Annotated in this window: 196 protein-coding genes, 1 tRNA gene, 2 pseudogenes and 1 riboswitch (2 of these 200 cut by a window edge); of the genes and pseudogenes, 122 read left to right on the top strand and 77 right to left on the bottom strand. The window is 72.7% G+C overall.

All coding sequences use genetic code 11. From position 1 onward, the window contains the following. The 4 genes from ACH54P_RS07460 to ACH54P_RS07445 all read right to left on the bottom strand — a co-directional run. Nucleotides 1–127, bottom strand: the 5' end (the start) of a protein-coding gene (locus tag ACH54P_RS07460; protein WP_489911599.1) for a DNA polymerase ligase N-terminal domain-containing protein. Its footprint begins 950 nt before the window's first position; only the first 127 of its 1,077 coding nucleotides appear in the window; it begins with the start codon at nt 125–127; the stop codon falls past the left edge of the window. 125 nt (nt 128–252) lie between these two features. Next, a complete protein-coding gene (locus ACH54P_RS07455) occupies nt 253–2,262 on the bottom strand; it encodes an ABC transporter ATP-binding protein (RefSeq protein ID WP_489911598.1) in 2,010 nt (669 codons plus the stop codon). Then, complete coding sequence (locus ACH54P_RS07450) at nt 2,259–3,992, bottom strand: ABC transporter ATP-binding protein (RefSeq protein WP_489911597.1); 1,734 nt, start codon at nt 3,990–3,992, stop codon at nt 2,259–2,261. The genes ACH54P_RS07455 and ACH54P_RS07450 overlap by 4 nt, the downstream gene beginning before the upstream one ends. After that, nucleotides 3,986–4,651 (bottom strand): TetR/AcrR family transcriptional regulator, encoded by a 666-nt coding sequence (locus ACH54P_RS07445; RefSeq protein ID WP_489911596.1) that lies wholly within the window; start codon nt 4,649–4,651, stop codon nt 3,986–3,988. The genes ACH54P_RS07450 and ACH54P_RS07445 overlap by 7 nt, the downstream gene beginning before the upstream one ends. Before the next feature lie 352 nt (nt 4,652–5,003). Here ACH54P_RS07445 and ACH54P_RS07440 point away from each other — a divergent pair, with 352 nt between their 5' ends. From ACH54P_RS07440 to ACH54P_RS07400, 9 genes are all read left to right on the top strand, one after another. Then, complete coding sequence (locus ACH54P_RS07440) at nt 5,004–6,248, top strand: sensor histidine kinase (RefSeq protein WP_489911595.1); 1,245 nt, start codon at nt 5,004–5,006, stop codon at nt 6,246–6,248. Next, the gene (locus tag ACH54P_RS07435) at nt 6,245–6,682 is read left to right on the top strand and encodes a roadblock/LC7 domain-containing protein (protein WP_395929731.1); all 438 of its coding nucleotides are present in this window, start codon (nt 6,245–6,247) and stop codon (nt 6,680–6,682) included. The genes ACH54P_RS07440 and ACH54P_RS07435 overlap by 4 nt, the downstream gene beginning before the upstream one ends. An 89-nt stretch (nt 6,683–6,771) precedes the next feature. Next, the gene (locus ACH54P_RS07430) at nt 6,772–7,140 is read left to right on the top strand and encodes a DUF742 domain-containing protein (protein WP_489911594.1); all 369 of its coding nucleotides are present in this window, start codon (nt 6,772–6,774) and stop codon (nt 7,138–7,140) included. Further along, entirely contained in the window at nt 7,115–7,741 is a 627-nt protein-coding gene (locus ACH54P_RS07425; RefSeq protein WP_489911593.1) for a GTP-binding protein, read from the top strand. The genes ACH54P_RS07430 and ACH54P_RS07425 overlap by 26 nt, the downstream gene beginning before the upstream one ends. Nucleotides 7,742–7,765: 24 nt before the next feature. Further along, complete coding sequence (locus tag ACH54P_RS07420; protein WP_489911592.1) at nt 7,766–8,992, top strand: styrene monooxygenase/indole monooxygenase family protein; 1,227 nt, start codon at nt 7,766–7,768, stop codon at nt 8,990–8,992. A gap of 85 nt (nt 8,993–9,077) precedes the next feature. Beyond that, complete coding sequence (ku, locus tag ACH54P_RS07415; protein WP_489911591.1) at nt 9,078–9,956, top strand: non-homologous end joining protein Ku; 879 nt, start codon at nt 9,078–9,080, stop codon at nt 9,954–9,956. 180 nt (nt 9,957–10,136) lie between these two features. Continuing rightward, nucleotides 10,137–10,295 carry a hypothetical protein gene (locus ACH54P_RS07410; protein WP_489911590.1) on the top strand — a complete coding sequence of 53 codons (159 nt, stop codon included), beginning with the start codon at nt 10,137–10,139 and terminating at the stop codon, nt 10,293–10,295. 244 nt (nt 10,296–10,539) lie between these two features. After that, on the top strand, nt 10,540–10,866 hold the full coding sequence (gene cmtR, locus ACH54P_RS07405; protein ID WP_489911589.1) for a Cd(II)/Pb(II)-sensing metalloregulatory transcriptional regulator CmtR: 327 nt from the start codon (nt 10,540–10,542) through the stop codon (nt 10,864–10,866). Then, a complete protein-coding gene (locus ACH54P_RS07400) occupies nt 10,863–11,522 on the top strand; it encodes a cation efflux transmembrane domain-containing protein (RefSeq protein WP_489911588.1) in 660 nt (219 codons plus the stop codon). The genes cmtR and ACH54P_RS07400 overlap by 4 nt, the downstream gene beginning before the upstream one ends. A 32-nt stretch (nt 11,523–11,554) precedes the next feature. Here the strand turns inward: ACH54P_RS07400 and ACH54P_RS07395 are convergent, their stop codons facing one another. From ACH54P_RS07395 to ACH54P_RS07375, 5 genes are all read right to left on the bottom strand, one after another. After that, a complete protein-coding gene (locus tag ACH54P_RS07395; RefSeq protein ID WP_004559113.1) occupies nt 11,555–11,710 on the bottom strand; it encodes a hypothetical protein in 156 nt (51 codons plus the stop codon). 122 nt (nt 11,711–11,832) lie between these two features. Continuing rightward, the gene (gene ahcY / locus ACH54P_RS07390) at nt 11,833–13,293 is read right to left on the bottom strand and encodes an adenosylhomocysteinase (protein ID WP_489911587.1); all 1,461 of its coding nucleotides are present in this window, start codon (nt 13,291–13,293) and stop codon (nt 11,833–11,835) included. 94 nt (nt 13,294–13,387) lie between these two features. Further along, nucleotides 13,388–13,466, bottom strand: a riboswitch (S-adenosyl-L-homocysteine riboswitch). Between the two features lie 31 nt (nt 13,467–13,497). Further along, entirely contained in the window at nt 13,498–13,980 is a 483-nt protein-coding gene (locus ACH54P_RS07385; protein ID WP_489911586.1) for a GNAT family N-acetyltransferase, read from the bottom strand. Further along, entirely contained in the window at nt 13,977–14,648 is a 672-nt protein-coding gene (locus ACH54P_RS07380; RefSeq protein ID WP_489911585.1) for a hypothetical protein, read from the bottom strand. The genes ACH54P_RS07385 and ACH54P_RS07380 overlap by 4 nt, the downstream gene beginning before the upstream one ends. A gap of 47 nt (nt 14,649–14,695) precedes the next feature. Then, entirely contained in the window at nt 14,696–15,586 is an 891-nt protein-coding gene (locus tag ACH54P_RS07375) for an AurF N-oxygenase family protein (RefSeq protein ID WP_489911584.1), read from the bottom strand. Between the two features lie 88 nt (nt 15,587–15,674). Here ACH54P_RS07375 and ACH54P_RS07370 point away from each other — a divergent pair, with 88 nt between their 5' ends. Then, nucleotides 15,675–16,334 carry a TetR/AcrR family transcriptional regulator gene (locus ACH54P_RS07370; protein ID WP_489911583.1) on the top strand — a complete coding sequence of 220 codons (660 nt, stop codon included), beginning with the start codon at nt 15,675–15,677 and terminating at the stop codon, nt 16,332–16,334. On the opposite strand, the gene ACH54P_RS07365 is transcribed toward ACH54P_RS07370, so the two are convergent. Together ACH54P_RS07365 and ACH54P_RS07360 are read right to left on the bottom strand one after the other, a co-directional pair. Next, the gene (locus ACH54P_RS07365) at nt 16,331–17,356 is read right to left on the bottom strand and encodes a DNA polymerase IV (RefSeq protein WP_489911582.1); all 1,026 of its coding nucleotides are present in this window, start codon (nt 17,354–17,356) and stop codon (nt 16,331–16,333) included. The genes ACH54P_RS07370 and ACH54P_RS07365 overlap by 4 nt on opposite strands. Nucleotides 17,357–17,370: 14 nt before the next feature. Next, nucleotides 17,371–17,634 (bottom strand): DUF3040 domain-containing protein, encoded by a 264-nt coding sequence (locus ACH54P_RS07360; RefSeq protein ID WP_489911581.1) that lies wholly within the window; start codon nt 17,632–17,634, stop codon nt 17,371–17,373. A gap of 269 nt (nt 17,635–17,903) precedes the next feature. On the opposite strand from ACH54P_RS07360, the gene ACH54P_RS07355 reads away from it, so the two are divergent. After that, nucleotides 17,904–18,977, top strand: coding sequence for a cobalamin-independent methionine synthase II family protein (locus ACH54P_RS07355; protein ID WP_489911580.1), 1,074 nt, complete (start codon nt 17,904–17,906; stop codon nt 18,975–18,977). An 8-nt stretch (nt 18,978–18,985) separates the two neighbouring features. Here ACH54P_RS07355 and ACH54P_RS07350 read toward each other — a convergent pair whose 3' ends face one another. Next, on the bottom strand, nt 18,986–19,618 hold the full coding sequence (locus ACH54P_RS07350; protein WP_489911579.1) for a LysE family translocator: 633 nt from the start codon (nt 19,616–19,618) through the stop codon (nt 18,986–18,988). 283 nt (nt 19,619–19,901) lie between these two features. On the opposite strand from ACH54P_RS07350, the gene ACH54P_RS07345 reads away from it, so the two are divergent. Then, a complete protein-coding gene (locus ACH54P_RS07345) occupies nt 19,902–20,513 on the top strand; it encodes a GTP cyclohydrolase II (RefSeq protein ID WP_489911578.1) in 612 nt (203 codons plus the stop codon). A 40-nt stretch (nt 20,514–20,553) separates the two neighbouring features. Here ACH54P_RS07345 and ACH54P_RS07340 read toward each other — a convergent pair whose 3' ends face one another. Further along, nucleotides 20,554–21,084, bottom strand: a complete 531-nt coding sequence (locus ACH54P_RS07340; protein ID WP_489911577.1) for a MarR family winged helix-turn-helix transcriptional regulator — start codon at nt 21,082–21,084, stop codon at nt 20,554–20,556. Nucleotides 21,085–21,182: 98 nt separating this feature from the next. On the opposite strand from ACH54P_RS07340, the gene ACH54P_RS07335 reads away from it, so the two are divergent. Continuing rightward, nucleotides 21,183–22,145: an MBL fold metallo-hydrolase gene (locus ACH54P_RS07335; protein ID WP_489911575.1), complete on the top strand. Its 963-nt coding sequence runs from the start codon at nt 21,183–21,185 to the stop codon at nt 22,143–22,145. Beyond that, nucleotides 22,142–23,677 carry an FAD-dependent monooxygenase gene (locus ACH54P_RS07330; protein WP_489911574.1) on the top strand — a complete coding sequence of 512 codons (1,536 nt, stop codon included), beginning with the start codon at nt 22,142–22,144 and terminating at the stop codon, nt 23,675–23,677. The genes ACH54P_RS07335 and ACH54P_RS07330 overlap by 4 nt, the downstream gene beginning before the upstream one ends. Here the strand turns inward: ACH54P_RS07330 and ACH54P_RS07325 are convergent. Continuing rightward, nucleotides 23,579–25,792 (bottom strand): discoidin domain-containing protein, encoded by a 2,214-nt coding sequence (locus ACH54P_RS07325; RefSeq protein WP_489911573.1) that lies wholly within the window; start codon nt 25,790–25,792, stop codon nt 23,579–23,581. The genes ACH54P_RS07330 and ACH54P_RS07325 overlap by 99 nt on opposite strands. Before the next feature lie 473 nt (nt 25,793–26,265). Here ACH54P_RS07325 and ACH54P_RS07320 point away from each other — a divergent pair, with 473 nt between their 5' ends. Then, the gene (locus ACH54P_RS07320; RefSeq protein ID WP_489911572.1) at nt 26,266–27,972 is read left to right on the top strand and encodes a discoidin domain-containing protein; all 1,707 of its coding nucleotides are present in this window, start codon (nt 26,266–26,268) and stop codon (nt 27,970–27,972) included. Then, nucleotides 27,969–30,893: a glycoside hydrolase family 3 C-terminal domain-containing protein gene (locus ACH54P_RS07315; RefSeq protein WP_489911570.1), complete on the top strand. Its 2,925-nt coding sequence runs from the start codon at nt 27,969–27,971 to the stop codon at nt 30,891–30,893. Before ACH54P_RS07320 ends, ACH54P_RS07315 begins: the two co-directional genes overlap by 4 nt. On the opposite strand, the gene ACH54P_RS07310 is transcribed toward ACH54P_RS07315, so the two are convergent. Continuing rightward, entirely contained in the window at nt 30,836–31,882 is a 1,047-nt protein-coding gene (locus ACH54P_RS07310; protein WP_489911569.1) for a LacI family DNA-binding transcriptional regulator, read from the bottom strand. The genes ACH54P_RS07315 and ACH54P_RS07310 overlap by 58 nt on opposite strands. 76 nt (nt 31,883–31,958) lie before the next feature. After that, nucleotides 31,959–35,003: a discoidin domain-containing protein gene (locus ACH54P_RS07305; RefSeq protein WP_489911567.1), complete on the bottom strand. Its 3,045-nt coding sequence runs from the start codon at nt 35,001–35,003 to the stop codon at nt 31,959–31,961. A 274-nt stretch (nt 35,004–35,277) separates the two neighbouring features. Here ACH54P_RS07305 and ACH54P_RS07300 point away from each other — a divergent pair, with 274 nt between their 5' ends. From ACH54P_RS07300 to ACH54P_RS07280, 5 genes are all read left to right on the top strand, one after another. Continuing rightward, nucleotides 35,278–36,039 carry a sulfite exporter TauE/SafE family protein gene (locus ACH54P_RS07300; RefSeq protein WP_489911566.1) on the top strand — a complete coding sequence of 254 codons (762 nt, stop codon included), beginning with the start codon at nt 35,278–35,280 and terminating at the stop codon, nt 36,037–36,039. A gap of 78 nt (nt 36,040–36,117) precedes the next feature. Next, on the top strand, nt 36,118–38,382 hold the full coding sequence (locus tag ACH54P_RS07295) for a xanthine dehydrogenase family protein molybdopterin-binding subunit (protein WP_489911564.1): 2,265 nt from the start codon (nt 36,118–36,120) through the stop codon (nt 38,380–38,382). After that, a complete protein-coding gene (locus tag ACH54P_RS07290) occupies nt 38,379–38,852 on the top strand; it encodes a (2Fe-2S)-binding protein (protein ID WP_489911563.1) in 474 nt (157 codons plus the stop codon). The genes ACH54P_RS07295 and ACH54P_RS07290 overlap by 4 nt, the downstream gene beginning before the upstream one ends. After that, nucleotides 38,849–39,664, top strand: coding sequence for an FAD binding domain-containing protein (locus ACH54P_RS07285; protein ID WP_489911561.1), 816 nt, complete (start codon nt 38,849–38,851; stop codon nt 39,662–39,664). Before ACH54P_RS07290 ends, ACH54P_RS07285 begins: the two co-directional genes overlap by 4 nt. 112 nt (nt 39,665–39,776) lie before the next feature. Then, nucleotides 39,777–40,496 carry a flavin reductase family protein gene (locus ACH54P_RS07280; RefSeq protein ID WP_489911560.1) on the top strand — a complete coding sequence of 240 codons (720 nt, stop codon included), beginning with the start codon at nt 39,777–39,779 and terminating at the stop codon, nt 40,494–40,496. 28 nt (nt 40,497–40,524) lie between these two features. Here ACH54P_RS07280 and ACH54P_RS07275 read toward each other — a convergent pair whose 3' ends face one another. After that, nucleotides 40,525–41,448, bottom strand: coding sequence for a hypothetical protein (locus ACH54P_RS07275; RefSeq protein ID WP_489911559.1), 924 nt, complete (start codon nt 41,446–41,448; stop codon nt 40,525–40,527). 113 nt (nt 41,449–41,561) lie between these two features. Between ACH54P_RS07275 and ACH54P_RS07270 the strand changes: the two genes are divergently transcribed. The 10 genes from ACH54P_RS07270 (at nt 41,562) to ACH54P_RS07225 (ending at nt 54,054) form a co-directional block, all read left to right on the top strand. Further along, the gene (locus ACH54P_RS07270; RefSeq protein WP_489911557.1) at nt 41,562–42,485 is read left to right on the top strand and encodes a 2-dehydropantoate 2-reductase; all 924 of its coding nucleotides are present in this window, start codon (nt 41,562–41,564) and stop codon (nt 42,483–42,485) included. A gap of 151 nt (nt 42,486–42,636) precedes the next feature. Next, nucleotides 42,637–43,479, top strand: a complete 843-nt coding sequence (locus ACH54P_RS07265; RefSeq protein ID WP_489911556.1) for an ESX secretion-associated protein EspG — start codon at nt 42,637–42,639, stop codon at nt 43,477–43,479. 20 nt (nt 43,480–43,499) lie between these two features. After that, complete coding sequence (locus ACH54P_RS07260) at nt 43,500–43,967, top strand: hypothetical protein (protein WP_489911555.1); 468 nt, start codon at nt 43,500–43,502, stop codon at nt 43,965–43,967. An 8-nt stretch (nt 43,968–43,975) separates the two neighbouring features. After that, nucleotides 43,976–45,946, top strand: a complete 1,971-nt coding sequence (locus ACH54P_RS07255) for a hypothetical protein (RefSeq protein WP_489911554.1) — start codon at nt 43,976–43,978, stop codon at nt 45,944–45,946. A 4-nt stretch (nt 45,947–45,950) separates the two neighbouring features. Further along, entirely contained in the window at nt 45,951–46,295 is a 345-nt protein-coding gene (locus ACH54P_RS07250; RefSeq protein WP_489911553.1) for a type VII secretion target, read from the top strand. Beyond that, a complete protein-coding gene (locus ACH54P_RS07245; RefSeq protein WP_489911552.1) occupies nt 46,292–46,849 on the top strand; it encodes a YbaB/EbfC family nucleoid-associated protein in 558 nt (185 codons plus the stop codon). Before ACH54P_RS07250 ends, ACH54P_RS07245 begins: the two co-directional genes overlap by 4 nt. Before the next feature lie 24 nt (nt 46,850–46,873). Beyond that, complete coding sequence (locus ACH54P_RS07240) at nt 46,874–51,703, top strand: RHS repeat-associated core domain-containing protein (RefSeq protein ID WP_489911551.1); 4,830 nt, start codon at nt 46,874–46,876, stop codon at nt 51,701–51,703. A gap of 3 nt (nt 51,704–51,706) precedes the next feature. Beyond that, complete coding sequence (locus ACH54P_RS07235) at nt 51,707–52,183, top strand: hypothetical protein (protein ID WP_489911550.1); 477 nt, start codon at nt 51,707–51,709, stop codon at nt 52,181–52,183. A gap of 52 nt (nt 52,184–52,235) precedes the next feature. Continuing rightward, nucleotides 52,236–52,778, top strand: coding sequence for a GNAT family N-acetyltransferase (locus tag ACH54P_RS07230; protein WP_489911549.1), 543 nt, complete (start codon nt 52,236–52,238; stop codon nt 52,776–52,778). Next, nucleotides 52,768–54,054, top strand: coding sequence for an MFS transporter (locus ACH54P_RS07225; protein WP_489911548.1), 1,287 nt, complete (start codon nt 52,768–52,770; stop codon nt 54,052–54,054). Before ACH54P_RS07230 ends, ACH54P_RS07225 begins: the two co-directional genes overlap by 11 nt. Here ACH54P_RS07225 and ACH54P_RS07220 read toward each other — a convergent pair. Next, nucleotides 54,051–55,271 carry an SGNH/GDSL hydrolase family protein gene (locus ACH54P_RS07220; protein ID WP_489911547.1) on the bottom strand — a complete coding sequence of 407 codons (1,221 nt, stop codon included), beginning with the start codon at nt 55,269–55,271 and terminating at the stop codon, nt 54,051–54,053. The two genes, ACH54P_RS07225 and ACH54P_RS07220, sit on opposite strands and share 4 nt — an antisense overlap. Before the next feature lie 383 nt (nt 55,272–55,654). Beyond that, the gene (locus ACH54P_RS07215; RefSeq protein WP_489911546.1) at nt 55,655–55,918 is read right to left on the bottom strand and encodes a hypothetical protein; all 264 of its coding nucleotides are present in this window, start codon (nt 55,916–55,918) and stop codon (nt 55,655–55,657) included. Nucleotides 55,919–56,155: 237 nt separating this feature from the next. Between ACH54P_RS07215 and ACH54P_RS07210 the strand changes: the two genes are divergently transcribed. Next, on the top strand, nt 56,156–58,504 hold the full coding sequence (locus tag ACH54P_RS07210; RefSeq protein WP_489911545.1) for an alpha-L-fucosidase: 2,349 nt from the start codon (nt 56,156–56,158) through the stop codon (nt 58,502–58,504). On the opposite strand, the gene ACH54P_RS07205 is transcribed toward ACH54P_RS07210, so the two are convergent. From ACH54P_RS07205 to ACH54P_RS07190, 4 genes are all read right to left on the bottom strand, one after another. Next, complete coding sequence (locus tag ACH54P_RS07205; protein WP_489911544.1) at nt 58,485–60,464, bottom strand: HelD family protein; 1,980 nt, start codon at nt 60,462–60,464, stop codon at nt 58,485–58,487. The two genes, ACH54P_RS07210 and ACH54P_RS07205, sit on opposite strands and share 20 nt — an antisense overlap. A gap of 68 nt (nt 60,465–60,532) precedes the next feature. Then, a complete protein-coding gene (locus ACH54P_RS07200) occupies nt 60,533–61,717 on the bottom strand; it encodes a 4-hydroxybenzoate 3-monooxygenase (protein ID WP_489911543.1) in 1,185 nt (394 codons plus the stop codon). A gap of 33 nt (nt 61,718–61,750) precedes the next feature. After that, nucleotides 61,751–63,244 carry an ArnT family glycosyltransferase gene (locus ACH54P_RS07195; protein ID WP_489911542.1) on the bottom strand — a complete coding sequence of 498 codons (1,494 nt, stop codon included), beginning with the start codon at nt 63,242–63,244 and terminating at the stop codon, nt 61,751–61,753. Nucleotides 63,245–63,284: 40 nt separating this feature from the next. Further along, entirely contained in the window at nt 63,285–64,613 is a 1,329-nt protein-coding gene (locus ACH54P_RS07190) for a type III PLP-dependent enzyme domain-containing protein (RefSeq protein ID WP_489911541.1), read from the bottom strand. Between the two features lie 81 nt (nt 64,614–64,694). Here ACH54P_RS07190 and ACH54P_RS07185 point away from each other — a divergent pair, with 81 nt between their 5' ends. Together ACH54P_RS07185 and ACH54P_RS07180 are read left to right on the top strand one after the other, a co-directional pair. Then, complete coding sequence (locus ACH54P_RS07185) at nt 64,695–65,579, top strand: LysR family transcriptional regulator (RefSeq protein WP_489911540.1); 885 nt, start codon at nt 64,695–64,697, stop codon at nt 65,577–65,579. A gap of 208 nt (nt 65,580–65,787) precedes the next feature. After that, the gene (locus tag ACH54P_RS07180) at nt 65,788–65,982 is read left to right on the top strand and encodes a DUF2630 family protein (RefSeq protein ID WP_489911539.1); all 195 of its coding nucleotides are present in this window, start codon (nt 65,788–65,790) and stop codon (nt 65,980–65,982) included. Between the two features lie 170 nt (nt 65,983–66,152). Here the strand turns inward: ACH54P_RS07180 and ACH54P_RS07175 are convergent, their stop codons facing one another. Together ACH54P_RS07175 and ACH54P_RS07170 are read right to left on the bottom strand one after the other, a co-directional pair. Further along, nucleotides 66,153–66,707 carry a hypothetical protein gene (locus ACH54P_RS07175; RefSeq protein WP_489911538.1) on the bottom strand — a complete coding sequence of 185 codons (555 nt, stop codon included), beginning with the start codon at nt 66,705–66,707 and terminating at the stop codon, nt 66,153–66,155. A gap of 12 nt (nt 66,708–66,719) precedes the next feature. Beyond that, nucleotides 66,720–68,009: an NAD(P)/FAD-dependent oxidoreductase gene (locus tag ACH54P_RS07170; RefSeq protein ID WP_489911537.1), complete on the bottom strand. Its 1,290-nt coding sequence runs from the start codon at nt 68,007–68,009 to the stop codon at nt 66,720–66,722. Nucleotides 68,010–68,176: 167 nt separating this feature from the next. Between ACH54P_RS07170 and ACH54P_RS07165 the strand changes: the two genes are divergently transcribed. Next, nucleotides 68,177–68,557, top strand: coding sequence for an STAS domain-containing protein (locus tag ACH54P_RS07165; RefSeq protein WP_489911536.1), 381 nt, complete (start codon nt 68,177–68,179; stop codon nt 68,555–68,557). 30 nt (nt 68,558–68,587) lie between these two features. On the opposite strand, the gene ACH54P_RS07160 is transcribed toward ACH54P_RS07165, so the two are convergent. The 3 genes from ACH54P_RS07160 to ACH54P_RS07150 are packed head-to-tail and all read right to left on the bottom strand — an operon-like array spanning nt 68,588 to nt 69,569. Continuing rightward, nucleotides 68,588–68,854 carry a DUF4235 domain-containing protein gene (locus tag ACH54P_RS07160; protein WP_489911535.1) on the bottom strand — a complete coding sequence of 89 codons (267 nt, stop codon included), beginning with the start codon at nt 68,852–68,854 and terminating at the stop codon, nt 68,588–68,590. Next, nucleotides 68,851–69,159: a DUF3618 domain-containing protein gene (locus tag ACH54P_RS07155; RefSeq protein WP_489911534.1), complete on the bottom strand. Its 309-nt coding sequence runs from the start codon at nt 69,157–69,159 to the stop codon at nt 68,851–68,853. Before ACH54P_RS07155 ends, ACH54P_RS07160 begins: the two co-directional genes overlap by 4 nt. Further along, nucleotides 69,156–69,569: a phage holin family protein gene (locus tag ACH54P_RS07150; RefSeq protein WP_489911533.1), complete on the bottom strand. Its 414-nt coding sequence runs from the start codon at nt 69,567–69,569 to the stop codon at nt 69,156–69,158. Before ACH54P_RS07150 ends, ACH54P_RS07155 begins: the two co-directional genes overlap by 4 nt. Nucleotides 69,570–69,686: 117 nt before the next feature. On the opposite strand from ACH54P_RS07150, the gene ACH54P_RS07145 reads away from it, so the two are divergent. The 3 genes from ACH54P_RS07145 (at nt 69,687) to ACH54P_RS07135 (ending at nt 71,611) form a co-directional block, all read left to right on the top strand. Next, nucleotides 69,687–70,148 carry an SRPBCC family protein gene (locus tag ACH54P_RS07145; protein ID WP_489911532.1) on the top strand — a complete coding sequence of 154 codons (462 nt, stop codon included), beginning with the start codon at nt 69,687–69,689 and terminating at the stop codon, nt 70,146–70,148. 85 nt (nt 70,149–70,233) lie between these two features. Beyond that, nucleotides 70,234–71,073: an aldo/keto reductase gene (locus tag ACH54P_RS07140; RefSeq protein ID WP_489911531.1), complete on the top strand. Its 840-nt coding sequence runs from the start codon at nt 70,234–70,236 to the stop codon at nt 71,071–71,073. Between the two features lie 70 nt (nt 71,074–71,143). After that, nucleotides 71,144–71,611 carry a hypothetical protein gene (locus tag ACH54P_RS07135; RefSeq protein ID WP_489911530.1) on the top strand — a complete coding sequence of 156 codons (468 nt, stop codon included), beginning with the start codon at nt 71,144–71,146 and terminating at the stop codon, nt 71,609–71,611. Nucleotides 71,612–71,680: 69 nt separating this feature from the next. On the opposite strand, the gene ACH54P_RS07130 is transcribed toward ACH54P_RS07135, so the two are convergent. Both ACH54P_RS07130 and ACH54P_RS07125 read right to left on the bottom strand, forming a co-directional pair. Continuing rightward, nucleotides 71,681–72,481: an ANTAR domain-containing protein gene (locus ACH54P_RS07130; protein ID WP_489911529.1), complete on the bottom strand. Its 801-nt coding sequence runs from the start codon at nt 72,479–72,481 to the stop codon at nt 71,681–71,683. A 68-nt stretch (nt 72,482–72,549) separates the two neighbouring features. Further along, entirely contained in the window at nt 72,550–73,086 is a 537-nt protein-coding gene (locus ACH54P_RS07125; protein WP_489911528.1) for a hemerythrin domain-containing protein, read from the bottom strand. Between the two features lie 123 nt (nt 73,087–73,209). Between ACH54P_RS07125 and ACH54P_RS07120 the strand changes: the two genes are divergently transcribed. Then, nucleotides 73,210–74,727, top strand: a complete 1,518-nt coding sequence (locus tag ACH54P_RS07120) for a CYTH and CHAD domain-containing protein (RefSeq protein ID WP_489911527.1) — start codon at nt 73,210–73,212, stop codon at nt 74,725–74,727. Between the two features lie 630 nt (nt 74,728–75,357). Here ACH54P_RS07120 and ACH54P_RS07115 read toward each other — a convergent pair. From ACH54P_RS07115 to ACH54P_RS07105, 3 genes are all read right to left on the bottom strand, one after another. Next, a complete protein-coding gene (locus ACH54P_RS07115) occupies nt 75,358–76,149 on the bottom strand; it encodes a SigB/SigF/SigG family RNA polymerase sigma factor (RefSeq protein WP_489911525.1) in 792 nt (263 codons plus the stop codon). Further along, entirely contained in the window at nt 76,146–76,595 is a 450-nt protein-coding gene (locus ACH54P_RS07110; protein WP_465451484.1) for an ATP-binding protein, read from the bottom strand. Before ACH54P_RS07110 ends, ACH54P_RS07115 begins: the two co-directional genes overlap by 4 nt. Nucleotides 76,596–76,657: 62 nt before the next feature. Beyond that, on the bottom strand, nt 76,658–76,987 hold the full coding sequence (locus ACH54P_RS07105; RefSeq protein WP_489911524.1) for a plasmid stabilization protein: 330 nt from the start codon (nt 76,985–76,987) through the stop codon (nt 76,658–76,660). A 136-nt stretch (nt 76,988–77,123) separates the two neighbouring features. On the opposite strand from ACH54P_RS07105, the gene ACH54P_RS07100 reads away from it, so the two are divergent. Both ACH54P_RS07100 and ctaD read left to right on the top strand, forming a co-directional pair. Then, nucleotides 77,124–78,086 carry an LLM class F420-dependent oxidoreductase gene (locus ACH54P_RS07100; RefSeq protein WP_489911523.1) on the top strand — a complete coding sequence of 321 codons (963 nt, stop codon included), beginning with the start codon at nt 77,124–77,126 and terminating at the stop codon, nt 78,084–78,086. An 84-nt stretch (nt 78,087–78,170) separates the two neighbouring features. Beyond that, on the top strand, nt 78,171–79,931 hold the full coding sequence (gene ctaD, locus ACH54P_RS07095; protein ID WP_489911522.1) for an aa3-type cytochrome oxidase subunit I: 1,761 nt from the start codon (nt 78,171–78,173) through the stop codon (nt 79,929–79,931). Between the two features lie 16 nt (nt 79,932–79,947). Here the strand turns inward: ctaD and ACH54P_RS07090 are convergent, their stop codons facing one another. Then, entirely contained in the window at nt 79,948–80,313 is a 366-nt protein-coding gene (locus ACH54P_RS07090; protein ID WP_489911521.1) for an STAS domain-containing protein, read from the bottom strand. 295 nt (nt 80,314–80,608) lie between these two features. Here ACH54P_RS07090 and ACH54P_RS07085 point away from each other — a divergent pair, with 295 nt between their 5' ends. Further along, entirely contained in the window at nt 80,609–81,337 is a 729-nt protein-coding gene (locus ACH54P_RS07085) for an ANTAR domain-containing protein (RefSeq protein ID WP_489911520.1), read from the top strand. Between the two features lie 69 nt (nt 81,338–81,406). On the opposite strand, the gene ACH54P_RS07080 is transcribed toward ACH54P_RS07085, so the two are convergent. Beyond that, a complete protein-coding gene (locus tag ACH54P_RS07080; RefSeq protein ID WP_489911519.1) occupies nt 81,407–81,616 on the bottom strand; it encodes a hypothetical protein in 210 nt (69 codons plus the stop codon). A gap of 188 nt (nt 81,617–81,804) precedes the next feature. Here ACH54P_RS07080 and ACH54P_RS07075 point away from each other — a divergent pair, with 188 nt between their 5' ends. The 4 genes from ACH54P_RS07075 (at nt 81,805) to ligD (ACH54P_RS07060) (ending at nt 84,871) form a co-directional block, all read left to right on the top strand. After that, nucleotides 81,805–82,002: a hypothetical protein gene (locus ACH54P_RS07075; RefSeq protein WP_489911518.1), complete on the top strand. Its 198-nt coding sequence runs from the start codon at nt 81,805–81,807 to the stop codon at nt 82,000–82,002. A 123-nt stretch (nt 82,003–82,125) separates the two neighbouring features. Next, nucleotides 82,126–83,064, top strand: coding sequence for a non-homologous end joining protein Ku (gene ku, locus ACH54P_RS07070; protein WP_489911517.1), 939 nt, complete (start codon nt 82,126–82,128; stop codon nt 83,062–83,064). Next, entirely contained in the window at nt 83,061–84,005 is a 945-nt protein-coding gene (gene ligD / locus ACH54P_RS07065) for a non-homologous end-joining DNA ligase (RefSeq protein ID WP_489911516.1), read from the top strand. The genes ku (ACH54P_RS07070) and ligD (ACH54P_RS07065) overlap by 4 nt, the downstream gene beginning before the upstream one ends. Next, complete coding sequence (gene ligD, locus ACH54P_RS07060) at nt 84,002–84,871, top strand: non-homologous end-joining DNA ligase (protein WP_489911515.1); 870 nt, start codon at nt 84,002–84,004, stop codon at nt 84,869–84,871. Before ligD (ACH54P_RS07065) ends, ligD (ACH54P_RS07060) begins: the two co-directional genes overlap by 4 nt. Before the next feature lie 48 nt (nt 84,872–84,919). Here the strand turns inward: ligD (ACH54P_RS07060) and ACH54P_RS07055 are convergent. Both ACH54P_RS07055 and ACH54P_RS07050 read right to left on the bottom strand, forming a co-directional pair. Continuing rightward, nucleotides 84,920–85,471 (bottom strand): annotated as a pseudogene (locus ACH54P_RS07055) (IS110 family transposase); the annotation flags it as partial. Nucleotides 85,472–85,508: 37 nt separating this feature from the next. Next, nucleotides 85,509–86,141 (bottom strand): UdgX family uracil-DNA binding protein, encoded by a 633-nt coding sequence (locus ACH54P_RS07050; RefSeq protein WP_489911514.1) that lies wholly within the window; start codon nt 86,139–86,141, stop codon nt 85,509–85,511. Nucleotides 86,142–86,230: 89 nt separating this feature from the next. Between ACH54P_RS07050 and ACH54P_RS07045 the strand changes: the two genes are divergently transcribed. Together ACH54P_RS07045 and ACH54P_RS07040 are read left to right on the top strand one after the other, a co-directional pair. Continuing rightward, on the top strand, nt 86,231–86,647 hold the full coding sequence (locus ACH54P_RS07045) for a CBS domain-containing protein (protein WP_489911513.1): 417 nt from the start codon (nt 86,231–86,233) through the stop codon (nt 86,645–86,647). A 33-nt stretch (nt 86,648–86,680) separates the two neighbouring features. Then, complete coding sequence (locus ACH54P_RS07040) at nt 86,681–87,808, top strand: NAD(P)-dependent malic enzyme (RefSeq protein ID WP_489911512.1); 1,128 nt, start codon at nt 86,681–86,683, stop codon at nt 87,806–87,808. A 19-nt stretch (nt 87,809–87,827) separates the two neighbouring features. Here ACH54P_RS07040 and ACH54P_RS07035 read toward each other — a convergent pair whose 3' ends face one another. From ACH54P_RS07035 to ACH54P_RS07010, 6 genes are all read right to left on the bottom strand, one after another. Beyond that, nucleotides 87,828–88,139 carry a DUF3040 domain-containing protein gene (locus ACH54P_RS07035; RefSeq protein WP_489911511.1) on the bottom strand — a complete coding sequence of 104 codons (312 nt, stop codon included), beginning with the start codon at nt 88,137–88,139 and terminating at the stop codon, nt 87,828–87,830. Nucleotides 88,140–88,213: 74 nt separating this feature from the next. After that, entirely contained in the window at nt 88,214–89,980 is a 1,767-nt protein-coding gene (locus tag ACH54P_RS07030; protein WP_489911510.1) for an IlvD/Edd family dehydratase, read from the bottom strand. Between the two features lie 424 nt (nt 89,981–90,404). Continuing rightward, a complete protein-coding gene (locus tag ACH54P_RS07025) occupies nt 90,405–91,769 on the bottom strand; it encodes a GH1 family beta-glucosidase (protein WP_489911509.1) in 1,365 nt (454 codons plus the stop codon). A gap of 44 nt (nt 91,770–91,813) precedes the next feature. Continuing rightward, on the bottom strand, nt 91,814–92,650 hold the full coding sequence (locus tag ACH54P_RS07020) for a carbohydrate ABC transporter permease (RefSeq protein WP_489916343.1): 837 nt from the start codon (nt 92,648–92,650) through the stop codon (nt 91,814–91,816). 32 nt (nt 92,651–92,682) lie between these two features. Further along, nucleotides 92,683–93,672 (bottom strand): carbohydrate ABC transporter permease, encoded by a 990-nt coding sequence (locus ACH54P_RS07015; RefSeq protein ID WP_489911508.1) that lies wholly within the window; start codon nt 93,670–93,672, stop codon nt 92,683–92,685. A gap of 4 nt (nt 93,673–93,676) precedes the next feature. Then, complete coding sequence (locus tag ACH54P_RS07010) at nt 93,677–94,978, bottom strand: ABC transporter substrate-binding protein (protein ID WP_489911507.1); 1,302 nt, start codon at nt 94,976–94,978, stop codon at nt 93,677–93,679. 249 nt (nt 94,979–95,227) lie between these two features. Between ACH54P_RS07010 and ACH54P_RS07005 the strand changes: the two genes are divergently transcribed. The 4 genes from ACH54P_RS07005 (at nt 95,228) to ACH54P_RS06990 (ending at nt 103,176) form a co-directional block, all read left to right on the top strand. Further along, the gene (locus ACH54P_RS07005; RefSeq protein WP_489916341.1) at nt 95,228–96,223 is read left to right on the top strand and encodes a LacI family DNA-binding transcriptional regulator; all 996 of its coding nucleotides are present in this window, start codon (nt 95,228–95,230) and stop codon (nt 96,221–96,223) included. A gap of 636 nt (nt 96,224–96,859) precedes the next feature. Next, nucleotides 96,860–99,778, top strand: a complete 2,919-nt coding sequence (locus ACH54P_RS07000; RefSeq protein ID WP_489911506.1) for a glycoside hydrolase family 48 protein — start codon at nt 96,860–96,862, stop codon at nt 99,776–99,778. A gap of 10 nt (nt 99,779–99,788) precedes the next feature. Continuing rightward, nucleotides 99,789–101,318 (top strand): cellulase family glycosylhydrolase, encoded by a 1,530-nt coding sequence (locus tag ACH54P_RS06995; RefSeq protein WP_489911505.1) that lies wholly within the window; start codon nt 99,789–99,791, stop codon nt 101,316–101,318. Between the two features lie 34 nt (nt 101,319–101,352). Next, nucleotides 101,353–103,176 (top strand): glycoside hydrolase family 6 protein, encoded by a 1,824-nt coding sequence (locus ACH54P_RS06990; RefSeq protein ID WP_489911504.1) that lies wholly within the window; start codon nt 101,353–101,355, stop codon nt 103,174–103,176. 84 nt (nt 103,177–103,260) lie between these two features. On the opposite strand, the gene ACH54P_RS06985 is transcribed toward ACH54P_RS06990, so the two are convergent. After that, nucleotides 103,261–103,779: a GNAT family N-acetyltransferase gene (locus tag ACH54P_RS06985; RefSeq protein ID WP_489911503.1), complete on the bottom strand. Its 519-nt coding sequence runs from the start codon at nt 103,777–103,779 to the stop codon at nt 103,261–103,263. Between the two features lie 48 nt (nt 103,780–103,827). Continuing rightward, entirely contained in the window at nt 103,828–105,099 is a 1,272-nt protein-coding gene (locus ACH54P_RS06980; RefSeq protein WP_489911502.1) for an ABC transporter substrate-binding protein, read from the bottom strand. A gap of 161 nt (nt 105,100–105,260) precedes the next feature. Between ACH54P_RS06980 and ACH54P_RS06975 the strand changes: the two genes are divergently transcribed. Continuing rightward, on the top strand, nt 105,261–106,661 hold the full coding sequence (locus ACH54P_RS06975; protein ID WP_489911501.1) for a LacI family DNA-binding transcriptional regulator: 1,401 nt from the start codon (nt 105,261–105,263) through the stop codon (nt 106,659–106,661). Nucleotides 106,662–106,717: 56 nt separating this feature from the next. Here ACH54P_RS06975 and ACH54P_RS06970 read toward each other — a convergent pair whose 3' ends face one another. Beyond that, complete coding sequence (locus tag ACH54P_RS06970; RefSeq protein WP_489911500.1) at nt 106,718–107,782, bottom strand: lytic polysaccharide monooxygenase; 1,065 nt, start codon at nt 107,780–107,782, stop codon at nt 106,718–106,720. A 202-nt stretch (nt 107,783–107,984) separates the two neighbouring features. Here ACH54P_RS06970 and ACH54P_RS06965 point away from each other — a divergent pair, with 202 nt between their 5' ends. After that, nucleotides 107,985–109,178: an AGE family epimerase/isomerase gene (locus ACH54P_RS06965; RefSeq protein ID WP_489911499.1), complete on the top strand. Its 1,194-nt coding sequence runs from the start codon at nt 107,985–107,987 to the stop codon at nt 109,176–109,178. A 34-nt stretch (nt 109,179–109,212) separates the two neighbouring features. Then, nucleotides 109,213–110,208 carry an L-glyceraldehyde 3-phosphate reductase gene (mgrA, locus tag ACH54P_RS06960; RefSeq protein WP_489911498.1) on the top strand — a complete coding sequence of 332 codons (996 nt, stop codon included), beginning with the start codon at nt 109,213–109,215 and terminating at the stop codon, nt 110,206–110,208. 362 nt (nt 110,209–110,570) lie between these two features. Here mgrA and ACH54P_RS06955 read toward each other — a convergent pair whose 3' ends face one another. Next, nucleotides 110,571–111,722: a cellulose-binding domain-containing protein gene (locus ACH54P_RS06955; RefSeq protein ID WP_489911497.1), complete on the bottom strand. Its 1,152-nt coding sequence runs from the start codon at nt 111,720–111,722 to the stop codon at nt 110,571–110,573. A gap of 658 nt (nt 111,723–112,380) precedes the next feature. On the opposite strand from ACH54P_RS06955, the gene ACH54P_RS06950 reads away from it, so the two are divergent. The 5 genes from ACH54P_RS06950 to ACH54P_RS06930 are packed head-to-tail and all read left to right on the top strand — an operon-like array spanning nt 112,381 to nt 117,238. After that, nucleotides 112,381–113,835, top strand: coding sequence for a hypothetical protein (locus ACH54P_RS06950; protein WP_489911496.1), 1,455 nt, complete (start codon nt 112,381–112,383; stop codon nt 113,833–113,835). Between the two features lie 32 nt (nt 113,836–113,867). Next, on the top strand, nt 113,868–114,668 hold the full coding sequence (locus ACH54P_RS06945; protein WP_489911495.1) for an AfsA-related hotdog domain-containing protein: 801 nt from the start codon (nt 113,868–113,870) through the stop codon (nt 114,666–114,668). Nucleotides 114,669–114,702: 34 nt separating this feature from the next. After that, nucleotides 114,703–115,509 (top strand): carboxymuconolactone decarboxylase family protein, encoded by an 807-nt coding sequence (locus ACH54P_RS06940; protein ID WP_489911494.1) that lies wholly within the window; start codon nt 114,703–114,705, stop codon nt 115,507–115,509. Next, nucleotides 115,506–116,207 (top strand): HAD family hydrolase, encoded by a 702-nt coding sequence (locus ACH54P_RS06935; protein WP_489911493.1) that lies wholly within the window; start codon nt 115,506–115,508, stop codon nt 116,205–116,207. The genes ACH54P_RS06940 and ACH54P_RS06935 overlap by 4 nt, the downstream gene beginning before the upstream one ends. Before the next feature lie 26 nt (nt 116,208–116,233). Next, on the top strand, nt 116,234–117,238 hold the full coding sequence (locus ACH54P_RS06930) for a zinc-dependent alcohol dehydrogenase family protein (RefSeq protein WP_489911492.1): 1,005 nt from the start codon (nt 116,234–116,236) through the stop codon (nt 117,236–117,238). Between the two features lie 646 nt (nt 117,239–117,884). Here the strand turns inward: ACH54P_RS06930 and ACH54P_RS06925 are convergent. Further along, nucleotides 117,885–120,548, bottom strand: coding sequence for a cellulose binding domain-containing protein (locus ACH54P_RS06925; RefSeq protein ID WP_489911491.1), 2,664 nt, complete (start codon nt 120,546–120,548; stop codon nt 117,885–117,887). Nucleotides 120,549–120,971: 423 nt separating this feature from the next. Between ACH54P_RS06925 and ACH54P_RS06920 the strand changes: the two genes are divergently transcribed. Further along, nucleotides 120,972–122,357, top strand: coding sequence for a sugar porter family MFS transporter (locus ACH54P_RS06920; protein WP_489911490.1), 1,386 nt, complete (start codon nt 120,972–120,974; stop codon nt 122,355–122,357). A gap of 125 nt (nt 122,358–122,482) precedes the next feature. Here the strand turns inward: ACH54P_RS06920 and ACH54P_RS06915 are convergent. The 3 genes and pseudogenes from ACH54P_RS06915 to ACH54P_RS06905 form a co-directional block, all read right to left on the bottom strand. Next, nucleotides 122,483–123,165, bottom strand: a pseudogene (locus ACH54P_RS06915) (IS5 family transposase); the annotation flags it as partial. Between the two features lie 47 nt (nt 123,166–123,212). Beyond that, nucleotides 123,213–124,685, bottom strand: a complete 1,473-nt coding sequence (locus ACH54P_RS06910) for a hypothetical protein (RefSeq protein WP_489911489.1) — start codon at nt 124,683–124,685, stop codon at nt 123,213–123,215. 77 nt (nt 124,686–124,762) lie between these two features. Continuing rightward, on the bottom strand, nt 124,763–125,617 hold the full coding sequence (locus tag ACH54P_RS06905) for a TIGR03619 family F420-dependent LLM class oxidoreductase (RefSeq protein WP_489911488.1): 855 nt from the start codon (nt 125,615–125,617) through the stop codon (nt 124,763–124,765). A 428-nt stretch (nt 125,618–126,045) separates the two neighbouring features. On the opposite strand from ACH54P_RS06905, the gene metH reads away from it, so the two are divergent. Then, nucleotides 126,046–129,678 carry a methionine synthase gene (metH, locus tag ACH54P_RS06900; protein ID WP_489911487.1) on the top strand — a complete coding sequence of 1,211 codons (3,633 nt, stop codon included), beginning with the start codon at nt 126,046–126,048 and terminating at the stop codon, nt 129,676–129,678. Here the strand turns inward: metH and ACH54P_RS06895 are convergent. Both ACH54P_RS06895 and ACH54P_RS06890 read right to left on the bottom strand, forming a co-directional pair. After that, nucleotides 129,660–130,817: an FAD-dependent monooxygenase gene (locus ACH54P_RS06895; RefSeq protein WP_489911486.1), complete on the bottom strand. Its 1,158-nt coding sequence runs from the start codon at nt 130,815–130,817 to the stop codon at nt 129,660–129,662. The two genes, metH and ACH54P_RS06895, sit on opposite strands and share 19 nt — an antisense overlap. A gap of 139 nt (nt 130,818–130,956) precedes the next feature. After that, nucleotides 130,957–132,369, bottom strand: a complete 1,413-nt coding sequence (locus ACH54P_RS06890) for a PI-PLC domain-containing protein (protein WP_489911485.1) — start codon at nt 132,367–132,369, stop codon at nt 130,957–130,959. A 299-nt stretch (nt 132,370–132,668) separates the two neighbouring features. Here ACH54P_RS06890 and ACH54P_RS06885 point away from each other — a divergent pair, with 299 nt between their 5' ends. From ACH54P_RS06885 to ACH54P_RS06825, 13 genes are all read left to right on the top strand, one after another. Then, nucleotides 132,669–135,269, top strand: a complete 2,601-nt coding sequence (locus ACH54P_RS06885) for a helix-turn-helix transcriptional regulator (RefSeq protein WP_489911484.1) — start codon at nt 132,669–132,671, stop codon at nt 135,267–135,269. A 129-nt stretch (nt 135,270–135,398) separates the two neighbouring features. Beyond that, on the top strand, nt 135,399–136,469 hold the full coding sequence (locus tag ACH54P_RS06880; RefSeq protein WP_489911483.1) for a glycoprotein: 1,071 nt from the start codon (nt 135,399–135,401) through the stop codon (nt 136,467–136,469). A 25-nt stretch (nt 136,470–136,494) separates the two neighbouring features. Next, nucleotides 136,495–138,336, top strand: a complete 1,842-nt coding sequence (locus ACH54P_RS06875; RefSeq protein ID WP_489911482.1) for a dynamin family protein — start codon at nt 136,495–136,497, stop codon at nt 138,334–138,336. Beyond that, a complete protein-coding gene (locus ACH54P_RS06870; RefSeq protein ID WP_489911481.1) occupies nt 138,333–139,811 on the top strand; it encodes a dynamin family protein in 1,479 nt (492 codons plus the stop codon). The genes ACH54P_RS06875 and ACH54P_RS06870 overlap by 4 nt, the downstream gene beginning before the upstream one ends. Continuing rightward, a complete protein-coding gene (locus tag ACH54P_RS06865; protein ID WP_489911480.1) occupies nt 139,808–141,040 on the top strand; it encodes a hypothetical protein in 1,233 nt (410 codons plus the stop codon). Before ACH54P_RS06870 ends, ACH54P_RS06865 begins: the two co-directional genes overlap by 4 nt. A 1-nt stretch (nt 141,041) precedes the next feature. Beyond that, entirely contained in the window at nt 141,042–142,616 is a 1,575-nt protein-coding gene (locus tag ACH54P_RS06860; RefSeq protein ID WP_489911479.1) for an Hsp70 family protein, read from the top strand. Between the two features lie 23 nt (nt 142,617–142,639). Beyond that, the gene (gene cutA, locus ACH54P_RS06855; RefSeq protein ID WP_489911478.1) at nt 142,640–142,969 is read left to right on the top strand and encodes a divalent-cation tolerance protein CutA; all 330 of its coding nucleotides are present in this window, start codon (nt 142,640–142,642) and stop codon (nt 142,967–142,969) included. A 9-nt stretch (nt 142,970–142,978) separates the two neighbouring features. Next, entirely contained in the window at nt 142,979–143,680 is a 702-nt protein-coding gene (locus ACH54P_RS06850) for an RraA family protein (RefSeq protein ID WP_489911477.1), read from the top strand. 65 nt (nt 143,681–143,745) lie between these two features. Then, the gene (locus tag ACH54P_RS06845; protein WP_489911476.1) at nt 143,746–144,210 is read left to right on the top strand and encodes a DUF6292 family protein; all 465 of its coding nucleotides are present in this window, start codon (nt 143,746–143,748) and stop codon (nt 144,208–144,210) included. A 78-nt stretch (nt 144,211–144,288) separates the two neighbouring features. Continuing rightward, nucleotides 144,289–144,936, top strand: a complete 648-nt coding sequence (locus ACH54P_RS06840) for a response regulator (protein WP_489911475.1) — start codon at nt 144,289–144,291, stop codon at nt 144,934–144,936. A gap of 72 nt (nt 144,937–145,008) precedes the next feature. After that, complete coding sequence (locus ACH54P_RS06835; RefSeq protein ID WP_489911474.1) at nt 145,009–145,407, top strand: ATP-binding protein; 399 nt, start codon at nt 145,009–145,011, stop codon at nt 145,405–145,407. A 52-nt stretch (nt 145,408–145,459) separates the two neighbouring features. Next, entirely contained in the window at nt 145,460–146,899 is a 1,440-nt protein-coding gene (locus ACH54P_RS06830) for a PAS domain-containing sensor histidine kinase (RefSeq protein ID WP_489911473.1), read from the top strand. Beyond that, the gene (locus ACH54P_RS06825) at nt 146,896–147,276 is read left to right on the top strand and encodes a response regulator (protein WP_489911472.1); all 381 of its coding nucleotides are present in this window, start codon (nt 146,896–146,898) and stop codon (nt 147,274–147,276) included. Before ACH54P_RS06830 ends, ACH54P_RS06825 begins: the two co-directional genes overlap by 4 nt. Nucleotides 147,277–147,280: 4 nt before the next feature. On the opposite strand, the gene ACH54P_RS06820 is transcribed toward ACH54P_RS06825, so the two are convergent. Further along, a complete protein-coding gene (locus ACH54P_RS06820) occupies nt 147,281–147,673 on the bottom strand; it encodes an STAS domain-containing protein (protein WP_489911471.1) in 393 nt (130 codons plus the stop codon). Nucleotides 147,674–147,899: 226 nt separating this feature from the next. On the opposite strand from ACH54P_RS06820, the gene ACH54P_RS06815 reads away from it, so the two are divergent. The 3 genes from ACH54P_RS06815 (at nt 147,900) to ACH54P_RS06805 (ending at nt 151,805) form a co-directional block, all read left to right on the top strand. Then, nucleotides 147,900–148,811, top strand: coding sequence for an aminoglycoside phosphotransferase family protein (locus tag ACH54P_RS06815; RefSeq protein ID WP_489911470.1), 912 nt, complete (start codon nt 147,900–147,902; stop codon nt 148,809–148,811). Nucleotides 148,812–148,879: 68 nt separating this feature from the next. Further along, nucleotides 148,880–149,188, top strand: a complete 309-nt coding sequence (locus ACH54P_RS06810) for a DUF4326 domain-containing protein (RefSeq protein WP_489911469.1) — start codon at nt 148,880–148,882, stop codon at nt 149,186–149,188. A gap of 49 nt (nt 149,189–149,237) precedes the next feature. Next, nucleotides 149,238–151,805 carry a tetratricopeptide repeat protein gene (locus ACH54P_RS06805; protein ID WP_489911468.1) on the top strand — a complete coding sequence of 856 codons (2,568 nt, stop codon included), beginning with the start codon at nt 149,238–149,240 and terminating at the stop codon, nt 151,803–151,805. Here ACH54P_RS06805 and ACH54P_RS06800 read toward each other — a convergent pair. After that, entirely contained in the window at nt 151,802–153,247 is a 1,446-nt protein-coding gene (locus ACH54P_RS06800; RefSeq protein WP_489911467.1) for a phenylacetate--CoA ligase family protein, read from the bottom strand. The genes ACH54P_RS06805 and ACH54P_RS06800 overlap by 4 nt on opposite strands. Before the next feature lie 28 nt (nt 153,248–153,275). Here ACH54P_RS06800 and ACH54P_RS06795 point away from each other — a divergent pair, with 28 nt between their 5' ends. The 10 genes from ACH54P_RS06795 to ACH54P_RS06750 all read left to right on the top strand — a co-directional run bounded on the left by ACH54P_RS06795 (nt 153,276) and on the right by ACH54P_RS06750 (nt 164,081). Further along, the gene (locus ACH54P_RS06795; RefSeq protein WP_489916339.1) at nt 153,276–153,764 is read left to right on the top strand and encodes a MarR family winged helix-turn-helix transcriptional regulator; all 489 of its coding nucleotides are present in this window, start codon (nt 153,276–153,278) and stop codon (nt 153,762–153,764) included. A 193-nt stretch (nt 153,765–153,957) separates the two neighbouring features. Next, entirely contained in the window at nt 153,958–155,304 is a 1,347-nt protein-coding gene (locus ACH54P_RS06790; protein WP_489911466.1) for a hypothetical protein, read from the top strand. Between the two features lie 103 nt (nt 155,305–155,407). After that, a complete protein-coding gene (locus ACH54P_RS06785) occupies nt 155,408–155,713 on the top strand; it encodes a DUF1883 domain-containing protein (RefSeq protein ID WP_489911465.1) in 306 nt (101 codons plus the stop codon). A 184-nt stretch (nt 155,714–155,897) separates the two neighbouring features. Then, nucleotides 155,898–156,374, top strand: coding sequence for an MSMEG_6728 family protein (locus ACH54P_RS06780; RefSeq protein ID WP_489911464.1), 477 nt, complete (start codon nt 155,898–155,900; stop codon nt 156,372–156,374). 568 nt (nt 156,375–156,942) lie between these two features. Beyond that, complete coding sequence (locus tag ACH54P_RS06775; RefSeq protein ID WP_489911463.1) at nt 156,943–159,489, top strand: glutaminase domain-containing protein; 2,547 nt, start codon at nt 156,943–156,945, stop codon at nt 159,487–159,489. A gap of 22 nt (nt 159,490–159,511) precedes the next feature. Further along, nucleotides 159,512–160,660: a type III PLP-dependent enzyme gene (locus ACH54P_RS06770; RefSeq protein ID WP_489911462.1), complete on the top strand. Its 1,149-nt coding sequence runs from the start codon at nt 159,512–159,514 to the stop codon at nt 160,658–160,660. After that, the gene (gene speD, locus ACH54P_RS06765) at nt 160,653–161,012 is read left to right on the top strand and encodes an adenosylmethionine decarboxylase (RefSeq protein ID WP_489911461.1); all 360 of its coding nucleotides are present in this window, start codon (nt 160,653–160,655) and stop codon (nt 161,010–161,012) included. Before ACH54P_RS06770 ends, speD begins: the two co-directional genes overlap by 8 nt. Continuing rightward, on the top strand, nt 161,012–161,884 hold the full coding sequence (locus ACH54P_RS06760; protein WP_489911460.1) for a spermidine synthase: 873 nt from the start codon (nt 161,012–161,014) through the stop codon (nt 161,882–161,884). Before speD ends, ACH54P_RS06760 begins: the two co-directional genes overlap by 1 nt. 182 nt (nt 161,885–162,066) lie before the next feature. Beyond that, on the top strand, nt 162,067–162,693 hold the full coding sequence (locus tag ACH54P_RS06755; RefSeq protein ID WP_489911459.1) for a DUF4360 domain-containing protein: 627 nt from the start codon (nt 162,067–162,069) through the stop codon (nt 162,691–162,693). Between the two features lie 173 nt (nt 162,694–162,866). After that, nucleotides 162,867–164,081: a GNAT family N-acetyltransferase gene (locus tag ACH54P_RS06750; RefSeq protein WP_489911458.1), complete on the top strand. Its 1,215-nt coding sequence runs from the start codon at nt 162,867–162,869 to the stop codon at nt 164,079–164,081. A 331-nt stretch (nt 164,082–164,412) separates the two neighbouring features. Here the strand turns inward: ACH54P_RS06750 and ACH54P_RS06745 are convergent, their stop codons facing one another. From ACH54P_RS06745 to ACH54P_RS06730, 4 genes are all read right to left on the bottom strand, one after another. Then, entirely contained in the window at nt 164,413–164,841 is a 429-nt protein-coding gene (locus ACH54P_RS06745) for a hypothetical protein (RefSeq protein ID WP_489911457.1), read from the bottom strand. Nucleotides 164,842–164,964: 123 nt separating this feature from the next. Next, a complete protein-coding gene (locus tag ACH54P_RS06740) occupies nt 164,965–165,417 on the bottom strand; it encodes a helix-turn-helix domain-containing protein (protein ID WP_489911456.1) in 453 nt (150 codons plus the stop codon). Between the two features lie 82 nt (nt 165,418–165,499). Next, entirely contained in the window at nt 165,500–165,736 is a 237-nt protein-coding gene (locus ACH54P_RS06735; protein ID WP_489911455.1) for a hypothetical protein, read from the bottom strand. Between the two features lie 843 nt (nt 165,737–166,579). Then, complete coding sequence (locus tag ACH54P_RS06730) at nt 166,580–167,014, bottom strand: MarR family winged helix-turn-helix transcriptional regulator (RefSeq protein ID WP_489911454.1); 435 nt, start codon at nt 167,012–167,014, stop codon at nt 166,580–166,582. Between the two features lie 74 nt (nt 167,015–167,088). On the opposite strand from ACH54P_RS06730, the gene ACH54P_RS06725 reads away from it, so the two are divergent. Continuing rightward, on the top strand, nt 167,089–169,152 hold the full coding sequence (locus ACH54P_RS06725; protein WP_489911453.1) for an MMPL family transporter: 2,064 nt from the start codon (nt 167,089–167,091) through the stop codon (nt 169,150–169,152). Here ACH54P_RS06725 and ACH54P_RS06720 read toward each other — a convergent pair. The 5 genes from ACH54P_RS06720 to ACH54P_RS06700 form a co-directional block, all read right to left on the bottom strand. Next, nucleotides 169,149–169,379: a hypothetical protein gene (locus ACH54P_RS06720; protein ID WP_489911452.1), complete on the bottom strand. Its 231-nt coding sequence runs from the start codon at nt 169,377–169,379 to the stop codon at nt 169,149–169,151. The genes ACH54P_RS06725 and ACH54P_RS06720 overlap by 4 nt on opposite strands. Then, the gene (locus ACH54P_RS06715; RefSeq protein ID WP_489911451.1) at nt 169,372–169,770 is read right to left on the bottom strand and encodes an ATP-binding protein; all 399 of its coding nucleotides are present in this window, start codon (nt 169,768–169,770) and stop codon (nt 169,372–169,374) included. The genes ACH54P_RS06720 and ACH54P_RS06715 overlap by 8 nt, the downstream gene beginning before the upstream one ends. 92 nt (nt 169,771–169,862) lie before the next feature. Next, nucleotides 169,863–170,174 carry an STAS domain-containing protein gene (locus ACH54P_RS06710; RefSeq protein WP_489911450.1) on the bottom strand — a complete coding sequence of 104 codons (312 nt, stop codon included), beginning with the start codon at nt 170,172–170,174 and terminating at the stop codon, nt 169,863–169,865. Nucleotides 170,175–170,272: 98 nt separating this feature from the next. Then, nucleotides 170,273–171,445 (bottom strand): VanZ family protein, encoded by a 1,173-nt coding sequence (locus tag ACH54P_RS06705; protein ID WP_489911449.1) that lies wholly within the window; start codon nt 171,443–171,445, stop codon nt 170,273–170,275. A gap of 75 nt (nt 171,446–171,520) precedes the next feature. Next, the gene (locus ACH54P_RS06700; RefSeq protein WP_489911448.1) at nt 171,521–171,715 is read right to left on the bottom strand and encodes an antitoxin; all 195 of its coding nucleotides are present in this window, start codon (nt 171,713–171,715) and stop codon (nt 171,521–171,523) included. Nucleotides 171,716–171,909: 194 nt separating this feature from the next. On the opposite strand from ACH54P_RS06700, the gene ACH54P_RS06695 reads away from it, so the two are divergent. From ACH54P_RS06695 to ACH54P_RS06670, 6 genes are all read left to right on the top strand, one after another. After that, on the top strand, nt 171,910–172,851 hold the full coding sequence (locus ACH54P_RS06695) for an NmrA family NAD(P)-binding protein (protein WP_489911447.1): 942 nt from the start codon (nt 171,910–171,912) through the stop codon (nt 172,849–172,851). Further along, entirely contained in the window at nt 172,848–173,243 is a 396-nt protein-coding gene (locus ACH54P_RS06690) for a PPOX class F420-dependent oxidoreductase (RefSeq protein ID WP_489911446.1), read from the top strand. The genes ACH54P_RS06695 and ACH54P_RS06690 overlap by 4 nt, the downstream gene beginning before the upstream one ends. A gap of 115 nt (nt 173,244–173,358) precedes the next feature. Further along, nucleotides 173,359–175,071: an alkaline phosphatase family protein gene (locus tag ACH54P_RS06685; protein ID WP_489911445.1), complete on the top strand. Its 1,713-nt coding sequence runs from the start codon at nt 173,359–173,361 to the stop codon at nt 175,069–175,071. A gap of 123 nt (nt 175,072–175,194) precedes the next feature. Beyond that, nucleotides 175,195–176,439, top strand: a complete 1,245-nt coding sequence (locus ACH54P_RS06680; RefSeq protein WP_489911444.1) for a sensor domain-containing diguanylate cyclase — start codon at nt 175,195–175,197, stop codon at nt 176,437–176,439. A 482-nt stretch (nt 176,440–176,921) separates the two neighbouring features. After that, nucleotides 176,922–178,043 (top strand): S1 family peptidase, encoded by a 1,122-nt coding sequence (locus ACH54P_RS06675; protein WP_489911443.1) that lies wholly within the window; start codon nt 176,922–176,924, stop codon nt 178,041–178,043. Nucleotides 178,044–178,147: 104 nt separating this feature from the next. Next, a complete protein-coding gene (locus ACH54P_RS06670) occupies nt 178,148–178,696 on the top strand; it encodes a dihydrofolate reductase family protein (RefSeq protein WP_489911442.1) in 549 nt (182 codons plus the stop codon). On the opposite strand, the gene ACH54P_RS06665 is transcribed toward ACH54P_RS06670, so the two are convergent. Genes ACH54P_RS06665 through ACH54P_RS06655 form a run of 3 tightly spaced genes read right to left on the bottom strand, consistent with a single transcriptional unit; the run spans nt 178,693 to nt 180,831 of the window. Beyond that, nucleotides 178,693–179,283: a TetR/AcrR family transcriptional regulator gene (locus ACH54P_RS06665; protein WP_489911441.1), complete on the bottom strand. Its 591-nt coding sequence runs from the start codon at nt 179,281–179,283 to the stop codon at nt 178,693–178,695. The two genes, ACH54P_RS06670 and ACH54P_RS06665, sit on opposite strands and share 4 nt — an antisense overlap. A 5-nt stretch (nt 179,284–179,288) precedes the next feature. Next, nucleotides 179,289–180,158, bottom strand: a complete 870-nt coding sequence (locus ACH54P_RS06660; RefSeq protein WP_489911440.1) for an alpha/beta fold hydrolase — start codon at nt 180,156–180,158, stop codon at nt 179,289–179,291. A gap of 40 nt (nt 180,159–180,198) precedes the next feature. Beyond that, nucleotides 180,199–180,831, bottom strand: coding sequence for an NAD(P)-dependent oxidoreductase (locus ACH54P_RS06655; protein ID WP_489911439.1), 633 nt, complete (start codon nt 180,829–180,831; stop codon nt 180,199–180,201). Nucleotides 180,832–180,994: 163 nt separating this feature from the next. On the opposite strand from ACH54P_RS06655, the gene ACH54P_RS06650 reads away from it, so the two are divergent. Beyond that, entirely contained in the window at nt 180,995–181,777 is a 783-nt protein-coding gene (locus tag ACH54P_RS06650; protein WP_489911438.1) for a D-Ala-D-Ala carboxypeptidase family metallohydrolase, read from the top strand. 190 nt (nt 181,778–181,967) lie between these two features. Here the strand turns inward: ACH54P_RS06650 and ACH54P_RS06645 are convergent, their stop codons facing one another. Beyond that, entirely contained in the window at nt 181,968–182,402 is a 435-nt protein-coding gene (locus ACH54P_RS06645; protein ID WP_489911437.1) for a YybH family protein, read from the bottom strand. Nucleotides 182,403–182,452: 50 nt separating this feature from the next. Between ACH54P_RS06645 and ACH54P_RS06640 the strand changes: the two genes are divergently transcribed. Then, complete coding sequence (locus ACH54P_RS06640) at nt 182,453–183,088, top strand: TetR/AcrR family transcriptional regulator (protein ID WP_489911436.1); 636 nt, start codon at nt 182,453–182,455, stop codon at nt 183,086–183,088. 75 nt (nt 183,089–183,163) lie between these two features. Further along, the gene (locus ACH54P_RS06635; protein ID WP_489911435.1) at nt 183,164–183,679 is read left to right on the top strand and encodes a VOC family protein; all 516 of its coding nucleotides are present in this window, start codon (nt 183,164–183,166) and stop codon (nt 183,677–183,679) included. Nucleotides 183,680–183,698: 19 nt separating this feature from the next. Here the strand turns inward: ACH54P_RS06635 and ACH54P_RS06630 are convergent, their stop codons facing one another. After that, nucleotides 183,699–184,124 (bottom strand): DoxX family protein, encoded by a 426-nt coding sequence (locus ACH54P_RS06630; protein ID WP_489911434.1) that lies wholly within the window; start codon nt 184,122–184,124, stop codon nt 183,699–183,701. Between the two features lie 464 nt (nt 184,125–184,588). Between ACH54P_RS06630 and ACH54P_RS06625 the strand changes: the two genes are divergently transcribed. Together ACH54P_RS06625 and ACH54P_RS06620 are read left to right on the top strand one after the other, a co-directional pair. Continuing rightward, entirely contained in the window at nt 184,589–185,854 is a 1,266-nt protein-coding gene (locus tag ACH54P_RS06625) for a PucR family transcriptional regulator (RefSeq protein WP_489911433.1), read from the top strand. A 104-nt stretch (nt 185,855–185,958) separates the two neighbouring features. Continuing rightward, nucleotides 185,959–186,189, top strand: coding sequence for a hypothetical protein (locus ACH54P_RS06620; RefSeq protein ID WP_489916337.1), 231 nt, complete (start codon nt 185,959–185,961; stop codon nt 186,187–186,189). 79 nt (nt 186,190–186,268) lie between these two features. On the opposite strand, the gene ACH54P_RS06615 is transcribed toward ACH54P_RS06620, so the two are convergent. After that, nucleotides 186,269–187,174, bottom strand: a complete 906-nt coding sequence (locus tag ACH54P_RS06615; RefSeq protein WP_489911432.1) for a LysR family transcriptional regulator — start codon at nt 187,172–187,174, stop codon at nt 186,269–186,271. Between the two features lie 121 nt (nt 187,175–187,295). Between ACH54P_RS06615 and ACH54P_RS06610 the strand changes: the two genes are divergently transcribed. The 12 genes from ACH54P_RS06610 to rimO all read left to right on the top strand — a co-directional run bounded on the left by ACH54P_RS06610 (nt 187,296) and on the right by rimO (nt 214,858). Beyond that, on the top strand, nt 187,296–188,009 hold the full coding sequence (locus ACH54P_RS06610) for a type 1 glutamine amidotransferase domain-containing protein (RefSeq protein ID WP_489911431.1): 714 nt from the start codon (nt 187,296–187,298) through the stop codon (nt 188,007–188,009). A 369-nt stretch (nt 188,010–188,378) separates the two neighbouring features. After that, entirely contained in the window at nt 188,379–191,810 is a 3,432-nt protein-coding gene (locus ACH54P_RS06605; RefSeq protein ID WP_489911430.1) for a non-ribosomal peptide synthetase, read from the top strand. A 57-nt stretch (nt 191,811–191,867) separates the two neighbouring features. Next, the gene (locus ACH54P_RS06600) at nt 191,868–195,308 is read left to right on the top strand and encodes an acyl carrier protein (protein ID WP_489911429.1); all 3,441 of its coding nucleotides are present in this window, start codon (nt 191,868–191,870) and stop codon (nt 195,306–195,308) included. Next, a complete protein-coding gene (locus ACH54P_RS06595) occupies nt 195,305–200,590 on the top strand; it encodes a type I polyketide synthase (protein WP_489911428.1) in 5,286 nt (1,761 codons plus the stop codon). Before ACH54P_RS06600 ends, ACH54P_RS06595 begins: the two co-directional genes overlap by 4 nt. 10 nt (nt 200,591–200,600) lie before the next feature. After that, nucleotides 200,601–203,594, top strand: coding sequence for a non-ribosomal peptide synthetase (locus ACH54P_RS06590; protein ID WP_489911427.1), 2,994 nt, complete (start codon nt 200,601–200,603; stop codon nt 203,592–203,594). Further along, nucleotides 203,591–208,990, top strand: a complete 5,400-nt coding sequence (locus ACH54P_RS06585; protein WP_489911426.1) for a non-ribosomal peptide synthetase/MFS transporter — start codon at nt 203,591–203,593, stop codon at nt 208,988–208,990. The genes ACH54P_RS06590 and ACH54P_RS06585 overlap by 4 nt, the downstream gene beginning before the upstream one ends. Beyond that, on the top strand, nt 208,987–210,249 hold the full coding sequence (locus tag ACH54P_RS06580) for an ATP-grasp domain-containing protein (protein ID WP_489911425.1): 1,263 nt from the start codon (nt 208,987–208,989) through the stop codon (nt 210,247–210,249). Before ACH54P_RS06585 ends, ACH54P_RS06580 begins: the two co-directional genes overlap by 4 nt. Then, nucleotides 210,246–211,499: an ATP-grasp domain-containing protein gene (locus ACH54P_RS06575; protein ID WP_489911424.1), complete on the top strand. Its 1,254-nt coding sequence runs from the start codon at nt 210,246–210,248 to the stop codon at nt 211,497–211,499. The genes ACH54P_RS06580 and ACH54P_RS06575 overlap by 4 nt, the downstream gene beginning before the upstream one ends. Next, nucleotides 211,496–212,434, top strand: coding sequence for a TauD/TfdA family dioxygenase (locus tag ACH54P_RS06570; protein WP_489911423.1), 939 nt, complete (start codon nt 211,496–211,498; stop codon nt 212,432–212,434). Before ACH54P_RS06575 ends, ACH54P_RS06570 begins: the two co-directional genes overlap by 4 nt. Then, complete coding sequence (locus ACH54P_RS06565) at nt 212,431–213,045, top strand: NAD(P)H-dependent oxidoreductase (RefSeq protein WP_489911422.1); 615 nt, start codon at nt 212,431–212,433, stop codon at nt 213,043–213,045. The genes ACH54P_RS06570 and ACH54P_RS06565 overlap by 4 nt, the downstream gene beginning before the upstream one ends. Nucleotides 213,046–213,179: 134 nt before the next feature. After that, on the top strand, nt 213,180–213,494 hold the full coding sequence (locus ACH54P_RS06560; protein WP_489911421.1) for a hypothetical protein: 315 nt from the start codon (nt 213,180–213,182) through the stop codon (nt 213,492–213,494). Beyond that, a complete protein-coding gene (gene rimO, locus ACH54P_RS06555) occupies nt 213,491–214,858 on the top strand; it encodes a 30S ribosomal protein S12 methylthiotransferase RimO (protein ID WP_489916335.1) in 1,368 nt (455 codons plus the stop codon). The genes ACH54P_RS06560 and rimO overlap by 4 nt, the downstream gene beginning before the upstream one ends. Before the next feature lie 2 nt (nt 214,859–214,860). Here rimO and bla read toward each other — a convergent pair whose 3' ends face one another. Next, nucleotides 214,861–215,772 carry a class A beta-lactamase gene (bla, locus tag ACH54P_RS06550; RefSeq protein ID WP_489911420.1) on the bottom strand — a complete coding sequence of 304 codons (912 nt, stop codon included), beginning with the start codon at nt 215,770–215,772 and terminating at the stop codon, nt 214,861–214,863. Between the two features lie 108 nt (nt 215,773–215,880). Between bla and ACH54P_RS06545 the strand changes: the two genes are divergently transcribed. The 3 genes from ACH54P_RS06545 to ACH54P_RS06535 are packed head-to-tail and all read left to right on the top strand — an operon-like array spanning nt 215,881 to nt 218,029. Further along, complete coding sequence (locus tag ACH54P_RS06545) at nt 215,881–216,753, top strand: LysR family transcriptional regulator (protein WP_489911419.1); 873 nt, start codon at nt 215,881–215,883, stop codon at nt 216,751–216,753. Then, entirely contained in the window at nt 216,750–217,652 is a 903-nt protein-coding gene (locus tag ACH54P_RS06540; protein ID WP_489911418.1) for a serine hydrolase, read from the top strand. Before ACH54P_RS06545 ends, ACH54P_RS06540 begins: the two co-directional genes overlap by 4 nt. 44 nt (nt 217,653–217,696) lie before the next feature. Next, entirely contained in the window at nt 217,697–218,029 is a 333-nt protein-coding gene (locus ACH54P_RS06535) for an antibiotic biosynthesis monooxygenase family protein (protein ID WP_489911417.1), read from the top strand. A 315-nt stretch (nt 218,030–218,344) separates the two neighbouring features. Here ACH54P_RS06535 and ACH54P_RS06530 read toward each other — a convergent pair whose 3' ends face one another. Next, nucleotides 218,345–218,911, bottom strand: a complete 567-nt coding sequence (locus ACH54P_RS06530; RefSeq protein ID WP_489911416.1) for a cysteine hydrolase family protein — start codon at nt 218,909–218,911, stop codon at nt 218,345–218,347. 53 nt (nt 218,912–218,964) lie between these two features. Between ACH54P_RS06530 and ACH54P_RS06525 the strand changes: the two genes are divergently transcribed. Further along, on the top strand, nt 218,965–219,255 hold the full coding sequence (locus ACH54P_RS06525) for a hypothetical protein (protein WP_489911415.1): 291 nt from the start codon (nt 218,965–218,967) through the stop codon (nt 219,253–219,255). Here the strand turns inward: ACH54P_RS06525 and ACH54P_RS06520 are convergent. Further along, the gene (locus ACH54P_RS06520) at nt 219,252–219,464 is read right to left on the bottom strand and encodes a DUF2795 domain-containing protein (RefSeq protein ID WP_489911414.1); all 213 of its coding nucleotides are present in this window, start codon (nt 219,462–219,464) and stop codon (nt 219,252–219,254) included. The genes ACH54P_RS06525 and ACH54P_RS06520 overlap by 4 nt on opposite strands. A gap of 39 nt (nt 219,465–219,503) precedes the next feature. Then, complete coding sequence (selD, locus tag ACH54P_RS06515) at nt 219,504–220,496, bottom strand: selenide, water dikinase SelD (RefSeq protein WP_489911413.1); 993 nt, start codon at nt 220,494–220,496, stop codon at nt 219,504–219,506. 54 nt (nt 220,497–220,550) lie between these two features. On the opposite strand from selD, the gene ACH54P_RS06510 reads away from it, so the two are divergent. The 6 genes from ACH54P_RS06510 to nrfD all read left to right on the top strand — a co-directional run bounded on the left by ACH54P_RS06510 (nt 220,551) and on the right by nrfD (nt 228,661). Further along, a tRNA-Sec gene (locus ACH54P_RS06510) sits at nt 220,551–220,645 on the top strand. Beyond that, nucleotides 220,645–221,928 (top strand): L-seryl-tRNA(Sec) selenium transferase, encoded by a 1,284-nt coding sequence (gene selA, locus ACH54P_RS06505; RefSeq protein WP_489911412.1) that lies wholly within the window; start codon nt 220,645–220,647, stop codon nt 221,926–221,928. Before ACH54P_RS06510 ends, selA begins: the two co-directional genes overlap by 1 nt. Continuing rightward, the gene (locus ACH54P_RS06500; RefSeq protein ID WP_489911411.1) at nt 221,919–223,640 is read left to right on the top strand and encodes a SelB domain-containing protein; all 1,722 of its coding nucleotides are present in this window, start codon (nt 221,919–221,921) and stop codon (nt 223,638–223,640) included. The genes selA and ACH54P_RS06500 overlap by 10 nt, the downstream gene beginning before the upstream one ends. A 38-nt stretch (nt 223,641–223,678) precedes the next feature. Then, on the top strand, nt 223,679–226,906 hold the full coding sequence (gene fdh, locus ACH54P_RS06495; protein ID WP_489911410.1) for a formate dehydrogenase: 3,228 nt from the start codon (nt 223,679–223,681) through the stop codon (nt 226,904–226,906). Then, nucleotides 226,899–227,735, top strand: a complete 837-nt coding sequence (locus tag ACH54P_RS06490) for a 4Fe-4S dicluster domain-containing protein (protein ID WP_489911409.1) — start codon at nt 226,899–226,901, stop codon at nt 227,733–227,735. Before fdh ends, ACH54P_RS06490 begins: the two co-directional genes overlap by 8 nt. Continuing rightward, nucleotides 227,732–228,661 (top strand): NrfD/PsrC family molybdoenzyme membrane anchor subunit, encoded by a 930-nt coding sequence (nrfD, locus tag ACH54P_RS06485; protein WP_489911408.1) that lies wholly within the window; start codon nt 227,732–227,734, stop codon nt 228,659–228,661. The genes ACH54P_RS06490 and nrfD overlap by 4 nt, the downstream gene beginning before the upstream one ends. Here the strand turns inward: nrfD and ACH54P_RS06480 are convergent. The 3 genes from ACH54P_RS06480 to ACH54P_RS06470 form a co-directional block, all read right to left on the bottom strand. Beyond that, nucleotides 228,639–229,523, bottom strand: coding sequence for an alpha/beta fold hydrolase (locus tag ACH54P_RS06480; RefSeq protein ID WP_489911407.1), 885 nt, complete (start codon nt 229,521–229,523; stop codon nt 228,639–228,641). The two genes, nrfD and ACH54P_RS06480, sit on opposite strands and share 23 nt — an antisense overlap. Before the next feature lie 62 nt (nt 229,524–229,585). Beyond that, on the bottom strand, nt 229,586–229,768 hold the full coding sequence (locus tag ACH54P_RS06475) for a CsbD family protein (RefSeq protein ID WP_489911406.1): 183 nt from the start codon (nt 229,766–229,768) through the stop codon (nt 229,586–229,588). A 93-nt stretch (nt 229,769–229,861) separates the two neighbouring features. Beyond that, nucleotides 229,862–230,686: the 3' portion of a cation:proton antiporter domain-containing protein gene (locus tag ACH54P_RS06470; RefSeq protein WP_489911405.1), read on the bottom strand. The gene runs 438 nt beyond the window's last position; only the last 825 of its 1,263 coding nucleotides appear in the window; its start codon lies beyond the right edge, outside the window; it ends in the stop codon at nt 229,862–229,864.

The following is a 230,686-nucleotide window of genomic DNA, read 5'->3' as shown; positions in this document are numbered from 1 at the left end:
GGGTCGCGTGGTGCTCCTGGATGACGAACAGGTTGTCGTTCCCGGGTTCGGGCGGCCCGTCCGGCCACGGCTCGGGTGTCCGCGAACGGTCACGCTTGCGCCGGTATTCGTCGAGTCGGTCGGCCATCGCGGGACCGGCACCCCCACTTCGCTCTCCAGAGCCACCAGGTTACCGGCCGCCGCGGCGGGCCGGAACTCCCGTCGTGCGCTGCGGATCCGGGTCCCCGGCGCGAGGCCGGGGACCCGGGGCCGTCAGTCCGTTTCCGCCATGGCTTCGGCGAACTGCGCCGCGTAGAGCCGCGCGTAGGCGCCGCCGCTGTGCAGCAGCGTTTCGTGGTCGCCCTGCTCGACGATCCGGCCCTGCTCCATCACGAGGATGACGTCGGCGTCGCGGATCGTGGAGAGCCGGTGGGCGATGACGAAGCTGGTCCGCCCGCTGCGCAGCGAGTTCATCGCCCGCTGGATGAGCACCTCGGTGCGGGTGTCGACCGAGCTGGTCGCCTCGTCCAGGATGAGGATGACCGGCCTGGCCAGGAACGCCCGCGCCACCGTGATCAGCTGCTTCTCCCCGGCGCTGACCGTGCCGCCCTCGTCGTCGAGCACGGTCTCGTAGCCGTCGGGCAGCGTGCGGACGAAGCGGTCGACGTGCGTCGCCTTAGCCGCCTCGACGATCTCCTCACGGCTCGGGTTGTCCGCGCCGTAGGCGATGTTCTCCGCGATCGTGCCGCCGAACAGCCACGCGTCCTGCAGCACCATGCCGGTCTGGTCGCGCAGCTCCTCGCGGTTCATCTTCGCGATGTCGACGCCGTCGAGCGTGATCCGCCCGCTGTCGAGCTCGTAGAACCGCATGAGCAGGTTGACCAGCGTCGTCTTCCCCGCTCCGGTCGGGCCGACGATCGCGACCGTCTGGCCGGGTTCGACGGTCAGCGACAGGTTGTCGATCAGCGGCTTCTCCGGCAGGTAGCGGAAGGAGACGTCCTGGAACTCGACGCGGCCGCGCACCGGGGACGGGCGCTCCGGGTCGGCCGGCTCCGGCCCCTGCTCCTCGGCGTCGAGGAGCGCGAACACCCGCTCGGCCGAGGCGACGCCGGACTGCAGCAGGTTCGCCATGCTGGCGATCTGCGTCACCGGCTGGCTGAACTGGCGTGAGTACTGGATGAACGCCTGCACCTCGCCGAGGGTGAGGCTGCCCGACGCGACGCGCAGCGCGCCGATCACGGCCACCAGGACGTAGCTCAGGTTGCCGATGAACATCATCGCCGGCTGGATCATCCCGGAGATGAACTGCGCGCGGAAGCTCGCCTGGTACAGCGTTTCGTTCTGCTTGTCGAAGATCACCGCGGACTCGTCGCGGCGGCCGAACACCTTGACCAGCGAGTGCCCGGTGTACATCTCTTCGACGTGCGCGTTGAGCTTCCCGGTCGTCGACCACTGCTTGATGAAGTTCGGCTGCGCCCGCTTCCCGATCTTCGCCGCCACGACCGCCGAAAGCGGCACGGTCAGCAGCGCGATCAGCGCCAGCAGCGGCGAGATCAGCAGCATCATGATCAGCACGCCGACCACGGTCAGCAGCGACGAGACGATCTGCGACAGCGTCTGCTGCAGCGACTGCGCCAGGTTGTCGATGTCGTTGGTGACCCGGCTGAGCACCTCACCGCGCGGCTGGCGGTCGAAGTACTTCAGCGGCAGCCGCGCGAACTTGTCCTCGACGTCCTGGCGCAGCCGGTACACGGCCTGCTGCACCAGCGTCGTCGTCAGCCGGGCCTGGATCAGCCCGAAGAACGACGAGATGACGAACAGGGCCAGCACGGTCAGCAGGATCTGCCCGACCTTGTCGAAGTCGATGCCGACGCCCGGCACGAGGTCGACCCGGCTGTAGATGTCGGCGAGCGTGCCGTCGCCCCGGGCGCGCAACCCGGCGACGACCTGTTCCTTGGTGACCCCCGGCGGCACCTGCTTGCCGAGCACGCCGGCGAGGATGGCGTCGGTGGCCTGGCCGAGGATCTTCGGCCCGATCACCGTCAGCGTGACGCTCGCCGCCCCGAGCACGAGGACGCCGATCAGCGCGGCCCGCTGCGGCCGCAGCAGGCGCAGCAGCCGCTTCAGCGAACCCTTGAAGTCGAGGGCCTTTTCCGGCGGTGCGCCGCCGGCCATCCACCTGCCGGGCCCCGAGGTCGCGGCCCCGGTGTTCCGGTGCCGCTCGGCCGTCGGCCGTTCGCCGGCGTCGGTGACGGCGGCCTTGGGCGTCTCCGTGGTACTCACGCCGCCTCCTGTTCGGTGAGCTGGGACAGCACGATCTCCCGGTAGGTTTCGTTGCCGTCCATGAGCTCGTGGTGGGTGCCCGTGCCGACGACGCGGCCTTCGTCGAGCACGATGATGCGGTCGGCGTTGCGGATGGTGCTGACCCGCTGGGCGACGATGACCACCGTCGCGTCCGCCGTCTCCGGCACCAGCGCGCGGCGCAGGGCCGCGTCGGTCGCGTAGTCGAGCGCCGAGAACGAGTCGTCGAACAGGTAGATCTCCGGCTTGTGCACCAGCATCCGCGCGATCGCGAGCCGCTGGCGCTGGCCGCCCGAGACGTTCGTGCCGCCCTGGGCGATCGGCGCGTCGAGACCCTCGGCCATCGCCTCGACGAAGTCCTTGCCCTGCGCCACTTCCAGCGCGTGCCAGAGTTCTTCGTCGGTGGCGTCCGGGTTGCCGTACCGCAGGTTGCTCGCCACCGTGCCGGCGAACAGGTACGGCTTCTGCGGCACCAGCCCGACCGCGCGGGCGAGCACCGCCGGGTCGATGTCGCGGACGTCGACGCCGTCGACCTTCACCGTGCCGCGGGTGGCGTCCATCAGCCGCGGGATCAGGTTGAGCAGCGTCGTCTTCCCGGTGCCGGTGCTGCCGATCACCGCGGTGGTCTCGCCGGGCCGCCCGATCAGCGAAATGTCCTGCAGCACCGGCTGTTCCGCGCCGGGGTAGCGGAACTCGACGCCGGAGAGCTCCAGGTGCCCGTGCACCGCGCCGGGCCGGACCGGCGACACCGGCGGGCGGACGCTCGACTCGGTGTCCAGCACCTCGCTGATCCGCTCGGCGCTGACCTCCGCGCGCGGCACCATCATGAACATGAAGGTGGCCATCATGACCGCGGTCAGGATCTGCAGCAGGTAGGACAGGAACGCCGTCATGGCGCCGATCTGCATGCTGCCGGAGTCGATGCGCTGCCCGCCGAACCACAGCACGGCGACGCTCGAGGCGTTCATCACCAGCATCACGATCGGGAACATCAGCGCCATCAGCCGCCCGACCCGCAGCGACACGGTGAGCAGCTGGTCGTTGGCGACGTCGAAGCGTTCCCGTTCGTGCTTGTCGCGGACGAACGCGCGGATGACGCGGATGCCCATGATCTGCTCGCGCAGGATCTGGTTGATCCGGTCGATCCGCTCCTGCATCAGGCGGAAGGCGGGGCGCATCTTGGCGATGATCACGCCGACCGCGACCGCCAGCACCGGCACGATCACCAGCAGCAGGGACGACAGCGGCACGTCGAGGTTCAGCGCCAGGATGATGCCGCCGACGCACATGATCGGCGCCGACACCATCAGCGTCAGCGTCATCAGCACCAGCATCTGGACCTGCTGGACGTCGTTGGTGGTGCGGGTGATCAGCGACGGCGTGCCGAACTGGCCGACCTCGCGGGCCGAGAAGTCCTGCACCCGGTGGAAGACGCCGGCGCGGATGTCGCGCCCGATGGCCATCGCCGTGCGGGCGCCGTAGTAGACCGCGCCGACCGAGCCCACGATCTGCGCGAGCGTCACCGCGAGCATCACGGCGCCGACCCGCAGGATGTAGGGCATGTCGCCCTTGATGAGGCCGTTGTCGACGATGTCGGCGTTCAGCGTCGGCAGGTAGAGCATGGCGATCGTCTGCACGAGCTGCAGCAGCACGATCACCCACAAGGTGCCCCGGTACGGGCGCAGGTGGCTGCGCAGGAGCTTGACTAGCACAACGGTTCCCCCAGTGCGGTGGTGGTGTTCGGTTCGGGTTTCGGTGCGGTGCCACCGGTCAGGGTGGGCATCCCGGCGGCGAGTTCGTCCAGCAGCCGTTCCAGGGTCGGCAGGAACGGCTCGCCCTCGGTCATGAACCAGTTGACGAAGGCGACCCGGACAGCGCTTTCCACCGACGACGCCATCAGCCGGCAGAGCAGGTGGTCCGCCCCGCCCGCCCGCTTCGCGATCGTCTCGGCGAGGACGCGCTCGACCGCGGCGTGCGCGTTGAGGAACTCGCCGCGCAGCATGAGCTGGCCCATCAGCTCCCGGATGCGGGCAACATACTCGCGATCCGGCTCGCCCTCACGCGAATATTGCTCGATCACCGCCTGCTTCACGGACTCCCAGAGCGGCTCGCCCTCCGGCCGGGCGAGCAGGGCTTCGCGCATCCCCTCGTGGCGGTCGACGACCATCGAGCAGACCGCCTGCTCCTTGCTGGAGAAGTAGTTGTTGAATGTGCGGGGCGAGACGCCCACCTCGGTCGCGATGTCCTCGACCCGCACGTTCTCCAGCCCGCGGTCCAGGGCGAGCCGCAGCGCGGCCTGCGCGAGCGCCCGGCGGGCTTCGCGCTTCTTGCGCTCCCGCAGGGTGAGCTTCGGTGGTTCGTCCGGAGGCATGAACGGAGTGTAGCGAAAAACTTGCGGGCCACGCAAAAAAGTGCGGGCCACGCAAGTTTAGGACGAATCGGGCACGACCTGCCCTTTCGCCGTGCGGACCGCCGCGAGCTGCGATATCGGGATCCGTGTGCGCTCCGTTGCGACGCGCAACTTGCAAAATTGAGCCGAATGGCCCAATGCACTGCGCTCACCAGGAGCGACGCTTCGGATCCGTGCTCACAGCGCGCGATCACACGGGGACGGGTTGTGGACACGTGCCGAGGCTTTCTGCTTGCATGTCGGTCGTCGCCGCCGGGGGTCGGCACGCACGCTGCAGCGAGTCCGAACCAGAGCACGAAAGAAGTGGGACCACATGGCGAGCCGGGCCCGGGAAATCCTGGATCGATCACGCGTCCTCCTGGACCGCTCGCGGGTCGCCGCCGCGCAGTTCCTCACTGCGCCCCCGAAGCACCCGGGGTACGCGCCCGCGGCGGGACCGGCGATCGCGGAACTGCCGCCGCCGGAGCCCGTGGCGGCCCCGGAAGCGCCGGCGGACGAAGCCGTGCTGGCCGAGATCTGCGCCAGCGTCGCCCTGCGCGACCTCAACCTGGTCGACCAGCTCCTGGCCCGCCTGGAGGAGCTCGAAGCGGGGGAGGAGGACCACCACCGCCTCGCCGAGCTCTACCAGCTCGACCACCTCGCCACCCGGCTGCGCCGCAACGCGGAGAACCTGCGCGTCCTGGCCGGCCAGGACACCACGGACGACGCCGCCCGGGCGACCTCGGTGCTCGACCTCATGCGCGAGGCGATGTCCTCGATCGACCACTACGCCCGGATCACCATCGGCCGCGTGGTGAACCTCGGCGTCGTCGGCTTCGCCGCGGAGGACCTGGGGCGGGTGCTGGCCGAGCTGTTCGACAACGCCGCCAACCAGTCGTCCCCGAGCTCGCCGGTGAACGTCAGCGCCCACCTGACCGAGCAGGGCAGCGTCCTCGTCCGCATCGAAGACGAGGGCATCGGCATCCCCGCCGACCGCGTCGAAGGCCTCAACGCGCGGCTGGCCGCGGGTGGCGACCTCGACGACGCCTCGGCGCGGCACATGGGGCTCGCCGTGGTCGCCCGCCTCGCCGCCCGCCACGGCGTCACCGTGCGGCTCGACCGGCGCAGCCCGCACGGCACCGTGGCCACCGTGCTGCTGCCGACCGGCATCGTCACCGAGCTCGCCGAGCACGCGTGGTCGGGCACCCGGACCGTCACCATCGAGCCGGTCAAGGCCACGGCCAACGGCGAACCGGTCGCCGTCGGCGCGCTCCCGCGCCGCCGTCCGGGCGCCTTCCCGCGCGAGGAGTCCGCGCCGGTGCCGCGCAAGCCCAGCCCGCGGCCCCGGCCGGTCGAGCGGGCCGCCGGCGGCACCACCGCCAACGGCCTGCCGCGCCGCGTGCCCGGCAGCATCCGCGGGGCGGCGCCGGAACCACCACCACCCCCGCCACCGGCCGCGGGGCCGGCCGGGCACGAGCAGCTGCTCGCCGACCTCGGCGCGTTCGCCGACGGTGAGCGGGCCGCGCTCGCCGAGAACCAGACCCAGCAGGACGAGACGCCCGGAGGAACCGCCTCGTGAGCGCCCCCCACCCGGCCCCGGCGAACTTCGCCTGGCTGCTCGACGACTTCGTCCGGAAGGTCCACGGCGTCAGCCACGCGCTGATCATGAGCGTCGACGGCTTCCCGCTCACCGCGTCGGACTCGGTCGCCGAGGCCGAGGCCGAGCAGCTCGCCGCCATCGCCAGCGGCCTGCTCTCCCTGGCCGGCAACAGCGCGGCGCTGTTCGGGAAGGGCGCCTGCGAGCAGATCATCATCCGGCTCACCCACGGCTACTTCCTGTTCATGGGTATCGGCTCCGGTGCCGGGCTCGCGGTGCTGACCTCGGGCGAGGCCGACATGAAGGTGGTCGCCTACGAGATGACCCAGTTCATCACCAACGCCGGCCACGCGCTCACCCCCGAGGTGCGCGCCGAACTGCGCCAGGTGCTCACCGCGCGCCGCCCCCGGGTGTGATGAGGATGCCCGACGAGTCTTTCGGCGGTCCGGGTGGCGGAACCCCCGGCTCGGGGCGGAGCCCCGGACAGCACGAGGAAGTGATCGCCGTGTCCGAGAAGGACACCGCCTTGCCGCGGAGAAGCCGCCGGATCCGCGCCTACGCGCTCACCGGCGGCCGCACCAGCACCCGCCACCAGCTGCTGGTGGAGACGCTGGTTTCGGTGCCCCAGTACGACCCCGCGCTGAGCGACACGCTCATGCCCGAGTCGCGCTCGCTCTACGAACGCGCCCGGAGGCGGTGCTCGATCGCCGAGCTGTCGGTCGGGCTGGACCTGCCCCTCGGCGTGGTGCGGGTGCTGATCGGCGACCTCGCGTCCCAGGGCGCGGTGTTCGTCCACCCCACGGCGCACGCCTACCACCACGACACCAACGTGCTCGAGAGGATCCTTGATGGGCTCAAGCGGCTCCCCGCCTGAGGGCGATCTGCTGACGATCTCCGCGAAGATCGTCGTCGCCGGGGGCTTCGGTGTCGGCAAGACCACCTTCGTCGGCGCGGTGTCGGAAGTGCCGCCGATGAGCAACGAGGCGTGGATGACCGAGGCCGGGGAAGGCGTCGACGACATCCCGCCCGGCGGCAAGTCGACGACCACCGTCGCGATGGACTTCGGCCGGATCACACTGCGTCCCGACCTGCTGCTGTACCTGTTCGGCACGCCGGGGCAGGCGCGGTTCTGGTTCCTCTGGGACGACCTGAGCCGCGGCGCGCTCGGCGCGGTCGTGCTGGTGGACACCAGCCGGATCGACGAGTCGTTCGCGGCGATCAACTACTTCGAGAACGACTCGGAGCTGCCGTTCGTCGTGGCGGTCAACCAGTTCGAGGGCATGCCGGTGCACGACCTCGACGAGGTGCGGGACGCCCTCGCCCTCGATCCGAGCGTCCCGCTGGTCACCTGCGACGCCCGCGACCGCGCGTCGACGATCGCCACCCTGACCGAGCTGGTCAGCCACACGCTGTCGCTGGCGGTGCTCTCCGGCCCGGCGGGCCGCGAGCTCGCCGGCAGCGCCCCGCACGCCTGAGAAGAACCGGAGGAGAAGAACTCCATGCGCAGAGTCCTGATCGTGGGCGCCGGGCAGTCGGGTCTGCAGCTGGCCCTCGGGCTGCTGGCGAAGGACTACGACGTCACCGTGATGTCCGCGCGGACGCCGGACGAGATCCGGGCCGGGCGCGTGATGTCGACGCAGTGCATGTTCCACGACGCGCTGCAGCACGAGCGCGACCTCGGGATCAACCTGTGGGAAGCCGACACCGTCAACGTCGAAGGCCTCGGCGTCTCGGTGGCCGCGCCGGACGGCGGCCGCGCGCTCGACTGGTTCGCCGAACTGGACCAGGTGGCGCAGTCGGTCGACCAGCGGGTCAAGATGGCCGGCTGGCTGGAGCTGTTCGAAGAGCGCGGCGGCAAGCTCGTCATCCACGGCGTGATGACGTCCGAGCTGGACGCTCTGTCCAAGCTGTACGACCTGGTGATCATCTCGGCCGGCAAGGGCGAGCTGGTCCAGCTGTTCGACCGCGTGCCCGAGCGGTCGCCGTACACGAAGCCGATGCGCGCGCTCTCGCTCGCCTACGCCCACGGCGTCCGCCCGCGGCCGGAGCACCCGGACAAGGTGGGGGTGCGGTTCAACATCGTCCCCGGCGTCGGCGAGCTGTTCATGATCCCCGCGTACACGCTGAGCGGGAACTGCGACATCCTCTTCTTCGAAGGCGTCCCCGGCGGCCCGCTGGACTGCTTCGGCGACCACCCGGCCCCGGACGAGCACTTCAGGCGCATCCTCGACCTGATGCGGCAGTTCGTGCCGTGGGAGTACGACCGCTGCCGCGACGCCGAGCTGACCGACGCGAAGGCCACCCTGGCGGGCGGCTACCCGCCGGTCGTGCGCAAGCCGGTCGGTGCCCTGCCCGGCGGCGCGATCGTGCTGGGCATGGCCGACGTCGTCGTGGCGAACGACCCGATCACCGGCCAGGGCTCGAACAACGCCAGCCACTGCGCGGCGACCTACCTGGACGCGATCGTGGCGCACGGCGACCGCCCGTTCGACGCGGCGTGGATGACGGCGACGTTCGAGCGCTACTGGGAGTACGCCCGGCACGTCACCGAATGGACCAACGCGCTGCTCCTCCCGCCGCCACCGCACGTGCTCCAGATCCTCGGCGTCGCGGGGCAGAATCCGGCCGTGGCGCGGCGGTTCGCGAACGGATTCACCGACCCGACCGATTTTCAACACTGGTTCATGGATCCGGCACTCTGGGAGAAATACCTGGCAGAGGTCTAGATCGACGGCTCGTCGCACTGTCGCCGGAGGACGATTCGGGCTACGGTAGTTACGTAGCGTGAAGACGACCTCGGAGGTGCGTGGCATGCGGGCGATGTGGAAGGGCTCGGTGTCGTTCGGGCTGGTGAGCATCCCGATCCAGCTGTACGCGGCCACCGAGAACAAGAACGTCTCCCTCCGCCAGGTGCACGAGGCCGACGGCGGCCGCATCCAGTACAAGCGGTTCTGCACGATCGACGGCGAGGAAGTGCCCTACGCCGAGATCGCCAAGGGGTACGAGCTGCCCGACGGCGAGATGGTCGTGATCACCGACGCCGAGATGGCCGAGCTGCCGCTGTCCAGCCAGCGCACCATCGACGTGCTGGAGTTCGTGCCGCTGGAGTCGATCGACCCGATCCAGTACGACCGGACGTACTACCTGGAGCCGCAGAAGAACGCGGTGAAGCCGTACATCGTGCTGCGGGACGCGCTGCACAAGTCGAGCCAGGTGGCCGTCGCGAAGGTCGCCGTCCGGCAGCGCGAGAGCATGGCGGTGCTGCGGGTGCACGCCGACGTGCTGGTGATGACGACGATGCTGTGGCCGGACGAGGTCCGCGAGCCCGACTTCCCGTTCCTGCGCGACAACCCGCCGCAGATCCGGCCGCAGGAGCTGTCCATGGCCGGGGCGCTGATCGACTCGCTGGCCGAGCCGGTGTTCGAGTCGGACAAGTACCGCGACCACTACCGCGAGGCCCTGGAAGAGATGATCGAGGCCAAGGTCGCGGGGGAGCAGACGACCAAGCCGGCGGCGGTCACCGCCAAGGCCGACGTCGTCGACCTGATGGCGGCGCTGCAGGCCAGTGTGGACGCCGCGAAGAAGTCCCGCGAACCGGCGAAGGCCGCGGCGACGGAGTCCGAAGAGGACGAGAAGCCGGCCCCGAAGAAGAAGCCGGCGGCCCGCAAGCGGGCACCGAAGTCCGCCTGAGCCCGCTCGGCGCCGATCCCGGACGGGTGGTTGTGCCGACACGCCGTGCCTGTACCACGCCTCGCCGCGTTGCGGTGGTACCAAGAGGTGCGAGCACACCGGGCACGAACGCGGAAAGGCGGGCCGGTCATGGAGTGCGCCTCTTGTGACGCGGGGATCGATCACTGCCACGGAACGCTGGTGGTGCACCCCGAAGGCGGGTTCGCCGAGTGCACCGATCCGGCCTGTGTGGACGGGGACCGGGTCCGGCACGGGCTGATCGTCGACTGCCAGGCCCTCGGCGGGGACTGCGGCTGTGCCGCCACGCCGGGGAAACCCTTGCTGCACCAGGTTTCCTGAGCCTCCCGCCAGGACCGTGAAGGCCTTCGCGCCGGGCTTCGCCGGCCGGCGGGGAGGCCTTCACGGCGTGAGGACGGCGTCAAACGCGTAACACGATCGTGTATGCAGCTGTGTACACGGGCTTGGCGATGTGCTAACACTAACGGGGTCCTTCGGCTCTCCCTCCCCCTCGGAGCCGGAGGACCCTTTAATTTCCGCGGTGTCCAAGAATGGATAGGTCAGCGGACGATGTACAGTTCATCGCATGGTGACCTGTGAGACGCGGGAGGCGGCGCTGGCCCGCATCGGGCGCGCCCTCTCCGACCCGACCCGGTGCCGGATCCTGACCGCGCTCCTCGACGGGCCCGCCTATCCCGGGCGGCTCGCCGCCGAGCTCGGCCTGAGCCGGTCGAACGTTTCGAACCACCTGTCGTGCCTGCGCGGCTGCGGGCTCGTCGTGGCGGGCTACGAGGGCCGTCAGGTGCGGTACGAGATCGCCGACGGCCACCTGGCCCGGGCGTTGCGGGAACTCGTCCAGGTCGTCCTGGCGGTCGAACCGCGGGAAGACTGTGAAGAGGTGGTGACGCGGTGAAGCCGGAACCGGTCGCCGAAACCTGCGCCGACGGCTGCTGCACGCCGGCGCCCGCCGTGACCCCGGACCGCCGGGCGGTGCTGGTGCGCCGCGTCCGGCTGCTCGTGGCGGCGACCATCACCTACAACGTCGTCGAGGCCGTCGTCGCCCTGACCGCCGGGACAGCGGCCTCTTCCGGCGCGCTGATCGGGTTCGGGCTCGATTCGGTGATCGAAGTGGCTTCGGCCGTCGCGGTCGCGTGGCAGTTCTCGGGGCGTGACCCGGAAGTCCGCGAACGGCGGGCCCTGAAGGTGATCGCGGTCTCGTTCTTCGCACTGGCCGTCTACGTGACGGGGGAGTCCGTCCGGACGTTCTTCTCCGCGGCGGCACCGGAAAGTTCGCTCACCGGTGTCGTGCTCGCGGCGGTTTCGCTCGGGGTGATGCCGGCGCTTTCCGCGGCGCAGCGGCGAACCGGCCGGGAACTGGGCTCCGCCAGCGCCGTCGCGGATTCGCGGCAGACCCTGCTCTGCACGTACCTTTCCGGTGTGCTGCTGGCGGGGTTGCTGCTCAACGCGCTCTTCGGCTGGTGGTGGGCCGATCCGGTCGTCGCGCTCACGATCGCGTTCGTGGCGGTGAAAGAAGGCCGAACGGCCTGGCGCGGCGAGCATTGCTGCTGACGCCGGCACCAGGCCGTTCGCGGGTCAACGGATCAGTACCAGTGTGCGCGGCCACCGATCCGGCGGCCGGTGCCGCCGAGGATGGCCAGTGCCACGCCGGCCACCGCGAGGATGATGCCGATGGTGTACAGCACCGGGATGCCCACGATGAACCCGATGACCAACAGGATTACACCGAGAATGATCACTTTGACACACTCCTTCGCATGAGACCCGGCCCGGCTCCGTGCCGTCCGGGCGGATGCGCTCTCGACCGGAGGATGGCCAGTTTCGGGATAAACCAAACTACGGCGAATGGAGCAACCTTGGATCAGTACCGGTAGTGATCGAGCTTGTACGGACCTTCGACGTCGACGCCGATGTATTCCGCCTGCTCCTTCGTGAGCTTGGTGAGTTTCACACCGAGGGCGTCGAGGTGCAGGCGGGCCACCTTCTCGTCGAGGTGCTTCGGCAGCCGGTGGACGTCCGTGGCGTACTCGCCGGGCTTGGTGAACAGCTCGATCTGCGCGATGGCCTGGTTGGTGAACGAGTTCGACATCACGAACGACGGGTGCCCGGTCGCGTTGCCCAGGTTCATCAGGCGGCCTTCGGACAGCACGAGGATCGCGTGGCCGTCGGGGAACGTCCACTCGTGCACCTGCGGCTTGATCTCGTGCTTCGTGACACCAGGCAGTTTCGCCAGGCCCGCCATGTCGATCTCGTTGTCGAAGTGCCCGACGTTCGCCACGATCGCGTTGTGCTTCATGCGGCCCATCTGGGCGGCGGAGATGATGCCGAAGTTCCCGGTGGTGGTGATGAAGATGTCGGCGGTGGCCACCACGTCGTCGAGTTCGACGACGTCGAGGCCGTCCATCGCCGCCTGCAGCGCGCAGATCGGGTCGATCTCGGTGACCGCGACCCGGGCGCCCTGCCCGCGCAGGGCCTCCACGGCGCCCTTGCCGACGTCGCCGTAGCCGCAGACGACCACGCGCTTGCCGCCGATCATGACGTCGGTGGCCCGGTTCAGGCCGTCCACAAGGGAGTGCCGGATCCCGTACTTGTTGTCGAACTTGGACTTGGTCACCGAGTCGTTGACGTTCATCGCGGGGAAGAGCAGCTCGCCGTCCTTGGCGAGCTTGTAGAGCCGCTTGACGCCGTTGGTGGTCTCCTCGGTGACGCCCCGGACCTCCTTCGCCATGCGGGTGAACCGGTCGCCGTCCGCGGCCAGGCTCGCCCGCAGCGTGTCGAGGACGATCCGGTACTCCTCGGGGTCCTCTTCGGACGGCTGCGGCACCGCGCCGGCCGCCTCGAACTCGACTCCCTTGTGGACGAGCAGGGTGGCGTCGCCGCCGTCGTCGAGGATCATGTTCGGCGCGCGGCCGCCGGGGAAGGCGAAGAGCCGGTCGGTGCACCACCAGTACTCTTCGAGCGTCTCGCCCTTCCAGGCGAACACGGACGTGCCGGCCGGGGCGTCGGCGGTGCCTCGCGCGCCGACGACGACCGCGGCGGCGGCCTCGTCCTGGGTGGAGAAGATGTTGCAGGACACCCAGCGCACCTCGGCGCCGAGCGCGACCAGGGTTTCGATGAGCACCGCGGTCTGGACGGTCATGTGCAGCGACCCGGCGATGCGCGCCCCCTTCAGCGGCTGCGCGTCGGCGTATTCGCGGCGGATCGCCATCAAGCCGGGCATTTCGTGCTCGGCCAGCCGCAGCTGGGTGCGGCCGGCTTCGGCCAGGGAAAGATCGGCGACGGCGAAGTCGAGGCCATTGCGGTTCTGCAGTTTGTCACTCATGGTTTTTCGCACTCTTTCCGGATCGAGCGGCCGGTTTCGGGACTGCTCGGGAGGTGCGGAAAGGCCTTGCGTACCACCAAAAAAGGCACCTCCTTCGCAGGAGGCGCCCTTGGTTCGTGATCCCCGGGCCGAGCGTGGCGGAAAAGAATTCCGTCGCAGCGCCTCTCGGCCCGCAACCAGGATGGCAAAGCCGCCGGGAAGCTGTCAAGCGAGCGACTGGGCCATCAGAACGTCGTCGATATCCGCGCCGTCGACGCGGAATTCTGCCCGCAGCACGCCTTCGACGACGAAACCGCACTGCTCGTAGACGCGGCGGGCGCCGGTGTTGTGACCCAGCACGCGCAGCGTCACCTTGCGGGCGCCGCGCCGGCGCGCCTCGGCGACGGCGGCGTCGACGAGCCGGCGCGCGATGCCGAGCCGGCGCCGGTCCGGGTCGACGGCGAGCCCGCCGATCACCCGCACGTGCCGGTGGGCGGGGATGCCGAACCCCTCGGCCAGCCGGACGTAGCCGGCGACCACGCCGTCGTGCTCGGCGACGAGGAAGTCTTCGGGCGGGGCGCCGTCGTCGAAGAACGGCGTGCCGGGCGGCGGTGGGGGAGCGGGGGACACGAGCGAGTCCCAGGTGCGCTGGTCGAGGTTCGCGAGCGCGGCTTCGTCGTCGGCCCGCGCGGGCCGGATCGTGATCACCCGCCCAGTGTCTCCCAGGCCTGGTCGACGACGCTCGCGATTTCCCGCGGATCGCGGTTGCCCTCCGCGCTCACCCTCCGGATGGTGACGGGCAGACCCGGCCCGCTGCGCCGGCAGCTCGTGACGAGCGACCGCTCCGAGCCGGCGGCGGCCGTGTCGTTGTGCAGCAGGCACTGGACGTCGCCGACACGGACGAGCTCGGTGCCCGGCCGGGCCAGCCGAGCGCCTCGACGTCCTCGTACGGCGCGAACAGCTCCGGCGAGGGCGCGCGCACGGCGATCAGCGGGAAGGCGCGCCGCAGCCGGTCGTCCTGGTACTGCTGCACCAACCGCGCCGGTGCCGCCGTAGGCCGCCGAGATCCGGGCGGCCGTCTCGCGGTCGGTTTTCTCGATCCGGGCGATCATGGGTTGCCCCTTGACCTTGTGGAGCTTCGCGATCGCCTCCTCGGCCCGGCTGAGCCCGCCGAGACCGGGTGGCGCGGTCAGCGACCGCCCGCTCGGGCCGCCGCCGAGCAGGCTCAGCACCAGCCAGGGGACGCCGACCAGGAACGCGCTCACGGCGAGGCCGATCAGCCCGGTCACGGCGGGCCGGGCGAGGAGCGGTCGTCGCGGCACCGCCCGCCGCTCGCCGTGTCCCGGGGCGGGTTCGCTCGGGAAGTCCTCGGTCACCCGAGGATCGTGGCGCAGTCCGGAACCTCCCGGGAAGGAACAGTGCGTCAGATCAGGTGCGCACGCCGCCAGATGCCTTCGGAGCGGCCGCCGATCAGCCCCGCCTCGCGGAGGAACGGCACGATCTTCGCGGCCATCCAGCGGCGCGTCTCGTGGAAGTGCGGGTTCGCGAGCGCGGCGGCGCGGCCCTCCCGCGGGTCGATCCCGACGCTGCGGTAGATCCGCGGGTCGACCATGCTGTCGATGACGCCGTAGGCGACGAGCGCGGTCCGCATCCGGTGCCCCCGCAGGGCCGCCGCCGACAGCTTCGGCGTCTCCCGCAGCACCTCCTCCTTGGCGAACCGGACGTGCCGGGCCTCCTCGACGACGTGGATGCGGTTGACCGAGCGGATCAGCGGCTGGATGCCGTCGTCGTCCATCATCGACCGCTGCAGCCGGTCGGTGGTCTCCTCGGCGACCAGCACGCTGGCGAACATCGACGGCCCGGCGGCGGTCGCGCCGAACACCTTCGCGGCGCGGTGGACGACCTTCGGGACGCCGTAGCGCGGGACGCCGAGCCGGTCGGCGGTGCGGGCGAACATCACCGAATGCCGCGTCTCGTCGCCGATCTCGGTCATGGCGTACTGCGCGTGCTCGGTGCGCGCGTCCAGGTCGAAGACGTACCGGGCGAGCAGCTGCATCAGGACGATCTCGAACCACAGGCCGACGCTCATGATGCTGGCGATCTCGTGCTTGGACAGCTCGATCCGCTGCTCCGGCGTCAGCTTCGCCCAGAGGTCCGTGCCGTAGAGCGAGACGCGCTCCAGCGGCATGTACGCCTTGCCCTCGGCGAGCGGCGCGTCCCAGTCGATGTCGACGTACGGGTCATAGGAGTTCTTCGCGGAGCTCTTGAGCAGACGAGCCGCGGTGACGTCCCGGTCCTGGGCCTCGACGCCCATGGCGACCTCCGGAAAGTAGGGGGTACGCGATGTACTAGTTACTTTGGGGAGCGTACACCCGCCCGGCGGTCCTGAGTAGGCTTTCGCCGTGACCAAGGTCGACGGGCGGGCGGCGCGCTGGGCGGGCCAGCAGGAGCGGCGGCGCGCGGAGTTCGTCGACGCCGCCCTGGAGGCCATCGCCGAGCACGGGCCGGACGTCTCGACCGAGCAGATCGCCGAGCGCGCCGGCGTCGCCCGCACCCGGCTGTACCGGCACTTCGACGGCGCGGCCGACCTCCAGCGGGCGATCGCCCAGCGGGCGGCGGAACTGGTGACGGCGGAGCTGGAGCCGCTCTGGCACCCGTCGGGTTCGCCACGGGAGATGATCGCGGCGGCGATCTCGACGCACCTGCGCTGGCTGACCGAGCACGCCCAGCTGCACCGCTACCTCGTCCGCACCCTGACGAGCACCCCGGAAGGGCGCACGGACGTCCGCGGCGCGATCGCCCGGCACCTCAGCCGCCTGTTCACCGGCTACCTGACGGCGTTCGGCCTCGACCCGGCGCCGGCGGACACGATCGCGTTCGGCCTGGTCGGCTACGTCGAATCGGCGACAACCCGGTGGCTCGACCACCCGGGCACGCTCAGCCTGGCCCAGCTGACGGACCAGCTGACCGGCACGATCTGGGCGATGCTGGACCACACCCTCCGGGCGGCCGGGGTGGAACTGGACCCGGACCGGCCGTTGCCGCTGCCGGAGGGGCTCTAGTCCTCGCGCAGGAACTCCGCGCGCACCCCCAGCAGGCGCACCGCCCGGGTCAGCTCGAACATGCCGAGCACCTCCCGGGCCGCGCGGTCGATCTCCTCGCCGTCCGACGTCGGCTCCGGGAGGGTGATGCTGTGCGTGTGGGTCATGAACGGGACGAACCGCACCTTGACCGCCACCCGCGCGGCCGGCCGGCCCTCGTCGAGGACGTCCTGCGTGACGCGCTTAGCCAGCGCCGATACCTCCGCGGCCATCTCCGCCGGGTCCGTGAGGTCGTGCTGGAACGTCGTCTCGCGGCTGCGGGACCGGGCCACGTACGGCGTGGCGCTGACGTCGGCGTCGCCGATGCCGCCGCCGAGGAGCCGCAGCCACGGGCCCGTCTTCGGGCCGAACCGCGCGGCGAGCTCGTCGGCGTCCGCGCCGGCCAGGTCGAGAACCGTGTGGATACCCAGCTCGGCGAGCTTCTTCGCCGTCTTGCCGCCGATGCCCCACAGGGCGTCGGTCGGGCGCGCGGCCATGACGTCCCACCAGTTCTCCTGCGTCAGCCGGAAGATCCCGCCCGGCTTCCCGAAACCGGTGGCGAGCTTGGCCCGCAGCTTGTTGTCCCCGATCCCGACCGCGCACGACAGCCCGGTCTCGCGGGCGACCGCCGCACGCAGGTCCGCCGCCAGCTGCTCCGGGTCGCCGGTGTCGGCCCCGGCGAACGCCTCGTCCCAGCCGAGCACCTGCAGGACGATCGGGAACTCGCGCAGCGTCGCCATGACGTGCTCCGACACCTCGAGGTAGGCGGGCGGGTCGCTCGGCAGGAAGACGGCGTCCGGGCAGCGCTTGGCCGCGGTCCGCAGCGGCATGCCGGACTGGATGCCGAACTCGCGGGCCTCGTAGGACGCGGTCGCGACGACGGCGCGTTCGCGGGGGTCGCCGTTGCCCCCGACCACGACGGGCTTGCCCCGCAGCTCGGGGTGGCGGGCGATCTCGACCGCGGCGATGAACTGGTCGAGATCGACGTGCAGGACCCACTTCACGGCCCCAGTCTGCCTCAGATCCGGTGCCGCGCCACGTGCGTCCAGACGGTGCCGGTGAGGGCGAGGATCCCGCAGAGCGTGACGCCGGGGTCGGGCAGGATCAGCCCGGCGACCAGCAGGGTGACGGCGATGACGTCGACGATGATCAGCAAGGCGCTGCGGAAGGCGCGCGACTTCGGGCGCCGCCCCTCGCGGAGGGCGGCGGCCAGGTCGGGGTCGCTGAGTTCGAGGCTGCGCTCGATCTTCTCGAGCTCGGTGCGATCGTGGTGACTGAGCATCGGACACTCCTTCGGCGCCGAACCCGCCGTATCGGAGAGCAGATACCCCATCGTCCTCCCGGCGAACCGCCGAATGCCTTCTTGTTTCGTGCTTTCCGCTGCGCCGACCGGGTGATCTTCGCTCCGTGACCGGTTCCCGTCGCGTTAGGTTCCCCTTGAACGCGGCCCGTCGTGGCCCGGACGACGGTGGGGGACGCCCGTGGGGGGGCCGCATCTGCTTTCGTGCCCGGGTGCGGCCGGTCAAGCCCTTCCCGCAGCTGGAGGACTCGATGACCCTGCCCACCGAACCGATCGGCAGCATCCCGCGCCCGGCCTACCTCGTCGAAGGCCTCGGCGACTTCGCCGCCGGCCGGATCGACGCCGTCGCGCTCGCCGAGCTGGAGGGCCGCGCGCTGGCCGACACGATCAGCCGGCTCGAGGAGACCGGCTCACCCGTGCTGACCGACGGCGAGCAGGGCAAGCCCAGCTTCGCGACGTACCCGCTGGCCGGGCTGGACGCGCTGGCGCCGGACGGTGTCGTCATCCCGTTCGCCGACGGGCACACCCGGCAGCTGCCGCGGCTGACCGCGGGGCCGTTCCGCTACGCGACCCACGCGGACTCGTACCTGACCCGGGCCAAGGCGCTCACCGGCCGTCCGGTCAAGCAGGCGGTGATCGCCGCTTCGGCCCTGTCGCTGATCTACCCGGGCGACGGCATCGACGGGTACCCGCAGGAACAGTTCGTCGCCGATCTGGTGGACGCGGCCGAGGCGGACATCCGGCGCAGCCTCGACGCGGGCGCGGACAGCGTGCAGATCGACTTCACGGAGGGACGGCTGTCGCTGAAGCTCGACCCGTCCGGCGGGCTGCTGCGGCAGTTCGTCGACCTCAACAACGCCGTGCTCGACCGGTTCACGGAGGCGGAGCGCGCGAAGATCGGCGTCCACACCTGCCCGGGCGGCGACCAGGACTCGGCGCACAGCCTCGACGTCGACTACGCGGGCCTGCTCCCCGCGTTGTTCGACCTGAAGGCGGGGAACTTCTACGTCCAGCTGGCCAGTGAGGCCGACCCGGACCGCGCGCTCGCCGTGATCGCCGAGCACCTCAAGGCGGACCAGCGGATCTTCGTCGGCGTGATCGACCCGATCGACCCGCGGGTGGAGACGCCGGAGGAGGTCCGCGACCGGGTGCTGGCCGCGGCGCGGTTCCTGCCCGCCGAGCGGCTCGGCACCTGCGACGACTGCGGGTTCTCGCCGTTCGCCGACGACACGTCGACGTCGCGCGAGATCGCCTTCGCCAAGATCAAGGCGCGGGTCGAAGGCACGCGGCTGGCGTCGGAGAAGCTCGGCTTCGGGCCCGCTTAGCCGGGCCCTCAGGCCGCGTCGGTGGCGACCTTCACCCCCAGCGCGACGAGCACGCTGCCGAGCACGGCGTCGAGGCCCCGGCGGACGCGGCCGGAGCCGAAGAACCGCCGCAGCGCGCCGACCACGACGGCGAGGGTGACGAACCACAGCACCGTGCCGGCGGTGGCGATCGCGGCCAGTTCGAGCGTCTGGAGGGTGGAGCCGTCCGCGGGGAGGAACTGGGGGAGCAGCGCCAGGAAGTACACCGCGACCTTCGGGTTGAGCAGGTTGGTGAACAGGCCCTGGCGGAAGGCGGCCCAGGCGTCGATCGGTTTGGCGTCGCGAGCCTCGCCGAGGTCCCGGTACTCCCCGCGGCGCACGGCCAGCCAGGCCTTGACCCCGAGGAACACCAGGTAGGCGGCGCCGACCAGCTTGACGACGGTGAACGCGACCGCCGACGCGGTGAGCACGGCGGCAACCCCGAGGGCGATCGCGACGACCCAGGCGAACACCCCGAGAGCGATCCCCGCGCCCGCGGCGATCCCGGCCCGCTTCCCCCCGGTGAGCGACGACCGCGTGACCACGACGAAGTCCGGCCCGGGCGACATCGCCCCCAGCACGACGACGAGCAGGAACGAAGCGGCGGTGGCACCGGGGATCATGGCCCCGAGGATACGGCCCGCCCGCCACGTCGGGGCGCCATCCGATGGCGTCGTAGGTCACGCGGTCGTCGAACTGCGGGCACCGAGCCATCATCGTGTCCGGTCCGACAGGAGGCTCGGATCCGCTGGGGCCTGTGGGCGCCGCCACGCGGAGGCAGTCGGAGGACGGGGAACATCGGGTGGCCGGCTCGTGTTCGGTCCAGTGTGTCCGGCCCGAGCTCGCCACGTTCGAATTTGAACTTCCGGTAGGGTCGATCTTGTGGGTGACCCGAGTGGAGTGAGCATGACGGCTGAGGTGCGGACGCGGGTGCGGATCCCGCTGCGGCTCGACGGCGGCGTCGCGGTCGAGGCCGAAGCCGTCACCTTCCGCGGGCTGGCCGATGACGGGGAGCACCTCGCCCTCGTCCTGGGGACGCCCGGCGAGGTGCCGCTGGTGCGGCCGCACTCGGAGTGCCTCACCGGGGACGTCTTCGGGTCGGCGCGCTGTGACTGCGGCCCGCAGCTGGCCGAGGCCGTCGCGCGGATCTCCGAGGTCGGCGGGTACCTCCTCTACCTGCGCCAGGAGGGCCGGGGGATCGGGCTGTACAACAAGCTCGACGCGTACGCCCTGCAGGACGGCGGCCTCGACACCTACGCCGCGAACGCCGCGCTCGGCCTGCCCGAGGACGCGCGCGACTACACCGTCGCCGCGCAGATGCTCGGTGCTCTCGGGGTGGACCGGGTCGATCTGCTGTCGAACAACCCGGACAAGGCGGCGCAGCTGCGGGCGGCCGGCATCGCGGTGCGCGACCAGGTCGCGACGGGGGTCTTCGCGACCGACAGCAACGTCCGGTACCTCCGCGCGAAGGCGGAGCTGACCGGGCACACGCTCACCCTGCCGGGCATCGCCAGCTGACCCCGGCGGGCCAGAACCGTCGGTTCGCGTGCCCGGAGGGTCAGGACAAGCGCTGTGCCGCCGCGGCGGCGGGGCTCGTGGTCAGCTTCTCCAGCAGTCCGATCAGGACCGTCTGTTCGGCGGGGGTCAGTGACGCCGCCCAGGCCTGCTCGCGGGTGTTGTGCGCCTGGTAGGCGTCCGTCACCGCCGTGTGGCCCGCCTCCGTCAATGCCAGCTCGACCGCGCGGCGGTCGCGGGGGACCTGGGTGCGCGTCGCCAGGCCGTCCCGCTCCAGGGTCTTGACCAGCGCCGACACCGCCGCGCGGCTCATCCCGGCCAGCCGGGCCACGTGGCGGGACTCGAGCGGGCCGGCCAGCCAGAGCACGAACAGCACCCGGAACCCGCCCCAGCTCAGGCCGCGCGGCCGGTGCACCGTCGATTCCCAGTCGTACACCAGCGCGCCGGCCAGCCGGTGCAGGGTCAGGCCGAGGCGCATCGCCACCGGGTCGGTCGCGGGCAGCTCGGCCTGCGTCCTGCCGACCGCGAAGTCGACGAACGAGAGGTAGTCCAGGTCGGCCGGTCGGTCGGTCATGCGGGTCAGGTTAGGCGATCGGGGGTTCCCCGCGGGGATCCGGCGGGTTAGCCTGGCCGCGGATAGTCAAACCTTTGACGACCAAAGGAGCGCTCGCCGTGACGAAGAAAGCCTTCGCCTCTTCGGCCGACCTGGCGGAGAAAGCGCAAACCCTCGAAGTCCTGGACGACGGCGTCTACGCGCTGACCGCCGAGGGCGACCCGAACATCGGCGCGATCGAAGGCGAGGACTTCCTCGTCTGCTTCGAAGCGCTGGCCACGCCGGTCGCGGCCGCAGAGTGGCTCGCGAAACTGCGGGAGCACACCGACAAACCCGTGCGCTACCTGGTGCTGAGCCACTACCACGCGGTCCGCGTGCTCGGCGCGTCGGCGTTCGACGCGGACGTGATCGTCGCCCACGAGAACACCCGCGCCCTCGTCGCCGAGCGCGGCAAGGAGGACTGGGAGAGCGAGTTCGGCCGGATGCCGCGGCTGGCGAAGGGCGCGGAATCGGTGCCGGGCCTGACCTGGCCGACGCTCACCTTCTCCGACCGGCTCACCATCGACCTCGGCGGCGACCGCGGCGACCTGGTCCTCCAGTACTGCGGGCGCGGCCACACCGAGGGCGACATCGTGGCCTGGCTGCCGCGCCGGAAGATCCTCTACGCCGGCGACCTCGTCGAGGCCGAAGCCGCGCTGTACACCGGCGACGCGTTCCACCGCGACTGGGCTTCGTCCACTTTGGACCGGGTTGCCGGGTTCGGCGCCGAGGTGCTGATCGGCGGCCGCGGCGGGGTGAGCCGGGGGAGCGGCGAAGTCGACGCCGCCATCGCGCAGACCCGGCACTTCCTGAACACCATGCTCCGCGAGGTCGGCGCGGTCCGCGACGCCGGCGGCACGCTCAAGGAAGCCTTCGAACGCACCCACGCGGCCCTGAACGACCAGTACGGCCACTGGCCGATCTTCGAGCACTGCCTGCCCTTCGACGTCTCCCGGCTGTGGGACGAGCTGGGCGGCATCGAACGGCCGGTGGTGTGGACCGCCGAACGCGACCGCGAAGTCTGGGACCAGCTCCAGGGATGAGGGTCGCCGTCCTCGGCAGCGGCCCGGTCGGCCAGACGGCCGCGCTGCTGCTCGCGCGCTGGGGCGTGCCGGTCGTGCTCGTCGACGAGCACGAGGTGCGCGATCCCGTGGGGTCCAAGGCCATCTGCCAGCAACGGGACACTTTGGACGTCTGGGCGTCGCTCGGCGCGGGCTGCCTGGCCGAGGAAGGCCTCACCTGGACGACCGCGCGGACGTTCCACCGCGCCACCGAGCTGTTCGCCCTGAAGCTGCCCGACGGCGGATCGGCGCTGCCGCCGTTCGTCAACCTGTCGCAGGCCCGCGTCGAGGAGGTCCTGGACGAGCTCATCGAGCGGCAGCCGCTGATCGACGTCCGCCGCGGCCACCGCGTCACCGGCCTGACCCAGCCCGGCCGGGTGGTCGTCGAGTGCGCCACGGCGGAGGGGACGCGCCGGATCGAGGCCGACTACGCGATCGCCTGCGCGGGCGCGCGCGGCGACACCGTGCGGCGGGCGCTCGGGCAGCACCTCGAAGGCGTGTCGTTCCGGGACCTGTTCCTGATCTGCGACATCCGGGCCGACCTGCCGGGCTGGGCCGCCGAGCGCCGGTTCTACTTCGACCCGCCGTGGAACCCCGGCCGCCAGGTGCTCATCCACCCGTGCCCGGGCTCGGAGTTCCGCATCGATTGGCAGGTGCCCGAGGACTACGACCTCGCGGCCGAGGAGTCGGGCGGGGCGATGGAGGCGCGGATCCGGGCGATCATCGGCCCGGCGCCCTACGAGGTGGTCTGGCGGTCGGTGTACCGCTTCCACACGCGGCTGGTGCCGCGGATGCGGGTCGGCCGGGTGCTGCTGGCCGGGGACTGCGCGCACCTCGTCGCGCCGTTCGGGGCGCGCGGTCTCAACTCCGGCGTGGCCGACGCGGAGAACGCGGCCTGGAAGCTGGCCGCCGTCCTGCGCGGCGACGCGGGGGAGGAGCTGCTGGAGAGCTACCACACGGAGCGGCACGCGGCCGCGGTGGAGAACGCGGCCGTCACCACGGCCACGATGGACTTCCTGGTGCCCCAGGACGACGAGCAGCACCGGCGCCGCCTGGACGTCCTGACGCGCGCGGCGCACGACCCGGCCGCCTGCGAGCAGGTCGATTCGGGGCGGCTGGCGGAACCGTTCTGGTACGTCGATTCGCCGTTGACCACGCCCGATCCGCTACGGCCGTTCGCCGGGCGGCCACCGCGTGGGACGGTCCCGCCGCCGGGACCGGGAGTGCTGCTCCCGGACGTCACCGTCCCGAGTGGACGGTTGCGGGACCTGGCGCGGCAGGGGTTCCTGCTCCTGACGACGCCGGGCGTGCGGGCGGACGGTGCGCGGTCGGCGGAGATCCCGGTGGGCGGGGTGCTGGGTGCGCGTCCGGGCGAAGCCTGGCTGGTCCGCCCGGACGCGTACGTCGCCGCCGTGCTACGGGTAGGAGACCAGCGGGCTCACCTGGTGCCCGGTGTTCGCGGCGTCACCCGAATCGTTGATGACGTGGGCGATCGTGCCCACACCGCCGAGTGACACCGAGACGAGGTTGTGGAACCGGACGCCGCCGTTGTTCGGCACCTCGAACGAGTGACTGGCCACAATGGACGGGTTGGTGTTGAAGAAGCAGTAGCTGCCCAGTCCCCAGCCTTCGTGGCTGGTCACCGAGTCGGCCACCTTGTACGCCGCCCAGCCCTGCCGTCCGCCGCCGCTGGACCAGGACGCCTGGTCCGGCGGGTCGTACGGCAGCTCGTTCTGGAAGAAGTACGTCCGCCCGCCGTTGCCGTTCCAGAGCACCTCGTACTGCTGGTAGTGCTCGACGAACAGGCCGTACATCGTGACGTTCGCGCCGTTGACGACGAGACCGTTGGCCGCGGTGTTGACGTTCCAGCCGACGCCGTACGAGTGGTCTCCGCGCCACAGCCACATGTGGTCGCCGATGACGTTGCTGGAGTTGACCACCAGGGTCTGCGTGGCCTTCCCGACGGCCGCGCCGCCGATCCGGAAGAACACGTCGTGCAGTGACGTCGGGTCGGCCGCGTGGTTCGCGGTCGAGCCCGGCTGGCCGACCTGCACCAGCACCGGCGAGTTGACCGCACCCGCGTCGATCAGCAGCCCGGCGATCTTCACCCCGTCCACATCGGACGTCGTGATCGCGGCGTTGCCGTTCGTCGGCGTCAGCGTCGCGAGACCGAGGCCGAGCACCACGGTGTCCGGGCGCGTGACGTTCAGCGCCTGGTCGAGGTGGTAGACACCCGGCGTGACCAGCAGGTTCTTGCCCGCGGCCAGCGCGGCGTTGAGCGTCGCCGCCGAGTCGGACGGGTGCGCGACGTAGAACTCGCTGAGCGAGATCGACTGCCCGGCCGGGGCGCCGTGGCCCCAGCTGGTGCCCGAGGAGTTCTGCCGCAGCCCCGGGACGAACACGTTGTAGCTGCCGGAACCGTCGACGTAGAGGAACGGCTTCTCCCGGATCACCGGGGTCTGGCCGACGACCGTCTCCGGCGGGTTCGGGAACGACGCCGGCGGGGTGCCGGTCGAGCCGACGAACACCATGTTCCAGACGCCGCCCTGCCACCCGCCCAGCTCGCTGTTGCGGGTCAGGAACTGCTGCTGCGAACCGGAAACGGCGACGCCGTCGATCTTGCTGTCGGCGATCAGGCCGCCGCTGGCCCAGCCGTCGCCGCCGTTCCACAGCTGGATCTGGCTGCCCCGCAGGTGCATCCGGCGGTAGGGCGCGGCCTGCGCGACCGCCCAGCGCTCGACCTGGCCGGCCGGCAGCGTCACCGAGAGGTTCTCGGCCGACCGCCAGAAGTTCTGCGTCGCGTTGCCCTTGTTGGCCGGGTTGTCGCCCTGCTGCAGCCAGTCCGCCTCGACGCGGACGTGGCCGTTGAGGTTGACGTCGTCGGGCGAGAGGCCGAGCCCGGCGACCTGCTCGTAGAAGCCGAGGTTGACGTCGGCGTTGTAGTTGCCCGGCTTGAAGAGCACGGCGTAGCGCTCGTTGCCGAACTGGTTGGTGTGCTGCTGGTCGGCGATCTGCGTCAGCCGGCTCTGGATCGTCGCGGCCGGGGTCGAGGGGTCGAACACCGACACGTTCGGCCCGAGGTCCGGGTTGCGTGGGTCGGTCGGCGGGATGGTCGTTCCGCCACCGGTGCCGTGCACGGCGACTTCCCAGAGCGAGTAGCCGTAGCCGGTCGCCCGCTGGGTGCCGTAGACCCGCAGGTAGCGCGCGGTGCCGGTGAGGGGCACGGTCTGCGTGCCGCCGGCGCCGGTGGTGGTCGAGTACGCCGTGGTCCAGCTGTTCGCGTCGGCGGACAGCTGGACGCTGAACGCCTTCGCGTACGCGGCTTCCCAGCTGAGGACCACGTCGCAGAGCTGCTGCGCGGAACCCAGGTCGACCTGGAGCCACTGCGGGTCGCTGAACGCGCTGGACCAGCGGGTCCCGGTGTTGCCGTCGACCGCGGCGGGCGCGGGGGTGCCGCCGTTCTCGGTGGACGACGCCGTCGCGGCGTGGCCCTGGGCGAGGTTGGTGGTCCCGCACGCGGCCGCCTGGGCCGGTGCGGAGCCGACCACCGCCGCGGTGGTGACCGCGGTGACGAAGGTGGTGGCGATGACGAGGAGGCGGTGTACGGGGGAGAACGTCGTTGATCTCATCGGCCTGCCTGCTGATCGGGGGAGGACGTGCGAAACGGACCGGGCGGGCCCCACAGCTCGCGCCGGCGTCGGGTGGTGCGGCGGGTACGCGCCCCGGAGCACCCGCCCGGCGCCGTGAGCCGGAGGAGCGGTACCGGGTGGTGCGAGGAGCGCGAACCAGTCAGCCCGAAGGGGTTTGTCGCGGCGGAACTGTCCCGGTGGCGGTCACGGAACCGGTTCCGTCGATGAGTTCGCAGTTAACAGCGCCGGGTTCGGCGGAGTCAAGGTTCCGGCGCGGATTCGTTCGGCCGGACCAGTCTCCCGCGTGGTCCGCGACCGTCCGGCGCAGCGCCGTTGACATTTTACGGCTCTTTATTTATATCCTGAACTAAGAGCGTGCCGCGGAGCGGGACCCACACCCGCGCCGAGGACCACGTGAGCCGATCCGCGCCGGGGCAAGGCCGCCCCGGCGCCGGTTCGCCGTGGAGGTGCCCATGCAACGCCGCCTGCCGAGGACCCGGGTTCTCGCCGTCCTCGCCCTCACCCTCGCCGCCCTGTTCACCGCGCCGGTGGCCGAGGCCGCGCCCGTCCTGCTCTCCCAAGGCCGTCCGGTGACGGCGTCCTCGACCGAATCCGCGGCCTTCCCGGCGTCGGCCGCCGTCGACGGCGATCCCGGCACCCGCTGGTCCAGCGGCTTCGGCGACCCGCAGTACCTCCAGGTCGACCTCGGGTCCAGCCAGCAGCTGTCCCAGGTCGTGCTGAACTGGGAAGCCGCCTACGCCAAGGCGTTCACGATCCAGGCGTCCGCCGACGGCGCCACCTGGACGTCCCTCTACTCGACCACCACCGCGACCGGCGGCAACCAGACGCTGACCGTCACCGGCAGCGGCCGGTACGTCCGGCTCACCGGCACCCAGCGGGCCACGCAGTACGGCTACTCGCTGTGGGAGTTCCAGGTCTTCGGCGGGGGCGGCACGACCCAGCCCGGTGACGTCCTGCTGTCCTACGGCAAGCCCGGCACGGCGTCCTCCTCCCAGGACGACGGCGCCTGCCCCGGCTGCCTCCCGGCGAAGGCGTTCGACCACGACCCGGCCACGCGCTGGGCGACCAGCGCGACCACCGGCTGGGTCGACCCGGGCTGGATCACCGTCGACCTCGGCGCGCCCGCGGCCGTCCACCAGGTCGTCCTGCAGTGGGACCCGGCCTACGCGGTCGCCTACCAGCTCCAGGTGTCGAACGACAACGCGAACTGGACGACGCTCTACTCGACCACCACGGGCAAGGGCTTCAAGGAAACGCTGACCGTGAACGGTTCCGGCCGGTACGTCCGGATGTACGGCACCGCCCGGTCGAACGGCTACGGCTACTCGCTGTGGGGCTTCGACGTCTACGGCACCGGCGGCAACCCGACGCAGCCGCCGCCCGCACCGCCGGCCCCGCACTTCCCGGGCACGCTGGTCTGGAGCGACGAGTTCAACGGCGCCGCCGGGGCGAACCCGGACGCGAGCAAGTGGACGGCCGAGACCGGCCCCGGCGTCAACAACGAGCTCGAGTACTACACGAACAACAACAACGCCAAGCAGGACGGCCGCGGCAACCTCGTCATCCAGGTCCGCCGGGAGGTCACCCCGGGAAGTGCCTGCCCGATCGACCCGATCAGCGGCAGCGGGACCTGCCAGTACACCTCGGGCCGGATCAACACCGCGGGCAAGTTCAGCTTCACCTACGGGCACGTCGAGGCGAACATCAAGGTGTCCGGCACGCAGGGGCTCTGGCCCGCGTTCTGGCTGCTGGGCGCCAACTTCTTCAGCGGCACGCCGTGGCCGAACTGCGGCGAGATCGACATCATGGAGCACGTCGGGAAGTCGCCGAACCTCGCCTACTCGACGATCCACGCCCCGGCCTACAACGGCGCCGGCGGCATCGGCGCGCCGTACGACTTCGGCCAGGACGTCTCCGCGGGCTTCCACCGCTTCGGCCTCGACTGGGACGCCACGCACATGACCTTCTCCGTCGACGGTAACGCGTTCCAGACGATCAACCGCGACACCGTGGAGAGCACGCGCGGGCCGTGGGTGTACGACCACCCGTTCTTCCTGATCCTCAACAACGCCATCGGCGGCGACTTCCCCGGCCCGCCGGGGGCCGGGACCGTGCTCCCGCAGGACATGGTGATCGACTACGTGCGGGTCTACCAGTGAGGACCGGGTTCCGGCGGCGGCTCGCGCTCATCGCGGGCGCGTCCGTCGCCGCCGGTCTCCTCACCGCCCCGCTGTTCACCGCCCAGGCGGCTCCGGCGCTGCTCTCCGAGGGGCACGCCGTGACCGCGTCCTCCACCGAGAACGCCGCCTTCCCCGCGAGCGCGGCGGTCGACGGCGATCCCGGGACCCGCTGGTCCAGCCTCGCCGCCGATCCGCAGACGCTGCAGGTCGACCTCGGCTCGGCGCACACCCTCGACCAGGTCGTGCTCCAGTGGGAGGCGGCGTACGCCAAGGCGTTCACGATCCAGGCCTCGGCCGACGGGACCCAGTGGTCCACCGTGTACTCGACCACGACCGGCACCGGCGGCACCCAGGCGCTGCCGGTGTCCGGTAGGGGCCGGTACGTCCGTCTGACGACGACCCAGCGGGCGACCCAGTGGGGCGTGTCGCTGTGGGAGTTCCAGGTCTTCGGCGACGGGACCGCGCAGGCGTGCGGCAGCGCGAACGCGGCGCTGCGGCAACCGGCGACGGCCTCCAGCGTCCAGTCCGGCGCCTTCCCGGCGTCTGCGGCGTTCGACGGCGACGGCGGCACGCGGTGGTCGAGCCTGGCCGCCGACCCGCAGTGGATCCAGGTCGACCTCGGCAGCGCGCGCCCGGTCTGCGGCGTCGACCTGACCTGGGAAGCCGCGTACGCGAGCGCGTACACGGTCCAGCTGTCCACCGACGGGACGTCGTGGGCGACGGCGGCGACCGTGACCGGCGCGGGCGGCACCGAACACCCCGCGGTCTCCGGTACGGCACGGTACGTCCGGGTGAACGCGACCGCCCGGGCGACCCAGTGGGGCGTCTCGCTGTGGGAGTTCGCCGTCCACACCAGCGACAGCGCACCCCCGACGACCGGGTGTCCGTGGGTGGGGTCCACCGCGCCGGTCGCCGACCGCGTGAACCAGCTGATGGCCGCGATGAGCCCGCAGCAGAAGGTGAAGGTGCTGCACGGCAACGGCGCGACCGGGCCGTACATCGGCAACACCGACGCCGTGCCCGAGCTGTGCATCCCGGCGCTCGGCCTGCAGGACGGCCCGGCCGGGGTCGGCGACGGCCTCGACGGCGTCACCCAGTTCCCGGCGCCGGTGACGGCCGCCGCGACCTGGGACACCGCGCTGCTGAACCGGTACGGCACGGCGATGGGCGCCGAGTTCGCGGGCAAGGGCGTCGACATCGCCCTCGGCCCGACGATCAACCTGGTCCGCGACCCGCGCTGGGGCCGGAACTTCGAGACCTACAGCGAGGACCCGTACCTCGCCGGGGCGGCCGGGACCTCGACGATCCAGGGCATCCAGAGCCAGGGCGTGATGGCACAGGCGAAGCACGCGGCCGCCTACAACGTCGAGGCCGGGGCGTCGCGCGGCACACCGTCGGACAACGTCGTCATCGACGACCGGACGCTGCACGAGCTGTACCTGCCGGCGTTCCAGCAGGTGGCGAGCCAGGGCCAGGTCGCGTCGATGATGTGCGCGTACAACCGGATCAACGGCGTCCCCGCGTGCCAGAACGCCGGTGTGCTCACCACGGCGATCAAGCAGGACGCCGGGTGGGGCGGCTTCGTCGGCTCCGACTGGGGTTCGGCCACCGGCGGCGCCCGGCAGCTGGCCAACGGCGGGCTCGACATGGAGATGCCCGGCGGCGCGTTCTTCGGCCAGGGCCTGCTCGACGCCGTCGCACGCGGCGAGGTCACCCAGGCCCGCGTCGACGACATGGTCCGGCGCGTGCTGACCCAGATGTTCCGGTTCGGCGTCTTCGACCGGGCTCGGCGGGGTACGCCCCAGTCGGTCGTGACCAACGCGGCGAACGTGGCGACCGCCCGGGACGTCGCCGCGGCCGGGTCGGTGCTGCTGAAGAACACCGGCGTCCTGCCGCTCACCGCGGCGGTGAAGTCGATCGCGCTCTCCGGCGGCGACGGGATCGACCCGCAGAACATCGGCGGCGGCAGCGCCAAGGTCAACCCGTCCCCGGCGTCGGTGAACCCGGTCAACGGCATCAAGGCCAGGGCGGGCGCCGGCGTCACGGTGTCCTATGTGGACGGCGCGGGCGAGCACGTGCAGACGCCCGACATCCCGGCGGCCGTGGCGCAGGCTCGCACCGCGGACGTCGCCATCGTGTTCGCCAGCTACGGCGAGTCCGAGACCGAGGACCTCGACACGATCGACCTGCGGTTCCAGCAGAACGAGCTGATCGACGCGGTCGCGTCGGCCAACCCGCGCACGGTCGTCGTGCTCAACACCGGGTCGGCGGTGACCATGCCGTGGCTCGGCAAGGTCGCGGCGGTGATCGAAGGCTGGTACCCGGGGCAGGAGAACGGCAACGCGCTCGCGTCGCTGCTCTACGGCGACGTCAACCCCTCGGGCAAGCTGCCGGTCAGCTTCCCGAAGCAGCTCGCGGACCTGCCCACGGCGAACGTCCAGCAGTTCCCGGGCGCGAACGACCGGATCGAGTACTCGGAGGGCCTGAACGTCGGGTACCGCTGGTACGACAGCCGGAACCTCGAGCCGCTGTTCCCGTTCGGCTTCGGCCTGTCGTACACGACGTTCGGGTTCTCGAACCTGGTCGTCACGCCGCAGGGCACGGGCGGCACCGCCACCGTCACGGCGACGGTGACCAACACCGGTACGCGCGCGGGCGCGGACGTCGTCCAGCTCTACGTCGGCCAGCCCGCCGGCAACGGCGAGCCGCCCAAACAACTGAAGGGATTCGAGAAGGTGCAGCTCGGCCCCGGGCAGAGCCGGCAGGTGTCGTTCCCGCTCACGCCGCGGGACCTCGCCCACTGGACCGGGTCGTGGTCGGCGAACGCGGGCCAGTACCGCGTCTACCTCGGGGATTCTTCGCGCAACGTCCCGCTCTCGGCGGCGTTGACCGTCTCCTGAGTCGATTCGCGGATCACCAGGGACGTCGGCACGATCAGCGGCTCGTCCGGCCGGGGTGCCCCACCCAGCTGGGCGAGCAGCTGGCGGGCCGCCGTCTCGCCCATCTCCCGCAGGGGCTGGCGGATCGTCGTCAAGGCCGGCTGGGTGTGCGCGGCCAGGGGGATGTCGTCGAACCCGACGACGGCGACGTCCCCCGGCACGGCACGCCCGGCCTTCCGGAGCCCGGCCAGCACCCCGGCCGCCGTGAGGTCGTTGTGCGCGAACACCGCGTCGAACTCCGGACCGGTCTCGAGGAGCTGGAGGATCGCGGCCTCGCCGCTTTCGCTCGTGAAGTCGCCTTCGATGATCAGCCGCGGGTCGAGCGTCAGGCCGGCGTCGCGCACGGCCTCGTTGAACCCGTTGAGCCGGTCGCTCGTGCAGCCGAAGTCGTGGGGCCCGGTGACGGTGGCGAGCCGGGTGCGGCCGGTGGCGAGGAGGTGCCGGGCCGCGGCCGCGCCGCCCTGCCGGTTGTCCGTGCCCACCGACGGGAACGCCGGACGGCGGCCGCGGTCGTCGATCACCACCACCGGCAGCCCGGAGTCGTGCAGCACGCGCAGGTGCCGCACCGCGTCCGGCGGTTCGACCAGCAGCAGCCCGTCGAACGCCTTCGCCGACACCTGCCGGGAGAACTCGTCCAGGGAGTCGGCGCCGCGGTTGGCGGTGCTGAGCAGCAGGCCGTAGCCCTTCGCCTCCACGACGTCGGCGACGCCCTGCAGCACCTCGCCCATCCACGGCCAGGTCAGCCCCGGTACCAGCATCCCGACCGTGCGCGTCACGCCGCGGGCCAGCCCGACCGCGCCGGCGCTGGGGATGTACCCGGTCGCGGCGATCACCTCGCGCACCCGGATCGCGGTCGCGGCGTCGACGTCGGCCTTGTTGTTGAGCACCCTCGACACGGTCGTCTTGCTCACCCGCGCGCGGCGGGCGACCTCGGCGATCGTGACGCGCATCCGTCCTCCCGGGGAGCCCGGTCCTGTGGTGCCAAGGTACTCGCCCCCGGGCCCGCCGCGAGCGGTGCGAGATCGATCAAGTCCGGACGGAAATCCGCGAAAGGCCCGCATCGCCGGTCCGCCAGCGCGTCCGGACCGCCACGTACCGGGCCGGACCGGTGCGCGCGGTCGCGTAGGTGACGCCGTCGACGCTGGTTTCGACGGTCGTGGCGGGCACGCGGCCGCGGGTCCAGGCCAGCTCGACCGCGGAAACCGCCGTCACCGCCCCGAGATCGACGACCAGCCGGCCGTCCGGCCCCGGCCGCCACGCCGTCGCCGGGTTGTCGTCGACGGCCGCGGCGGGGCTGGACATGCCCGGCGGCAGGGGCTCGGCGGGGAAGGTGGTCTTGCCCAGTGCGAGGTCGGCCAGCGGATACGGGCGGATTTCACGGAACTCGACCGGCACGGTCCGGCGCGGCGGCAGCAGCACCGGCCGTGCACGACCGCCGTCCGGGGTCACCGTGACGAGCACGGGCAGCAACCCGGCCGGCGCGGTGAGCTCGACCCGGCTTGCGTCGCGCACGACCGCTTTCACCCCGGCCGGGCCCGTCAAGGTGAACCGCGCGGGCTCGATGCGGCCTTCCGCCGCGGCGAGCGTGTAGGAGAACTCCGTGCCGGTCCGGGTGACGGTCTGCTCACCGCGGTACAGCCGGTACGTGCCCTGGTCCGCCGGGAGGGTCGCCGTGCCGCTCGCCGCGGTGCCGGAGAGGTTGAGCAGCACGAGGAAGCCGTCGGTGACGGTGGCTTCGACCGCGGCGGCGCCGGTCGTGACCCGGCCGCTCGCCGGCGCCGGACCGGGGTGCAGCTCGGCGACGAACGGCGCGGGCGGGCCGTCGGAGAGCGTGACGCGGTCGCCGGTGACGGTGAGCGGGTTCGGGCCGGCGACGGTGATCCCGGCCCGGCCGTCGATGTCCAGCCGGCCTTTCGTGCTGCTGAGCGCGGGCACCGGGTAGGTGGCGACGGGAGTCCAGGTCACGCCGTCCGGCGACGTCTCGATCCGGTACTTGCGCCCGGCGGCCGCTTCCCAGCTCAGCCGGACGCGGTCGACGGTCCGCGGCGCGCCGAGGTCGACGGCGAGCCAGCTGTCCGCGCGCGGCCGGTCCGCTGTGGACACTGCCCAGCGGGTGGTGGCGTTGCCGTCGTTGGCGTACTTCGCCTCCTTGCCCGCGCTCGCCGAGGACGCCGTCGCGGTTCCGGTCCGCGCGAGGTCCGGGCCGTCGCCGTCGCGGACCTCGAAGGCCCAGAGCGAATAGCCGTACTGCGGATCCGGCTGGACGCCGAGCATGCGGACGTGCCGGGCGGTGACCGGGGCGAACGTCAGCTCGTCGGTGCGGGCGCCGGTGCTCGCGGCCTGCGCCTCGATCGTCACCGTGCCTTCGGCGGCGGTGTAGGTGCGGTCGCCGTCGAGGCCCGGGACGCCCGGCATGGCGAGGTTGTAGACGTTCAGGACGCCTTCGCCCTCGGCGACGCCGGTGCTGGCGTACACGGCGGCGCCGGTGGGAAGGGTGGCGAAGGCGGCGTACCCGGTGTCGAAGCGGAGGACGCCGACGGTGCCGTCGAAGCCGTCGCGGACCCTCGCGTAGGCGGTGGCGTGGCGTTCCCTGACGGCGATGTTCGTGGCCGGGAGGAGCATCGGGTTCGCGCCGCCGAGGACGAAGAGCCAGTCGTCGTGGTGCGGCTGCCAGGCGAACTTCACGAACCCGGGCTTGGTGACGGTGCCCGCCCAGGCGGCGGGGGAGCGGTGGGCGAGCAGACCGGGCCCGGCCCCGAAGTCGGCGACGCCGGCGGCGTGCGTGTCGAACTCCTGCTTGGTCACGGCGTTGACTGCGCCTTGCTTGGCGCGCCATTCGTGGAGGAGGTAGCTGATGGCGAGCTCCGCGCGGGCTTCCGGCTCGTACTTGGGTTCGCCGGAGAACTTCGTGATCCGGTCGGCGGGCGCGTACGCCTGGTACGGCTCGAGCCGCGCGGCGAGCTGGGCTTCGGCATAGGCGGCACAGCGGTCGCCGAGCACCTGCGCGCGGAAGGCGAGCGGGATGACGTCCCGGCCGTAGAGGTGCTCGCGGTCGGCGACCATCGGCATCAGCGGCTCGCCGGCGTCGCTGGTCATCAGCAGCATGGTGCGCCAGAGCAGTTCGCCGTTGGGCTGCGCGGTGAGCACCTCGGGCAGCGGCGTGCCCGCGCCGAGGAAGTGCATCGAGTTGCGGCCGGACGTGCGCCAGAGCTCTTCCTGGTAGTGCGGGCCGAACGAACCGTGGTTCTCGACGAGGAAGGTGTCGTAGAGGTTCGTCGCGGTGTTCGCGCTGACCGGGCGGCCGTCGACGAGCCGCGGGTTGGCCAGGTCGGCGGCCGGCAGCCCGGCCTCGTTGCGGCTCCACGCGCCGAAGGCGTCCCGCCACGCCCGCGCCCGCGGGTCGCCCGGCGCCCACGCGAGCGCGGGGGCCAGCGACTGGGCGTAGACGCCCATCTCCTCGAGCTTGGTGTCACCTTGGAAGCCGCCCTCGAGGCCGTTGGGCGTCCAGCTGCCCGACGTGGGGTCGTCGCCGGTGCCGAGCGCGGTGGTGTAGGCGGCCTGTCCGGTGGTGATGCGCTCGACGTTCTGCCGGGTGACGTCGTCGAGGTCGGCCCACAGCAGCCGGGCGGCGAGCAGGAAGTACGACTGGAAAGTGGTGTCGAAGAACAGCTTCCGGCCCCACTCGGTGCCGCCGGTGAGCAGGTTCGACGCGGCGAAGTGCCGGATCGTGGCGAGCGTGTGGGCGCGCAGGGTGTCGCGGTCGACACCGGCGATCGCGGCGTCGTAGCCGTCGCGGGTGAGCAGGACGGCGTTGCCGAGCACCACGGCGAAGGTGAAGTCGCGCGCGGGGTAGATCCCGGCGACCGGGTCGAACTGCTGCTCGGCCCAGCGCGTGTGCCGCAGCAGCACGCGCAGGTAGGTCGCGGCGACCGGATCGGGCGGCCCGCCCGGCACGCTCGACGCCGCGACGGCGGCTCCCGCGGTGCCCGGCAGCAGACCCGCGGCCAGCACGGCCGCCGCCCCGCCCGCACCCAGCAGGCCGATCGCCCGCCGCCGGTTCAGCTCGCCCATACCCGGCCTCCGCTCGTTGACAACCTTGTCATCGCGGCGATTCTGGGACGGCGGGCGGCGGCCGGGCAAGCCCGGCGGCCGATCCCGTCCGGTTTCGGACAACGCCTGGCTAATTCGTATAACGGCCTATACCGGCGACCTGGGGCGCGCTCGTTCGCCGTTCACCTGGCCGAACGCCACGAGGCAGCATGCTCCGACCAGTCTGGACGTCGGGCCCATCCGGTGGGACCAAGCTCACCGCGGTCCGGCGGCCCCGCCGTGTTGAGATGACAACGTGATCACGGACCCCGGCGTTCTCCTCCTGCTCGTGCTCGCCGGTGTCGGCGCGGGCCTGACCGGCGCCATCGCCGGGCTGGCCTCGCTCGTCTCCTACCCGGCGCTGCTCGCCGCCGGGCTGCCGCCGGTGACCGCGAACGTCACCAACACCGTCGCCATGCTCGGCACCACCGCGGGCGCCGCCGCCGGGGCGCGGCCCGAGCTGGCCGGGCAGCGGCCGCGGCTCGTCCCGCTCTGCCTCATCACCACCGTCGGCGGCGCGTGCGGCGGGACCGTGCTCCTGCTGACCCCGGCCGGCGCGTTCACGGTGATCGTGCCGTGGCTGATCGGCGGGGCGTCCCTGGTGCTGATGGCCGGTCCGCGGCTGCGCCGGCTGGCCGAAGGCGCCGAGCACCACGGCCTGAGCCCGGCGACCGGCGTCGCCGCGTTCTTCATCGGGGTCTACGGCGGCTACTTCGGCGCCGCCGCGGGTGTGCTCATGCTCGCGTTGCTGGTGTCGGTCTGGACGCAGCCGCTCGCCCGGACGAACGCGGCGAAGAACCTGGTCACCGGCTCGGCGAACCTGCTCGCCGCGATCGTCTTCGCCGTCACCGGCAAGGTCGTCTGGCCCGCCGCGCTCGCCGTCTGCCTCGGTTCCCTCGCCGGTTCGTGGCTGGGCTCGACCCTCGTGCGCCACCTGCCGGCCACGCCCTTGCGCCTCGGGATCGGCGTCGCCGGCCTCGGGCTGGCGGTCGTGCTCGGCTGGCAGGCCTTCGCCTGAACCGACTTCCGCCCGCGGGCTGACGGCGGCCCGGGTCACAGGGCATGATCGGCGGGGTATCGGCGAGCAGGAGACCAGATGAGCATTGTCGGGACCAGGGTGGTCCGCCAGGAGGATCGGAACCTGATCACCGCGGGCGGCACCTACGTGGACGATCTGCGGGAGGAAGCGCTTTCCGGAGCCGCGCACGCGGTGTTCGTGCGCAGTCCGGTCGCGCACGCGCGGATCGAAAGCATTGACGTCAGCGAAGCGAAGGCGGCGCCGGGGGTGCTCGGCGTGTTCACCGCCGCCGACCTCGGCCTCGACCCGCACGACGCGGGACCGGTGAAGGAACCGTGGCTGGCCGACGGCGTGGTGCGCTACGTCGGCGAACCCGTCGCCCTCGTCCTCACCGAGGAGCGCTACCAGCTGGCCGACGCGGCCGAGCTGGTGGACATCGACTACGACCCCCTCGACGCCGTCGCGAGCATCGACGCGGCGCTGGCGGGGGAGACGCTGCTGTACCCGGAGACCGGCAGCAACATCGTGCAGGTCAACGGCGCGGAGGAGTTCGACAACGCGATCTTCGAAGGCTGCGACGTCGTCGTCTCGCGCACCATCGTGAACCAGCGCGTCGCGCCCGCGCCGCTCGAAGTGCGCGGCGCGTCGTGCGCGTGGGGCGAGGACGGCAGGCTGACGGTCTGGCTGTCCACGCAGAACGCCCAGATCGCCCGGTCGCAGCTGGCCGCGAGCCTCGGCGTCGGCGAGGAGTCGGTGCGCGTGATCGCACCGGACGTCGGCGGCGGGTTCGGCGCGAAGATCGGCGCGGACCCCGAGGCGACCGTGCTCGGCTGGGCCGCCAAGCGGCTCGGGCGGCCGGTGCGCTGGGTCGAGTCGCGCAGCGAGAACCTGACGGCGATGACGCACGGCCGCGCGCAGCAGAACACCGTGACCATCGGCGGGAAGCGCGACGGCACCGTCCTCGCCTACCGGCTCGACGTCATCCAGGACGCCGGCGCGTACCCGCGGACGCTGTTCCTGCCGACGCTGACCGAGATGATGGCCGTCGGCGTGTACCGGTTCCCCAAGGTCGAGACGCGCAGCCGTGCGGTCGTCACGAACACCACGACCGTCGCCGCCTACCGCGGCGCCGGCCGCCCGGAGGCGACCGCCGTTCTCGAGCGCGTGATGGACGTGTTCGCCGCCGAGATCGGGATGGACCCGGCCGAGGTCCGCCGCGTCAACTTCATCCGGCCCGACGAGTTCCCGTACCGGACCCCGACCGGCGCGTCCTACGACACGGGCGAGTACGCGGCGGCGCTGGACAAGGTCCTGGAGGCCGCCGGGTACGCCGAGCTGCGAGCCGAGCAGCGACGGCGGCGCGAGGCGGGCGACCCGGTCGAACTCGGCCTCGGGATCGCGTCCTACGTCGAGATCACCGGCGGCGACTCCGGTGGCGAGAGCGGCCGCGTCGACATCCACCCGGACGGCTCGGTCGTCGCCTGGACCGGCAGTTCGCCGCACGGGCAGGGGCTCGGCACGTCGCTGGCGATGCTGCTGTCCGACCAGCTCGGCGTGCCGCTGGACCGGATCACCGTGCGCCACGGCGACACCGACGAGGTGCCGAAGGCCATCGGCACGTTCGGCTCCCGGTCGCTGCAGCTGGGCGGCTCGGCCATCCGGCAGGCGGCCGACGAGGTGATCGCCCAGGCCCGCGAGCTGGCGGCCGACCTCCTCGAAGCCGCGCCGGACGACCTCGAGCTGGACGCCGAACGCGGGGTCTGGCAGGTCCGCGGCGCGCCGTCGAGCACCGTGCTCAGCTGGGCGCAGGTGGCCGAGCGGGCGTCCGACGGCAGGCTCTCCGCCGACGTCTGGTTCGGCGGCGGCACGCCGACGTTCCCGTTCGGCGCGCACCTCGCGGTGGTCGAGGTCGACACCGAGACCGGGAAGGTGGAGCTGCGCCGGATCATCGCCGTCGACGACGCCGGCCCGATCGTCAACCCGCTGACCTTCCGCGGCCAGCGCCACGGCGGGCTCGGGCAGGGCGCTGCGCAGGCACTGATGGAGGTCGTCACCTACGACGAGGACGGCAACCCGACGACCGCGACCCTGGCGGACTACTCGTTCATCACCGCCGTCGAGCTGCCCGACTTCGAGCTCGTCGACATGGCCACCCCGACCGACCGGAACCTGCTGGGCGTCAAGGGGATCGGCGAGGCGGCGACGATCGGCTCGACGCCGGCGGTGCACAACGCCGTCGTCGACGCGCTGTCCGCGCGCGGCGTCACCCACCTGGACATGCCCACGACCCCGATCCGGGTCTGGGCCGCCATCGAAGAAGCGCAGAAGGAGAACGAGCGGTGAAGGTCTCGATCGAGGTCAACGGGCGGCCGGTGGCCGAGGAGGTGCCGGACCGGACGCTGCTGGTGCACTTCCTGCGCGACACCGTCGGGCTCACCGGCACGAACATCGGCTGCGACACGACGTCGTGCGGCGCCTGCACGGTGCTGCTCGACGGCGAGTCGGTCAAGTCGTGCACGGTGCTGGCCGCGCAGGCCGACGGTCACGCCGTCACCACCGTCGAGGGGCTGTCGGACGGCTCGGACGACGGGCTCCACCCGGTGCAGCGGGCGTTCCGCGAGCAGCACGGCCTGCAGTGCGGGTTCTGCACGCCGGGCATGATCATGGCGTCGGTGTCGCTGCTGGCCGACAACCCGAAGCCGACCCGCGACGAGGTGCGGGCCGGGCTCGAGGGCAACCTGTGCCGCTGCACGGGCTACCACAACATCGTCAGCGCCGTGATCGACGCGTCGGGGCAGGAGGTGGACCGGTGATCCCCGCCGAGTTCCGCTACGAGCGGGTGTCCACAGTAGACGATGCCATCGCCCGGCTGGCTTCGTTGGGCGACGACGCCAAGGTGCTGGCCGGCGGGCATTCCCTGCTGCCGCTGATGAAACTGCGCCTGGCCGCGCCGGAGCACCTGATCGACATCGGGCCGCTCGACGAGCTCCGGTACGTCCGGCTCGACGGCGACGACGTCGTGATCGGTGCGCTGTCCCGCTACCGCGACCTCGTGCAGGACGCGGTGCTGCTGGAGCACGCGCCGCTGCTCGCGCACGTGTCCGCTTCGGTGGGTGACCGCCAGGTCCGCCATCGTGGCACGATCGGCGGCTCGCTGGTGCACGCGGACTCCGCGGCCGACCTGCCCGCGGCGGTGCTGGCCTCGGACGCGGTGCTGGTCGTGCGCGGCCCGGCGGGGGAGCGGCGGATCCCCGCGGCGGAGTTCTTCCTCGGCCCGTTCACGACGCCGCTGGAGCCCGCCGAACTGCTGACCGAGATCCGGGTGCCGCGCCAGACCGGCGCCGGGTGGGGTTTCGAGAAGTTCACCCGCCGCGCGATCGACTGGGCGATGGTGGGCGTGGCCGTCGTCGGCGGCCGCGTCGGGCTGGTCAACATGGGCGGGGTCCCGCTGCGGGCGTCGGCGACCGAGGAGGCGCTGGCCTCGGGGGCCTCGATCGCCGAGGCGGCGGCCTTGGCGGCGGAGGGCACGAACCCCCCGGACGAGCCCCACGCGACGGCCGAGTACCGCCGCCACCTGGCCCGCGTCCTCACCCGGCGGGCGTTGACCCAGGCCGCCGGGTCCTGAGCGCAGGTGCCGGCCGTTGCCCGGATGTCCCGGGCAACGGCCGGCACCGGCTCGGATCGCGACGGCCGATTCCCGCCAGCGGCGGTCCCTTGTGGACGGCAGGATCGACGTCGTGAAGACGGAAACCCTTGCGCACACGGCCATCGAGCCCGGTATCCTCTACTTCGGCACCCCGGTGGTCCTCATCTCCAGCACGAACGAAGACGGCTCCGCCAACCTGGCCCCGATGTCCTCGGCGTTCTGGCTCGGCTGGCGCGCGATCCTCGGCCTCGGCGCCCGCTCGAAGACGGCCCAGAACCTCCTGCGCACCCGCGAATGCGTGCTGAACCTGCCCTCGGACGCCCTCGCCGCGGCGGTGGACCGGCTCGCGCTGACGACGGGTTCGGACCCGGTGCCCGCCGGGAAGGCTCAGCGCGGGTACTTCCACGTGGCGGAGAAGTTCGAGCGGGCCGGTCTCACGCCGGTTCCGTCGGAGACCGTGGCGCCGCCGCGGGTCTCCGAGTGCCCCGTGACGATGGAGGCGGTCGTCGAGGCGGTGCACCCCGTCGCGGCCGACGACGAGCGGCAGCGCGGGGCGATCGTGGCCATCGAGGTGCGGGTGCAGCGGGTCTTCGTCCACGACTCGATCCGGTCGGCCGGTACGGAAGACCACATCGATCCGGATGCCTGGCGGCCGTTGATCATGAGCTTTCAGAAGCTCTACGGGCTGGGACCGCAGGTTCATCCATCGACGTTGTCCCGGATTCCCGAGCGGTTGTACCGGGGACCGGACATCGACCGGGCTCGTGAAGCGGCGGGCCGGCGAGGCTCGGAAAACGATCCGGCGCGGTGAGGCGGCGCCGCGGCACGACCAGCCGCCGTCACGTCGCGTTGAGCCGGGCCAGCACCGGCGCCAGGGTCTTCACCCCAGCGGTCACCGCGGCGCGGCCCTTCGCCGAACCGACCAGCGGCTGCTCCGTCATCAGCACCACGACGTACCGCCCGCCCACCACCCCCGTCGTGTTCAACACCAGGGCGTTGCGCAGGATCATCCAGCCCTGCTTGACCTGCCACGACATTCCCGGCAAACCGTCCGGAATGCCGAAGTACTGGTCCCAGCCGTCGTCGGCGGGGTTGCGCGCGTGGCCCAACGCCGACAGCAACGGCGCGGCCACCTCGTCCGGGACCACGTCCTCCAGGTACTCGTACGTCGCGACGACGTCGGACGCGCTCGTCTTCGCCATGCCCCACTGGGTCGGGTCGGTGGGCGGGGTCGTGTGCGGCAGGCCGATCAGGGCGGCCGTGCGCGTGACGATCGCGTTGCCGCCGTTCTGCTCCCAGAACGCCGAGGCGATCGCGTCGTTGCTGCCCTCCAGCATGTCCGTCAGGTTGTCGACCGCGTCCTGGTCCGGGAGGGCCCACGTGCCCGTGGTGTCGTCGTGCACCTCGTCTATCGCGATCAGCAGCTTGACCACCGACGCCGTGTAGTACGGCCGGTCCGCGTCGAGGGATGCCAGCTGTTTGCCGGACTCGCGGTCGTACAGCGCGAACCCGACGCTCGTGCCGCGCGAGGCGGCCGTCACCGCGGCGGCGACGTCGGCCGCGACCGAGGACAGGTCGGGGTACGGGACCTCGGACGTCGACGCCACCGGGCTGATCGCCGTGTCCTCCGGCGGGGCGGGCACGGCGGTCTCGGCCAGCGGCGTGACGCGCTGCCCGTCCGCCGCCGCCACCAGCAGCCCGGCCGTCAACGCCGCCGCGGCGAGCCCCGCGCCCGCGAGCGTCCAGCGGATCCGTCTTCCCATGCCCGTCCAACGGGCGGCCGCCGCGGATCGACCTGTCGTTTCGCTGTGTCTTGCTGTGGAAACGCTGTGGTCCACGGGCTGGGACACCCCGGCCCCGGGCGTACCGTCGGGGCGTGAACGACCTGAAGATTCTGGTGGTGGGCGCCGGCGCGACCGGCGGGTACTTCGGCGGACGGCTGCTGCAGGCCGGCCGGGACGTCACCTTCCTCGTCCGGCCGGGCCGGGCGAAGCTGCTGCGGGCGCACGGCCTGCGGATCGTCGGGCTCGGCGAGGAGACGGTCCTGGAACCGCGGCTCGTCGGGACCGGGACCCTGGACGAGACCTACGACCTGGTTCTGCTGGCGGTGAAGGCGACCGCCTTGACCGCGGCCATCGACGATTTCGCCCCGGCGGTCGGCCCCGGCACGCTGATCCTGCCGTTCCTCAACGGGCTCGCGCACCTCGGCACCCTCGACGCGCGCTTCGGCGAGGCCGCGGTCCTCGGCGGGGTCGCCAAGGTGATGACCACCCTCGACGACGACGGCGCGATCCGGCGGCTCGGGCCGCTGCAGAGCCTGGACTACGGCGCCCGCACCGAGCCGGCCCCGCCGCGGCTGGCCGACGTCGGTGCGGCGCTGGGCGGAGCCGGGTTCCCGGCCGCGGTCAGCGAGCGGATCACCGAGGCGATGTGGGCGAAATGGGTGTTCATCGCCGCGATCGGCGCGGTGAACAGCCTGATGCGCGCCACGATCGGCGACGTCGTGGCGGTGCCGGGCGGCGCGGAGTTCGCCGAAGCCGTCGTGGCCGAAGCCGCTGCCGTCGCCGCGGCCGCCGGGTTCCCGGTGCCGCCCGCGGACCTCGAAGCCACCCGCAAGACGGTGACCGACCCCGCGATGGGGGGATCTTCGCTGTACCGGGACCTGCAGGGCGGTCACCCGGTCGAGGTCGAGCAGATCTTCGGCGACCTCACCGCCCGTGCCCGTGAGCTGGGCGTTGCCGTGCCGCTGCTGGATCTTGTCACCCTCCAGCTGCGCGTGCACCAGCACCGCATCGGGTGAGCGGTCACCGAGGGCGCTTTGCCCGCACAGGCACCGGAATCGTGGTCTTTCGGGCACCCGGGTGGCGGCGCCGACGCGCGGTCTCCGGGCACTGCTAATGTTCGTAAGGAGAGTTGCTTGAAGGTTTGACGAACGAAATCGGCGAGGGGAAATGGCGGACAGGTTCGAGTTCGTCCTCGAGGTTGTCGAAGCCCTCGTAGTCGGCCGGGCGACCGGCGGCGACGTCCGGCGGTACCCGCTGCGCGCCGGGAACCTCCCGGCCGACCCGGTGCGGTTCGTCCGGGTCGCGCGGCAGGTGTACGACGCGCTCGAGGAACGACGGCTTTCGGTGTCGGGCGAGCTGCACCCCAGCGTGCGGACGGCGTTCGAGCTGCTGGCCCAGCCCCGCGTGTCGGTCGCGGTGAGCGGGATCGACGGCCTCGGTGCCGACGTCGCCGTGCTCGTGGTCAGCGACGGCGCCCAGGCGCTCGGCATCACCCAGGCCCCGGACACCGACGACCTGCTGTTCTCGCTGTTCGCGGACGAGGAGCTGGTCGAGGTCGTCACCGGCGTGCTGCCCCCGGCCCCGGCCGCGACCACCGGCAGGCACGTCGTGCACCGCGCGGCCGGGCGCGAGGTCTCGGCCATGGCGGCGAAGCGCATGGCGGACGCGGAGTTCGACGAAGAAGAGACCGATGCCTTCGGCATGATCGAGGTCAAGGCCGTGGTCCGGCCGGGCCGCCGTCCGCCGGCGCCGAAGCCGTCGGACGTCGCCGTGCTCGAGCGCGTGCTCGCCGAACCGCGGCTGGGCGGCGGCCACATCGCCGTTTCCGCGCAGGGCAAGCGCGGCGAGCGCGTCGCGGGTGACCCGCTGAGCTGGCTGGACACCGCCGACGGCCGCTACCTGGTGCACACCAAGACCGGCGACGCGGGGGAGCTGACGGCGGAGTACGTGCCGGCCGGCCGCGCCGACCTCGCCCGCGCGATCCGCGACGCGATCGCCGCCGTCTACTGAGCGGGAAGGAACAGCTTCTGATGACGGAAGAGACCGAGGCGACGGCCCAGGCTCTCCAGGCGACCGCGCAGCTGCAGTCCGCGGTGACCCCCGAGGCGAGGACGATGGCCGCGGTCCGCGTCGGCCTGGCCGGCGCCCAGCTGAAGCAGCTCGCCAAGTCCGGCGGTTTCGCCATCGACGACACCACGGGCAACCAGCTGATCGAGGCGCTCGAAGGCGTGCTCGAGTCGCTGGAGGCGCGCTGGGCCGCGCTGCAGCGGCTGCACGACGCCCCGGCGATGAGCCGGACCGCGACCGGCCAGTGGGTTTCCGCGCACATGGTCAGCACCGCGGCCGACGAGCACGGCCTGGTGACCCAGCTGCAGGCCGCGCGGCAGGAGTTCCCGACCTACATCGAAGCCATCAAGCTGGCGAAACAGAACTACAAGGAGCGGGAGGAGACCACGCGCACGACGCTGACCTCGCTCCCGACCGCCGACCAGAGCTGAGGGAGACCGTGGCACCCACCGCCGAATCCGTGTCGGACCCCTCGTCCCCGGACTACAACCCGCGCAGCCCGCTCTACGACGTGACGGCCGATTCGTCGTCGAAGTACTACGTCGGGCCGCTGAAGACGGACAGCTCGCCCTCGGGCGACGAGATCCGCGAGATGGCCACCCGGCAGGTCGACGACGAGATCCGGCGCGGCTGGCTCGGCCCGGTCGTCGACCCCGTCCTGCGCGACCGGAAGATCCAGGACCTCTACGAGCAGCACCTCGCCGACGCCAAGCACGGGCTCGACGAGGGCCTGGCCATGCGCGAGAACGGCGGCGCCCCGCGCACGCTGTGGGACAACGCCAGCCACGAGCAGATGAACGAGGCCATCACGCAGGACGCCAACCCGGCGACCGTCGCGGAGACCTCGGAGGAGTGGGTCCGGGTCGGCAACGACCTCGGCACGCACCAGAAGACCCTCGCCGACGCGATCTCCGCGAGCACCAGCAACTGGCAAGGTGACGCCGGCGACGCCGTCCGCGAGCACCTCGCCGGTGTCGGCAAGTGGCTGGGCGCGACCGCGCAGGGCGCGACGCTCGCCGGGCGGCAGCAGGAGATCCACTCCCAGGCGCTCAACGAGACCCAGCGCCAGATGGCCGCGAACCCGCCGGTGCAGTTCGACCTGCAGTCCACCAACCAGCGCCTGCAGTCGATGACCGACCCGGTGCAGTACGCCGCGGCGGCCGGCGAGGCCATGCAGACCTACCGGGCCCAGCAGGCCGCCCGGGAGCACGCCGCGCAGATCATGACCCAGTACGACGACACCATCGGCGGCGCGGTCGCCACGCCGAAGTTCCCGGCCCCGCCGAAGCTGCCGACCGCCACCGCGACCGCGTACCAGTCGGCCAGGCCGGCTTCCGGCGGTGGCGCGGGAGCGGACGGCGCCCTCCAGCCGTTCCTGTCGGGGACCCCGATGGACCCGGCGTCGGACGCGGCGGGGGCGCGGATCCCGGCCGGCCTGAACGCGGCGGCGCTCGACGGTTCGGGCGGCGCCGGCGGCGGCGCGGGTGGCAGCGGGGCCGGCGGCAGCGGCGCGGGCATGCCCGGCATCCCCGGCGACGGCTCGGGCGACGGCTCGGGCTCCGGCTTCTCCGGCAGCGGCATCCCGGGTGGCTCGGGTGCCGGTGGTGCGGGCTTCTCCGGCAGCGGCATCCCCGGCAGCGGCGCGGGTGGCGCCGGCGGCGCGGGCTACACCCCGCCGAACTTCGAGACTCCCGACCTGCCCACGGGCGGCAACTTCAGCGGCGCCGGCATCCCCGGCTCGTCTCTGCCGGGCTTCGACGACTCGACGACGTCGTCGGGCTTCTCGCCGTCCGGGATCGGCTCCGGGGGCGGCGGCACCGGGGGCAGCGGGTTCACCCCGCCCAACCTGAACGTGCCGGACTTCCAGAGCGGCGGCGGCACCGTCCGCGGCGGCAGCCCCATCCCGGGCTTCACCCCGCCCGGCATCGACCCCATCACCGGGCTGCCCACCGGCACCGGCGGGCTCAACACCCCGGGCGGCGCCAAGATGCCGACCATCGGCCGCGGCGGCGGGATCAACGGCGACAGCATCGCGAGCCGGCTCGGTGGCCTGAGCGGCGGCGGGGGTGGCGGCTCCCTCGGCGGGATCGGCGGCTCCGGTGCCGGAACGGGCGCCGGCGGCGCGGGGATGCGCGGCGCGGGCAACCTGAGCGGCGGCGCGGCGTCCGGCGCGGCCGCGGAAGCCGAAGCGCTGGCGGCGCGCAACGCGGCAGCGTCCGGGAAGGCCGGCGCGGCCGGCGCCCCGGGCATGGGCGGCATGGGCGCCGGAGCCCGCGGCGGCAAGAAGGAAGACGACAAGGAACACAAGTCGGCCGACTACGTCGAAAACGACGACCCGAACTTCTTCGCGGGCGAGCAGGTGGTCGCGCCCCCGGTGATCGGCGACTGGAAGAACCAGGATTGGAAGTGAACGCATGACGGCGGCTGGTTTCGAGGTCGAACCGGACGACCTGGTCGCGCACGCGAGTCACGTCGACAGCCTGGTGGACCGGCTCAACACGGCCGTTTCGGCGGCCGACACGGCGATGTCGGACCACGCCTACGGGCTGCTGTGCGCGTTCCTCCCGCCGATCATCCGGCCGACGGGCGAGCAGGCGAAGGACACGCTGACGGCCTCGATCGAGGGCGTGCGCGGCCTTTCGGACAACGTCCGGACCGCGGCGCAGTCCTATCGCGACGGTGAAGAGGGCAACGCGCAGCCGTTCGAGCGGCAGCTCACGGCCGCGCCGCGCGCGGCGGAATCGAAGGTGACGGCATGACGGGCCCGAACGCCCTGGGTGACCTGATGGGGGACCCGGACGAGACGATCCGCCGGATGGACGACTGGGCGGCCGGGTTCGCGGCGAAGGCGCAGCGGTACCAGGCGGCGCAGGAGCAGACCGAACGGCTGCGGCTGACCGCGACCAGTTCCGACGGCGCGGTCAGCGTCACCGTCGGCGCGGACGGCACCGTCAGCGAACTGACCTTCACCAACAAGGTCAAGTCGTTCCCGCTGGAGGAGCTGTCGCGGCAGATCCTGACCACGATGCGCCGCGCGCAGGCCGGCATCGCCGACCGCGTCGCCGGCGTGATGGCCGAGCAGCTCGGCGACGAGGACCGCGAGACCCGCACCGCGCTGCTGGACTCCCTGCGCGGCCGGTTCCCCGACCCCGACGACCCGGACGACCAGGCGCCGCCCGCCGAGCCGGGCCCGGTGCCGCCGTCCCCGGCGGGTGGCGCGGCGGTCCCGCCCGCCCCCGCGGCCCCGCAGGCCTCGCCGCCGCCGCGGCGGCCCGCCGCCCGTCCGGAGGACGACGACAACAACCCGTGGTGACCGGGTTGTCGGGAAGGTTGTGCAGTGGGAAACCCTTTGGTCGCGGAGGCGAAGGACTCGACCAAGGCGTATTCGGGTGTTTCGTTGTTGGAGTCGGCGAGTGATCTGAAGTCGGCGATCGAGAGCGGGGACTGGGCGGCGGTGGCGCTCGGTTCGGTCGGCACGGCGTTGGATGCGTTGTCGATGGCGATGGACCCGTTCGGGGCGATTCTGGCGGCCGGGGTGGGTTGGCTGATGGAGCACGTCGGTCCGTTGAAGGAGGCGCTCAACGGGTTGACGGGTAATGCGGATGAGATCGCGGCGCAGGCGGAGACGTGGAAGAACATCGCGACCGAGCTGGGCGGTGTCGGTGAGGATTTGACCGGCATGGTCGCGGCGGATACGGCGTCGTGGACGGGGATCGCGGCGGATTCGTATCGGCAGCGGGCGCGGGACACGGTGACGTTGCTGGGTACGGCGCAGCAGGGTTGTGAGGGGGCGTCCAGTGGGGTGAAGACGGCCGGTGAGGTCGTCGCGGCGGTGCGGGCGCTGGTGCGGGACATCATCGCGGAGCTGGTCGGGCATTTGATCAGCTGGGCGTTGCAGGTGGTGTTCACCCTGGGGATCGGGTTGACGTGGGTGGTGCCGCAGGTGATCGGTGCGGTGGCGAAGACCGCGTCGAAGATCGCCGATTTGGTGAAGCGGCTGGTTACGGCGTTGAAGGCGCTGATTCCGCTGTTGAAGCGGGCGGGTGATCTGTTTTCGGATGCGGCGAAGGCGCTGCGCAACATCAAGCCGGGCAAGGCCGCGCCCCCGCCCAAGCACGCCGACATCCAGGGCAACCCCAAGGGCCTCGACGGTCCCAAGGGCAACGGCTCGCCGGACGCGCCGAAGCCCGACGGGAACACGGCACCGTCGGGTGCGAAGGGCGACGGCACCACGCCCTCCGGGGCCAAGGGCGGCCCGGACGCACCGCCGAAGACCGATCCGCCCCCGGCTTCGAAGGGGCCCGACGACACCCCGAAGAGCCCGGACCCGTCGCCGGACGGCTCGACCACGCCCTCGGGCGCGGGCAAGGGCGGCGGGGACAAGAGCCCCTCGTCGAACAAGCCGGACAACCCGCGCGACCGCGGGGTCGGCCCCGACGACCGCGTCTGCAAGTCCGACCCGGTCGACGTGGCCAACGGCGACGTCGTGCTGGAGCAGCGCGACCTGGAGCTGCCGGACGCGCTGGCCCTCGTGCTCGACCGCACGCACATCTCGTCCTACCGGGCCGGGCAGTGGTTCGGTCCCACGTGGACGTCCACTGTGGACCAGCGGCTCGAGCTCGACGACGAGCACGTCTGCTACTTCTCCGCCGACGGTCTGATCCTGGTGTACCCGCACGCCGCCACCGGCGTCCCGGTGCTGCCGCTGGAAGGACCACGGCGCCCGCTGACCCGCACGGCGACCGGCTACACGCTCCACGACCCGCTGGCCGGCCGCACGCTGACCTTCGCGCCGCTGCCCGGCCGGGGCGCCGCGCTGCAGCCGCTGCGGCGCGTCGAAGACTTCGGCGGCTCCGTCATCTCCTGCGCCTACACCCCTTCGGGCGCGCCGTCGCGCCTGTCGCACTCGGCCGGGTACGAGGTGGAGCTCACCACCTCCGGCGGGCGCGTGGTGGCGGTGGACGTGCTCGACGGCGACACCGGCTACCGCGTCCACGCCACCCGCTACGACTACGACCCGCGCGGACGGCTGGTCGCGCTCTACGACTCGTCGGAGACCGCGGTCCGGTTCGAGTACGACGACGCCGGCCGGATCACCGGCTGGCAGGACCGCAACGGCGTCTGGTACCGGTACCTCTACGACGCCGAGGGCCGCTGCGTGGTCACCGTCGGGGACTCCGGCTTCCTCGACGGCCGGTTCGCCTACGACCCGGCGCGCCGCGTCACGACGTTCACCGACTCCCTCGGCCACACCAGCGAGCACCACTTCAACGAGCTCGGCCAGCTGGTGCGCGAGGTCGACCCCCTCGGCGCGGTCACGGTGTACACCTGGGACCGCTACGACCGGATGCGGACCCGCACCGATCCGCTCGGCCACACCACGCTGTTCGAGCACGACGAGACCGGCGCCCTGCGGGCCGTCGTCCGGCCCGACGGCAGCCGCGTCGCCGTCACCCGCCACCTCGACGGCGCCCTCGACATCGCCGTCGAGGCCGAAGGCCGCGTCTGGCGGCGCAGTTACCCGGCCGGCAGCGCGCCGGACCCCTACACCACGCAGCTCGGCACCTCCGACGGCTCGGCGGAAGCGGCGGCCGGCGAAGAGTCCGCGCGCCCCGGCACCGCGGCGGCCACCGCCGCCCACGTGCGCGAGCGCGGGGCCGACACCGACCTGTTCGGCCGCCCGAAGGTGGCGGTCGACGCCGGCGGCGGCCGGAGCGGCCTGCGCTGGAGCGTCGAAGGCAAGCTCCTGGCCCGGACGGCGCCGTCCGGGGCGCAGGAGGCGTGGCGCTACGACCGGCAGGGCAACGAACTCGGCCACACCGGCCTGCTCGGCCAGGTCGAGTCCCGCGAGTACGGCCCGTTCGACCTGCTGACCGCGGTCACCGACGCCACCGGCGCGCGGACGTCGTACGCCTACGACACCGAGCTGCGCCTGGTCGCGGTGACCAACCCGGCCGGGCTGAGCTGGCACTACACCTACGACCCGGCCGGACGCCTCGCCGCCGAGTCCGACTTCGACGGCCGCGTCACCCGCTACACCCACGACGCCGCCGGACGGCTGGTGCGCTCGGAATCCGGCGGCCTGGTCGCCGAGTACGCCTACGACGTGCTCGGCAACGTCGTCTCCCGCCGCACGGCCGACGAGCTCACGACGTTCTCCCACGACCCGGCCGGCCGGCTCGCCTCCGCGGCGAACGCCGAGTCCCGGGTGGAGATCGAACGCGACGAGCAGGGCCGCGTCCTCGCGCACACCGTCGACGGGCGGACGATCTCGTTCGGCTACGACGACGAAAACCACCTCGTGCACCGCCGCACACCGTCCGGTGTGGACAGTGTCTGGCGCTTCGACCCGGACGGCGTCCCGCTGGCGCTGGAGACCGCGGGCCGGTCGATCCACTTCGGACACGACGGCGGGGCCGAGACCCGCCGCGTCCTCGGCGACGTCGTGCTCGAGCAGGCGTACGCGGGGGAGCGGCTCGCCGGGCAGACCGTCACGGTCGCCGGGCAGCGGGTGCACTCGCGGGGTTACGAATACCGGCCCGACGGCGAGCTCGCCGGCATCGACGACGACGCCACCGGTCCCGTGCGGTACCAGCTCGACGCCGCCGGCCGGGTCACCGCGGTCACCGGCCCGAACCGCGCCGAGCAGTACCGCTACGACGGCGCGGGCAACATCACCGGCACGGCCCGGGAACGGCGGTTCTACACCGGCACCCGGCTGACCGCGTCGGACACCGCGGCCTACGAGTATGACCCGCAGGGCAGGCTGGTCGCCCGCCGGGACGCCGCGGGCGCCGTCTGGCACTACACGTGGAACGCCCTCGGCAGGCTCACCGGCGTCGTCACCCCGGACGGCAGCCACTGGCGCTACCGCTACGACCCGCTGGGCCGGCGCACGGCCAAGCAGCGGATCGTCCCGGGCGGCCCGGGCGGTGCCCCGGTGGTGGCCGAGCAGGTGCTGTTCACCTGGGACGGCACCACCCTCGTCGAGGAGCAGGCCGGGCCGCGGACCACCACCTGGGAGTACCACCCGGACGACGGGAAACCGCTGGCGCAGCTGGCCGCCGGCCGGCTGGCCACGGTCGTCACCGACCAGGTGGGCGCACCGGTCGAGCTCGTCGACGAGGCCGGCGCGCTGCTGTGGCGCGGGCAGGCCGACCTGTGGGGCGCGCCGCTGACCCCGGCGGACCCGGGCGGCACGCCGCTGCGGTTCCCCGGCCAGTACCGCGACGCCGAGACCGGGCTGCACTACAACGTCTACCGCTACTACGACCCGGCGACCGGGCGGTACCTCAGCCCGGACCCGCTGGGCCTCGAACCGGCGCCGAACCCGGTCGCGTACGTGCCCAACCCGCTCGTCGCGGCCGACCCGCTCGGCCTGGCGCCGACCGTGTCGCCGTGCGGGAAGGTCAGCGACAACCGGGCCCCGAAGCGCAAGCGCTCCGAGGACGACTCGGCCAACGCGTCCGGCTCGGGCTCGAACAAGAAGCCGAACACCGGCAAGAACTACAAGCCGGGCGACGTGGTCAACGACAAGCTCGAGCACCCGTCGATCCAGAAGTACAACGACTTCCCGAAGGGCCAGGGGAAGGGCTACAAGGACGACGGCGGCCTCAACAAGAACCAGCGCTCCGAAGAGGTCGGCGAGGCGGGTGCGCACGAGTACCTGAAGAAGACGACCGGCAAGGACGACCTGGACATGGTCAAGCCGACGAAGGACAACCCGCTGCCGGCCGGCCAGTACAAGACCGAGGCGGGGAAGCCGTGGCCGAACGCGGTGACCTTCAAGGGCAACAACGTCGTCGACGGCGCCTACTGGGACGGGCAGACCCTGCACGTGGTCGAGGCGAAGGGCAACGGCTCGACCCTCACCGAGGGGCTGCGCGCCCGCCGGGAGAAGTTCGACCCGGCGACCGGGCTCCGGTACGACCCGTCGAAGCCCCGGCCCGACGTCGGCCTGGACCAGGGGACCAAGCCGTACCTGAAGGACGTCGCCGCCAACATGTGGCGGACCAAGCCGGAGGCCAAGGGGTTCGACGGCCGGGTCGAGGTGGGCGAGTCGATCTGGAAGGCCCTCGACGAGGGCAAGCCGCCGGTCAAGTACGTCACGGTCAACACCAAGGCCAACGCGGACGGCACCGCGGTCGTCTCGCTGCCGGGGAGGTAGGGCATGGGTTACGCGCTGGTCTTCCGGGCGATGTCGGTCGCCGGGTTCCGGGAGCGGGTGGCCGCCGACCCGGTGGTCGCGGCGTTCCGCGACGCCGGCGGGGGCGAGCCGACGCAGGAGGTCGCGGAGGCGGTCGTGCGCACGGCGCTGGCGATGGGCACCGAGGTCGGCGCGACCGGGCACGCGGTGGCGGGCGGCGAGGCGTTCCGCGAGGAGCTGTTCGGGGGTGTCCTCGCCGGGCTGCTCGGCGCGGACCTGGCCGACCACCTGCTCGCGCGCGGCCTCGAAGGCATCGTCTGGAACGACTACCCGATGGTCGGCTGGGTGCTCGCCGCCGAACTCCGCGAGGGGCTCGCCCGTGCCGGTGACGACCTGCCCGAAGACCTCGACGAGGACGACGCCGAAGTGGTCGAGGACGTGCTCGCCGCGTTGCGCGCGGCGGCCGGAACGGGCCAGGACGTCGTGACGGTGTACGGCTGACGTCCCGTTCGGGGACTCGACAGCGGGTGTCCCGGGGGACGACACTGGGCCGATGACCGGCCTGATCACCGGTAGCCGTGTCCGGCTGCGGCCCGCCGCCGCCCCGGACGCCGCCCGGTTCGAGGAGATCCTGTCGCATCCCGAAGTCGCCCGCTGGTGGGCCGACGCCGAGGAGCCGGTGGCCGCCCAGGTGTCCTACCTCCTGGACCCCGACGAGGGCACCACGACCTACGCCATCGAGCACGACGACGTCGTCGTCGGCATCGAGCTCGCGTTCGAGGAGGCCGATCCCCAGTACCGGCACGCCGGGATCGACATCGCGGTGCACCCGGACTGGCAGGGCCGCGGCCTCGGCACCGACGCCATCCGCGCGCTGGCCGAGCACCTGTTCACGGTGCGCGGGCACCACCGGCTGGTGATCGACCCCGCGGCGGACAACGAGTCCGCGATCAAGCTCTACCGGTCGCTCGGCTTCCGGCCGGTCGGCACGATGCGCTCCTACGAGCGCGGGCCGGACGGCAGCTGGCACGACGGGCTGCTGATGGACCTCCTCGCCGAGGACCTGGTCCCCGCGGCGGTGCTGAGTGGATCGTGAAGCCGAGCTCGTGACCACGCCCGGTGCGGCGCGGCAGCTGCGGAGGGTCGCCGTGGCGAGCGCGGTCGGCACCACGATCGAGTGGTACGACTACTTCATCTACAGCACGGCCACGGCCCTCGTCTTCGGCAAGCTGTTCTTCACGACGCTCTCGCCCGCGTCGGGCACGCTGGCCGCGTTCGCCACGCTCGGCGTGGGGTTCCTGGCCCGCCCGGTCGGCGGCATCCTCTGGGGTCACTTCGGCGACCGCGTCGGCCGCAAGGCGATGCTGGTGCTGTCCCTGCTCCTGATGGGCGTGGCCACGGTCGGCGTCGGCCTGCTCCCGACGTACTCCGCGATCGGCGTCTGGGCGCCGGTTCTGCTCCTGGTCCTGCGGTTGCTGCAGGGCCTGAGCGCGGGCGGCGAGTGGGGCGGCGCGGCGCTGATGGCGGTCGAGCACGCCCCCGAGGACCGCCGCGGCCGGTACGGCGCGTTTTCGCAGATCGGCGTCCCGGCCGGGCTGATCCTGGCGCAGGTGATGTTCTTCGTCCTCGGCCGCGCCCTGACCGACGCGCAGTTCGCCTCGTGGGGCTGGCGGGTGCCGTTCCTGGCGAGCATCGTGCTGGTCGGCGTCGGCCTGGTGATCCGGCTGCGGATCGAGGAGACGCCGGTGTTCGCGCGGCTGCGGGAGTCCGAGGCGCGCAGCAGCCGGCCGATGGTCGACGTCCTGCGCGAGCGGCCGCGGGCGCTGCTGGTGGCGTCGGGCAGCTTCATCGCGAACACCGCGATCGGGTACATCTTCCTGGCGTACCTGCTGTCCTACGGCACATCCGTGCTGAAGATCAACCGCACGACGCTGCTGGTGGTGGTCATCATCGGCAGCGTGACGTGGCTGGCGAGCATCCTCGCCGCGGCGGCGTGGTCGGACCACGCCGGCCGCAAGCCGGTGTACCTGGCCGGATCGGTGCTGCTGGTGGTCTGGCCGCTCCCGTTCTTCCTGCTGGTGGACACCCGCCAGACGCTGTGGCTGATCGTGGCGGTGGTGGTGCTGAACCTCGGCCTCGGCGCGACGTACGGACCGCAGTCGGCGTTGTTCGCGGAGCTGTTCGAACCGCGCTACCGCTACAGCGGAGCGTCGTTCTCGTACGCGGTGGGCGCGGTCCTGGGCGGCGGGTTTGCGCCCCTGATCGCAACGGCACTGCAGACGGCCACGGGGACTTCCCTTTCGGTGTCGCTGTATCTGGTCGCGGTGGCGTTGCTGAGCCTGGTCGCGGTGCTCTTCATCCCGAGGAATTAGAGCCGGTCGAGGCGGATCGCCGCCGCCATGCGTTCGTAGCCCGCATCGCCGGGGTGGAGGTGATCACCCGAGTCGTACGCCGGCAGCATCCGCAGCGGGTCGGCCGGGTCGCGGACCGCCGCGTCGAAGTCGATCACGCTGTCGAACACCCCGCTCGTGCGGATGAACGTGTTGACCGCCTGCCGGGTGGCCTCCAGCGTCTCGTCGTAGACCCGCCAGCCCTTGAACGGCGTGAGCGTGCCGCCGAGGACGCGGATGCCGCGGGCGTGCGCCTGCGCCACCAGCTGGCGGTAGGCCGACGTGATCGCGGCCGGGTCGGTCTGGTGCGGCGTCTGCTGGATGTCGTTGATGCCCTCCAGCACGATCAGCGTCCGCACCCCGCCCACGCCCAGCACGTCGCGGTCGAACCGGGACAGCGCGTTCTGGCCGGCGCCGGACCCCGGCACGTCGAGGAGCAGCCGGTTGGCGCTGATCCCCGCGTTGAGCACGCCGAACCGGCCGTGCAGCCGGTCCGCCAGGTAGTCCGGCCAGCGGTGGTTGGCGCCGGCGACCGAGCCGACGCCGTCGGTGATCGAGTCGCCGAGCGTCACGATCGAGGCGTCGGCGTCGCCCTGGACGTCGACGCCGGAAACGTAGTGCCACACCGACGTCTGCTCGGTGTACGGGGCGCCGGACTCGCTGGCGGCGAAGTCGCCGGCGCGCGTGAAGTACGACGTCTGCGACGCGGCCGGGTGGTAGGTGACCGGGCCGGACTTCGCCGGCACGTACGTCGTGACGAGCAGGTTGGTGTCGGCGGGCACCCGCAGGTTCACCGGGTCGCTCAGCGCCTCGGCGCCGGCCGGCACGACGACGCTCGGCGCGCCGCCGAACGTCAGCGACCGCAGCGTGCCCGCCACGGCGTCCGGGCCGGTGCCCTGGACCGCGACGGTGACGTGCCCGAAGGTCAGGGGCGTCGCCCCGAAAGCGTTCGACAGGTGGATCCGGGCCCGTTTGCCGCCGGCGCTGGTGTGCACGACGTTGCGGATCGAGTAGCCCGGGTAGCCGTCCGGGGTGTTCGCCACGGCGGACGCGGGTGCCGCGGCCCAGGTGCCGACCCAGCCGCCGACGGCGTGCTGGGCGACCACCGGGACAGCGCTTTCAGGATTCGCGTCGCCGGACGTCGTGAGGATGCCGAGGCCCGCCAGGACAGCCGCGCTCACGGCCAGGAAGCGTCGCATGCCACCACGTTCTCTCGTGGCACGCGCAGCAGCGACCGCTGATCAGGTGACGAGGGGGACAAGATCCGGGACAGGGGCCGGGGCGGGCCCGTCCGGGATTCTGGGGATGCCGGACGGGCCCGCGCGAGGTGGCCGTTGCCGCGACGGCCGCTCGCCGGGGTACCCGGTCCCGATCGGGCGGAGGCTGGCCCGGATCGTTGCATCGTGGCGACCCCGGAGGGCGTGTGCGAGACGCCCTCACCCAGAGCACGGCCGCCGGCCCGGGCCGGTTCAGCCCTCCCGCAGGTTTCTCGGGCCGGCGACGCCCGAACGCCGTGAAGGGCACCCTCACGGACGAGGGTGCCCTTCACGGTCTTCGAGCGGGAGGCTCAAGCAGCGGCGGCTCAGGCAACGGCAGGAAACGTGCCCAGGGCGCGGTACCCCGCATCGGTCAGTTCGGCGGGCGCCCACTGACCGCGGGCGACGGGCCGGGTGGCTCGGACCAGCCCGGCGCGGGCGAGGTCGTGGGCGGTGCTCTGGTCGCAGCACGGCAGCCCGTCCACGCGGAGGTCGGGTTCACAGCTGCAGCGGAGCTCGGCGCGCCCGTCGGCGATCGCCTTGAGCATGGCGATCGCACGGCGGCTCAGCGCGTTCGGGTCGGTGGACATCGGTCTGGCCTTTCGGTGCGGCTCGGTTCGGCGGCGAGGGCTGCAGCTCGTCACCTAGGGACACGCGGCGAACACGAGCACGGTTCACCACGATCGGTCCACTTGGCCCCTTGACACGGCGGAGACCACCAAGCAGGCTCATTCATCGGATGAATCAGTTCCGACAACGACAGATGTGCGTCTTGAGGGCGAACTCTGTCGAAATTCCGCCGTAGTCATCCGATCCCTGGAGGCTCAGTGTCGACCTTCCCCCGCCGTCAAGCCCTCGGCATCGCGCTGGGAGGTGCCGTCGCGCTCGGCGTGGCCGGCCGCACCCCGGCCGGCGCCGCCATCCCCGTCGACGCCGCTCCCGACAGCCCGGAGACCCCGATCGTCCCGCCCCCGCCGCCGGTCCCGGTCGCCCTCGACGCCTGGTTTTCGAACGACGGCATCGACAGCGCGTCGGCCACCGGAGGTGACTTCGACGGGTCCGGCTACACCTTCCCCGCCGAACACCTGCCCGCCGGGCCGGTGACCGCGGGCGGCGTCCCGTTCCGGCTCGGCTCCGCGGCCGCCGGGGCCAAGAACAACATCGCCGCCACCGGGCAGCGGATCGACCTGCCGAAGGGCCGCTACTTCGTCGCCTACTTCCTGGTCGCCGCCAGCTACGGCGCCACCGGCGGCCCGGCGACCGTGCACTACGCCGACGGCACCACGAGCACCGGCTCCCTGTCCGGCCCGGACTGGTACACCGGCAACGGCGCCCTCGTCTCGCCGTTCCGCTACGCACCCGGCGGGGTCGTCGACAACAACCCGGTTTCCCTGGCCACCGGCCAGGTCTGGGTCGACCCCGCGCGCGAAGCCGTCGCGCTGACCCTGCCCACGACGGCCACGCCCGCGCCGAACGTCTCCAGCCTGCACGTCTTCGCGCTCACCCTGCAGCCGGTGGCGGTGGGCCGCTCGGCCCTGATCCTCGACGGACGCTCGACGGCCAACCTCCTGACCGACGGCGGCCCGCAGGCCGCCGAGGCGACCGTCGTCAACGCGGGAACGGTGTGGCTCGGCGCGCGCGACCGGGTCACCGTCACCGTCGACGTCCCCGGCGGGCGGACCACCGTGCCGGCGACCATCCGCGCCCTGGCGCCGGGGGAGCAGGCGAGCGTGCGGCTCGGGCTCGCGCCGAACGCGTCCGTGCCGCCCGGAACCACAACGAACGGCCAGATCCGCGTCACCGCCGGGCGCGGGACCCTCGCCGCCCAGCAGGTCCCGATCACCCTCGGCGTCCCGGACTTCCGGCCCACCGATGCGTCGCTGTCGACGCACCGCGCGCCGTACTGGTTCAACGACAGCAAGTTCGGCATCTTCATCCACTGGGGCGTGTACGCCGTCCCGGCGTGGGCGCCGGTCGGGCAGCAGTACGCGGAGTGGTACTGGCAGAACCAGCAGGACCCGAACGGCGCGACGTACGCCTACCACGCCAAGACCTACGGCGAGAACTTCGCCTACGACGACTTCATCCCGATGTTCACCGCGAAGAGGTTCGACCCGCGCACCTGGCTGAACCTGATCGCCGACGCGGGTGCCGAGTACTACGTGCTGACGTCGAAGCACCACGACGGCTTCGCGTTGTGGGACACCAAGGTCAGCGACCGCAACTCCGTCAAGCTCGGCCCTCGCCGGAACATCATCGCCGAGCTGTTCGCCGCGTCGCGGAAGTACACGCCCCAGCTGCGCAACGGCCTGTACTTCTCGCTGCCCGAGTGGTTCAACCCGGACAACCCGTGGATGGGTCACGCGCCGCGCAACCCCTACACCGGCGCGCCGCTGCCCTACACCGGCTACACCGCCGGGAAGGACTTCGTCCGCGACTACCAGGCGCCGCAGGTGCTCGAGCTGATCTCGGAGTTCGATCCCGACGTCCTGTGGTTCGACATCGGCGGCGTCAACGACAGCCGCGCCGTGCTCACGGAGTACTTCAACCGCGCGAAGAACCGCAAGCGGCCCAAGGACGTCACCTACAACGACCGCGGCGGCATCCCGGACCACGACTTCACCACGCCGGAGTACACGACCTACCCCAACACCGTGGTGGCGAAGTGGGAGGCGAGCCGCGGCCTCGACCCCTTCTCCTACGGCTACAACCGCGCGACCCCCGACAACCGGTACATGACGGCGGCGGAGGTCGTCCGGACGCTCGTCGACATCGTCTCGAAGAACGGCAACTTCCTGCTCGACATCGGCCCGGACTTCGACGGCACCATCCCGGACGTCATGCAGCGGCACCTGCGGGACGCGGGCGCGTGGCTCAAGGTCAACGGCGAGGCGATCTACGGCACGACGTACTGGTCGCGGATGGCCCAGCTCGGCGACCTGCGGTTCACGGTCAAGCAGAACGAGGCGTTCTACGTGCACTCCCTGGCCGCGCCGGGCAGCAGGCTGGTGGTCGACGCGCCGGTGCCGATCCGCACGGGTGACCGGGTGACCCTGCTCGGGTACCGCGGCAACCTGCACTGGACGGTGGAGAACGGCGCGCTGGTCATCGACGTCCCGGCCGCGGCCCGGCAGGCGGGCCGCTACGCCTGGGTCTTCAAGGTCGCCTGGAGTTGAGCGGACGGCGGACGGTCAGCGAACGCAGTTCTCGCGGCACCGGCCCGGAATGCACCACGCCCAGCCGCCGGGTGGCCCGCGTCATGGCCACGTAGAGGTCGTTGGGCCCGTGCGGGCCGGCCGCGAGGACGGCGGCGGGGTCGGCGATCACGACCGCGTCGAACTCCAGGCCCTTCGCCTCGGCCGGGGTCAGCAGCACGACCTCGGCCGTCAGGTCCGGCGGCACCGGGAGCGCCGGCGCGCCTGCCGCCGGCGCGATGATCGCCAGCCGCCCCCCGGTGTGCGCGTCGGCGAGTTCGGCGAGCGTGCCGGGCACGTCCGCGGTGGGGAGGCGCCACGGTGCCTCCCCGCCGGCCCGCACCGACCGCGGCGGCCGCAGCGCCGGGTAGTGCGTGGCAAGCAGCTCCGCGGCGACCGCCATGATCTCCGCCGGGGTGCGGTAGTTGACGGTCAGCTGCGCGAGCCGGTGCGGCCGCGGCACCCGGTCCCACGACACCGCACCCGCCGCGCTCCCGGTCTGCGCCAGGTCGCCCACGATGGTCATCGACCGGGAGGGACAGCGGCGCACCAGCATCCGCCAGGCCATCTCGGACAGCTCCTGCGCCTCGTCGACCACGACGTGCCCGAACACCGGCACGCTCTCGCCGACCAGCGCGGCGACCTCGTCCAGCAGCGGGATGTCCGCCGCGCTCCACGGTCCCTCGACCACCTCCGCCGGGGTCAGGGCCGGCCACAGCTCGTCGAGCACGGCCCGGATGCCGGCGTCGCCGAGCAGCGCCGTCCGCAACGCTGCCCGGTCCACCTCGTCCAGCAGGACCCGGGGGCCGTCGTCGTCCTCCGAGCCGAGCACCACGCCGGCGGCCCCCAGCGCCCGCAGTTCGGCCTCACCGAGCCGGCCGTCGGCGCTGCCGCCGTCGAGCGCCGCACCGCTCTCGGTGAACACGACCGCTTCCAGCCGTTCGGTCAGCTCCCTGGTCAGGGCGTCCACGACCGCCCGGTGGAACACCAGCCGGGCCTGGTTGTGCGGCAACCCGGTCTCCCGGGCCTCCCGCGCGGCCCCGCGGACCGCCGCCGGGTCCAGCCGCACCGCCTGCTTCTCGAACTCGACGTCCACCGGCTCCCCGGGCACCCGGACCGTGGCCCGCACCCGCTCGGCCAACCGGGCCGCCATGTCCGCCCGGCCCTTGCGGACGGTCTCCGCAGCCGGATCCACCCGGGTGACGGCCACGCCGGGCAGGAGATCGGGCACGGTCGTCATCACCACCCGGTCTTCGCCGAGCCCGGGCAGCACCTGGCCGATGTAGTCGAGGAACACCCGGCTCGGACCGATGACGAGCACCCCGCGGGACCGCAGGTGCTCCTGCGTGTACAGCAGGTAGGCGACCCGGTGCAGGGCGACGGCCGTTTTGCCGGTGCCCGGCCCGCCCTGCACGACGAGCACACCCTGGGCGTCGTCCCGGATGATCCGGTCCTGCTCGGCCTGCAGGGTCGTGACGACGTCCCGCATGCGCCCGGTCCGCTCGGCCGTCACGGCGGCGAGCAGCGCGGCCTCGCCGACCAGCCCGGCGGTCGGTGCGCCCCCAGCGGACGGGTCGAGCAGCTCGTCGTCCAGTGCGACGACGGTCCGGCCGCGCGTGGTGATCCGACGGCGGCGCACGACCTCACCCGGCTCGGCGGCGGTCGCGGTGTAGAAGGGGCGGGCAACCGGCGCGCGCCAGTCGGCCAACAGCGGCTCGTCGCCGTCGAACAGCCCGATCCGTCCGATGTAGACCTGCCGGCCGTCGGCCAGGTCCAGCCGGCCGAAGCACAGCCCGTCTTCGACCGCCAGCCGGGCCACTTCCGCCCGCCACACGTCCGGCGCGTGGCCGCGGGCGAGCGCGGCGGCCGCCTCCGCCCGCGCCGCGTCGAGGTGGGCGTAGAGAACGTTCAGGTGGTCCTGCTCTGCGGCGAGTTCATGCACGCCGACGAGCGTGCGCGCGATTTCGCGAAAAGTGCAGTCTTGTTCTTCTTGACAGCGTCAGCCGCCGGTCAGAGATCGGCGTTCTTGCCGATGTAGAGCTCCGCGAACGCCGCCGCGGCCGCGGGCGAACCCAGCAACCGGCGCATCCGGGCCTCCGCGATGCGCGCCTGGAACGGGTTCTCGCCCGCGGCCGCGGTGTGGTGGAAGATGTCCGACAGCCACTGGGAGAACTCCTGGTACTGCCACACCAGCGGCAGGCACGCGTCGGAGTAGCCGGCCAGCGGCGCCGGGTCGCCCGCGTAGTGCGCCGCCAGCGCGTCGGTCAGCAGGAAGGCGTCGTGCAGGGCGAGGTTCATGCCCTTCGCCGCGATCGGCGCGACCAGGTGCGCCGACTCGCCCGCGAGGTGCAGCCGGCCGTGCGACATCGGCTCCACGACGTAGTTGTGCATGTCGAGGATCCGCTTTTCGAACAGCTTCCCTTCGATGATCGGGCCGTCCGGCACCGCCAGCCGCGCGTGCAGCTCCTGCCAGACGCGCTCGTCCGGCCAGTCGGCTTCCGTCTCGCCCGGCGCGGTCTGCAGGTAGAAGCGCGTCACGGCCGGCGTGCGCGCCATGTGCGCGGCGAACCCCCGCGGGTGGATGCCGAACAGCACGCCGTCGGCGGACGGCGGCGCCTCCGCGAGCAGGGCCAGCCAGCCGATTCCGTAGTCGTGATGGGCTCGGATCGTGGATTCCGGCGGGAAACACCGCTGGGAGACGCCGCGGGCGCCGTCGCAGCCGGCGATGAAGTCGCAGTCGATCCGGTGCGCGCCCCCGGCGGTCCGGAACGTCACGGCGGGGGAGTCCGAAGCCAGGTCGTGCAATTCCACGTCCGACACCTCGAACACCGCTTCGCCGCCGGCGTCGGTGTACTGCGCGACCAGATCGGTCACCAGGAGTTGTTGCGGGTACACGAAATGCCGCTGCCCGGTGACGTCGCCGTAGCGGAAGACGTGCCGCCGCCCGGCGAACCGGAACTCGAACTTCTCGTGCCGCGGCGCCTTCGCGACGAGCTGCTCGCCGAGGCCGCGCTGTTCGAGCCCGCGGACCGCCCACTCCTCGATGAAGCCGGCCCGCGGCCGCTGTTCGATGAACGCCCGGCTCTGTTCCTCCAGCAGCACGCAGCCGATCCCCGCGCGCCGCAGGAGGTTCGCCACCGTCAACCCGGCGGGGCCCGCCCCCACCACGACCACTGCCGTGCGCGTCGCCACCATGCGCCCGAGGGTAGCGCGAACCGGGCAAACCGTTCAGTAGAACTGACGCAGCTTCGGCCACGCGGTCGACCACGGCTCGGTCAGGGTGCACAGGGAGAGCACGGTGCCGTTTTCGTCGTTGTCGACGCCGTCGGCCGTGCGGTTCTTGGCCACCACGCGGCAGCCCGTGATCAGCCGCGACGCGGGTGAGCCGCGCTCGAAGCCCCCGACGAGCAGCACCGGGCCGACCAGCCGGTCCGGCGGCGGTCCCCAGTCGGCGTAGGACATGTGCGGCGAGTACGGCCGGGGCAGCCCGCGCGCGGGCCCGTAGTGCTCCAGCGCGCCCGCTTCCCCGTAGTTCCCGGCGACGATCACCGCGGTGTCCCGCTCGGTGGCCGGGATCCGGGCCCACGCGTCCGCGACGGTGCCGGTGAGCTGGGGCCAGCCGATCTGCTCGCCCGGTTCCTTGTTCATCGCCAGCAGGACGCCGTTCAGCGCCGAGGGCGGTACCACCGGGAGTCCGATGAGGACGGACACGGCGACGCACACCGCGGCCGCCGCGCCGGTGAGCACCCGCCGCGTCACCCGGCCCCGGCTCAGCCACCGCAGCACCGGCTCCGCCCCCAGCGCCACGAGCGGCAGCAGCAACGGCACCGAGTAGTACGGCTTCCCGCCCAGCACGAGCAGTTCCGCGCAGACGACCGGGTAGGCGATCGCCAGGGCGCGGGCCCAGCGCAGACCGGGTTCGCGCCACGGCCGCAGGAGCCCGGCGATCCACACCGGGACCAGCACGGGGGAGAGGTAGACCAGCTGCATCGGCACGAACAGGACGCGGTTCTCCGCGCCGTCGTCCTCGCTGATCCCGCCGGCGACGGTGAGCATCGGGAAGCCGTGCGACGCCTGCCAGACCACGACCGGCGCGGCCAGCACGACGGCGATCCCGGCGCCGGCCGCGAGCCACCAGGTCCGGAACACGCGGCGCGGCCCGGCGACGAGCACGCCGAGGCCGAGCCCGGACAGCAGGAGCAGGACCAGCCACTTGTTCGCCAGGCCGAGCCCGGCCGCGGCACCGACCGCGAGCCACCACCGGCCGTCGCCGGTCCGCAGCAACCGCAGGCCGAAGAGCGTGATCAGCGACCACAGCAGCACGTCCGCGGAGTTGGTGGCCAGCATGTGCGCCACGACCAGGACGTACGCCGACAGCGCCGTCGCGACCGCGGTGCCCAGCTGGACGCCGCGGCCGCCGCCGAACTCGCGGGCGATCAGCGCGACGACCACGACCGTCGCCATGCCCAGCAGGGTCGCGACCACGCGCAGGCCACTCGGTGTTTCGCCGAACAGCGCTGTCGACGCGCGGGCGAGCCACGGCGTGATCGGCGGGTTGTCGACGTAGCCCCAGTCCGGCCGGTGGCCCGCCGCGACGAAGTACAGCTCGTCGCGGTGGAAACCGTAACGGCCGGACAGCGCGGTCAGGATCACCGCCTGCGCGGCGACGACAATCCCTACCGGCAACGCGGCGAACCGCGGTAGTTCCCGACCGTCCCCCATGGCAGTCTCCCCTCAGCGTGGCCGGATCGTACGCCGGTGATCATGCTTCCGGGAGCGCTCCGACGTATTCGGCGCCCGCGTCCGCGACCAGCTCGGCGACGGTCTGCGCACGGCGGATCGGCGTGAACTCCACCTCGCCGCGGCCCGACACGGTGAACCCGTGCACGGCCGGGCGCGGCAGCGTGTTGTACGCGTAGTGCGCGCCGAAGTAGTACGCGCCGGTGTCGTGGGCGACGACGAGGTCGCCCGGTTCCAGCAGCGGCAGCGGCCGTTCCCGCGCGAGGAGGTCGCCGGCGAAGCAGAGCGGCCCGGCGATGTCCTGTGGCACGGCGGGTCCGGTCTTCGGCGTGCCCGACGCGTCGAGCGCGCTGATCCGCAGCGGCCAGTGCTCCGGCTGGAGCACCGTGCGGGCCGCGACCTGGGCGCCCGCGTGCGTCACGGCGATGTGCCTGCCGCCCGCCACCTTCGTGTATTCGACGGTGCTGACGAGGAAACCGCTCTTCGCCAGCAGGGACCGGCCGAACTCGGTGACGTAGGAGTACCGGCCGTCGGCGAGCGCCGGGACCCGCGCGAGCAGGGTCGCGACGTAGTCGCCGTAGGTCGGGCCCGGGTCGTCGGAGGCGAAGTTGACCGGCAGCCCGCCGCCGAGGTCGATGCTGGTCACCTGCCGGTACCCGGCTTCGGCGTTGATCTCCTCGGCGAGCGCGTGCGCCGCGGCGACGCCTTCGGCCATCAGGCCGGGCGGGCAGCCCTGCGAGCCGACGTGGACGTGCAGGCGGGTCAGCCACGGCCGGTGCGCGAAGGCCTCGAGCAGCAGCCCCCGGTTCCCGTGGTCCCGCACCGGGATGCCGAACTTCGACGCCGCCGTGGCGGTGCTCGTGTCGCCGATCCGGCCCGCCCCGACCTGCGGGTTGATCCGCACACCCAGCACCGAACGCGGCGGCGTCGCGCCGACCAGCCGGTCGAGCCGGGCCAGCTCCTGGAAGTTGTCGGCGTTGACCGCGGTGCCCTCGGCCAGCGCGTGCGCGAGTTCGGCGGGGGTCTTCGCGGGGGAGTCGAGCACCAGCCGCGGGCCGCGGAGCCCGGCGGCCTCGGCGACCGCCGTCTCGCCGGGGCTCGCGACCTCGGCGTCGACCCCGAGGTCGCCGAGGAACCGCAGGAGCGGGGCCAGGCCGCACGCCTTGACGGCGACCGTGTGCTGGACGCGCCCGAGCGGGGCGAACGCCTCGGTGAGCTCTTCGACGGCCGTGCGGAGCCCGGCGAGGTCGACGAACCCGGCCATCGGATCGACGAGCCGCCGCTCGGCCGCGGCGGCGAGGGCGAGCAGCCTGCGGTCGGTGCGGGTCAGGGGAGCGCTGGTCGTGGTCATGGTCCCAGGACAGCAGCGCGCGGGGCGGCCGGTCCAAGACTTCGTCCCGATGAAATCATAGGACCGCCCTATAATGCCTGGATGGATCTTCGCCGCTGGCACTACTTCGCCGTGCTCGCCGAAGAAATGCACTTCACGAAGGCTGCCGCCCGGCTGTTCGTGTCGCAACCGTCGCTGAGCCAGCAGATCCGCGCGTTCGAAGCCGAACTCGGGGTCGCGCTCCTCGACCGGTCGGGCCCGCGCTTCGCGCTGACGGAGGCGGGGCGCGTCGCCGCCGGGGAGGCGCGGGAGCTGCTCGACCGCCTGGACCGGGCGCGGGGCGTGATCGCCGCGGCCGGCCGCGGCGACGCCGGACGGCTGCGGATCGCCTACACCCGGTCGGCGCCCGGCCCGCGGGCCGGTGACCTGGTCGCGGCGTACCGCTCGCGGTACCCGGACGTCGAACTCGCCCTGGAGACGGGCTGGACCAGCTTGAACCTGGCCCGGCTCGCGGCGGGCGAGATCGACGTCGGGTTCGTGCGGCCGCCGGTGACGGCCCCGGGCGTGGAGGTCGCCGTGGTGGGGTCGGAGGAGGTGCTGATCGCGCTGCCGTCGGATCACGCGCTCGCCCGCCGCCGCGGCCGGGTGCGGCGGGCCTGGATCGCCGGCGAACCGGTGGTGTTCTGGCCCCGGGAGAACGGCCCGGGCCAGTACGACGCGATCAGCGGCCAGGTGTGGCCGGGCGGGGTACCGCCGATCGTGCGCGAAGAACCCGAGGACGAGCAGCTGATGCGCGCGGTAGCGGAGGGCGCGGGCCTCGCGGCGGTCCCGGAGCACCGGGCCCGCGCCCTCCGCCGCCGCGGCGTGGTGCTGCGGCGGCTGGAGGAGCCGGTCCCGCGGATCGACCTGGGCCTGGCCTGGCGCGCCGCGGCGGTGTCGCCGGTGGTGAAGGCGTTCGTGGAGCTCGCCTCGGCCGGAAGGCCGTGAGCGGGCTTCGGTTCAGCGGCGTCAGGCTCCGGAACTTGCGGGAAGGGCCGGTGAGGACGCCACCCGTTCCGGTGCCTCGCCGCCCGCCCGATGCGGCGTCCGGCGGACCCGACCGGGCCGATCACCTTCGGCGTCCAGTCGATCACCCCTGGCGGGACCATTCGCGGGGCGTAAGCTCGCGGGCATCCGGAGTCGAAGGGGATTTCCCATGCCAGGGCACGAAATCACCGACCGCATCGCCGACCTGATCGACGAAGAACACCGGCTGCGCACGGCTGCGCTGCACCACGGCGGCCTCACCCCGGACGAGCGCGCCCGGCTCAAGGAGCTCGAACGCCGGCTGGACGCGGCCGTCGAGCTGCTGCACCGCCGCCAGGCCCTGTCCGTCTTCGACGACGACTGAACGCGGGAAGGCCACCTCGACGGACTCCGAGTCCTCGAGGTGGCCTTCCGAACTCGCGCCAGGAGTGCCGCAGCAGGGCGCCGAGCCTTCCCGGAGGTCCAGCACCGCGACCTTCGCCCGGGTCGCGACTGTTCCGCTCATGCGCGGCCGTCCGCGCCGGCTTCGGCGGGCTAAACGTTGCCGAGCGCGGCCCGGACCGCCGCCACCACGTCCGGGTGGCCGAGGGGCAGCGGCGGCGGCACGCGGTCCTCGGGCCCCTCGCTGCTCGAGGCGATCACCCGCACGTCCGTGCCCGCCTCGCGCAGCTTGCCGACGACGTCGTCGTGCTCGGCCAGCCAGGCGTCGTTGGCCTTCGCCGCGTCGCCGGACCCGAGGAAGGCGTCCGACGCCGGGTCGACCAGGAGCAGGTGGGTGGCCGCGCCCGGGTGGCGTTCGACGAGCTGGAGGGCTTCCGCCGCGAACGGCCCGCTCGCCACGACGGCGATCTCCGGGTCACCGGGGCCCTGGTCGCCGAGGAGGTCGTCGGCCTCGGTGAGGGCACCGCCGGCGGGGACCCGGCACCAGAAGACGCCGCGCTGCCCGGCGAGATCCCGCCAGGTCGCGGGCAGCTCGTCGTGCTTCGCGGCGCCCGCGGGGTCGAGGACGATCACCTTGGCGCCGGACGGATCGCCGGCGGTCACCACGGACGGGCCTTCGGAACGGACGGGTTCGGGTTCGGCGGGCATGCGGTCTTCCTTTCAGCGGCGGGGGAGTTCCGGGGTGTCCGTGTCGAGCGGCACGGCGCCGGAGCGGACGAGTCCCAATTGGACGGTCTGGCGGCCGGTCAGCTTCTCGAGGGCCCAGTCGGCGGCCGTGCGCACCCGGTTCCCCGGCATCGCCATGAGGTGGTAGCCCCGCGTCACGGCCTTCGCCGGCAGCCCGGACAGCGGGATGTGCAGGGGGTTCGCCGCGGCGGCGCCGGCGCCCAGGTCGACGACGAAGCCGAGGTCGTGGTGCCGGTAGGTGCCGGGGCGGCCGTGCCCCAGCGACGCCGCGACGTTGCGCCCGGCGAGCTTGCCCTGCCGCTCGGCGTGCTGGGCGGTCATCGCGGTGTACTGGCCGGGGCGGGTCAGGTCGGGCACCGCGGCGGCGTCGCCGCAGGCGAAGACGTCGTCGCGGCCCGGCACGTTCAGCTGCTCGGTGACCACGAGCCTGCCCTTCGCCGTCTCCAGGCCGAGCTCGGCCACCAGCGGGTCCGGCCGCACGCCGACGCACCACACGAGCGTGCGGGTCGGCACCGGTTCGCCGTTCGTCAGCGTGACGCCCTTGTCGTCGGCCTGGTCCACGGACGTCTTCATCAGCACTTCGATCCCGCGCGAGCGCAGCACCGCGTCGGCGGTCCTGGCGAGCCGCTTGTCGAGCTCGGGCAGCACCCGCTCGGCGACGTCGAGCAGCAGCCAGCGGATCTTCTGCCCGGCGAGCTCGGGGTGGCGCGCGGCCAGCGCCTCGGTGAACGCGGGGCCCTGCGCGGCCACCTCGGTGCCGGTGTAGCCGGCACCGACGACCACGAACGTGCAGCGCGCTTCGCGTTCGGCGGGGTCTTCGGCCATCGCGGCCAGTTCGATCTGCCGGGTGATGTGGTCACGCAGGTAGAGCGCTTCCGGCACGCCCCGGAACCCGTGCGCGTACTCCGGCACCCCCGGGATCGGCAGCAGCTTGTTGACGCTGCCCGCGGCGAGCACCAGCCGGTCGTAGCGGATCCGGTGCTCCCGGTCCTCGGGGTCGGTGTAGGTGACGTCGCGAGCGTCGAAGTCGATCCCGGTCGCGACGCCGAGCAGGAGGCGGACCCCCGGCAGTGTCTCGGGGATCGACACCGTCACCCGCCGCGGGTCGAGGATCCCGGCCGCCACCTCCGGCAGCAGCGGCAGGTAGAGGAAATAGTCCGTCGGATTGAGCACGACGATTTCCACGTCCTCGCCGGTTTCCTTCCGCAGGCTTTTCGCCGCGTGGTAACCGGCGAAGCCGCCGCCGACGATCACGACACGCATGGATCTCCTTCCGGGGCGGATATCCGTCTCCGGCCGATTACCCGAGGCCGGGGCGGGGAAACCCACGGGGTTGACCTTCCGGTCCAGTGGCGTACGGTCAGGGGTGTTGGCTGTTGTTCAGACACGTGCTCCGGTCAGCGCCCCTGTACGCTGAGAAAGGGAGCGCCATGGACGACTGGTTCCGCACGATGCACGAACCGTCCGGGTTGACCGTCACCACGAACGAAAGAACGAACGGGATTCGCGTTCACACCTTGGTGGGCGATATCGACGCCGCGACGGTCGGAACGCTCGACAACGCCCTCGCCCCGAGTGACCGGCAGGTCGCCGACCTGAGCCGGGTCGCGTTCCTGAGCTGCGCCGGGGTCCGGTCGCTGCTCACCGCGAACGCCCGCACCGAACTCGCCGTCGTCCTCGGCGGCCACGCGGTGACCCGCTCGCTCGAAGCCACCGGGGCCGACCTGGTGCTGAAGATCCACCCCGGCGTCGGGGCGGCACTCGCCGCACTGGCCCCCGGCGTGGTGTCCGAGCCCGGCCGGGAGGCGTGACCCCGTCACGCCTCCCGCCGTCCACTGTGGTCAGTCGTCGTCCGGCCAGTCGCCGGTCGCCTTCTGGTAGCCGATGGCACCCGCCCGCTCGGTCGCGGCCTTGACCGCGGCGAAGATGGCGCCCTGCACCGCCGCCGCGACGAGCACCTGACGCCAGGTGTAGTCGCGGTCGGTGGCGCCGGGCGCGTCTTCCTCGCCGGCCACGCGCTTCCAGACCTGCTTGAAGGCCTGGCCGGCGAGTACCCCGCCCAGCGCGCCGACGACCCAGCTCAGCGGCTTGTACAGGACCTTGTTCACGAGTCGTTCCTCCGTCGCAGGATCAGGCGGATCACGATCAGCAGGCCCAGCACGCCGGCGAAGACCGGCAGCGGGTTGCTCCGGACGACGTCGGCGCCCTGGCGGAACTTCACCGCGGTCGGCGCGTTCGTCACGTCGGCGACCTTCGCCGTCGCCTTGTCGAGCTTTTCGTCGACGTTCTCCTTGACCCGGGTCTTCACGTCGAGCTTCTGCCCGAGCGCTTCCAGGGTCTCGGTGAGCTCTTCCCGGGTGGTGTCCCGGTCGAGCCTCGCTTCCTCGGCGTTCTTCGGGAAGTCCTCGCTCATGTGCGCACTCCCTGTTTCACGGTCTCGACGTCTTCGCGGACACCGGAGATCGCTTCTTCGGGTACCGGCGGCACCCCCTGGGTGACCTCGTTCTTGCCGACCAGCGCGGCGATCCCGGCGATCAGGAACAGCACCACCGCGACGATCACCGCGGCGAGCCAGCCGGGCACGACCAGCGCGAGCGCCAGCACGGCGGCCGCGACCAGCGTGCCGGCGCCCAGCAGCGCGAACAGGCCCGCCGCGCCGAACAACCCGGCGCCGAGGCCCATCTTCTTGCCCTTGCGCTGCAGTTCGAAGACCGCGAGCCGCATCTCGTCCCGGACGAGCCGCTTCACCTCGTCGGTGAGGTCCGTCACCAGTTCACCGACCGAGCGGTCGGCCGCCGGTTTCTTGTTCGCCTCTTCGATCACGGAACACCTCCTTACCTGGCCGCCGTGTACCCGGCTCCGCCCGAGGTCAATCACGGCGGGTTTGACGGCCGCGGCACCGGGTAGCCGAAGATCCCGACCACCGACGAGGAGGAGTGCATGAGCACGATCACCGAAATCGTGGACGTGGAAGTCCCCGTTTCGACCGCGTACAACCAGTGGACGCAGTTCGAGGAGTTCCCGAAGTTCATGGAGGGCGTCGAGCAGATCCGCCAGACGGACGCCACCCACACCCACTGGGTGACGAAGTTCGGTGGCGTGACGCGCGAATTCGACGCGACGATCACCGAACAGCACCCCGACGAGCGGGTCGCCTGGACGTCCGACTCCGGGCCCGACCACGCCGGCGTGATCACCTTCCACCGGCTGGACGACTCGCACACCCGGGTGACCGCCCAGATGGACATCGACCCGGAGGGCTTCGCCGAGAACGTCGCCGACAAGCTCGGCGTCCTCGACCGCCGGGTGAAGGGCGATCTCAAGCGGTTCAAGGAGTTCATCGAACAGCGCGGCCGGGAGACCGGCGCCTGGCGCGGTGACGTGGACCGTCCGGGACGGTAACCCGATCGGGCACAGCGGCGCGGCGGGGCGAGTGGATCTCGCCCCGCCGCGTTTCGCGTCTCCGGCCCTCGGGTAGGCCGCACCCATGACGACCACCACAGCCGACGTTCCCACCGTGGAACTGAACAACGGCGTGCGGATCCCGCAGTTCGGGTTCGGCGTGTTCCAGATCCCGCCCGAGGAGACCGCCCAGGCGGTGCGCACGGCGCTGGAGGCGGGCTACCGCCACATCGACACGGCGCAGATGTACCGGAACGAGGCGGGGGTCGGCGCCGGCGTCACCGAGTCGGGCCTGGCGCGCGAAGACGTGTTCGTCACCACGAAGCTGGCGAACGACGCGCACGGGCACGACAACGCGATCACCGCGCTGGAGGGCAGCCTGCGGCGTCTCGGCTTCGACTACGTCGACCTCTACCTGATCCACTGGCCCCTGCCGCACAAGGACAACTACGTCCGGACGTGGCAGGGCTTCGAGGACCTCCTGCGGGCGGGCAAGGCCCGCGCGATCGGGGTGTCCAACTTCCAGCCCGCCCACCTCGACCGGCTGGCCGACGAAACCGGCACCGTGCCCGCGGTCAACCAGATCGAGCTGCACCCGGCGCTGCAGCAGCCCGGGCTGCGCGCGTACCACCGGGAGCACGGCATCGCCACCGAGGCGTGGAGCCCGCTGGCGCAGGCCGAGGTCCTCGAGGACCCGGTGCTCACCGGGCTCGCGGAGAAGCACGGGCGGACGGCCGCGCAGGTCGTGCTGCGCTGGCACCTCCGGCTCGGGAACATCGTGTTCCCCAAGTCGTCCTCGCCCGGCCGGATCCGGGAGAACATCGACGTGTTCGGTTTCGACCTCGACGACGAGGACATGGCGGCGATCGGCAAGCTCGACGACGACCGCCGCACCGGGCCGGACCCGGACACTTTCACGGGGTGACCGCGGCGTTTCCCTGCGCAACCTGAGGGGTACCTCTTCCGGGTAGGTCCCCCAGGAAGGAGCGTCCGGCATGACCACCAACGCGTATCTGTCGTTTCTCGCGATCGGAGTGGCGCTGGTCCTGATAGACGGGCAAGTCATCTACCGCAGCGGTCGCCGGTACCTGGAGAACTCCTACGGCGACCCGGCGGCCGGAGCTTCCATGACCCGCCTGGTCACGGTGCTGTTCCACCTGGCGACGCTGGGGGTGCTGGCGCTGATCTCGACCATCAACATGGGGAGCAGCGACCTGCCGGGCGTGGTCGGGCGGCTCGGCGTGCTGCTGCTGATCCTCGCCCTGGCCCACGCGATCACCCTCGGCATCCTCGCCCGCATCCGCGGTGAGCAGGAGGTCGAGGCGGTCGTCCAGCGCGGCGGACGGCGGCCGGCGGTGCCGGAGCAGCCGGGCCCGTCGGTCACCCCGGTGCCGGGGCAGGAAGGCCCGTATCCGACCGCCAGCCCGTCGCTGGAGAACCGGTCCCCGTACTCGGCCCCGTAACAACGGGGACGGAGGCAACCGAGGGCGGCACTTTCCCCAGGAGTGCCGCCCTCGGCGTATCCGGTGAGCTCAGGCCTCGGCGGCCGGCAGGTCCACCGCGGTGTGCTGCGCGGCGAGCGCCTTCGCCAGGTCGGCGAGCTTGACGTTCATCTCCTGGGACGCGCGGCGCAGGACGTCGAAGGCCTCGTCGGCCGAGATGCCGCGGCGCTGCATCAGGATGCCCTTCGCCTGGCCGATGACGTCGCGGCTGTCGACCGCGCGGCGCAGGTGCGCCGCCTCCAGCTCGGCCGAGGCCACGGCCTGCGTGTGGGCCAGCGCGAGGGACGCGTGCGAGGCCAGCAGGAGCGCGCTGTCGACCGCCCGGGCGTCGAACGCGCCCGGGCGCCTCGAGTAGATGTTCAGCGCGCCCGAGAGCCGCGGCGGGCGGGCGTCCGGCAGCAGGGCCGTGGCCAGCACCGAGTGGTAGCCGTACCGGGCGGCGGCCGGGCCGAACGACGGCCAGCGCGGGTCGTGCCCGACGTCCTGCGACCAGCCGATGGCCGGCCCGTCCGGGCGGGCCGCCTCGACGCAGGGGCCTTCGCCGTGGTCGTACTGGACCTGGTCGAGGTGCACGGCGACCGGGTCCGTCTCGACCGGCGTGTGGAACGCGCCGCCGGGGTCGCGCAGGGTGACGCTGACCAGGTCCGCGTCCGGGATGAGCGCGGTCGCGGCGCCGACGACGAGCTTGAGCACCCCGCCCACGGTCGGCGTCACGTCGAGCAGGGTCCGCGTGAGATCGGCGAACTGCCGCACCAGGGGTCCCGGTGCCTGCTCACCGTCCGGCCCGAACCAGGCCCGTTCCCGGGCCCACTCGTCTTCGCCGACGCTCATTCGTCCTCGCTGTCTTCGATCGGGTGCTGGACCTTCCATTCAACCCGATATCGGTGCCCGCTCGTTCGTCAACCGGGCGAGTCCGTACCCCCGTCCGGCGCACGCAGGGCGGCCCGCGCCCGGTCGACGAAGCCGGGGCCCGGCCACAGCTGGTCCGCCTGCGGCATCCGGTCGGCCAGATCGGGGTGCGGCAGCGACGCCGCGGCGTCCCGGATTTCGAGGACCTCCTTGCCCAGCTCGGCGCGCCGCTCCGGGGAGCAGGTCAGCCGGACCTGGCGCACGGCCGCGGGGCCCTCCTCGCGGACGTGCCGCCGGACGGCGCGGATCAGCCCGCCCAGCAGGCGCTCGAACCGGGTCTCCTGCGGTCCCGCGCCCTCCAGCTCCCGCATCAGGCCGTCGGCCTCGGCCAGGTCGCCCTCACCGTCCAGGTAGGGCTCTTCGGCGACGGTGTGCCGGACCAGCTCCGCGATCAGGTGGTCGGCGAGGTCCTTGCGGTTCTCCGGGCTGCCCTGGCCGAGCTCCAGCTCGGTGCACAGCCGGTCGAGCTCGCGGTGGTCGCCGGCGAGGACGGTGGTCAGGTCGGTTGCGGGCTGGCTGCCGTTCATGCACGCTCCTGGTCCGGGCTCGGTTTCCGGATCGGATACCCGCTGCTCGCCCGCCGAATCCCGTGTCGACCTGGCACCGACCGGGTATTTCGTGAGGAGAACCGGCCCCTGAGGAGGATTCCCATGGCAGCGCCCACGTCGGTGACCGAACGCGAGCGCAAGTACGAAATCGTCGCCGGCAGCGGCGTGCCCCGGCTGATCGGCGTCGCGGGCGTGAAGACCCAGGACGACCCGGTCGAGCAGATCCTCGACGCGTCCTACTACGACACCGAGTCGTTCCGGCTCGCCAGGAGCGGCATCACGCTGCGGCGGCGCGTCGGCGGCCACGACGCGGGCTGGCACCTCAAACTGCCGGTGTCGGCCGACGAACGGCAGGAGATCCAGCTCCCGCTGGGCGGCGACGCCCACAAGGTCCCCGGCCGGCTCCGGCGGCTGGTCCGGGCGTACACGCTGGGGGAGAAGCTGGTGCCGATCGCGCACCTGCGCACCGACCGGTTCGCCCACCGGCTGGCCGACGCCGACGGCCGGACGGTCGCGACCCTCACCGACAACCACGTCACCGGCGAAGCCGGCGGGGAAACCGCGACGCTCGACGAATGGCGCGAGCTGGAGCTGGAGCTCGACCCCGGAACCGACCCCGGCCGGCTCGAGGACTTCGACCGCGCCCTGGCCGAAGCCGGGGCCTCGGCGTCGCCGTGGCCGTCGAAGCTGCGCCGCCTCATCGGCGACCGCGTCACGGCGTCGCCGCGGGCCAAGAAGAAGCCGTCGGCGGGGGAAGTCGTGCTGACGTCGCTGCGCGAGCACTACGCCCGGCTGCGCCGGGCGGACGTCGGCGTGCGGCTGGACGTCGAAGACTCCGTGCACCAGATGCGCGTCGCGATCCGGAAGCTGCGCAGCTCGCTCCGCACCTTCGGGTCCATTGTGGACAAGGAGGCGACCGCGCCGCTCGCGGCCGAGCTGAAGTGGCTCGGACAGCAGCTCTCGCCCGCTCGCGACACCGAAGTCACCGAGGAACGGCTTCGCACGCAGCTCGACGAGGTCCCGTCGGAGCTGGTGTTCGGGCCCCTGCGCCAGTACCTGACCCGCTACTTCGCCCGGGAGGCCGAGGAGGCGCGTGCCCGGGCGATCGAGGCCCTGACCGGCAAGCGGTACCTGAAGCTGCTGCGGGCGCTGGACCGGCTGCTCGAGAAGCCGCCCCTCACGGCGGAGGCGCGCAAGCCCGCGAAGGCGGCCCTGCGCAAGCCGCTGCGCAAGGCGGCGCGGAAGCTGAGCCGCGCCGAAGCGGCGTCCCGCGGCCTCGAGGGCGACGAGCTGGAGCCGGCGCTGCACGAGGTCCGCAAGAAGGCGAAGCGAGCCCGCTACGCCGCCGACACGGTGAAGCCGGTGTACGGCAAGAAGGTGCGGAGCTGGCGGAAGAACGTCAAGGCGGTCCAGAGCACGCTGGGCGAGCACCAGGACACGGTGGTCGGCCGCGAGGTGCTGCGGCACCTCACCATCGCCGGGCACGGGGAGAGCCAGAACACGTTCACGTTCGGCCTGCTGTACGGCCAGGACGAGGCGAGGGCGGCGAAGCTGCGGGAGCGGTTCGCGGGGGAGTGGCACCGGCTCAGGAAGGGCGACCGGCCCGGGTGGCTGAGCTGAGCCGACCGGTTCCCGGCCGAAGGGGACTTCCACCGCGACTCGCGGGGAGGTCCCCTTCACTACGCACCGGTCGGGTTGCACCGGTCGGGTTGCCTCGGTCGGGTTGCCTCAGCGCAGCGGCTGCCCCAGCTTGGCCGCTGGCCGCCGCCCCGGAAGGCCGCCCCGGAAGCACGCCCAGCAGCCCGCTCGGCCCCAGCAGCCCGCCGCGCCCCATGCCCGCTCGGCCCCGGCAGCTCGCCGCGCCCCATGCCCGCTCGGCCCCAGCAGCTCGCCCAGCCTCAGCGGCCTGCTGCGCCCAGCAGCCCGCTCGGCCCCAGCAGCTCGCCCAGCCTCAGCGGCCTGCTGCGCCCAGCAGCCCGCTCGGCCCCAGCAGCTCGCCCAGCCTCAGGAGCCCGCCGCCCCAGCAGCCCGCTCGGCCCCAGCAGCTCGCCCAGCCTCAGGAGCCCGCCGCGCCCCAGCAGCCCGCTCCGCCTCCAGCAGCCCGCCGCGCCCTAGCAGCCCCGCCGCGGCCCCAGCGGCGGCGAAAAAGATGGCCGGGTCGGCCCGCGCCCGCGCGAAAGTCATCCGAACGGGTTACGTGGCCGACTCCGGCGAGGTCCGCGAATGCGGTGAAGAACAGATCCGGCAGGCTCAGCCTTCGCCGGTGAGCTTCCCGCGCAGCTGCTCCAGCGTCTGCGACAGCAGGCGGGAGACGTGCATCTGGGAGATGCCGACGCGGTCGGCGATCTGGGTCTGGGTCAGGCCGCCGAAGAAGCGCATCACCAGGATCGCGCGCTCCCGCTTCGGCAGTTCCTGCAGCAGCGGCTGGAGGGCCTCGTGGTTCTCCACCATGGCCATCTCGTGGTCCGGTTCCCCCATCGTGTCGGCCAGCGACAGCGCCTCCGCGTCGTCGTGGACCGGCTTGTCGACCGACAGCGCCTGGTACGCGTTGCCGGCGAGGAGGCCCTCGCGGACCTCGTCGACGTCGAGGTTCAGGTGCTCGGCCAGCTCCGTCGGCGTCGGCGCGCGGCCCAGGCGCTGGGACAGCACCGCCGAGCCCTGGCTCAGGGACAGGTGCAGCTCCTTGAGCCGCCGCGGGACGCGGACGGACCAGCCGGTGTCCCGGAAGTGCCGCCGGACCTCGCCCATGATCGTCGGCACCGCGAACGACAGGAAGTCGTGCCCGCGGGCGGGGTCGAACCGGTCGACGGCGTTGATCAGGCCGATCCGGGCCACCTGGACCAGGTCCTCGCGGGGCTCCCCGCGGCCGGAGAAGCGGGTCGCGATGTGTTCGGCCAGCGGCAGCAGCTCGGTCACCAGCTTGCTCCGCACGACCTCCCGCCGGGGATCGTCGACGTCGAGCCGGCCCAGCTCGTCGAACAGCGGTTCGCAGTGGGCGTATTCGTCCGGGCGGTGGAGGAGGGTTTTCCGTTCGCCGCTCACGCGCTCGTTCCCGGGTTCAGCACCAGCTCGATCGTGACGATGCCCGCGCCTCCACCGGGAAGGACGTCGCAGTGCGCGGTCACCGACCGGCTCAGGGTGGTCAGGACGTGCCAGCCGAACGTGCGGTCGCTCGGCGGCCGCGGGTCCGTCGAGCGGGTCGAAACGACGACGTGCAGGCCGTCGGGGGCCTGCCGGAAGCGGCAGTGCAGCTGCGAGCCGAGCTCGGCCAGCTGCACGAGCTGGGCACACGCCTCGTCGACGGCCATCTTGGCGTCGGCGATCGCGTCCAGGCCGAAGTCGGCGCGCGAAACCATGCCGTGCGTGAGCATGCGAACCAGCGGGATCTGCTCCGCCATGGCGGGCAGCCGCAGCTCCACCAGTTCGTCCAGCAGCCCGTCGACGGCCGGCTTGCCGCCGTACGGGCCGCCACTTCGTGTTTCTTCCATGCGGGAGGTACTACCCATCTGGGGGAAAGCTGACACTTGGTGTTCAGGGATTTCGGGTTTGGTCACCGGCCCAGCGCCCGTTCGAGTTCCTTCTTGGTCATCGTCGAGCGGCCGTTGATGTTCTTCTTCTTGGCTTCGTTGTACAGCTGGTCCTTGGTCGGCCCGCCGGGGCCCTTCCGGTTGCCGGACCGCTCGCCGCCGCGCTTCTGCGGGGACTTGTCCTTCACCGACGTCTTGCTGGCCTGCCGCGACTCACCCGACTGCGCGCGGTTCTTGTTCACCGTGCGGGCCGCGATCTCCTTGGCCCGCTTGCCGCTCGCGCCGCGGTCCTCGGCCGAGTCCTTGACGTGCTCGTACTGGCGTTCGCGCTTGGCGCTCCACGACTGGGGCATGACCGACCAACTCCCTTCGTCTCGCGCGGTGAGTACCCGGTCGATCACCGGGTAAACGTCACCTTCGGGTGGCGGACCCGCCGGTTACCCGGCACCCCGGCCGGGTACGCGGAGGGCTGATCGAGAGGAGGCGCCGATGCGGATCGGCTACACCCTGATGACCGAGCAGGCCGGGCCGAACGAACTGGTCCGGTTCGCCGCCGGTGCGGAGCAGGCCGGCTTCGACTTCGAGGTCATGAGCGACCACTACTCGCCCTGGCTGGACGAACAGGGCCACGCGCCGTACGCCTGGAGCGTGCTGGGTGCGGTCACCCAGAGCACCGACCGCGTCGAGCTGATGACCTACGTGACCTGCCCGACCATGCGGTACCACCCGGCGGTGGTGGCGCAGAAGGCGGCGACCGTGCAGGCCCTCTCCGGCGGCCGGTTCACCCTCGGGCTCGGCGCCGGCGAGAACCTCAACGAGCACGTCGTCGGCCGCGGCTGGCCGCCGGCCAACGTCCGGCACGACATGCTCGCCGAGGCCGTCCAGATCATCGGCGGCCTGTTCGACGGCGGGTACTTCGACTACGAGGGCAAGCACTTCCGCGTCGACTCCGCGAAGCTGTGGGACCTGCCGGAGAAGCGGACGCCGATCGGTGTCGCCGTGTCCGGTTCGCAGTCGGTCAGGCGGTTCGCCCCGGTGGCCGACGTGATGATCGCCGTCGAGCCGAAAGCCGAGCTCGCCCAGGAGTGGGACGCGACCAGGCCCGGGCCGGCGACCCGCAAGGTCGGGCAGCTGCCGGTGTCGTGGGGCACCGACCGCGACGCGGCCGTCAAGCGCGCGCACGAGCAGTTCCGCTGGTTCGCGGGCGGCTGGAAGGTCAACGCCGAGCTGCCCGGCCCGGCCGGGTTCGCCGGGGCGACCCAGTTCGTCCGCGAGGACGACGTCGCCGGCTCGATCCCCTGCGGCCCGGACGCCGAACCGATCGTGGCGGCCGTGCGCGAGTTCGAGAAGGCCGGCTTCACCGATGTCGCCCTGGTCCAGATCGGCGGCGACCAGCAGGAAGGCTTCCTCGACTTCGCGGAGAAGGAGCTGCTCCCGGCGTTGCGGGAGTAGTACCACCCGTTCGGGGTAACGCGGTCCGGCGTCATCAGGAGTAATACGCGCAGTACGGGACAGTGCCAGCGGCGGGAGTTGCGGATGACCGAGGTGAAGCCGGCACCGACCTTGCGAGCGGTGCCGTTGGCGGTGGCGCGGCGCGGCCCGAAGGGCGGGACGCTGCTGTCCCTGATGCGCACCACGGACCCGAAGCAGATCGGGTTGCTCTACCTGGTGACGTCGTTCGGCTTCTTCATGGCGGGCGGCGCGATGGCGCTGCTGATGCGCGGCGAGCTGGCGCGGCCGGGGCTGCAGTTCCTGTCGCCGGAGCAGTACAACCAGCTGTTCACCATGCACGGCACGATCATGCTGCTGCTCTACGCCACGCCGAACCTGTTCGGCTTCGCCAACTACATCCTGCCGCTGCAGATCGGCGCGCCGGACGTCGCGTTCCCGCGGCTCAACGGGTTCGCCTACTGGCTCTACCTGTTCGGCGGGCTGATCGTGCTCAGCTCGTTCGCCACCCCGGGCGGCGCGCCGGACTTCGGCTGGACGGCCTACACGCCGCTGTCGAACGCCATCCACTCGCCGGGCATCGGCGGCGACCTGTGGATCATGGGCCTGATCGTGTCGGGGCTCGGCACCATCCTCGGCGCGGTCAACATGATCACCACGATCGTCTGCCTGCGCGCGCCCGGGATGACGATGTGGCGGATGCCCCTGTTCACCTGGAACATCCTGTTCACCGCCATCCTGATCCTGCTGGCGTTCCCGATCCTCACGGCCGCGCTGTTCGGCCTCGAGGCGGACCGCCGGCTCGGGGCGCACGTGTTCGACCCCGAAAACGGCGGCGCGATCATGTTCCAGCACCTGTTCTGGTTCTTCGGCCACCCCGAGGTCTACATCGTCGCGCTGCCCTACTTCGGGATCATCACCGAGATCGTGCCGGTGTTCAGCCGGAAACCGCTGTACGGCTACCGGCTGATGGTGTTCGCGACCGTCGCGATCACCGGGCTGTCGGCGGTGGTGTGGGCGCACCACATGTTCGCCACCGGCGCGGTGCTGCTGCCCTTCTTCTCGATCATGACCTTCTTCATCGCCGTCCCGACCGGCATCAAGTTCTTCAACTGGATCGGCACGATGTGGAAGGGTCACCTCAGCTTCGAGACGCCGATGCTGTGGTCGGTCGGGTTCATGGTGACGTTCCTGTTCGGCGGCCTGACCGGGATCATCCTGGCGTCCCCGCCGCTGGACTTCCACGTGCACGACAGCTACTTCGTGGTCGCGCACTTCCACTACGTGCTGTTCGGCACGATCGTGTTCGCCACCTTCGCCGGGATCTACTTCTGGTTCCCGAAGATGACGGGCCGGATGCTGGACGAAGGCCTCGGCAAGTGGCACTTCTGGACGACGTTCATCGGCTTCCACACGACGTTCCTGATCCAGCACTGGCTGGGCGACACGGGCATGCCGCGCCGCTACGCCGACTACCTGTCCACGGATGGGTTCACCCTGCTGAACACGATCTCCACGATCGGCGCGTTCATCCTGGGCGCGTCGACCCTGCCGTTCATCTGGAACGTCGTGCGCAGCTACCGGTACGGCGAGCAGGTCCTCGTCGACAACCCCTGGGGATTCGGCAACTCCCTCGAATGGGCCACGACCTGCCCGCCGCCCCGGCACAACTTCCTCGACCTGCCCCGGATCCGCTCGGAGCGCCCGGCGTTCGAGCTGCACCACCCCGAAGTCGTCGAGCGGCTGGTGCAGGAGCGCTACGTCCGGTCGAAGCGGGCCCAGACCCGGGACGGCGATCTCCCCGGCGCGCGGGAAGGGCACGCGGGCGCGGCGGGTTCGGCGCGCTGACGAGCGGACGGGCCGGTCAGGCGCGCGCGGGTTCGGGCCGGGGCGCCGACAGGGTGACGCGCCGGTCGGCACCGGTCACCCGCAGGGCCCGGTCGACCACCGGGTTCGTCCCGGGGACGACAACCAGTTCCGTCCCGCCCTGGCCGGCCTGCAGCGCCGCGTGGAGCAGCACCCGGACGCCCGCCACGCCCAGGAAGTCCACTTCGGACAGGTCGAGGACGAGGCGCTCCGGGGTGGCCCACAGGCGGTCGGAGACGAGGGCGGCCAGGTAGCCGGCCGTCGCGCTGTCGAGGTCGCCTCGTGCGGTGATGAGGACCGAGTGCGGCGCGGGCCACGCCGTGCGCAGCCGCAGGGCCGGGTGTCGTGCTCGGGGGAGGTTCATGTCGGTTCGCCACCTGTTCCGGCGCGGAGCCGCGGCACCGCGCTCTCGGGGGTTGAGGTCGGCTGCTGGGCTGAACCGTCGACCGAGCCTAACCGCGTCCGGCCGGCCCGGCGACCGTCGTTGCTCCGAACGGGCGTGTGGGCGCGCCGCGGTGGTGACCGCTCGTGCCCGGGCCGACCGGGATGCAGTAATGTCGCGCTGGACCCGTTAAAGCGCTAGCGGCCCACTAGTGGCGCGCGCCCGGGTCCTCCCTGGTCCAGAGCGCCCTGAGCAGAAGAATGAGGGGCGTCACCAGATGACGGGCGGCCACGAGCAGCTCACCGCGCGGCTGGACGAAGTCACAGTCGCGATGGAGTCGCTGACCGCGATGCTGGACAGCGAGCTGGATCTCGGCCAGATGTTGCAGGCGGTGTGCGACCACGCCGTGCAGGTGGTGCCGGGGGCCGACATGGCGAGCATCACCCTGGTTCGCGAAGGCGTGCCGGAGACGGTGGCGAGCACCGACCAGCGGGCGGTGAACTTCGACCGCGAGCAGTACCGGATCGGGGACGGGCCGTGCCTGCGCGCGGCCGAGACCGGGCAGCCGGTGCGGGTCGGCGTCGGCGCGGTGGGGGACCTGTGGCCCCAGTTCGTGTCGTCGGCCGAGCAGCTGGGCGTGGCCAGCTTCCTCGCCGCGCCCCTGACGGTGGACGGCGACATGTCCGGCGCGGTGAACCTGTTCGGGTTCGGCGAGCACGGCTTCAGCGAGCTGGGCACGAAGATCCTCGAGCTGTACACGGCGACGGTGGTGTTCGGCCTGCGCAGCGCGCGGCGGTACTTCGCGGCGCGTGAGCTGATCGACCAGCTCAACCGGGCGCTGGAGACCCGCGCGGTGATCGACCAGGCCAAGGGGATCCTGATGGCCGCGCACCGGATCACGGCGGAGGAAGCCTTCCAGCGGCTCGTGAAGCGGTCGCAGGACGGCAACCGGAAGCTCCACGAGGTGGCGGCGGAGTTCGTCGCGGCGGTGGCGACGACGACGTAAGAGGGCGGACGGCGAGCCGACCGTTCCGGTACGCGAGCCGACCCTCTGAGTACGCGAAACGAGCGTCCGTCAGCCGGCGGGGACTTCGTCCGGCGGGGCTTCGGTCTCCGCGACCGCCGGCTCCGGGCGGTGCCGGCTGCGCTGGCACGTCGTGCAGACCAGCGTGCGGCCGAGCACGGTCCCGTCGTCGGCGACAACCTGCGCCACGTGCATGGTCGGGAAGCCGCAGACCTCGCAGGGCAAGCCGTCCTCACGGCTGATGCGGATCTGGGTGCCCATCCGGCCTCCTGCTGTGACGTGGGTCTCACCTACCTTGCCGTCTCCGGCGCCGAAACTGGGCAAATTCACTCGTTCGGCCCAACGCCTGCGCTCTTCGGGGCCTGTTCCGGTGACTCCCGTGTCGCGCGGTGTGATCCGGGGTAGCCCGGCCGCGACAGGTTCACCGGGGTTTGCCGGAGGGGAGCGAGATGCGAGACAAGCGGAACGACCTGCGGCCGGTGGCGGACCTCCTGCTGGAGGACGGCGACTCACCGGAGCAGGAACGCACCCGGCGCAAGGCGGCACTGGCCGTCGCGGCGCGGGCCAAGGATCCCGAGGACTGCGCGCGGCTGCTGGACATGCTGGGCCTGCACCGGACCCGGAAACGCAGCAGCGAGGTCGCCTGATCCGCAGCGGAGCCCGCCGGTCCCGGCGGGCTCCGCCGTACCCGGGGGAAGATCACCGGGACCGCCGCCCGGCGCGTTTCGTGAAGTTCTGACGCGGGTATCGCTGCCGGTGAGGAGGTCGACATGGCTAGACCGGTGTGGAGCGGCGCGCTGAGCCTGGGGTTGGTCACCGTTCCGGTGGAGCTGTACCCGGCGGTGGCGGACCACACGATCCACTTTCACCAGTTCGAACGCGGGACGTCCGACCGGATCCGCAACCGCCGGATCAACGAGCGGACCGGCGACGAGGTCAAGCAGGACGAGATCGTCAAGGGCTACGACGTCGGCGGCGGCGACCACGTGCTCGTCGAACCGGACGAGCTGGACGAGATCGCGCCCGAGCGGTCCCGGCGGATCGACATCGAGCAGTTCGTCGAGCTCGACGACATCGACCCGTGGTTCTTCGACAAGACGTACTGGCTGAAGCCGGCGAAGGAGGACTTCGCCAAGGCGTACGGCCTGCTGCTGCAGGCGATGGACCGCAGCGAGAAGGCCGGGGTCGCCAAGTTCGTGCTGCGCGGCAAGGAGTACCTCGCGGCGATCCGCGCCGGCGAGGACGTCATGGTGCTCAACACCCTGCACTTCGTCGCCGACCTGCGGAAGCCGAAGGACGTCATGGGCAAGCTGCCGAAGCTGCCGAAGCCACGTCCGAAGGAGCTCGACATGGCGATGGCGCTGGTCGACGAGATGACGGCGCCGTGGAAGCCCGAGGACTACCGCGACGAGTACTCCGAGCGCGTCGAGGAGCTGATCAAGGCCAAGAAGGCCGGCAAGGAGATCGCCCACGAAGAGCCGCCGGAGCCCTCGGCCGACGTCGTCGACCTGTTCGAGGCGCTGTCGCGCAGCGTGAAGAACCGCAAGGGCGGCGGCAAGGAACCGAAGAAGAAGGCGAAGAAGCAGCCGCAGGACGACCTGGCCGAGCTGTCCAAGTCGGACCTGGACAAGCTGGCCCGCGAGCAGGGCGTGAAGGGCCGGTCGAAGATGACGCGCGCCGAGCTGGAGAAGGCGCTGAAGGCGTCGTGACCGGACCAGGCTGGCGCGAGCCGACCCTGGCCACGCTCACCGATCGCCGGTTCTCCGACGAGGACTGGATCTTCGAGCGCAAGCTGGACGGCGTCCGCGCGATCTGCGTGCGCGATGGCGGCGCGCCGACGCTGTATTCGCGCAACCACAAGGTGATGGACAACGCCTACCCGGAGCTCGTCGAAGCCCTGGCCGCCCAGGGCGGGCCGCGGTTCGTCGCGGACGGCGAGATCGTGGCGTTCGACGGGGCCGGCACCAGCTTCGCCGCGCTGCAGCCGCGGATCCACGTGAGCGACCCGGACCGCGCCCGGGCCACCGGCGTGCGCGTCTACTACTACCTGTTCGACCTGCTGTACTTCGACGACCAGGACACGACCGGGCTGCCGCTGCGGCAGCGGAAGGCGTTGCTGCGCGACGCGTTCGACTTCGGGGACCCGCTCCGGCTGTCGGCGCACCGGAACGCCGAGGGGGAGAAGTTCTTCGAGGAGGCCTGCCGGCGGGGCTGGGAGGGCGTCATCGCGAAGCGGGCCGACGCGCCGTACCACCACGGGCGGTCACCCGACTGGCTGAAATTCAAGTGCGCGCAGGGACAGGAGCTCGTCATCGGCGGGTTCACCGACCCGCAGGGCGCGCGCCACGGCTTCGGCGCGCTGCTGCTGGGCTACCACGAGGACGGCGTCCTGAAGTACGCCGGCAAGGTCGGCACGGGGTTCGACGAGCAGCTCCTGGCGTCGCTGCACGCGCGGCTGCGCGAACGGGAGACGGCGCGTTCGCCGTTCGCCGGAACGGTCGGGGAACGCGGCGCGCACTGGGTCCGGCCGGACCTGGTGGCGCAGATCGGTTTCTCCGAGTGGACGCGCGACGGGCGGCTGCGGCACCCGCGGTTCGCCGGGCTGCGCGAGGACAAGAAGGCGGCGGACGTGGTGCGGGAGCGGGCGTGACCGAGGAGATTTCCCACGCGGACAAGGTGTACTACCCGGACGACGAGCTGACGAAGGGCGACGTCGTCGAGTACTACCGGGCGGTCGCCGACGTCATGCTGCCGCACCTGCGCGGCCGCCCGCTGACGCTGCGGCGCTTCCCGGACGGCATCGGGGGCCAGGGCTGGTTCCAGAAGCACCCGGGGGAGCACTTCCCGGACTCGGTCCGCGTCGAGCGCGTCCCCCGGCGCGGCGGCGGCACGGACGAGTACGTGGTCTGCGACGACGCCGAGACGCTGGACTACCTGGCCCGGCAGGGCACCCTGGAGTTCCACGTCTGGCTGTCTACTGTGGACGCGCCGGAGCGGCCGGACCGGCTGGTGCTCGACCTCGACCCGCCGGACGGCACGCCGGTCGCCGAGCTGCGCGCGGTCGCGCGGCGGATCCGCGACCACTACGAGCGGGTCGGGCTGACGGCGTTCGTCCAGGCCACCGGCGGCCGCGGCTTCCACATCCTCGCGCCCCTGGACGCGAAGTCGGACACGGCGGTGGTGCTGGAGCTGTCCCGCGCACTGGCCGACAGCGTGGCGGCGGACGACCCGGACCGCCTGACCACGGCCCAGCGCAAGGACAAGCGCGGTGACCGGATCTTCCTGGACGCCAACCGCAACGGCTACGCCCAGACGTTCGTAGCCCCGTATTCCCTGCGAGCCCGCCCCGGCGCGGCGGCCGCCACCCCGCTCGACTGGCGCGAGCTGGGCAAGGCGGACCCGGACGGGTGGAACCCGGCGAAGGAGAAGGCGAGGTTGGCGCGGAAGGAAGATCCGTGGCGGGCGCTGGACGAGCACGCCGGCTCGGCGGAAGCGGCGCTGAAGAAGCTCGGCTGAGGGGCGGGCCGCCGGTGGCGCCCGGAAGCGGGTTACGGGGCAGATGCCGGCGTAGGCGGCCAAGTGCGCGTCCGCGACTGTGGTTCCCGCAACGGTGACGCTCTGTTCGCTCAAGGCGGCCATGATCGCCCCGGCCGACTGCTCGCCGGTGCGGGCCCTTGGCGATCGCGGTGAGTTTGCGGCGGCTCACCTTGGTGATGCCGGCTGGGCCGCCGCTGCGCGAGAAGGGTTTCCGGCACCGTGGGCTGGCTGATCCGCGGGCCGGTCGACCGTTCGAGGGCGGGGGATGCCGGTGAGCAGACCGCGGATGCGGTTGGTGATCCGGGTGGCCTCGCCGGCCAGGTCGTCGAACCCGACCAGCGCCGCCGGTTCGGCCAAGGCCTCGTCGCCGACCTCGACTGGTCGGAGCGTGTGCGGCAGGGAGCCGGTGGCGTCGGCGATGATGAACGCGTCCCGGGTAGCGGCCGGCGACGCGGCGCATGGCCGGGCCAGGCAGGTAGGCGACCTGGTGTCGGCTGCGCGGGCGACCGCGACCGGCAGTGTTCCGTGGCGGGCGAGCCTGTCGAACAGGGCCCGCAGCTTGGGTTGGGTGTGGGGCAGGGGTGCCCCCGCGGCCGCTCAGCCGAGGACGCCGCGCTCAGCCGAGGACTTTGCACGCCGCCTTCAAGTCCGCGACGAAGGCCGCGTAAGCCTCGTCCCGGTCCGGTGCCCGCAGGACCGCCGACGGGTGGACCGTAGCCACCGCTGAGGGGACCAGCTCGGCCAGCTCCTCGGGCGGGTCCACCGGCTCGCCGCGGTGGGCGGTGAGGCGGAACTTCGGGCCCAGCAACGACTGCGCGGCCGTGGCGCCCAGGAGCAGCACCAGCTCGGGGCGGACCGCGCGCAGCTCCGCCAGCAGCCACGGGCGGCACGCGACCACCTCGGTGCGGCCCGGCTTCTGGTGGATCCGGCGCTTCCCGCGTTCGTCGCGCTTGAACTTGAAGTGCTTGACCGCATTGGTGACGTACAGCGACCCGCGGTCGAAGCCGGCTTCCTCGAACGCCTTGTCCAGGAGCTTGCCGGCGGGGCCGACGAACGGCTCGCCCGCCACGTCCTCCTTGTCGCCCGGCTGCTCGCCGACGACCAGGATCTTCGCCCCTGGCGAGCCTTCGCCGAAGACGGTCTGGGTCGCGTCCTTGTACAGCGGGCAGCCGTGGCAGCCGGACGCCGCCGACCGCAGGCGGTCGATGTCGGTGGTGTCCGGCGGCTCGGCTCCGCGGGGATCCGGCATGTGCCGGGAAATTCCCCCTGCACCCGTCGAGTAAACCTGCCCGGCGGGGGTAGCCGAACCGCACCGCACCGGAACGAAAGGAGATCACGATGACCACCGCACGCGACATCATGACGTCGGACGCCACCTGCGCCCGCGAGTCGGACACCGTGCACGACGCTGCGGTCACCATGGCGCAGAAGCAGGTGGGCGCCCTGCCGATCTGCGGCGAGGACAACCGGCTGAAGGGCATGATCACCGACCGCGACATCGTGGTGAAGGTCCTGGCGGAGGGCAAGGACCCGCGCGCGGTCCACGTCGGCGAGCTGGCCCAGGGCGAGGTCGTCACGATCGGCGCGGACGACGACGCCCAGGAGATCCTGCGGACCATGTCCGAGCACCGCGTCCGCCGGCTCCCGGTGATCGACGGGCACGACCTGGTCGGCATCGTCGCGCAGGCCGACGTCGCCCGCGCGCTGTCGAACCCGACGGCCGGTGAGCTCGTCGAGGCGCTGTCCTACGACTGATTCCCACCCGGGCCGCGCGGGTACCCGAAGGGTATGACGCGCAGCCGAGGGAAGGTGGCGGTCGCGACCCGCGTCGCCCTGGACACCGCCGGTGACCTGGCCGAGCACTACACGCCGGGCGTCGCGGACCAGGCGAGGCGGGTCGCCGCCGACCCGTCGCTGCTCGCCAGGGAGACGGTCAAGGCCAACTCGGTTGCCATCGTGTCCGACGGGTCCGCCCTGCTCGGGCTCGGTGACCAGGGGCCGGCCGCGGCGCTGCCGGTGATGGAGGGCAAGGCGGCGCTGCTCAAGCGGTTCGCCGACGTCGACGCGTGGCCGATCTGCCCGGTCAGCCGCGAGCCCGACGACCTGGTCCGCACGGTCAAGGACCTCGCGACGTCGTTCGGCGCGATCAACCTCGAGGACATCGCCGCCCCGCGGTGCTTCACCGTCGAACGGCGGCTGCACGACGAGCTCGACATCCCGGTCTTCCACGACGACCAGCACGGCACCGCGGTCGTCGTGCTGGGCGCGTTGCACAACGCGCTGAAGCTCACCGGCCGCGAGCCCGGGACGACGTCGGTCGTCATCGCCGGGGCCGGCGCGGCGGGCAGCGCGATCGCCCGGCTGCTGCTGCGCGCCGGCTACCGGTCCGAGGGGATCGTGGTCTGTGACCGCGAAGGCGCCCTGCACCAGGACCGGGACCTCACCGGCGAGAAGGGCTGGCTCGCCGAGAACACCAACACCGGCGGTACCACCGGGGACCTGAAGGACGCCGTGCGCGGCGCGGACGTGTTCGTCGGCGTCAGCGCCGGTGGCGTCCTCGACCCGGACGACCTCGCCGCCATGGCGGATCACGCGATCGTGTTCGCGCTGGCCAACCCGGACCCGGAGGTCGATCCCGAGGCGGCGGCGCGGCACGCCGCGATCGTCGCCACCGGCCGCGGCGACCGGCCCAACCAGATCAACAACGTGCTGGCCTTCCCCGGCATGTTCCGCGGGCTGCTCGACTCGGGTGCGCCGCGGGTGACCGCGCACATGCTCCTCGCCGCGGCCCACGCCCTGGCGGACGTGGTGGGCGAGGACTTGGCGCCGGGGCACATCGTGCCGAGCGTGTTCGACGAGGCGCTGGTGCCCGCGATGGCGGAGGCGGTCGCGGGCGCGGTGAAGGCGGCCGGTTAGTCCACTGTGGAACGGGGGCTCAGCGCGGGCCCGCCGCCGGCGCGGCGCCGTCCTCTGTGGACTCCCGGACCGACTCGGCGCGCGCGATGTGCCACGCGACCAGCGCGCCCGCGCCGACCGTGCCCCAGAGCACGAGCGCGGCGTCCCTGGCGAACAGGCCGACGAGCAGCATCACCACCGCCGTGACGTCGGAGAGGATGAGCAGCAGGTTCCACCGCTTGGCTTCGCGCGGGGTGCGGCCGCCGCTGAGGGCGGCGGCGAACGCGGGGTCGCTCGCCTGCAGCTCCGCCTCGATCTCGCGGAGGGCGTGGCGTTCTCGCTCCGGCAGCATGGGGGCCTCCTCGCCTCGGCTACCGCAGAGATACCCGCTCGCCTCCCGTTCAAAGCGGCACTTTCTCGTGAAAGCTAGTGGTTGTCCCGGGGGATGCCCTTCGTCGCCGCGATCCGCTGGTACGCCACGGCCGGGCGCAGTACCATGCCGTCGCACAGCTGGTCGACCATCGACCGCTGGATCTCCTGCCACGGCGTCTGGGAGTCCGGGATCGGGTAGCCGCCCGCCTCCGCCAGCTCCTTGTGGCGCAGCGCGAGCTCCTCGTCGGGGATCAGCACGTCCGCGGTGCCCGCGGCGAGGTCGATCCGCACCCGGTCGCCGGTCCGCAGCACGGCGAGCCCGCCGCCCGCCGCGGCTTCGGGGGAGGCGTTGAGGATCGACGGCGACCCCGACGTGCCCGACTGGCGGCCGTCGCCGAGGCAGGGCAGCTCGTGCACGCCCCGCTTGATCAGCTCCGCCGGCGGTCGCATGTTCACCACCTCCGCGGAGCCCGGGTAGCCGAGCGGGCCGGTGCCGCGCATCACGAGCAGCGTGTGCTCGTCGACGCCGAGGTCCGGGTCGTCGATGCGCGCGTGGTAGTCCTCCGGGCCGTCGAACACGACCGCGGTGCCTTCGTAGACGCCACCGGCCAGGTAGCGCCGGCGGAACTCCGGCGAGATGACGCTGGACTTCATGATCGCGGCGTCGAAGAGGTTGCCCTTGAGGACGAGGAACCCGGCGTCCGCGGTGAGGGCCGTGTCGAAGGTGCGGATGACGTCCCGGTCGCCGGCCTCGGCGTCGCGGCAGTTCTCGCCGAGCGTGCGGCCGTTGACCGTTCGGGCGTCTTCGTGGATCAGGCTGTGCCGCATCAGCTCGTGCACGACGGCGGGGACGCCGCCCGCCCGGTGGAATTCCTCGCCGAGGTACTTGCCCGCCGGCTGCAGGTCGACCAGCAGCGGGACGGCGTGGCCGAGGCGCTGCCAGTCGTCGAGGGGCAGGTCGACGCCGATGTGCCGGGCGATCGCGCCGATGTGGATCGGCGCGTTGGTCGAGCCGCCGATCGCCGAGCTGACGACGATGGCGTTCTCGAACGCCTCGCGGGTCAGGATGTCCGACGGCTTGAGGTCCTCGAGCACCATCTCGACGATCCTTCGTCCGGTCAGGTAGGCCATCCGCGCGCGGTCGCGGTGCGGCGCGGGGATGGCGGCGCAGCCGGGCAGGCTCATGCCGAGCGCCTCGGCGAGCGCGTTCATCGTCGAAGCGGTGCCCATGGTGTTGCAGTGCCCGGGCGACGGGGCCGAGGAGGCGACGAGCTCCATGAACCCGGCGTCGTCGATCTCGCCGGCGGCGAGCAGCTCACGCGCCTTCCAGACGATGGTCCCGGACCCGGTGCGCTCGCCGTTGTGCCAGCCGTTGAGCATGGGGCCGCCGGACAGCACGATCGCGGGCAGGTCGACGGTCGCGGCGGCCATCAGGCACGCGGGCGTGGTCTTGTCGCAGCCGGTGGTCAGGACGACGCCGTCGATGGGGTAGCCGTAGAGCGTCTCGACCAGGCCGAGGTAGGCGAGGTTCCGATCGAGGGCGGCGGTCGGGCGCTTGCCGGTCTCCTGGATGGGGTGCACCGGGAACTCGATCGCGATCCCGCCCGCCTCGCGGATGCCTTCGCGCGTGCGGTCGGCCAGCTGCAGGTGGTGCCGGTTGCAGGGGGTGAGGTCGGAGCCGGTCTGGGCGATGCCGATGATCGGCTTGCCGGACTGCAGCTCCTCCCGGGTGAGCCCCCAGTTCATGTACCGCTCGAGGTAGAGCGCGGTCATCCCGGGGTCGGCGGGGTTGTTGAACCAAGCTTCGCTGCGCAGTCCCATACCGGCCAGTCTGGCAACGCGAACGACCGAATGCACGCCCCTGGCCGGGGTGGGATCGGCGGGTGGGGGCGCGGGAGCTTGGAACCGGGGCGAGCACGAGCCGGATCGTGGCTGGGGAGCGGGCGTCGGGCCGGGAGCAGCCCCATGGCTCCGGGGCAACGGCCCAGCGGCCAAGCCCGGCGACCTGGGCCTGGCGGCCGGTGCCGACCGGGCGGCCCAGGCCCGGCACCCGGACCCGGCGGCCGGTGCCGACCGGCGCGCAACTCCGTGCGAGCGGGAGCCGGGCCGGAGCCGCACCCGGGCCCCGGCGCTCCGGCCCGGCTCCCACACGCCGGCGGCCGGGCCCGGTGTGCACCAGGCCCGGCCGTTCCCCTCGGCGTCGCCGTGAAGGCCACCCGCGCCGGTGGCCTTCACGGATGCGGGCTCAGCCCAGGCCGTTGAGGCCGATCACCCGGGCGTACCAGTGCGCGCTCCGCTTCGGGGTGCGGTGCTGCGTCCCGTAGTCGACGTGGACCAGGCCGAACCGCTTCGCGTACCCCTCGGCCCACTCGAAGTTGTCGAGCAGCGACCAGTAGAAGTACCCGCGCAGGTCGACGCCCGCCTGGATGGCGTCGTGCGCCGCCCGGAGGTGGGAGTCCAGGAAGGCCACCCGGTCGGTGTCGACGATGTCACCGCCGTCGCCGACGACGTCGGGGTAGGCCGCGCCGTTCTCCGTGATGTACAGCGGCACCTGGCGGTAGCCGCGGTGGACCTGCAGCAGGGACTCGGTCAGCCCGGCCGGCTGGACCTCCCAGCCGGAGTCCGTGCGGGGCGCCGCCGGGTCCGGGACGAAGTGCACGTCGCCGGCGCCGACCCACTCCGGGCCCGCCGGCTCGCTGCCCGGCACCGGGCGGCCCGCGACGCGGTAGTCGCGGTAGTAGTTCACGCCCAGCCAGTCGACGTGCGCGGCGATGATCGCCGCGTCGCCGTCCTTGGCCACCTCGCCCAGCCCGAACGGCGCCAGGTCGGTGACCAGGTCGTCCGGGTAGCCGCCGCGCAGGACCGGGTCGAGGAACAGCCGGTTCTGCAGGCCGTCGATCCGGCGGCACGCGGCGACGTCGGCCACGTTCGCCGGGTCGTGCGGGGCCACCGGGTACAGGTTCAGCGTGATCCCGGCCGGCGTGCCCGGGGCGTGCCGCCGGATGATGTCCATCGCCAGCCCGTGCCCGAGCAGCAGGTGGTGCGTCGCGGCGACGGCGGCCGGGTGGTCCGTGCGGCCGGGCGCGTGGATGCCGCCCGCGTACCCGAGCATCGCCGCGCACCACGGCTCGTTCAGGGTCGACCAGCTGGCGACGCGGTCGCCGAGCTTGGCCAGCACCGTCTCGGTGTACTCGGCGAACCGGAACGCGGTGTCGCGCGAGGTCCAGCCGCCCTTCTCCTCCAGGGCCTGCGGCAGGTCCCAGTGGTACAGCGTCGCCCACGGCTGGATGCCGGCCTCGAGGAGGCAGTCGACGAGCCGGTCGTAGAAGGCGAGCCCGGCCTCGTTGGGCGCGCCGCCGTCCGGCCGCACCCGCGGCCACGCCAGCGAGAAGCGGTAGGCGCCGAGGCCGAGGCGCCGCATCAGGGCGACGTCCTCGGAGTACCGCCGGTAGTGGTCGGCCGCCGGGTCGCCGGTGTCGCCGCCCACGACCGCTCCCGGACGGCGGGCGAAGACGTCCCAGACCGAGTCGGTGCGCCCGTCGGCCGTGGTGGCTCCTTCCACCTGGAACGCCGCCGTGGCGGCGCCCCAGACGAAGCCAGGCGGGAACATCAACGCGGTCTCCGCCCGAACGCTGTCGGGATGTACGGACATGTTCACCCTTTCACGGCACCTTGCATGATCCCGGCCACGATCTGGCGGCCGAGGAGGACGAAGACGATGAGGATGGGGATGGTGGCCAGGGTCGTGCCGGCCAGGACGAGCGAATAGTCGACGTAGTAGCCGCTCTGCAGCTTTTCCAGGGCCACCTGGACGGTGGGGTTGCCGGCGTCCAGCACGACGAGCGGCCACAGGAAGTCGTTCCACGACATCATGAACGTGAACATCGCGAGGATCGCCGCGGCCGGGCGCACGGCGGGCAGGCAGACGTTCCAGAAGATCCGGATCATGCTGCAGCCGTCGACGCGGGCGGCCTCGATCAGCTCGTACGGCAGTGCGTCCACTGTGTACTGCCGCATCCAGAACACGCCGAACGCGGTGACCAGGTTGGGCACGATCACCGCCGTCAGGCTCCCCGCCCAGCCCAGTTCGGACATCGCGATGAACAGCGGGATGATGCCCAGCTGGGTGGGCACCGCGAGCGTGACGACGATGAACACGAACAGCTTGTCGCGCCCGCGGAACCGCAGTTTCGCGAAGGCGAACCCGGCCAGCGACGAGAACAGCACCGTCGTCAGCGTCACCGTGCCGGACACGATGACGCTGTTGGCCAGTGCCTTCCAGAACGGCACGGTGTCGAACACCCGCGCGGCGTTGGCGAAGAAGTTGCCGCCGGGCACGAACGGCGGGATGCGCTCGGTGAGCATCCCGTTGTCGCGGCTGGCCACCAGGAACGACCAGTAGAACGGGAACAGCGAACCGAGCACGAAGATCGCCAGCACGAAGTAGGTCGCCTTGCGTGGCTTGCCGAGCGTGGCGACCTTCTGCCGCATTCCCGTTTTCGGGGAGTCACTCTGGAGTGTCGTCATTTCTTCTTCACCGCCTGGGGACGTGCGATCCGGCCGGTGAGGAAGAAGTTCACCAGCGCGATGAGCACGATGATCACGAACAGCACCCAGGCGATCGCCGAGGCGTAGCCGAGATCGGCGTTCTGGAACGCCGTCTGGTAGAGGTACAGCGTCACGGTCTGGAACTGGTTGGTGGAACCGCCGTTGTTCGACCCGGGCATGGCGTCGAACAGCTTCGGCTCGGTGAAGATCTGCAGACCGCCGATCGTCGAGGTGATGGTGACGAAGACCAGCGTCGGCTTCAGCAGGGGCAGTGTGACGTTCCAGAAGCGGCGCCAGGTGCCCGCACCGTCGATCACGGCCGCCTCGTGCAGTTCCTTCGGGATGGCCTGCATGGCCGCCAGCACGATCAGGGCGTTGTAGCCCGTCCAGCGCCAGTTCACCATGATCGCGATCGCGACGTGGCTGCCGAACCGGCTGGCCTGCCAGTCGACCGGGTCCAGCCCGATGGTCTGCAGCACGCCGTTGACCAGCCCGTACTTCGGGCCGAACAGGTTGGCGAAGATGATGCCGATGGCCACGAGGCTGGCCGCGTACGGCAGCAGGATGCCGACCCGCCAGCCCGTGGCGCCGCGCAGCCGGGAGCCGAGCAGCGCCGCCAGCAGCACCGCGATGACGAGCTGCGGGATGCTGGAGAGCAGGAAGATGCTGATCGTGTTCGTCAGCGCGTTCCAGAACTGCGCGTCGGCGAAGAGCTCCTTGTAGTTGTCGACGCCGATGAAGTCGGGCTGGTCGGCGCCGGCCTCCCACTTGAACAGCGAGACGTACGCGGTGTACAGCAGCGGGAACAGCCCGACGATCCCGAAGAGGATGAAGAACGGCGCGATGTAGAGGTACGGCGAGACCTTGACGTCCCACCGGCTCAACCGGTGACGGAAGGTGGGCCGGGGAGACACACGCTCCCCGGCCTTACTCCCTTCCGGCGCGACCTTGTCGAGGACGGTCATCGGCTCAGCGCGTGATCTTCTTCGCGGCGTCGACCATCTGGTTCCAGCCGTCGGCCGCCGACTTGCCCTGTTCGACCGCCTGCAGGGCCGGGCTGGACGCGTTCTCCTGGATCTGGCCGTCGCCCGGGCCCTTGTACTGCGGCTTCTGGACCTTCTTGGCCTGCTCGGCGAACAGCTCGCCGACCTTCGTGCCGCCGAAGTAGTCGTCGGTCTTGCTCAGCAGCGCGGGGTCCGAGAGGGCCTTGACCTGGCTCGGGAAGGTGCCCTTGGCCTGGAACGCCTTGATCTGCTGCTCCGGCGCGGTCAGCCAGGCCGCGAGCTCGGCGGCCTCCTTCGGGTGCTTCGACTGCGTCGGCACGGTCAGGTACGAGCCGCCCCAGTTCCCGCCGCCGCCGGGGAAGGCCGCGGTGACCGCCCACTTGCCGGCGTTCTCGGGACCGGCCTGCTCCTTGATCACGCCGAGCATCCAGGCCGGGCACACCTTCGTGGCGAACGCGCCCTGCTTGAAACCGGTGTTCCACTCGTTGCTGAACGCGGTGAGCTTGGCCGACTCGCCCTTGGCGACCGCGTCGGTGACCTTGGTCCAGGCGTCCTTGATGCCCTGGTTGTTCTCGACGGCCAGCTTGTCGTCGCTGCCGATGTAGCCCTGGGGGAGCTGGTTGACCATGGCGTTGAAGTTCTGCGCGGCCGAGTCGAACCAGGCCTTGCCGCCCGACTTGCCGACGAAGTCCGCGCCGGCGGCGAAGTAGCTGTCCCAGGTGGCGAACAGCGGCTTGACCGCTTCGGGGTCGTCCGGCAGCCCGGCGGCCTTGAACATGTCCTTGCGGTAGCACATGGCGAGCGGGCCGATGTCGGTGCCGTAGCCGATGAGCTTGCCGTCCTTGGTCTTGGCGGCCTCGTACTTCCAGTTCAGCCAGCGGTCGGGGGAGGCGTCGGCCGGCCCGATCTTGCTCAGGTCGTTGAACTTCGAGCCCTTGTCGAGGAAGTCGGACAGGTGGCCCTCTTCGAGCGCCGTCACGTCGGCGAGACCCGAGCCGGCGGCGAGCTTGGTGACGAGGTCCTCGTGGTAGGGGCCGCCCTGGCCGGTCTTGCGGTGGGTGATCTTGATGTTGGGGTGCAGCCGCTCGTACTCCGGGATGAGGGCCTCGTAGCCGAACTCGGTGAACGTCGCCAGCGTCAGGTCGACGTGCTCGTTCGGACCCGCGGCGGGGGGCGTTTCGTCACCGCCGCCACCACAGGCCGTGGCGCCGAGCGCCGTCATCGTGATGCCCAGTGCCAGGACCAGGCCGTTCCGGATCGTTCTCACGTGTCCAACCACCTTGTTGACGGGAATGAGCGCTCTCACTGCTGGGAGCCGATCTGGGAGCGCTCCCAGGTGTCGCAGAGTCTGCTGGGGGCCTCCACCGGTGTCAAGGGGTCGTAACCGGAGTGTTTCCTGCGAGGAGCGCTCCCGGACATAGCCCTGCGTGACCGTTAAGCTGTGGAAGTCCGGGTGGTTGTGGTGAGCGAGGGCGGTACCGTGGGGCCTCGAGCAGGGGATGAAGAACGGCCGACGCTGGAGGACGTCGCGGCGTTCGCCGGGGTGTCGCGGTCGACGGCGTCGCGCGCGTTGAACGACGACGCGTACGTCAGCGCGGCGGCGCGTGAAAAGGTCCGCGCCGCGGCCCGTGACCTGGGCTATTCCCCGAACCAGGCGGCCAGGTCGCTGGTCACCCGGCGGACCGGGGCGATCGCCGTGGTGCTGTCTGAGCCGGAGTCCCGGCTGCTCGACGACCCGTACCGCGCGGCGGTCATGCGGGCCGGCTACCGGGAGCTCGCCGACGTCGGACGGCAGATGGTGCTGATCTTCAGCGACATCCGCGAGGACCTGAGCCGGACGGTCCGGTTCCTCGAAGGCGGGCACGTCGACGGCGCGCTGGTGTTCGCGCCGCACCGGGCCGACCCGCTGCCCAAGGCGCTCCGGCTGCTGCGGATCCCGGTGGTGTTCGGCGGGCAGGCGGCCGGCATCCGGCGCGGCGTGCACGTCGTCGACTTCGACAACGAGGGCGGCGCCCGGCTGGCGGTCGAGCACCTGGTCGCGGCCGGCCGGCGGCGGATCGCCACGATCGCCGGGCCGCAGGACCAGAGCGCCCCCATCGACCGGCTCGCCGGCTGGCGCAAGACCCTCCTCGACGCTGGGCTCGACCCCGCCGACCTGGCCGAAGAGGCCGACTTCACGCTGTCGGGCGGGGCCGGCGCGATGTCCGCGCTGCTCGCCCGGCACCCGGACCTCGACGCGGTGTTCGTCGCCAGTGACATGATGGCGGTGGGCGCTTTGCGCACGCTCGACGCGGCGGGTCGCCGCATCCCGGACGACGTCGCGGTCGTCAGCTTCGACGACAACGCCACCCTGGCCCCGGCCATGGACCCGCCCTTGACGTCGGTGCACCAGGACCCGCGCGAGCAGGTCCACGCCATGGTCGAGACCTTGATGCAGCTGCTCGACGACCAGAACCTCAAGCCGCGCCAGCAGGTGCTCCCGGTCTCCCTGGCGGTCCGCGCCTCCAGCTGAGCCCGTGTCGGCCCCCGGGACCCCGCGTGTCGGCTTCCTGGGTACGCGTGTCGTCCCTGGCTGCCCGGGTTGGGCGGGTGAGTCGCGTGCCTGGAGGGGCGGCTGGCGTGCCTGGGGGCCGGTTTGCGTGCCCGGAGGGCGGCTGGCGTGCCTGGGGGCCGGTTTGCGTGCCTGGAGAGGCGGCTGGCGTGCCTGGGGGCCGGGTTGCGTGCCTGGAGGGCCGGCTGGCGTGTCTGGAGAGGTGGCTGGCGTGCCCGGAGGGGCGGTTCGCGTGCCTGGAGGGTCGGCTCGCGTGATTTCAGCATCGACGCGTGATTGTGAAGCCGAGACGGTGTGCGTGACTCGATAGGTGGGAACGTTCCGGCCCGAGATGTACGCCTTTGGCGCTAAACAGCGTTTTCCGAGCACTCGGGGTGACCGGGCGACTGGGCTGAACGGGTGACGGAACGACCAACGGGTGCGGCTGTTCAGGAGCGTTCAGTGGACGGCTGTTCGCCCGGCGCGCAGGTGTGACGTCCGCGGCCGCGGTGTCCTTCTGACTCGATTCTTTACAGGCACGTTTCCGGCTGGCTACCGTCTGCGTCTGGAAGCGCTCCCAGATCGCTGGCTCCCTACGGACAAAGGAGTTCCGCAGCCATGCGTTCCTCTCCCCGAAAGCGCGCCCGTGCGCTGGCACTGGCCTCGGCCGTGCTGGCGATCACGGGTGCGGTGGTCGCCCCACCCCCGGCGCTCGGCGCCGACGTCGCCTGTTCCGTCACCTACACCACCAACGACTGGGACACCGGGTTCACCGCCAACGTCTCGCTGCGCAACGACGGCCCGGCCCTCGACAGCTGGAAGGTCGGCTGGACGTTCCTCGACGGCCAGAAGGTCCAGCAGGGCTGGAGCGCCACCTTCGCCCAGAGCGGCGCCGCGGTCACCGCGACGAACCTGTCCTACAACGGCCACCTCGACACGGGCGCGAGCACGTCGTTCGGGTTCAACGGCACGAAGGGCTCAGCCAACCGTCCACCCACCGACTTCTCCGTCAACGGCACCTCGTGCACCGGGGCCAACAAGGCCCCCACCGTCAGCCTCACCTCGCCGGCCTCGACCGGCACCTACTACGCCCCGGCCACCATCCCCCTGGCGGCGACGGCCGCCGACGCCGACGGCACGGTGAGCAAGGTCGAGTTCTACGCCGGTGACACGCTGCTGGCCACCGACACGGCCGCGCCGTTCGAAGGCAGCTGGGGCAACGTCCCGGCCGGGACGTACTCGATCACGGCCAAGGCCTACGACAACAAGAACGCGTCGACGACCTCCAGCCCGGTCAGCGTGAAGGTCCTTTCCGGACCGACGATCGTCGCCTCCCCGGCGACCGCGCAGGTCAAGCAGGGTGGCACGACGACGTTCGCCGTCAGCCTCGCCGGGGCGCCCACCGCGCCGGTCACGGTCGCCGTCGCCCGGACGGCGGGCAGCACCGACCTGACCGCGAGTCCCACGAGCCTCACCTTCTCGACGACGAACTGGAACACCCCGCAGAACGTCACGGTGACCAGCGCCGGCAACGGGGGAGACCTGGGCAGCGCGACCTTCACCGCGAGCAGCAGCGGGTACACCGCGGCCACCGTGGCGGTCAACGAGATCTCGTCGTCCACTTCGGACTACCAGCTCGCGTTCCTCACGCAGTACAACAAGATCAAGGACCCGAACAACGGCTACTTCCGCAAGTTCGGGAACATCCTGGTGCCCTACCACTCGATCGAGACGCTGATCGTCGAGGCACCGGACCACGGCCACGAGACGACGTCGGAGGCGTTCAGCTACTACCTGTGGCTCGAGGCGTCCTACGGCCGGGTCACCGGTGACTGGTCCCCGTTCAACCAGGCGTGGACGTCGATCGAGACGTACGCGATCCCCTCGGCGGCGGACCAGCCGGGCAACTCGGGGTACAACGCGAGCAAGCCGGCGACGTACGCGGCGGAGTACCCCACGCCGAAGTCCTACCCGTCGCCGCTGCAGAGCAACGTGTCGGTCGGCAGCGACCCGATCGCGGCGGAGCTGAAGGCGGCCTACGGTTCGCCGGACGTCTACGGCATGCACTGGCTGCTGGACGTGGACAACATCTACAAGTTCGGGCACTGCGAGGACGGCACCAACACCGCGCCGGCGTTCATCAACACCTTCCAGCGCGGTTCGCAGGAGTCGGTCTGGGAGACGGTCACGCAGCCCAGCTGCGACGTCCTGAAGTTCGGCGGCAAGAACGGGTACCTCGACCTGTTCACCGGTGACTCCTCCTACGCCAAGCAGTGGAAGTACACCGACGCACCGGACGCGGACGCCCGCGTGGTGCAGGTGGCCTTCCAGGCCGAGAAGTGGGCGCAGGCGCAGGGCAAGAGCGCCGACGTCGCGGCCGTGCTGAAGAAGGCGTCGAAGATGGGCGACTACCTCCGGTACTCGCTGTTCGACAAGTACTTCAAGAAGATCGGCAACTGCGTCGGGCCGTCGAGCTGCCCGGCCGGGACCGGCAAGGACAGCGAGCACTACCTGATCTCGTGGTACTACGCCTGGGGCGGGTCGATGGACTCGTCCAGCGCCTGGGCGTGGCGGATCGGCGACGGTGCGGCGCACCAGGGTTACCAGAACCCCTTGGCCGCGTACGCGTTGTCGGCCGACCCAGGGCTGAAGGTCACTTCGGCGACCGGCGCGACCGACTGGGCGACCAGCCTCAGCCGGCAGATGGAGTTCCTGCAGTGGCTGCAGTCGTCCGAAGGCGGTCTCGCCGGCGGCGCGACCAACAGCTGGGAAGGCCAGTACGGCACCCCGCCCGCGGGCACGCCGACCTTCTACGGGATGTACTACGACTGGCAGCCGGTCTGGCACGACCCGCCGAGCAACCAGTGGTTCGGCTTCCAGACCTGGGGCATGGAGCGGATCGCCGAGTACTACCAGGCGACCGGCGACGCCCGGGCGAAGAAGATCCTCGACAAGTGGGTGCCCTGGGCGATCGCGAACACCACGGTCGGCGCCGGCGGGAGTTTCCAGATCCCGTCCGACCTGACCTGGAGCGGCGCGCCGGACACCTGGAGCGCCACCAGCCCGGGTTCGAACACCGGCCTGCACGTCTCGGTGAAGAACTACAGCCAGGACGTCGGGGTCGCGGCCTCGCTGGCCAAGACGCTGCTCTACTACGCGTCGGGGTCGAGCAACGCCCAGGCCAAGACGGTCGGGGAGCAGCTGCTGAACGCGCTGTCGGCGAACACGGACAGCAAGGGCATCGCGGTGCCGGAGACCCGGTCGGACTACGACCGGTTCGACGACAAGTACAACGCCACCACGGACCAGGGGCTGTACGTGCCCTCGGGCTGGACGGGCACGATGCCGAACGGCGACCCGATCAACGCGAACTCCACGTTCCTGTCGATCCGGTCGTTCTACAAGAGCGACCCGCAGTGGCCGAAGGTCCAGTCCTACCTGGACGGTGGCGCCGCGCCGACGTTCACCTACCACCGGTTCTGGGCGCAGTCGGAGATCGCCACGGCGTTCGCCGCGCACGTCGCCCTGTTCGGCTGAAAGGCACTCGATGAAGCGACTGCTCGCACTCGCGGTCGCCGCACTGGTCGGGGGCGCCGTTCTCACGGCGTCCCCGGCCGCCGCGGCCCCGGAGACCACGCAGGCGGCGGCCGGGACCGGCACCGGCTTCTGGCACGCCGCCGGCTCGCAGCTCGTCGACGCGACCGGGACCCCGGTCCGGATGACCGGCGTCAACTGGTTCGGCGCCGAGACCGGCAACTACTCGCCGCACGGCCTGTGGAGCCGCAACTACCGGGACATGCTCGACCAGATGGCGGGCCTCGGCTACAACACGCTGCGGCTGCCGTACTCCAACCAGCTGTTCGACCCCGGCGTCAAGCCCACCAGCATCGACGCCGTCCAGAACCCGGATCTGCAGGGGCTTTCCGGGCTGCAGGTGCTCGACAAGATCATCGCCTACGCCGGGACCAAGGGCATGCGCGTGATCCTGGACCGGCACCGGCCGGACTCCGGCGCGCAGTCCCCGCTCTGGTACACCAGCGCGTACCCGGAGAGCCGCTGGCTGTCGGACTGGACGATGCTCGCCCAGCACTACAAGGGCAACACCACGGTGATCGGCGCCGACCTGCACAACGAGCCGCACTCGATCCAGGGTGGCGGCGGCGCGTGCTGGGGCTGCGGGGACACCGCGACCGACTGGCGGCTCGCCGCCGAACGCGCCGGCAGCGCCGTCCTGTCCGCCAACCCGGACTGGCTCGTCATCGTCGAGGGCGTCGACTGCGTCAGCGGCACCGGCGACCCGCAGTGCGGCTGGTGGGGCGGCAACCTCTCCGGCGCGCGGCAGTTCCCGGTCCGGCTGTCCAAACCGGACAAGCTGGTGTACTCGGCGCACGAGTACGCGACGTCGGTGTTCGCCCAGAAGTGGTTCTCCGACCCGGCCTTCCCGGCGAACCTGCCCGCGCTGTGGGACCACTTCTTCGGTTACCTGCACAAGGAGAACATCGCGCCCGTCCTGCTCGGCGAATTCGGCTCCACCCTGGCCGACCCGCGCGACAAGACGTGGTTGCAGGAGCTGATGAAGTACAGCGGCACCGGCGCCACCGGGATGAGCTTCACGTACTGGTCGTGGAACCCGAACTCCGGGGACACCGGCGGCATCCTCAACGACGACTGGACCACGGTCAACCAGACCAAGCAGGCGATCCTGCAGCCGTACCTGATCCCGCCGGTCGGCGGCGGCGGGACGACCGATCCGCCGCCCGCGCAGAGCTGCGCGGTCACCTACCACGTCGACAACACGTGGCAGGGCGGCTTCGTCGCCTCCGTCTCGCTGAAGAACACCGGCACCACGCCGCTCAAGGCGTGGGCGCTCGGCTGGACCGTCCCGTCCGGGACGCAGATCACCGGCGGCTGGGGCGCGACCGTGACCCAGTCCGGGCAGCAGGCGACGGCCAAGGCCCCGACCTGGGCACCCGACCTGGCCGGCGGCGCCTCGGTGTCGATCGGCTTCCAGGCGACCGGCGCCTCGACCGGCACCCCCGGCGGCTTCGCCGTCGGCGCGACCGCCTGCACCACCTGACCCACCCACCGACGAAGACAAAGGAGCACACTCGATGAGGAGTGAATTCTGGTCCGCGAAGAGGAAGTCACGGTTCGCCGTGGCGTCCTCGGTGACGGCGGCCGCGGTCACCGCCGGGCTACTGGTGGCCGGGGGCAGCCCGGCGGGCGCCGCCACCGGCTGCAAGGTCACCTACACGGTCAACCAGTGGGACACCGGCTTCACCGCCAACGTCGCCGTGACCAACCTGGGGGACGCCGTTTCGTCCTGGAACGTCGAATGGGACTTCGGCGGCAACCAGCAGGTGCAGCAGGGCTGGAGCGCCACGTTCAGCCAGAGCGGCAAGCACGTGAGCGCGAAGAACCCGTCGTGGGGCGGTTCGCTGGGCTCGAACGCGACGGCCAGCTTCGGCTTCAACGGCTCGTTCTCCGGCACCAACGACATCCCGGCGTCGTTCTCGCTCAACGGCGCCCACTGCGACGGCACGCCGACGACCACGACCCCGACGACACCGACCACCCTGACGACGACGCCGACCACCCCGACGACGCCGACCACCCCCACCACCCCGACGACGGTGACCACGACGCCGCAGCCCGGCACCCACGTGGACAACCCGTACGCCGGGTCGAAGGGGTACGTGAACCCGGACTGGTCGGGCCAGGTGAGTGCGGCGGCCGCGGCCAAGGGCGGCACGCTCGGTGCCCAGATGGCCAAGGTGGCGAACACCTCGACGGCGGTGTGGTTGGACCGGATCGCGGCGATCGAGGGCACATCGAGCGCGCGCGGCCTGCGCGGGCACCTCGACGCGGCGTTGAGCCAGGCGAGCGGCGGCACGCCGGTGACCATCCAGATCGTCGTCTACGACCTGCCGAACCGCGACTGCGCGGCGCTGGCGTCCAACGGTGAGCTGAAGGCCTCCCAGAACGGCCTGGCCCGGTACAAGAGCGAGTACATCGACCCGATCGCGTCGATCCTGTCCGACGCGAAGTACGCGCCGCTGCGGATCGTCGCGGTCGTGGAGCCGGACTCGCTGCCGAACCTGATCACCAACACCTCGATGGCGACGTGCGCGGAAGCGCAGTCCACCGGGGTGTACACGCAGGGCATCCAGTACGCGCTGAACAAGCTGCACGCGATCTCCAACGTCTACAACTACCTCGACATCGCGCACTCGGCGTGGCTGGGCTGGGACAGCAACTTCGGTCCCTTCGTCAACCTGGTCAAGCAGACGCTGCAGGGCACCACGGCCGGCGTGAACAGCATCGACGGCTTCATCAGCTCCACGGCGAACTACACGCCGCTGACCGAGCCGAACCTGCCCGACCCGAACCTGACGATCGGCGGACAGCAGCTGAAGTCGGCGAAGTTCTACCAGTGGAACCCGTACTTCGCCGAGATCCCCTTCGCCACCGCGATGTACAACGCGTTCGTGTCCGCGGGTCTGCCGAGCGGCATCGGCATGCTGGTCGACACCTCGCGCAACGGCTGGGGCGGCGCGGCCCGGCCGAGCGGCGCTTCGGGGTCCACGGTGGACGCCTACGTCGACTCCGGCCGGATCGACCGGCGGCTGCACCGCGGCAACTGGTGCAACCAGAGCGGCGCGGGTCTGGGTGTCCGGCCGACGGCCTCGCCGGCGGCGCACTTCGACGCCTACGTCTGGATCAAGCCGCCGGGTGAGTCCGACGGCGCGAGCCAGCAGATCCCCAACGACGAAGGCAAGGGCGCGGACCCGATGTGCGACCCGACCTTCCACGGCAGCGAACAGGCCAACGGCGGCAACCTGACCGGTGCCCTGCCGAACGCCCCGCTGTCCGGCAAGTGGTTCGAGGCCCAGTTCGAGCAGCTGGTCCAGAACGCCTACCCGCCGGTGCAGTAACCCCGCGTCCCGGGCCGGGCGGTGCCGCGCAGCCGCCGTCCGGCCCGGGCTCCAACCCCTGACCTGCCCGGGTCCCCGGGTGGGTCACAGCTCCTTGCGGAAACTCAGCCGGTCCAGTCCCGGCCCGTCGTAGTCGGGCTGGACCGGCAGTCCCTCGAACTCCTTCGGCCCTGGTTCGGTGACGAACCCCATCCGGGTGTGGAACGCGTGCGAACCCTTGTTCACCGGCGAAGTGATCGCCCGTACCACCGAGCGCCCGTGCGCCCGGCTGTAGGCGAAGAAGCGCTCGTACAGCGCCGCGCCCAGCCCGCGGCCGCGTTCGGCGGGATCGACGCCGACGAAGTGGATGTAGCTCTCCGCCGGCCGCGACGGCGAGAGGAACCCGATCAGGAACGCGACGATCCGCTCGTCCGACGTCACGAGGAAGCTGCTGTCGGTGAAGTGCTGGAACATCAGCTTGGGCAGCAGGAGCGCCCGCTGGCGGGAGCCCTCCGCGCCGCCGAGGCCACCCCACCAGGCGTCCAGGACGGCGAGGACGGGCAAGTGGTCTTCGGGGCCGGGGTGCCGGATTTCGTGGTGCCGCCAGGGCGGGAGCGTGGTCATACCGGCCACCCTGCCCGCCGCGGCGCGTTCCCTCCACCGGAATTCCGGTCAGGGCACCAGGCGGTGCACCCCGATCAGCACCTGCTGCCAGACGGCGGCGGGATCGGCGCCCTGCTCGACCGACTTGAGCGCCGGCGCGATCACGGTCTCCTGGATCTTGCCGTCGCCCGGGCCCTTGTACTGCGGTTTCCCGACCTTGCGGGCCTGGGCGACGAAGACCTGGCCGCTCAACGCGCCGCCGAAGTAGCCGTTCATCTCGCTGAGCAGGTCGGGGGAGGTGAACGCGTCGACCTGGCTGGGGAAGTTGCCGCTGACGCGGAACGCGTGCAGCTGCTGCTCCGGCGCGGTCAGCCAGGCGGCGAGCGCCGCGGCCTCCTTCTGGTGCGGGCTCGAGGCCGGCACGGTGAGGTAGGAACCGCCCCAGTTGCCGCCGCCGTCCGGGAACGCGTCGGTGATCGCCCACTTGCCGGCGTTGCCGAGCCCGGCCTGCTGCTCGATGACGCCGAGCATCCACGCCGGACAGACCTTCGTCGCGAAGGCGCCGAGGCGCAGGCCGTTGTTGCCGTCGTCGGCGAAGGCGGTGAGCCCGGCCGACTGTCCTTGCGCGACGGCGGTGGTGACCTGGTTCCAGGCGTCCCGCAGCGCCGTGTTCGTTTCGAGCGTCGAGTGGTTTTCGCGGTCGAGGTAGCCGACCGGCAGCTGGTTGACCATGGCGTTGAAGTTCTGGGCCGCGGAGTCGAACCACTTCTTGCCGTGCGAGCGCCGGACGTACCGCTCGCCCGCCTGGAAGTAGCTGTCCCAGGTCGCGAACATCGTCTTCACCGAGCCGGGGTCGGTGGGCAGGCCGGCGGCTTCGAGCAGGTCCTTGCGGTAGCACATGGCCAGCGGGCCGATGTCGGTGCCGTAGCCGACGAGCTTGCCGTCCTTGCTGCGGCCCGCTTCGTACTTCCACTCCAGCCACCGGCCGGGCTTGACGTCGGCCGGCCCGATCTTCGCCAGGTCGGCGAACTTGTCGGACTGCGCGAGGACGTCGGCGAGGTGGCCCTCCTCGACGGCCTGGACGTCGGCGAGGCCCTGGCCGCTCTGCAGCTTGGCCAGCAGGTCCTGGTGGTACGGGCCGCCCTGCTCGGCCCGGACCTGGCGGACGGTGAGCCCGGGGTGGGTGAACTCGTAGCCGGGGATGAGGTCGTCGTAGCCGAACTCCCCGAACGTCGCCACGGTGAGCGTGATCTGCTCCGGCGTCGACGGGCCGCAGCCCCCGGTCAGGACGAGCAGGACGACGGCGACGGCGAACGCCAGCCGTCTTCGGACGTTCCTCATGTGCGCGCACTCCCCGTTCGCCCGCTCCTCGCCCTCGTTGGCTGGGAGCGCTCCCGGCTGGAGTCTTGTTTCCCGGTGCGGCGGGTGTCAAGGTGCGCGACGGCGGGTGTCCGGGCGGACACGGACCGGCCTGGTCCCTTGTGGTGCAACGAAGGGGTGCGATGAAGCGTCCGACGATCACCGACATCGCGAAGGAGGCCGGCGTGTCCAAGGGCGCGGTGTCCTACGCGCTCAACGGCCGCCCCGGCGTCTCGGAGGCCACCCGGCGGCGGATCACCGAGATCGCCCGCGAGCTCGGCTGGTCGCCGAGCGGCCCGGCGCGGGCGCTGTCCGGCGGCCGGACCGGGGCGATCGGGCTGGTCCTCGACCGGCCGCTCGAGGTGTTCTTCCCGGCCCTGCTCGACGGGCTGGAGGACGAGCTGCTGCTCCAGGTCGCCACCGGCCGCGACGCCTCCCTGGCGATCTACCGCCGCTGGCGGGCCGAACGGAAGGTCGACGGCGTGCTGCTCACCGATCCCGGGTACGCGCCCGAGCTGGTGGGGATCGGCCTGCCGGCGGTGGTGCTCGGCGGGCCGGGCGGGGTGCCGGGCGTTCCGTCGGTGTGGGTGGACGACACCGCCGGAGCCGCTGAGGTGCTGGAGTACCTCGCCGCGCTGGGACACCGCCGCGTGGTCCGGATCGCGGGCGCGGCGCCGTTCGCGGACCCCGCCGCCCGGGCACGGGCGGTCACGACGGCCGCGGAAAGGCTGGGCCTCGGCGGCGTGCGGACCGCGGGAGCGGGGGAGCCGCCCGGCGGGTGGCCCGTGCCCTTTGGCGACGGTGGCCGCGGTATCCGGCTGGTGCCGTCCGCGGTCCGGGACCCGGGCTTCGAGGGCCGGGCCGGTGCCGGTGCGGCCGATCCGGGCTTCGAGGGCCGGGCAGGCTCGGGTGCCGTTGAGCCGGGCTTCGGGCGGCGGGCCGGTGCCGCCCATCCGGGCTTCGAGGGCCGGGCAGGCTCCGGTGCCGTTGAGCCGGGCTTCGGGCGGCGGGCCGGTGCCGCCCATCCGGGCTTCGAGGGCTGGGCTGGTGCGGGTGCCGCTGATCCGGGCTTCGAGCGGCGGGCCGGTGCCGCCCATCCGGGCTTCGAAGGCCGGACTGGCGCCGGTCCCGCCGGCCCAGGCCCCGAGGGCTGGGCCGCCCGTCCGGGCTCCGAGGGCCGAACCGGTGCCGGTCCCGTCCACCCGGAACCTTCGGCCGACGCGGTCCGGCAGGTGCTCGCCGGGTATCCCCGGCCCACGGCCCTGCTGTGCGACACCGACGGCCTCGCCGTGGCCGCGCTCGCCGCCGCGCGGGAACTCGGCCTCGCCGTCCCCGGTGACCTCTCGGTCGTGTCGTGGGACGACACCCCGCTGTGCCGGCTGGTCCGCCCGGCGCTCACCGCGATCCGGCGCCCGCTGGACGAACTCGGCCCGCTGGCGGCGTCCGTGCTGCACGACGTGCTGGCCGGGGCGACGGTCGGCGACGTGTGCGCGTCCCGGCCGCGGCTGATCACCCGCGGCAGCACGGGCCCCGCGGGCCCGTGAGCCCGGGGAGGCCACCTCTGCCGAGGTGGCCTCCCCGGACCATCCACAGGAGACGGTCAGGTGCCCTGGCAGGTGAGCGACGGCTGGGCCGGGTTGCTCCCCGAAGCGTTAACGACGAGACCGAAAGTGGTCTGACCGTCGGGGGCGACCCGGCCGTTCCAGTCGGCGTTGCGGACCGTCACCGCCGAGCCGGACTGGCTCAGCGTGCCGTTCCAGACGCTGCCGACCGTCTGGCCCGCGGGCAGCGTCCAGCCCGCCTGCCAGCCGTTGTACGGCGTGGTGCCGTGGTTCATCACCGTCACCGTCGCCTGGTAGCCGCCGCTCCAGGTGTTGGTGATCTCGTACATCGCCATGCACGAGCCGCCCGGCGAGGGGCTGGTCGGCGTGGTCGGTGTGGTGGGCGTGGTCGGTGTGGTGGGCGTGGTCGGCGTGGTGGTGGTCGGGGTGCCGGGGTCCTTCACGCCGGTGACCTCGCCGTGCCCGCCGTCGAAGGTGACGTCCGAGCAGCCGTAGAACGTCTCGGCGCTGTCGGAGCGCTTCCACACCGAGTAGATGATGTGCCGGCCGGACTTGTTCGACGGCAGCGCGCCGCTCCACTTGTACTGGCCGTCCACCGTGCCCACCGAGCCGGTCACCGGCGGGTGGTCCACCGTCAGGAACGGCTGGTCCTCCAGCGAGTCCCAGGTCAGCGGCTGGTTCGGGTTCCACCCGTCCTTCGTCACGTAGGTGTAGAACCAGCCCGGGTGGGCGGCCCACGCGTTGTAGGAGAAGTCGAACGTGGCGCCGGCGGTGAGGTGGGTCAGCGGCCAGGCGCCGACCTGGTCGAAGCCGGCGTAGCCCGGGTTGCCGCCCGAACACAGCTTCCCGTCGGGGATGAAGCCGCGGGTGCGCCCGGCACCGTCGGACCGCAGCACCGCGAACCAGTTGTACAGCGAGTTCGCGCCACTGGTGTTCACCGCGGCCGAGCAGGCCGGGTTCTGGGGGATGATCTGGCCGGTCGAACTGAGCCCGTCCTGCCAGCACAGGAAGGTCCGGCTGCCCGGCTTCATCATCGCGCCGTGCGCTTCGGCCGTGCCGGTGCTGAGCAGGATCGCGGTCAGGCTCGCCAGCAACACGGTCACGGCGGCGAGGATCGTACTTCGTCTCCTGGTCACGTCTGTCCCTTCGTCGGGTAGCGTGCGTCGAAGACTGGGAGCGCTCTCAAGGTCAGGATACGCGGCGGTGGTCACTTCCGGAACAGCCCGCGGTGACCCGGGCCGGTGCCTTGGCCTACCTTGGCGAGGGCAGCCGGACCCCGGCCTGGCCCGTCGAGAAAGGCAGAGAGTGGACAGTCCGTCTTCGGTTCCCGCCTGGGTGCGCGCCGAACCCGCCCGGCTGCTCGGTTTCGCCGCCCGCGCGGCGCACCCCGGCGGTGGGTTCGCCTGGCTCGACGACGCCGGGCGGCCGGTGCTCGACCGGCCCGTCGAAACCTGGATCACGTGCCGGATGACGCACGTCTTCGCGCTGGCCTCCCTGCGGGGAACGGACTCGGGGGAGCAGGTCGCGCACGGCGTCGCGGCGCTGACCGGCCTGCTGCGCGATCCGGACCACGGCGGCTGGTACGCGTCGACAACGTTGTCGGAGAAGCGAGCGTACGAGCACGCCTTCGTGGTCCTGGCGGCCGCGAGCGCGGTCGCCGCCGGCGCCGACGGCGCGCAACCGCTGCTGGCCGAGGCCCTCGAAGTCGTCGAGCGCCGGTTCTGGGAACCGGGGCCGGGTCTCGTCGCCGACGTCTGGGACCGCGGCTGGACGAGCCTCGAGGACTATCGCGGGGCGAACGCCAACATGCACACCGTCGAGGCGTTCCTGGCCGCCGCCGACGTCACCGGCGACCCGGTCTGGGCCACGCGCGCCTTGTCCATTGTGGAACGGCTGGTGCACGGCGAGGCCCGCGCGCACGGCTGGCTGCTCCCGGAGCACTACGACGCGGACTGGCACGTCCGCCTGGAGTTCAACCGGGACGAGCCCGCGCACCCCTTCCGCCCGTTCGGCGCGACCATCGGGCACCTCTTCGAGTGGGCGCGGCTGGCCGTGCACCTCAAGCGCGCGCTCGGGGACGGCGCGCCGGCGTGGCTCGGGCCCGACGCGGCCGCGCTGTTCGCGACCGCGGTGCGCCACGGCTGGGCCGTCGACGGCGCCCCGGGATTCGTCTACACCACCGACTTCGCCGGGACGCCGGTCGTGCGCACCCGGCTGCACTGGGTCGTGGCGGAGGCGATCGCCGCCGCGTGGACGCTCCACCAGGAGACCGGCGACCCGGCCTACCTCGACCGGTTCCGGGAGTGGTGCGCCCACGCCGACGCCTGCTTCGCCGACCGCCGACTCGGGTCGTGGCACCACGAACTCGACCCGGAGAACCGTCCCGCGGCGACGGTCTGGGCCGGCAAGCCGGACATCTACCACGCCTACCAGGCGACGTTGCTGCCCGACTTGCCGCCCGCCGCGTCGTTCGCCGGCGCGCTGCTGCCGCGCCACTAGACTGCCCGAGCCGTCCCTTCCGACAAGGAGAACCATGTCGCCTTTCGCCGCCGCCGAAGACCGGTACGCGGACATGCCGTACCGGCGGGCCGGCCGCAGCGGGCTGAAGCTGCCCGCCGTGTCGCTCGGCCTGTGGCACAACTTCGGGGACGACAAGCCGCTCGACGTCCAGCGCGCGGTGCTGCGCCGCGCGTTCGACCTCGGCGTCACGCACTTCGACCTCGCCAACAACTACGGCCCGCCGCCCGGCGCGGCCGAGGCGAACTTCGGACGGCACTTCGCCGCGGACTTCCGCCCGTACCGCGACGAGATCCTGGTGTCGTCCAAGGCCGGCTACCTGATGTGGGACGGCCCGTACGGCGAGTGGGGCTCGCGCAAGAACCTCCTCGCCAGCCTGGACCAGAGCCTCGCCCGCACTGGCCTGGACCATTTCGACGTCTTCTACTCGCACCGCCCGGACCCGGACACGCCGATCGAGGAGACCATGGGTGCCCTCGACACCGCCGTCCGGTCGGGGAAGGCGCTCTACGCCGGCATCTCGAACTACTCCCCGGAGCAGACGACGGCCGCGCTCGCGGCGCTGAAGGAGCTCGGGACGCCGCTGCTGATCCACCAGCCGCGGTACTCGATGCTGGACCGCTGGGTCGAGGACGGCCTCCTGGACACCCTCGAGGAGCACGGCGTCGGCTCGATCGCGTACTCGCCGCTGAGCCAGGGCCTGCTGACCGACCGCTACCTCGACGGCGTCCCCGCCGGCTCGCGGGCGGCCGGCGCCAGCCCGTTCCTCACCCGCGAGCGGCTCACCGAGGAAACCCTGGCGACGATCCGCGCGCTGAACGACGTCGCCAAGCGGCGCGGGCAGACCCTGGCGCAGCTGGCCATCGCGTGGGTGCTGCGCCACGGCCGCGTGACATCGGCGCTGATCGGCGCCAGCAGCGTCGCGCAGCTCGAGAACACCGTGGCCGCCACCGCGAACCTCGCCTTCGCCGACGACGAGCTGGCCGAGATCGACCGGATCCTCACCCGGTAACGCCGGCGGCGCCGGTCACGTGGCGCCGCCGCAGCGGCCTGGTCCCGGCCGAGGCGGGGGCAGCGGCCCGCGGCGGGCAGGGCGGCCGCGGCGGGCGCAGTGAGCAGGGCGGCCGCGGCTGGCGTGGCGGGCTGAGCTGCCGGGTTGGCGTGGCGGGCCGGGCGTGCGCGGCCGCGCGTGGCGGGCCGGGTGGGCGCGGCGTGCGGAGTGAGCAGGGCGGGCGCAGCAGGCATGGCTGGCGTGGCGGGCGCGGTGAGCAGAGCGGCCGCGGCGGGCCGGGCTGGCGGGCAGGGCTGGGCTGGCGGGCAGGGCTGCCGCGGTGAGCGGGGCCGTGGCCGGTGCCGTGGCGGCCAGGGCCCTGGTCAGCAGCCGATCCGTGCGGTGCCCACCGCCACGTCGTCGAACCACAGCGTGTCGGCGTCGCCGCCGTAGCTCTCCCAGCCGAGCCGCAGGTCGGTCACCGTGGGGTGCCACGTCCTGGCGAGCCACTGCTGGTCGATGTCGGGGGTCGGCACGCCGTCGACGACGAGGCCGGGCACCTCGGCGGAGCCGAGCCACGTCCGGAGCTGCCCGGCGGCGCCGTCGAGCTCGAACTCGAAGCAGGACCAGGTGCCGGTCGGCAGCGGGACGCTCTGGGCTACCCCCGCCGGGCTTTGCGCGGGCAGGGTCGCGTCGTCGGACTCGCGGTTCCACTGCAGGGCCCGGTTCTGGCCGCCGGCGCGCAGGTCGCGGCCGCCGTCGGCGGTGTCGCGCATCGCCATGAACGCGACGTGCCCGGCGGGCAGCGGCGTGGTGTGGCGGACCCAGAACCGGCCGAAGAGCTTGCCCGAGCCCGACACGCTCGTCCCGAAGAAGGCGTGGTTGCAGTAGCCGCCCTGGCCGGTGACCTTCACCGAGCGGGTGCCCGAGTGCGCGACCGACGGGTCGACGCTGACCGTGCCGGTGCCGGTGCAGTTCGCCGCGCCCACGGTCCAGCGGCCGGCGGGGGCCGAGCCGGTCTGCTGTTCGAAGTCGTCGCAGACCGCCGCGCTCGCGCACCCGGCGGGCGGCGGCGAGGACGTCGTGGTGGTCGGGGTCGTCGGCGTGGTCGGCGTGGTCGTGCCCGGGGGAGTGGTGTCACCGCAGGAGACGCCGTTCAGCGCGAAGTCCGTCGGCTCGGCGTTCGTCCCGCTGGAGGTGCCCTGGAGGCCGAACGAGACGGAACCGCCGGCGGGCAGGGCGGCGTTGTACGGCAGGCTTTCCGCGGTGACCGCGGTCCCGGACTGGCGGACGGTGGCGTTCCAGGCGGAGGTGACGGCTTGGTTCCCCGAGTAGTGCCAGGTGAGCGTCCACGAAGAGAGCGCGGTGGCACCGTTGGTCACGGTGATCTCGGCGGTGTACCCGGTCTGCCACGCGTTGACGCGGTAGCCGACCGAGCAGGCCGGCGCGGCGGTGGCCGGGGCGGCGACGACAACCGCGGTGGTTCCCGCCGCGGCGAGGCAGAGCCCGGCGAGGGCACCGGCGAACCTGTTCATCGGATCCTCCGGGGGACGCGGACAGGGGCGCCGTGGCCTGCACCACGACGCCCCTGGGTGGTGGCCGCGTTCTGGTGAGGCGACCTGGCATGGGAGCGCTTCCAGCCGCCGAGAAGGTAACCCCCGTGTGTCGCCGTTGTAAAGAGCGACCCGGACGCGGCCCGATCCGGTGGTCCGTTTTCCGGTGCCGCCCCGCGCCCGGCGTTCACTGAACACTCCTGAACGGCCGAATCCGTTGGGAGGCAAAGCTTGCCGTGGTGGCACTGCGCCACCGGCCGGAGGCGCCGGATGCCGCCGTTGGGGTGGATTCCGGCGAATCCGGCACAAGATCGCCGCGGAAGCCTGCCGCCGGGCCGCTGCAGCACGGCCCAACATGCTGGGAGCGCTCTCAGCCACGGTCCCTCCGTGCGGGTGGCGGAGTCCTCTGTGGACCTGCCGGACGAGCGCGCGCTTCCGGCGGCGGCACGGCCACCCGGGGCCGCGGAGCACCTTCCGTCACCCTCCGTCGTCCGGAGAAGTCCTTGCGGCTGCAGAAGATTGCAGGCTCAACCTCTCGGCAAACGCATGATCCTTTCCTCGGTGACTTCGGGGGCCCTCCCCGTCACGCTGCGGTACTGTCGGTCGGTGCACCCGTACTCCGGAAATCGTTGGATGAACGATGAGTCGACAGGTCAAGCCAGGGAGTAAGCCCTACCGTGCACAGCTGCGCGAGCGGCTGGCCGCCCTGGGCTTCCCCGAAGCGGCGATCCCGGCCCGGGTGGCGGAGAACCTGATCGTCGAATGCGGGATCCCCCCGCGCACCGCGTGGCGGCTGGCGTCCGAGCTGTCGCTCGACGTCGCGGCGCACCAGTACAACGCCGTCACCGGCGACCCCCGCGCGGGCATGCGCGGCACGCGGATCTGGGAGTACGAGCAGTGGCCCGAGCGCGGGGTCCGGCCCACCGTCGCGGCCCTGCGCGTGCTGGCGCAGGTGTACGGCACCGGCTGGAAGTCCCTGCTGGGGCTGCGTGACCTCGAGCAGCTGCCGGCCAAGGACCTCGCCGAGTACCACGCCGGGGCGGAGCCGCCGCCGGTGGTGGTCGAGCCCGAGGTGGTGCCGCCGGTGCGCACCGTCCCCCGCGTCGAGACCCGGCCGGAGGAGGAGATCGGCTCCGGTGCCCTCGACGACGCGATCCTGCTCACCAAGACCAACGTCGACGACGTCCAGCTCGACAACCTCTGGGCGGACCTGGACTTCCTGGGCAGCGCCTACACCCGCACCGCCCCCGACTCGATCCTCGGCGAGCTCGCCGTCATCGAGGAACGGGCCTCGGCCCTGCTCAAGGGCAGGCAACGGCCGAAGCAGACCCAGGACCTGCTGCTCGTCGGGGCGAAGTCCGCGGCGATGATGGCGTGGATCGCCGGGGACCTCGGGCGCTACCGGCTCTCGCGCGAGCTCAACTCCGCGGCCTGGCTGTACACGCAGTACGCCGACAACCTCCTCGCCCGGCGCTGGGTCCGCACGTCGCAGGCGCGCGTCGCCTTCTGGGCGGGCAACGGCGTCGAATCCGCGAAGCTGGCCGCCGACGGGCTCAACTACCACGTCGGCGGGCGCCTCACGGACGCGCCGCTGATCCTCGCCGAGGCGCGCGGCTGGTCGTCGGTGCAGGCCGAGCGGCAGGTGCTGGCCGCGATCGCCCGCTGGACCACCATCGAAGACCCGGACCTCGGCGCCGGGGGCGACAACCCGTTCTTCAACATCACGAAGGACCGGCGCCACTACATGGCCGGCACCTCGCTCCTCTCCGTCGGCCAGGCCTCCGCCGCGTTGCGCGAGTTCGCCACGGCCAGGGAGGCCCACGAGAAGCTGTCCCTGGAGTGCCGCTGGGAGGCCATGGACCCGATGATCCGGATCGACACGGGCCGCGCGCACCTGCGGCTCGACGATCTCGACGGCGCCGCCGCGCAGGTGGAACCGCTGCTGACCACCGACGTCGGCAAGCAGCCGGACATGGTGCGCGCCATGCTCAAGCTCCTGGCCACCGAGTTGTCCGGCCCGCGCTGGCGCTCGGCCGCGACGGCCAGGAACCTCGCCGAGGCCCTCCTGGACGCCCACGCTTCGGCGCGGCCGTGACGGCCGGCCCGACCCGGACGGAGGTGCCCCTCGTGGCACCGCACGACGCCCCGCGCACGGAAACCCCCGGCGGCCCGGCCCGGGAGCTCGACGGCTACACCCGCCGGCACGTCGTGGTGGTCGCCGACCGGTTCGCCCGGTTCGCCCGCGGGGACCGGGTGATCACGATGTCGGGCCTGCTCGGCCTGATCACCGCCGGCGGCTCCGGCGGGGGTGGCGAGTGGGTGGTCCACGTCGGCCAGGGCATCGACGGGACGGACTACGACCTGCTCGAAGCCGCCTGCGACCGGAGCGAAACCGCCGTGCGCCTGGCTGACCCGGCGACGTTCCGGCAGGGCCCGGAGCGCCCGGGGATCGTCCACAAGGACCGGCCGGAGAACGTGCTGCTGGCCGGCGTGCACAGCCCGTCGGCCACGCACTGCCGGGCCGACCTGCGGATCCACCGGGACAACGAGCTGATCCTCGACCACCACACCGGCGAGCACGTGCAGGGCATCGTGATCATCGAGGCGATGCGGCAGATCTGCATCGCGCAGTTCGAGACCGCGGTCCGGCCCGGCCTCGGCCCGGCCGCCTACGCGGGCGTGTGGAAGCGGATCGACCTGCGCTTCCAGGACTTCCTGTTCCCGCTGCCGGCCACGGTGGAGTCCCTGATCGAGGAGTCCGACCTCGGCCGGGAGACCCACCTGAAGTTCCGCGCCACCACCGCGGTGCGCCAGCAGGGACGCACCGTCGCCACCGCCGGCATCGAGTACTCGATGATCGCGCAGAGCCGCATCGACGCACTGGAACGCCGCAAGGCCGACCAGGCCACCCGGGCCTACCTCGGCTGAGCCGAACCCACTCCGGAAGGGAAACCACACCACGATGTCCGACGTGCAGGACCGCGACGCGTCTTTCGCCCAAGGACTGAAACTCATCCAGCAGCTCGGCGGGGTGGACCGGCCGGCCGTGCTGGACCTGTTCGCGAGCATCGGCGAGGCCGAGTTCGGCGAGCAGTGCGTCGGGTTCATCTACGGCGACGTCTACCACCGGCCCGGCCTCGAGCTCCCCGAGCGGCAGCTGGCGACGGTCGCGGCGCTCACCGCGCTCGGCTACGCGGGCTCGCAGCTGCAGTTCCACGCCAAGGCCGCGCTCAACGTCGGCTGCACCCGCCGCCAGCTGGTCGAGGCGGTCATCCACGTCAGCTCGTTCGCCGGGTTCCCCGCCACGCTGAACGCCCTGACCGCGCTGAAGGCGGCGTTCGAGGGCCTGCCGCCCGAAGAGCCGTCGCCGTCCGGGTCCGCCGACGTGCCGTGGGCGGGCATCGAGGACCGCCACGAGCGCGGCCTGGCCGCGATGAAGGCCGTCGACGGCGAGGCGGGCGAGAAGGTCGCCGAGGCGCTCCAGGACATCGCACCCGACCTGGCCACCTACATCATCGACTTCACCTTCGGCGAGATCTACACCCGGCCGCACCTGAGCCTGCGCCACCGCGAGATCGTCACGATCGCCGCCTGCGTCGCGCTGGGCACCGCGCTGCCGCAGCTGAAAGTGCACATCCACGGCCTGCTCAACGTCGGCGGCACTCGGCAGGAGGTCGTGGAGACCGTGCTGCACCTGGCGTTCTACTGCGGGTTCCCGGCCGCGCTCAACGCCATCGCCGCCGCGCGGGAAGTGTTCGCGCAGCGGTGACCGGCTTGCGGAAACTGCGGGTGGTCGCCCTCGACTGCGACGGCGTGCTCATCGACGACACGTACCTGGCCATGATCGCCCGGTTCGTCACCGGCCACGGCGGGGTGTACGACGCCGCGGCCGAGCGGGACGTGATCGGGCTGCGCGACATCGTCGTCGCCGAGAAGATCACCCGGCTCTGCGGCCTCGACCAGCCGGCCGAGGAGACCCTCAAGCAGCTGTGGGCCGCGCGGCAGGAGTACCTGGCCGAGCACCCGATCCGGGTCGCCGAGGGGGCGCGGGACTGCCTGGCGGCGCTGGCGAAGCTGCCCGTGCGGCTGGTCTGCTACGGCGGGCGGACGCGGGAGCACACCTTCGACCGCCACCTCGGCGACCTCGTGGACCTCCTCGACCCCGAAGTGCCGTACGTCGGCATCAACGAGCACCGGCCGGGCGTCGACCACATCGCCCGCACCGTGCTCGGCGTCGGGTTCGACGAGATCGTGTTCGTCGACGACGTGAGCCGCGTGGCCGAGGACGCCCGCGCACACGGCGCCGGGTTCGTCGGGTTCCCGTCGAGCCCCGCCCACGCGCGGCAGCGGGAGTTCATGGCCGCCTGCGGCGTGCGCCACCTTCCCGCCTCGCTCGCCGAACTGACCCCGGAACTCGTGGCGACCGTCGACGAAGAGCTCGCGGCTTCGACACACTGGCCCGGTTGACCCTTTCCCGCACCCTTGGAGCCGCTGTGAAGTGTTTTTCCCTGCCGCGTCCCGGCGCCGGACTCGTCCTCGGCGAGCGTGACGTCCCCGAACCCGGTCCCGGGCAGGTGCTGGTCCGGATGCGCGGGTGGGCGGTCAACGCCCGCGACCTGATGATCCTCAAGGGTTTCTACCCGAAGCCGGTCAAGCCGGACGTCGTCCCGCTGTCCGACGGCGCGGGCGAGGTCGTCGCGGTCGGCGACGGGGTCGGCGCGTGGTCGGCGGGGGACCGGGTGGCGGCGACGTACTTCCCGAACTGGCTCTCCGGCCCCGGCACGCCGGAGAAGACCGCGGACGACCTGGCCGGCACGCTCGACGGGGTGCTCGCCGAGTACGCCGTCTTCGCCGAAGACGCCCTGGTCGCCGTGCCCGCGCACCTCGACTACGCCGAGGCCGCGACGTTGCCCAGCGCGGGCGTGACGGCCTGGCGCGCGATCGTCGAAGAGGGCCGGCTGGTCCCCGGGCAGACCGTGCTCACCCTCGGCAGCGGCGGCCTGTCCACGTTCGCGCTGCAGTTCGCCGCGCTCGGCGGCGCCCACGTCGTCGCGACGTCGAGTTCCGACGCGAAGCTGGAGCGGCTGCGCGCCCTCGGCGCCGCCGAGACCCTCAACCACGCCACCACCCCGGAGTGGGGCGCCGCCGTGGCCGAGCTGACCGGCGGCGGGGTCGACCACGTCGTCGACGTGGGCGGCGGCGGCACGATCGGCCAGTCGATGCTCGCCGCCCGGTACGGCGGGCACGTCAGCGTCGCCGGCGTGCTGACCCACGAAGGCGCCGCCGACCCGATCCTCGTGCTGGTCAAGCAGCTGACCCTGCGCGGCCTCACCAACGCCTCCCGCGAGACGTTCCAGGCGATGAACCGGGCCATCGAGGCGTCCGGGCTGAAGCCCGTGATCGACCGCCGGTTCGCCTTCGACGAGGTCAGCGACGCCTTCAAGCACCTCGAGTCCGGCACCCACATCGGCAAGGTCGTGCTGGAGAGCCACGGGTAACTTTTGCCGGCCCGGCTGGGTATTTCCGGTACCACGGGATCGTCTTTCCGCAGCTCAGCGTGGGTGTGGCCGGGGGAAAAAGTCCCCTTTCGGCAGGAATGGCGGCTGCTGACGGCAACGGGAAGAGTGGTGGTCACCAGGACATCGCCCGAGCGGGCTGCGGCTGCTCGGGACGAGGGTCCTGACCCGGGGGCGCGGGGAGGGGGTTTCAACCACCTGGGGGTGGGTTGAAACCCCCTTCGCCTCCCACGGCCCCCCTCCCGGACGACTCGTCCAGGCAAGCCCACGCCCATGGCCCGCGCCTGCGCCCGCGCGCCGCCGCCGACCCCTGCGCCCGCGCCCGCGGCGACGCCCGCGCCCATGCCTGCGCCGTAGCCATGCCTGCGCCCGCCTGCGCCCGCGCCGCCGCTCGCGCCCATGCCCGGGCCCGTGCCTGCGCCCACGACGGGGCTCGCGCCCATGCCCGGGCCCGTGCCTGCGCCCGCCCGCGCCCGCGCCGACGCCTGCGTCCGCGCCCATGCCGCGCCCGCGCCGACGCCTGCACCGCGCCCATGCCCATGCCCGCGTCCGCACCCATGCCGCGCCCGCGCCGCCCGCGTCCGCCGCGGTGCCCGCGGCGACGCCCGCGTCCGCGGGCGCGGCCGCCTCAGGTCGTCGTGCAGGGCCGCCCGTTGAGCGAGATCGACGTCGGCTTGTCGTTGGCCGTCCCCGAGCTGCCGGTGAACCCGAACTCGGCGCTGCCGCCCGCGGGAATGGTCCCGTTCCAGCCCGCGTCGGTCGCCGACACCGCCGCGCCGGTCTGGGTGACCTGGGCGTTCCACGCCTGCGTCACCTTCTGGCCGTTGGCGAACGCCCACGTCACCGTCCACCCGGCCACCGGCGCCGGCCCGGTGTTCCCGACCTTCACCCCGGCCTGGAACCCGCCCTGCCACTGGTTGGTCACCGTGTAGGCCGCCGTGCACGAACCCGACGGCGCCGGAGTCGTGGTCGTCGGAGGAGTGGTGGTGGTCGGCGGCGGCCCGTCACCCCCGGACTCGCCCACGATCACCCCTCGCCCGTTCGTCCCCACGTACACCCGGCCGTACACCCGCGGATCCCCGCTCAGCGCCGCCCCGATGTTGCCGTACTGGTGCCGGTCGTCGTTGATCCGCGTCCACGACCCACCCGCGTCGTCCGACCGGAAGATCCCGCGCACCCCGCCGATCTTCGCGATCGTGTATAACGCCGAATACGTCCGGCCGGCAGCGGCCTTGCCGAACCCGATGTTGTCGGCTTCGGTGACCCCGGCCAGTTTGGTGAAGGACGCTCCGGAGTCGGTGGAGTGCCACAGGCCGTACGTCGTGCCGGAACCGCCGGCGAGCCAGACGTCGCCGGCGACGCCCGGCATCGCCTTGAAGTGCGCCGAGCCGCTGGGCAGCCCGGCGGCCGCGGTCGCGGCGAACGTCGCGCCGCCGTCGGTGCTGACGTAGAACTTCCCGGCGGCGAACCCGTAGAACCGCTTCGGGTCCACGCGGTCGGCTTCGACGACCGCGCCGGCGGGGATGCCGGTGGACGCCGTCCACGACGAACCGAAGCCGGCGGAGTAGCTGACGCCGGTGCCGTCCGGGCTCCACACGAACCGGCTGCCGTCGGCGGCCGCGGCCACCGTGCCGCCGCTCGCGCCGCCGGACGGCTCGGCGCCCTGGAACCAGTTCTTCCCGCCGTCGGTGGAGAAGGCGATCCGGTTGTCGTTCGGCCGCGCGGCCCGGTCCAGCGTGCCGGCCCGCACGATCGTCGCCGGGTTCAGCTCGGCGTAGTCGAGGCTGGTGGTCGTCGTGAACACCGGCTGGGTGTACATCGTGGCCGGGACGGCGTCCAGGCTGTCGTGCCGGAATCCGCCGATGTCACCGAGGCCGGACAGCAGGGGAGCACCCGACGGCGGGCTGATCAGGTCGAGCACCGCGGTCTCCTCGAGGCCGCCGACAACCGGTTTGATCGTGATCTTCCCGCCGCTGTCCCACTTCGTGAGGTCGGAGGTGCCGTAGATCGTCGCGCCGGTGCCGTAGAGGAGGTGGTTCGAGTCGAACGGGTCGATCTCCACCGACTCGGTCATCCAGCCGAGCTTCGGCGACGGCACCGGGGGAGCGGGCTGGAGGCCGAAGTTCAGCCACGGTACGGAGGAGATGTCCTGGGTGTAGCGCAGCGACCGGTCGGGGTAGCTCGAGAAGTCCCAGATCCGGGTCCAGGTGGCGCCGCCGTCGGTGCTGCGGAAGAAGATCACGTCCGGCCACCACGACACCTGCGTCGCGACCATCAGCGTATTCGGGTGCTGCCGGTCGATCGTCAGGCCGCTGTAGCCGAAGTAGTCGTCGGCGCTGTCGGAAGCGATCGGGCTGATGCGCGTCCAGGCGCCGGTCTTCGTGGCGTACTTCCAGACGTCGCCCTTCGCGCCGTCGTAGGGCCCCCCGGTGTCGCTGGTCGCGAGGTAGAGGTACCCGCCGACCGGGTCGAGGACGCCCTTGTGCGCCAGGAATCCGGTGGGCTGGCCGGCCAGCCGCGCCCACGTCACGCCGCCGTCGGTGCTGCGGTAGACCGTGTTGGCCTTGTCCGCGACACCGACGTAGATGGTCTGCGTGGTGCTGCCGCGGGTGCCGGTCGACGGGTCGAACGTCACCCAGGTGACGCCTTCGTTGTCACTGGAGTAGCCCGACGGGTCGCTCGGGTCGGGCGCGTAGTTGCCCGGGTTGGGGAAGCTGGTCACCTTGGCCCACGTGACGCCGGAGTCCGTGCTGCGCCAGAGCCCGTTGCCGCTCGGGGCGCCGAGGTAGAGCACGCTGTCGCGGTTCGGGTCGATCGCCAGCCGCTCGCCCATGCCGCGGCCGGGCATGTTGCCGCCGAGCTTGAACGGCAGCGCCGCGGCCTGCCAGGTCGCGCCGCGGTCGGCCGAGCGCAGGACCGCGCCGTTGTTCGGGTCCCAGCTGTTGGTGTACATCCCGGCCGCGACGTAGACGCGGTTCGGGTCGACCGGGTCGGTGGCCAGGCTGACGACACCGTTGTGGCCCCAGTCCGTCCAGCCGACGGAGTCCAGCAGCGGGAGCCAGCGCCCGGTCGCGGTGTTCCAGCGGTAGGCGCCCCCGATGTCGGTGCGGGCGTAGACGAGGCCGGGTTCGGTCTGGTTGAAGACGATCCCGGGGACGAAGCCGCCGCCGCCGATCTCCGCGTTGCGCCAGGTGTAGGGGGCCGGGGCGGCGGGGGACTCCGGCGCGCCGACGGTGACCGCGACCGCGGCGGGCAGGACGAGGGCGAGCGTGCTCGCGAGGAACCGTCTCAACGAGCGGGACCTCGCCGGGGGAACGGACGGGGAATGCGTTCTTCGCACGGCGTTGTGCACGTCTGCCTCCACACTCTGGGAGCGCTTCCAGGAGGCAAGGTAAACCAGGGCCGCGAGCGTTGTAAAGGTCCGTCGCGGTGGCCTCGGACCAGCGGAAACGCTTTCGACGATTTCGCCGGACGCCGCCGTCGCGCCCTTGTCCACAATGGATTTCGTGAACCGGCCGGCCGGGGCGGCCGTGTCCATTGTGTACCGATTTGCGGAAGCAGGCGGACGGAGCAACGTTGTGCGCCAATCGGTGTCACATATGTGAACAGCGATCAGGTTTCTGAATCGTTATCAGGACTGTCTTGCCCGGCATTTTGCGGCGTGTGAGTGTGGTGCCGCTGGCTGGACTGGACCTACGAAAGAGGCGACCCGGCAATGACGCAGACAGCCCCGGCGCGGCACATCGGCCGAACCACCTTGTACTTCTTCGGCGCGCTCGGCGGCATCCTCTTCGGTTACGACCTCGGCGTGATCTCCGGGGTGCTCCCGTTCATCGGGAAACTGTGGGCGCTGACCAGCTGGGACAAGGGCGTGATCACCGCCAGCCTGTCGGTCGGTGCCATCATCGGTGCGCTGTTCTCCAGCCGCACCAACGAAGCGCTCGGCCGGCGCCGCACGATCATGGTCGCCGCGGCGATCGTCATCGTGGGCACGGTGGCGGCCAGCTTCTCGCCGACGTTCACGCTGCTGGTGATCTCACGCCTGGTCATCGGGCTCGGGATCGGGCTTTCCTCGTCGACGGTCCCGACGTACCTGTCCGAACTGGCCCCGGCGCGGGTGCGCGGCGCGATGGGCGCGCTGAACCAGATCTTCATCGTCAGCGGCATCCTGATCGCGTTCCTCGTCAGCTATTGGCTCGGGCCGATCTCGGCGTGGCGCTGGATGTTCGCCGGCGCGATCGTGCCGGCGGCGATCCTGCTCGTCGGGCTGGCGTTCCTGCCGGAGACCCCGCGCTGGCTGGTGAAGAACGGCCGGGAGGAAGAAGCGCGGCGGGTACTGGCGAGCGCGCACGGCAACACGGTGAACCTCGACGAAGAGATCGCCACCATCAACGAAGTCATCCGGATGGACACCGAGGAGAAGCCGCGGTTCCGCGACCTGTTCTCCGGCTGGGTGCGGCCGATGCTGGTCGTGGCGCTGCTGCTCGCGATCGGCCAGCAGTTCAGCGGCGTGAACGCGATCAACGCCTACTTCCCGACGATGCTGATCGGTCTCGGCTTCGCCACGCAGGCCGCGCTGCTGTCCGGCGTGCTGCTGGGCGTGACGAAGTTCCTGTTCACCGCGTGGGTCGTGTTCGTCGTGGACCGCTGGGGCCGCAAGCCGCTGCTGCTCATCGGCAACGTGATCATGGTGCTGACGCTGGCCGCGGCCGGGCTCATCGTGCTCAACGTCCACGACACCGGGCTGCGCGGCATTCTCATGCTGGTGATGATGGTGCTCTACCTGGTGGGTTACGAGCTCGGCTGGGGCGCGGTCGTCTGGGTGATGATGTCGGAGGTCTTCCCGCTCAAGTTCCGCGCGGCGGGCATGGGCATCAGCAGCGTCGTGCTGTGGGCGGCGACCGGCATCGTGAGCGCGGTGTTCCCGATCATCTCCGACCCGAAGTCGCTCGGCATCGGCGGTTCGATGTTCGTGTTCGCCGGGATCAACGTCGTCCTGTTCGTGCTCACGAAGTGGCTGGTGCCGGAGACGAAGGGGCGCTCGCTGGAGCAGATCGAGCTGGACCTGCGGGCGCGCCAGGGGGTCGTGGCCAAGGGCTGACCCGGGGGCGTTCACCGGCGGGGCACGGATTCCTCCGTGCCCCGCCGGTGCGGTGCCAGAGCCTGTCCTCAAAGCCAGATGAGCAGGGTGGCCAGGTCGGTCAGCCCGCGGTAGGAGGTGGCGGTTTTGTCGAAGCGGGTGGGAATGGTCGCCGGGACGTGGCGTCGGCGCAGACAGGTGCGGACGGCACGGCTGGAGTAGCCCTTGTCCGCCAGGACCCGGCTCGGCCGGGTCACGGGTTGCCCCAGACCGGGGCGGCGGAACTCGATCCCGGCCATGACCGCGGTGAACTGGGTGCAGTCGTTGACGTTGCCGCCGGTCAGCACCACCGACAGCGGCCGCCCGTGGCCGTCGCAGGCGAGGTGGATCTTGGTGGTGAGTCCGCCGCGGGACCGTCCGATGGCATGATCACCCGGCTCGCTCTGCCCACCGCAGGATCCGCCCGCCCCCTGTGTGACACACCGGGGCACGGCGGGCGCCGGCGGCGTGCTGATGTGCCCGCATGATGCTGGAGTCGACCGACACTTCCCGGTCGAGTTCGTCGATCGCTTCGGCGAGCACCCGCACCTTCGCCACCAGGGCGGACAGGGTGCCGGTGCGTGACCAGCATCAGAACCGGTTGCAGACCGTCTTCCACGCTCCATACCGTTCCGGCAGGTCCCGCCGCGCCACCCCGGTCTTGGCCTTGAACAACATCCGTTGATCACCCGCCGGTCATCCACCCGCGGACGCCCTTCGCACCAGGCATCGGCAGCAACGGCTGGATAACCTGCCACTGCTCGTCGGTCAGCTCATGCCTACGCACCACGACCGAAGATCAAAGCAGATCAACCAAACCAGCTTTGAGGACAGGACCTAGTCCCCGCCGGCTCCCGCGTCCCCGTCGCCGTGGGCTCCCGCGTCCGCCGCGGCAGCCTGTTTGCTCGCCCGTGCCTCAAGGGTGGCCAGGATCTTCTCCGCGTCCCGAACATGCCTGCCCGCCAGCTTTTCGAGGTCTTCGAGCATGATCGAGCCCCGTTTCGTGATGTCGAGGTTGGCAGCGTTGTCCTTGTAGGCCTTTTCTCCTTCGCGAGCGAGCGGAGCGCCGGACAGGGCCGCGTTGAACTTGTCTTCCCTGCTCAGGAAGTTCCACGCGTAGATCCGGCCCGGGGTGCTCAGCCGACCTGCCACCTGCGTGAAGAAGCTCTGGATGTACGGCAACTGGGCCGTCGCGGTCAGTTCCCGGAAAGCGGGCGAGCCGCCGGGGAACTTCTGGGCTTCCTGGGTGCCCGGCGTCATCTGGTTGAGCCCGGCCGCGCCCTTTTCCCCGGTCCCGGCCTCCGGATTGATGACCACGGCGCGGAAGGGGCCCCGGCCTCCGACGGGTTCCGCGGTCTCGGACAGCATGACGGCCAGCATGTGCTCGGGCTTGCACTTCAGTTCCTGGCACATCTTCTTGAAGGCGCCGAGAAAACTGTCCTCGACCGGGTGGAAGGTGGACCGGAACTGCTTCAGCTGGTCCTTGTGGATGAACTTCTCGTCCAGGTCGGCGTCGGTGATGCTGTTCGGGTCCTTGAACGCCTTGATGGATTTCGCGACGAGGGGCCGCACGTCGGCGTGCACCGCCAGCGCGTCCAGCCGGCCCTCTTTGTGGAGCAGACCGAGCACGGCGACGATGTCGGGGATGTTGTACCTGTCGAGCTCTTCGACGGCTCGTTCGCCCAGTCTCCCGACCTTGGTGCCGAGCAGCTTGCCGATCCGCGGCGCGAGGTCCTTCCTCGAGAGGACGGGAGGCGGCGGGTTGCCCTCCGGGAGGCCGAGGTCGGCGGGGCCGCCCAGGTAGGCGAGGATCGTGGCGATCTGGTCCACGTACACCGCGCCCAGCTCGCCGAGTTCCTTGTCGTTCGCGGCGACGAAGGCGGGCCACGCCGTACCGCGTTGCTTGGCGAGCGCGGCGCGCAGGGCGATCCGGAGACGGGGCCCGCCCAGCTGCTGGGCGAACAGCTCCACCTTCGCGGAGCCGAAGGAGTTCGCGCCGGCGTCCGCCGGGTCGCCGGCCAGCAGTTCCGTGAGCTTGCCCAGCAGCTCCTTCAGCGGCAGCTTCTGGTTCTCGACGGCGGTCAGGTCGGCCTTGACCTTGTCGTCGTCGATCCGGGAGACGGTCACCGGCGAATCCGTCCGTTGCCGGACCGCGCCCGGCGCCAGCAGCGCGCACACCGCCGCGTTGCCCGCCTGGCGTTGCAGGTTCCGCACGCCGGCCGGGCCGGGCCCGTGTGCCGGGGTCCGCCGGGCCCGGACGGCTTCGGGCTCGGCGGGCGTCTTCGTCGCCGGCTGTGCGCGGAGGGCCACCGGTCCACCTTGGGCCCGCCGGGCGCGGGCCGGCCAGGACCGATCGGGCGCACCTTCGGGCGACCCGTGGTGCCGTTCTAGTGCGCGGCGGCGAGGGTGAGCTTCCCCGCGAGGCGCCCGATCCAGGCTTCGACCTCTTCGGGGGCGCGGTCGGGGAGGCCGAAGATCGTCTCGGTGACGCCCAGGGAATCCAGGTGCGCCAGGCGTTCCGGGTCCGGTCGTTCACCCAGCGCGCAGATCTCCGGCGCGCCTGCGCGGCCCTCGTCGAGCCAGATCTCCTTCAGCAGGGCCACGTGCCCGTCCAGATCGGTGTCCGCCGGGGTCGTGATCCAGCCGTCGGCGTGCCGGGCGATCCAGCGGAACGTCTTCTCGGTCGGGCCCGCGCCGAGCAGGACCGGGATGTGCGGCTGGACCGGCTTCGGCCACGCCCAGCTGGGGCCGAAGGAGACGAACTCCCCGTCGTAGGAGGCTTCTTCCTCCGTCCACAGTGCCCTCATCGCTTCGAGGTACTCCCGCAGCGCGGTGCGGCGCCGGTTGCCGGGCACGCCGTGGTCGGTCAGCTCGTCGACGTTCCACCCGAACCCGGTGCCGAGCGTGACGCGCCCGCCGGACAGGTGGTCGAGGCTGGCGATCGTCTTGGCGAGCGTGATCGGGTCGCTCTCGACCGGGAGGGCGACGGCGGTCGACAGCCGGATCCGCGAGGTGACCGCGGCCGCCGTCGCCAGCGCGACCCACGGGTCGAGCGTGCGGCTGTAGCGGTTGTCGGGCAGCGACGCGTCGCCGGTGCGCGGGTGCGGGGACTCGCGCTTCACCGGGATGTGCGTGTGCTCGGGCACGGAGAAGGTGGCGAACCCCGCGGCTTCCGCAGCGCGTGCCGCGGAAGCCGGGGTGATGCCCCGGTCGCTGGTGAACAGCACGATTCCGTAGTCCACGCGAGGAGCGTATTAGAACGTGTTTCAGTTTTCAAGCCGGTGCCGCCGGCGCGCACGGCCGCGCGGGCTCGCCCAGGGTGTCCGACTGGGTACTTCGCGTGACCTACACTCGAGTGCCGGTCGAGTCGTGCTGGACGCCGCCCGGGTGAGCAGGCGGGGAGCAGAGCGGCGGTGGCCGCCGGGGCATGGTCGGTGTGCCCGGAAAAGCCGGAACGAGGGGTGGACCCAGTGATCCATTGTGGACGATCGAGTTCGGTGTCCCAGTCCGTGGACGCCCCGGCGGGGCGGGATGGCGTGCGCGGGTTCGGTTCCGATACCCTGGACCACAGGTCGAGAGGCGCTGCAACGGACCACCGCGTCCGCCACGCTCGACCGGGAACCACCACCCAAGGGCGCCTCCCGAGTGAGGGAGGCTGCCGGTGAACCCGATGACCCCGCGAGAGCCCGAGGCGACCGCGCGCCTGCGTGAGCTGCTCGACCAGCGGGTGGCGGTGCTCGACGGTGCCTGGGGCACCATGCTTCAGGGCGCCGGGCTGACCCCGGACGACTACCGCGGCGACCGCTTCGGCGAGCACACCCACGACGTCACGGGCGACCCCGACCTGCTGAACCTCACCCGCCCGGACGTCATCCTCGACGTGCACCGCCAGTACCTGGCCGCGGGCGCGGACATCACCACCACGAACACCTTCACCGCCACCAGCATCGGCCAGGCCGACTACGGGCTCCAGGCGCACGTCCGCGAGATGAACGTCCGCGGCGCGCAGATCGCCCGCCAGGCCGCCGACGAGGCGGGTGGCAAGTTCGTCGCCGGGTCGATCGGCCCGCTGAACGTCACGCTCAGCCTGTCGCCCCGGGTCGAGGACCCCGCGTACCGGGCGGTCACGTTCGACCAGGTCCGCGCCGCGTACGCCGAGCAGATCGCCGCGCTCGCCGAAGGCGGCGTCGACCTGCTGCTGATCGAGACGATCTTCGACACGCTGAACTGCAAGGCCGCGATCGCCGCCGCGCGCGACGTCGCGCCGCACCTGCCGCTGTGGATCTCCGTGACCATCGTCGACCTGAGCGGGCGGACGCTGTCCGGGCAGACCGTCGAGGCGTTCTGGAGCTCGATCGAGCACGCGAAACCGCTGATCGTCGGCGTCAACTGCTCGCTCGGGGCCGAAGAGATGCGCCCGCACGTCGAGGAGCTTTCCCGGATCGCCGACGCCTACGTCGCCTGCCACCCCAACGCCGGCCTGCCGAACGCGTTCGGCGGCTACGACCAGACGCCCGGCGAGACCGCCGGCCTGATCGGCGGGTTCGTCCGCGACGGCCTGGTCAACCTGGTCGGCGGCTGCTGCGGCACGACCCCGGCGCACATCGCCGAGATCGCCGCCGCGGCGGCCGGTGTCGGCCCGCGCCCGGTGCCCGCCCCGCGCACCCACACCCGCTTCAGCGGGCTCGAGCCGTTCGGCATCGGCCCCGACACCGGGTTCGTGATGATCGGCGAGCGCACCAACGTCACCGGCTCCAAGCGGTTCCGGCGGCTCATCGAGTCCGGCGACCACCAGGCCGCCGTCGACGTCGCGCTGGAGCAGGTCCGCGGCGGGGCCAACCTCCTCGACGTCAACATGGACGCCGACCTGCTCGACAGCGAGCAGGCGATGACGACGTTCCTCAACCTCATCGCCACCGAGCCCGAGGTGGCCCGGATCCCGGTGATGATCGACAGCTCCAAGTGGACCGTGCTCGAAGCCGGCCTGCGGTGCGTGCAGGGCAAGGGCGTGGTCAACTCGATCAGCCTGAAGGAGGGCGAGGAGCCGTTCCTCGCCCAGGCCCGCACCATCCGCGACTACGGCGCCGGCGTCGTCGTGATGGCCTTCGACGAGCAGGGCCAGGCCGACACCGCCGACCGCAAGGTGGCGATCTGCGGCCGCGCGTACGACCTGCTCACCCAGCAGGCGGGGTTCGCGGGCGAGGACATCATCTTCGACCCGAACGTCCTCGCCGTCGCCACCGGCATCGCCGAGCACAACGGCTACGCGAAGGCGTTCATCGAGGCGCTGCCCCGGATCAAGGAGCGCTGCCCGGGCGCCCGGACCAGCGGCGGCATCTCGAACCTGTCCTTCTCCTTCCGCGGCAACGACATCGTGCGCGAGGCGATGCACTCGGCGTTCCTGTTCCACGCCGTCAAAGCCGGGCTCGACATGGGCATCGTCAACGCCGGCCAGCTCGCGGTGTACCAGGACATCCCGGCGGACCTGCTCGAACTGGTCGAGGACGTGCTGTTCGACCGGCGCGAGGACGCGACCGACCGGCTGGTGAGCTTCGCCGAGAACGTCAAGGGCAGCGGCACCAAGCGCGTCGTGGACCTGTCCTGGCGCGAAGGCACCGTGGCGGAGCGGCTGTCGCACGCGCTCGTGCACGGCATCGTCGACTACATCGAGGAAGACACCGAAGAGGCGCGGCAGACGATGGCGCGGCCCCTCGAAGTCATCGAAGGCCCGCTGATGGACGGCATGAAGATCGTCGGCGACCTCTTCGGCGCTGGCAAGATGTTCCTGCCGCAGGTGGTCAAGAGCGCCCGCGTGATGAAGCGGTCGGTCGCCTACCTCGAGCCGTTCATGGAGGCCGAGAAGGAGGAGGCCCGGCTGGCGGGCCGCGCCGAGGTCTCGAACGGCCAGGGCAAGGTCGTGCTCGCCACGGTCAAGGGCGACGTGCACGACATCGGCAAGAACATCGTCGGCGTCGTGCTCGGCTGCAACAACTACGAGGTGATCGACCTCGGCGTGATGGTGCCGGCGGCGAAGATCCTCGACACCGCCGTGACCGAAGGCGCCGACGCGGTCGGGCTGTCCGGCCTGATCACGCCGTCGCTGGACGAGATGGTCTCGGTCGCCACCGAGATGCAGCGCCGCGGCCTGAAGATCCCGCTGCTGATCGGCGGCGCGACGACGTCCCGCCAGCACACCGCGGTCCGCATCGCGCCCGCCTACGACAACGCCACGGTGCACGTGCTCGACGCGTCGCGCGTGGTCGGCGTCGTGTCCGACCTGCTCGACCCGGACCGCTCGGTCGTGCTGGCCGAGAAGAACCGGGCCGACCAGGAAGTGCTGCGGGAGCAGCACGCGAGCAAGCAGCGCCGCCCGATGCTCAGCCTCGAGCAGGCCCGCGCGAACCCCGAGCGCGTGTCGTTCGACGACCTGCCGACCCCGGCGTTCACCGGCCTGCGCGTGCTGACGCCGTCGATCACCGAGCTGCGCGAGATGATCGACTGGCAGTTCCTGTTCCTCGCCTGGGAGCTCAAGGGCAAGTACCCGGCGATCCTCGAGCAGCCGGTCGCCCGCGAGCTGTTCGACGACGCGAACACCCTGCTCGACCGGATCATCGCCGACGGCAGCCTGACCGCGAAGGGCGCGTACGCGTTCTGGCCCGCGCACAGCGACGGCGACGACATCCTCCTCGACGGCGAGTACGCCCACGTCCGGTTCCCGATGCTGCGGCAGCAGACGTCGAAGCCGGCCGACCGCGCGAACCGCTGTCTCGCCGACTACGTCGCCCCCGCCGGCGACCACCTCGGCGGGTTCGCCGTCGCCATCCACGGCGCCGAGGACCTGGCCGCGCGGTTCGAGGCCGAGCAGGACGACTACCGCGCGATCATGGTCAAGGCCCTGGCCGACCGGCTCGCCGAGGCGTTCGCCGAGCACATCCACCTGCGGGCCCGCCGCGACTGGTTCGAGCCGGACGCCCAGCCGCTGCTGGAGGACCTGCACGCGGAGCGGTTCCGCGGCATCCGCCCGGCGCTCGGCTACCCGGCCAGCCCCGACCACAGCCAGAAGCGCGAGCTGTTCGAGCTGCTGGAGGCCGACGAGCTGGGCATGGGGCTGACGGAGTCGTACGCGATGACGCCGGCGGCGAGCGTGTCCGGGCTGATCTTCGCGCACCCGGACTCGAAGTACTTCACCGTCGGCCGGCTGGGCCGGGACCAGATCGAGGACTACGCGCGCCGCAAGGGCGTCGAGCGGTCCGAGGTCGAGCAGTGGCTCCGGCCGAACCTGGCCTACGAGCCGGAGGCGTAGTCCTCGAGGTCGATGTCCGTGGCGAACCGGTCGGTCGCCTCGAGCATCAGGCGGAGCAGGAAGCGGGACTTGAACGTCCAGTCCCGCAGCCTGATCCGGAGCCGGGACGGCGGCGCGAGGAACGGGCCCGCGCTGCCGCGCCGCGAGACCTTCGCGTAGCCGCGGAGCTGCTCCTCGTAGCGGGCGAAGGCGACCCGGTGGTCGCCGCCCGCGGCGAGGAGCTCGCCGGCGAGCACGTAGGCACCCACGATCGCCAGCCCGGTCCCGAAGCCGCCCAGGGTGTTGCCGTACGCGGCGTCGCCGAGCAGGACGACGCGGCCGCGGGCGTAGTGGTCGATCGTGACCCGGCTGAGGGAGTCCAGGTAGAACTCGCGAGCCTCCGGGAGCTTCGCCACCAGCTCGGGCACCCGCCAGCCGGCGCCCTGGTAGGCGTCGATCAGGAGCTCACGCTGCCGCCCGGCGTCGGTGCGGTCGTAGTCCAGCTCCGGTGAGGCGAACACGAAGAACGCCGACGCCTTCGGCCCGCCGACCGCCACCATCCGGCCGGGCTCGTTGTACATCACCGGCTCGCCGCCCCCGACGTCCTCGCCGAGTTCGGCCAGGGCGTAGTAGTGGCCGAGGAACCGGACGAAGCCGCGTTCCGGGCCGAAGGCCAGCCGCCGGACGTTCGAGTGGATGCCGTCGGCGCCGACGACGAGGTCGAACCGGCGCGGCTCGGCGTGCGCGAAGCGGACGTCGACGCCGCCAGGGGTCTCGGTCAGCGCCGTGATGGTGTCCCCGAAGAGGTACTCGCAGTGCGGGGCGGTCCGCTCGTACAGGATCGCGGCCAGGTCGCCGCGGCGGATTTCGATCTCACCGCCGGTGAACTCGCCGGGGATCACCGCCCGGGCCCGCCCGCCGGCGTCGATGATCGTCTGGTCCTGGCCGCCCGTCTGGCGGCGGACGACCTCGTCGAGGATGCCCATGCGGTCCAGGACGGTCCGGTGGGTGGCGCCCTTGAAGTCGACGGCCTGGCCGCCGGGCCGCACCGCGGGGGCGCGTTCGACGACGGTGACGGTGCAGCCGTGCCGGGTCAGCCAGAGCGCCAGCGCGGGCCCGGCGATGCTCGCGCCGGAGATGAGGACGGAGAGGTTCTTCATGCGGCGAAGCCTCGCCGCGGCCGCTTACCGGTCCCTGTCGAAGGGCTGACGGCCCCCGTCAGCGAGGCGGTGCGCCGTGCCCTGGCCCGGACCGCCGCCGACGCGGTGCTCGGCGACGTCCGGGCCGGGACGCGGTGCTCTACTCCACCGCGCCGTTCTGGGTGAGCAGGGTCCGGTACCAGGCGTCGTACGGGTGGTTCGTCGCCGGGTAGTTCGCCAGGGGCGTGGTCGCCTCGCCCGCGGAATCGAAGTCCCAGCCGCGGACCAGCTTCCCCGCCTGACGGGCGGAGGTGATGAACGCCGACTCCGTCGCGGGCGCGCCGTAGAACAGGGCGCCCTGCTGGAGCTCCGCGCTGTCGCCCTTCTGGAACTCGTCGAACGCGACCTGCCGGTACCGGATCCGGTCGCCGGTGACGCGGTCGGTGTCGGCCCGCAGGGTCTGCGCCGGGGTCGGTCCGTCCGCGCCGGTCCACACCGTCACCACGCGGGTGCCGTTCGTGGCGGTGTCCTTGGCGAACCGCGCGTCGGACGTCTTGGCGTTGCCGGTCCACGACACCGCCGTACCCGACAGCGTGCCGGTCCACGTCCAGTTCTGGCTGCCGCTCTGGCTGCGGTGGATTTCCCGCAGCCGCGTCCCGGCCGGGTCGGTGAAGGCGACGGTCGGGAGCACGCCGTTGTCGTACTGGTGACTGGCCTGCCAGGTGATCTCGCCGTCCGCGCCGAGCTTGCCGACCCGGTACCAGAGCGTCGTCGCGCTCTGCGACTGGTGCACCTCGACGAGGTCGCCGTTGTCGTCGAGCGCGACGGCCGGGGTCTGGCCGCTGTCGTACTTCCCGTGCCGCAGCCAGGTGACCCGCCCGTCGGCGCCGTAGGTCCCGGTCCAGTACCAGAGCGCGCCGCCGCCGGAGTCGTGCACCTCGACGACCTGGCCGTGGCCGTTCAGCGCGACCGCCGGGTGGTAGCCGACGTCGCGTTTGTACTCGCCGCGGCTCGTGCCGTTGCCCGAGAGCAGGGGCAGCACGCGCCCGCGCAGCGCGTCCACCGTCGGCCGGCCCGCCGGGTAGTCCCGCGCCCGCAGCAGCCGCGCGCCGAACACGGACTCGAGCTCCTGGTTGAGCGCGGTCAGGTTGCCGGCCGCGTAGGACGGGTTGTCGGTCAGGTCGTCCTTCAGGTCGAGCATGACGACGATCGGCGCGGCGGCCGGGTGCTGCGCCGACCACGTGTTCACCGCGGTCAGCCAGTCGCGGAGGTGGTCGGACGCCGGGTTGCCGCCGCTGTGGTCGACGAGGTTGCCGGGCGCGTCGTGGCCGACCGCGTAGTCGTGGGCCGTGGCGTAGCCGTTGTCGTGCACGTCGAGCTCGAGGAAGCGGACACCCTGGTCGAGCTGCTGGGCGAGGGAGCTCTTGGCGCCGTCGACGTCGCCGGAATAGCTGTTGTGCGTGGCCCGGAACACCGAGGCGGTGAACGGCGGGCTCGCGGCGTGGGCCGTGGCCGGGGTCGGAACCGCGGCCGTCACCAGTGCGGCGACGGCGAGCGCGGGCAAGCGGGTCATCCTCGGATCCTCACGTCGGGGAACGGGGCGCGGTTCATCCTGGCCGTCCGGCGGGGCCGCTGTCTCGAACTCCGGGTGAAGAGTGGCGAAGAATCACCGGAAAACCGAATGATCACGGTGTCTTCCGCGGGGCCGGGAAATGCTCACGGAATAGGAGATCGAGTGTCCTTTATGTCACCTTTGCCGAGCCGCTTGGCGATTTATGCCAAATCGCTGGGCGAATTCGGTACTTCGGCGGGGCCGGCGTGGTCATTATCCGCAAGACGGTGGTGCGCGGACGCGCGCGGGGTGGGGAGGCAATGGGTGTGGGGAACGACTGGCCGCTCGTCGGCCGTGATCACGAACTGGCGTTCGCGCGCCGGGCACTGGCCGACGCCGAGGTGTGCGGGCTGCTGCTGACCGGGCGCGCGGGCGCCGGCAAGACGCGCCTGGCCAAGGTGCTGCTGGCCGAGCTGGCCGGCGCGGGCGCGCGCACGCACTGGGTGCGCGCGATGTCGTCCGCCTCGACCATCCCGTTCGGCGCCTTCGCGCACCTGCTGCCGGGCAGCGCCGACGGCACGGCGGACCGCGCGCACCGGCTCAACCAGGTCGCCGGCCACCTCACCCGCGGGGCGGAAGGACGGCGCCTGGTGCTCTGCGTCGACGACGCGCACCTGCTCGACGACCTGTCCGCGACGCTGGTGCACCAGCTGGCCGCGACCGCGTCGGCGTTCGTGATCGTGATCGCGCCGCACGGGGTGAGCGTGCCGGACCCGGTGTTCGCGATGTGGAAGGACCGCGTCGCCGAGCGGCTCGACGTCCGGGAGCTCACCCGCCCGCAGACCACCGAGCTGATCACCGCGGCGCTGGGCGGGCAGCTCGAAGACGGTGCGGAGCACCGGCTGTGGCACCTGTCCCTCGGCAACCCGCTGTTCCTGCGCGAGCTCGTGCAGGGCGGCCTGGACAGCGGCTCGCTGTCGGCCGTGGACGGGGTGTGGCGGTGGAGCGGCACCCTGACCGCGACCCCGCGGCTGGTCGAGCTGATCGAAACCCGCACCGACCGGGTCGACGCCGACGAACGGCGGCTGCTGGAACTGCTGGCCTTCGGGGAGCCGCTGGGCTGCGAACCGCTGGTCCGGCTCGGCGCCGGGCGCGTCCTCGCCTCGACCGAGCAGGCCGGGCTCGTCGTCTCGGAACGCACCGGACGGCGGCTGAACGTCCGGCTCGCGCACCCGCTCTACGCCGAGGTGATCCGGCGCCGGACGTCCCCGCTGCGCCAGCGCGACACCTACCGGATCCTCGCCCAGACCCTGGACCTCACCGGCGCGCGGCGCACCGAGGACAAGCCCCGGCTCGTGCGGTGGCGGCTGGCCGCCGGGCTGCCGATCGACCCGCAGCTCGTCCGTGCCGCGGCGGAAACCCTGCTGCGCAAGGACTTCCCGCAGGCCGAGCAGCTGGCGGCCGAAGCCGTCCGGTCGGGCGGCGGGTTCGGGGCGAAGTTCCTGCTCGCGCAGGTCCGGGTCGCCGGCGGGCGGCACGCCGACGCCGAGGCATTGCTCGCCGAACTCGCCGGCGAGACGGTGTCGGACGCGCAGCACGCCCGGGTCGCCGCAACCCGGGCGCGGAACCTGGCGTTCGGCCTGGACCGCGCGGAGGAGGCCGAAGCCGTGCTGGACACCGCGGAGACGATGGTGTCCGGCACCGCGGCCGCGGACGAGCTGGGGACCGCGCGGGCGGCGTTGCGCGCCGCGGCCGGTGCCTGCCGGACCGCCCTCGACCTGCTCGGGCCGGTTCTGGACCGCAACCGCCGCGGCGATCCGCTCCGGCTCGGGGCGCTGGTGGTCGCGGCCGGCGCCCTGGCCGACAGCGGGCGCACCGAGGCGTGCCTCGGCGTCGTGGACGAGGGACTGGCCATCGCGGCGCGGATCTCCGACGCGTCCGCGCCCGGGGCGACGGTCCGGCTCGAGCACGCCCGGATCGTCGCGCTGTGCCGGGCGGGCCGGCTCGAGGAAGCCGAAGACCTGGCCGGGGCCGGCTACCGGGACGCGGTCGGCGACCGCTGGGGCCCGGCCCTCGCCGGCGCGGCGGCGTCGCTCGGCACGGTCGCGCTCGCCTACGGCAACGTCCGGGGCGCGATCCGCCGGCTGCGGGAAGCCCTGGCGGCCGACGGGCACGACCAGCCGCACGAGTTCCGGCCCGCCGTCGCCGCGGCGCTGGCCAGGGCCACGGCGATGAGCGGGCGCCCGGAAGACGTGGACCTGCCGGGTCCGCTCGGCGGGTGGGCCCGAGCCTGGGCGGCCGCGGCGCGCGGCGAATCGTCCCGGGCCGCCGACCTCGCCGTCGAAGCCGCGGCCGCCGCCGAGGCGTCGGGCCGGTCCGGGCTCGCGGCCGAGATCCGGCACGACCTCGTCCGGTTCGGCGTGGACGCCGAGTGTTCCCCGGACGCCGGCGGACTGCTGGCGCCGCTGTACGCGGCGCACGCGCGGGCCCTGTCCTCGGCGAACGCGGCCGCGCTGGACGCCGTCGCGACGGAGTTCGCGGGGATCGGCGCGCGGCTGCTCGCCGCGGAAGCCGCGGCGCAGGCGTCCCGCGCCCACCGCGCCGCGGGGAAGCTCGGCAGCGCGGTCACCTCGGCGCGGCGGGCGCAGGCGTGGCTGGTGTCCTGTGAGGACGCTGTCACGCCGGCGCTGGCGCTGCTGGACACGCCGCTCGACCTGACGGTCCGCGAGCTGGAGATCGCCCGGCTGGTGGCGACCGGGCTCACCAGCCGCGCGGTCGCCGACCGGCTCGTCGTGTCGGTCCGGACGGTCGACAACGTCCTGCACGGCGTCTACGCGAAGCTGGGTATCTCCGGGCGCCGCGAGCTGGCCTCGGTAGTGGGCCGGCCGGAGCCGGGGAGTACTCCCGGCGACGGTCCATAGGTAGTCCCCGCCGGCCGCCGTCGCGAAGGCGAGTAGGCGCTACTCATGACCCGGGCGTCCCGCGGCCCAAGACTGGAAGACAACGGAGGGGCACCGGCTTCACCGATCCGAAGATCAGGAGTGCACACGATGACGACTTCATCGGGCGACGTTTTCCAGAACGAGCAGGGTTCGGGTGGTTCCGGGGGGAACCAGTTCAACGAGCAGGCGTCCGCGGGCGGTTCGGGGACCATTTTCCAGAACGAGCAGGGCTCGGGCGGCTCGGGTGGGAACCAGTTCAACGAGCAGGCTTCGACGGGTGGCCGCGGCGGCGACATCTTCCAGAACGAGCAGGGCGCCGGGCGCGGCGGCAACCAGTTCAACGAGCAGGCGTCGGCCGGTCACCACGGTGACGTGTTCCAGAACGAGCAGGGCTCGGGCGGCTACGGGGGCAACCAGTTCAACGAACAGGCCTCGACCGGCGGCTACGGCGGCTCGATCTTCCAGAACGAGCAGGGTTCCGGTGGCTCGGGTGGGAACCAGTTCAACGAGCAGGCTTCGACCGGCGGCCGCGGCGACATCTTCCAGAACCAGCAGGGTTCCGGCGGTCACGGTGGGAACCAGTTCAACGAGCAGGCCTCGACGGGCGGCCGCGGGGACATCTTCCAGAACCAGCAGGGTTCCGGTGGTCACGGTGGGAACCAGTTCAACGAGCAGGCCTCGACGGGCGGTCACGGGAGCATCTTCCAGAACGAGCAGGGTTCCGGTGGTCACGGTGGGAACCAGTTCAACGAGCAGGCTTCGACCGGCGGTCACGGGAGCATCTTCCAGAACGAGCAGGGTTCCGGCGGTCACGGTGGGAACCAGTTCAACGAGCAGGCCTCGACGGGCGGCCGCGGGGACATCTTCCAGAACCAGCAGGGCTCCGGTGGCCACGGTGGGAACCAGTTCAACGAGCAGGCTTCCACGGGCGGTCACGGGAGCATCTTCCAGAACGAGCAGGGCTCGGGTGGCCACGGGGGCAACCAGTTCAACGAGCAGGCTTCCACCGGCGGCCACGGCAACATCTTCCAGAACGAGCAGGCCCAAGGCCACGGCGGCAACCAGTTCAACGAGCAGGCGGCCACCGAGCACCACCACGGCCACGAGCACGAGCACCACCACCACGGCGGACACGACCACCACGCCGAGCACCACCACCACGACGCCGACCACTTCTGAGCCGGCGTAAGCAAAGGGAGCGGTCATGCAGGAGCCGAGCGGCGGGGGGCGCATCGCCCTCGACACCCTCGACCTCGCCGTCAAGGGTGCCCAGGCCTACGGGCGGGACGACCTCGTCCAGCGCCTCACCGACGCGCGGCGCCTGCTGTCCGAACCGGACGTCACCGTCTACGTCGTCGGGGAGTTCAAGCAGGGCAAGAGTTCCCTGATCAACGCCCTGCTGACCGCCAAGATCTGCCCGGTCGACGACGACATCGCGACCGCGGTGCCGACCGTCGTCCGGTACGCGCCGGAGTCCGGGGCACTGGCGACCTACGAGCCGGCCGACCCGTCGTCGCCGCCGTGGACCGAGCGGATCTCCCTCGACGACCTGCCCAGCCACGTGAGCGAAGCCGGGAACCCCGGCAACCTCCGCAAGCTGAAGTCGGTCACCGCGTCGATCAGCCGCCAGCTGCTTTCCGGCGGGCTGGTGCTGGTCGACACCCCCGGCGTCGGCGGGCTCGGCTCGCTGCACAACGCCGTCACGGTCAGCTCCCTGCCGCGGGCGCACGCGGTGCTCTTCCTGTCCGACGCGTCCCAGGAGCTGACCGGCGCCGAGCTGCGGTTCCTCCGGACGGTGCAGGAACTCTGCCCCACCGTCTTCTTCGTCCTCACCAAGATCGATCTCCACCCGCAGTGGCGGCGGATCCTCGAGCTCAACGCCGGCCACCTCGACGCGTGCGGGATCGCCATCGACACCGTCGCCGTGTCGTCGGAGCTGCGCACCGTCGCGGCCCGCTCGGCCGACCAGGACATGAACGTCGAATCCGGCTTCCCGCAGCTGGTCAAGCGCCTGCAGGGTGTGGTCGGCGACGCCGAGCGGTCCGCGCTGAACGCCGTCGGCCTGCACGTCGGGTCCGCGGTCGGGCAGCTGCACGCGGCCCTGCGCGCCCGGCGCACGTCGCTCGCCCACCCCGAACAGTCCGCCGCGCTCGTCGCGGAGCTGGAGCGGGTGAACGACCGCGTCGACGCGCTGCGCAGCCAGTCCGCGAAGTGGCAGCAGCTGCTCTTCGACGGCTTCGCCGACATCTCGTCCGATGTGGACTACGACCTGCGCGCCCGCTCCCGCGGGGTGCTGCACGAGGCCGAAGAGGCCATCGAGGACGGCGACCCCGCGAAGAACTGGACCGAGTTCGAGAAGTGGCTGCGCCAGCGCCTGGCGAACGAGACGCTGGAGAACTACGCGGGGTTCGTCAAGCAGGCCCGCGGCCTCGCCGCCCGCGTCGCCGAGCACTTCGAGCTCGCCGAGTCGCAGGCCGTGCTGCCGCGCGAGGTCCGGGCACCCGTGACGGTCGTCGAGGAGATCGGCATCGACTCGTCCTTCACCGGGGTGAAGACCCGCGGCGCCACCGGGATGGCCGCGTTCCAGAAGGCCTACAGCGGGTTCCTGATGTTCTCCATGCTCACGAAGATGGCCGCGCTGGCCATCCCGACCCCGTTCGGTGTCGCGGCCGGCCTGCTGATGGGGCGCTCGGGCTTCATGGACGAACGCAAGCGGCAGCTGGAGAAGCGCCGCACGCTGGCGAAGACCGCGGTCCGCCGGTTCGTCGACGAGTTCAACCTCCAGGTGGGCAAGGACTCCCGCGACGCGATGCGGACCGTCCAGCGCGAACTGCGCGACGCCTACAGCGCGCGCGTGGAAGAACTGCAGCGTTCCCTGACCGAAGCGCTGGCCGCGGCGAAGAAGGCCGTGGTCGACGACGAGGCCGAGGCGGGCGAGCTCAAGCGGCTGGAGGCCGACATCGAAGCCCTCGAAGTGCTCGGCCGCCGCGCGGACGAGCTGACCACGCGCAGCGCCCCGAAGCCGGTCCCGGCGGTGACGCGATGACCCCGCCGCTGTACTTCCAGGTCCGCGGGTTCGTCGCCCGCGCCTGCGCCGGGTACGCCGGCACCCCGGCCGAGCCCGTGCTGCGGCAGATCGCCGGCCGGCTGGCCGAACCGCTGCGCGTCGCGATCGCCGGCCGCGTCAAGGCCGGGAAGTCCACGCTGCTCAACGCGCTGGTCGGCCAGGAACTGGCGGCGACGGACGCGGGGGAGTGCACCCGCGTCGTCACCTGGTACCGCAACGGCCCGACCTACCGGATCATGCTGCACCCGGTCCGCGGGATGCCCCGGCAGCTGCCGTTCGGCCGCCTCTCCGGCACGCTCGGCCTCGAGCTCGGCATGGCGCCCGAAGACGTCGACCGGCTCGTCGTCGACTGGCCGTCGCCGGCCCTGCGCGCGATGACCCTGATCGACACGCCCGGGCTCGGCTCGGCGCGCTCGGCCGTCTCCGAACGCACCGAGGTGGCGCTGGTGCCCGAGGGTGACGGCGTGGGCACCGCGGACGCGGTCGTCTACCTGATGCGGCACGTGCACGGCGACGACGTCCGGTTCCTCGAAGCGTTCCACGACGACCCGGCTCAGCGGCGGCCGGTGAACACCATCGGCGTGCTCGCGAAGGCCGACGAGGTCGGGCACGCCCGGGTCGACGCGCTGGACTCGGCCGCGCAGATCGCCGCCCGGTACGCCCGCGACCCGCGGGTCCGGGGGCTCTGCCAGACCGTCGTGCCGGTGGCGGGCCTGCTGGCCGGCTCGGCCGCGTCGCTCAAGGAGTCCGAGTACCGCGCGTTCCGGCTGCTGGCGGCCGCCCCCGAAGCCGAGGTGGCGCGGCTGCTGACGTCGGCCGACCGGCTCGCCCGCGCCGAGTCCGAAGTGGACGTTCCCGCCGCCGAACGCGCCGGGCTGCTCGCCCGCTACGGCCTCTTCGGCGTCCGGCTGGCGGTCGAGCTGACCCGCGGCGGCCACGTGAGCGGCGCCCGGGCGCTGTCGGGGGAGCTGCTGGCCCGCAGCGGCCTGCACCGCCTGCGGGCGCTGCTGACCACCCAGTTCGCCGCGCGGGCCGACGTGCTCAAGGCGCGCTCCGCGCTGCAGGCGGTGGAACCGGTGCTGCGCGCCTACCCGGACCGCACCGGCGGGTTGCTGCACGAATGGGAACGGATCGTCGCCGGCGCGCACGAGTTCGCCGAGATCCAGCTGATCGACTCGATCCGCCTCGGCGTCGTCCTGTTCACCGGCGACGAAGCCCGCGACGCGGAACGCCTGCTCGGCGCGGCCGGGGTGGACGTGCCGAGCCGGCTGGGGCTGCCGGCCGACGCGGGCCGCGCCGCGATCCGGCAGACGCTCGGCACGCAGCTGCTGAGGTGGCAGCGGCGTGCCGAGCACCCCGCGTCGCCGCGTGACGTCCGGGACGCCGCCCGCGTCCTCGTCCGCACCTGCGAAGGAATCCTGCTCAGCGAAGCCAGGGCGGAGGTCCTGTCGTGAACGACCACCCGAAGTCGAAGATCAAGCGGGCGGTGGCGGCCGCCGCGGGCGCCGTCGCGTCCGAAGTCGCCGGCAACGCGCTGACGCCGGGAGGAACCCCGACTCCGCAGCCCGAAGCCGCCGCCGCGGAGACCCCGCACGACGCCCCCGCCCACGAGTACGTGCCCGAAGTCGAGACCAGCACCGTCACCCGGGGCGAGGACGGTCACGTGGAGGCGCGGACCGGCACGGTCTGGCACCCGGAGACCACCGGCGGCCTGCCGCTGGAGGACCTGCCGACCGTCGAGGAGTTCGAGCAGATCGAGGTCCGCGAAGACGAGTTCGGCAACTTCGTCATCGACGCGACCGAGCGGTTCGTGGTGCACGACCACGGTCACGACGAGGTGTACACCGACCACCAGCACATCGTCGTGCCGGGGGACGGGACGCCCGGCGACACGGACATCGACATCGTCCAGGACGCCGACGTCGTCATCCACGAGAACCCGGACGGCACGATCACCGTGGAGCACGAGGGTTCGCTGACCTACGAGCTGACGCCCGACGCGCCGGGCCACGGCGACATCGAGGTGTTCCAGGAGGAGACGGTCGTCCTCGACGAAGCCGAAACCGGGCCGCCCGGCATCGAGGTCGGCGTCACCGTGGACGAGCAGGCGAAGGCCGACAACCCGTTCGGCGAGCCCGCCGGGCCGGCCATCCACCAGACCGAGGTGATCGCCGACAAGGGCCGTGGCGCCACGATCACCGCGCAGGTCACCGCGCCCTCGCCGGCGCTGCCCGGGACACCCGCCCCGCCGGTCGTGACGTTCAGCCGTCAGCCGTCCACTGTGGACGCAGGGACGCCGCAGCCGATCGCGGTCGGGACCACGACGATGGCGGCGTCGAACACGCTCGCCGACCACCCGGTGGCGAGGCACAGTTTCGCCACCGATCCCGGACCGGTGCGCCACGACGCGGGCGAGGTCACCGGCACCCGGGCGCACCCCGTGGAGAAGGAGCACCCGTTCGAGCCACCGCGGCACCGCGAGCCGGAGCCCGGCGACCGGCCGGAACCCGACCACGCACCGGACGCGGGCCACCCGCCGGACGACCCGGCGCCGGAACCGCACGACCCGCCCCCGCCGGAGCCACCCGGCCCGCCGGTACCCGAAGACCACCTCGAGGAACCGGACCGGGTTCCGGACCAGCACCCGACTTTGGACCACGCGCACGCGGACGGCGGAGGCTGACATGGGCTACGGACTGGGCATCGACCTCGGCACGACCTTCACGGCCGCCGCCGTCGACCGTGCCGGCCACGTCGAAATGGTGTCGCTCGGCGACCGCACGGCGGCCATCCCGTCGGTGGTGCTGCTGCGGGCAGACGGCGGCGTGCTGGCCGGGGACGCGGCGAGCCGGCGCGCGTCCGTCGAACCGGACCGCGTGGCGCGGGAGTTCAAGCGGCGCCTCGGCGACCCGACGCCGGTGCTGCTCGGCGGCGCACCGCATTCGGTGGCCTCGCTGATGGCCCACCTGCTCGGGTACGTGGTGCGGACGGTCGCCGGGCAGCAGGGCGGCCGCCCCGACCGGATCACCCTGACCCACCCGGCGAACTGGGGGCCCTACAAGCGGGAGCTGTTCGAGCAGGTGCCCCGGCTGACCGGGATCGACCGCGTCGGCCTGGTCACCGAGCCCGAAGCCGCGGCGGCGCACTACGCGGCCCAGGAACGCCTGGACGACGGCGCCGTCGTCGCGGTGTACGACCTCGGCGGCGGCACCTTCGACGCGACCGTGCTCCGCAAGCGCGGGGGCGGGTTCGAGATCCTCGGCACCCCGGAGGGCATCGAGGGCCTCGGCGGCGTCGACTTCGACGAAGCCGTCTTCGGGCACGTCGACCGCGCGCTCGACGGGAAGCTCTCGCAGCTCGACCCGGACGACCCGGGCGCGGTGGCCGCGGTCGTGCGGCTGCGCCAGGAGTGCGTGCTGGCGAAGGAAGCCCTGTCCGCCGACACCGAAACCGCCGTCCCGGTGCTGCTGCCGTCGGTGCAGACCGAGGTGCGGCTGACCCGCGGCGAGTTCGAGGAGATGATCCGCCCGTCGATCACCGCGACCATCGGCTCGCTGCACCGGGCGCTGCGCTCGGCGAACCTGCGCCCGGCCGACCTCGGCGCGGTGCTGCTGGTCGGCGGCTCCTCGCGGATCCCGCTGGTCTCCCGGCTGGTGTCGGCCGAGCTCGGCCGGCCCACCGCGGTCGACATCCACCCGAAGTACGGCGTCGCGCTCGGCGCCGCGGCACTGGCCTCCGGCCGGTCCGGGCGGGTGCAGGCGACGCGGTCGCAGCCGGCGGTCCGGCCCGTCCCGCCGCCGGAGCCGCCACGGGTGCCCGCGCCCCGCGAGGAAATCCGCGCGATGGCGACGCCGGGGTTCGGTGCCGGGGCGCCGCCGCCGTCGCTCGGACGCGGCAAGGCCGACGGCTCGAGCCCGGGACGGCGCGCTTCGCGCCGCGGGGTGGTCATCGGCCTGTGCGCGGTCGCGGTGGTGGCGATCGGCGGGGTCGCCGTCGCGGTGAGCAACTCCGGCGGCAGCCCGTCCGGTGGCACGACCCCGCCGGCGTCGGGTTCGGCGAGCGAGACGCCGAGCCTCGTGACGGTGCCGTCCCCGGAAGAACCGCAGACCACCCACACGACGGCGGCGCCCCCGCGGACGAACCCGCCGGCGACCACCCGGCGCAAGACGCCCACCCGCACCACCACGCCGACCCGCACCACGACCCCCACGACGACCCCCACACCGCCGTCCACGACGAGCACGAAGGCCACGACCTGAACCCGCGCCGGTAACCTCGCGGAATGGCGGCAGAGCACGTGATCGTGACGTCCACGACCGATTCCGAGGCGGCGGCCCGCGACCTGGCCGCGCAGGCGGTGGAAGCGCGGCTGGGGGCCTGTGCCCAGGTCGTCGGCCCGATCACCAGCGTCTACCGGTGGGACGGCGCGATCCGGACCGACCAGGAGTGGCGCGTCGAGATCAAGACGACCGCCGACCGGGTGCCCGCGCTGACCGAACGCATCCGGGAACTCCACGGCTACGACCTGCCCGAGGTGATCGCCACCCCGATCGTCGGCGGCAGCGCCGCGTACCTGGCGTGGGTGACCACCGAAACGCACAACGGTGGTTAGCTGTCCGCCATGGACGACCTGAGAACGCGCTTCGCGACGCTGACCACCGCCCACCTCGCCGACGCGTGCATCCGTGCCGGGCTCCCGGTGCGCTGCGCACCGCCGCCGACCCGCGCGGTGGTGCCGGGCACCCGCCTGCTCGGCCCGGCGGTCCCGGCCCGGCACGTCGGCAGCGTCGACGTCTTCCTGGAGGCGTTCGGAACCGCCACCCCCGGCGGGGTGCTGGTGGTCGACAACGGCGGCCGCCTCGACGAGAGCTGCGTCGGCGACCTCGTGGTGCTCGAGGCGCGCGCCGCCGGGCTGTCCGGGGTGGTGATCTGGGGCCTGCACCGCGACACCGCCGACATCCGGGCCATCGGGCTCCCCGTGTTCAGCCTCGGCTCGATCCCCACCGGCCCGCTGGGCCTGGGCCCGCGCGTCGACGGCGGGCTGGCCGAAGCGGTCGTCGGCCCCTGGCGGATCGGGCCGTCGGACCTGGTGCTGGGCGACGACGACGGCGTCCTCTTCGTCCCGCTGGCCCGCGCCGGTGAGCTGTTCACGCTCGCCGAGACGATCCGCGACACCGAACGCCGCCAGGCCGACCGGATCCGGGCCGGCGAGCCGCTGCGCGAGCAGGTCCGCTTCGGGGACTTCCTCGCGGCGCGCGAAGCGGACCCGGCCCTGACCTTCCGCGCGCACCTGCGTGCCGTCGGTGGCGCGATCGAGGAGTAACCCGGAAGTGTGATCGTCGCTCGAACGGGGTATTCCGGCGCTGCGGCGGCGCGGGAGGCGAGAACATGGACACCCTCATCGACTTCGGCAGGGACATCGAGTACCACTTCGCCCGGGGCCTGCGCGCCTACCTCGCCCGGGTCGCCCGCGCCGTCGGCGTCGGGTTCGAGTCGTGTTCGCTCGACCTCGACGTGCCCAGCTCCGGGTACGTCGCCCTCGACCGGCGGCTCCCGGACCTGCCGGGGCACGACCTGGCCCTCATCTGGGACGAGGTGCACGGCTGGTCGGCGGTCGTCGAGCCCGCGGGTGCCGGTGCGGCGAAGGTGCTCGCCTACCTCGGCGGCGACGAAGTGCTGCCGCCGCCGCGCGCGGTCGCCCGGTTCCTCGAGCTGCTGCGGGTCGCCGGGCCGCCGGCCGGCTCGTTCCGCCCGCCGGTGTTCCGCGCGGCGGGTCACCACGAGGACCTCGTCGACTGGCTTCCGGTCACCGGCCCCGAAGGGTTGCTGCGGCCGAGTTCCCCGGCCTGGTGACGAGCGCCGCCACCGCGGGAAGCCGCGGCGCCGACCGCCTAGGATGGGCCGTCCGCGACCGTCCAGCGAGGGAACTCCGTGAGCAGCGCCGATGAACCCAGTCCCGTCCGCGTCCTCCTCGTGGAGGACCACGACATGGTCGCCGAGGCGCTGCAGCTCGCCCTCGACCGCGCCGCCGGGATCACCGTGGTCGGCCGCGCCCGGTCCCGGGCGGAGGCCGTCGCCGACGCGCGCGAGCACGAACCGGATGTCGTCGTGCTCGACCGGCGGCTCGCCGACGGTGACGCCCTCGGCGTCATCGCGGAGCTCGGGGCGGGGGGCGCGCGGGTGCTGGTGCTGACCGGCGACGCGACCCCGGCGGTCGCCGTGCAGGTGGCCAAGGCGGGCGGGGCCGGTCTGCTGCTCAAGTCGTCGCAGCTCGGCGTGCTGGAGTCCGCCGTGCGGGACGTGGCCGCCGGCGGGGTCGTGTTCGACCCGGAGCTGCTGCCCGGGGTCTTCGACCGGCTCACCGGCCGGGTGTCCGAGGGCGGCGCGGCGCTGACCGCGCGCGAGCGCGAAACCCTCGACCTGCTCGCGGAGGGCGCCACCACCGACGAGATCGGACGGCGGCTGGGCGTCTCCCGCAACACCACGCGCAACCACGTCCAGCGGGTGCTGGAGAAGCTCGGGGCGCGGTCGAAGCTCGAAGCCGTCGCCGTGGCCCGCCGGGAGGGCCTCATCGGCTGATGCAGCTGCATCAGCCGCGGGGTGGCGGTTTGCATCTCGTGCGAACCGGCGGCGTCGCGCACGCTGGACGGCGTGAACACCCCGGCCCCTCTCACCGCGGAGTGCGCCCTGACCGACCTGGCGGGCGGGCTCGCCGTCGTGCGCCGGTTCACCCGGCTCACCCTGCTGGCCTGGGCCGGTGACGTCGCCGTCGAGGACGCTCTGCTGGTCGTCACCGAGCTCGCGACGAACGCCCTGCAGCACGGTGGCGGTCACCCGGTCCTGCGGTTGAGCATGGGCGACGCGCACGTCCGCGTCGAGGTGTTCGACGACGACCCGGCACCCCCGGTGCGACGGCGCGCGGGCGCCGACGGGGGCTGGGGCCTCGCCCTGGTGGAGCGCCTGTCCCTGGCGTGGGGAACCGCGCGCCAGGGCCACGGGAAGGTGGTCTGGTGTGCGCTGCCCGCCACGTCCGCCGAACTCGCCGGCTGAGCCGCGCGCGCCGCGCCGCGCCGGCCGCGCGGTCATCCGGCAGAGTTGCCGCATGGACGATGCGCGCCGGCCCGGCGACGACCGGTTCCGCCTGCTGGTGCAGGGCGTGGTGGACTACGCGATTTTCATGCTGGATCCGGGTGGGCGGATCGCGAGCTGGAACGCGGGGGCGGAGCGGATCAAGGGGTATGCGGCGGGGGAGATCATCGGGCAGCACTTTTCGGTGTTCTACCCGGCGGAGGACGTGGCGGCCGGGAAGCCGGCCCGGGAGCTGGAAGTCGCGGTCGAGCAGGGGCGGCTGGAGGACGAGGGGTGGCGGGTGCGGAAGGACGGCACCCGGTTCTGGGCGAACGTGGTGATCACGGCGTTGTACGACGAGCAGCGGCGGTTGCAGGGTTTCGGGAAGGTCACCCGGGACGTGACCGAGCGCCGTGAGGCCGAGCTGGCGCTGCGGGAAAGCGAAGAGCGGTTCCGCCTGCTGGTGCAGAGCGTCCAGGACTACGGCATCTTCATGCTGGATCCCGGTGGGCACATCTCGAGCTGGAACACGGGCGCGGAGCGGATCAAGGGGTACTCGGCGGAGGAAATCATCGGGCAGCACTTTTCGGTGTTCTACCCGGCGGAGGACGTGGCGGCCGGGAAGCCGGCGTGGGAGCTCGAGGTCGCGGTCGAGCAGGGGCGGCTGGAGGACGAGGGGTGGCGGGTGCGGAAGGACGGCACCCGGTTCTGGGCGAACGTGGTGATCACGGCGTTGTACGACGAGCAGCGGCGGTTGCAGGGTTTCGGGAAGGTCACCCGGGACATGACCGAGCGCCGCAACGCCGAACAGGCGCTGCGCGAACGCCGGCGGCTGGTCGGTCACCTCGTCGACGCGCAGGAAGTGGAACGGCGCCGGATCGCCTGGGACGTCCACGACGAGTCGATCCAGTCCATGGTGGCCGTCGGCATGCGGCTGCAGCTGCTCGCGTCCCGGCTGCCGGAACCGCACGCGAGCGCCGTCGGCGGGCTCGACGAGTCGGTGCAGGCCGCCATCGCCCGGCTGCGGGGCCTGGTGTCCCGGCTGCGGCCGCCGGAGCTCGACCGCAGCGGCCTGGTGGAGGCGGTGTCCGGCTACGTCGACGAGGTCGGCCGCCGCTGGGGGCTGGCGCACTCGGTGCGCGACAACCTCACCGAGGAGCCGTCCCCGGAGGCGGCGATCACGGTGTACCGGATCTGCCAGGAGGCGCTGAGCAACGTCCACAAGCACGCCCGTGCCACCCGGGTCGACGTCACGTTGTCCACAGTGGACAACGGAACGCTCGTGCGGATCACCGACGACGGCGTCGGCACGAGCGGGGACGACGCCGGCGCGGGGCACTTCGGCATGGTCGAGATGCACGAACGGGCGGAGGCGGCGCACGGCTGGCTGTCGGTGACCGGCGTACCCGGCCGGGGCACGACCGTCGAGTTCTGGCTGCCGAAGCTGCCCGACGTGACGGGACTGGAACCGTGACCGAGCTGCGGGTGCTGATCTCCGACGACGACGTGATGATCCGTGACGTCCTCAGGGAGGTCCTGGACGAAGAGCCGGACATCGCCGTGGTCGCGGTCGCCGGCGACGTCGACGAGGCGATCCGGCTCGCCGAGCAGCACCGGCCCGCGGTCGCCGTCCTCGACGTCCGGATGCCGGGCGGGGGCGGCGCCCGGGCGGCCCGGGAAATCGCGCGCCGCAGCCCGGACACCGCCATCCTGGCCTTCTCCGCCTACGCCGACCGGGCTTCGATCGCCGGGCTGGCCGCGGCCGGCGTCACCGAGTACCTGGTCAAAGGCGCGCCGAACACCGCGATCGTCGAGGCCGTCCGGCGGCTGGGCCGTCAGTCGTCTTCGTGAGGCGTCACCGCACCGGCCGGGCGTTCGCGACGCCGTCGAAGTCCGCCGGCAGCAGGGCGAAGAGTCGCCGCACCGCGCGTGACCGCCCGGGGTCCACCGTGAGGTGAGCCCCCGCGGTGTCGGCGAGGAGCTGGGCCCGCAGCAGCGAGTTCAGCCCGGCGACCGAGAAGAACGTGACGCCCGAGAGGTCGATGACGACCTCGTCGACCTGGCTGCGGATGCGGGACTGGAGGACCTCGTCCAAGCGGCGGGCGGTGCTCAGGTCGATCTCGCCGGTCACCTGGACGAGGACGGTGTGGAGGCCGGGCCGGAGCACGCGCAGCGACATGTGGCCGCCGGCGTTCATCCAGTCGGTGGTGGTGAGCTCGTGGTCGGCCGAGCGCGGTTCAGGAACCATCGCGGCACACCCTTTCGTCGGCAGCGGGGACAGTCCGGACGCAGGGTCGGGGCGCCGGTGAAGGCAGCCTGCCGGCCCGGGCGTGGAACGTCCGGCAGCGGCTGACGGCTCAACCGTGAGCCTTCAGCATAGTGCATATGCACTAGGTAAGCCATATTGAGTGGACAGCCCGGGCCATGGGCCGGTGGGATCGGAGGCGACGGCCACCGACGACGAGAGGGGTCCCTTGGCCACCGGTGATCTGTCTTCCGGCGAAGCGACCATCACGGTGCCGGTGGTCCGGCGCCTGGTGGAGACCCAGTTCCCGCGGTGGGCGGGGCTCCCGGTCGAGCCGGCGCCGACGCAGGGTGTGGACAACGCGACGTACCGGCTGGGGCCGGACATGTCGGTGCGGCTGCCGCGGTACGCGCGCTGGGCCGGGCAGGTGGCGCGGGAACAGGAATGGCTGCCGAAGCTGGCACCGGAGCTGCCGCTGCCCGTCCCGGTCCCGCTGGGCGAGGGCCGGCCGGGTGCGGGGTACCCCTTCCCGTGGTCGGTCCTGCGCTGGCTGCCCGGCGAGGCGGTGGATCCGGACCGGGTCGAGGCCTCCGCCCTGGCGGGGTTCTTCGCGGCGTTGTGGCGGGTGGACGCCACCGGCGGGCCGCCGCCGCAGTGGAGCAACGGCTTCCGCGGGGTGGCCATGACGGACGAGCGCGATTCGGCGATCGCCCCGGCCCGCCTCGCCGCGCGCATCGAGGCGCTGGACGGCCTGATCGACATCGACGCGGTGGCGGCGGTGTGGGAAGCGGCCCGGGCGGCTCCGCCGTGGGACGGGCCCCCGGTGTGGATCCACGGCGACCCGGCTCCGGGGAACCTCCTGGCCCACGAGGGGCGGTTGAGCGCGGTGATCGACTTCGGCACCCTGGCGGTGGGCGACCCGGCGTGCGACCTGATCGCGGCGTGGGCGGTGCTGCCGGCGGAGGGACGGCGGGAGTTCCGCGCGCTGCTGGACATCGACGACGCGACGTGGGCGCGCGGGCGCGCCTGGGGGTTGACGGCGGTGCTGCCGTCCCGGGCGGAGCTGACCGGCCCGGACGGGGCGCGGGCCCGGCGCCGGCTGGACGAGCTGGTGGCCGACTTCCGTCAGTCGGCGGGGTAGCGGCCCTCCGGCACCGGCGTTAGGTTGCGGGTTCGGACCCCGATCGCCGACCACTCCGAGGAGGCCGGATGCCCACCACGGTCGTGAACCTCAAGGGGCACCGGGACGACCCGGACTACGCCGACGTCGTCTACGTCGGGCGGCCGATGCACCGGGGTGGCTGGCACCTGGCAGGCTCCCGGCTGGCCAGCCCCTTCAAGCCCGGCAAGGACGGCTCCCGCGAGGAGGTCCTCGCCAAGTACCGCGAGCACCTCCTGGCCCGGCCGGACCTGCTCGCCCTCCTGCCGGAGCTGCGCGGCCGCCGGCTCGGGTGCTGGTGCGTGCCCGAACCGTGCCACGCCCAGGTGATCGCCGAGCTCGCGGATCACGGGCCGTAACGAACCGCACCCCCTCCGCGAGTAACCTGACACGAGGGGGTGATCGACGGTGTCCGCGCGACGACACGGCGGCTTCGACCAGGCCGAGCTGCCGGAGGCTCACCGGATCAGGTGGTGGCTGGCGGCGGTGACGGCCGGGCTCGTCGCGGCCGGCTTCGCGGTCGTGCCGTACCTGCCGTTCTTCCAGAACTGGACCTTCGTCCGCGACCCGAAGGTCGCGAGCGTCATCACCTGGACCGTCCTGCAGACGTCCATCGTGGTCGTCTCCGCGGTCCTGACGCTGTACTTCGTCGGCAAAGCCCGGCTCGAAGCCGCCGCGTTCCGGGCCAACCAGATCGACATCCGGCTGTTCCTCGACGAACGGCCCGAAGGCAGCCACGACCGCGAGATCGACTCGGCCGTCGAGCTGACCGCCACCTTCAAGCGGTTCCTCAACGACTCCCGCCTCTACACCCCGACCCCGGTGCCGGGGGTGGGGAGCTCGTACGACTTCATCCAGATCGTCGAGCACGCCGGCGACTCCGCGGACGGCTGGTGGAAGGCCGCGACCAAGCTGATCCGGCTCGCCCAGCCGCCCGCCGCGTTCACCGTGACCGGCACCATCCGGCCGGGCAACACCGCCGGGCGCTACCAGCTCATCCTGGAGCTCGTCCGCGTCCCGCGGTTCGCCGCCAGCCCGCTGGTGATCGAGGACGAGAACTGGCCGCGCGTGCTGCACCGGGCCGCGAACGCCGTCGCCGCCCTGGTCATCCCGCGCAGCGCCTACGTCCGCACGAACATCCACTGGGCCGCCTGGCGCGACGCGAAGATCCCGTACGAGCTCTTCGACGCCTACCAGCGCGCCAACCACTTCATCACCTACCGCCGCTACGACGAAGCCCTCGCCGAGTACTACCGGGCGGTCAGCCTCGACCCGTCGAACGTCTACATCAGACTCGAGATCGGAGCCCTGCAGGAACAACTCGACCTGCACCTCGACGCGCTCGCCACCTACGACGACGTGATCACCGTCTGCAGCCGGGGCCACCCCGCCCTCGCACGCTGGTGGATCGGCCCGGACTTCGCGCGCCAGCCCCGTCACGCCGGCCGCGGCCGCGACGTCGCCCTGCTGATCGCCCGCTACCGGCACGCGCTGGTCCTCGGCCACGGCGACTCCGTGGCCGGCTCCTGGTGGGTGCGGCGCACCACCGCGGGCGCGCCCGGGGACGCGCGGGCGCTGCGCCGGGCCGAACTGCGGGCCGCGCTGGAGCTGCGCTTCCGCCGGTACGTCGACCTCGACGTCCGGACGCGGCCCGACGCGATCCCGCGCGAGAAGCGGCTCGAGCTGCACCGGCGGGTGCTGCGCGTCCCGGCCGAGGAGCTCGTCGTCCACCAGGCGACCCCGGCGCAGCTGGCCGAGTACAACCAGCGCGCCGCCGAGATGCGGTCGTACTTCTGCGCGCTGTCGCAGTACGAGATCGAACGGCTCATCGAGGACTACCGCCGGTTCGGCAGGCGCTGGCGCCGCAGCTGGCAGCAGCTGACGAACCGCGCGCTCGACCTCTCCCTCGTGTGGGCGGTGCTGCGCCGGGCGATGGCGGACGTCGAGCCGGTCACCGGCGCGGTCCCGGTGCCCCGGCCGGCCTATCCGGGCAGCCGGGTGCGGCTGGCCGACGTCTGCCCGGACCGGCGCTGGCCGCCGGACCCGCGGGTGCTCGACGACACCGTCGAAGCCGCGGGACCGCGCAGGTCGTGGGAGGAGTGCTACAACGCGGCGAGCGTGTACGCCGTCGCGATGCTGGAAGTCGGCCCGCGCGGCGAGCGCGACCTGCGCGACCGCGCCCGCAACCCGCGCCTCGACGGCGAAGCGCGGGACGAAGTGGCCCGCCGCGCGGTCCGCGAGCTCTACCACGCCGCGACGATCAGCCACAGCGGACGGCTGCCCGAGCGCCGTTCGTGGGTGATGGGGGAGGACCCCGACCTCGCCGCGCTGCGCGGCCACGAGCTGTTCCGGGTGTTCGAGATGGTCACCTTCTCCCCGGACCGCGCCGCGCCGCTGCGCCCGCAGCGCGCCCACGTCTGGGAACAGGTCAGCTACGTCCGGCAGCTCGTCGCCGAGATCGCCGGCTGCCGCGCGCACTTCTGGCGGGTCCGCGCCCTCGACCCCGCCCCGGACGGCCGGACGCTCGACCGCTGGCGCGCGGCCGACCGCGACGCCTGGCGCAAGCTGGCCCGGCTGGCCACCGGCAAACAGGACTGGTACACCCGCTACCAGGCGATCTGCGCGTTCCGCGAGTGGTCGGCCGACTCGGGCTACCCGGGGTCCATCTCGGGTTTCCCGCTCTACTGCGAGGACCGGCTGCACGCCCAGCTGCGCGGCGCGGCCGGCCCGCGCGTGAAGACCGGGCTGGACCCGAACGTCGTCGTCCGGGAGTACGTGCGGCTGTGCGACCGCCGGCTCGACCAGCTCGCCGGCGACGTCGCCGAGCTCGAGCAGGCCCCGGTGGCAGTGGACGACTTCGGCGCCCGCGCCGAACTGTGGGCCGCCCTCTGCTCGTGGTTCGACGACGACATCGCCGACGGCTCGTCCGCCGACGAGCGCCGCGAACGGTTCCGCAAGCTTTCCCGGGCCGCCTAGGACGGCCGCGTGTAGCGGTGCTTCACCCCGGCCGGGAAGTACTCGGGATCGCCGGCGGGGCGCAGGACGACGTCGGGCAGCTGCCGCTCCGCCGGGACGTAGTGCGCGAACTCGCTGTTGAGCCGCACCAGCTGCGCCCGCACCGACTCCGCGATCCGCCCGGCGTCGGCGGTCGCGCCCGGCGCCGTCTCGACGGTGATCCGCAGCCGCCGGTCCCGGTCGGCGTCCTCGTCCGCCTCGATGACGAACTTGCCGGTCACGGTGTCGCTGATGCCGGGCTGCTCCAGGCCGACGGTGACGTTCTCCGGGTAGACGTTCGCGCCGAAGAACGACACCGTGAACAAGGACCGGCCGAACACGAACACGAACGGCAGTTCCGGGCCGGGCGGCGGCGTGAAGCCGTGCCGGGCGCAGTAGGCGAGCAGCTCGGCGTGCGACAGGATCCCGCCGTCGTCGGCGATGTGGTAGCGGATCAGCGGGATTCCGCCGTCCGCGGTGAAGACGAGGGTGCCGTCGTGCACCTCGAAGAAGCGGCTGGCCGGGTCGTACTGCACCAGGGTCGGGAGCCGCGCGTCGCCGAAGACTTCGCGCGCGAGGTCCGGGTGGCCGGCGAAGAACCGGCGGATGCCGACCGACACCGGGGTTTCGGTGCCGAGCACGCCCGCGTCGGCCGTGCCGTACAGCGACGCGATGTCGCGGACCGGGTCGGCCACCCCGGCCCGCTGAGCCACGAGGTCGCGCCACTGTTCGCTGAACACCTCGCCCGCCAGCACCAGCTTGATCGCGTACGCGGGCCAGTCGACGCCTTCGGTCAGGCCGGTGTCGACGACGTCCTTGACGAACGGCGGGTAGCCCAGCAGCACCACCTGCTCGAAGTGCGGCGCGAGCTCGGGCAGCACGCGCAGGATCTCCGCCTTGTTGTTGCCCGGCGCCACCACGGTGATCGGGCAGCCCTTGGCCGCGAGGTGGCGCACGCAGGCCGTGGTGAACAGGCCGCCCACCCAGGTGCCGAGGGGAAAGCAGACCACCGCGAGGGTGCTGCGGCGGTCGGCTTCGAAGGCGTTCACCAGCACCTGCTCGAACCGGCGCGCCACGTGCAGCTCGTCCTCGAGCGCGCGGGGCCAGACGGACGGCCGCCCGCTCGATCCGGACGAGACGGCGATCATGTCGCAGCCGGCGAACGTGCCGTCGCGGCACAGCTCGGGCAGCGGGTACCGGCGGTGGTAACCGGCCTTGTCGACGAGCGGCAGCGTCCGGAAGTCGGCCATGGTGGTGACTTCGTCCGGCGCGATCCCGTGTTCCCGCAAGAACTTCCGGTACGCCGGCACGGTTTCCGCGGTCCGGTGGAACAGGTCGAGCACGGCGTCCGCGGACGGCGGTCCGGGCGGCCGGAAGAAGGTGTCGAAGGCCTGCCGCACACGCGTCTGCCGACCGAGGTCCATGATCGGAGCATATCGGCTGCCGCGTGTCATGATGGGCGGCGTGAGCACCTCCGCGGAGCAGCACCCCGCCGGCGCGCCGTTGACCCTCTACCTGGTCAAACGGCTCGAGCTGGTGGTCAGGGCGCTGCTCGACGACGCGCTGCGGCCGCTCGGGCTCACCACGCTGCAGTACACCGCGCTGACGGTGCTCGAAGCCAGCGGCCCGCTGTCGTCGGCGCAGCTGGCCCGCCGCTCCTTCCTGCGGCCGCAGACGATGCACGAAATGGTGCTGGCGCTGGAAAACCGCGGGCTGATCGCGCGGACGCCGAAATCGGGCAACAAACGCGTCCTGCTGGCCGGCCTCACCGAGAGCGGAAGGGCCCTGCTGGCCGACTGCGCACCGGCGGTCGTGGAGGTGGAGCGGGCACTGCTGGCCGACCTGAGCCCGGGCCAGCGCGCGACGTTCCGTGAGGGCCTGCAGCACGGCGTCACGGCCCTGGGAGCGCTGTCAGAGCACCGCCGCTCTCAGGAAGCCTGACTTTCGGGTGAAGCAAGATCTTCGTGGCGGCTGGACGATGCGGTTCCGCCGACTGGCGCCTTGAGTCAGGCTTGCTGACACCTGACGACTAGGCCGGACGAGTGGAAGCGCCGGGTGGCCCGTAGCGCGGGTGTGGGCCGGGCCGTTGAGGGGTACGTCCCAGATCTGCTCTCGCATCTGGAGGTTCGCCGACGTGACCGTGGCTCGCGACGTGGGCAAGACGCCCATCGCCGCACGGCGGCTGCTCGTGCTGGCCGGGGCCGTGGCAGGCCTGTGGCTGGTGTCATGGCTGACGTCCGGCCACGCCGACGCTGCGACGCCCGACGGGCCATCGGTGGTTGCGCCGGGGGTTCCGGGTCCGGCCGCCACCACCATGGCCAAGCCACGGGCGGATGTGGCGCGTTCTGCGGCGCCGATCGTCGAGCCGGTCTCGCGCACCGCCCAAGCGGTTGTGGCGCCGGTGACCGCCGCCACGGCCGTGAAGCCGGGGTCGGGGGTGGCGCGGTCCGCCGCGTCGACCGTGGAGCCGGCCGTGCACGTGGTCGAGCCGGTTTCGCGGACCGTGCAAGGGGTTGTGGCGCCGGTGACCGGGGCTGTCGCCGCGGTGGTCAAGCCGGTGTCGGGAGTGGCGCGTTCTGTGGAGCCGGTCTCGCGGACCGTGCAAGGGGTTGTGGCGCCGGTGACCGGGGTCGTCGCCGCGGTGGTCAAGCCGGTGTCGGGAGTGGCGCGTTCTGTGGAGCCGGTCTCCCGCACCGTCGAAGGGGTTGTCACGCCCGTGACCGGGGCCGCCGCCACCGTGGTCAAGCCGGTGGTCGCCGGCGTGACCAAGCCCGTGTCCGACCTCGCGGCTCCGCTCACCGGCGCCCTGGGCCAGGTGGTCGCGCCGGTCGGCAAGCTCGTGCGGCCGGTGACCGCGAACCTCGCCGGGCCGGTGCTCGGCCTGGTCACCCCGGTCGTCGACGGTGTCCTCCGGCCCATCGCCGGACCGGTGCTCGATGCCGCGTCGCCCGTGCTGACCGGCCTGCTCGCCCCGGTCGCCGGGCTCACGCGGCCGGTGCTCGGCCCCGTCGTCCGGCCCGTCGTCACTCCGGTTGCCGCGACCGTCGGCCCAGCCGCGCTCGGCCCCGTCACCAAGCCGGTGTTAGAGGCCGCCTGCGACGCCGAAACCGCGTGGGAACCGGACGAATCCGTCCTCGCGACCAGCCCGCCGGTAGCCATCGACACGGCTGCACCGGCCGCGCAAGTCCTTGCCGCCGAGCCCGGCGGGTCGGAATCCTGGCGTGCCTCGACCCGCCAAGCCAATCCGGCCCGTCAGGCGCGTCCGGTCGTAGCGACGCGGGGCAGCGTCCCCGGGCACGCCCCGGCGCCGTCGCCCCGGCTCCCCGGGCCGTCCGACGTTGCCGCCGGGACCTGCACCACCATCCCGCCCGCCTTCCTGACCCCCGGCCACGGACCCCACGCCACCCAGGCGTCGACGAGGTCGTACGGGGACTTCGTGCCGCTGTGGCGGCCGTGCGAACCAGGCACCGGCCCGGGCTGATCCCGTCCTGATCTTCCGTTCCGTCGTGGGCCCCGCGGCGTGCTCCGCGATGCCCTCGACCGCAAGAGCTCGAACAGCAACCCAGCGTGGAAGTAGGGACGAAATGGAAGCGAACGTGTTCGACCTCGGGAAAGTGCGAAGAGACGCGGTGGTCACCGTCCGCCTGGACGCGATGGCCAACGTCAGGCTCCTGACGGAGGTCAACTTCCAGGCATACCGGCGCCGGCAGTACTACCGGATGCACGGCGGGGTGGCCACCGCACCGATGTTCAAGATCCACATCCCGGCCAACGCGCACTGGTTCCTGGTGCTCGACGTCGAGGGGCTGGAGAACCTGCCCCTGCGCCCACGGGTGAGCGTCGAGCCGGAACCGGTCGCCATGGCCCGGGGACGCACCGGCTCCCGGTGACACCGACGCGACCTTCGCGGCCCCGATCACGTGGTCGGGGCCGTGGAGGGGGTAGGTCAGCACGGTAACCGGGCGCGCGAGCTCACCGGCGAGGCGCAGCCCGGGGTCGGTGTGGCCCCGGGCGGCGGCGTGGGTACACCCGATCTTCCCGCATCGGCGGCCGGTTGCGGGGTACCCGGGCGGGATGCAGACGTTCCTGCCGTGCGCCGACTTCACGGCCGGCGCCCGCACGCTCGACCGCCGCCGGCTCGGCAAACAGCGCGTGGAGACGCTCCAGGTGCTGCGCGCGCTCGTGATCCCCGGCTACGGCTGGCGCCACCACCCCGCGGCGAAGATGTGGACGGGGTACGAAGAAGCCCTGACCCGCTACGGCCTCGAGGTGTGCGCGGTGTGGTGCGCCCTCGGCGCGGCGGACACGTGCGCGGGGAAGCTCGCTGAGGAGTACCGGCAGTCGCTCGGCAGCAGGGACGTGCGCGCGCAGGCCGAGCTGGCGGCCGCGGGGGAGCTGCCGCCGTGGCTGGGCGACGAGGCGCTCCACCGCAGCCACCGGTCCGCGTTGGTGCGGAAGGACCCGGACCACTACGGCAAGCAGTTCCCGGACGTGCCGCCGGACCTGCCGTACGTGTGGCCCCCGTCGGACCGCCCGCGGCGCACCGCCTGACGAGGCTCGCCGCACCGGTGGCTCCCGCCGCGCCGGCCTGCTCCGGCCGAAGCCGCCGGGCCAGGCCGACCCGGCCGTGCCGGGCTGCTTTAGCCGACTGCGCCGAGCCGACCTGACTGTGCTGGACCGGCCCGGCAGGGTCAGCCGCTCAGGTGGCTTCGGCTGACCCGACCCCGACCGGGTCGGTCCGCCCGGGCCGCCCGGACCGCGCAGGGCCGCCCTGCTCGCCCTGGCCTGCTCCGGCCGCGCCGCGCCGCGCCGCGCGGCCGCGCCGCGCCGCCCGGCCGCGCCGCGCCGCGCGGCCGCGCCGCCCGGCTGCGCCATGCCGCCCCGAGGGCGCCCCGCAGCTCTGGCCGCGCCGAGCCAGCCGCCCCAGTCGTCGGCCACCCCGCCGCCGCGCCCCCAGCCCCTCTCCTCCGCCCAAAACCCGCACCGGACCTGCGCTCCCACTGGTCCGCCCCCACCGCACACCCCGACCTTCGGCGGATTTACAACGTTGTACCAACGATGTAAAACGGTCCCTGCGCTGTTCGTCGCTCCGGCTCGCACGCCGTGGAAGGGGCCACCGATGTCCTCCCGAGAACGCGATCACCTCACCCGCCGGGATCTGCTCCGGCTCGCCGGGGGCACGGCCGCCGCCGTTGCTGCCGCTCTCTGGTTGCCCGGCACTGCCGCCGCGGGGACCTTCAGCCCGATCCGGCCGCCCGCCACGCCGCTGATCGTGCGGTCGCCCTACCTGTCCACCTGGCAGCCCGCCGACAACCTCCCCGGCACCTGGGCGAGCTTCTGGACCGGGCACATCACCGCCCTGTGCGGCCTCGCCCGCGTCGACGGCGCCGCCTACGTCTTCGCCGGCTCGCCCGCCTTGCCGTCGGGGCCGGCGCTGACCCCGATGACCCAGGTCAGCCTGCAGGTCACCGGAACCCGCTCGGCCTACGTCCTCAGCGGCGGCGGCGTCAACCTCACCGTCACGTTCTTCTCGCCGGTCGACCCGGCGAACCTGCAGCGCCAGTGCGTGCCCTTCGGCTACGTGACCATCCAGGCCACCAGCGCCGACGGCCGCGCGCACGCCGTCGACCTGCACTTCGACACCTCCGCCGAATGGGTGCACGGCAACACTTCGACCCCGGTCACCTGGACGCAACAGCAATCGAACGGCTACACGCTCCTCAGCTGCACCCCGGCGAGCCCGGGCGTGCTGCAGGAGAACGGCGACCAGGCGAGCTGGGGCTCCCTGGTCCTGGCCGCGCCGACGTCCGGCGTCACCTGGCAGATCGGGCAGGACACCGTCGCCCGCGCCGCCTCGGCGAGCCAAGGCGCGCTGAACAACACCAGCGACACCGCCCAGCCACGCGCGATCAACGACCGCTGGCCGGTGCTCGCCTTCAACAAGAACCTCGGCACCATCCCGGCCGGCGGCACCTCGGCCCCCTTCACGATCTCGGTCGGGCACGTCCGCACGCCCGCCGTCCGCTACCTCGGCACCGAGCTGCGTCCCTGGTGGACGCACTACTGGGGCAGCTGGCAGGACATGGCCGTCTGGTTCGCCAACGACTACGCGAGCGCGCTGAGCGCGGCGACCGCGATCGACCAGCGCCTGCACGACGACGCCGTCGCCGCGGCCGGCGGCGGCAGCACCGGCGAGCACTACGCCGGGATCTGCGCGCTGGCCCTGCGCCAGGCCTTCGGCGGCACCGAGCTGGTCGACCGGAACGGCGCGCCGTGGGGATTCCTCAAGGAGATCTCTTCCAACGGCAACATGTCCACAGTGGACGTCACGTACCCGGCGTTCCCCGCCTACCTCTACCTCTCGCCGGCCTACCTGCGGCTGGTCCTGGAGCCGTTGCTCGACTACGCCGAGCGCGGCGGCTGGCCGATGCAGTTCGCCGAGCACGACCTCGGCACCCACTACCCGGACGCGACCGGGCACAACGACGGCAACGAGGAGAGCATGCCGGTCGAGGAGTCGGCCAACATGCTGATCATGGCCGCCGCCCTGGTGCAGCGGCTGCCGTCGGCGGACGCCGTCTCCTTCGCGAACACCCACTACCGGATCCTGCGGCAGTGGGCGGAGTACCTCGTCGCCAACACCCTCGACCCGGGCTTCCAGAACCAGACCGACGACTTCACCGGGTTCATCGCGCACAGCGCGAACCTCGCGCTGAAGGGCATCGTCGGCGTCGGCGCGATGGGGATCATCGCCGCCGCGACCGGCAACGCGGCCGACGCGCAGCGCTACCGCTCGACGTCCCGCAGCTACATCAGCCAGTGGGTGACGCTCGCGCAGGACCCGTCCAACCAGCACCTCAAGCTCGCCTACGACCAGGACGGCACCTGGAGCCTGAAGTACAACGGCTTCGCCGACCGCGTGCTCGGCCTCGACCTGGTGCCGCTCGGCGTCGCGGCGCAGGAGGCCGCCTGGTACCAGGCCCGCGCGGGCGCCCACGGCGTGCTGCTCGACCCGCGCAACAACTACACGAAGGCCGACTGGGAGCTGTGGACCGCGGCGTGGCTCACCGACCAGCCGAACGTCCGGAACACCCTGGTCGAGGGCGTGTACAGCTATGCGAACAGCACTCCGCAGCGGGTGCCGTTCAGCGACTGGTACGTCGTCGCCGACGCCACCCAGCGCGGCTTCCAGGCCCGCCCGGTCGCCGGCGGCTACCTGGCGCTGCTGACCCGCCCGGCCGCGTCGACCACCGTCTGGCGCAAGCTGCAGAACCAGCGTTCCGGCAAGGTGCTCGCCGTCTCGAACATGTCGCTGGCCGACATGGCCGAGGTGACGCAGTGGTCGGACAACGGCACCGCCGACCACCTCTGGGCGGTCGTCGACAACGGTGACGGCACGGTCCGGATCGTCAACCGCAACAGCGGCAAGGTCCTGGCGGTGCACGACCAGAGCCTCGACGACGGCGCCCACGTGCAGCAGTACCGCGACAACGGCACGCCGGACCACAACTGGCGGATCGTCGACGCCGGGGGTGGCTGGTCGAAGCTCGTCAACGTCCGCAGCGGCAAGGTGATGGCGGTCGACCAGCAGTCCACGGCGGACGGCGCGCAGGTGACGCAGTGGGACGACAACGGGACACCGGACCACCTGTGGCGGTTCGTCTGACGCCGTTTGCGACACTGGCGCCGTGTGCGCCGACTTCACCCGGATCCGCCGGTTCCTCGACGAGCGGGATCCGCCGACCCCGTGCCTCGTCGTCGACACCGACGTCGTCGCGGCGCGGGCGCGCGAGTTCCGCTCGGCGTTCCCGGGCGCCCTGATCCGGTACGCGGTCAAGGCCAACCCGGCGCCGCCGGTGCTCGACGCGCTGGTGGCGGCCGGGATCGGCTTCGACGTCGCCGGGCCCGGCGAGCTGGCGCGGTGCCTCGGCCGCGGCGCGGACCCGGCGGACCTCGCCTACGGCAACCCGATCAAGAAGCCGCGGGACATCGCCCAAGCCTTCGACCACGGCGTCCGGGAGTTCACTTCGGACGCGCCCGACGACGTCGACCACCTGGGACGGCACGCGCCGGGCTCGGCCGTCTCGATCCGGGTCGTGCTCGACGCGCCCGACTCGGTGACGCCGTTCGGCCGCAAGTTCGGCTGCGAGCCGGCCGAGGCCCTCGACCTGGTGCTGCGGGCGGCCGCGCTGGGCCTGCGGCCCGGCATCGCGTTCCACGTCGGGTCGCAGCAGCCGGACGTCACGGCGTGGGAGATCGGGATCGCCACGGCCGCGAAGCTGTTCGGCGAGGCGGCCGCGCAGGGTGTCACGATGACGCGGCTCAACCTCGGCGGCGGCTTCGCGACCGCCCACCGCACCGGCGTCCCTTCGCTGGCCACCTACGCGGCGACGATCGCCTCGGCGCTCGACACGTACTTCCCGGCCGGACCGCCGGAGCTGCTGCTGGAGCCGGGCCGCGTCCTCGTCGCCGACGCGGGCCTGCTGCGGACCGAGGTGGTCCTGGTCGCGGACCGGGGCGGGCGACGCTGGGTGTACCTCGACATCGGCCGCTACAACGGGCTCGCCGAGGCCGAAAACGAGGCGATCGCCTACCGTTTCGAGCCGGTGGGCGTGCCCGGCGGGCCGGCCGGGCCGGTGGTGCTCGCCGGGCCGACCTGCGACGGCGACGACGTCCTCTACCAGCGGACGCCGTACGAGCTGCCGCTGTCACTGCGGACCGGCGACCGGCTCGACCTGCCGGGCACCGGGGCCTACACCGCGAGCTACGCGTCGGTGGGGTTCAACGGGATCGAGCCGCTGCGCACCCACTGCGTCGGAAGGTGGGGCGATGACTGAGTTCGGCCGGTTCGCCGGGCGGCACGTGCTGGCCGAGCTGCACGGCGTCGACCCGGGCCTGCTCGACGACACCGCGCGGCTGGGGGAGCTGCTGCGGGCGGCGGTGACGGAAGCGGGCGCGACCGTCCTCGACGTCGTGGCGCAGCGGTTCGCGCCGCAGGGCGCCACGGTGATCGCGCTGCTGGCCGAGTCGCACGCGTCCGTGCACACCTACCCCGAACACGGGTCGCTGTTCGCCGACGTGTTCACCTGCGGCGAGCGTGCCGACCCCGAGCAGGCGCTGCGGTTGCTGGCCAAGTCGCTGGACGCCGCCTCGGTCCACCTGTCCGTCGTCCACCGGGGAGAACGCTGATGCCCTCGATCCACGAACCGGTCGGTGCCGGCCTCACCCGCGTGTGGGAGGTCGACGACGTCGTGTTCGCCGCGCGCACGCCGTACCAGGAGGTGCTGATCGGGAAGACCGCGCAAGGGGTCTCCCTGTTCTGCGACGGCGAGCGCCAGAGCACCGAGGCGAGCCAGCGGGTGTACCACGAGGCCCTGATGGTGCCCGCGCTCCTGCTGGCCGAGCGGGTGCGGCGGGTCCTGGTCATCGGGTCGAGCGAAGGGGTGGCGTGCGAGCTGGCGGTCGACGCGGGCGCTTCGGTCGTCGACCACGTCGACATCGACGAGCGGGCCGTCCGGGCGTGCGCCGAGCACCTGCCCTACGGCTACACGCCGGCGGACCTCGAGCGGGCCGTCCGGGGCGACGGGCCGATCCGGGTGTCCTTTGAGGACGGCTGGGCGTTCCTGGCCGCGGCCGAGGCCCGCGGCGACACCTACGACGTCGTCGTCATCGACCTGCCGGACGAGAACACCGACCCGGACGCGCAGCACAACCGCTTGTACGGCAAGGACTTCCTCGGCCGCTGCGCGCGCCTCCTCGCCCCCGGTGGGGTGGTGACCTGCCAGGCGGGCTGCCCGACCCTGTGGCGCAACGAAACGCTGCTCGCGTCGTGGCGGCGGTTCCGCGAGGTGTTCGGGACGGTGCTGTACTTCGGGTCCGACGAGCACGAGTGGGCGTTCCTCTCCGGGCGGGCGGACCCCGTCGAGCGACCGGGGGAGCTGGTGGCGCGGCGGTTCGCGGAGCGGGGGAGCGGCGCGGCGACCCTGGACGCCGAAGCGCTGCTCGGCGGATCGACGCCGCCGTATTCCCTCCGGCACGATACTGGTCTGTACCAGTCGTGACCGCCGATTCTTCGAATACTTCAACTGTTGAGCGGTGAAATAGCGGGAAATGGATTTCCCGTACCCCGGGTTGTCGTGTTACTCCGTTCAGTGGCCGTCGAAAAGGTTGCGATCGCGCTACGATCCGTTCCGCGCGCGATCATCGTGATCAAAAGGCACCGTGGCCCATTTGGAGGAGCGTCATGCTCGGTATGTTGGTCGTAGCCGGAATGGTTCTGTCCGCCCTCGCCGCACCCGTCGATTCCCCGGCGTCATCGGCTCCGACCGAAAAGATCACGCTCGACATCAAGACCATCAACGGCTCCGGCTGCCCGGCCGGCACGGCCACGGCGTCGGCCGACGTCGCGTCCGACAACACGTCGTTCACGGTGCACTACACGAACTTCACCGCCAAGGCCGGCGGGGGCGCGTCCGCGCTCGAGGCCCGGAAGAACTGCCAGATCAACGTGCTCGTCCACGTGCCGCAAGGGTTCACGTACGCGATCGCCGAGGCGGAGTACCGCGGTTTCGCGCACATCGAGAGCGGGGCGAGCGCGCTGGAGCAGGCCAACTACTACTTCGCCGGCACGGCGCCGACCGCCCGGGTGCGGCACACGTTCCCCGGGCCGTTCCACGGCACGTGGCGCGCGACCGACGTCACCGAAGTCGCCGAGCTGGTGTTCGCGCCGTGCGGGGAGAGCCGCAACCTGAACATCAATGCGGAACTGCGCGCGGACGCGGGCACCTCCGCCGGCGGGAGTTACATCGAAATGGATTCCGAACACGCGAGCGTGGACACGATTTACCACTTCGCGTGGAAGACCTGCTGAATTTCGCTCATATTTCGCCCGCGGGCCCGCTCACCGGAACTCCGGCCGGTGAGCGGGCCTCGGCCGCGGTCCCCCGGCCCCGGCGGGCTTAAATCGCTTGATCTTGCCGCGGGGCACCGCTGGACTGGGGCGGGGCACCACGAGCCGTGGTGCCGGTACCCCGGAAGGCAGCGATGGAGATCCGTTCCACCACCGAGCAGGACCTCGACGTCTTCGTCGACACCCTCCACGCCGCGTTCGGGCGCTTCCCGGAAACCCCGGCCGACGGTGGTGGCGGGGTCTGGTGGTCGGCGCTCGAAATGGACCGCAACCTGCTGGCCACGACACCGGACGGCCGGCCCGTCGGCACGGCCGGCGCGTACTCGTTCGAGCTCACCCTGCCCGGCGAGATCCTCGCCCCGGCCGCCGGGGTGACCGCCGTCGGCGTCCTGCCTTCGCACCGGCGCCAGGGCGTGCTCAGCGCGATGATGCGGCGCCAGCTCGCCGAGGTGCGGGCGCGCGGGGAGTTCCTTTCCGTGCTGCTGGCCTCCGAAGCGCTGATCTACCGCCGGTTCGGCTACGGACCGGCGACCTACACCCAGCGGTTGACGGTGCCGCGTCACCAGGCCGCCTTCGCCGTCCCCCGGGCGGGCGAAACGGCCGGCGCCGGCTCCATCGAGCTGCTGCGGCGTGCCGACTGCGGCTCGCTCCTGGAGGAGGTCTACGACCGGTACCGCCGCGCCCAGCCGGGCGCGCTGTCCCGGCCCCACCGCTGGTGGGCCTCGGGCGCGGGACACCCGCCGATCGCTCCGACGCCGCGTTACGTCGCCGTCCACCGGGATGCCGACGGCGTCGCGGACGGGTACGCCAGCTACTCGCTCGGGGAGCCCGACACCCTGACGGTCGACGAGACCATCGCCACCGACGACGCCGTCTTCACGGCCCTGGCCCGGTTCGTGCTCGGGCACGACCTGGTCGGCCAGGTCGTGTTCAAGCAGGTCCCGCCCGGGCACCCGCTGCGCTGGCAGTTCGCGGACTTCCGGGCCGGCCAGGTCACCGACGACACCGACTGGCTGTGGGTGCGGCTGCTGGACGTCCCGCGTGCGCTGACCGCCCGAGGCTGGTTCACGGACGGCGAGCTGGTCCTCGACGTCACCGACCCGTTCCTCGCCGAGCAGGGGCGCTACCTGCTGACCGTCCGGGACGGCAAGGCCGAGTGCGTCCCGACGGATCGGCAGCCCGACCTGACCTTGGACGTGAGCGACCTGGGCTCGATCTACCTCGGCGGCACCGCCCCGAGCACCCTCATCCGCGCCGGCCACGTGCGGGTGCACGGGCCGGAGGTGGCCGCTCTCGCGGACAGTCTTTTTCGCGCGGACCGCACGCCGCACTGCCTGCACTGGTTCTGACGGCGGGCGCGGGAGGGAACGGGCGCACCGGCGCGGCAAGGCCTGGCCTTCCCGCGCGGTGCTGCACGGGCCTGGTCCGCCGCGGCCCGGGCGGCCTGGCGCGGTGGGGGCCGCGGCCGGGTGGTCGGGGGCGCGCCGTTGCGACGCGCCCGGCCACCTGGCCTTCTGCGCGGTGCGGCCAAGTGGCCCGCCGCGGCGGGCCACTTGGCGCGCGGGGCCGAGACTGGGTGGGAATGGGCGCGCCATCGCGGCACGCCCGGCCGCCTGGCGCACCGAGGCCGCCGCCGGGCCCTGCGTCGGCGGCCGCCGACGCAGGGGCCTTTCACGCCGCCTACACGTGGGTGACCAGCAGCGTCACCCCCGCTTCGCCGCCGCAGTCTACGAAGACCGGGCCTACTCCGTTGCCGATGTGCTGGGCGACGTTCGCCTTCGCCACGAAGTGGTCCGGGCCGGCGTCGAGGATGCGTATGTTCTCCAGGGCCGGGCGGTCCGGGAAGCCGCCGAGGACGGACTTCAGTCCCGTTCCGCCGCCGCAGTTTCCGGTGATCGTCACTTCCTGGCCGCGCTGGGTCGTGGGGTTGGGGCTCACCTGCACGGTGGCGCGCGCCCCCTTCGGTGGCTGGTTCGCGTTCGTCATGGTCCCCTCCGTGGTTCCCGGCTCGGCCGACGCGCCGCCGGCGATCCCGATGCTCGCCGCCGTGGCCAGGCCGGCCGCGAGGGCCAGGCCGAGCACCGTGCGGGTGGATTTGGTGGTGTGCATGGTGATCTCCTCCCTTGAACCCGGTATCGCCGGATCTGATCAGTCAGTCGCGGGCGGGGGTGGCCGAGGTTCTCGGACGCACGGAGTGAGACGTGGATCACATCAAGGGTTCCGGTGCGGCCGTCACAACGCGATCGCGAGCTGCAGCCGTCCCTCCGGCGTCCGGACCGGCCACCCCAGCAGCTGCTCGGCGTGCGCGAGCCGGTCCTGCAACGTCGAATGGTGGAGCACCAGCGCGGCCGCCGCGGCGCGGAGCCCGATTCCGCGTGGCCGTCGGGCCCGCTGCGCGCCGGCGGCGAACCGGCGCTCTGGCTGGAACGGCCCGGTCCGCCTCGCCCGGTCGACGCGATGATCCTGGACCGGGCCGCGGCCGCGGCGCGCGGCGTCCTCGACCGCACGCGCGGGCGCGCGCTCGCCGGAGGAGGCGCGCGCGAGCCCGTCCGGTTCGACGCGCAGCCGCACGCGCCGCTCGTCGTCGGCCAGCCGCAGCGGGCAGCCGGCGAGGACGGCCGCGCCGCGCGCGATCGCCTCCGGCCCGCCCCCGGCCTCGACGAGGCGGTCGAAGTAGCCGATCACCTTGACCGTGGCGCCGCGTCGGGGCCGGGGCCGTCAGGTGCGCGACGAGGTGCTCCATGACGCCCTCAGGCCCGGCGGCCGGTCACGGCCCGGGCACCCGCCGCAGCCACACCGCCCGCTGCTCACGCACCGTGCGGGACAGCGCGGCCTGCGGCGCCAGCCCGTGGAACCCGCCGGGCCGCACGTGCACCTCGGCCTGCCCGCCGGTCTGCCAGAGACGGCTCGCGTAGGTGACCAGGGGCGGTCCGCTGCGGTCGCGGGCGAGCAACGCCGTCGCCGCGGCCAGCCCGCCGCCCGCGCTGCCGCCGCCGATCACCACCCGGTCGGCGTCGATGCCCAGGTCGGCGGCCTGCTCGACGGTCGATGTTGACGAACGCCAGCCCGGCGTCGAGGGCTCAGTCGCGGAGGAAGAACAGTTCGCGGCCGCGGTTGCCGCCCATGATCATGCCGCCGCCGTGGAGGAAGTACAGGACCGGCAGGTCCGGGGGAGGGGCCCGTTCGGGCCGGGTGCGGAGTGCTCGGTGATGACCAGCCGCCCGTCGCCGGTCACCTCTTCGAGGGACAGGGCCACGACCGCCCGGGGTTCGGCCGGCGTCTCGAGGGTGAGACAACCATCTCCGCCAGAGGACGTCGAGCGCGGCGGCGAGCTCGGGGTCGAACGGCACCGGCGGGGCCGGGCGGGCGGTCGGGTCGGTGGTGGTCATCGGGCGCCTCCCGGCAGCGCTGACATCGTCCCCGCCATCCCGGGCGCCCGGCCGCGACGCCGCCTCAGCCGGGCGGCGGGAATCATCCGCCGGTCGGCGGGTGCTCGCCCTTCGCGGTGTGCAGCGGGGCGCATCGTCGCTCGAACCGCTCCATCAGGACGGTAGCGATCAGGAGGGCCACTGGGGTGCTCACCGCGATCCACATGAATGAAGACCTACCCATTCCGGCGTGCGCTGAATCGCTCGCGGATGAGGAGGGGGATCGGGGCGGGCAGGGTGGGGCGTGCTTTCGGCCGTTCGCCGACGGGCCGGATTCGTGCTTGCGACGAGGGTGTTTGCGTTGCGTGGCCAGGGAACTTCGCGTCGTCGTTCGCGAAACCGGGTGATGGGACAGGGTTCCGCGGGCGGCGAGGTGGATATCGCCTGCGGAGACATCGCCCAGAAGGCAGCCCGGCCCCTCACTCGCCCGAGGACAGCCGGGTGATCAGGTCCAGCAGTCTCCCGCGAAAGGCGTCGTCCTCGCCGAGACCGGCCAGCAGCGCCGGTTCCGCGCGCACCGCCTCTTCGTGCACCGCCCGGCCGCGCGCCGTCAGCCGGGTCAGGTGGCGGCGGGCGTCCGCTGGGTCGGGCGTGCGGGTGACGAAACCGGCCTTGGCCAGCCGGTCGAGGGTGCGGCTCATCGTCTGGTCGGTCACCTGGCAGCGCTGGGCCAGCGTCCGCTGGGGGAGCGGCCCGTCCCGCAGGGTGTGCAGCGCGATGAGCCCCGCGTGGGTGAGCCCCAGCCCGGCGAGCACCGTCACCCAGCGTTGCTCCACCAGGCGGGCGGCGGCCGCCAGCAGGCGGCCCGTGGGCCACGTGCTCAGGTCCGGTTCGGGGGTTGTGCTCACCGTCACTCCGGGTCGTCGTGCAGAATGTTCAGCTTGCTGAACAATTGGTCGTGTTCGCGCTCGAAGGGACCTTAGCGACCATGAACGAGACCCCGCGCCGCCTCCGCTGGCTCATCCCCGCGCTCCTGGTCGTCGCCTGGCTCGCGCTGGGCGGGTTCGGCGGGCCGTTCGCCGGGAAGCTCAGCGAAGTCGCGAAGAACGACAACGCCGCCTTCCTGCCGCGGTCGGCCGAGGCGACCGAGGTCTCCGACGAGCAGAAGGCGTTCACCCCGCGCCAGGTGCTCCCGGCCACCGTCGTTGCCGAACGCACCACCGGCCTGACCGCCGACAACCGCCGGTTCCTCGACGCCAAGGCCCAGGAGCTGAGCGGCATCCCGGGGGTCGCCGGCCCGCTCGGCAAGCCCGAGGCGGCGCCGCGGGACGACCAGGCCGTGCAGCTGGCCGTGCCGGTCCTGGCCGACGGCAACCCCGCCGACGTCGTCAAGGAGATCCGCGCCCGGCTCGCCGGCGCCCCGGCCGGCCTCACCGTGCTGGTCACCGGCCCGGCCGGGCAGATCGCCGACCTCGTGAAGGCGTTCGGCGGCATCGACGGCATCCTGCTGCTCGTCGCCGGCGGCGTGGTCGCGCTGATCCTCTTCGCGGTCTACCGCAGCCCGCTGCTGCCGGTCCTGGTCCTGCTCTCGGCGGTGTTCGCCCTCGGCCTCGCCAGCCTCGTGGTCTACCTGCTGGCGAAGCACGACGTCCTCGCGCTCAACGGCCAGAGCCAGGGCATCCTCTCGATCCTCGTCTTCGGCGCGGCGACCGACTACGCGCTGCTGCTCGTCGCCCGGTTCCGCGAGCAGCTGCGCGACACGCCGAGCCGGTTCGACGCCTTGAAACTCGCCTGGCGCGCGACGCTCGAACCGATCGCCGCGTCGGCCGGCACCGTCGTGCTCGGCGTGCTGTGCCTGCTGTTCAGCGACCTCAACTCGAACAAGGGCCTCGGCCCGGTCGCCGCGATCGGCATCGGCGCCGCCCTGCTGGCGTCGACGACGTTCCTGCCCGCCGCGCTGGCCCTGTGCGGCCGCGGCGCGTTCTGGCCGTTCCGGCCGGCGCTCGGCTCACCGCACCCGGAGACCGCGGGGATCTGGGGCCGCGTGGCGCGCCTGGTCGGCCGCCGCCCGCGCGCGGTCTGGGTGGTGACGGCGCTCGTGCTCGGCGTCGGCGTCGCGTTCCTGCCGCAGCTCAAGGCGTCCGGCACCGCGCAGTCCGACGTCTTCCTCACCGAGGTCGAATCCGGGACGGGGCAGGAGGTCCTCGGCCGGCACTTCCCCGGCGGCCTCGGCGCGCCGGCGGTCACGATGGCCGACGCCGGCGCCCTGCCCGCCGTCCTGAAAGCGTCCACAATAGACGGAGTCGCCCAGTCGTTCCCGGTGCCGGGCCCGGACGGGCGGCCCAAGGTGGTCGGCGGCCGGGTGCAGATCCTGTCCGTGCTCGGCGATCCGGCCGACTCCGAGGCGGCGGTCGCGACGGTCGGCAGGCTGCGCGACGCCGTGCACGCGGTGCCCGGCGCGAACGCGAAGGTGGGCGGCCCGACCGCGATCCAGCTGGACACGCAGGAAACCTCCGCGCACGACCGCGCGCTGATCATCCCGATCGTGCTGCTGGTGATCTTCCTCGTGCTGGCCCTGCTGCTGCGGTCGCTGCTCGCGCCCCTGCTGCTCATCGCCACGGTGGTGCTGTCGTTCGCGGCGACGATGGGCGTGTCGGCGCTGGTGTTCAACCACCTCCTCGACTTCCCGGGCGCGGACCCGGGCGTGCCGTTGTTCGGCTTCGTCTTTCTGGTCGCGCTCGGGATCGACTACAACATCTTCCTGATGACACGCGTCCGCGAAGAAGCGCTGACCCGCGGGACGCGCGAAGGAACGCTGCGCGGGCTGTCCCTGACCGGCGGGGTGATCACCTCGGCCGGGGTCGTGCTCGCGGCGACGTTCTCCGCGCTCGCCGTGATCCCGATCCTGTTCCTGGCGGAGATCGCCTTCATCGTCGCCTTCGGGGTCCTGCTCGACACACTGCTGGTGCGGTCGCTGCTGGTCCCCGCGCTCACCGTCGACGTCGGGCGCCGGATCTGGTGGCCGTCGAAGCTGGCGAAGAAGGACGCCTAGGCGTCCCGCCGGGCGTCGCCGAGCACGGCCTGGGCCTCCTCGCCGTCGGTCGGGACCGCCGGGCGCACGTCGTAGAAGTCGCCGCCGATGCGCTCGCCGTGGCGGGCGGGGCGGCGCCGGGGAAGAGCCGCCGGGCGGCTTGGTCGAGCGTCCGGACCATGCCGAAGCCGTCGGCGACCGGCGTCGACGACCGGGCCGGGCGGCGCGGTGGGTGCCGCGTCAGCCACCCGCGCCCGCGGGATCGGGGTCCGTGGGCAGTTCCGCCCACAGCGTCTTGCCGCTGGGCCGGCGCAGCTGGCCCCAGGCCGCGGCGCAGCGCTCGACCAGCAGGAGCCCGCGGCCGCCCTGGTCGGACGGCGTCCGGCGGCGGGCGGGTTCGCCATCGCCGTCGTCGACCTCGATCCGGAGTTTCGCGGCGCCGGGCAGCAGGCGGACGTGGTAGGGCGCGCGGCCGTGGCGCAGCGCGTTGGACGTCAGTTCGTCGACCACCATCACGGCGGTGCTGACGACGCTCGCCGGGAAGCCGCACAGCACCGAGCGGACCCAGTGCCGGACCTTGGCCAGCTCGGTGAGCTCGGCGGTGATGTCCAGTTCGTGCCGGACAGCTCGTAGTCTCACGTCCGCCTCCTTCGCCGTGCCGGCCCCCGAAGAGGAGCTCTCCCCTTCTTCATGCCCGGAACCGGGCTCGCCGACACGGGAATCGGAGGGAGTCATGTGTTTTCGCCCCAAGAGGCCCGCGCCGCGTCGACGGTCGGGCGCACCGGCATGACGTCGCCGAGGCCGGGCAGCCGGCTCGGCCGGACCACCGCGGGCACGGTCGTCACGACGGCGAACCGGCCCCGGGCGTCGCGCAGGCCGCGGCCGGGCCGCAGCAGGACCTGCAGGCGGCTGGAGCCGCCGAACCCGACCCCGGTCATGTCCGGCACGACCCGGTCGGCACCGCGGCCGGGCGGGAGCAGGCCGGCGGACGACCGGCCTTCGCCGGAGACCCGCTGCCGGGGCCGCGCTGCGTCGGTCGTCATCAACGCTCCAGAACGGGGGACGGGGACGCGGGCTGGCGGCTCAACCTGCTGCCGGGCAATCTACCAGCGCCGGGAGCCCCGGGCAGCGCGGTGCCCCGTCACCGTCCTTTGAGGACTTCCTCGGCCGGCGCGGGCTCCGGCGCCGGTGCGGGCGCCGCCGCGGCCGGCGGTACGATGGCGACGTCGACGGTCCGGGTCAGCCGTTCGTAGGGGGCCCGGTGCTCGTTGTCCAGCAGCACCGCCAGCGGCGTCCAGACGCCCACCACGAACACCGACGCGGCCAGCGCGACCGGCAGGAGCAGCTGTTCCGGGTGCCGGCCGAGGTCCCAGTGGTCCAGGTCCAGCAGCAGCCACGTCAGCCACAGCGGCGAGAGGAGCACGCCGTTGCGGACCAGCAGCGCGATCGGCCCGGCCCGGCGGCCGCCGCGGCGCGCCACGCGCAGCAGCATCGCCCGCTTGCCGGGCGTCGACCCGGTCACCGCGGGCAGCACCACGAACCACACGAGGGCGAGGATGACGACCGGCGTGTCGCGGTGCGCCAGGTCCTCGCCGAACAGCGTCAGCAGGCCGAACAGGAACCCGAGCAGCGCGGCGAACCCGAGCAGGTCCGTGACCAGCGCGAACAGCCGCCGCGTGAAGGTGACCTTCGCGGCGTAGCGGCGCCGGTCGAGCTCCGGTTCCGGCGACGGCAGCAGCCGTCCGAGCGGGCCGGCCAGCAGCCAGCCGACGACGACGCCCGCGGTGTTGAGCAGCAGGTCGTCGACGCTGAACAGCCGGTACGGGCACGGGTAGACGAACCACAGCCCGGTCAGCTGCGTCAGCTCGAAGAACAGGGAGACGCCGAAGCCGATCAGGGCCGCCGGCACCAGCCGCATCCGCTGCGCGTACCGGACGTAGAACCCGAGCGGCGCCAGCATCACGACGTTGAGCGCCGTGGTCCAGAGCGCCGGGTTGTGCAGCAGCGCCGCGGGGCCCCAGTGGCCGCGGGCCCGCTGGGAGACCACCTCGACGAAGTAGAAGGGCCGCAGCTGCGGAGAACTGGCGTAGGTGTGCCCGGCGCAGTAGGCGGGGTCGGCGGGCAGCGGCAGGACCGTCTGCGTCGCGATCGCCAGCAGGTAGAACAGGAACGTGTAGAACACGACCGTCGGCCAGCCGCCGGCGCGGCCCCGGCGGCGGTAGCTGACGAACGCGGCGGGCAGCATGACGGCCAGCACGAGGAACGGGAAGAGGATGAGGGCGGTCCGGACGGGGACGAGGTAGGTGGCGACCACGGAGCCGGTGATACCCAGCCGAGGGGGACGCGAAGCATGCGTCCCCCGGACGGCTGGGCGATCACCGGTGCGGGCTCACTGCGGGGGCGCGTCCTGCTGCCCGCCGCCCTGCTTGTGCAGGTAGTCCTTCACCTTGTCCGAGCCCTGGTCGATCTTGTCGGCGTGGTCGCCGAAGCGCTGCTTCGCGGCTTCGGCGGCCTTGTCGACACCTTGCTCGGCCTTGTCGGGGTTCTTCCCGATGGCTTCCTTCGCCTTGTCGAACAGATTCATCGGTCCGCCTCCGTTCGGGAATCCGATCTTCGGACACCCCGAGGAGAACACCGGCGCGGAGGACCCGCAACGCTCCCTCACCTGTCCTGGGTATTCCGGGCGTTTCCGCGGGTGAAAGCCGGTGCCCCGGGTTTGACGGCGCCGTCGGCGGGTACGGCCGATTCCTTTCCGGCCCGCCCCCGGTCGGTACGGGCATGAGCACTTCCACGAAGGAAAAACGGGTGGTCGCCGTCGTCGGCGCCACCGGACGCCAGGGCGGCGGGCTGGTCCGGTCGATCACCGCGGACCCGGACGGCGGGTTCGCGGTCCGGGCGATCACCCGGGACGCGGGTTCGCCGGGCGCGAAGGAACTGGCGGCGCTGGGGGCGGAGGTGGTGGCCGCGGACCTCGACGACCCCGGCTCCGTCGAGGCCGCGTTCGCCGGCGCGTACGGCGCCTACTGCGTCACGTTCGCCCAGGAGTACCCGCCCGAGCGGGAGCGGGCGCACGCCGCGACCATGGCCACGGCCGCGCGCCGCGCCGGCGTCGCGCACGTGGTGTGGTCGACGTTCGAGGACACGCGGGCGTTCGTCCCGCCCGGCGACGACCGGATGCCGGTCCTGCACGGCGAGTACCGGGTGCCGCACTACGACGTCAAGGGCGCCGCGGACGCGGAGTTCCGGAACGCCGGCGTGCCGACCACGTTCCTGCGCACGGCGTTCTACTGGGAGAACCTCCTCGACGGCGGCGGCCCGAGCCGCGGCGAGGACGGCGTCCTCGCCCTCGCGCTGCCGCTGGGGTCCGCGCGGCTGCCCGGCATCGCGGTGGCGGACATCGGCCGGTGCGCGCACGCCATCCTGCGCCGTCCGGAGCTGGCGGGGGAGACGGTGAGCCTCACCGGCGGGAACCTCACCGGCGCCGAACTTGCGGCCGGGTTCGCCGAGGTGCTCGGCGAACCCGTGCGCTTCGACGACGTCCCGCTGCCCGTGTTCCGCGGCCTCCCCCTCCCGCAGGCCGCGGAACTGGCCAACATGTTCCAGTTCACCCAGGACTTCGAAGCCGCGTACGCGGGCGCGCGCGACGTCGGCGAAGTCCGGGAACTCCACCCCGGCCTGCTGACCTTCCGCCAGTGGCTGATCGAAAGGACCGCCCGATGACCGTGCCCCTGACCGAAGCCGCCCGTGAGGTGCTCGACGGCCCGCACACGGCGGTGATCGCGACCTCGAACGCCGACGGCAGGCCGCAGTCGTCGGTGATCTTCGTCAAGCGCGACGGCGACACCGTCGTGTTCAGCACCATCAAGGGCAGGCTGAAGACCCGCAACATGCGGCGCGACCCGCGGGTGAGCCTGCTGGTGGCGAGCAACCCCGGCCGGTACGTCGAGATCCGGGGGAGCGTCGAGATCACCGACAACCCGGAAAAGGTGCTGCTGCACGAGATGTACGCCCGGTACATGGGCGGGGCGACGCCGCCGCCGGAACCGGAGGCCGAGCGGCTGATCGTCCGGATCGTCCCGGAAAAGCTGTACGTCTGGCCGCCCGCGGCGTGACGGGCCGAGGCGGCGCGTGAACCGCGCGCCGCCTCGGCTCGTATATCCGGTGAGATCGCCGTCCCGCCGCAGGGACCGGCGGTCACCACCGTGCACCACGACGTGAGGCCTCGCCATGGTTGGAAACACCGGTCTGCCGCAGCCGCGGCGCGTCCGCCGCCGCACCCCGGTCCCGGGGGCGGCCCTGCCCGACTTCGGGCTGCCGCGGCCCGGGCGGGCGCGGCACGTGGTCGCGGGGCGGGTCCTCACGGTGCTGGCCGCGCTGCTCGTGCTGTTCGGGCTGCTCGCCCCGGACGACCTCAACTCGTTCTCCGCCGGAGCGCTCGTGCGCGTGCCCGTGGAGGGGCTGATCGTCGCCGCGTTCGTGCTGGTCCTGCCGCCGCGGGCGCGGCGCGTCGTCGCGGTGGCCGTCGGCCTGGTCCTCGGGCTGCTGACCCTGCTGAAGGCGCTTGACACCGGGTTCTACGCGACCCTCGAGAAGCCGTTCGACCCGATCTACGACTGGAGCTTCTTCCACGCCGGCGTCGAGTTCCTCGCCGGGCAGATCGGGGACGCGGCGACCGTCGCCGCCCTCGCCGGCACCGCGCTGCTCGCGGTGGCGGTCGTGGTGTTCATGGTCCTCGCCATGCTGCGGCTGACCCGGATCGCCGCCGGGCGGCGGACCGGGGCGACGCGCGTCGTGGCCGTGCTCGGGGTGATCTGGATCGTCTGCTCCGTGTTCGGGGTGGAGCTCGCGCCGGGGCAGCCGGTCGCCGCGCAGAGCGCCGTGGCGCTGGCCTACGGCGACCTCCGCCAGGTCGGCGCGGACCTGCGGGACCAGCGGCCGTTCGGCGAGGTGGCCGCCGAAGACGCGTTCCGCACCACCCCCGGCGACCGGTTGCTGACCGGGCTGCGCGGCAAGAACGTCGTGCTGACCTTCGTCGAGAGCTACGGCCGGATCGCGCTCGACGACCCGGACTTCGGGCCCAAGATCGGCGCGACGCTCGACGCGGGCACGGCCGAGCTGCGCGCGGCGGGCATCGGCGCGCGCAGCGCGTTCCTGTCGTCCTCGACGTTCGGCGGGGGGAGCTGGCTGGCGCACTCGACCGTGCAGTCGGGGATGTGGATCGACAACCAGCAGCGGTACAACGACCTCCTCGGCAGCGACCGGCTGACCCTCGGCGGGGCGTTCCAGCGCGCCGGCTGGAAGACCGTCTGGGACGTGCCCGCGCACACCAAGGACTGGCCGGAGGGGAAGAAGTTCTACCACCCGGACGCCTACTACGACGCGCGGAACATCGGCTACCACGGGCCGGGCTTCGCCTACGCGACCATGCCCGACCAGTTCACGTTCTCGATGCTGCAGCGCAACGAGCTCGCCAAGGCCGGGCAGCAGCCGGTGATGGCCGAGGTCGACCTCGTCTCCAGCCACGCGCCGTGGTCGCCGCGGCCCTGGCTGGTGGACTGGAACCAGGTCGGGGACGGCTCGGTCTTCGGGCCGATGCCCGCGGCGGGGGAGGCGCCGGAATCGGTCTGGCGGGACCCCGCGAAGATCCGCGCCGCCTACCGCGACGCGACCGACTACTCCCTGAAGACGCTCATCTCGTTCGTGCAGCACTACGGCGGCGACAACCTGGTGCTGGTGTTCCTCGGCGACCACCAGCCGCCCGTGGTCACCCCGCAGGGCGCGGCGCACGACGTCCCCATCACGATCGTCGCGAAGGACCCCAAGGTGCTGGACCGGATCGCCGGCTGGGGCTGGTCGGACGGCCTGCACCCGGCCGCGCAGGCGCCGGTCTGGAAGATGGACGCCTTCCGCGACCGCTTCCTGACCGCGTTCGCCCGCTGATCGTCCACTTCGGACACTCCCGCGCCCGGGGCGGGCCGCGGGCTTCCCAGGCCCGGCCCGGTGCGCCTATCGTGGTGGGGCCGGGCGGGGGAGCCCGGCCGATCCACGGGCACGGGAGGGTGAGTGGATCCGCAGGGGGACGTCACGGCCGCGCACCCGGCCCGGGACACGCGGCTGCGCACCGCGCCGCCCGGGGTGCTGCCCTACTACCTGGCGGTCGAGGCCCTCGCCGTCGCGCTGGCGTTCGCGGTGCCCTCGGCGGCCCCGACGGACCGGGAACGGCTCTGCTTCGCGGTCCTGCTCGGGACAGCGGTCGTGCAGGCCGAACTGTCGGCGAAGGCCGAGCGGATGCGGCGGTTCCTCGCCCGCAACCCGCACATCAGCGTCGGTTCGGTGTGGTTCTTCGCCGCGACGCTGTCGATGCCGCCCACGCTCGCGGTCGTGCTCACGGTGCTCGTCTACGGGCACCTCTGGGTGCGGACGGCCGGGGGTGTGCCGGGCGCCCGGGCGTACCGGGCCGCGTGCTCGGTGGCGACGTACGCGGTCACCATCTTCGCCGCCCACGCCGTCGCCGGCCTGTTCGGCACCGTGCCGGGGGCGCCCGATGCCGCCGGGACGGTCGCCGCCGGGCTCACCTTCTTCCTGGTCAACACGCTGCTGGTGATGATCGGGTTCAAGCTCCACGAGCCGGCGCGCCCGATCTTCGCCTTCGCGGGTTCGGTGTCGGACAACCTGCTCGACGCGGCGACGCTGTGCCTCGGCGCGGTGGCCGCGGTGCTGCTGGTGGCGCGGCCCTGGGCGGTCCCGCTGCTGGTACCGCCGCTCGTGCTGCTGCACCGCGGCGAGCTCGGGCGGCGGCTGGAACTGCGGGCCCGCGACCCCAAGACGGGGCTGCTCACGATCGCGGAGTGGCGCGCGCGGGCGGAGGCCGAGCTGGACCGGGCGGAGCGCGCCGGCGGCGCCTGCGGGATCCTGATGCTCGACCTCGACCACTTCAAGCGCGTCAACGACACCCACGGGCACCTGGCGGGTGACGCCGTGCTCCGCGCGGTCGCCGGAGCCGTCCGGGGCGAGGTGCGGGTCTACGACGCGGTCGGCCGGTTCGGGGGCGAGGAGTTCGTCGTGCTGCTGCCCGGCCTCGGGCGGGACCACTCGGTGGCGGTCGCGGAGCGGATCCGCGACGCGGTCGCGGGCTTGGCCGTCGAGGTGGCCGGCGGCGCGCCGAGGATCGACGGCGTGACGGTGTCGATCGGGGTCGCGGTCCACCCGGCCGCGGGCAGCGGGGTGGACCAGGTGCTCGGGGCCGCGGACAAGGCCGTCTACGAGGCGAAGAACTCCGGGCGGAACCGGGTCTGCGTGAGCCGGTGAAGAAAGGGCCCCGCACCCGTTTCCGGGGTGGCCGGACGGTGTCGTGTCCGCGTTTCCGGCCGCCGATTCGCCAAGAACGGTTTCCGGGCACCTCGTCGCCGTTTCAGGTGGTCACTCGGGGTGCGCGCGTCGCCGTCGGCCGGTTCGCGGTGGCCGGGGGGACGGTCATGCACGTCTGCTGCCCCGCAGACTCTGGTTCCGGCCACGGCTCACCGCCCTGTGTTGTACTTGGTCCAGACCTTTTATCAACGCAGCGAAGAAGGGCGCCGCACCCGGCGCGGACGGTCGATGACCGTTCGCGGCTCTTTGCTGTTCCCGGAAAGCGTTGCGGGACAGGCGATCCCGGCGTCCAGTCTGCAATGGACAGCCGTTCGCCTCCGCGAATGGCGGACAGAAGACCGGACAAATCTGGACCCCGCCCGGGCGCGCCCGCACACTCGGCGGACGGTGTGTTTCTTTCCCCCGGCCTTGGAGGAGTACCCATGCGTCGAAGAATCGCCCTGGTCCTCGGCGGCGTCGCCGTCCTCACCGCGAGCGTCGCTTCCACGTCCCTCAGCCCGGCGATGGCCTCGCCCGGCCTGCTCGCCGCGATGCAGCGGGACTTCGGCCTGACCGCCGCCCAGGCCGAGGCCCGGCTCGGGCAGGAGATGACCGCCGAGCGGGTGCTGCCGGCCGCGCAGCGGGCCGCCGGTGCGGCGTTCGGCGGTGCCTGGTTCGACCCGGCGCTCGGCAAGCTCGTGGTGGGCGTGACCGACCCGGCCGCGGCCACCGCCGTCCGGCAGGCCGGCGCCGAGCCCGCCACGGCCCGGGTCAGCGCGGCGAAACTCGACGCGGCGAAGGCCGCGATCGACGCCTCGGCCAAGGCGGACCCCGCCCCGGCCGCCGTCAGCGGCTGGCGCACCGACCCGCGCGCCGGCAGCGTCGTGGTCACGCTGCGGCCCGGCGCGCACGGCGCCGACGTCGACGCCTTCCTGGCCCGGGCCGCGAAGGCCGGCCCGGTCACCGTGGCGACCGCGCCGGCCGCCGAGCCGTTCTCGGCCGGCACCGTCGGCGGCGACCCGTACTACATCAACGGGAACACCCGCTGCTCGATCGGGTTCTCCGTGCAGGGCGGCTTCGTCAGCGCCGGCCACTGCGGCGGCGCCGGCAGCTCGGTCGTCGGCTGGGACGGCTCGGCGATGGGCAGCTTCGCCGGATCCTCCTTCCCCGGCAACGACTATTCGTTCATCCGCATCGGCAACGGCTGGTGGACCGCGCCGGTCGTGCTCGGCTGGGGCACGGTGAGCGACGCGCTCGTCCGCGGGTCCTGGGTCGCGCCGGTCGGCACGTCGGTGTGCCGCTCGGGCTCGACCACGCACTGGCACTGCGGCACCGTGCTGGGGCAGAACGAAACCGTCAACTACTCCCAGGGCGCGGTCTACCAGATGACCCGCACGAACGTCTGCGCGGAACCCGGCGACTCCGGCGGCTCCTTCATCACCGGTGACCAGGCCCAGGGCGTCACCTCCGGCGGCTGGGGCAACTGCGGCTCCGGCGGCGAGACGTGGTTCCAGCCGGTGAACGAGATCCTGCAGACCTACGGCCTGTCCCTGGTCACGGCGTAGCGGGAACTCCTTGGCCGTGAGCCGCGATGAATCCGGCGGCCGCCGCCGGTAGGTACCGGTGAGGCCGCGCCACCCGGGCGCGGCGGGAACCACCGGGAGTCATCATGAGCGTGATCGTCGTCGAGTTCGTCACCCTGGACGGCGTGGTGGACGACCCGGACGGCTCGGCGGGCACGCCCGCCGGCGGCTGGGCGTTCCGGCACGGGCCCGAGGCCGTCGCCGGGGACAAGTTCCGGCTCGGGGCGCTGCTCGACACCGGCGTCCTCCTGCTCGGCCGGACGACGTGGGAGCTGTTCGCGAAGCTCTGGCCGGGCCGCTCGGGCGAGTTCCCCGACCGGCTCAACGCGGCCGCGAAGCTCGTCGCGTCGCGGACCCTCGGCGACGTGTCCGCGTGGCGGAACTCCTCGCTGCTGCAAGGGGATCTCGTCGAGGCGGTCACCCGGGAGGAGCGCGACCTGGTCGTCATCGGCTCGATCGGGATCGCGCGGACACTCGCCGAGCACGACCTGGTCGACGAGTACCGCCTGCTCGTGTTCCCGAGCGTCGCCGGGGCGGGCAGGCGGCTCTTCGACGGCTCGGCGCCCGCCGACCTGCGGCTGGTGGCGAGCACGCAGGTGGGGGCCGCGGTGCTGAGCACCTACCGGACGCGCTAGGTCCGCAGGAGGCTCGCGAGCCAGCCGCCCAGCACCTGCTGGACGTCGGCTCGGGTGCGTGCCGGATCGTCCGCCGCGGCGATCATCCGCGCCGCCTCCATGACCGCGCTGAGCACCAGCTGGGCCAGGGCGCGGACGGGCAGCTCCACGATCAGCCCGTCCGCCCTGGCCTGCTCCAGCACACCGACGAGCAGGCCGAGGCCGTACTCCGCCTCGATCTCCCGCCAGACCTCCCAGCCCAGCACCGCGGGCGCGTCGGTGAGCGAGATGCGGCGGACCTCCTCGCGCAGGCACGCGTCGAGGAACACGCCCAGTGCGTGGGTCATGCCGGTCAGCGGGTCCGGGCCGGCGGTGAACGCGGCTTCGACCTCTTCGGTCAGTTCGCGTTCCAGTTCCTCGACGACGGCGCGGAACAGGCCCTGCTTGTCGGCGTAGTGGTGGTAGAGCGCGCCGCGGGTGACGCCGGCGGCGCGGGTGATCTCGTCCGCCGGGACGGCCTGGTAGCCGCGGGTGGCGAACAGTTCGCGCGCGGCGGCGACCAGGGCGGCCTTCGTGCCCGCGGAACGGTCCTGCTGGGTTCGTCGCACCCCGCCTAATCTGCCATGACGCCCGCGAACTCGACGACGTGGCGGGCCAGCACCGCGGGCTGGTCTTCGGACAGGAAGGTGTAGGAGTCCGGGACCTCCACCAGTTTCGCGTCCGGCAGCAGGGCGGCGAGGCGGTGGGCCAGCCGGATCGGGAAGAGCTTGTCCTCCGGCGCCCACGCCAGGAGCACCGGCCGGTCGAACGTCCGCAATGCCTCCGCGGCGGCGAGCGTGTGCCGCGGGTGCACGTCCCGCAGGAGCTTGCGCAGGTCGCGGCGGACCCCGGCCGACTTCCGCAGCGGCGCCAGATAGGCCTGTGCGACGGCGTCCGGCAGCGGCCGCTTGACCACCCACCCGAACAGCAGCGGCAGCGGGTACAGCGCGCGGATCCGCAGCAGCTGGCCGAGCACGGCCATCGAGCCGGGGATCCGCGCGAGGCGCGGCAGCGGCTTGAAGATCGGCGGGAAGAAGTACTCGAAGCAGTCCGACGGCGTGAGCACGACCCGCCCGACCCGCTCCGGGCGGCGGCTGAGCAGGATCTGCGTCAGCGCGCCGCCCGTGTCGTTCGCGACCAGCGTGACGTCGCGCAGGTCGAGCGCGTCGAGGAAGTCCGCGATCACGTCGGCGTTGCCGGCGGGGGAGAGGTCGGCGTCCGCGCGCATCGGGAGCTCGTGCGCTCCCAGCGGAAGATCCGGGGCCAAGCACCGGAACCCGGCCGCGGCGACGTCCGGCACGACCTTCCGCCACAGCTCGGCGTTCGTCAGCACCCCGTGGACGAACACCACCGGGGTCCCGGTGCCCCGCTCGAAGTACCGCACCTCGCCGGCCGGCAGCCGGACCCGGTGCTCCTGACCCAGTGATTCGCTGCGCTTCGTCATGCGGCCAGGTTACATACATGGTGTACGTATGTAAATGGGACTAGTAGCCGACGGTGAAGCGCGTCCGGTGGTGGCGGGGCCGTTCCGCCTCGTCCAGCAGCGCCACGGCGAAGTCCTCCATCGAGATCGCCGACCGGCCGTCGGCGTCGACGATCAGGTTGTCGCCGCCCAGCCGGTAGCGGCCGGTCCGGTCGCCCGGCTCCAGGAGGGCGGGCGGGCTCAGGTAGGTCCAGTCGACGGCCGTGTCCGCGCGGTAGACCTCGAGCTGCGCGTCGCAGGCCGAGGCGATCGGGCGCAGGTCGCCGGGGAAGTCGGGGGCGTCGAGGACCGTGGTCCCGCCGGGGGTGCGCAGGCTCGCCGCGCCGCCGACGGCGAGGAGCCGCACCCCGGTGCCGGTGAGGCCTTTCAGCAGGCTTCGCGTGGTTTCGACGAGCTCGGGCTCCCGGCCGGGAGCCGGGCGGGTCGCGGTGATCACGAGGTCGTGCCCGTGGCTCAGCGACGTCACGTCGCCGGGGATCGAAGCGTCGCCGGGGTGCACGGTGACCTCCGGGGGCAGGCCGGTGGCGCGGCCCGGGTCGCGCACGACGGCGGTGACGTCGTGCCCGCGGGTGACGGCTTCGGCGACGACTCGGCGGCCGACGTTCCCGGCGGCGCCGAACACGGTGATGCGCATGAGACTCCTTCGGTCAGTTGTCTTAGCGCTAAGGAGTATAGCTTATCGCTAAGGTAACTGACCGTCAGGGTGTCAGGAATTCACCAGGGGAGCGCCGGCCGGGCCGGGTCCCGGTGCGGGCCCGGCCGGGGGTTGGCGGATGTTTGGCGCTCCCGTGTCTGCTGTGGACCCCGTCGTCCAGCACCTGGAGGCCTCGATGAGCCCGTCCCGCCGCACCCTGCTCAAATCCGGTGTCGTCCTCGCCGGCGGTGTCGCCGCGATGGCGGCCTTCCCCGGCATCGCCGCGGCCTACGCGTGGCCGGCCTCGCTGCGGTCCGGCTCGACCGGCGCCGCCGTGAAGGAACTGCAGATCCGCGTCGCGGGCTGGGCGGCCGACGGTCCGAAGCAGACTTACGTCGCGGTCGACGGTGACTTCGGCCCGGGCACCGCCGCCGCGCTGACGCGCTTCCAGACGGCGAACCACCTGCCCGCCACCGGGATCGCCGATGCCGACGACTTCACGGCGCTCAACGCCCTGGAGTCGGCCGACGGCTCGACCGTCCACTTCGGATGGAGCGAGTTCACCTCGAAGGACGGCACCGGGTTCGGTGGCGGCAAGGTCGGCTCGGCGACGGTCAAGGAGAACGTCCGGCGGCTGATGTACAAGCTGGAAGCCCTGCGGCACAAGGCGGGCGGCCGGGCGGTCACGATCTCGTCGGGCTTCCGCAGCATCGCGCACAACCAGTCCGTCGGGGGCGCGTCGAACAGCATGCACCTCTACGGCGTCGCGGCCGACACCTACGTCAGCGGGCTGACCACCCGCCAGGTCTACGTCCTCGCCGAGGCCTGCGGCTTCTCCGGGCTGGAGCGGTACACGCTCTCGGACGCGCACCAGCACGTCGACAGCCGGGTCGAGTACCCCTACGGCTCGCAGAGCTGGTGGTGGGAGAGCGGCACGGTCGGCTGACGGCCGCGGTGATGCCCCGGGACTTGGCTTCGGGGAAAGGTCGGATCCGGGGGCATCACCGCCCGCGGGACAGCTGACACGATGTCCTGCGGTGGAACCACCCTACGAACCGCCGGGCGGCCTGACCAGGGCCTCGATGCGGTGTCGAAGGTTTGTCGCCCGGTCGGAGACCAGGCCCACCGAGAGTGGGTCACGGGGCGAGGGATTCGTCCGGGCCCGGCTCGTCCGGTGGCCGGTCGCCGTGGCGGTGGACGATCTTCCACTCGCCGTTTTCGCGCCGGTACACGTGGGTGACGCGCAGGGTGTACGTCGTGGGTCTGCCGTTGATCGACACGGTGTTGTGCTCGAAGCCGATCGTGTAGGCGAGGTCGCCGCTCGCGCCGGCCGCGATGACCTCGAAGCGGTACTCGCGCGAGTCGGAGAACTGCGCGGCGACCCGTTCGAACGCCCTGCTGACCTCGGGCCAGCCGGTCTTCAGGGGCATCCAGGCGCCGAAGAGGCTCACCGGGTCGTCGTGGGACCAGAGGGCGCTGCGCGGGGCCGCGTCCCCTTGGTGGATGGCTCGTTCGGCGGCCGTCTGGCGCGGCAGCACGTCGGCCAGGAAGGCGTCGGTCGGTGATGGCATGATGACTCCAATACAGTCGGACTGTTTTCAATACAGTGAGGATGTATCGGATGAGCGGGCCGGTCAAGCGTCGCTATGACTCCAGTCGCCGCCAGGAGCAGGCGAGGGAGAACCGGCGCCGGATCCTGAGCGCCGCGCACGACCTGTTCGTCACGAAGGGTTACGGGCGGACGACCATCGCGGACGTCGCTGCGGAGGCCGGCGTCGCGCCCGAGACGGTCTATGCGGCGTTCAAGAACAAGCCCGCGCTGCTGCACCGGACCTGGGACGTCACCGTCGGCGGGGACGACCGGGACGTGCCGCTGCTCGAGCGGCCGGAGCTGCGGGCCCTGTTCGCCGAGCCCGACCTGCGGGTCCGGTTCACCGCGTTCGCGGTCTTCAACACCGCGACCATGCGGCGGACCGCGCGGCTGCACCTCGCCGTGCGCGGCGCGGCGGCGGGCGACCCGGCGGCGGCGGCGATGCTCGCCGAAATCGACCGCCAGCGGCTGGAGAGCATGGCCGGCCACGCCAGGGCGGCCGCGGCCACCGGCCGGCTGGCCGTCACCGAGGACGAGTGCCGTGACGTGCTGTGGTCCACGACGGACGGGACGCTGTGGCACCAGCTCGTGGAGCGGCGCGCGTGGTCCGACGAACGGTATTCGGCCTGGCTCGGCCGGCTCTGGGTGTCGACGCTGGTCGCTTGACCGGCCGGTCTTTCGCGCCTAGCCTTAAGTTGAAACTTCAACCGAATGGCACGCAGCCGGGGGCACGGAGAGCCGATGTCGATCTTTCGCCTGAACCACGCCGTGCTGTACGTCCGGAACCTGGCCGAAAGCGTCGCGTTCTACCGGGACGTCCTGGGCTTCGGCTACATCGAAGGCGGTGACACCCACCGCGGCGCGGCTTTCCTGCGCGCCCCCGGCTCGGTCAACGACCACGACCTCGGCCTGTTCGAGATCGGTGCCGACGCCGAGGAGTCGGGCGCGGGGCGGACCTCGGTGGGGCTGTACCACCTCGCGTGGGAAGTCGACACCCTCGGCGACCTCGAGCAGCTGGCGGGCCGGCTCGCCGAGGCCGGCGCGCTGGTCGGTTCCTCCGACCACGGCACCACGAAGTCGTTGTACGCCAAGGACCCCAACGGGCTCGAGTTCGAGGTCGTGTGGATCATCCCCCGCGAGCTGCTGACCGAAGAGGACCGGGCGAAGAGCAAGGCCATCAGCCGGCTGGACCTCGCGGCGGAGGTGGCGAAGTACGGTCCCGACGCCCGGAGCGGGGTCGGGATCTCGCGCTCCTAGCCGCCGCGAGGACCGTTTCTCAGGCCGCCGCGCGCGCTCGGGCCGGCTGCGAAGTCCGTTGCAGGGCAGGGAGATTGCTGAGGGCGAAGCGGCCCGGGCCGACGAACGCGATCACCAGCAGCGACCAGCAGAAGAGGGTGGCCGCTTCGCCGCCGTTCTGGATGGGGAACAGGCCGTCCGGCAGGTGGGCCGTGAAGTACGCGTAGGCCATCGAGCCCGAGCCGAGGATGGCGGCGGTGCGGGTGCCGATGCCGACGCAGACCAGGGCGCCGCAGGCGAGCTGGATCACCGCGGCCCACCAGCCCGGCCAGGCGCCGACGGCCGCGGGGGCCTTCGCGCCGAACAGGCCGAACAGCGTCTTGAGGCCGTGACAGGCGAACAGGAAGCCGATGACGATCCGGTAGAGACCGATGACGTGTTCGCGAGCCGGGTCAAGGCGGTGCATGGGTGCCTCCGGTGGCGGGTGGGGGCGGCATCGAGCCGGCCGGCAGCGGGCCGGCGACGGCGGATTCAGTCCATTCAGATATACCGGTCGCCAGAAGCTGGCACATCCTCCGAATGGCGGGTAAACAAGTTTCGAAGAAATGGTGGACCAATGGCCGCCGTGGTCCGCAAATTGTCGAATCCGGTGGTCGCGGTCTTGTGTGGCAAGGAAAACCGCCGTACGGGTGATCTTGCCTTAGTGGTCCAGACCAGTATGGGAACCTGGTCCGTGGCCCTGTTTCGGGAATGTTTCCGATTCTTTTCGGGGGCGACGTCGTCGCGGCCGCACTCCGGGCCGGGGAAGCCCCGCCCGCCGGCTTCGGCCCGCGGGCCCGGCGCCCGGCGGCCCGGGGCTCCGGCCGAAACGTTCCACTTGTTCGACGAGTTCCTCGAAGAGCTTGATCCACCACCCCGTAGAGTGGCTCCATGGTGGACGAAGAAGTCGTCTCGGAGCGCATCCGGCAGATCGCCGCCACCCTCGCGGACCGGGCGGGCGAGCTGACGGGTGAACTGGTGCAGCTGTACGCCGCCGACCTGCCGCAGCTGGTCAACGACGACGAGCGCATGGTGAGCCTGCTCTCGGCGAGCGTCTACCAGAACATCGAGACCGCGTTGCAGATCTTCCGGCACGGCATCGACCCGGCGACGGTCGAGCCGCCCGCCGCGGCCATGGAGTACGCGCGCCGGCTGGCCCAGCGCGGCACGCCGGTGTTCGACCTGATCCGCGCGTACGACCTCGGGCAGGCCGCGATGCTCGACTTCGGGTTCCAGGAGTGCACCCGGCTGGTCGACGACGCGGCCCTGCTCGGGGCCATGATGCGCCGGCTGCTCAAGGTCGCCTACGAGTTCATCACGCGGGTCGTCCGCCAGCTCGTCGGCGTCTACCAGGACGAACGCGACCGGTGGCTGCTCAACCGGAGCGCCGCGCGGGCGGCGAAGGTGCTGGACCTGCTGAGCGAGAACGGCGGCCCGCCCGACGTCGACGCCGCCGAGTCGGTGATCGGCTACCGGCTGCGCGGCACCCACGTGGGGATGATCGTCTGGCACGCGTCGGAGGCCTTCGTCGACGACGCTCTGTCGCTTTTGGAATCGGTGGCGGGGGCGGTGCTGGAGCGCGTCCAGGGGCAGGGCCGGCCGCTGTTCGTGCCCCGCGACGAGGCCAGCGCCTGGGTGTGGCTGCCGCTCGCGCCGGGCGCGGCCGTCCGCCGCGAGCACCTCGACGCGGCCCTCGCGGGCACCGAGCCCGGCGTGCGCGTGACCGTCGGCGACCCCGGGGCCGGGGTCGACGGCTTCCGCGACACCCACCAGCAGGCCCGCCGGGTGCACGCGCTGGCGCTCGCCGCCGGCGAGCACTGCGACCGCGTGCTGACCTTCCGGGAGGTCGGCACGGTGGCCCTGATGACGAGCGACCTGAACGCGGCCCGGCTGTGGGTGGCGAGCACGCTCGGGCCCCTGGCCGCCGACGACGAGAACTGCGGGCGGCTGCGCGAAACGCTGCGCGTGTTCCTGGCGTCGGGCGGCAGCTACACCGCGGCGGCCGCCGAGCTGACGATGCACAAGAACTCCGTGCAGTACCGCGTCCGCAAGGCGCAGGAGCTGCTGCCGCGCGGGCTCGCCGAAGGACGGCTGGACGTCGAGCTCGCCCTCAACCTGTGCCAGCGGCTGGGCGCGGCGGTGCTTTCCCCGGCGTGAGCTTTGGTATCCCGGACCACCGGTGCCCAAGATCGTTGGGTCGCCGACACGAAGTCGGCGCCGTGATCTTCGCTTACCGTTCGCTCATGGGTGAGAACGGTGGGATGCTCGCATTGGTGCGGCTACGCCGAGGCGTCGTCGGCGAGAGCAGACGCGTCTGCCACCTGATCCCCGTCCCTGCCGGTCCGGTGCCCGAGTACCTGACGGCGCTGTGCGGCGAGTCGATCTTCCCCGGCGAAGCCGAGGTGCTGGACGGGCTGCGCGGGATGCCGTGCCACCGGTGCCTCGTCGAGAGCGCCCCGTCGGGTCAGGGCTTCCTGGCCAACGCAGGCTGAGCCGCGCCGGCTCCCGGGGTCCGTGGATGCCGCGGCGGGGAACTCCCTGTCCTGAACGCGGCGTCCACGGACTCCGTCCCTAGAGCGAGCCCCAGGCGCGGGCGCGGTCCAGGAGGCGGTCGCGGACCAGGGTGACCGCCGGGCGGAGCGGGGCCGCGTTCCTCGTCACCAGGTACCACGTGTTGAGCGGCGCCGCCGCGGGTTCGTGGACCAGCTCGACCGAACCCGCGTCCAGCGCCGCCGCCGCGAGGTAGCGGGGCAGCACCGTCGCGCCCGCGCCGGCGACCACCACCGCCAGGATCGCGCGCAGGTCCGGCACCACCACCGCGACCCGGTTCGGCGGCCGCTTGCCGAACTCGCTGCGCCAGTACCGGCGGATGATCGGCAGCTCGTCGGCGTAGGCGACCAGGGGCAGGTGCGCGAGCGCGGCGACCGGTTCGGCCGCGAGCCGCGCCGGGGCGATCCCGCGGGCCAGCGCCGGGGCGGCGACCAGGACGAACTCCTCGTCGATCATCGGCGTCGCGGTGAGCGCCCGGTCGCGCGGCCGCACCGACGAGACGACGAGGTCGAGGCGGGCCGCGGTGAGCACGGCCAGCAGCTCGTCGGCGAGGCCGAGCGTCACCGCGAGCTGCAGCCCGCGCGTCGTCAGCGGGGTGAGGGCGGGCAGGATCCGCGACGCCATCGCGTCGCTCGCCCCGCCGAGCGCGACCCGGTCGAGCGGGACGGCGTCGTCCGGGCTGGTGGCGAGCGCGCCCCGGAGTTCGTCGATGCGGGTGCCGATGCGCGCGGCCAGCTCCACCGCGCGCGCGGTCGGCGCGGCGCCGTGGCGCGAGCGGGTGAACAACGGCTCGCCGAGCTCCTTCTCCAACCGGGACAGCTGGCCCGTGACGGCCGGCTGCGTCAGTCCGAGCTCTCCCGCCGCAGCCGAGAGCGAGCCACGGCGGTAGACCGCGAGGAACGTGCCTAGCAGATCAAGACTTGGCACGTCGGCCACCTTCCATAAGCAACGTTATGGATGGTACCTCCCGGCGCGGACTGACCGGGGCGGGCGGCGAGGTTGACCCCGGCGTGCGGGGCACGGGCCCCGCGGACAAGGAACCTCAGTGATGGCACGGATTCTCCTGATCGTCTCGGCCGCCGACCACCTGCGGCTGGCCGACGGCACCGACCACCCGACCGGCTTCTGGGCGGAGGAGGTCGCCGAGTCCCACCGGGTGCTCACCGAGGCCGGGCACCGCGTCGACGTCGCGACGCCGGACGGGCGCCGGCCGTCGCCGGACCCGGTCAGCCTCGACGAGCGCGGCGGTGTGGATTCCGAGGCGGCCGCGAAGTACCGCGCCTACCTCGAGACGATCGACGGGGCGCTGGCCGCGCCGCGAAAGCTCGCGGACGTCGCCGTCGCGGACTACGAGGCGTTCTACCTGCCCGGTGGGCACGCTCCGATGGCCGACCTGGCCGTCGATCCCGCCCTCGGGCGGCTGCTGGGCGGCGCCGACGCCGAGGGCAAGATCGTCGCCGCGCTGTGCCACGGCGTCGCCGGGCTCCTCGCCGCCCGGCGGGAAGACGGGTCGTTCCCCTTCGCCGGCCGCGCGATGACGGCGTTCAGCGACGAGGAGGAGCGCCAGGGCGGGCTCGGGGAGAAGTCCCCGTTCTTCGTCGAGTCGCGGCTGCGCGAGCTGGGTGCCGACGTCACGACGGGGGCGGCCTGGTCGAGCACCGTCGTCGCCGACCGGAACCTCGTCACGGGCCAGAACCCGCAGTCCAGTGTGGACACCGCGGCCCGGGTGGCGCGGGTGCTCGATTCTGGATCGATTTCGTGAAAACGCCACCGCGGGCGTGCCGGAACACCATTTCCCGAATCGGCGGTCGGTGAATATCCGACCGGCCAATAGGACACATCAGACATTGTCACGCGGAGTATCCGATCAGGCGGGGACGGTGTTCGTGAACGCGGTGGCCGGCGTTGTTCGAGGCCAGATCGCTCTTGATCGCGTGGCGAACTGCTGCGTCCGGTCCAGGATCGATAGGACATTCGGAGGAACTCTGCGGATTACGTACCCCCAGGCGGCTTCGTGAGCCTTAACCTTGCGTGATTCTTCACCATGAATCGCACTGGGGAGTGAGATGAAGCCGACGTCACCGCTGGGGTTTCCGCGCGCCTATTCGCCGGCGGGAGCCGAAGCCAAGCGATGACGCAAGCCGGCTGCATCAGACGTTTCGCAGGAATCGCCCGGCAGTCGCCCGACCGGATCGCCGTCGTCGAGCCCGGCTCGGTGGTGAGCTACGCCCGGCTGGCCGCGCTGGCCGGCGGGCACGCCGCCCGGCTGCTCGACGCCGGCGTCCGGCCGGGTGAGTTCGTCGGCCTGGTCACCGGGCACGGCACGCGGGCGATCGCCGCCATCCTGGGCACGTTGTCCGCCGGGTGCGCGTACGTCCCGCTGGACCCGACGTTCCCGCGGGACCGCCTCGCCCACCAGGTCGCCGCGGCGCGCGTGTCGGCCGTCCTGGCCGACCCCGAGCACGTCGACCTCGCGGAAGCGTTGTGCCGCACCGGGTCCGCCCGGGTCGTCCGGGCCGGGGAGGACACCGCGCCGCTGCCGGAGCCCGGCCCGGACCCGGACGCGCCGGCCTACGTGCTGTTCACCTCCGGCTCCACCGGGACGCCGAAGGCGGTCGCGCAGACCCACCGCAACCTGCTGCACGTGGTCGACAACCAGATCGCGACCCTCGGCATCACCGCCGCCGACCGCGTCAGCCTGCTGGCTTCCTTCGGCTTCGACGCGGCGATCCCCGACCTCTACCCGGCGCTGCTGACCGGCGCCGCCGTGGTGCCGGTCGACGTGCGCGCCCACGGCGTCGCCCACGCGGCGCGCGAACTCGCGCGGCACGAGGTGACGGTCTACCACTCGACGCCGACGGTCTACCGCTACCTGCTCGACGCCCTCGAAGGCGACCTGCCGTCCGTGCGGACCGTCCTGCTCGGCGGGGAACAGGCCACCTACGCCGACGTCCGCCGCGGCCGCTTCGCCCCCGGGTGCGTGTTCGTCAACGGCTACGGCGCGACCGAGGTCACCTTCGCCGCGCAGTACCGGCTGACCGCCGCGGACGTCGGCCCGGACGCCACCGGCCCGCTGCCGATCGGCACCGCGTTGCCGGGCTACGCGGTCGGCGTGCTCGACGGCGGCGAGCTCGAAGTCCGGAGCCGCTACCTGGTCGACGGCTACCTCGACCGGCCGAGCCCGGCGTTCGGCACCACCGCCGAAGGCGTCCGCACCTACCGCACCGGCGACCTCGGCCGGGTCCGGCCCGACGGGAACCTCGTCTGCCTCGGCCGGCTGGACCGGCAGGTGAAGGTGCGCGGGTTCCGGATCGAGCTGACCGAGGTCGAGGCGCGCCTCGGCGAACAGCCCGGGGTGGCCGAAGCCCGGGCCGTCGTCCGCGACGGCGAGCTGCTCGCCTACGTCGTCCCGGCGCCGGGGACGCGGCCGGACCCGACCGCGCTGCGGACCGCGCTGGCCGAGGTGCTGCCCGCGCACGCGGTGCCGTCGGCCGTGACCGCGGTCGCGGCGTTCCCGCTCACCGTCACCGGCAAGCTGGACGAGGACGCCCTCCCGGACCCGCGGCCGGCGGCGCCGGCCGCGGCCGGGCCGATGACCGACGCCGAGCGCCGGGTCCACGCCATCTGGTGCGCGGTGCTGGGGCACGACCGGTTCGGCACCGGAGACGCGTTCTTCGACGTCGGCGGGCACTCCCTGCTGCTGGGCCGGGTCCAGCAGCGGCTGGCCGCGGAGTTCGGGGCCGACGTCCCGCTGCTCGGCCTGCTGGAACACCCGACGGTCGCGACGCAGGCCGCCTACCTGGAGGCGTCGGACAGTCCCCGCGTGACGGTGGCGGAGCGGGGCGAGGACGAGCCGGGCAGCGACCTGATCGCCGTCGTCGGCCTCGCCTGCCGGTTCCCCGGCGCGCCGGACGCGGACGCGTTCTGGTGGAACCTCTGCGCCGGGGTCGACGCGATCCACGACTACACCGACGATGAGCTGGCCGCGCTCGGCATCGGGCCCGGCCTGCGCGGCGACCCGGCGCACGTCCGCGCCGGGGGACGGCTCGACGGCGTCGAGGACTTCGACGCCGGGTTCTTCGGGTTCACCGCTGAGGAGGCCGCCCGCACCGACCCGCAGCACCGCCTCTTCCTCGAGACGGCCTGGCGGGCCCTGGAGGACGCCGGCCGCGACCCGGCGAAGGAGCACGGCCCGGTCGGGGTGTTCACCTCCGCCGGGGTGAACCGGTACTTCCTCTTCCACCTCTTCGGCAACCCGGCCGTGAGCGGGGACGTCGACCCGGACGACTGGGAGGGCCGGCTCCTCGGCCGCCAGCTCACCGACCACCTGCCCGGCCAGGTCGCCTACCGGCTCGGGCTGACCGGGCCCGCGGTCGCCGTCCAGAGCGCCTGCTCCAGTTCGCTGGCCGCGGTGGGCCTGGCCGCGCAGAGCCTCGCCGAGTTCCGGTGCGACCTGGCGATCGCCGGCGGGGTGAGCGTCACGTGGCCGCGGTACCGCGCCGGCGGCCTGGCCTCGCCGGACGGCCGCTGCCGGTCGTTCGACGCGGCGGCCGACGGCGCCGGCTTCGGCTCCGGCGCCGGGGTCGTGGTGCTGCGGCGGCTCTCCGACGCGCTCGCCGACCGCGACCACATCCACGCCGTGCTCCCGGGCTGGGCGATGACCAACGACGGCGCCGAGCGGGCCGGGTACGCCGTGCCGGGGCCGGCGGGCCAGGCGGCCGCGATCGCCGAGGCACTGGCCGTGGCCGAGGTCGACCCGGCCGAGGTCCGGCTGATCGAGGCGCACGGCAGCGGCACCCCGCTGGGCGACGCGATCGAGGTGGCCGCGCTCAACCGCGTCTACCGGGACCTGCCTCCCGGCACGTGCGCGCTCGGCTCGGTCAAGACGAACATCGGGCACCTCGACGCGGCCGCCGGGGTGGCCGGCCTGATCAAGGCCGTGCTGTCGGTGCGCCACGGCGTGATCCCGCCCAACCTGCACTTCACCGCGCCGCACCCGGAGGCCGACCTGGCCGGCGGGCCGTGTTACGTGCCCGTCAAGGCCGTCGACTGGCCGGATGCGCCGCGGCGGGTGGCCGGGGTCAGCGCGTTCGGCCTGGGCGGCACCAACGTCCACGTCGTCGTCGAGGAGGCGCCGGCCGCCGGGCCGCGGGTCGCCGCCGCCGGCCCGCACGTCCTGCCGGTGTCGGCGCGGGACCGCACCGCCCTGCGCGAGGCCCTATCCGCGTTGCGCGACCGCCTCGCCACCGATCCGCCGGACCTGGCCGACGCCGCCTACACGCTGGCCGTCGGCCGCCGGGAGTTCGCTTGCCGCGCGGCCGTGGTCGCGACGACGGCGGCGGAGGCCGTCGAGGCGCTCGACGGCCTGCTCGCCGAGGAGTCCGAAGTGGCCGGACCGCCCGGTGCGGCCCGCGAGCTGGCGGCCCGCTGGGCCGGCGGCGCGAGCGTCGACTGGGCTGCCCGCCACGACGGCGCGGAGCCGGGCCGGGTGCCGCTGCCCGGTTATCCCTTCCAGCGCAGCAGGTTCTGGATCGATCCGCCGGTCCTGGGACACCACCCGTGACCCGCACGCACGTCCACCCGGCCGCCACCGCGGCCGTTCCGAACTGGGGAGTTCACCGTGACCGACACGCTGCCCGTCGTGGGCATCCACGGGCCGCCGCTGTCCTATCCGGACACCACGGTCGCCGGCCTGGTCCTGGCGCAGGCGCGGCGGACGCCGGACGCGCTCGCCGTGCGGCAGGGCGGCACCCGGCTCACCTACGCTGAGCTCGTCGCCGCGGCCTGGGGAGTGGCCGCCGCGCTGCGCGAACGCGGCGCGGGCCCGCGGACGCGGGTCGGGGTGTGCGCCCACCGGCGGCCCGCCCTGGTCGCCACCGTGCTGGGCGTCCTGGTGTCCGGCGCCTGCTACGTCCCGCTCGAACCGGGCGGGCCGCGGGCCCGGTTGACCGGGATCGCCGCCGACGCCGGGATTTCGCTCGTGATCGGCGACGCCGCGGTCGCGGAGTTCGGGGCCGTGGCGGGGATCGAAGCCCTCGACGTGCCGCCGCCGGCCGCTCCCGGCGGCTGCCCGGCCGGGCCGGCCGACCCCGCGCACGTGCTCTACACCTCCGGTTCGACCGGACGGCCGAAAGGGGTGCTCACCAGCCACCGCAACATCGTCGCGTTCGTCACCGGCTTCGCCGGCCGGCTCGGCGTCGGCCCCGGCACCCGAGCGCTCGGCATCTCTTCACCCGGCTTCGACGCGTTCACCATGGACGTCTTCGTCCCCCTCTCCGTCGGCGGGTCGGTGCAGCTGGCCGGCTCGGCCGACCGCGCCGACCCGGAACGGCTGCGCCGGTTCCTCGTCGAGCACGACGTGAACTGGGGGTTCATCACGCCGACCCTGCTGTCCCTGCTCGACCCCGCCGACGTGCCCGGCTGGCGGACCGTGGCCTGCGGCGGCGAGCCGGTGCCCGCCGAGCTGGCCGCCCGCTGGCTGCCCGGGCGCCGGTTCTTCCACGTCTACGGCCCGACCGAAACCACCGTCGTCGTGGTCACCGACGAGGTGACCGGCGTGCCCGCCGACCCGCTGCCGCTCGGCACACCGACGCCGAACCACCGCGCGTGCGTCGTCGGCGACAACCTGCGGCCCGTCCCGCCGGGCGAGGTCGGCGAGCTGGTCGTCGGCGGGCCCGGCGTCGCCGCGGGCTACCTCGGCAGCCCGGAGCTGACCGCGCGGAAGTTCGTCGACAACCCGTTCTCCCCGGGGGAGCGGCTCTACCGCACCGGCGACCTGGCGCGGCTGCGGCCCGACGGCAGGCTGGAGTTCGCCGGCCGCGCCGACCGCCAGGTGAAGGTCCGCGGGCAGCGGATCGAACTCGGCGAGGTCGAGGCGGCGCTGGGCACGCACCCGGACGTCGAGGCCGTCGCGGTCGAGGCCGTGCCCGGTCCGGGCGGCACCCGGCTGGTCGCGTTCCTCAGCCCGGCGTCGGCACCGTCCGACGAGGACATTCACGCCTACGCGGGGGACCGGCTGACCGAGGCGATGCGCCCGGCCGCGATCCGGCGCCTGGACGTGCTGCCCGTCAACCCCGTCACCGGCAAGATCGACCGGCCGGCACTGCGCGCGCTCGCCGGGACCGAGCCGCACGAGGACCTGGGCGGCTCGCCGGTCGCCGAGGTGTGGCGGCGGGTGCTCGGCGCGGGTGCCGGGTCGGACTTCCTGCTGGCCGGTGACTCGATCGCGGCCATGCGGCTGGTCGCCGCGCTGCGGAAGGACCTCGCGGCCGACGTCTCCGTCGAGGACGTCTTCGCCGGGCGGACCCTCGACGGGCTCACCCGGCGCGTGGCCGCGGCCCCTCCGCTCGCCGGAACCGGCCTGACCACCGGGCACGCGCCCACCCTGTCCCCACCGCAGCGCCGGCTGTGGTTCCTCGACCAGCTCGCCCCGGACGCGGCGCCGTACAACATCTCGATGGCGTTCCGGCTGACCGGCCCGCTCGACGTGGGCGCGCTGCGGACGGCTCTGCGCGCGGTGGCCGGGCGGCACGACGTCCTGCGCTGGCGGATCCGGCCGGTCGACGGCGTCCCCCAGGCGGACTGCCTGCCGCCGGACGACGTCCCGCTGCCGGTGGAACCGCTGCCCGAAGCCGTCCTTCGCGAGCGCCTGGCCGCGGAAGCGGCGACGCCGGTGCGCCTCGACCGCGAACCGCCGTGGCGCGTGCGGCTCTACGAGCTCGGGCCCGAGGACCACGTGCTCGGCTTCACGCTGCACCACGCGGTGTTCGACGGCTGGTCCCAGGACGTGCTGTGCGCGGACCTCTCCGCCGCCTACCGCGGGGAGCCGCTGCCGCCGGCGGCCGCGTCCTACGCGGACTACGCGGTCTGGCGCGCCGATCGCGACCGCCGTCGCGAAGCCGTCGACCTCGCCTGGTGGACCGGGCACCTGGCCGGTGCGCCGTCCACAGTGGACCTGCCGCGCGACCGGCCGCGCCCCGCCGTGCAGACCTACCGCGGCGCGACCTGCTTCCGGGCGTTCCCGGACGGCGTCGCGGAAGCCGCGGGGGACCTGGCCACCCGCACGGGAACCACCCGCGCCGGCGTGGTGCTGGCGGCGTTCGGGCAGCTGCTGCACCGGCTCACCGGGGCCGACGACCACCTGGTCGCCACCGTCGTCGCGGACCGGCAGCTCGCCGAAACCCAGGACGTCGCCGGATTCTTCGTCGACATCGTGCCGGTCCGGCTGCGCGCGGGGGAGGCGGACTTCACCACGCTCGTCCGGCGCGCCGGCGAAGAACTGCTGGCCGCCACCGCGCACCCGGCGGCGCCGATCGACCGGCTCGTGGACGCGCTCGGCGTGCCCCGCGACCCGGCGCGGGCGCCGCTGGTGCAGGTGATGGTCAACGTCCTCAACTTCACCGAACCCCGGCTGGACCTGGCCGGGGTGCGGGGGACGTGGCTGCCGGTCGAAAAGCCCGGCTCGCCGTTCGACCTGACGGTCTACGTCCTCGAGCGGGGCGTCGAGCTGCTCTACAACCCGGACCTGTTCGACGCGGCCCGGATGACCGCGCTGGCCGAGGACTTCACGGCGCTGCTCGCGGCGGTGGTGGCCGAGCCGGACCGGCCCGCCGGGACGTGCGCGCCGGAGCTCCCGCGCCCGGCCGTCCGGACCGCCGCACCGGGTGCCGCGGCCCGGCTCCGGTCCGGACCCGCGGTCGTCGCCGACCCCGCCGCGCTGGCCGCGACGGAGGCGCTCATCGCGGCGGCCTGGCGGGAGGTGCTCGGCCTCGAGACCGTCGGCGTGACCGACAACTTCTTCGACGTCGGCGGGCATTCGCTCGCCCTGGCCAAGGTCCACGCCGAGGTCACCGCCCGGCTGGGCCGCCGCATCCCGATGGTGGACCTGTTCACCCACCCCACCGTCCGCGCCCTCGCCACCCACCTGCACGCGGGCGCCGCGCCGAACCCGGAGCTCGCCCGCGCCGCCGAGCGGGTCGCCGCCCGCCGGGGGCGCACCCCGTCCAGAAGACCCCGCCGCAGTGCCGGCACGACCGGCCAGGAACAGGAGCGACCGCAGTGACCCACGACCTCGAACCCGACGCCGGCGCCGAGCCGATCGCGATCGTCGGGATGGCCGCCCGCGTCCCCGGTGCCGGCGACCTCCGGCAGTTCTGGCGCAACCTCGTCGACGGCGTCGAGTCCATCAAGCCCGCCACCCGCGAGGAACTGCTCGCCCGCGGCGCCGATCCGGCCACTTTGGACGATCCCAGCTGGGTCAACGCCACCACGGTGGTCGACGGCTTCGACGAGTTCGACGCCGAGCTGTTCGGGATGACCAGCCGCGAAGCCGAGATCACCGACCCGCAGCACCGCGTGTTCCTCGAAGCCTGCCACTCGGCGCTGACCGACGGCGGCTACGACCCGGCCCGCTACGGCGGGGCGATCGGCGTGTACGGCGGCACCGGGCGGACCGGCTACCTGATCGAGAACCTGCTGCGCAACCAGCGGGTGATGGCGTCGCAGCACGGCGGCATCGGGATGTCGACCGGCAACCAGCCGAGCTACCTGACGACGTCGGTGTCCTACAAGCTCAACCTGCGGGGCCCGAGCCTCGCGGTCCACACGGCGTGCTCGACGTCGCTGGTCGCGGTGCACCTGGCCTGCGAGGCCCTGCGCAACGGCGAGTGCGACATGGCGCTGGCCGGCGGCGTGAACCTCGAGATGCCGCACGGCATCGGGTACATGGGCGTGGAAGGCTTCACCTCCCCGGACGGGCACGTGCGCGCGTTCGACGCCGGTGCCAACGGCACGGTGTGGAGCAGCGGCGTCGGGGTCGTCCTGGTCAAGCGGCTGTCCCAGGCCCTGGAGGACGGCGACCACATCCGGGCCGTCGTGCTCGGCAACGCGATCAACAACGACGGCGCCACGAAGGTCGGCTTCTCCGCGCCGAGCGTCGCCGGGCAGACCGAGGCGATCGCGCAGGCGGTCGGGATGGCCGGGGTCGACCCGCGCACGATCGGCTACGTCGAGGCCCACGGCACCGGGACCGCGCTGGGCGACCCGATCGAGATCACCTCGCTGTCCACTGTGTACGGACACGGCGTCCCGGACACCGCCTGGTGCGCCATCGGCTCGGTCAAGTCGAACATCGGTCACCTGTCCCAGGCGGCCGGCGTCGTGGCGCTGATCAAGACCGTGCTGGCGATGGAGCACGGGCTCATCCCGCCGACCATCAACTACGACGAGCCCAATCCCGGCATCGACTTCCCGCGCAGCCCGTTCTACCCCGCGCGGACCGTGACGAAGTGGGAGCCGGCCGCCACCCCGCGCCGGGCGGGCGTGAGCTCGTTCGGCGTCGGCGGGACCAACGCCCACGTGGTGCTGGAGGAGGCGCCCGCGCCGCAGCGGACCCGCCGCCCGCACCCGGCGCACCTGCTGCGGGTGTCCGCGAAGACCGCCGACACGCTCGCGGCCGCGGTCGAGCGCCTCGCCGACCGGCTGGCCGGGGACGTCGACCTCGACCTCGCCGACGTCGCGCACACCCTCGCGGCCGGGCGCACCGAACACCCGCACCGGGCGGCCGTCGTCGCCCGCGACCCGGAGGACGCCGTCGACGGCCTGCGCGATCCCCGGCGTCTCCTCACGGCGCAGGCGGGCGAGCTCAAGGTGGCCTTCCTGTTCTCCGGGCAGGGTTCCCAGTACGCCGGGATGGGTGCCGAGCTGTACCGCGGCGAGCCGGTGTTCGCCGCCGCCGTCGACGAGTGCTGTGAGCTGGCCGGCGTCCCCGGCCTCAAGCAGCTGATCTTCGAACGCGGCGGGGACACGGCCCTGCGGGAGACCCGGTTCACCCAGCCCGCCCTGTTCGTCGTCGAGTACGCCCTGGCCAAGCTGTGGCGCAGCTGGGGCGTGCGGCCGGGCGCGATGATCGGCCACTCGGTGGGCGAGTACGTCGCCGCGACCGTGGCCGGGGTCTTCACCCTGGCCGACGCGCTGCGGCTGGTCGTCCGGCGCGGCGAGCTCATGCAGGCAATGCCCGCCGGCGCGATGCTCGCCGTCCAGCTGGACGAAGAGGCCGTGTCGAAGCGGCTGCCCGGGGGCTTGGCGATCGCGGGCGTCAACGGCCCGGGCACCTGTGTCGTCGCCGGGCCGTCCGACGCCGTCGCGGCCTTCGCCGCGTTGCTCAAGTCGAGTGACGTGCAGTGCCGCGAGCTGGTGACCTCGCACGCGTTCCACTCGCCGATGATGGACCCGATCCTGGCGGAGTTCACCGAGGCCGTCGCCGCGGTGCCGCGGTCGGCTCCGTCGCTGCCGTTCCTCTCCAACCTGACCGGCGGCTGGATCACCGACAGCGAGGCCATCGATCCGGGCTACTGGGCCGCGCACCTGCGCCAGGCCGTCCGGTTCGGCGACTGCGTCCGGACGCTGTTCGCCGGGGGAGACCGCTGGGCGCTCGTCGAATGCGGCCCGGGCCACCAGCTGGCCGGGCTCGCCCGCGGCCAGGTGCCGAAGGGTCTCCCCGCGCCGCAGCCCAGCCTGCCCGGCCGCACCGAGCGCGACGGCGACGTCGAGACGCTCTACGCCGCCGCGGGTCTGCTGTGGACACACGGCGTTTCGATCGAGCCCGCCACCTTCGGTGCGCCCGGCCACCGCGTCCCCCTGCCCGGCTACCCCTACGCCCGCAAGCGGTACTGGGTCGACCCCGATCCGGCCGGGACGGTCGCCGAGCCCGAGCGGCCGAGCGGGCCGCTGCCCCTCGACGAGTGGTTCGCCGTGCCGTCCTGGCGCCAGGACGGGCCGCAACTGCGGCGCGAGCCGTTCGCCTCGTGCCTCGCGTTCGTCGACGACGACGTCCTGCCCGGCCTCCTGCGGGACGCCGGTGCCCGGGTCACGGAGGTCCGTCCGGGCGACCGGTTCGCCGCCGCCGAGAACGGCTTCACCGTCCGGCCGGGTGTGCGCGAGGACTACGACGCCCTGGTGGCCGCCCTCGGCGAGCGCCCGGAGCGCGTGGTCCACGCGTGGGCGCTCGGCGGGACCGAGACCGGCATGGCCGCCCAGGACCGCGGGTTCTTCAGCGTCCTCAACCTGGTCCAGGCCTGGGGCGAGCCGGTGCGGATCGACGTGCTGAGCACGGGCACCGCGGACGTCACCGGCGCCGACCTGACCCGGCCGGAGCATGTGACCCTCGCGGGCATCGCGCGGGTCGTCCCCCTCGAAGTCCCGGGCACGGTCGTGCGCCGGATCGACGTCGAGAGCGTGTCCGGCGAGGTCGTGGCCGAGCTGTTCGGACCGGCCGGCGCGCCCGAGGTCGCGCTGCGCCGCGGCCGCCGCTGGGTCCTGGAACACACGCAGCTCACGGTGCCCGAAGCGGCGGCGCCGGTGCTGCGCGAAGGCGGCCGGTATCTGATCACGGGCGGGACCGGCGGGATCGGCATCACCCTCGCCGAGGACTTCGCGCTGCGGGTGCGGGCCAAGCTCGTCCTGCTCACCCGATCCGGCCTGCCGCCCCGCGGAGAATGGGATGCGTACGCCGGCGACGACCGGACCGGCCGCGCGATCCGCGCGATCCGGCGGATGGAAGCGGCCGGGGCGGTCGTGCACGTCCTCGCCGCCGACGTCACCGACCCGGCGCGCCTGCGGGAGGTCCGCGAACTGGCCGAGCGCGAGTTCGGCGGGCTCGACGGCATCGTGCACGCGGCCGGGCTGCCCGGCGGCGGCGTCGCCGAGGTCAAGGAACGGGCGGCCGCGGAAGCGGTGCTCGCGCCGAAGATCGGCGGCACCCTCGCCCTGGCCGAGGCGTTCGCCGACCTGCCGATGGACTTCGTCGCGCTCTGCTCGTCGGTCACCGCGGTCTCCGGCGACTTCGGGCAGGTCGACTACTGCGCGGCCAACAACTTCCTCGACGCCTACGCCCGCGGCGACCACGGCTGGCGGGCCCGCGTGGTCTCGCACAACTGGGGTGGCTGGGACGAGGTCGGCATGGCCGCCGAAGTGGCCGCGCCGACGACGATCCGCTCGACGCGCACGAAGGCGGACGGCCCGGTCGCGCACCCGGTGCTGACCACGCGCACGGGCGACGCCTGCCACGGGCTGGTCTCGGCGGCGGGGCACTGGCTGCTCGACGAGCACCGGATCGCCGGCGTCCCGGTGGTCCCGGGCACCGGCCACCTGGAGACCGTGCGGGCTGCGGTCGAGGCGGCCCTGCCGAAGCCCGGGGACGGTCACGTCGTCGAGCTGCGGGACGTCGCGTTCCTGGAGCCGTTCTCGGTGCCCGAAGGCACGGTGGCCGAATACCGGGTCGGCTTCGACGGCGACGGGTTCACCGTGACCAGCCGGGCGGCCGGGGTGACGAAGGTGCACGTCCGCGGCTCCGCGGGCTGGGTCCCGGCGCCCTCGGCGTCCACTGTGGACCTCGACGCGGTGCGCACCCGGACCCGGGTGCTCGACGACGGCAACGCCTTCGGCACCGGCCGGACCAGCATGGTCACCTTCGGCCCGCGGTGGGCCGCGCTGCGCACCCACCACGTCGGCGAGCACGAGGAGCTGGCCTCGCTCGTCGCGCCGGTCTTCGACACCGGCTGGGTGCTGCACCCGGCCCTGCTCGACGTCGCGACGGCGTTCGGCCGCGGCCGGGGGAGCGGCACGTACCTGCCGATGAGCTACGGCCGGGTGGTCGTGCACGACGCGCTCCCGGCGAGCTTCCACAGCCACCTGCGCTACCGCGACGGCGGTGGCGACCAGGTGATCGCCGCGGACCTGACGCTGTGCGGCGACGACGGCCGCGTGCTGGTCGAGATCGAGGACTTCGTCCTGCGCCAGGTCGACGAAGACGCGGTCGGCGGCGGGCTCGCGGCCCCGGCCCGCGGGTCCACTGTGGACGACTCGGCCGGGATCCGGCCGGTCGACGGCGCCGAGGCGTTCCTGCGGGCGCTGACTCCCGGCCTCGGCGGCCAGGTCGTGATCAGCACCCGCCCGGTGCGCGACCTGTTCGCCCGCCGGGTGACCGCCGAACTGCTCGAAGAGCCCGAAGAGGTCGCCGAGGCCGCCCGGCCGCAGACCCAGGACGACTACGTCGCCCCGCGCACCGACCTCGAAGCGGAGATCGCCCGCCAGTGGGCCGAGGTGCTCGGGGTCGAGCGCATCGGCGTCCACGACGACTTCTTCGCCCTCGGCGGCAACTCGCTCGTCGCCATCCAGCTCATCGCCCAGGTCCGCAAGACCACGGGCGCCCGGCTGGCGATGAAGACGCTGTTCGAATCCTCCACGGTGGCCACGCTGGTCGAGCGGATCGAGGAGCTGCGGAGCGACACCGCGCCCGCCGCCGAACCCGTCCCGGCCACCACCATCCCCAAGCTCGAGCGCTGAAGCAGGAGACATGACCGACACGAAGGAATGGACGTTCCCGGCCTCGTTCGGGCAGGAGCGGATCTGGCTGTCCAACCAGCTCGACCCCGCGTCCCCGGTGTACAACCTGCCCTGCCAGGTGCGGCAGGACCTGCCGCTCACGGTGGGCCAGTGGCGGGCCGCGCTCGGCGTGGTCGTCGGGCGGCACGAGGCCCTGCGCACCGCGTTCCGGATGGACGGCGGCGAGCTCGTCCAGGTGGTGCACGCCGAGGTGCCGATCGAGCCGGAGGTGCACGACCTGCGTGACCTCCCCCCAGCCGAGCGGGAGGCGAAGGCGGCCGAGCTCGCCGAGGTGATCGCCCGCCGCCCGATCCCCCTGGAGACCGCGCCGCCGTGGCGGGCCCAGCTGTGCCGGCTCGCCGACACGGCCTGGCTGCTCACCTTCGTCGTGCACCACACGGTGTTCGACGCCGGCTCGGTGGTGGTGCTGGCCGGCGAGCTGAACGAAGCGTGCAACGCGGCCGCCGAGGGGCGGCTGCCGCGGCTGCCCGAGCTCGCCATCCAGTACGCGGACTACTCGGCGTGGCAGCGCGGCCAGCTCCCGCTCGTGCGTGCCCAGCTGGACTACTGGCGCGAACGGCTGGCCGGGCTCCCGCCGGTGCACAGCCTGCCCACCGACCGGCCGCGGCCCGCGGAATTCGGGTTCGACGGCGACCAGGTCGACTTCGCCCTGCCCGACGGGCTGCTCGACCGGGTCGGCGAAGTCGGCCGCGGGCTGTCGGCGTCGCCGTTCATGGTGCTGCTGGCCGGGTACACCGCGCTGCTTTCGCGGCTGTCCGGTTCGGCCGACGTCGTCGTCGGCGTCCCGGTCGCCGGGCGCGAACTGCCGGAGCTGGCGCCGCTGATCGGCATGTTCGTCAACCAGCTGGCGATCCGCGTCGACTGCGGGGGCGAGCTGTCGTTCGCCCAGCTGGTGGGCCGGGTCCGCACCGCGGTGCTGGACGCGATCGAGCACGGCCGCGTGCCGTTCCAGCTGGTCGCCGACGAGGTGCGGCCCGACCGCGACCCGGCCGTGCAGGCGCTCTACCAGCTCGGCTTCAACTTCATCCCCGACTCGGGCATCGAGCCGGTCCGCTACGCCACGGCCAAGGACGACGTCGCGATCGACCTGACCGCGACCGGCGGCCGGCTGCTCTACCGCACGGACCTGTTCGACCGGGCCACCGCCGAGGCCATGGCCGAGCGGTTCCTGCGGCTGCTGGCCGCCGCGGTCGAGGACCCCGCGGCAGCGATCGCGGACCTGCCGCTGCTGTCGGACGCCGAGCGGGCCCAGGTCGAGGAGTGGAGCGGCTCCTCCACTGTGGACTCACCGTTGTTCGTGGCGCGCTTCGAAGCGCAGGTGCGGGAGACGCCCGAGGCCGTCGCACTCGACCTCGGTGGTGTCCGGCTGTCCTACGCCGAGCTGAACGCGCGGGCCAACCGGGTCGCGCACCGCCTCGGTGCCGGTGGGGTGGTCGGCGTGTGCGCGCCCCGCTCGGCCGAGCTGATCGCCGGCATTCTCGGCGCATTGAAGAGCGGCGCCGCCTACGTGCCGCTCGACCCCGCGAGCCCGGCCCCGCGGCAGGCGCTGATCCTGGCCGACGCCGGGGCGCGGGTCGTGCTCACCGCCGGAGATGTCACGCTCGACGGGGAGACCCTCGCGCTCGACGATCCGGCGGTGTGGGCCGGCGCGTCCGCGGAGAACCCCGAGCCCGCCGCGGGGCCCGGCGACGTCGCGTACGTGATCTACACGTCCGGCTCGACCGGACGGCCGAAGGGCGTGCAGGTCGGGCACCGCGCCCTCGCCACCTACCTGGGCTGGGCGCGCGAGGCCTACCCGAGCCTGGCGGGCCGCGCGCTGCTGCACACCTCGGTGTCGTTCGACCTGACGGTGACCACGCTGCTGGGGCCGCTGACGGCCGGCGGGTCCGTCGTGGACACCGGCCGCCCCGATTTCGTCAAGGCCACCCCGACGCACCTCGCCGTGCTGCCGGAGGAGTCCTACCCCACCGGCGATCTGGTGCTCGGCGGTGAGGCGCTGATGGGCGAGGCGGTCCGGCCGTTCTCCGGCATCGCGGTCACCAACGAGTACGGCCCGACCGAGGCGACCGTCGGCTGCGTGCTCCACCGGCTCGACGGCCCCCTCTCCGGGCCGGTCCCGATCGGCCGCCCGGCGCCCGGCACCCGGGTCTTCGTCCTCGACGACCGGCTCCGGCCGGTGCCGCCGGGGGTCGCGGGCCGGCTCTTCCTGGCCGGGCCGCAGCTGGCCCACGGCTACCTCGGGCTGCCCGAGCTGACCGCCGAACGGTTCCCCGACGGCCCGGCCGGCCGGATGTACGCCACCGGCGACCTCGCGCGCTGGCGCCGCGACGGCACCCTCGAGTACCTCGGCCGGACCGACGACCAGGTCAAGCTGCGCGGCTACCGGATCGAACCCGGCGAAGTCGAAGCCGCGCTGCGGGAGCTGCCCGAGGTGCGCGACGCCGCGGTGGCCGTCCGCGAAGGCACGTTGGTCGGCTACGTCGTCGGAAACGCCGACGGCGCCGCCGAAGCGTTGCGGCAGACCCTGCCGGAGTACCTGGTGCCGACCGTGTTCGTGTCGCTCGACGCCCTGCCGGTGGCGGCGAGCGGGAAGCTCGACCGGGCCGCGCTGCCCGATCCGCGGCTCGGCGGCGAGACGGAGTACGTGGCGCCGGCCACCGCGGCCGAAGAGCTGGTCGCCGAGGTGCTCGGCGAGCTGCTCGGCGTGGAGAAGCTGGGCGTCCACGACGACTTCTTCGCCCACGGCGGCAACTCGCTGCTGGCGATCCGCGCGATGGCCCGGATCCGCAAGCAGGTCGGGGTCGACCTCCCGGTCCGCGGCCTGTTCTCGTTCACCACGGTGGCCGGGCTCGCCGCCGAGGTCGAGCGGCGGCTGGCCGAGGACCTCGACCAGCTCAGCGACGAAGAGGTCCGGCGGCAGCTGGCCGAAGGTGAGCAGGCGTGACGACGATCGACGAAACCAGCAGCGCGGCCGCGCGCCGGGCCCTGCTGGAACGGCGGCTGCGGCGGCGCGCCGAGCCGGCCGCGACCATCACCCGGCGGCCGGACGGCGACCCCGTCCCGCTGTCGTACCAGCAGGAACGCGTCTGGTTCATGGAGCAGTTCGCGCCGGGGACGACGTCGTACAACATCCCCGTGCCGATCCGGCTCACCGGCCGCCTCGACGCCGGGGTGCTGCAGGGGGCGCTGGACGCCCTGCCGGCGCGGCACGAGGCCCTGCGGATGCGGTTCCCGGCGGGGGACGACGGGCAGCCGTCCGTCCGCTTCGAACCGGTCGTCACCGTGCCGTTGTCCACTGTGGAGGTCGCGGACGAAGACGCGGCGCGGGCGGCGGTCGCCGCGGCCGCGGCCGAGCCGTTCGACCTGGCCGAAGGCCCGCTGCTGCGCGCGACGCTGGTCAGGGTGCGCGAGGAGCTGCACGTCCTCGCCGTCTGCACGCACCACATCGTCGGGGACGGCTGGTCGGTCGACCTGCTGCTGCGCGACCTCGCGGCGCACTACCACGGCACGGCGGCCACGCTGCCGGAGCTGTCGATCGGCTACGGCGACTTCGCGCACTGGCAGCGCCGGACCCTGACCGGCGCCGAGCTGGACCGGCAGCTGGACCACTGGCAGGAGACGCTCCAGGGCGTCGAGCCCCTGGAGCTGCCCACGGACCGGCCGCGTCCGGCGACGCAGACGTTCGACGGGGCGATCCACGAGTTCTTCGTCGAGCGGGACCTCGCCCGGGCGCTCGGCGACCTGAGCCGCGCGCACGGTGTCACGCTGTTCATGACGCTCCTCGCCGCCTACCAGGTGCTTTTGGCCCGGTACTCCGGGCAGGAGGACTTCGCGGTCGGGTCGTCGTCGGCCGGGCGCGGGCTGCCCGAGCTGGAGGGCGTCGTCGGCATGTTCGTCAACATGCTGCCGCTGCGGGCCCAGCTGGCCGGCGACCCGAGCTTCACCGAGCTGCTGGAGCGGACCCGGCGGCACGTGCTCGACGCGTTCGACCACGCCGACGTCCCGTTCGAGCGGCTGGTCAACACCCTCGGCGTGCCGCGGGACGTGAGCCGCTCGCCGGTGTTCCAGGCGATGTTCGCCCTGCAGAACTACGAGATGGGCCGGATGGGCGCGGCCGGGGAGTCCGAAGTGGACTTCCGCTGGCTGCCGATGGACCTGCCCTCGACCCGGTTCGACTTCGAGTTCCACGCCATCGAGGTCGACTCCGGCCTGATCGGCAAGTTCGTGCACAACACCGCGCTGTTCGGCGCGGAGACCGTCGCCGCTATGGCCGGGCGCCTGGTCGCCCTGCTGCGCTCGGTCGTCGACGGGCCGGCGCGGCCGGTGTCCGAACTGGACATCCTGGGGGACCAGCGCGACCTGGTCCTGAACCGCTGGAACGCCACGGACGGGGACATCCCGCCGGGCACTCTCCACCAGCTCGTCGAGGCCCAGGTCGCCCGCACGCCGGCCGCACCCGCGTTGACGTTCCGCGGCTCGTCGTTGAGCTACCGGGAACTGGACGAGCGCGCCAACCGGCTCGCCCACCGCCTCCGTGAGCTGGGTGTCCGGCCGGGCACGCTCGTCGGGGTCTTCGCGCACCGGTCGTTCGAACTCGTCGTCGCACTGCTCGGGGTGCTCAAGGCCGGCGGCGCCTACGTGCCGCTCGACCCCGACTACCCCGCGGACCGGCTCGCGTTCATGCTCGAGGACGCGGCCGCACCGGTGGTCCTGACCCAGGCCGCGCTCCGGGACACGCTCCCGCCGTGCGCCGCCACCGTCGTCGTCCTCGACGACCTGACCGGCCCGGCCACCCCTCCGGAGCCGCTGGCGAGCGCCGACGACCCCGCCTACGTCATCTACACCTCCGGGTCCACCGGGCGGCCGAAGGGCGTGCCGAACGGGCACCGCGGGATCGTCAACCGGCTCGACTGGATGCAGCGCGCGTACGGCCTCGACGGGTCGGACTCCGTGCTGCAGAAGACCCCGGCGAGTTTCGACGTCTCGGTGTGGGAGTTCTTCTGGCCGCTCATCACCGGCGCCCGGCTGGTGCTGGCCGAGCCCGGCGGGCACAAGGACGCGGCCTACCTGCGTGAGCTGCTGGTCTCCGAACGCATCACGACCGCGCACTTCGTGCCGTCGATGCTCACGCTGTTCCTGGCCGAACCGGGGGTCGAGCCGATCCCGGCGCTGCGGCGGGTCGTCTGCAGTGGCGAGGAGCTGCCACTGGACACCGCCCGCGACTTCGTCCGGCGGCTGCCGCACTGCGAACTCCACAACCTCTACGGCCCGACCGAGGCCGCGATCGACGTCACGGCGTGGCACTGCACGCCGGAAGCGCTGGCCGGAGTCGCGTCCGTGCCGATCGGGGCGCCGATCCGGAACACCCGGATCTACATCCTCGACCAGCGGGGCAATCCGTGCCCGGTCGGCGTCCCCGGTGAGCTGCACATCGCCGGTGTCGGCCTGGCGCTCGGCTACCACAACCGGCCGGAGCTGACGGCCGAGCGGTTCGTGCCCGACCCGTTCCACGACGGGCGGATGTACCGCACCGGCGACCTCGCGCACTGGCGCGCCGACGGCACGATCGCGTTCCTCGGCCGCCTCGACCACCAGGTCAAGCTGCGCGGCCTGCGCATCGAGCTGGGCGAGATCGAGGCCCGCCTCCGTGAGCAGCCCGGGGTGGACGACGCCGTCGTGCTCGTCCGCGAGGACACGCCGGGAGACAAGCGCCTGGTCGGGTACGTCGTCGGTGACGCCGACCCGGGCACGCTGCGGACGGCGTTGAAGCAGGCGCTGCCCGACTACATGGTGCCGCCGTCGTTCGTCACGCTCGACGCACTGCCCCTGACGCCGAACGGGAAGCTCGACCGCAAGGCGCTGCCCGCCCCGGTCGCCGCCCGCGACGCGAGCACCCGGCTCGTCGAACCCTCGACGCCGCTGGAAGTGCTGCTCGCGGACATCTGGCGGGACGTCCTCAAGGTGGCGGAACTGGGCGTCGACGACGACTTCTTCGACCTCGGCGGCCACTCCATGCTCGCCACCCAGGTGGTCGCGCGAATCGCGAAGGCCGGGCACCAGGCGGGGGTCATGGACCTGTTCCAGCACCGGACGATCCGCGACCTGGCGTCCTTCCTGGAGGGGGACCGCGAGGAGCCGGGGCACCTGCTGTACGAGCTGACCAAGCCGGTCGCGAAGCCGACGCTGACCTACGTCTGCTTCCCGTACGGCGGCGGCAGCGCGATCGTCTACCAGCCCCTCGCCGACGCGCTGCCCGGCGGGTACGCGCTGTTCTCCGTGGCGATCCCCGGCCACGACGTCGGCCTGACCGAAGAGGCCGTCCCGTTCGACGAGCTGGTCGAGCGGCTCGCGGACGAGGTCCTGGACCGGATCGACGGCCCGCTGGCCATCTACGGCCACTGCGGCGTCGGCAACGCCCTCGCCGTCGGCGTCGCGCGCCGGCTCGAAGAACGCGGCCGCGAGCTGGCGGTCGTGCACATCGGCGCGATCTTCCCGTTCGCGCGGATCAAGGGGGCCGTCGGCACCCTGCGCACGAAGCTGGAGAAGCTGCGCAGCAACCGGTACTACGCGAACTGGCTCAAGGGCATGGGCGTCGACACCGACGACCTCGACCCGGCGCAGGCCGACCGGATCATCGGCAACATGCGGGCCGACAGCCGCGCCGCCGAGGAGTACTTCAGCGGCCTGCTCGACGCCCGCGTCGCCAAGCTGCGCGCGCCGATCATCTCGGTCGTCGGCTCGGAGGACCCGGTCACCGACTACTACGCCGAGCGCTACCGCGAATGGGAGTTCCTCACCGACCGCACCGCGCTGGTCGTGCTGGACCAGGCGGGCCACTTCTTCCTCCGCTACCGGGCGGAGGAGCTGGCCGAAATCCTCACCCGGGTGCACCCCGCGCTCGACGACCCGGGCGACCTGCACGTCTCGACCCGCGGCGAGGACGCGGGCTGGGCGGTCCACGACACCCACCGGGCCGTCGTGGACGAGAAGCCCGCGATCAAGCCGAGCATGGCCCGGTTCGTCACCGTCACCGTCGGCCAGCTGGTCTCCTCGACCGGCTCGGCGCTGACGTCGTTCGCCGTGCCGATCTGGCTCTACACGAAGACCGGCTCGGTCACCGACCTCGGCCTGCTCTGGGCCCTGGCCCTGCTGTGCGGGGTGCTGATCCTGCCGGTGGCGGGCGCGCTGGTCGACCGCGGCGACCGCCGGAAGATCATGATCGCGGCCAGTGCCGTCGCGGGGCTGATCCAGCTCGCGCTGGCGGTGCTGCTGACCGCGGGCCACCTCCAGCTGTGGTTCATCTACGTGCTGATCCCGCTCGGCTCGGTCGCGGGGTCGCTGCAGCGGATCGCCTACCAGTCGTCGGTCGCGCAGCTCGTGCCGAAGCAGTACCTCGGCCACGCGATGGGCCTGGCGCAGCTGTCCAACGGCTTCGCGCAGCTGCTGATGCCGGTGATCGCGGCCGGGCTGCTGGCCGCGATCCAGCTGTCCGGGATCCTGGTCCTCGACATGGTGAGCTACGCGTTCGCCATCGTCAGCCTGCTGTTCGTCCGGTTCCCCGACCTGCTGGGCTGGCGCCCGCGCGAACCGCTGCTGACGGCGATCGCGGGCGGGCTGAAGTACTCCTGGAACCACCGCGGCTTCCGCACCATGCTGCTGTACTTCGCGCTGGCCAACGTCTTCCTCGCGCCGGCGCTGGTGCTCGTCTCCCCGCTGGTGCTGTCGTTCGGCACGGTCACCGACGTCGCCCGGGTCGCGCTGGCCGAGGCGGTCGGCGCCGTGGCCGGCGGCATCGGCATGGCCCTGTGGGGCGGCCCGCGCCACCGGCGGATGGTCGGCGTCCTGGTCGGCAACGTCGGCATCGCGCTCGGCAGCCTGGTGATGGGGCTGCGGCCGTCGCTGGTGGTCGTCGCCGCCGGGGTGTTCCTGCTGGCCGCCGCGATGGCGGTGTCCCAGGGCATCTACGCGACGCTGGTGCAGGTCAAGGTGCCGCAGCGGTTCCACGGCCGGGTGTTCGCGATCAACCAGACGATCACCTGGTCCACGCTGCCGATCGGGTTCGCCGTGCTGGCGCCCCTGGCCGTCGGCTGGTTCTCGCCGCTGCTGGCCCCCGGCGGTGCGCTGGCCGGATCGGCCGGCTCCGTGCTGGGCACCGGGGAAGGCCGCGGGGTCGGGCTCGCCTACGTCGTCTACGCGCTGGTCCTGCTGCTGGTCAACGCCGGCGGGTTCGCCGTGCGGCTGCTGCGGCGCTTCGACACCGAGGTGCCCGACTCGCTGCCGGACGACCTGGTCGGCGCGCAGGAACGGGAGCGCAAGCTCGCCGGGAAGGAGGCCGCGTGAGCGTCGTGGTGCTGATCAGGGAAGCCCGCGGGCACTGGGTCGGCGAGGTCGCCGCCGCCGTGCACGCGGCCGGCCACCGCGCGGTGCTGCTCGCACCGCCGGTGGACGCGGCCGAGCGCGCGTCGCTCGCCGCGGTGGTGGACGACGTGGTGGCGGTCGGCGACCTCTTCGACGCCGAAGCCGTCGCCGCGAAGATCCGCTCGGAGTTCGGCTCGCCCGCCGCCGTGCTGACCGGTTCCGACGGGGCCATCGCGAGCACCGCCCGCGTCGCCGAGCTGCTCGGCGTCGCCCGCTGCCCGGCCTCGGTGTTCGCCCTGTGTGCGAACAAGTCCGCCGTCCGGGAGGCCCTGGCCGCGGCCGGGCTGCCGGGTCCCGGGTTCGCGCTGATCTCGTCGGCTTCGGAGGCGGCCGAGGTGGCGGCGCGGGTCGGGCTGCCGGCGATCGTCAAGCCGGTCAACGGCGCCGGGAGCAACCTCGTCCGCACGGTGTCCACCGTGGAGGAGCTGGCGGCGGCGTACGAGCTGCTGGCTTCGCGGCTGCCCGAGTCCGCGGACCCGCGCTACCACCGGCCGCTGGGCACCCTGGACCCGGCGTCGACGTTCCTCGTCGAAGGGTTCCTGAACGGCCCGGAGTACGCGGTGGACGTGCTCGTCCGCGATGGCGTCGCCGAACCGGTGGAGATCCTCGACAAGCCGCTGATCGACGAGCGCAAGTTCGAGCTGGCCCTGTCCTGCCCGCCGGCCGGGCTCACCGGGGAGCGGGCCGAACTGGTGACTTCCGCGGCTTCGGCGGCGGTTCTCGCGCTGGGACTGGACAACACGGTCGCGCACGTCGAGGTGATCGACGACGCCGAGCGGGGGCCGACGATCGTCGAGGTCAACGCGGGCCGCCCGGCGGGGTCGATCATGCCGCTGCTGGCCAAGCTGCGCACCGGCATCGACGTCTTCGCCGAGCTGACGGCGCTGGCGCTCGGCGCACCGCCGCCCGCGCGGGAACCGGCGAAGCTGCCGATCCCGCTGGGCATGCTGATCCTGTACGCCTCGGGCTCGGGCACCCTGACCGGGATCGGCGGGCTCGACGAGGTCGCCGCGCTGCCGGAGGTCGTCGACGTCGTCACCACGGTCTCGCCCGGCCAGGTGCTCACCGACGAGCAGGAGACCTACGCGGTGAACCTCGTCGTCGCGGGGTTCGCCGACCACGAAGACCTCGCCGCGCTGCACGCGGAGGCGAGCAAACTGATCCGGCTGGAGGTCTCGTGAAGACCGCGTTCGTCGTCCGCGAGACGCGCGGGCACTGGATCCACGACGTCGTCGCGGCGGTCCGCCGGGAAGGGTTCCGGGTCGAGCTCGTCACCGAACCCCTCGACGAGGCCGAGCTCCCGGCGGAGCTGGACGGGTGCGTCGTCGTCCCCGATGTCCGGGACGCGGCGGCCGTCGCCGAAGCCCTGCGGGACCGGGAGCCCGCCGCGGTGCTCACCGCCGCCGAGGGCATCATCGCGAGCACCGCCCGGGTTGCCGAGCTCCTCGGCGTCGCCCGCTGCCCAGCCGACGTGTTCACGGTGACGCACAACAAGTTCGCCGTCCGGCAGGTGCTCGCCGGGGTGGGGCTGCCGGGGCCGCGGTGCGCGTTGTTCGCCGACCCCGCCGACGCCGCGAAGATCGCCGAGGAGGTCGGCCTCCCGGCGATCGTCAAGCCCGTCAACGGCGCGGCGAGCACACTGGTGCGCACGGTGTCCACAGTGGAGGAACTAACGGCGGCCTACGAGCTGCTCGCCACCCGGCTCCCGGAGAACGCGGACGCGCGCTACCACCGCGTGCTGCCGGGGGCGATCGACCCGCTGCGGGTGTTCCTGGTCGAGGGCTTCCTCGACGGCCCGGAGTACGCGGTGGACGTGCTCGTCCGCGACGGCGTCGCCGAGCCCGTCACCGTGGTCGGCAAGCCGCTGATCGACGAGCGGAAGTTCGAGCTGGCCATGGTCTGCCCGCCGTTCGGGCTGGCTCCCGAGCGGGCGGCGGCCATCAGGAAGGCGGCCGCCGACGCCGTGCTGGCCCTGGGGCTCGACCAGACGTCCGCCCACGTCGAGGTGATCGACGACGCCGAGCTCGGACCGGTGGTCGTCGAGGTCAACGCCGGGCGCCCCGCCGGGGGAGCGCAGCCCGCGCTGCTGAAGCTCGCCACCGGCATCGACGTCACCGCCGAAGCCGTCTCGCTCGCCCTCGGCACCCCGCCGCCCGCGCGGGGCACCGGCCTGCCCGTGCCGGTCGGCTACCTGGTCGTCTACGCCGACGGCACCGGGCGGCTGGTGCGCGTCACCGGCACCGAGGAAGTCGCCGCGCTGCCCGAAGTCCTCGAAGTCGTCACCATCGTCTCGCCCGGCCAGGTGCTCACCGACAACCAGGAGATCTACGCGGTCAACGTCCTCGTCGCCGGGTTCGCCGACGCCGACAACCTGGCCGCGCTGCACGCCGAGGCCGCCAAGCTTGTCCGATTCGAACTGGAGGAGTCATGACCGCCGATCTCGCGGCGCCGCTGGGGCAGCTCGAAGGCAACGAGCACACTCGCATCGCCCTCTACCCGGCCACCGACCTCGCCTGGGTGGAAGCGCACCTGCCGCAGCTCCGGCAGCACCTGCGCGACCACGGCGCCATCCTGCTGCGCGGGCTGCCGGTCGACCTCGACCTGTTCAACCGGGTCACCGAGACGATCGGCGGGGCGCTGCTCACCTACACCGAGCGCTCGACCCCGCGCTCGGCCGTGGCGGGCAACATCTACACCTCGACGGAGTACCCGCCCGCCGAGTCGATCCCGATGCACAACGAGAACTCCTACTCGGCGAGCTGGCCGGCGCGGCTGTTCTTCCTGTGCGACACGGCCGCGGAAACCGGGGGAGCCACGCCGATCGCGGACAGCCGGGCGATGTACCGGCTGCTGCCGGAAGACCTCCGGGAGCGGTTCGCCGGCGGCGTCACGTACGCGCGCGCGTTCCGCGAGGGGCTCGGGCTGACGTGGCAGGAGGCGTTCCAGACCGAGGACCGCGCGGTCGTCGAGGACTACTGCGCGCGCAACGGACAGACGCACCAGTGGACCGAGGACGGCCTGCGCACGCGGCACGTCCGGCCGTCCTTCGTGGAGGAACCGCACACCGGGGACACCGTCTGGTTCAACCAGGCCAACCTGTTCCACGTTTCGAGCCTCGGCGAAGAGGTGAGCGAGGCGCTGCTGGAGCTGTACCCGGAGGAGGATCTGCCACGCAACGCCTACTTCGCCGACGGCAGCCCGATCCCGGCCGCCGACCTCGAGCAGATCCGCGAGGTCTACGACGAGGTGAGCTACGCCTTCCCGTGGCAGGCCGGCGACATCATGGTGATCAACAACATGCTGATGGCGCACGGCCGCGAGCCGTTCACCGGGAAGCGGCGCATCCTCGTCGCGATGACCGGATGACCGCGCCGGTGATGGTGCTGCTCGCGCACCCCCGGCCCGGCAGCTTCAACCACGCGCTCGCCGAGCGCGTCGTCGGCACGCTGACGGGGGCCGGGGTGCCGGTGCGGTTCCACGACCTCTACGCCGAGGGCTTCGACCCGGTGCTCACGGCGGAAGAGGCGTACACCAGCGGGACCCGGGCGGAGGAGTTCCTGGCCGCCGAACCGGACCCGCTGGTGCGGCGGCACCGCGAGGAGCTGCGGGACGCGGGCGGGCTCGTCGCGATCCACCCCAACTGGTGGGGCAAGCCGCCGGCGATCCTCAGCGGCTGGCTCGACCGGATCCTCGTCCCCGGGGTGGCGTACCGCCTCGGCGACGCCGGCGGCGCGCCGGAGTCGCTGCTCGCCTTGCGGCGGCTGCTCGTGGTGAACACGTCCGACACCACCGAGGAGCGCGAGCGGACGCTCTTCGGCGACCCGCTCGACGCCATCTGGCGGCGCTGCCTGGCGCCCTACCTCGGGGAACCGGAGGTGCGCCGGCTGGTGCTGCGGGTGGTGGCCGGCGCCGGTTCGCCCGAGCGCGGCGCGTGGCTCGACGACGTCGAAGCGGAGGTGCGACGGCTCTTCGGGTGACCGGCTTGCCGGCGGTGACCGGCTTTCCGGTGGTCATTGACCGGTTCCGGCCACTTCCGGTGAAGTCCTTGAGCGGGTTTCCGGCCGCGTGCGATTCTCGGGGCGACCGTCACCGGACTCACCGAGGGGGCACCGTGAGCATGCTCGAGCGGATGGCCGAAGAACGCCGTCGCCGTCAGGGAACCACCCCGGAGGCCGCGGCCGGGCAGCAGTGGGGGACGTGCGTCAGCGTCCGGGAAGCCGGTGACCGGCGCCGCCGGATCGCCCGCGTGCTGCTGGCGAGCGGCATGGTGATCACCGCCTACCTGCCGCTGGGCGCCGTCGTGCCCGCGGTCGACTCGCCGGTGCTGGTCCAGACCAAGGCGATCGGTGACGGGCCCAAGGGCAACTCGGTCGTCGTGTCGGCGATCGGCGACCAGCCGCCGCACGGCGACATCGTCGCGTACTGACCGTGGTGCGCACCGTCTCCCTGGTCACCTTGGGCTGCGCGCGCAACGAGGTCGACTCCGACGAGCTGGCCGCGCGTCTCGGCGACTCGGGCTGGCGCGTCGCCGAGCCCGGTGCCGAGGCCGACGTCGTCGTGGTGAACACCTGCGGCTTCATCGAAGCGGCGAAGAAGGAGTCCATCGACGCGGTCCTCGCCGCCTCCGGCAAGGGCGCGAAGGTCGTCGCGGTCGGCTGCATGGCCGAGCGCTACGGCCGTGAACTCGCCGACGCGCTGCCGGAAGCCGACTCGGTGCTGTCGTTCGACGACTACCCGGAGATCGGCGACCGCATCGAAGACGTCCTGCACGGGAAGACCCACCCGGCGCACACCCCGCGCGACCGGCGGACGCTCCTGCCGATCACGCCGGTGCAGCGGCCCGCCGCGGTGGCCGCCCACGTGCCGGGGCACGGGCCGGCCAGCGGCCCGCGGGTGCTGCGGCACCGGCTCGGTGGCGGCCCGATCGCGCCGCTCAAGCTCGCGTCGGGCTGCGACCGGCGCTGCACGTTCTGCGCCATCCCGAGCTTCCGCGGCGCGTTCGTGTCGCGGCCGCCCGCCGAGATCCTCGCCGAAGCCGAGTGGCTGGCCGGCCACGGCGTGCGGGAACTGGTGCTGGTGAGCGAAAACTCGACGTCGTACGGGAAGGACCTCGGCGACCTGCAGGCGCTGGAGAAGCTGCTGCCGCGGCTCGCCGCCGTCGTCGACCGGGTCCGGGTGAGCTACCTGCAGCCGGCCGAGCTGCGCCCCAGCCTCGTCGAGGCGATCGCCGGGACACCCGGCGTCGCGCCGTACTTCGACCTTTCGTTCCAGCACGCCAGCGGCCCGGTGCTGCGCCGGATGCGCCGGTTCGGCGACCGCGAACGGTTCCTGCAGCTGCTCGACCGGGTCCGGACGCTCGCGCCGGAGGCCGGCGTGCGGTCCAACTTCATCGCGGGCTTCCCCGGCGAGACGGACGCGGACTTCGCCGAGCTGAAGCGGTTCCTGGAGCAGGCGCGCCTGGACGTCGCCGGCGTGTTCGGCTATTCGGACGAGGACGGCACGGAAGCCGCCGCCCTGCCGGACAAGGTGCCGGCCGCCCTGCGCGCCGAACGCGTCGAAGAGCTGTCGGTCCTCGCCGACGAGGTGGGTGCCCGGCGCGCCGGGGAACGGATCGGCTCCGTCGTCGAGGTGGTGGCCGGAACCGGCGGCCACGGCTGGGCGGCGCACCAGGCGCCGGAACTCGACGGCCACGTGACGTTCCCCGCCGGCGCCCCGGAACCGGGTGCGCTGGTCCGGGCCGAGGTCACCGGCGCGCGGGGCGTCGACCTCGAAGCGCGGCTGCTCCCGTAGCTTCAGCGGAAGCCGTCGAGGGCCAGCTTCGCCGCCTGCGCGATGAGCCGGTCGTCGTGGGAAGCGTCCTTGGTCTTCCGGTCGGACAGGACCACCAGCACGATCGGCGCGCGCCCCGGCGGCCAGACGACCGCGATGTCGTTGCGGGTCGCGTAGGCGCCGGTGCCGGTCTTGTCGGCGACGGCCCAGCCCGCGGGGGCGCCCGCCCGGATCAGCGCCGCGCCGGTGCGGTTGGCGCGCAGCATGTCCGTGAGGATGGTCCGCTTCTCGGGCGGCAGCGCGGAGCCGAGGGTGAACGCGCGGAGGTCGGTGGCCATCGCGCGCGGGGTGCTGGTGTCCCGGACGTCCCCTGGCGAGAGGTCGTTGAGGCCGGGTTCGATCCGGTCGACGTGGGTGGTCGTGTCCCCGATCCCGCGCAGGGCGGCGGCGAGCCCCGCCGGCCCGCCGAGCTCCCGGAACAGCAGGTTCGCGGCGGTGTTGTCGCTGTAGCGCAGGGCCGCGTCCATCGCGTCGCGCAGCGAAACGCCGGTGGCGACGTGCTTCTCGGTGACCGGCGAGTTCGCCTGCAGGTCCGCCCGCGTGTACGTCAGCACTTTGCCGAGGTCCGGGAGGCTCGTGCGCTGGAGCACCGCCGCGGCCGAGAACGCCTTGTGCGTCGAGGCGTAGCCGAAGCGCTCGTCGGCGCGGTGGGCGAATTCGCGGCCGGAGCCGGTGTCGACGGCGTACACGCCGAGGCGGGCGTCGAACTCGCGCTCGAGCGGCGCGAAGTCCGGCTGGGGGGCGGTGGCGGCCGACGACGTTGATGCCGGTGTCGGCGTCGGCGCGGGGGGCACCGGGGCTTCGGCGGCGCAGGCGGTGAGCGACACGAGGACCAGCGCGGCGAGCGCGGCCCGCCTGACGTGGGGGAACGACACGGTGCTTCCTTCCGGGACTTGATCGGCAACCGCAGTCTCGCGAAGTTCGCTCATGCTGTCGAAGACGGAAGTGAGCGGTTCGATGCCGAAATCGCATAGAGTGGGGTCGTGGACCTGGTCGGCGGCTGCAGGGCGTTCGTGAGCGTGAGTGAGACGGGGAGCTTCACGGCGGGCGCCGCGGTCGCGCGCATTCCGCAGCCGGTGGCCAGCCGGCGCATCGCCGCGCTCGAACGCCACTTCGGCGAGCGGCTCTTCGACCGCTCCACCCGCCGGGCGCGGCTCACCTCGTTCGGGCGTGACGTGCTGCCGTCGGCCCGCCGGCTCGTGCAACTCGCCGACGCGATGGAACACGACGCGAAGCGCGCGCGGCTGCGGCCGATGCGGGTCGCCGTGCCGGACACCTGCGGGGTGCGTGACCTGGCCGAACTCGCCGCGGAGGCCCGCGCCCTGGAGATCCACCTGGAGTTCCGCGCCGCGGCGCCGGGGGAGCGGGCCGAACTCGTCCGCGTCCAGGAGGTGCGGGCCGCGCTCACCGCCGTCCCGGCCGAGGAGGGGGTGTGGTCCGTGCCCCTGGGGCTGGCCGGGGTGACCCGGCCGCGGGGGCGGGTGGTCCACCTGGAGACGCTGCGCGCCGGCCGGTCCGCCGCCGGGCCCCGCCGCCACGTCTGGATCCAGCCGGAGGACGACGTCCCGCACGTCCGCGACCGCGTGCTGCGGGTCCGGGACGCCGTCGGGCTGCCACCCGCGCAGGTCGCCGTGGCCGGGTCGCTCACGTCGGCGGCCGCGGGCGTGTTCGGCTCGGCGGACCTGCTGCTGTGCTCGGCCGCGCAGGCCGGCGAGCTGGGGCTGCACTGGCGGCCGGTCGGCGAGCTGGATCTCGCGCGCGGCTTCGCCGTCGCCGCCGCGCTGGGCGAGGACGCCGACCGGCTGCGCACGGTGCTGCACGCGGCCGTCGGGCGCTGCCTCGGGGCCGGCCGATGACCGCGGAAGCGCTGGTCCGGGACCTGCGGGCGGAGCTGGACGAGGGCGGGCTGCGCGGGTCATTCCTGGTGCGCGACCTGGAGTCCGGTGTCGAGCTCGGGATCGACCCGGACCGCCCGTACCCGATCGCGTCCCTGGTGAAGGTGCCGCTCGCGGCGGCGACGCTGGAGCGCATCCGCCGTGGCGAACTCGACGGCGCGACGCAGATCGAGGTGACGCCCGGCGGCGTCACGACGCCCGGGCCGATCGGGCTGACGCGGTTCCGGCACCCGGCCCGGGTCGCCGTCGACGACCTGGTCTACCTGAGCACGTGCCTCAGTGACGGGGCGGCGGCCGACGTCCTGTTCGACCTGACGCCCCCGGCCGATGTCTCGCGGATGCTGGCGGAGTGGGGCTTGCGCGGCATCGCGGTGCGCCACCCGATGCGCGACCTCGTCGACACGCCGGCCGAGCGCTTCGGCGACGGCGAGGTCGACCTGGCCCATTCCCTCGCCATCGGCGCGGGCACGGCCGGGCAGGGGCACCGGCTCGCGCAGCTCGACGTCACGCGCGCGAACGCCGGCTCGGCGCGGGCGCTGCTCGACCTGCTGCAGGCACTGTGGACGCCGTCGAAGATCGATCCGTCGGTGGCGGCGGGGGTGCGGGGGCTGATGGCCCACAACGTGCTCCGCCACCGCCTGACCCCCGACTTCGCCTCCGACGCGGCCCGGTGGTCGTCGAAGACGGGGACGCTGCTGAACATGCGGCACGAAGCCGGCGTGGTCGAGCACGCGGACGGCGGCGTGTTCGGGGTGGTGGCGCTGACGGAATCGAGGGTCCCGGCGGTGCTCCAGCCCGAGGCGGACGTGCTCATGGCCCGGGTGGCCCGCGCCCTGCGCGACCACCTGCGCGCGGCGTGAGAAAACCGCTTGGGTGAGGGGATTTCCCGCCCTAGGCTCCGGCGGTGTCCTTCACCAGACCCGAACCGCCGTACTACGCGGTGATCGTGAGCAGCGCTTTGGACGAGCCCAACCTCGACGGCTACGCGGAGATGGACGCGCGAATGGCCACGCTGGGCCGAGCCCAGCCGGGCTACCTGGGCCGCGAGTCCCGAACGGACACCGACGGCCGCGAGCTGACGGTGCTGTACTACCGCGACGCGGAGTCGATCGAGGCGTGGAAGCAGCACCCGGAGCACCTCGAAGCCCAGCGGCGTGGGCGGGAGCAGTGGTACGCGGATTACCACATCGAGGTAGCCCGGGTGGAGCGCGCGTACGGCTTCAAGCGGCGGGAGTAGCAGCGGCGGCAGGGGTGCACCCGATGCGGGGAATGGGGTGCACCCCTTGCGCCCCAAGCCGATCTCGGCTGCGTCCGGCGCGCGGGCCATCGCTCGGTGCATTGGTCCGCGCCCCCATCGGGCTTCCCTTGCGCCACTGCGGGTTCGGTTGCGTCTGGCGGGCCGGGGGAGGCCCTCGGGGCGCGTGCCTTGCGCCCCGAGGGCCTCCTCGGCGGCGCCTGGCGTGCCGGAACTCGCCTCAGTGCATTCCCGTTCCCGCACAGCCCCGGCTACCTCCGGCGTCCCCTTCGCCTCAACCCGGCCCCAAAGCCGCCCTCAGGCCGGAGCCTTCACCGCGAAATCCACCTCCTCCGTCAGCACCGTCCCCGCAGTCCGGCCCGGGGCGGTCTGAAACTGCCAATACAGATTCGTGTGCGCCACCACCTGACCCGGCAACGGCGCCCCATACGCCGACAGATCCTCCGTCGTGTGCGCGTCGGCGACCAGAATCGCGTCGTACCCCCGCGTCAACGCGCCGTGCAGGGTGGAGCGGATGCACGCGTCCGTCTGGGCGCCCGCGACCACCAACCTCCCGACACCCCGCGCCGCCAGCACCGCTTCCAGGTCGGTGTCCTCGAACGAGTCGCCGTACGTCTTGTGCACCAGGGGTTCCGTCTCGTCGCGCACCAGTTCCGGTACGTACTCCCACGTCGAGGTGCCCCGCGGCAGCTCGTCGCTGGTGTGCTGGACCCACACCACCTCCACCCCGGCCGCGCGGGCCTTGTCCACCAGGGTCGCGATGTTGGCGATGACGGGGGCGCGGTCGTGGGCGGCCTGCATCACCCCGTTCTGCACGTCGATGACGAGGAGAGCGGTGGCGGGCCGGTCGGTCAGCGTGGTCATGGTGCCACCATAAACACCGGCACCGACAGTTTCCGGAAGTAGCATGGCCCGCCATGGACTACGGGATGCTGTTGCTCGGGGTGGTCGTGCTCGTCGCGGTCGTCGCACTGGGGTCTTCGGCCACGGACCGCAGGCTCACCCGCGTCGACCGCCGGCTCGCGCGGGTGGAACGGAAGCTGGACGCGATCGCCGACCGGCTCGGGGTCGCCGTCGACGATCCCGAGCTGGCCGAGGTCACCGCGCTGCTGCGCCAGGGCAAGAAGATCCAGGCGATCAAGGCCTACCGCGAAAGCACGGGCGCGGACCTGAAGGAGGCGCGCGACGCCGTGGAGCGGCTCGCCTAGGGTGCCCCGCCGATGTGCTTGGCGGACACCGCCTCCCAGACGGCGTCGAAGTTCTCGTACCGGTCGCTGCCGGGCAGGCCGCCGAGCGAGCCGAGCACGGAGTCGCCGCCGCCGGCCGCGGCCGCGCGGCGCAGGAGCTCGTCGCGGCCGCAGGGGTATTCGGCCTCGGCCAGGTGCCGTTCGAAGCTGGCTCGGTCCTGTTCAGACATGGTGGTCACGTACCCGGCGCGAGCGGCGCGGAAACACCGTCAGCCGACGACGATCGTGTGGTCCGAGCGCGGTCCCAGCGTCCCGATCACGGGGTGACCGGGCAGTTCCCCGGCCACCAGCAGCCCGCCGGACGTCTGCGCGTCGGCCAGCAGCAGCGCCTCGTCCTCGGTGATCCGGGACAGGTCGGCGTGCGGCCGCACCCAGTCGAGGTTGCGCCGGGTGCCGCCGCTGACGTACCCGTCGCGCAGGGCTTCGCGCGCGCCGTCGAGGTACGGCACGGCCGCCGCGTCGAGGTGGGCCGTGACGCCGCTGGCCCTGGCCAGCTTGTGCAGGTGGCCCAGCAAGCCGAAGCCCGTGACGTCGGTGGCGCAGACGGCCCCGGCGGCGAGCGCGGCGCGGGCGGCGGCGTCGTTCAACGTCGTCATCGCGTGGATGGCCTGCTCGAACCGCTCGCCGGTGGCCTTGTGCCGCGAGTTGAGCACGCCGATCCCGAGCGGCTTGGTGAGCGTCAGCGGGACGCCCGCGCGGCCGGCGTCGTTGCGCAGGAGCCGCGCGGGGTCGGCGATCCCGGTGACGGCCAGGCCGTACTTCGGCTCGGGGTCGTCGATGCTGTGCCCGCCGGCGAGGTGGCACCCCGCCTTCCCGCAGACGTCGAGGCCGCCGCGCAGCACCTCGGCGGCCAGCTCGAACGGCAGCGTCTCCCGCGGCCAGCCGAGCAGGTTGACGGCCACGACCGGCGTGCCACCCATGGCGTAGACGTCGGAGAGCGCGTTGGCCGCGGCGATGCGGCCCCAGTCGTAGGCGTCGTCGACCACGGGGGTGAAGAAGTCCGTCGTCGCGATGAGCGCGGTGCTCCCGGAGATCCGGACCGCGGCCGCGTCGTCCCCGGTGTCGAGGCCCACGAGCAGTTCGCCGGCCGGGTCGGCGGGCGCGGCGCCGGTCAGGCCGCGGACGGCCGCCTCCAGTTCGCCGGGCGGGATCTTGCACGCGCAGCCGCCGCCGTGCGCGTACTGCGTCAGCCGGTACTCCACCGGTTCATCGTGCCCGCCGGGCGCGGAGTTGGCAGGATGGCAGCCATGGCTCAGGGAGGCGTATCCGGCCTGGTGACCGGCACGGTCTTCAAAACCGGTGAGCGGCAGGTCCTGCCGCTGGCGGGTTCGATTCCCGTCCGCCTCCGCCATGCCTGACCCCCGCCGGGCGATCCCGCGCACCGACGCCCTCTTGGCCGAGCCCCGGATCGCCGGGTTCGCCGGGACCCTCGGCCGCGACCTGGTGAAATCCGTCGTCGTCGCAGCTCAAGAGGCGGCGCGGGCCGGGGAGATCGCCCCGGCCGACGTCGTCGGCACCGTCCTCGCGCGGCTCCCGGCGAGCGCGTCCTCGCTGCGGCCGGTGGTCAACGCGACCGGCGTCGTCGTGCACACCAACCTCGGCCGGGCCCCGCTTTCGGCGGCCGCGCTCGACGCCCTGGCGGCCGCCGGCGGGGCCACCGACGTCGAATTCGACCTCGCGACCGGTGACCGCGCCCGCCGCGGCCGCGGCGCCCTCGCCGCGCTGGCCGCGGCCGTGCCGGACGCCGGGGCCGTGCACGTCGTCAACAACAACGCCGCCGCCCTGCTGCTCTGCGCGCTCGCCATGGCCCCGGGCCGCGAGATCGTCGTCAGCCGGGGCGAGCTGGTCGAGATCGGTGACGGATTCCGCATCCCGGACCTCCTCGCGTCGACCGGCGCCCGGCTGCGCGAGGTCGGCACGACGAACCGGACGACCGCCGGTGACTACGCCGCCGCGCTCGGCCCGGACACCGGGTTCGTCCTCAAGGTGCACCCGTCGAACTACCGGGTCACCGGCTTCACCGCGGAGGCCACGCTCGGCGAGCTGGCCGGGCTCGGCGTGCCGGTCGTGGCCGACATCGGCTCCGGTCTGCTCGAACCGCACCCCCTCCTGCCGGACGAGCCGGACGCGGCGACCGCCTTGAAGGCGGGTGTCACGATCGTCACGGCCAGCGGCGACAAGCTGCTCGGCGGCCCGCAAGCCGGCCTGCTGCTCGGCGACGCGGACGTCGTCGAACGGCTGCGGCGCCACCCCGCCGCGCGGGCCCTGCGCGTCGACAAGCTCACCCTCGCCGCCCTCGAAGCGACCCTGCGCGGGCCGGAACCCCCGGTCCGCGCCGCCTTGGCCGCATCCGCCGAAAGCCTCCGAATCCGGGCCGAAGCCCTGGTCAGCACCCTGGACGGCGTCGACGCGCAGGTCGTGCCCTCGGTGGCGGCCGTCGGCGGCGGGGGCGCGCCCGGCGTCGAGCTGCCCAGCGCGGCGGTGAGCCTGCCCGCCCGGTACGCGGCCGCGCTGCGGACCGGCGACCCCGCGGTGGCCGGCCGGGTCGTCAAGGACCGGTGCCTGCTCGACCTGCGGACCGTGCGGCCGGAGGAAGACGCGAAGCTGCTGGAAGCCGTGCGCCGATGCGGGTGATCGTCACCGCCGGGCACGTCGACCACGGGAAGTCGACGCTGGTGCGGCGGCTGACCGGGATGGAGCCGGACCGGTGGGCAGAGGAGCGCCGCCGCGGGCTCACCATCGACCTCGGCTTCGCGTGGACCCGGATCGGCGGCGAGGACGTCGCCTTCGTCGACGTGCCGGGCCACGAACGGTTCGTGCCGAACATGCTGGCGGGGGCCGGGCCGGCGCCGGCGGTGCTGTTCGTCGTCGCCGCGGACGAAGGCTGGATGCCGCAGTCGGCCGAGCACCTCGCCGCGCTCGACGCGTTCGGCGCCCGGCGCGGCCTGCTCGTCGTGACCAAGGCGGACCGGGCCGATCCGGCGGCCGCGACGGCCGCGGCCCGGCGCGAGATCGCGGCGACGTCGCTGGGCGCCGTGCCGAGCGTCGCCGTCAGCGCGACCACGGGAGCGGGCCTCGACGGCGTGCGCGCCGCGATCGGCGAACTGACCCGCGGCCTGCCGACGCCCGATCCGGGCGCCGACGTCCGGCTGTGGATCGACCGCGCCTTCACCGTCTCGGGGGCGGGCACGGTCGTCACGGGCACCCTCGCGGCCGGGACGATCGCCGTGGGCGACGAACTGCTCCTCGGGACCGTGCGGGTGAAGGTCCGCGGCCTGCAGGCGCTCGGCGAACCCCGCGAGCGCGTCGAGGCCGTGGCGAGAGTGGCGGTGAACCTGCGCGGCACCGCGCGCGGCGACGTCCGGCGCGGCGACGTCCTGCTCACGCCCGGCCGGTGGCGCACCACGGCCGGGTTCGATGTCCGGCTGCGCGGCGCGGCCGCCGCCGACCTGCACCGGGACCTGGTGCTGCACCTGGGCACGGTGGCGGTCCCGGTGCGGGTCCGTCCACTCGGGACGGACACCGCGCGGCTCACCACGGCCACCGCGCTCCCGCTGCGCGTCGGGGACCGCGGGCTGGTGCGCGACCCCGGCGAGCACCGGATCGCCGCCGGGTTCGACGTCCTCGACGTCGACCCGCCGCCGCTGACCCGCCGGGGCGCGGCGCGGGCCCGGGGGAGCGAACTCGACGACCCGGACCTCGCCCGGACGTACCTGCGCCGCCACGGTTTCGCCCGGATCGAGGACTTCACCGCGATGGGCCTGCCCGAACGGGGCGAACGGCTGGGCGGCTGGCTCGCCGACCCGGACCGGTTCGCCGGGCTGCGCGCGGAGGCCGCCGCCCTCGTGCGCGGGTGGGACAGCGTCGCGGCCGGCATGCCGGTCGAAGCCCTGCGGCAGCGGCTCGGCCTGCCCGCGCCGGAGCTGGTCGTCCCGCTGCTGGGCGCCGGGTTCGAGGTCGCGGGCGGGCTCGTCCGGCGCCCCGGGGCCGGGCCGGCGCCGGCCCTCGAGAAGGCGCTGCAGGTGATCGAGAAGCAGCTCGCGGAACACCCGTTCCGCGCGCCGGAAGCGGACGAGCTGCGCGCACTCGGCCTCGGCCGGAAGGAACTGGCCGCCGCCGTCCGCCTCGGCCGGTTGACGGCGGTCGCGGAGGGCGTCGTGCTCGGGCCGGACGTCGAAGAGCGGGCCGCGGCGGCGCTGCGCGCGCTGCCGCAGCCGTTCACGGTGTCGGAGGCGCGCCGGGCCCTGGACAGCACCCGCCGGGTGATGATCCCCCTGCTGGAACGCCTCGACGCGGCGGGCCGGACCGAACCGCTCGGCGACGGCACCCGCCGCACGGGTGGTTAGACCTGCGAACGCCGGGTATCGCTACTACCGTGCCAGACATGGGTGTACGGCGGTGGCTCGAAGGCTGGCCGGTGTACCGGCAGCTGACCGGGCCCGACCGGACGGCCCGCGCCGCCGCGGCCAAATCGGACGGTTCGGAGAAATGGCACGCGCGCACCGAGGACGCCGACCGGGTCGTCCGGTCCGTCTGCCCGTTCTGCGCCGTCGGCTGCGGCCAGAAGGTCTACGTCAAGGACGGCCGCGTCACCCAGATCGAGGGTGACCCGGACTCGCCGATCTCCCGCGGCAGGCTCTGCCCGAAGGGCTCGGCCAGCAAGCAGCTCGTGACCAGCCCGAGCCGCGTCACCGAGGTCCTCTACCGCCGCCCGTACGGCACCGACTGGGAGCCGCTGTCGCTCGACCAGGCGATGGACATGATCGCCGACCGGGTCCTGAAGACCCGCGACGAGACGTGGCAGGACGTCGACGACCACGGCCGCCGCCTCAACCGCACGCTCGGCTTCGCGAGCCTGGGCGGCGCGACGCTGGACAACGAAGAGAACTACCTGATGAAGAAGCTGTACACCGCGCTGGGCGCGATACAGATCGAGAACCAGGCCCGTATTTGACACTCCGCCACGGTTCCCGGTCTGGGGACCTCCTTCGGTCGTGGAGGCGCCACGACGTTCCAGCAGGACCTCGCCAACGCCGACTGCATCGTCATCCAGGGCTCCAACATGGCCGAGTGTCACCCGGTCGGGTTCCAGTGGGTGATGGAGGCGAAGGCCCGCGGCGCGAAGATCATCCACGTCGACCCGCGGTTCACCCGCACCAGCGCGGTGTCGCACGTCCACGCGGCCCTGCGCGCCGGCACGGACATCGCGTTCCTCGGCGGCCTGATCAACCACGTGCTCACCCGGGAGAAGGACTTCCGCGAGTACGTCCTGGCCTACACGAACGCGGCCGCGATCCTGCGTGAGGACTTCGCCGACACCGAGGACCTGGACGGGCTGTTCTCCGGCTACGACCCCGAACGGCGCCAGTACGACATGACGACCTGGCAGTACGAGGGCGTGCCGACCGTGCCCGCCGCCGGGTCCACCGACCCCGAGCAGCCGGGCGAGCCGGGCTCGGAACAGCACCACGGCGGCGAGGGCCACCAGAGCACCGCCCGGGCGGACACCTACGGCAGCGGCGGCGCGGCGGTCGGCGCCAAGCCGGAGCGGGACGAGACGCTGCAGCACCCGCGGTGCGTCTTCCAGGTGCTCAAGCGCCACTTCGCGCGCTACACGCCGGAGATGGTCGCCGACGTCTGCGGCCTGCCGGTGGCGCAGTTCCTGGAGATCGCCGAGGCGATCACCGCGAACTCCGGCCGGGAGAAGACGACGGCGTGGGTGTACTCCGTCGGCTGGACACACCACACGGTCGGCGCGCAGTACATCCGGACGGCGTCGATCCTGCAGACCCTGCTCGGCAACATCGGCCGCCCCGGCGGCGGCATCCTCGCCCTGCGCGGGCACGCCAGCATCCAGGGTTCGACCGACATCCCGACGCTGTTCAACCTGCTGCCCGGCTACATCCCGATGCCGCACGCGCACCAGCACCAGAGCCTCGACGAGTTCGTCGCGGCGGACGCCGGCAAGACCGGGTTCTGGGGCAACATGCGCTCGTACACGGTCAGCCTGCTCAAATCCTACTGGGGCGAGTCGGCCCGGCCGGACAACGACTTCCGGTTCGGCTACCTGCCGCGGCTGACCGGCGACCACGGGACGTACGCGACCGTGCAGAAGCAGATCGAGGGGGAGTGCAAGGGCTACTTCCTGGTCGGGGAGAACCCGGCGGTCGGCTCGGCGAACGGCAAGTTCCAGCGGCTCGGCCTGGCCAACCTCGACTGGCTCGTCGTGCGTGACCTGCAGCTGATCGAGAGCGCGACGTTCTGGAAGGACGGCCCGGAGATCGAGACCGGCGAGCTGAAGCCCGAGGAGATCGGCACCGAGGTCTTCTTCCTGCCCGCCGCCGCGCACACGGAGAAGGACGGCAGTTTCACCAACACGCAACGGCTCCTGCAGTGGCACCACAAGGCCGTCGAGCCGCCCGGCGACGCCCGCAGCGACCTGTGGTTCTACTACCACCTGGGCCGGATCATCCGGGAGCGGATCGGCGACGACCCGCGGGACGCGCCGATCCGCGACCTCACCTGGAGCTACCCGGTCGAGGGCGAGACCGACGACCCCAGCGCCGAGTCGGTGCTCGCCGAGATCAACGGCCACGGCCCGGACGGCCCGCTCTCGGCGTACACCCAGCTGAAGGACGACGGCTCGACCGCCTGCGGCTGCTGGATCTACTGCGGGGTCCGCGCGGACGGGAAGAACCAGGCCGCGAACCGGCAGCCGGGCTCGGAGCAGGACTGGATCGCGAAGGGCTGGGCCTGGGCGTGGCCGGCGAACCGGCGGATCCTCTACAACCGCGCGTCGGCCGACCCGGACGGGAAGCCGTGGAGCGAGCGGAAGAAGCTGCTCAGCTGGGACCCCGGGCAGGGCAAGTGGGTCGGGCCGGACGTCCCGGACTTCGAGCCGACGAAGGCGCCGGACCACGTGCCGCCCGAAGGCGCGAAGGCGCAGGACGCCCTGGGCGGGCGTGACCCGTTCATCATGCAGACCGACGGCAAGGCGTGGCTCTACGTCCCCGCCGGGCTGGCCGACGGCCCGCTGCCCGCGCACTACGAACCGTTCGAGAGCCCGGTGGACAACGCGCTTTACAGCCGGCAGGAGTCGCCGACGCGACAGACGCTCGAGAGCCCGTCGAACCCGTACAACCCGGCGCGCAGCTCCGTCTACCCGTACGTGTTCACCACCTACCGGCTCACCGAGCACCACACCGCCGGTGGCATGAGCCGGACGCTGCCGTACCTCTCGGAGCTGCAGCCGGAGTTCTTCTGCGAGGTCTCCCCGGCGCTCGCGGCCGAGCGCGGCCTCGAAAACGGCGGCTGGGCGACGATCATCTCGGCCCGGACGGCGATCGAGGCGCGGGTGCTCGTCACCGACCGCGTCAAGCCGCTGAAGGTCCGCGGCCGGACCATCCACCAGGTCGGCCTGCCCTACCACTGGGGCCCGAACGGCCTTTCGCGCGGCGACGCGGCCAACGACCTGCTGTCGATCGTGATGGACCCGAACGTGCACATCCAGGAGTCGAAGGCGGCCACCTGTGACATCCGGGCGGGGCGGCGCCCGCGCGGCGCCGCGTTGCCGGCCATGGTCGAGGAGTACCGGAGGCGAGCCGATGGCTGAGTACGGCACCCAGCCCCGGATGGGGTTCTTCACCGACACGTCGGTGTGCATCGGCTGCAAGGCCTGCGAAGTCGCGTGCAAGGAGTGGAACGGCGTGCCCGAGGCGGGCGGGCTCGACCTGCTGGGCATGTCCTACGACAACACCGGCGACCTCGGCTCGAACACGTGGCGGCACGTCGCGTTCATCGAGCAACCGAAGCCGGTCGAGTCCACTGTGGACCTGGGGATGCCGGACGTCGGCGCGCCGGGGCAGGACGACCCCGGCGTGCGCTGGCTGATGGCGAGCGACGTCTGCAAGCACTGCACGCACGCGGCCTGCCTCGACGTCTGCCCGACCGGCTCGCTGTTCCGCACCGAGTTCGGCACGGTCGTGGTGCAGCAGGACATCTGCAACGGCTGCGGCTACTGCGTGCCGGCGTGCCCGTACGGCGTCATCGAGAAGCGCGAGTCCGACGGCCGCGCGTTCAAGTGCACCCTCTGCTACGACCGGCTCGGCGCGGGCATGGAACCGGCCTGCGCGAAGGCGTGCCCGACCGACTCGATCCAGTTCGGCGAGCTGGACGAGCTGCGGGCCCGGGCGGACGAGCGGGTGAAGACCTTGCACGGCTCGGGCGTGCCGGAGGCCCGGCTTTACGGCCACGACCCCGAGGACGGCGTCGGCGGCGACGGCGCGTTCTTCCTGCTGCTGGACGAACCCGAGGTCTACGGCCTGCCGCCGGACCCGGTGGTGACGACCCGGGACCTGCCGGCGATGTGGAAGCGGGCCGCGGTGACGGCCGCCGGGGTGGCCGTGGCGCTGGCGGCGTCGTTCCTGGGGCGGCGCCGATGAGCCCGCGTCGTGAACGGACGATGGTCGAGCCCGCGGAGTTCAAGTCCTACTACGGCAGGCCGATCCTCAAGGAGCCGGCCTGGAAGGAGCCGGACGTGCCGCTGTACCTGTTCCTCGGCGGCGCGGCGGGCGCATCGGCGACGATGGCGGTGCTCGCCGACCTCACCGGGCGCCCGGGCCTGGTCCGGGTGGGACGGCTCGTCGCGTCGGGTGGCTCGCTGGCGAGCGTCGTGGCGCTGATCCACGACCTGGGCCGCCCGATGCGGTTCCTGCACATGCTGCGCGTGCTGAAGCCGACGTCGCCGCTCTCGGTGGGCTCGTGGATCCTGTCGCCGTTCTCGGGGCTGGCGGCGGTGTCGGCGGCGGCCGAACTGACCGGACGGCTGCCGCTGGCCGGCCGCCTGGCCGGGGCGGCCGCGGGCGCGCTCGGGCCGGCGATGTGCACCTACACGGCGGTGCTGCTGGCGGACACGGCGACGCCGTCGTGGCACGAAGCCCACGGGACGCTCCCGGTGCTGTTCGCGGGCAGCGCGGTGACCAGCGGCGCGGGCGCGGCCCTGCTCGCCGGGGCTCTGACGACCGAAGAAAGCGGCCCGGTCGTCCGGGCGGGTCTTGCCGGAGCGGTCGCCGAACTCGTGGCCGAGCACCACCTGGAGACGGGGCTGGGGCTGGCGTCGGAGCCGTACCGGACCGGCCGGGCGGGGAAGCTGCTGAAGGCCGCGAAGGCGCTCACGGTGGCCGGGGCCGGGCTCTCGCTGGCGGCTCGGCGCAACCGCGCCGCGGGGGTGCTGGCGGGCGCGGCCTACCTCGCGTCGGGCCTGTGCACGCGGTTCGGCGTCTACGCGGCCGGGGTGGCGTCCACAAGGGATCCGAAGTACGTGGTGGTTCCGCAGCGGGAGCGGCTCAGCCGGCGGGAAGGCCGCTGAAGAAGCCGCCGAGGGCGGCCGCCAGGTCTTCCGGGTTCTCCTCCGCCATGTGGTGGCCCGACTTGATCGTGTAGGCGTCGCGGAGGTCGGTGGTCCACTCGCGCCAGATCGCGGGGATGTCGCCGTGCATTTCCTCGAGGTCGTCCAGGCTCGACCAGAGGATCAGCACGGGGCAGGTGATCCGCCGCCCGGCGGCCCGGTCCGCGTCGTCGTGGGCGCGGTCGACGCCCAGGCCCGCGCGGTAGTCCTCGAGCATCGCCGACACCGTGGCCGGGTTGTGGATCGCGCGGTGGAAGTCGGCGAAGTTCTCCTCGCCGAGCCGCTCCGGCGTGTTCTTCGTGGCGACGTTGTACCAGGCGTCGGGGTCGGCGTTGATGGCCCGCTCGGGCCGCTCCGGCTGGGCGAAGAAGAACCAGTGGTACCACGCCTGCGCGAACTCGGCGTGGCAGCGGGCCAGGCTTTCGCCGACCGGGATGGAGTCGAGGATCGCCGCGCCGCGGACCACGTCCGGGTGGTCGAGCGCGAGGCGCGTCGCGACCAGCGCGCCGCGGTCGTGCCCGGCCAGGAAGAACCGCTCGTGCCCCAGCTCCCGCATCAGCGCGACGCAGTCGGCCGCCATGACGCGCTTGCTGTAGGGCGTGTGGTCCTCGTCCGTCGGCGGCTTGGTGGACTCGCCGTAGCCGCGGGTGTCCGGGCACACGACCGTGAAGCGGTCCGCGAGGAGCGGGGCGACCCGGTGCCACGTCGTGTGCGTGCGCGGATGGCCGTGCACGAGCAGCAGCGGCGGACCCGAACCGCCGTGGCGGACGCGCAGGGTCACGTCCCCGACGTCGACGTGGTCGAGTGTGAAGCCTTCGAACACCGGTCACCCCCAGAAGGAACTGCCGCACCCCGGGATCCGGGGTGCGGCAGCGGACGGACGCGTCAGTTCTTGTCCTTGACACCCTTCACGGCGTCCTTGATCTTCTCGCCTGCCTGCTTGAGCGAGCCCTTGGCCTGCTCGGACTTGCCCTCGGCCTGCCACTGCTCGTTGTCGGTGGCGTCACCGATGGCTTCCTTGGCCCGGCCCTTGAGCTCTTCGCCCTTGTTCTCGAACTTGTCGTTCATGGGTGCACCTTCCGGTCGCGGCGACATTTCCGGATCGGCCAGTCGCCAAAAGGGCCTTACTGGTCGGTTACCCACTCGATGCGGGCCTACACATCAGTGCGCGGGCAGGTGACCCCCCATTTCTTCGATCCGCTGGATGGCCGGTTCCGCGAGGACGCCGTGCACCACCACCGACACGGCGACGGCGACCGCGCCGACCCGCCACAACACGTCCTGCTGCGGTACTGGGAGCCGGTTGAGGGCGTAGGCGAGGTAGTAGAGCGTGCCGATGCCGCGGACGCCGAAGAACGCGATCGCCGCGGTGGCCGGCCGTCCGGGCGAGGGGGCGCCGAGCAGCGAAAGCCAGCCGACCAGCGGCCGGACCACCAGGACTGCGACGACGGCGATCACCACCTCGAGGGGACGCAGCCCGCTCAGCAGGCCGTCCCCGATGGCCAGCCCGAGCCCGAGCAGGGCCAGCGGGACGAACAGCCGTTCCAGCTGGTGGCCGAACGCGTGCAGGACGCCGTGGTACTCGTGCTCCCGCTCCTGCGTGCGGACCGCGACCGCCGCGACGAACACGGCGACGAACCCGTTGCCGTGCACCAGTTCCGCGAGCGCGTAGGGCACGAAGGCGAGGGCGAGCAGCACCAGCCCGTCGGCGTACTCGGCCAGCCGCAGCCGGTCCGACGGCGCCCGGAAGATCGCCCACCCGAGCAGCCGCCCGGCGGCCAGGCCGACCGCGACGCCGATCGCCACCGGCAGCAGCAGGTCCACGAGCACCCAGGAGAGGTCCAGCTCGGGCTCACTGCCCGCCAGTGCCAGGCCGAGCAGGACGAACGGCATGGTCAGGCCGTCGTTGAGGCCGGCCTCCGTGGTCAGCGTGAAGCGGATCTCGTTGTCCCTGGCCAGTTCCGGCTCGACGTCGGGGTGCGGCAC

This window comes from Amycolatopsis sp. N2S4-7, assembly GCF_058119595.1.
Note: the sequence above shows the minus strand (reverse complement) of the source record. Positions and strands in the feature narration are given on the sequence as shown.

Excerpts from the sequence above, each read along its gene's own strand:
- ACH54P_RS07190 (WP_489911541.1), bottom strand. The coding sequence starts at position 64,613 with ATGACCACGACCAGCGCTCCCCTGACCCGCACCGACCGCAGGCTGCTC.
- nrfD (WP_489911408.1), top strand. The coding sequence starts at position 227,732 with ATGAGCCCGCGTCGTGAACGGACGATGGTCGAGCCCGCGGAGTTCAAG.
- ACH54P_RS07000 (WP_489911506.1), top strand. The coding sequence starts at position 96,860 with ATGCGTTCCTCTCCCCGAAAGCGCGCCCGTGCGCTGGCACTGGCCTCG.
- ACH54P_RS07025 (WP_489911509.1), bottom strand. The coding sequence starts at position 91,769 with ATGTTCCCGCCTGGCTTCGTCTGGGGCGCCGCCACGGCGGCGTTCCAG.
- ACH54P_RS07030 (WP_489911510.1), bottom strand. The coding sequence starts at position 89,980 with ATGGGACTGCGCAGCGAAGCTTGGTTCAACAACCCCGCCGACCCCGGG.
- ACH54P_RS07080 (WP_489911519.1), bottom strand. The coding sequence starts at position 81,616 with ATGGGCACCCAGATCCGCATCAGCCGTGAGGACGGCTTGCCCTGCGAG.
- ACH54P_RS07185 (WP_489911540.1), top strand. The coding sequence starts at position 64,695 with ATGGATCTTCGCCGCTGGCACTACTTCGCCGTGCTCGCCGAAGAAATG.
- ACH54P_RS06860 (WP_489911479.1), top strand. The coding sequence starts at position 141,042 with ATGGGCTACGGACTGGGCATCGACCTCGGCACGACCTTCACGGCCGCC.
- speD (WP_489911461.1), top strand. The coding sequence starts at position 160,653 with ATGACTGAGTTCGGCCGGTTCGCCGGGCGGCACGTGCTGGCCGAGCTG.
- ACH54P_RS06795 (WP_489916339.1), top strand. The coding sequence starts at position 153,276 with ATGATGGGCGGCGTGAGCACCTCCGCGGAGCAGCACCCCGCCGGCGCG.
- ACH54P_RS06530 (WP_489911416.1), bottom strand. The coding sequence starts at position 218,911 with ATGACCACGCTGACCGACCGGCCCGCCACCGCTCTCCTCGTCATCGAC.
- ACH54P_RS07260 (WP_489911555.1), top strand. The coding sequence starts at position 43,500 with ATGACGGAAGAGACCGAGGCGACGGCCCAGGCTCTCCAGGCGACCGCG.
- ACH54P_RS07215 (WP_489911546.1), bottom strand. The coding sequence starts at position 55,918 with ATGTCCACCGACCCGAACGCGCTGAGCCGCCGTGCGATCGCCATGCTC.
- ACH54P_RS06670 (WP_489911442.1), top strand. The coding sequence starts at position 178,148 with ATGAGCGTGATCGTCGTCGAGTTCGTCACCCTGGACGGCGTGGTGGAC.
- ACH54P_RS07145 (WP_489911532.1), top strand. The coding sequence starts at position 69,687 with ATGAGCACGATCACCGAAATCGTGGACGTGGAAGTCCCCGTTTCGACC.
- ACH54P_RS06685 (WP_489911445.1), top strand. The coding sequence starts at position 173,359 with ATGGTTGGAAACACCGGTCTGCCGCAGCCGCGGCGCGTCCGCCGCCGC.
- ACH54P_RS06745 (WP_489911457.1), bottom strand. The coding sequence starts at position 164,841 with ATGCACACCACCAAATCCACCCGCACGGTGCTCGGCCTGGCCCTCGCG.
- ACH54P_RS06955 (WP_489911497.1), bottom strand. The coding sequence starts at position 111,722 with ATGAACAGGTTCGCCGGTGCCCTCGCCGGGCTCTGCCTCGCCGCGGCG.
- ACH54P_RS06710 (WP_489911450.1), bottom strand. The coding sequence starts at position 170,174 with ATGACGACCGACGCAGCGCGGCCCCGGCAGCGGGTCTCCGGCGAAGGC.
- ACH54P_RS06760 (WP_489911460.1), top strand. The coding sequence starts at position 161,012 with ATGCCCTCGATCCACGAACCGGTCGGTGCCGGCCTCACCCGCGTGTGG.
- ACH54P_RS07350 (WP_489911579.1), bottom strand. The coding sequence starts at position 19,618 with ATGATCCCCGGTGCCACCGCCGCTTCGTTCCTGCTCGTCGTCGTGCTG.
- ACH54P_RS07110 (WP_465451484.1), bottom strand. The coding sequence starts at position 76,595 with ATGGAAGAAACACGAAGTGGCGGCCCGTACGGCGGCAAGCCGGCCGTC.
- ACH54P_RS07165 (WP_489911536.1), top strand. The coding sequence starts at position 68,177 with ATGGACGACTGGTTCCGCACGATGCACGAACCGTCCGGGTTGACCGTC.
- ACH54P_RS07310 (WP_489911569.1), bottom strand. The coding sequence starts at position 31,882 with ATGCGCGTCACGATCGCCGAGGTCGCCCGCCGCGCGCGGGTGAGCAAG.
- ACH54P_RS07155 (WP_489911534.1), bottom strand. The coding sequence starts at position 69,159 with ATGAGCGAGGACTTCCCGAAGAACGCCGAGGAAGCGAGGCTCGACCGG.
- ACH54P_RS06950 (WP_489911496.1), top strand. The coding sequence starts at position 112,381 with ATGAGTCGACAGGTCAAGCCAGGGAGTAAGCCCTACCGTGCACAGCTG.
- ACH54P_RS07220 (WP_489911547.1), bottom strand. The coding sequence starts at position 55,271 with ATGCGACGCTTCCTGGCCGTGAGCGCGGCTGTCCTGGCGGGCCTCGGC.
- ACH54P_RS07445 (WP_489911596.1), bottom strand. The coding sequence starts at position 4,651 with ATGCCTCCGGACGAACCACCGAAGCTCACCCTGCGGGAGCGCAAGAAG.
- ACH54P_RS07320 (WP_489911572.1), top strand. The coding sequence starts at position 26,266 with ATGCAACGCCGCCTGCCGAGGACCCGGGTTCTCGCCGTCCTCGCCCTC.
- ACH54P_RS07265 (WP_489911556.1), top strand. The coding sequence starts at position 42,637 with ATGGCGGACAGGTTCGAGTTCGTCCTCGAGGTTGTCGAAGCCCTCGTA.
- ACH54P_RS07420 (WP_489911592.1), top strand. The coding sequence starts at position 7,766 with ATGCGCAGAGTCCTGATCGTGGGCGCCGGGCAGTCGGGTCTGCAGCTG.
- metH (WP_489911487.1), top strand. The coding sequence starts at position 126,046 with ATGACCCCGCGAGAGCCCGAGGCGACCGCGCGCCTGCGTGAGCTGCTC.
- ACH54P_RS07040 (WP_489911512.1), top strand. The coding sequence starts at position 86,681 with ATGACGCGCAGCCGAGGGAAGGTGGCGGTCGCGACCCGCGTCGCCCTG.
- ACH54P_RS06625 (WP_489911433.1), top strand. The coding sequence starts at position 184,589 with ATGGTGGACGAAGAAGTCGTCTCGGAGCGCATCCGGCAGATCGCCGCC.
- ACH54P_RS06620 (WP_489916337.1), top strand. The coding sequence starts at position 185,959 with ATGCTCGCATTGGTGCGGCTACGCCGAGGCGTCGTCGGCGAGAGCAGA.
- ACH54P_RS07325 (WP_489911573.1), bottom strand. The coding sequence starts at position 25,792 with ATGAGATCAACGACGTTCTCCCCCGTACACCGCCTCCTCGTCATCGCC.
- ACH54P_RS07340 (WP_489911577.1), bottom strand. The coding sequence starts at position 21,084 with ATGACCGACCGACCGGCCGACCTGGACTACCTCTCGTTCGTCGACTTC.
- ACH54P_RS07100 (WP_489911523.1), top strand. The coding sequence starts at position 77,124 with ATGCGGATCGGCTACACCCTGATGACCGAGCAGGCCGGGCCGAACGAA.
- ACH54P_RS07175 (WP_489911538.1), bottom strand. The coding sequence starts at position 66,707 with ATGCCCGCCGAACCCGAACCCGTCCGTTCCGAAGGCCCGTCCGTGGTG.
- ACH54P_RS07125 (WP_489911528.1), bottom strand. The coding sequence starts at position 73,086 with ATGAACGGCAGCCAGCCCGCAACCGACCTGACCACCGTCCTCGCCGGC.
- ctaD (WP_489911522.1), top strand. The coding sequence starts at position 78,171 with ATGACCGAGGTGAAGCCGGCACCGACCTTGCGAGCGGTGCCGTTGGCG.
- ACH54P_RS07020 (WP_489916343.1), bottom strand. The coding sequence starts at position 92,650 with ATGCGGCAGAAGGTCGCCACGCTCGGCAAGCCACGCAAGGCGACCTAC.
- ACH54P_RS07295 (WP_489911564.1), top strand. The coding sequence starts at position 36,118 with ATGAGCATTGTCGGGACCAGGGTGGTCCGCCAGGAGGATCGGAACCTG.
- ACH54P_RS06605 (WP_489911430.1), top strand. The coding sequence starts at position 188,379 with ATGACGCAAGCCGGCTGCATCAGACGTTTCGCAGGAATCGCCCGGCAG.
- ACH54P_RS06990 (WP_489911504.1), top strand. The coding sequence starts at position 101,353 with ATGAGGAGTGAATTCTGGTCCGCGAAGAGGAAGTCACGGTTCGCCGTG.
- ACH54P_RS07235 (WP_489911550.1), top strand. The coding sequence starts at position 51,707 with ATGGGTTACGCGCTGGTCTTCCGGGCGATGTCGGTCGCCGGGTTCCGG.
- ACH54P_RS06920 (WP_489911490.1), top strand. The coding sequence starts at position 120,972 with ATGACGCAGACAGCCCCGGCGCGGCACATCGGCCGAACCACCTTGTAC.
- ACH54P_RS06640 (WP_489911436.1), top strand. The coding sequence starts at position 182,453 with ATGAGCGGGCCGGTCAAGCGTCGCTATGACTCCAGTCGCCGCCAGGAG.
- ahcY (WP_489911587.1), bottom strand. The coding sequence starts at position 13,293 with ATGAGTGACAAACTGCAGAACCGCAATGGCCTCGACTTCGCCGTCGCC.
- ACH54P_RS07305 (WP_489911567.1), bottom strand. The coding sequence starts at position 35,003 with ATGGGCGAGCTGAACCGGCGGCGGGCGATCGGCCTGCTGGGTGCGGGC.
- ACH54P_RS06590 (WP_489911427.1), top strand. The coding sequence starts at position 200,601 with ATGACCGACACGAAGGAATGGACGTTCCCGGCCTCGTTCGGGCAGGAG.
- ACH54P_RS07360 (WP_489911581.1), bottom strand. The coding sequence starts at position 17,634 with ATGCTCAGTCACCACGATCGCACCGAGCTCGAGAAGATCGAGCGCAGC.
- ACH54P_RS06520 (WP_489911414.1), bottom strand. The coding sequence starts at position 219,464 with ATGTCTGAACAGGACCGAGCCAGCTTCGAACGGCACCTGGCCGAGGCC.
- ACH54P_RS06700 (WP_489911448.1), bottom strand. The coding sequence starts at position 171,715 with ATGAATCTGTTCGACAAGGCGAAGGAAGCCATCGGGAAGAACCCCGAC.
- ACH54P_RS06995 (WP_489911505.1), top strand. The coding sequence starts at position 99,789 with ATGAAGCGACTGCTCGCACTCGCGGTCGCCGCACTGGTCGGGGGCGCC.
- cutA (WP_489911478.1), top strand. The coding sequence starts at position 142,640 with ATGGCGGCAGAGCACGTGATCGTGACGTCCACGACCGATTCCGAGGCG.
- ACH54P_RS06880 (WP_489911483.1), top strand. The coding sequence starts at position 135,399 with ATGACGACTTCATCGGGCGACGTTTTCCAGAACGAGCAGGGTTCGGGT.
- ACH54P_RS06975 (WP_489911501.1), top strand. The coding sequence starts at position 105,261 with ATGAAGCGTCCGACGATCACCGACATCGCGAAGGAGGCCGGCGTGTCC.
- ACH54P_RS07130 (WP_489911529.1), bottom strand. The coding sequence starts at position 72,481 with ATGAGCGTCGGCGAAGACGAGTGGGCCCGGGAACGGGCCTGGTTCGGG.
- ACH54P_RS07105 (WP_489911524.1), bottom strand. The coding sequence starts at position 76,987 with ATGCCCCAGTCGTGGAGCGCCAAGCGCGAACGCCAGTACGAGCACGTC.
- selA (WP_489911412.1), top strand. The coding sequence starts at position 220,645 with ATGCCTGACCCCCGCCGGGCGATCCCGCGCACCGACGCCCTCTTGGCC.
- ACH54P_RS06645 (WP_489911437.1), bottom strand. The coding sequence starts at position 182,402 with ATGCCATCACCGACCGACGCCTTCCTGGCCGACGTGCTGCCGCGCCAG.
- ACH54P_RS07230 (WP_489911549.1), top strand. The coding sequence starts at position 52,236 with ATGACCGGCCTGATCACCGGTAGCCGTGTCCGGCTGCGGCCCGCCGCC.
- ACH54P_RS06980 (WP_489911502.1), bottom strand. The coding sequence starts at position 105,099 with ATGAGGAACGTCCGAAGACGGCTGGCGTTCGCCGTCGCCGTCGTCCTG.
- ACH54P_RS07045 (WP_489911513.1), top strand. The coding sequence starts at position 86,231 with ATGACCACCGCACGCGACATCATGACGTCGGACGCCACCTGCGCCCGC.
- ACH54P_RS06475 (WP_489911406.1), bottom strand. The coding sequence starts at position 229,768 with ATGAACGACAAGTTCGAGAACAAGGGCGAAGAGCTCAAGGGCCGGGCC.
- ACH54P_RS07440 (WP_489911595.1), top strand. The coding sequence starts at position 5,004 with ATGGCGAGCCGGGCCCGGGAAATCCTGGATCGATCACGCGTCCTCCTG.
- ACH54P_RS06885 (WP_489911484.1), top strand. The coding sequence starts at position 132,669 with ATGGGTGTGGGGAACGACTGGCCGCTCGTCGGCCGTGATCACGAACTG.
- ACH54P_RS06660 (WP_489911440.1), bottom strand. The coding sequence starts at position 180,158 with ATGACGAAGCGCAGCGAATCACTGGGTCAGGAGCACCGGGTCCGGCTG.
- ACH54P_RS07200 (WP_489911543.1), bottom strand. The coding sequence starts at position 61,717 with ATGGTGGCGACGCGCACGGCAGTGGTCGTGGTGGGGGCGGGCCCCGCC.
- ACH54P_RS07120 (WP_489911527.1), top strand. The coding sequence starts at position 73,210 with ATGGCAGCGCCCACGTCGGTGACCGAACGCGAGCGCAAGTACGAAATC.
- ACH54P_RS06845 (WP_489911476.1), top strand. The coding sequence starts at position 143,746 with ATGGACACCCTCATCGACTTCGGCAGGGACATCGAGTACCACTTCGCC.
- ACH54P_RS06630 (WP_489911434.1), bottom strand. The coding sequence starts at position 184,124 with ATGCACCGCCTTGACCCGGCTCGCGAACACGTCATCGGTCTCTACCGG.
- ACH54P_RS07085 (WP_489911520.1), top strand. The coding sequence starts at position 80,609 with ATGACGGGCGGCCACGAGCAGCTCACCGCGCGGCTGGACGAAGTCACA.
- ACH54P_RS06800 (WP_489911467.1), bottom strand. The coding sequence starts at position 153,247 with ATGGACCTCGGTCGGCAGACGCGTGTGCGGCAGGCCTTCGACACCTTC.
- ACH54P_RS06675 (WP_489911443.1), top strand. The coding sequence starts at position 176,922 with ATGCGTCGAAGAATCGCCCTGGTCCTCGGCGGCGTCGCCGTCCTCACC.
- ACH54P_RS07050 (WP_489911514.1), bottom strand. The coding sequence starts at position 86,141 with ATGCCGGATCCCCGCGGAGCCGAGCCGCCGGACACCACCGACATCGAC.
- cmtR (WP_489911589.1), top strand. The coding sequence starts at position 10,540 with ATGGTGACCTGTGAGACGCGGGAGGCGGCGCTGGCCCGCATCGGGCGC.
- ACH54P_RS06890 (WP_489911485.1), bottom strand. The coding sequence starts at position 132,369 with ATGACCCGCTTGCCCGCGCTCGCCGTCGCCGCACTGGTGACGGCCGCG.
- ACH54P_RS06985 (WP_489911503.1), bottom strand. The coding sequence starts at position 103,779 with ATGACCACGCTCCCGCCCTGGCGGCACCACGAAATCCGGCACCCCGGC.
- ACH54P_RS06830 (WP_489911473.1), top strand. The coding sequence starts at position 145,460 with ATGGACGATGCGCGCCGGCCCGGCGACGACCGGTTCCGCCTGCTGGTG.
- ACH54P_RS06895 (WP_489911486.1), bottom strand. The coding sequence starts at position 130,817 with ATGAAGAACCTCTCCGTCCTCATCTCCGGCGCGAGCATCGCCGGGCCC.
- ACH54P_RS07345 (WP_489911578.1), top strand. The coding sequence starts at position 19,902 with ATGACGGCTGAGGTGCGGACGCGGGTGCGGATCCCGCTGCGGCTCGAC.
- ACH54P_RS06850 (WP_489911477.1), top strand. The coding sequence starts at position 142,979 with ATGGACGACCTGAGAACGCGCTTCGCGACGCTGACCACCGCCCACCTC.
- ACH54P_RS07245 (WP_489911552.1), top strand. The coding sequence starts at position 46,292 with ATGACGGGCCCGAACGCCCTGGGTGACCTGATGGGGGACCCGGACGAG.
- ACH54P_RS06570 (WP_489911423.1), top strand. The coding sequence starts at position 211,496 with ATGACCGCCGATCTCGCGGCGCCGCTGGGGCAGCTCGAAGGCAACGAG.
- ACH54P_RS07275 (WP_489911559.1), bottom strand. The coding sequence starts at position 41,448 with ATGGGAAGACGGATCCGCTGGACGCTCGCGGGCGCGGGGCTCGCCGCG.
- ACH54P_RS07035 (WP_489911511.1), bottom strand. The coding sequence starts at position 88,139 with ATGCTGCCGGAGCGAGAACGCCACGCCCTCCGCGAGATCGAGGCGGAG.
- ACH54P_RS07075 (WP_489911518.1), top strand. The coding sequence starts at position 81,805 with ATGCGAGACAAGCGGAACGACCTGCGGCCGGTGGCGGACCTCCTGCTG.
- ACH54P_RS06500 (WP_489911411.1), top strand. The coding sequence starts at position 221,919 with ATGCGGGTGATCGTCACCGCCGGGCACGTCGACCACGGGAAGTCGACG.
- mgrA (WP_489911498.1), top strand. The coding sequence starts at position 109,213 with ATGTCGCCTTTCGCCGCCGCCGAAGACCGGTACGCGGACATGCCGTAC.
- ACH54P_RS06610 (WP_489911431.1), top strand. The coding sequence starts at position 187,296 with ATGGCACGGATTCTCCTGATCGTCTCGGCCGCCGACCACCTGCGGCTG.
- ACH54P_RS07180 (WP_489911539.1), top strand. The coding sequence starts at position 65,788 with ATGCCAGGGCACGAAATCACCGACCGCATCGCCGACCTGATCGACGAA.
- ACH54P_RS06690 (WP_489911446.1), top strand. The coding sequence starts at position 172,848 with ATGACCGTGCCCCTGACCGAAGCCGCCCGTGAGGTGCTCGACGGCCCG.
- ACH54P_RS07140 (WP_489911531.1), top strand. The coding sequence starts at position 70,234 with ATGACGACCACCACAGCCGACGTTCCCACCGTGGAACTGAACAACGGC.
- ACH54P_RS06785 (WP_489911465.1), top strand. The coding sequence starts at position 155,408 with ATGGAAGCGAACGTGTTCGACCTCGGGAAAGTGCGAAGAGACGCGGTG.
- ACH54P_RS06695 (WP_489911447.1), top strand. The coding sequence starts at position 171,910 with ATGAGCACTTCCACGAAGGAAAAACGGGTGGTCGCCGTCGTCGGCGCC.
- ku (WP_489911591.1), top strand. The coding sequence starts at position 9,078 with ATGCGGGCGATGTGGAAGGGCTCGGTGTCGTTCGGGCTGGTGAGCATC.
- ACH54P_RS07425 (WP_489911593.1), top strand. The coding sequence starts at position 7,115 with ATGGGCTCAAGCGGCTCCCCGCCTGAGGGCGATCTGCTGACGATCTCC.
- ACH54P_RS07170 (WP_489911537.1), bottom strand. The coding sequence starts at position 68,009 with ATGCGTGTCGTGATCGTCGGCGGCGGCTTCGCCGGTTACCACGCGGCG.
- ACH54P_RS07090 (WP_489911521.1), bottom strand. The coding sequence starts at position 80,313 with ATGAACCTCCCCCGAGCACGACACCCGGCCCTGCGGCTGCGCACGGCG.
- ACH54P_RS06750 (WP_489911458.1), top strand. The coding sequence starts at position 162,867 with ATGGAGATCCGTTCCACCACCGAGCAGGACCTCGACGTCTTCGTCGAC.
- ACH54P_RS06565 (WP_489911422.1), top strand. The coding sequence starts at position 212,431 with ATGACCGCGCCGGTGATGGTGCTGCTCGCGCACCCCCGGCCCGGCAGC.
- ACH54P_RS07250 (WP_489911553.1), top strand. The coding sequence starts at position 45,951 with ATGACGGCGGCTGGTTTCGAGGTCGAACCGGACGACCTGGTCGCGCAC.
- ACH54P_RS06655 (WP_489911439.1), bottom strand. The coding sequence starts at position 180,831 with ATGCGCATCACCGTGTTCGGCGCCGCCGGGAACGTCGGCCGCCGAGTC.
- ACH54P_RS06870 (WP_489911481.1), top strand. The coding sequence starts at position 138,333 with ATGACCCCGCCGCTGTACTTCCAGGTCCGCGGGTTCGTCGCCCGCGCC.
- ACH54P_RS06755 (WP_489911459.1), top strand. The coding sequence starts at position 162,067 with ATGCTCGGTATGTTGGTCGTAGCCGGAATGGTTCTGTCCGCCCTCGCC.
- ACH54P_RS06635 (WP_489911435.1), top strand. The coding sequence starts at position 183,164 with ATGTCGATCTTTCGCCTGAACCACGCCGTGCTGTACGTCCGGAACCTG.
- ACH54P_RS06780 (WP_489911464.1), top strand. The coding sequence starts at position 155,898 with ATGCAGACGTTCCTGCCGTGCGCCGACTTCACGGCCGGCGCCCGCACG.
- ACH54P_RS07375 (WP_489911584.1), bottom strand. The coding sequence starts at position 15,586 with ATGGGCGTCGAGGCCCAGGACCGGGACGTCACCGCGGCTCGTCTGCTC.
- ACH54P_RS06725 (WP_489911453.1), top strand. The coding sequence starts at position 167,089 with ATGAACGAGACCCCGCGCCGCCTCCGCTGGCTCATCCCCGCGCTCCTG.
- ACH54P_RS06525 (WP_489911415.1), top strand. The coding sequence starts at position 218,965 with ATGGACTACGGGATGCTGTTGCTCGGGGTGGTCGTGCTCGTCGCGGTC.
- ACH54P_RS06940 (WP_489911494.1), top strand. The coding sequence starts at position 114,703 with ATGTCCGACGTGCAGGACCGCGACGCGTCTTTCGCCCAAGGACTGAAA.
- ACH54P_RS07330 (WP_489911574.1), top strand. The coding sequence starts at position 22,142 with ATGAGGGTCGCCGTCCTCGGCAGCGGCCCGGTCGGCCAGACGGCCGCG.
- ACH54P_RS07355 (WP_489911580.1), top strand. The coding sequence starts at position 17,904 with ATGACCCTGCCCACCGAACCGATCGGCAGCATCCCGCGCCCGGCCTAC.
- ACH54P_RS07135 (WP_489911530.1), top strand. The coding sequence starts at position 71,144 with ATGACCACCAACGCGTATCTGTCGTTTCTCGCGATCGGAGTGGCGCTG.
- ACH54P_RS06875 (WP_489911482.1), top strand. The coding sequence starts at position 136,495 with ATGCAGGAGCCGAGCGGCGGGGGGCGCATCGCCCTCGACACCCTCGAC.
- ACH54P_RS06775 (WP_489911463.1), top strand. The coding sequence starts at position 156,943 with ATGTCCTCCCGAGAACGCGATCACCTCACCCGCCGGGATCTGCTCCGG.
- ACH54P_RS06540 (WP_489911418.1), top strand. The coding sequence starts at position 216,750 with ATGACCGCGGAAGCGCTGGTCCGGGACCTGCGGGCGGAGCTGGACGAG.
- ACH54P_RS06490 (WP_489911409.1), top strand. The coding sequence starts at position 226,899 with ATGGCTGAGTACGGCACCCAGCCCCGGATGGGGTTCTTCACCGACACG.
- ku (WP_489911517.1), top strand. The coding sequence starts at position 82,126 with ATGGCTAGACCGGTGTGGAGCGGCGCGCTGAGCCTGGGGTTGGTCACC.
- ACH54P_RS07015 (WP_489911508.1), bottom strand. The coding sequence starts at position 93,672 with ATGACCGTCCTCGACAAGGTCGCGCCGGAAGGGAGTAAGGCCGGGGAG.
- ACH54P_RS06820 (WP_489911471.1), bottom strand. The coding sequence starts at position 147,673 with ATGGTTCCTGAACCGCGCTCGGCCGACCACGAGCTCACCACCACCGAC.
- ACH54P_RS06810 (WP_489911469.1), top strand. The coding sequence starts at position 148,880 with ATGCCCACCACGGTCGTGAACCTCAAGGGGCACCGGGACGACCCGGAC.
- ACH54P_RS07195 (WP_489911542.1), bottom strand. The coding sequence starts at position 63,244 with ATGGGGGACGGTCGGGAACTACCGCGGTTCGCCGCGTTGCCGGTAGGG.